The sequence below is a fragment of the Actinosynnema sp. NPDC023587 genome (genome assembly GCF_040640215.1).
Classification (GTDB): domain Bacteria; phylum Actinomycetota; class Actinomycetes; order Mycobacteriales; family Pseudonocardiaceae; genus Actinosynnema.
Genome location: NZ_JBFABG010000005.1, coordinates 227,316 through 447,880 on the forward strand (window position 1 = coordinate 227,316; position 220,565 = coordinate 447,880).

At 73.4% G+C, this 220,565-nt stretch carries 191 protein-coding genes and 2 pseudogenes (1 of these 193 only partly in view); 95 read left to right on the top strand and 98 right to left on the bottom strand.

The annotated features are described in order from the left end of the window. Window positions 1-420, top strand: the 3' portion of a protein-coding gene (locus AB0G01_RS16705; protein WP_360945933.1) for a cytochrome P450. It extends 708 nt beyond the left edge of the window; the window shows 420 of its 1,128 coding nt (coding positions 709-1,128); its start codon lies beyond the left edge, outside the window; its stop codon occupies window positions 418-420. Window position 421: 1 nt separating this feature from the next. Here AB0G01_RS16705 and AB0G01_RS16710 read toward each other — a convergent pair whose 3' ends face one another. Continuing rightward, a complete protein-coding gene (locus AB0G01_RS16710; RefSeq protein ID WP_360945936.1) occupies window positions 422-1,567 on the bottom strand; it encodes an ROK family transcriptional regulator in 1,146 nt (381 codons plus the stop codon). A gap of 304 nt (window positions 1,568-1,871) precedes the next feature. Between AB0G01_RS16710 and AB0G01_RS16715 the strand changes: the two genes are divergently transcribed. Beyond that, on the top strand, window positions 1,872-3,044 hold the full coding sequence (locus AB0G01_RS16715) for an MFS transporter (protein ID WP_360945939.1): 1,173 nt from the start codon (window positions 1,872-1,874) through the stop codon (window positions 3,042-3,044). 189 nt (window positions 3,045-3,233) lie between these two features. Here the strand turns inward: AB0G01_RS16715 and AB0G01_RS16720 are convergent, their stop codons facing one another. The 12 genes from AB0G01_RS16720 to AB0G01_RS16775 all read right to left on the bottom strand — a co-directional run bounded on the left by AB0G01_RS16720 (window position 3,234) and on the right by AB0G01_RS16775 (window position 16,747). Further along, window positions 3,234-3,461 carry a hypothetical protein gene (locus tag AB0G01_RS16720; RefSeq protein ID WP_360945942.1) on the bottom strand — a complete coding sequence of 76 codons (228 nt, stop codon included), beginning with the start codon at window positions 3,459-3,461 and terminating at the stop codon, window positions 3,234-3,236. Window positions 3,462-3,470: 9 nt separating this feature from the next. Next, window positions 3,471-4,697 carry an amidohydrolase gene (locus AB0G01_RS16725; RefSeq protein ID WP_360945948.1) on the bottom strand — a complete coding sequence of 409 codons (1,227 nt, stop codon included), beginning with the start codon at window positions 4,695-4,697 and terminating at the stop codon, window positions 3,471-3,473. Between the two features lie 93 nt (window positions 4,698-4,790). Then, on the bottom strand, window positions 4,791-6,059 hold the full coding sequence (locus AB0G01_RS16730) for an MFS transporter (protein WP_360945951.1): 1,269 nt from the start codon (window positions 6,057-6,059) through the stop codon (window positions 4,791-4,793). A gap of 31 nt (window positions 6,060-6,090) precedes the next feature. Beyond that, window positions 6,091-7,338, bottom strand: coding sequence for an ATP-grasp domain-containing protein (locus AB0G01_RS16735; RefSeq protein ID WP_360945954.1), 1,248 nt, complete (start codon window positions 7,336-7,338; stop codon window positions 6,091-6,093). Between the two features lie 229 nt (window positions 7,339-7,567). Continuing rightward, on the bottom strand, window positions 7,568-9,385 hold the full coding sequence (locus tag AB0G01_RS16740; protein ID WP_360945957.1) for an ABC transporter substrate-binding protein: 1,818 nt from the start codon (window positions 9,383-9,385) through the stop codon (window positions 7,568-7,570). A 16-nt stretch (window positions 9,386-9,401) separates the two neighbouring features. Beyond that, the gene (locus AB0G01_RS16745; RefSeq protein WP_360945960.1) at window positions 9,402-9,743 is read right to left on the bottom strand and encodes a hypothetical protein; all 342 of its coding nucleotides are present in this window, start codon (window positions 9,741-9,743) and stop codon (window positions 9,402-9,404) included. 103 nt (window positions 9,744-9,846) lie between these two features. Beyond that, window positions 9,847-11,088, bottom strand: coding sequence for an ATP-grasp domain-containing protein (locus AB0G01_RS16750; protein WP_360945963.1), 1,242 nt, complete (start codon window positions 11,086-11,088; stop codon window positions 9,847-9,849). 10 nt (window positions 11,089-11,098) lie between these two features. After that, window positions 11,099-12,724: a class I tRNA ligase family protein gene (locus AB0G01_RS16755; RefSeq protein WP_360945966.1), complete on the bottom strand. Its 1,626-nt coding sequence runs from the start codon at window positions 12,722-12,724 to the stop codon at window positions 11,099-11,101. Next, window positions 12,721-13,089: a cupin domain-containing protein gene (locus AB0G01_RS16760; RefSeq protein WP_360945969.1), complete on the bottom strand. Its 369-nt coding sequence runs from the start codon at window positions 13,087-13,089 to the stop codon at window positions 12,721-12,723. Before AB0G01_RS16760 ends, AB0G01_RS16755 begins: the two co-directional genes overlap by 4 nt. Window positions 13,090-13,116: 27 nt before the next feature. Further along, entirely contained in the window at window positions 13,117-14,442 is a 1,326-nt protein-coding gene (locus AB0G01_RS16765; protein WP_360945972.1) for a SidA/IucD/PvdA family monooxygenase, read from the bottom strand. 328 nt (window positions 14,443-14,770) lie between these two features. Further along, window positions 14,771-15,796, bottom strand: coding sequence for an FAD-dependent oxidoreductase (locus AB0G01_RS16770; protein WP_360945975.1), 1,026 nt, complete (start codon window positions 15,794-15,796; stop codon window positions 14,771-14,773). Window positions 15,797-16,102: 306 nt separating this feature from the next. After that, entirely contained in the window at window positions 16,103-16,747 is a 645-nt protein-coding gene (locus tag AB0G01_RS16775; RefSeq protein WP_360945978.1) for a hypothetical protein, read from the bottom strand. Window positions 16,748-16,792: 45 nt separating this feature from the next. Between AB0G01_RS16775 and AB0G01_RS16780 the strand changes: the two genes are divergently transcribed. Next, window positions 16,793-17,311 carry a hypothetical protein gene (locus tag AB0G01_RS16780; protein ID WP_360945981.1) on the top strand — a complete coding sequence of 173 codons (519 nt, stop codon included), beginning with the start codon at window positions 16,793-16,795 and terminating at the stop codon, window positions 17,309-17,311. A 134-nt stretch (window positions 17,312-17,445) separates the two neighbouring features. Here the strand turns inward: AB0G01_RS16780 and AB0G01_RS16785 are convergent, their stop codons facing one another. Genes AB0G01_RS16785 through AB0G01_RS16795 form a run of 3 tightly spaced genes read right to left on the bottom strand, consistent with a single transcriptional unit; the run spans window position 17,446 to window position 21,240 of the window. Beyond that, window positions 17,446-18,465: a carbon-nitrogen hydrolase family protein gene (locus tag AB0G01_RS16785; RefSeq protein WP_360945984.1), complete on the bottom strand. Its 1,020-nt coding sequence runs from the start codon at window positions 18,463-18,465 to the stop codon at window positions 17,446-17,448. 25 nt (window positions 18,466-18,490) lie between these two features. Then, window positions 18,491-20,824, bottom strand: a complete 2,334-nt coding sequence (locus AB0G01_RS16790; protein ID WP_360945987.1) for an FAD-dependent monooxygenase — start codon at window positions 20,822-20,824, stop codon at window positions 18,491-18,493. After that, window positions 20,821-21,240 (bottom strand): thioesterase family protein, encoded by a 420-nt coding sequence (locus AB0G01_RS16795; protein WP_360945990.1) that lies wholly within the window; start codon window positions 21,238-21,240, stop codon window positions 20,821-20,823. The genes AB0G01_RS16790 and AB0G01_RS16795 overlap by 4 nt, the downstream gene beginning before the upstream one ends. A 98-nt stretch (window positions 21,241-21,338) precedes the next feature. On the opposite strand from AB0G01_RS16795, the gene AB0G01_RS16800 reads away from it, so the two are divergent. The 6 genes from AB0G01_RS16800 to AB0G01_RS16825 all read left to right on the top strand — a co-directional run bounded on the left by AB0G01_RS16800 (window position 21,339) and on the right by AB0G01_RS16825 (window position 27,242). Further along, window positions 21,339-22,448, top strand: a complete 1,110-nt coding sequence (locus AB0G01_RS16800) for a cupin domain-containing protein (RefSeq protein ID WP_360945993.1) — start codon at window positions 21,339-21,341, stop codon at window positions 22,446-22,448. A gap of 20 nt (window positions 22,449-22,468) precedes the next feature. Continuing rightward, window positions 22,469-23,359, top strand: a complete 891-nt coding sequence (locus tag AB0G01_RS16805; RefSeq protein WP_360945996.1) for a fumarylacetoacetate hydrolase family protein — start codon at window positions 22,469-22,471, stop codon at window positions 23,357-23,359. Continuing rightward, window positions 23,356-24,126 carry an Asp/Glu racemase gene (locus tag AB0G01_RS16810; protein ID WP_360945999.1) on the top strand — a complete coding sequence of 257 codons (771 nt, stop codon included), beginning with the start codon at window positions 23,356-23,358 and terminating at the stop codon, window positions 24,124-24,126. The genes AB0G01_RS16805 and AB0G01_RS16810 overlap by 4 nt, the downstream gene beginning before the upstream one ends. Before the next feature lie 50 nt (window positions 24,127-24,176). Then, entirely contained in the window at window positions 24,177-25,817 is a 1,641-nt protein-coding gene (locus AB0G01_RS16815; protein WP_360946002.1) for an AMP-binding protein, read from the top strand. A gap of 4 nt (window positions 25,818-25,821) precedes the next feature. Continuing rightward, window positions 25,822-26,682 carry a PaaX family transcriptional regulator C-terminal domain-containing protein gene (locus tag AB0G01_RS16820; protein ID WP_360946005.1) on the top strand — a complete coding sequence of 287 codons (861 nt, stop codon included), beginning with the start codon at window positions 25,822-25,824 and terminating at the stop codon, window positions 26,680-26,682. 290 nt (window positions 26,683-26,972) lie between these two features. Next, on the top strand, window positions 26,973-27,242 hold the full coding sequence (locus AB0G01_RS16825) for a hypothetical protein (protein ID WP_360946008.1): 270 nt from the start codon (window positions 26,973-26,975) through the stop codon (window positions 27,240-27,242). A 3-nt stretch (window positions 27,243-27,245) separates the two neighbouring features. Here the strand turns inward: AB0G01_RS16825 and AB0G01_RS16830 are convergent, their stop codons facing one another. Beyond that, window positions 27,246-27,635 carry a hypothetical protein gene (locus AB0G01_RS16830; protein ID WP_360946011.1) on the bottom strand — a complete coding sequence of 130 codons (390 nt, stop codon included), beginning with the start codon at window positions 27,633-27,635 and terminating at the stop codon, window positions 27,246-27,248. A 35-nt stretch (window positions 27,636-27,670) separates the two neighbouring features. After that, the gene (locus AB0G01_RS16835; RefSeq protein WP_360946014.1) at window positions 27,671-28,417 is read right to left on the bottom strand and encodes a polysaccharide deacetylase family protein; all 747 of its coding nucleotides are present in this window, start codon (window positions 28,415-28,417) and stop codon (window positions 27,671-27,673) included. Window positions 28,418-28,526: 109 nt separating this feature from the next. Between AB0G01_RS16835 and AB0G01_RS16840 the strand changes: the two genes are divergently transcribed. After that, window positions 28,527-29,396 (top strand): NAD(P)-dependent oxidoreductase, encoded by an 870-nt coding sequence (locus AB0G01_RS16840; protein ID WP_360946017.1) that lies wholly within the window; start codon window positions 28,527-28,529, stop codon window positions 29,394-29,396. On the opposite strand, the gene AB0G01_RS16845 is transcribed toward AB0G01_RS16840, so the two are convergent. Continuing rightward, window positions 29,289-30,257 carry an AraC family transcriptional regulator gene (locus AB0G01_RS16845; RefSeq protein WP_360946020.1) on the bottom strand — a complete coding sequence of 323 codons (969 nt, stop codon included), beginning with the start codon at window positions 30,255-30,257 and terminating at the stop codon, window positions 29,289-29,291. The genes AB0G01_RS16840 and AB0G01_RS16845 overlap by 108 nt on opposite strands. 157 nt (window positions 30,258-30,414) lie before the next feature. Here AB0G01_RS16845 and AB0G01_RS16850 point away from each other — a divergent pair, with 157 nt between their 5' ends. Beyond that, window positions 30,415-30,633: a hypothetical protein gene (locus tag AB0G01_RS16850; RefSeq protein WP_360946023.1), complete on the top strand. Its 219-nt coding sequence runs from the start codon at window positions 30,415-30,417 to the stop codon at window positions 30,631-30,633. Between the two features lie 23 nt (window positions 30,634-30,656). On the opposite strand, the gene AB0G01_RS16855 is transcribed toward AB0G01_RS16850, so the two are convergent. After that, window positions 30,657-31,211: a sugar O-acetyltransferase gene (locus tag AB0G01_RS16855; protein ID WP_360946026.1), complete on the bottom strand. Its 555-nt coding sequence runs from the start codon at window positions 31,209-31,211 to the stop codon at window positions 30,657-30,659. Between the two features lie 129 nt (window positions 31,212-31,340). Between AB0G01_RS16855 and AB0G01_RS16860 the strand changes: the two genes are divergently transcribed. After that, on the top strand, window positions 31,341-32,534 hold the full coding sequence (locus tag AB0G01_RS16860) for an erythromycin esterase family protein (protein ID WP_360946029.1): 1,194 nt from the start codon (window positions 31,341-31,343) through the stop codon (window positions 32,532-32,534). Between the two features lie 28 nt (window positions 32,535-32,562). Here AB0G01_RS16860 and AB0G01_RS16865 read toward each other — a convergent pair whose 3' ends face one another. From AB0G01_RS16865 to AB0G01_RS16880, 4 genes are all read right to left on the bottom strand, one after another. Next, a complete protein-coding gene (locus AB0G01_RS16865; RefSeq protein WP_360946032.1) occupies window positions 32,563-34,353 on the bottom strand; it encodes an ABC transporter ATP-binding protein in 1,791 nt (596 codons plus the stop codon). 121 nt (window positions 34,354-34,474) lie between these two features. Further along, the gene (locus AB0G01_RS16870) at window positions 34,475-36,328 is read right to left on the bottom strand and encodes an asparagine synthase-related protein (protein ID WP_360946035.1); all 1,854 of its coding nucleotides are present in this window, start codon (window positions 36,326-36,328) and stop codon (window positions 34,475-34,477) included. 464 nt (window positions 36,329-36,792) lie between these two features. Beyond that, window positions 36,793-37,242 (bottom strand): protein-tyrosine phosphatase family protein, encoded by a 450-nt coding sequence (locus tag AB0G01_RS16875; protein WP_360946038.1) that lies wholly within the window; start codon window positions 37,240-37,242, stop codon window positions 36,793-36,795. Further along, window positions 37,239-37,796 (bottom strand): CGNR zinc finger domain-containing protein, encoded by a 558-nt coding sequence (locus tag AB0G01_RS16880; RefSeq protein WP_360946041.1) that lies wholly within the window; start codon window positions 37,794-37,796, stop codon window positions 37,239-37,241. Before AB0G01_RS16880 ends, AB0G01_RS16875 begins: the two co-directional genes overlap by 4 nt. Before the next feature lie 347 nt (window positions 37,797-38,143). On the opposite strand from AB0G01_RS16880, the gene AB0G01_RS16885 reads away from it, so the two are divergent. The 4 genes from AB0G01_RS16885 to AB0G01_RS16900 are packed head-to-tail and all read left to right on the top strand — an operon-like array spanning window position 38,144 to window position 43,293. After that, window positions 38,144-39,721, top strand: coding sequence for a S8 family serine peptidase (locus tag AB0G01_RS16885; protein WP_360946044.1), 1,578 nt, complete (start codon window positions 38,144-38,146; stop codon window positions 39,719-39,721). Next, entirely contained in the window at window positions 39,702-40,313 is a 612-nt protein-coding gene (locus AB0G01_RS16890) for a sigma-70 family RNA polymerase sigma factor (protein WP_360946047.1), read from the top strand. Before AB0G01_RS16885 ends, AB0G01_RS16890 begins: the two co-directional genes overlap by 20 nt. After that, a complete protein-coding gene (locus AB0G01_RS16895) occupies window positions 40,310-40,792 on the top strand; it encodes a hypothetical protein (RefSeq protein WP_360946050.1) in 483 nt (160 codons plus the stop codon). The genes AB0G01_RS16890 and AB0G01_RS16895 overlap by 4 nt, the downstream gene beginning before the upstream one ends. A 5-nt stretch (window positions 40,793-40,797) precedes the next feature. After that, a complete protein-coding gene (locus tag AB0G01_RS16900) occupies window positions 40,798-43,293 on the top strand; it encodes a CHAT domain-containing tetratricopeptide repeat protein (protein WP_360946053.1) in 2,496 nt (831 codons plus the stop codon). A gap of 29 nt (window positions 43,294-43,322) precedes the next feature. On the opposite strand, the gene AB0G01_RS16905 is transcribed toward AB0G01_RS16900, so the two are convergent. Next, window positions 43,323-43,871, bottom strand: a complete 549-nt coding sequence (locus AB0G01_RS16905; protein WP_360946056.1) for a GrpB family protein — start codon at window positions 43,869-43,871, stop codon at window positions 43,323-43,325. A 194-nt stretch (window positions 43,872-44,065) separates the two neighbouring features. Beyond that, on the bottom strand, window positions 44,066-46,513 hold the full coding sequence (locus AB0G01_RS16910; RefSeq protein WP_360946059.1) for a hypothetical protein: 2,448 nt from the start codon (window positions 46,511-46,513) through the stop codon (window positions 44,066-44,068). Between the two features lie 277 nt (window positions 46,514-46,790). On the opposite strand from AB0G01_RS16910, the gene AB0G01_RS16915 reads away from it, so the two are divergent. Beyond that, window positions 46,791-47,387, top strand: a complete 597-nt coding sequence (locus AB0G01_RS16915; RefSeq protein ID WP_360946062.1) for a phosphoribosylanthranilate isomerase — start codon at window positions 46,791-46,793, stop codon at window positions 47,385-47,387. Between the two features lie 120 nt (window positions 47,388-47,507). Here the strand turns inward: AB0G01_RS16915 and AB0G01_RS16920 are convergent, their stop codons facing one another. The 6 genes from AB0G01_RS16920 to AB0G01_RS16945 all read right to left on the bottom strand — a co-directional run bounded on the left by AB0G01_RS16920 (window position 47,508) and on the right by AB0G01_RS16945 (window position 52,761). Then, window positions 47,508-48,140 (bottom strand): hypothetical protein, encoded by a 633-nt coding sequence (locus AB0G01_RS16920; protein WP_360946065.1) that lies wholly within the window; start codon window positions 48,138-48,140, stop codon window positions 47,508-47,510. Window positions 48,141-48,227: 87 nt separating this feature from the next. Then, window positions 48,228-48,878 (bottom strand): response regulator transcription factor, encoded by a 651-nt coding sequence (locus tag AB0G01_RS16925; protein WP_360946068.1) that lies wholly within the window; start codon window positions 48,876-48,878, stop codon window positions 48,228-48,230. Beyond that, window positions 48,863-49,942, bottom strand: coding sequence for a hypothetical protein (locus AB0G01_RS16930; protein ID WP_360946071.1), 1,080 nt, complete (start codon window positions 49,940-49,942; stop codon window positions 48,863-48,865). The genes AB0G01_RS16925 and AB0G01_RS16930 overlap by 16 nt, the downstream gene beginning before the upstream one ends. After that, entirely contained in the window at window positions 49,930-50,988 is a 1,059-nt protein-coding gene (locus AB0G01_RS16935) for an ATP-binding protein (protein WP_360946074.1), read from the bottom strand. Before AB0G01_RS16935 ends, AB0G01_RS16930 begins: the two co-directional genes overlap by 13 nt. A 762-nt stretch (window positions 50,989-51,750) precedes the next feature. Beyond that, the gene (locus tag AB0G01_RS16940; RefSeq protein ID WP_360946077.1) at window positions 51,751-52,083 is read right to left on the bottom strand and encodes a DUF296 domain-containing protein; all 333 of its coding nucleotides are present in this window, start codon (window positions 52,081-52,083) and stop codon (window positions 51,751-51,753) included. 3 nt (window positions 52,084-52,086) lie between these two features. Next, window positions 52,087-52,761 carry a hypothetical protein gene (locus AB0G01_RS16945; RefSeq protein WP_360946080.1) on the bottom strand — a complete coding sequence of 225 codons (675 nt, stop codon included), beginning with the start codon at window positions 52,759-52,761 and terminating at the stop codon, window positions 52,087-52,089. A 727-nt stretch (window positions 52,762-53,488) separates the two neighbouring features. On the opposite strand from AB0G01_RS16945, the gene AB0G01_RS16950 reads away from it, so the two are divergent. The 3 genes from AB0G01_RS16950 (at window position 53,489) to AB0G01_RS16960 (ending at window position 55,887) form a co-directional block, all read left to right on the top strand. Next, window positions 53,489-54,490, top strand: coding sequence for a hypothetical protein (locus tag AB0G01_RS16950; RefSeq protein ID WP_360946083.1), 1,002 nt, complete (start codon window positions 53,489-53,491; stop codon window positions 54,488-54,490). Between the two features lie 168 nt (window positions 54,491-54,658). Next, the gene (locus AB0G01_RS16955) at window positions 54,659-55,195 is read left to right on the top strand and encodes a GNAT family N-acetyltransferase (protein ID WP_360946085.1); all 537 of its coding nucleotides are present in this window, start codon (window positions 54,659-54,661) and stop codon (window positions 55,193-55,195) included. Between the two features lie 98 nt (window positions 55,196-55,293). Beyond that, window positions 55,294-55,887 (top strand): TetR/AcrR family transcriptional regulator, encoded by a 594-nt coding sequence (locus AB0G01_RS16960; RefSeq protein ID WP_360946088.1) that lies wholly within the window; start codon window positions 55,294-55,296, stop codon window positions 55,885-55,887. Between the two features lie 171 nt (window positions 55,888-56,058). On the opposite strand, the gene AB0G01_RS16965 is transcribed toward AB0G01_RS16960, so the two are convergent. Together AB0G01_RS16965 and AB0G01_RS16970 are read right to left on the bottom strand one after the other, a co-directional pair. Then, window positions 56,059-57,021: an alpha/beta hydrolase gene (locus tag AB0G01_RS16965; RefSeq protein WP_360946091.1), complete on the bottom strand. Its 963-nt coding sequence runs from the start codon at window positions 57,019-57,021 to the stop codon at window positions 56,059-56,061. Continuing rightward, window positions 57,018-57,983: an aldo/keto reductase gene (locus AB0G01_RS16970; protein WP_360946094.1), complete on the bottom strand. Its 966-nt coding sequence runs from the start codon at window positions 57,981-57,983 to the stop codon at window positions 57,018-57,020. The genes AB0G01_RS16965 and AB0G01_RS16970 overlap by 4 nt, the downstream gene beginning before the upstream one ends. A 236-nt stretch (window positions 57,984-58,219) precedes the next feature. Here AB0G01_RS16970 and AB0G01_RS16975 point away from each other — a divergent pair, with 236 nt between their 5' ends. The 9 genes from AB0G01_RS16975 to AB0G01_RS17015 all read left to right on the top strand — a co-directional run bounded on the left by AB0G01_RS16975 (window position 58,220) and on the right by AB0G01_RS17015 (window position 69,142). Next, window positions 58,220-59,839 (top strand): sigma-70 family RNA polymerase sigma factor, encoded by a 1,620-nt coding sequence (locus AB0G01_RS16975; protein WP_360946097.1) that lies wholly within the window; start codon window positions 58,220-58,222, stop codon window positions 59,837-59,839. Between the two features lie 438 nt (window positions 59,840-60,277). Continuing rightward, window positions 60,278-60,571, top strand: coding sequence for a hypothetical protein (locus AB0G01_RS16980; protein WP_360946100.1), 294 nt, complete (start codon window positions 60,278-60,280; stop codon window positions 60,569-60,571). 71 nt (window positions 60,572-60,642) lie between these two features. Continuing rightward, entirely contained in the window at window positions 60,643-62,265 is a 1,623-nt protein-coding gene (locus AB0G01_RS16985) for a SulP family inorganic anion transporter (RefSeq protein WP_360946103.1), read from the top strand. Next, window positions 62,262-64,958, top strand: coding sequence for a DUF2309 domain-containing protein (locus AB0G01_RS16990; RefSeq protein ID WP_360946106.1), 2,697 nt, complete (start codon window positions 62,262-62,264; stop codon window positions 64,956-64,958). The genes AB0G01_RS16985 and AB0G01_RS16990 overlap by 4 nt, the downstream gene beginning before the upstream one ends. Continuing rightward, the gene (locus AB0G01_RS16995) at window positions 64,955-66,166 is read left to right on the top strand and encodes a proton-conducting transporter membrane subunit (RefSeq protein ID WP_360946109.1); all 1,212 of its coding nucleotides are present in this window, start codon (window positions 64,955-64,957) and stop codon (window positions 66,164-66,166) included. Before AB0G01_RS16990 ends, AB0G01_RS16995 begins: the two co-directional genes overlap by 4 nt. Further along, complete coding sequence (locus tag AB0G01_RS17000; protein WP_360946112.1) at window positions 66,163-67,263, top strand: hypothetical protein; 1,101 nt, start codon at window positions 66,163-66,165, stop codon at window positions 67,261-67,263. The genes AB0G01_RS16995 and AB0G01_RS17000 overlap by 4 nt, the downstream gene beginning before the upstream one ends. A gap of 54 nt (window positions 67,264-67,317) precedes the next feature. Next, entirely contained in the window at window positions 67,318-68,139 is an 822-nt protein-coding gene (locus AB0G01_RS17005) for an alpha/beta hydrolase (RefSeq protein ID WP_360946499.1), read from the top strand. Window positions 68,140-68,282: 143 nt separating this feature from the next. Continuing rightward, complete coding sequence (locus AB0G01_RS17010) at window positions 68,283-68,621, top strand: DUF6204 family protein (protein ID WP_360946115.1); 339 nt, start codon at window positions 68,283-68,285, stop codon at window positions 68,619-68,621. Continuing rightward, window positions 68,618-69,142 (top strand): GNAT family N-acetyltransferase, encoded by a 525-nt coding sequence (locus tag AB0G01_RS17015; RefSeq protein WP_360946118.1) that lies wholly within the window; start codon window positions 68,618-68,620, stop codon window positions 69,140-69,142. The genes AB0G01_RS17010 and AB0G01_RS17015 overlap by 4 nt, the downstream gene beginning before the upstream one ends. A 239-nt stretch (window positions 69,143-69,381) precedes the next feature. On the opposite strand, the gene AB0G01_RS17020 is transcribed toward AB0G01_RS17015, so the two are convergent. Further along, a complete protein-coding gene (locus AB0G01_RS17020) occupies window positions 69,382-69,900 on the bottom strand; it encodes an EF-hand domain-containing protein (protein ID WP_360946121.1) in 519 nt (172 codons plus the stop codon). A gap of 147 nt (window positions 69,901-70,047) precedes the next feature. Further along, window positions 70,048-71,679 (bottom strand): cation:proton antiporter, encoded by a 1,632-nt coding sequence (locus AB0G01_RS17025; protein ID WP_360946124.1) that lies wholly within the window; start codon window positions 71,677-71,679, stop codon window positions 70,048-70,050. A gap of 345 nt (window positions 71,680-72,024) precedes the next feature. On the opposite strand from AB0G01_RS17025, the gene AB0G01_RS17030 reads away from it, so the two are divergent. Continuing rightward, on the top strand, window positions 72,025-72,492 hold the full coding sequence (locus AB0G01_RS17030) for a hypothetical protein (protein WP_360946127.1): 468 nt from the start codon (window positions 72,025-72,027) through the stop codon (window positions 72,490-72,492). A gap of 8 nt (window positions 72,493-72,500) precedes the next feature. On the opposite strand, the gene AB0G01_RS17035 is transcribed toward AB0G01_RS17030, so the two are convergent. After that, window positions 72,501-73,709 (bottom strand): cytochrome P450, encoded by a 1,209-nt coding sequence (locus tag AB0G01_RS17035; RefSeq protein ID WP_360946130.1) that lies wholly within the window; start codon window positions 73,707-73,709, stop codon window positions 72,501-72,503. A 52-nt stretch (window positions 73,710-73,761) separates the two neighbouring features. Further along, the gene (locus tag AB0G01_RS17040; protein WP_360946133.1) at window positions 73,762-74,709 is read right to left on the bottom strand and encodes a winged helix-turn-helix domain-containing protein; all 948 of its coding nucleotides are present in this window, start codon (window positions 74,707-74,709) and stop codon (window positions 73,762-73,764) included. A 134-nt stretch (window positions 74,710-74,843) separates the two neighbouring features. Here AB0G01_RS17040 and AB0G01_RS17045 point away from each other — a divergent pair, with 134 nt between their 5' ends. The 3 genes from AB0G01_RS17045 to AB0G01_RS17055 all read left to right on the top strand — a co-directional run bounded on the left by AB0G01_RS17045 (window position 74,844) and on the right by AB0G01_RS17055 (window position 78,779). After that, a complete protein-coding gene (locus AB0G01_RS17045) occupies window positions 74,844-75,224 on the top strand; it encodes an SH3 domain-containing protein (RefSeq protein ID WP_360946136.1) in 381 nt (126 codons plus the stop codon). A gap of 374 nt (window positions 75,225-75,598) precedes the next feature. Then, window positions 75,599-77,326, top strand: a complete 1,728-nt coding sequence (locus AB0G01_RS17050) for a carbohydrate binding domain-containing protein (protein WP_360946139.1) — start codon at window positions 75,599-75,601, stop codon at window positions 77,324-77,326. A 364-nt stretch (window positions 77,327-77,690) separates the two neighbouring features. Beyond that, window positions 77,691-78,779 (top strand): trypsin-like serine protease, encoded by a 1,089-nt coding sequence (locus AB0G01_RS17055; RefSeq protein WP_360946142.1) that lies wholly within the window; start codon window positions 77,691-77,693, stop codon window positions 78,777-78,779. A 67-nt stretch (window positions 78,780-78,846) separates the two neighbouring features. Here the strand turns inward: AB0G01_RS17055 and AB0G01_RS17060 are convergent, their stop codons facing one another. After that, window positions 78,847-79,197: a helix-turn-helix domain-containing protein gene (locus AB0G01_RS17060; RefSeq protein ID WP_360946144.1), complete on the bottom strand. Its 351-nt coding sequence runs from the start codon at window positions 79,195-79,197 to the stop codon at window positions 78,847-78,849. 102 nt (window positions 79,198-79,299) lie between these two features. Between AB0G01_RS17060 and AB0G01_RS17065 the strand changes: the two genes are divergently transcribed. Then, window positions 79,300-79,950, top strand: a complete 651-nt coding sequence (locus AB0G01_RS17065) for a DsbA family oxidoreductase (protein ID WP_360946147.1) — start codon at window positions 79,300-79,302, stop codon at window positions 79,948-79,950. On the opposite strand, the gene AB0G01_RS17070 is transcribed toward AB0G01_RS17065, so the two are convergent. Then, window positions 79,929-80,654 carry a hypothetical protein gene (locus tag AB0G01_RS17070; protein WP_360946150.1) on the bottom strand — a complete coding sequence of 242 codons (726 nt, stop codon included), beginning with the start codon at window positions 80,652-80,654 and terminating at the stop codon, window positions 79,929-79,931. The two genes, AB0G01_RS17065 and AB0G01_RS17070, sit on opposite strands and share 22 nt — an antisense overlap. Between AB0G01_RS17070 and argS the strand changes: the two are divergent. Continuing rightward, window positions 80,653-82,449, top strand: a pseudogene (gene argS, locus AB0G01_RS17075) (arginine--tRNA ligase). The gene AB0G01_RS17070 and the pseudogene argS sit on opposite strands and share 2 nt — an antisense overlap. 43 nt (window positions 82,450-82,492) lie before the next feature. On the opposite strand, the gene htpG reads toward argS, so the two are convergent. After that, the gene (htpG, locus tag AB0G01_RS17080) at window positions 82,493-84,364 is read right to left on the bottom strand and encodes a molecular chaperone HtpG (protein WP_360946153.1); all 1,872 of its coding nucleotides are present in this window, start codon (window positions 84,362-84,364) and stop codon (window positions 82,493-82,495) included. A 155-nt stretch (window positions 84,365-84,519) separates the two neighbouring features. After that, window positions 84,520-84,945, bottom strand: coding sequence for an Rrf2 family transcriptional regulator (locus tag AB0G01_RS17085; RefSeq protein WP_360946156.1), 426 nt, complete (start codon window positions 84,943-84,945; stop codon window positions 84,520-84,522). A 145-nt stretch (window positions 84,946-85,090) separates the two neighbouring features. Between AB0G01_RS17085 and AB0G01_RS17090 the strand changes: the two genes are divergently transcribed. After that, window positions 85,091-86,314, top strand: a complete 1,224-nt coding sequence (locus tag AB0G01_RS17090) for a globin domain-containing protein (protein WP_360946159.1) — start codon at window positions 85,091-85,093, stop codon at window positions 86,312-86,314. A 40-nt stretch (window positions 86,315-86,354) separates the two neighbouring features. On the opposite strand, the gene AB0G01_RS17095 is transcribed toward AB0G01_RS17090, so the two are convergent. Together AB0G01_RS17095 and AB0G01_RS17100 are read right to left on the bottom strand one after the other, a co-directional pair. Further along, window positions 86,355-86,684 carry an FCD domain-containing protein gene (locus tag AB0G01_RS17095; RefSeq protein WP_360946502.1) on the bottom strand — a complete coding sequence of 110 codons (330 nt, stop codon included), beginning with the start codon at window positions 86,682-86,684 and terminating at the stop codon, window positions 86,355-86,357. Then, window positions 86,570-87,037, bottom strand: coding sequence for a GntR family transcriptional regulator (locus AB0G01_RS17100; RefSeq protein WP_360946505.1), 468 nt, complete (start codon window positions 87,035-87,037; stop codon window positions 86,570-86,572). Before AB0G01_RS17100 ends, AB0G01_RS17095 begins: the two co-directional genes overlap by 115 nt. On the opposite strand from AB0G01_RS17100, the gene AB0G01_RS17105 reads away from it, so the two are divergent. The 3 genes from AB0G01_RS17105 to AB0G01_RS17115 are packed head-to-tail and all read left to right on the top strand — an operon-like array spanning window position 87,015 to window position 89,807. Then, entirely contained in the window at window positions 87,015-87,767 is a 753-nt protein-coding gene (locus tag AB0G01_RS17105; protein ID WP_360946162.1) for a (Fe-S)-binding protein, read from the top strand. The two genes, AB0G01_RS17100 and AB0G01_RS17105, sit on opposite strands and share 23 nt — an antisense overlap. Further along, window positions 87,764-89,170, top strand: a complete 1,407-nt coding sequence (locus AB0G01_RS17110; RefSeq protein WP_360946165.1) for a lactate utilization protein B — start codon at window positions 87,764-87,766, stop codon at window positions 89,168-89,170. Before AB0G01_RS17105 ends, AB0G01_RS17110 begins: the two co-directional genes overlap by 4 nt. A gap of 49 nt (window positions 89,171-89,219) precedes the next feature. Beyond that, entirely contained in the window at window positions 89,220-89,807 is a 588-nt protein-coding gene (locus AB0G01_RS17115; RefSeq protein WP_360946168.1) for an LUD domain-containing protein, read from the top strand. Between the two features lie 97 nt (window positions 89,808-89,904). On the opposite strand, the gene AB0G01_RS17120 is transcribed toward AB0G01_RS17115, so the two are convergent. Beyond that, complete coding sequence (locus AB0G01_RS17120) at window positions 89,905-90,444, bottom strand: hypothetical protein (protein ID WP_360946171.1); 540 nt, start codon at window positions 90,442-90,444, stop codon at window positions 89,905-89,907. A gap of 597 nt (window positions 90,445-91,041) precedes the next feature. Here AB0G01_RS17120 and AB0G01_RS17125 point away from each other — a divergent pair. The 3 genes from AB0G01_RS17125 (at window position 91,042) to AB0G01_RS17135 (ending at window position 93,739) form a co-directional block, all read left to right on the top strand. Next, the gene (locus AB0G01_RS17125) at window positions 91,042-91,662 is read left to right on the top strand and encodes a helix-turn-helix transcriptional regulator (protein WP_360946174.1); all 621 of its coding nucleotides are present in this window, start codon (window positions 91,042-91,044) and stop codon (window positions 91,660-91,662) included. Beyond that, window positions 91,643-93,238: a DHA2 family efflux MFS transporter permease subunit gene (locus AB0G01_RS17130; protein WP_360946177.1), complete on the top strand. Its 1,596-nt coding sequence runs from the start codon at window positions 91,643-91,645 to the stop codon at window positions 93,236-93,238. Before AB0G01_RS17125 ends, AB0G01_RS17130 begins: the two co-directional genes overlap by 20 nt. 72 nt (window positions 93,239-93,310) lie before the next feature. Next, on the top strand, window positions 93,311-93,739 hold the full coding sequence (locus AB0G01_RS17135) for a PPOX class F420-dependent oxidoreductase (protein ID WP_360946179.1): 429 nt from the start codon (window positions 93,311-93,313) through the stop codon (window positions 93,737-93,739). 48 nt (window positions 93,740-93,787) lie between these two features. Here AB0G01_RS17135 and AB0G01_RS17140 read toward each other — a convergent pair whose 3' ends face one another. From AB0G01_RS17140 to AB0G01_RS17190, 11 genes are all read right to left on the bottom strand, one after another. Further along, on the bottom strand, window positions 93,788-94,471 hold the full coding sequence (locus tag AB0G01_RS17140) for an MOSC N-terminal beta barrel domain-containing protein (RefSeq protein WP_360946182.1): 684 nt from the start codon (window positions 94,469-94,471) through the stop codon (window positions 93,788-93,790). A 397-nt stretch (window positions 94,472-94,868) separates the two neighbouring features. Continuing rightward, window positions 94,869-95,240, bottom strand: a complete 372-nt coding sequence (locus tag AB0G01_RS17145) for a MerR family transcriptional regulator (protein WP_360946185.1) — start codon at window positions 95,238-95,240, stop codon at window positions 94,869-94,871. Between the two features lie 761 nt (window positions 95,241-96,001). Further along, on the bottom strand, window positions 96,002-97,030 hold the full coding sequence (locus AB0G01_RS17150; protein WP_360946188.1) for a 2-dehydropantoate 2-reductase: 1,029 nt from the start codon (window positions 97,028-97,030) through the stop codon (window positions 96,002-96,004). Beyond that, window positions 97,027-97,764 carry an SDR family oxidoreductase gene (locus AB0G01_RS17155; protein WP_360946191.1) on the bottom strand — a complete coding sequence of 246 codons (738 nt, stop codon included), beginning with the start codon at window positions 97,762-97,764 and terminating at the stop codon, window positions 97,027-97,029. The genes AB0G01_RS17150 and AB0G01_RS17155 overlap by 4 nt, the downstream gene beginning before the upstream one ends. Next, the gene (locus AB0G01_RS17160) at window positions 97,761-99,536 is read right to left on the bottom strand and encodes a M28 family peptidase (protein WP_360946194.1); all 1,776 of its coding nucleotides are present in this window, start codon (window positions 99,534-99,536) and stop codon (window positions 97,761-97,763) included. Before AB0G01_RS17160 ends, AB0G01_RS17155 begins: the two co-directional genes overlap by 4 nt. Window positions 99,537-99,556: 20 nt before the next feature. Next, a complete protein-coding gene (locus AB0G01_RS17165) occupies window positions 99,557-101,215 on the bottom strand; it encodes a gamma-glutamyltransferase (RefSeq protein ID WP_360946197.1) in 1,659 nt (552 codons plus the stop codon). Further along, the gene (locus AB0G01_RS17170; RefSeq protein ID WP_360946200.1) at window positions 101,212-103,020 is read right to left on the bottom strand and encodes an ABC transporter ATP-binding protein; all 1,809 of its coding nucleotides are present in this window, start codon (window positions 103,018-103,020) and stop codon (window positions 101,212-101,214) included. The genes AB0G01_RS17165 and AB0G01_RS17170 overlap by 4 nt, the downstream gene beginning before the upstream one ends. Continuing rightward, a complete protein-coding gene (locus AB0G01_RS17175; RefSeq protein ID WP_360946203.1) occupies window positions 103,017-103,832 on the bottom strand; it encodes an ABC transporter permease in 816 nt (271 codons plus the stop codon). Before AB0G01_RS17175 ends, AB0G01_RS17170 begins: the two co-directional genes overlap by 4 nt. Then, window positions 103,829-104,779 carry an ABC transporter permease gene (locus AB0G01_RS17180; RefSeq protein WP_360946206.1) on the bottom strand — a complete coding sequence of 317 codons (951 nt, stop codon included), beginning with the start codon at window positions 104,777-104,779 and terminating at the stop codon, window positions 103,829-103,831. Before AB0G01_RS17180 ends, AB0G01_RS17175 begins: the two co-directional genes overlap by 4 nt. A gap of 4 nt (window positions 104,780-104,783) precedes the next feature. Next, entirely contained in the window at window positions 104,784-106,409 is a 1,626-nt protein-coding gene (locus AB0G01_RS17185; RefSeq protein WP_360946209.1) for an ABC transporter substrate-binding protein, read from the bottom strand. Window positions 106,410-106,419: 10 nt separating this feature from the next. After that, window positions 106,420-107,439 carry an Lrp/AsnC family transcriptional regulator gene (locus tag AB0G01_RS17190; RefSeq protein WP_360946212.1) on the bottom strand — a complete coding sequence of 340 codons (1,020 nt, stop codon included), beginning with the start codon at window positions 107,437-107,439 and terminating at the stop codon, window positions 106,420-106,422. Window positions 107,440-107,706: 267 nt separating this feature from the next. On the opposite strand from AB0G01_RS17190, the pseudogene AB0G01_RS17195 reads away from it, so the two are divergent. From AB0G01_RS17195 to AB0G01_RS17205, 3 genes and pseudogenes are all read left to right on the top strand, one after another. After that, window positions 107,707-107,984: pseudogene (locus AB0G01_RS17195) on the top strand (ATP-dependent DNA ligase); the annotation flags it as partial. Window positions 107,985-108,320: 336 nt separating this feature from the next. Next, window positions 108,321-108,614: a hypothetical protein gene (locus tag AB0G01_RS17200; protein WP_360946520.1), complete on the top strand. Its 294-nt coding sequence runs from the start codon at window positions 108,321-108,323 to the stop codon at window positions 108,612-108,614. A 16-nt stretch (window positions 108,615-108,630) separates the two neighbouring features. After that, complete coding sequence (locus AB0G01_RS17205) at window positions 108,631-109,335, top strand: creatininase family protein (protein WP_360946215.1); 705 nt, start codon at window positions 108,631-108,633, stop codon at window positions 109,333-109,335. An 838-nt stretch (window positions 109,336-110,173) separates the two neighbouring features. Here AB0G01_RS17205 and ppk2 read toward each other — a convergent pair. Continuing rightward, the gene (gene ppk2 / locus AB0G01_RS17210; protein WP_360946218.1) at window positions 110,174-110,995 is read right to left on the bottom strand and encodes a polyphosphate kinase 2; all 822 of its coding nucleotides are present in this window, start codon (window positions 110,993-110,995) and stop codon (window positions 110,174-110,176) included. 196 nt (window positions 110,996-111,191) lie between these two features. On the opposite strand from ppk2, the gene AB0G01_RS17215 reads away from it, so the two are divergent. Both AB0G01_RS17215 and AB0G01_RS17220 read left to right on the top strand, forming a co-directional pair. After that, entirely contained in the window at window positions 111,192-112,409 is a 1,218-nt protein-coding gene (locus AB0G01_RS17215) for a cytochrome P450 (protein ID WP_360946221.1), read from the top strand. Between the two features lie 214 nt (window positions 112,410-112,623). Further along, window positions 112,624-113,424, top strand: coding sequence for an ion transporter (locus tag AB0G01_RS17220; RefSeq protein WP_360946224.1), 801 nt, complete (start codon window positions 112,624-112,626; stop codon window positions 113,422-113,424). Here AB0G01_RS17220 and AB0G01_RS17225 read toward each other — a convergent pair. Next, window positions 113,398-114,279: an AraC family transcriptional regulator gene (locus AB0G01_RS17225; RefSeq protein WP_360946227.1), complete on the bottom strand. Its 882-nt coding sequence runs from the start codon at window positions 114,277-114,279 to the stop codon at window positions 113,398-113,400. The two genes, AB0G01_RS17220 and AB0G01_RS17225, sit on opposite strands and share 27 nt — an antisense overlap. A gap of 81 nt (window positions 114,280-114,360) precedes the next feature. Here AB0G01_RS17225 and AB0G01_RS17230 point away from each other — a divergent pair, with 81 nt between their 5' ends. Both AB0G01_RS17230 and AB0G01_RS17235 read left to right on the top strand, forming a co-directional pair. Continuing rightward, complete coding sequence (locus AB0G01_RS17230) at window positions 114,361-115,185, top strand: NmrA family NAD(P)-binding protein (protein ID WP_360946230.1); 825 nt, start codon at window positions 114,361-114,363, stop codon at window positions 115,183-115,185. Window positions 115,186-115,392: 207 nt separating this feature from the next. Continuing rightward, on the top strand, window positions 115,393-115,968 hold the full coding sequence (locus AB0G01_RS17235; RefSeq protein WP_360946233.1) for an XRE family transcriptional regulator: 576 nt from the start codon (window positions 115,393-115,395) through the stop codon (window positions 115,966-115,968). Here the strand turns inward: AB0G01_RS17235 and AB0G01_RS17240 are convergent, their stop codons facing one another. The 3 genes from AB0G01_RS17240 to AB0G01_RS17250 all read right to left on the bottom strand — a co-directional run bounded on the left by AB0G01_RS17240 (window position 115,969) and on the right by AB0G01_RS17250 (window position 118,212). Beyond that, window positions 115,969-116,592: a class I SAM-dependent methyltransferase gene (locus AB0G01_RS17240; protein WP_360946236.1), complete on the bottom strand. Its 624-nt coding sequence runs from the start codon at window positions 116,590-116,592 to the stop codon at window positions 115,969-115,971. Between the two features lie 123 nt (window positions 116,593-116,715). Further along, window positions 116,716-117,240, bottom strand: a complete 525-nt coding sequence (locus AB0G01_RS17245; RefSeq protein WP_360946239.1) for a hypothetical protein — start codon at window positions 117,238-117,240, stop codon at window positions 116,716-116,718. Window positions 117,241-117,276: 36 nt separating this feature from the next. After that, on the bottom strand, window positions 117,277-118,212 hold the full coding sequence (locus AB0G01_RS17250) for an FAD-dependent oxidoreductase (RefSeq protein WP_360946242.1): 936 nt from the start codon (window positions 118,210-118,212) through the stop codon (window positions 117,277-117,279). A 309-nt stretch (window positions 118,213-118,521) separates the two neighbouring features. Between AB0G01_RS17250 and AB0G01_RS17255 the strand changes: the two genes are divergently transcribed. The 4 genes from AB0G01_RS17255 to AB0G01_RS17270 all read left to right on the top strand — a co-directional run bounded on the left by AB0G01_RS17255 (window position 118,522) and on the right by AB0G01_RS17270 (window position 121,047). After that, window positions 118,522-119,580, top strand: a complete 1,059-nt coding sequence (locus AB0G01_RS17255; RefSeq protein WP_360946245.1) for a chitinase — start codon at window positions 118,522-118,524, stop codon at window positions 119,578-119,580. Window positions 119,581-119,710: 130 nt separating this feature from the next. After that, complete coding sequence (locus tag AB0G01_RS17260; protein ID WP_360946248.1) at window positions 119,711-120,379, top strand: HNH endonuclease family protein; 669 nt, start codon at window positions 119,711-119,713, stop codon at window positions 120,377-120,379. A gap of 28 nt (window positions 120,380-120,407) precedes the next feature. Then, entirely contained in the window at window positions 120,408-120,536 is a 129-nt protein-coding gene (locus AB0G01_RS17265) for a hypothetical protein (protein WP_360946251.1), read from the top strand. 91 nt (window positions 120,537-120,627) lie between these two features. Beyond that, the gene (locus AB0G01_RS17270; protein ID WP_360946508.1) at window positions 120,628-121,047 is read left to right on the top strand and encodes a phosphotransferase; all 420 of its coding nucleotides are present in this window, start codon (window positions 120,628-120,630) and stop codon (window positions 121,045-121,047) included. A gap of 43 nt (window positions 121,048-121,090) precedes the next feature. On the opposite strand, the gene AB0G01_RS17275 is transcribed toward AB0G01_RS17270, so the two are convergent. The 4 genes from AB0G01_RS17275 to AB0G01_RS17290 form a co-directional block, all read right to left on the bottom strand. Then, the gene (locus tag AB0G01_RS17275) at window positions 121,091-122,725 is read right to left on the bottom strand and encodes an amidohydrolase (RefSeq protein ID WP_360946254.1); all 1,635 of its coding nucleotides are present in this window, start codon (window positions 122,723-122,725) and stop codon (window positions 121,091-121,093) included. Window positions 122,726-123,037: 312 nt separating this feature from the next. Beyond that, on the bottom strand, window positions 123,038-124,327 hold the full coding sequence (locus AB0G01_RS17280) for an aminotransferase class III-fold pyridoxal phosphate-dependent enzyme (protein ID WP_360946257.1): 1,290 nt from the start codon (window positions 124,325-124,327) through the stop codon (window positions 123,038-123,040). Then, entirely contained in the window at window positions 124,324-125,610 is a 1,287-nt protein-coding gene (locus tag AB0G01_RS17285; protein WP_360946260.1) for an aminotransferase class III-fold pyridoxal phosphate-dependent enzyme, read from the bottom strand. Before AB0G01_RS17285 ends, AB0G01_RS17280 begins: the two co-directional genes overlap by 4 nt. Further along, a complete protein-coding gene (locus AB0G01_RS17290) occupies window positions 125,607-127,175 on the bottom strand; it encodes an aldehyde dehydrogenase family protein (RefSeq protein WP_360946263.1) in 1,569 nt (522 codons plus the stop codon). Before AB0G01_RS17290 ends, AB0G01_RS17285 begins: the two co-directional genes overlap by 4 nt. A gap of 423 nt (window positions 127,176-127,598) precedes the next feature. Here AB0G01_RS17290 and AB0G01_RS17295 point away from each other — a divergent pair, with 423 nt between their 5' ends. The 12 genes from AB0G01_RS17295 to AB0G01_RS17350 all read left to right on the top strand — a co-directional run bounded on the left by AB0G01_RS17295 (window position 127,599) and on the right by AB0G01_RS17350 (window position 139,084). Further along, a complete protein-coding gene (locus AB0G01_RS17295) occupies window positions 127,599-128,126 on the top strand; it encodes a hypothetical protein (protein ID WP_360946266.1) in 528 nt (175 codons plus the stop codon). 229 nt (window positions 128,127-128,355) lie between these two features. Beyond that, window positions 128,356-128,433: a putative leader peptide gene (locus tag AB0G01_RS17300; protein ID WP_360946510.1), complete on the top strand. Its 78-nt coding sequence runs from the start codon at window positions 128,356-128,358 to the stop codon at window positions 128,431-128,433. Between the two features lie 122 nt (window positions 128,434-128,555). Then, a complete protein-coding gene (locus AB0G01_RS17305) occupies window positions 128,556-129,572 on the top strand; it encodes an NrtA/SsuA/CpmA family ABC transporter substrate-binding protein (RefSeq protein ID WP_360946269.1) in 1,017 nt (338 codons plus the stop codon). Further along, the gene (locus tag AB0G01_RS17310; protein ID WP_360946272.1) at window positions 129,569-130,414 is read left to right on the top strand and encodes an ABC transporter permease subunit; all 846 of its coding nucleotides are present in this window, start codon (window positions 129,569-129,571) and stop codon (window positions 130,412-130,414) included. The genes AB0G01_RS17305 and AB0G01_RS17310 overlap by 4 nt, the downstream gene beginning before the upstream one ends. Further along, window positions 130,411-131,148, top strand: coding sequence for an ABC transporter ATP-binding protein (locus AB0G01_RS17315; protein WP_360946275.1), 738 nt, complete (start codon window positions 130,411-130,413; stop codon window positions 131,146-131,148). Before AB0G01_RS17310 ends, AB0G01_RS17315 begins: the two co-directional genes overlap by 4 nt. Next, a complete protein-coding gene (locus tag AB0G01_RS17320) occupies window positions 131,129-132,151 on the top strand; it encodes an ABC transporter substrate-binding protein (RefSeq protein ID WP_360946278.1) in 1,023 nt (340 codons plus the stop codon). The genes AB0G01_RS17315 and AB0G01_RS17320 overlap by 20 nt, the downstream gene beginning before the upstream one ends. Continuing rightward, window positions 132,148-133,062: an LLM class flavin-dependent oxidoreductase gene (locus AB0G01_RS17325; RefSeq protein ID WP_360946281.1), complete on the top strand. Its 915-nt coding sequence runs from the start codon at window positions 132,148-132,150 to the stop codon at window positions 133,060-133,062. Before AB0G01_RS17320 ends, AB0G01_RS17325 begins: the two co-directional genes overlap by 4 nt. A gap of 1 nt (window position 133,063) precedes the next feature. Continuing rightward, window positions 133,064-134,218, top strand: coding sequence for an LLM class flavin-dependent oxidoreductase (locus AB0G01_RS17330; protein WP_360946284.1), 1,155 nt, complete (start codon window positions 133,064-133,066; stop codon window positions 134,216-134,218). Between the two features lie 33 nt (window positions 134,219-134,251). Continuing rightward, entirely contained in the window at window positions 134,252-135,010 is a 759-nt protein-coding gene (locus tag AB0G01_RS17335; protein ID WP_360946287.1) for an IclR family transcriptional regulator, read from the top strand. A gap of 64 nt (window positions 135,011-135,074) precedes the next feature. Then, window positions 135,075-136,016 (top strand): ABC transporter substrate-binding protein, encoded by a 942-nt coding sequence (locus AB0G01_RS17340; RefSeq protein ID WP_360946290.1) that lies wholly within the window; start codon window positions 135,075-135,077, stop codon window positions 136,014-136,016. A gap of 346 nt (window positions 136,017-136,362) precedes the next feature. Next, on the top strand, window positions 136,363-137,358 hold the full coding sequence (locus AB0G01_RS17345; RefSeq protein ID WP_360946293.1) for a hypothetical protein: 996 nt from the start codon (window positions 136,363-136,365) through the stop codon (window positions 137,356-137,358). A gap of 265 nt (window positions 137,359-137,623) precedes the next feature. Then, the gene (locus AB0G01_RS17350; protein ID WP_360946296.1) at window positions 137,624-139,084 is read left to right on the top strand and encodes an aldehyde dehydrogenase family protein; all 1,461 of its coding nucleotides are present in this window, start codon (window positions 137,624-137,626) and stop codon (window positions 139,082-139,084) included. Window positions 139,085-139,175: 91 nt separating this feature from the next. Here AB0G01_RS17350 and AB0G01_RS17355 read toward each other — a convergent pair whose 3' ends face one another. Beyond that, complete coding sequence (locus AB0G01_RS17355) at window positions 139,176-141,212, bottom strand: acyltransferase family protein (protein WP_360946299.1); 2,037 nt, start codon at window positions 141,210-141,212, stop codon at window positions 139,176-139,178. A 356-nt stretch (window positions 141,213-141,568) separates the two neighbouring features. Between AB0G01_RS17355 and AB0G01_RS17360 the strand changes: the two genes are divergently transcribed. From AB0G01_RS17360 to AB0G01_RS17370, 3 genes are read left to right on the top strand one after another with little or no spacing between them, the layout of a single operon-like run. Beyond that, complete coding sequence (locus tag AB0G01_RS17360) at window positions 141,569-141,907, top strand: winged helix-turn-helix domain-containing protein (protein WP_360946302.1); 339 nt, start codon at window positions 141,569-141,571, stop codon at window positions 141,905-141,907. Beyond that, window positions 141,907-142,191 (top strand): hypothetical protein, encoded by a 285-nt coding sequence (locus AB0G01_RS17365; RefSeq protein ID WP_360946305.1) that lies wholly within the window; start codon window positions 141,907-141,909, stop codon window positions 142,189-142,191. The genes AB0G01_RS17360 and AB0G01_RS17365 overlap by 1 nt, the downstream gene beginning before the upstream one ends. Beyond that, entirely contained in the window at window positions 142,188-143,147 is a 960-nt protein-coding gene (locus AB0G01_RS17370) for an NAD(P)-dependent alcohol dehydrogenase (RefSeq protein ID WP_360946308.1), read from the top strand. The genes AB0G01_RS17365 and AB0G01_RS17370 overlap by 4 nt, the downstream gene beginning before the upstream one ends. Window positions 143,148-143,230: 83 nt before the next feature. Here the strand turns inward: AB0G01_RS17370 and AB0G01_RS17375 are convergent, their stop codons facing one another. Together AB0G01_RS17375 and AB0G01_RS17380 are read right to left on the bottom strand one after the other, a co-directional pair. Continuing rightward, window positions 143,231-144,457: a DUF6596 domain-containing protein gene (locus AB0G01_RS17375; protein ID WP_360946311.1), complete on the bottom strand. Its 1,227-nt coding sequence runs from the start codon at window positions 144,455-144,457 to the stop codon at window positions 143,231-143,233. A gap of 39 nt (window positions 144,458-144,496) precedes the next feature. Next, window positions 144,497-144,856: a YciI family protein gene (locus tag AB0G01_RS17380; protein ID WP_360946314.1), complete on the bottom strand. Its 360-nt coding sequence runs from the start codon at window positions 144,854-144,856 to the stop codon at window positions 144,497-144,499. Window positions 144,857-145,068: 212 nt separating this feature from the next. Between AB0G01_RS17380 and AB0G01_RS17385 the strand changes: the two genes are divergently transcribed. From AB0G01_RS17385 to AB0G01_RS17400, 4 genes are read left to right on the top strand one after another with little or no spacing between them, the layout of a single operon-like run. After that, window positions 145,069-146,067, top strand: a complete 999-nt coding sequence (locus tag AB0G01_RS17385; protein ID WP_360946317.1) for an adenylate cyclase — start codon at window positions 145,069-145,071, stop codon at window positions 146,065-146,067. A gap of 1 nt (window position 146,068) precedes the next feature. Next, a complete protein-coding gene (locus AB0G01_RS17390; protein ID WP_360946320.1) occupies window positions 146,069-147,049 on the top strand; it encodes a hypothetical protein in 981 nt (326 codons plus the stop codon). Beyond that, window positions 147,046-148,308, top strand: a complete 1,263-nt coding sequence (locus tag AB0G01_RS17395; protein ID WP_360946323.1) for an adenylosuccinate synthetase — start codon at window positions 147,046-147,048, stop codon at window positions 148,306-148,308. Before AB0G01_RS17390 ends, AB0G01_RS17395 begins: the two co-directional genes overlap by 4 nt. Before the next feature lie 20 nt (window positions 148,309-148,328). Then, window positions 148,329-148,994 carry an NUDIX hydrolase gene (locus AB0G01_RS17400; RefSeq protein ID WP_360946326.1) on the top strand — a complete coding sequence of 222 codons (666 nt, stop codon included), beginning with the start codon at window positions 148,329-148,331 and terminating at the stop codon, window positions 148,992-148,994. Between the two features lie 131 nt (window positions 148,995-149,125). Here the strand turns inward: AB0G01_RS17400 and AB0G01_RS17405 are convergent, their stop codons facing one another. Then, a complete protein-coding gene (locus AB0G01_RS17405; protein ID WP_360946329.1) occupies window positions 149,126-150,616 on the bottom strand; it encodes an amidase in 1,491 nt (496 codons plus the stop codon). Window positions 150,617-150,989: 373 nt separating this feature from the next. Here AB0G01_RS17405 and AB0G01_RS17410 point away from each other — a divergent pair, with 373 nt between their 5' ends. The 3 genes from AB0G01_RS17410 (at window position 150,990) to AB0G01_RS17420 (ending at window position 157,138) form a co-directional block, all read left to right on the top strand. Beyond that, entirely contained in the window at window positions 150,990-151,763 is a 774-nt protein-coding gene (locus tag AB0G01_RS17410) for a hypothetical protein (RefSeq protein WP_360946332.1), read from the top strand. Window positions 151,764-152,352: 589 nt separating this feature from the next. Beyond that, window positions 152,353-154,734, top strand: coding sequence for an HAD-IC family P-type ATPase (locus tag AB0G01_RS17415; protein WP_360946335.1), 2,382 nt, complete (start codon window positions 152,353-152,355; stop codon window positions 154,732-154,734). A gap of 334 nt (window positions 154,735-155,068) precedes the next feature. After that, window positions 155,069-157,138, top strand: a complete 2,070-nt coding sequence (locus AB0G01_RS17420) for a diguanylate cyclase (RefSeq protein ID WP_360946338.1) — start codon at window positions 155,069-155,071, stop codon at window positions 157,136-157,138. Window positions 157,139-157,345: 207 nt separating this feature from the next. Here the strand turns inward: AB0G01_RS17420 and AB0G01_RS17425 are convergent, their stop codons facing one another. Continuing rightward, window positions 157,346-158,008, bottom strand: a complete 663-nt coding sequence (locus AB0G01_RS17425) for a transcriptional regulator (RefSeq protein ID WP_360946341.1) — start codon at window positions 158,006-158,008, stop codon at window positions 157,346-157,348. 178 nt (window positions 158,009-158,186) lie between these two features. Then, on the bottom strand, window positions 158,187-158,783 hold the full coding sequence (locus AB0G01_RS17430; protein ID WP_360946344.1) for a TetR/AcrR family transcriptional regulator: 597 nt from the start codon (window positions 158,781-158,783) through the stop codon (window positions 158,187-158,189). Between the two features lie 85 nt (window positions 158,784-158,868). Here AB0G01_RS17430 and AB0G01_RS17435 point away from each other — a divergent pair, with 85 nt between their 5' ends. The 3 genes from AB0G01_RS17435 to AB0G01_RS17445 all read left to right on the top strand — a co-directional run bounded on the left by AB0G01_RS17435 (window position 158,869) and on the right by AB0G01_RS17445 (window position 163,162). Continuing rightward, on the top strand, window positions 158,869-160,599 hold the full coding sequence (locus AB0G01_RS17435) for an ABC transporter ATP-binding protein (protein ID WP_360946347.1): 1,731 nt from the start codon (window positions 158,869-158,871) through the stop codon (window positions 160,597-160,599). Beyond that, window positions 160,596-162,446, top strand: coding sequence for an ABC transporter ATP-binding protein (locus tag AB0G01_RS17440; protein ID WP_360946350.1), 1,851 nt, complete (start codon window positions 160,596-160,598; stop codon window positions 162,444-162,446). The genes AB0G01_RS17435 and AB0G01_RS17440 overlap by 4 nt, the downstream gene beginning before the upstream one ends. A 224-nt stretch (window positions 162,447-162,670) precedes the next feature. Further along, window positions 162,671-163,162, top strand: a complete 492-nt coding sequence (locus AB0G01_RS17445) for a Gmad2 immunoglobulin-like domain-containing protein (protein ID WP_360946353.1) — start codon at window positions 162,671-162,673, stop codon at window positions 163,160-163,162. A gap of 34 nt (window positions 163,163-163,196) precedes the next feature. On the opposite strand, the gene AB0G01_RS17450 is transcribed toward AB0G01_RS17445, so the two are convergent. Next, window positions 163,197-164,099, bottom strand: coding sequence for a DMT family transporter (locus AB0G01_RS17450; RefSeq protein ID WP_360946356.1), 903 nt, complete (start codon window positions 164,097-164,099; stop codon window positions 163,197-163,199). Window positions 164,100-164,172: 73 nt separating this feature from the next. Between AB0G01_RS17450 and AB0G01_RS17455 the strand changes: the two genes are divergently transcribed. After that, window positions 164,173-165,084, top strand: a complete 912-nt coding sequence (locus AB0G01_RS17455) for a LysR substrate-binding domain-containing protein (RefSeq protein ID WP_360946359.1) — start codon at window positions 164,173-164,175, stop codon at window positions 165,082-165,084. 101 nt (window positions 165,085-165,185) lie between these two features. Here AB0G01_RS17455 and AB0G01_RS17460 read toward each other — a convergent pair whose 3' ends face one another. Beyond that, complete coding sequence (locus tag AB0G01_RS17460) at window positions 165,186-166,160, bottom strand: alkene reductase (protein ID WP_360946362.1); 975 nt, start codon at window positions 166,158-166,160, stop codon at window positions 165,186-165,188. Between the two features lie 77 nt (window positions 166,161-166,237). Between AB0G01_RS17460 and AB0G01_RS17465 the strand changes: the two genes are divergently transcribed. The 3 genes from AB0G01_RS17465 to AB0G01_RS17475 all read left to right on the top strand — a co-directional run bounded on the left by AB0G01_RS17465 (window position 166,238) and on the right by AB0G01_RS17475 (window position 169,799). Beyond that, the gene (locus AB0G01_RS17465; RefSeq protein WP_360946365.1) at window positions 166,238-167,095 is read left to right on the top strand and encodes a sigma-70 family RNA polymerase sigma factor; all 858 of its coding nucleotides are present in this window, start codon (window positions 166,238-166,240) and stop codon (window positions 167,093-167,095) included. Window positions 167,096-167,289: 194 nt separating this feature from the next. Then, the gene (locus tag AB0G01_RS17470; protein WP_360946368.1) at window positions 167,290-167,934 is read left to right on the top strand and encodes a hypothetical protein; all 645 of its coding nucleotides are present in this window, start codon (window positions 167,290-167,292) and stop codon (window positions 167,932-167,934) included. After that, on the top strand, window positions 167,934-169,799 hold the full coding sequence (locus tag AB0G01_RS17475; protein ID WP_360946371.1) for a trypsin-like peptidase domain-containing protein: 1,866 nt from the start codon (window positions 167,934-167,936) through the stop codon (window positions 169,797-169,799). The genes AB0G01_RS17470 and AB0G01_RS17475 overlap by 1 nt, the downstream gene beginning before the upstream one ends. Before the next feature lie 260 nt (window positions 169,800-170,059). Here the strand turns inward: AB0G01_RS17475 and AB0G01_RS17480 are convergent, their stop codons facing one another. After that, window positions 170,060-170,890: a hypothetical protein gene (locus AB0G01_RS17480; RefSeq protein ID WP_360946374.1), complete on the bottom strand. Its 831-nt coding sequence runs from the start codon at window positions 170,888-170,890 to the stop codon at window positions 170,060-170,062. Window positions 170,891-170,901: 11 nt separating this feature from the next. Then, window positions 170,902-175,356 carry a protein kinase gene (locus AB0G01_RS17485; RefSeq protein WP_360946377.1) on the bottom strand — a complete coding sequence of 1,485 codons (4,455 nt, stop codon included), beginning with the start codon at window positions 175,354-175,356 and terminating at the stop codon, window positions 170,902-170,904. 182 nt (window positions 175,357-175,538) lie between these two features. Between AB0G01_RS17485 and AB0G01_RS17490 the strand changes: the two genes are divergently transcribed. The 3 genes from AB0G01_RS17490 to AB0G01_RS17500 all read left to right on the top strand — a co-directional run bounded on the left by AB0G01_RS17490 (window position 175,539) and on the right by AB0G01_RS17500 (window position 178,294). Continuing rightward, the gene (locus AB0G01_RS17490; protein WP_360946380.1) at window positions 175,539-175,742 is read left to right on the top strand and encodes a hypothetical protein; all 204 of its coding nucleotides are present in this window, start codon (window positions 175,539-175,541) and stop codon (window positions 175,740-175,742) included. A 142-nt stretch (window positions 175,743-175,884) separates the two neighbouring features. Continuing rightward, the gene (locus tag AB0G01_RS17495) at window positions 175,885-177,540 is read left to right on the top strand and encodes a cellulose binding domain-containing protein (RefSeq protein WP_360946383.1); all 1,656 of its coding nucleotides are present in this window, start codon (window positions 175,885-175,887) and stop codon (window positions 177,538-177,540) included. A 187-nt stretch (window positions 177,541-177,727) separates the two neighbouring features. After that, window positions 177,728-178,294, top strand: a complete 567-nt coding sequence (locus AB0G01_RS17500) for a carboxymuconolactone decarboxylase family protein (RefSeq protein ID WP_360946386.1) — start codon at window positions 177,728-177,730, stop codon at window positions 178,292-178,294. Window positions 178,295-178,373: 79 nt separating this feature from the next. On the opposite strand, the gene AB0G01_RS17505 is transcribed toward AB0G01_RS17500, so the two are convergent. The 3 genes from AB0G01_RS17505 to AB0G01_RS17515 all read right to left on the bottom strand — a co-directional run bounded on the left by AB0G01_RS17505 (window position 178,374) and on the right by AB0G01_RS17515 (window position 182,713). Then, complete coding sequence (locus AB0G01_RS17505; RefSeq protein ID WP_360946512.1) at window positions 178,374-179,432, bottom strand: acetate/propionate family kinase; 1,059 nt, start codon at window positions 179,430-179,432, stop codon at window positions 178,374-178,376. After that, complete coding sequence (locus tag AB0G01_RS17510) at window positions 179,432-181,759, bottom strand: phosphoketolase family protein (RefSeq protein WP_360946389.1); 2,328 nt, start codon at window positions 181,757-181,759, stop codon at window positions 179,432-179,434. The genes AB0G01_RS17505 and AB0G01_RS17510 overlap by 1 nt, the downstream gene beginning before the upstream one ends. Window positions 181,760-181,840: 81 nt before the next feature. After that, a complete protein-coding gene (locus tag AB0G01_RS17515) occupies window positions 181,841-182,713 on the bottom strand; it encodes a universal stress protein (protein ID WP_360946392.1) in 873 nt (290 codons plus the stop codon). Between the two features lie 336 nt (window positions 182,714-183,049). Between AB0G01_RS17515 and AB0G01_RS17520 the strand changes: the two genes are divergently transcribed. Further along, window positions 183,050-183,718: a response regulator transcription factor gene (locus tag AB0G01_RS17520; protein ID WP_360946395.1), complete on the top strand. Its 669-nt coding sequence runs from the start codon at window positions 183,050-183,052 to the stop codon at window positions 183,716-183,718. Window positions 183,719-183,731: 13 nt separating this feature from the next. Here AB0G01_RS17520 and AB0G01_RS17525 read toward each other — a convergent pair whose 3' ends face one another. Genes AB0G01_RS17525 through AB0G01_RS17550 form a run of 6 tightly spaced genes read right to left on the bottom strand, consistent with a single transcriptional unit; the run spans window position 183,732 to window position 188,765 of the window. Beyond that, window positions 183,732-184,931: a thiolase family protein gene (locus tag AB0G01_RS17525; protein WP_360946398.1), complete on the bottom strand. Its 1,200-nt coding sequence runs from the start codon at window positions 184,929-184,931 to the stop codon at window positions 183,732-183,734. Beyond that, window positions 184,897-186,399: an AMP-binding protein gene (locus AB0G01_RS17530; RefSeq protein WP_360946401.1), complete on the bottom strand. Its 1,503-nt coding sequence runs from the start codon at window positions 186,397-186,399 to the stop codon at window positions 184,897-184,899. Before AB0G01_RS17530 ends, AB0G01_RS17525 begins: the two co-directional genes overlap by 35 nt. Then, complete coding sequence (locus AB0G01_RS17535) at window positions 186,399-186,980, bottom strand: biotin transporter BioY (RefSeq protein ID WP_360946404.1); 582 nt, start codon at window positions 186,978-186,980, stop codon at window positions 186,399-186,401. Before AB0G01_RS17535 ends, AB0G01_RS17530 begins: the two co-directional genes overlap by 1 nt. Continuing rightward, window positions 186,980-187,609, bottom strand: coding sequence for an energy-coupling factor transporter transmembrane protein EcfT (locus tag AB0G01_RS17540; RefSeq protein WP_360946406.1), 630 nt, complete (start codon window positions 187,607-187,609; stop codon window positions 186,980-186,982). The genes AB0G01_RS17535 and AB0G01_RS17540 overlap by 1 nt, the downstream gene beginning before the upstream one ends. After that, a complete protein-coding gene (locus AB0G01_RS17545) occupies window positions 187,606-188,328 on the bottom strand; it encodes an ABC transporter ATP-binding protein (RefSeq protein WP_360946409.1) in 723 nt (240 codons plus the stop codon). Before AB0G01_RS17545 ends, AB0G01_RS17540 begins: the two co-directional genes overlap by 4 nt. Further along, complete coding sequence (locus AB0G01_RS17550; protein WP_360946412.1) at window positions 188,325-188,765, bottom strand: thioesterase family protein; 441 nt, start codon at window positions 188,763-188,765, stop codon at window positions 188,325-188,327. The genes AB0G01_RS17545 and AB0G01_RS17550 overlap by 4 nt, the downstream gene beginning before the upstream one ends. A 136-nt stretch (window positions 188,766-188,901) precedes the next feature. Here AB0G01_RS17550 and AB0G01_RS17555 point away from each other — a divergent pair, with 136 nt between their 5' ends. Next, window positions 188,902-189,873, top strand: coding sequence for a zinc-dependent alcohol dehydrogenase family protein (locus AB0G01_RS17555; protein ID WP_360946415.1), 972 nt, complete (start codon window positions 188,902-188,904; stop codon window positions 189,871-189,873). Window positions 189,874-189,915: 42 nt separating this feature from the next. Here AB0G01_RS17555 and AB0G01_RS17560 read toward each other — a convergent pair whose 3' ends face one another. Further along, a complete protein-coding gene (locus tag AB0G01_RS17560; protein WP_360946418.1) occupies window positions 189,916-191,595 on the bottom strand; it encodes a GAF domain-containing protein in 1,680 nt (559 codons plus the stop codon). 139 nt (window positions 191,596-191,734) lie between these two features. Between AB0G01_RS17560 and AB0G01_RS17565 the strand changes: the two genes are divergently transcribed. From AB0G01_RS17565 to AB0G01_RS17575, 3 genes are read left to right on the top strand one after another with little or no spacing between them, the layout of a single operon-like run. Continuing rightward, window positions 191,735-192,709: a nitroreductase gene (locus AB0G01_RS17565; protein WP_360946421.1), complete on the top strand. Its 975-nt coding sequence runs from the start codon at window positions 191,735-191,737 to the stop codon at window positions 192,707-192,709. A 47-nt stretch (window positions 192,710-192,756) separates the two neighbouring features. Continuing rightward, window positions 192,757-193,728, top strand: coding sequence for a magnesium transporter CorA family protein (locus tag AB0G01_RS17570; protein ID WP_360946424.1), 972 nt, complete (start codon window positions 192,757-192,759; stop codon window positions 193,726-193,728). Between the two features lie 4 nt (window positions 193,729-193,732). Next, window positions 193,733-194,686: a phosphotransferase gene (locus AB0G01_RS17575; protein WP_360946427.1), complete on the top strand. Its 954-nt coding sequence runs from the start codon at window positions 193,733-193,735 to the stop codon at window positions 194,684-194,686. A gap of 25 nt (window positions 194,687-194,711) precedes the next feature. Here the strand turns inward: AB0G01_RS17575 and AB0G01_RS17580 are convergent, their stop codons facing one another. From AB0G01_RS17580 to AB0G01_RS17590, 3 genes are all read right to left on the bottom strand, one after another. Continuing rightward, window positions 194,712-195,329 (bottom strand): LLM class flavin-dependent oxidoreductase, encoded by a 618-nt coding sequence (locus AB0G01_RS17580; RefSeq protein ID WP_360946430.1) that lies wholly within the window; start codon window positions 195,327-195,329, stop codon window positions 194,712-194,714. Between the two features lie 324 nt (window positions 195,330-195,653). Next, window positions 195,654-196,940, bottom strand: coding sequence for a bifunctional o-acetylhomoserine/o-acetylserine sulfhydrylase (locus AB0G01_RS17585; protein ID WP_360946433.1), 1,287 nt, complete (start codon window positions 196,938-196,940; stop codon window positions 195,654-195,656). Continuing rightward, window positions 196,937-198,010, bottom strand: coding sequence for a 2-oxoglutarate and iron-dependent oxygenase domain-containing protein (locus AB0G01_RS17590; protein ID WP_360946514.1), 1,074 nt, complete (start codon window positions 198,008-198,010; stop codon window positions 196,937-196,939). The genes AB0G01_RS17585 and AB0G01_RS17590 overlap by 4 nt, the downstream gene beginning before the upstream one ends. 425 nt (window positions 198,011-198,435) lie before the next feature. Between AB0G01_RS17590 and AB0G01_RS17595 the strand changes: the two genes are divergently transcribed. Then, entirely contained in the window at window positions 198,436-198,717 is a 282-nt protein-coding gene (locus tag AB0G01_RS17595) for a hypothetical protein (protein ID WP_360946436.1), read from the top strand. Between the two features lie 15 nt (window positions 198,718-198,732). Here the strand turns inward: AB0G01_RS17595 and AB0G01_RS17600 are convergent, their stop codons facing one another. The 6 genes from AB0G01_RS17600 to AB0G01_RS17625 form a co-directional block, all read right to left on the bottom strand. Next, window positions 198,733-200,292 (bottom strand): PQQ-binding-like beta-propeller repeat protein, encoded by a 1,560-nt coding sequence (locus AB0G01_RS17600; protein ID WP_360946439.1) that lies wholly within the window; start codon window positions 200,290-200,292, stop codon window positions 198,733-198,735. Window positions 200,293-200,357: 65 nt separating this feature from the next. Beyond that, window positions 200,358-201,374, bottom strand: a complete 1,017-nt coding sequence (locus AB0G01_RS17605) for an alpha/beta fold hydrolase (RefSeq protein WP_360946442.1) — start codon at window positions 201,372-201,374, stop codon at window positions 200,358-200,360. A gap of 278 nt (window positions 201,375-201,652) precedes the next feature. Beyond that, window positions 201,653-203,143: a class I adenylate-forming enzyme family protein gene (locus tag AB0G01_RS17610; protein WP_360946445.1), complete on the bottom strand. Its 1,491-nt coding sequence runs from the start codon at window positions 203,141-203,143 to the stop codon at window positions 201,653-201,655. Then, a complete protein-coding gene (locus AB0G01_RS17615; RefSeq protein WP_360946448.1) occupies window positions 203,140-204,525 on the bottom strand; it encodes a CoA transferase in 1,386 nt (461 codons plus the stop codon). The genes AB0G01_RS17610 and AB0G01_RS17615 overlap by 4 nt, the downstream gene beginning before the upstream one ends. Continuing rightward, on the bottom strand, window positions 204,522-205,373 hold the full coding sequence (locus AB0G01_RS17620) for a class I SAM-dependent methyltransferase (protein WP_360946451.1): 852 nt from the start codon (window positions 205,371-205,373) through the stop codon (window positions 204,522-204,524). Before AB0G01_RS17620 ends, AB0G01_RS17615 begins: the two co-directional genes overlap by 4 nt. A gap of 118 nt (window positions 205,374-205,491) precedes the next feature. After that, window positions 205,492-206,313: a 1,4-dihydroxy-2-naphthoate prenyltransferase gene (locus AB0G01_RS17625; RefSeq protein WP_360946454.1), complete on the bottom strand. Its 822-nt coding sequence runs from the start codon at window positions 206,311-206,313 to the stop codon at window positions 205,492-205,494. Between the two features lie 620 nt (window positions 206,314-206,933). Here AB0G01_RS17625 and AB0G01_RS17630 point away from each other — a divergent pair. Further along, complete coding sequence (locus AB0G01_RS17630; protein WP_360946457.1) at window positions 206,934-207,947, top strand: Gfo/Idh/MocA family oxidoreductase; 1,014 nt, start codon at window positions 206,934-206,936, stop codon at window positions 207,945-207,947. Then, entirely contained in the window at window positions 207,937-208,776 is an 840-nt protein-coding gene (locus AB0G01_RS17635) for a sugar phosphate isomerase/epimerase family protein (RefSeq protein ID WP_360946460.1), read from the top strand. The genes AB0G01_RS17630 and AB0G01_RS17635 overlap by 11 nt, the downstream gene beginning before the upstream one ends. Before the next feature lie 171 nt (window positions 208,777-208,947). On the opposite strand, the gene AB0G01_RS17640 is transcribed toward AB0G01_RS17635, so the two are convergent. From AB0G01_RS17640 to AB0G01_RS17650, 3 genes are all read right to left on the bottom strand, one after another. After that, window positions 208,948-210,195 carry a nucleotide sugar dehydrogenase gene (locus AB0G01_RS17640; RefSeq protein WP_360946463.1) on the bottom strand — a complete coding sequence of 416 codons (1,248 nt, stop codon included), beginning with the start codon at window positions 210,193-210,195 and terminating at the stop codon, window positions 208,948-208,950. A gap of 1,408 nt (window positions 210,196-211,603) precedes the next feature. Continuing rightward, window positions 211,604-212,146 (bottom strand): hypothetical protein, encoded by a 543-nt coding sequence (locus AB0G01_RS17645; RefSeq protein ID WP_360946466.1) that lies wholly within the window; start codon window positions 212,144-212,146, stop codon window positions 211,604-211,606. Window positions 212,147-213,261: 1,115 nt separating this feature from the next. Further along, window positions 213,262-214,137: an LLM class flavin-dependent oxidoreductase gene (locus AB0G01_RS17650; protein WP_360946517.1), complete on the bottom strand. Its 876-nt coding sequence runs from the start codon at window positions 214,135-214,137 to the stop codon at window positions 213,262-213,264. A gap of 258 nt (window positions 214,138-214,395) precedes the next feature. Between AB0G01_RS17650 and AB0G01_RS17655 the strand changes: the two genes are divergently transcribed. Beyond that, complete coding sequence (locus AB0G01_RS17655) at window positions 214,396-218,193, top strand: Pls/PosA family non-ribosomal peptide synthetase (protein WP_360946469.1); 3,798 nt, start codon at window positions 214,396-214,398, stop codon at window positions 218,191-218,193. After that, the gene (locus AB0G01_RS17660; protein ID WP_360946472.1) at window positions 218,160-219,437 is read left to right on the top strand and encodes a M1 family metallopeptidase; all 1,278 of its coding nucleotides are present in this window, start codon (window positions 218,160-218,162) and stop codon (window positions 219,435-219,437) included. The genes AB0G01_RS17655 and AB0G01_RS17660 overlap by 34 nt, the downstream gene beginning before the upstream one ends. A gap of 42 nt (window positions 219,438-219,479) precedes the next feature. On the opposite strand, the gene AB0G01_RS17665 is transcribed toward AB0G01_RS17660, so the two are convergent. Next, window positions 219,480-220,364, bottom strand: coding sequence for a M28 family peptidase (locus tag AB0G01_RS17665; protein ID WP_360946475.1), 885 nt, complete (start codon window positions 220,362-220,364; stop codon window positions 219,480-219,482). Window positions 220,365-220,565: the final 201 nt, after the last annotated feature.

Consider the following 220,565-nt stretch of genomic DNA (forward strand, 5'->3'; position numbering starts at 1 on the left):
GCCGCGCTGGGCCGCACCGTCGCCCACGCGCTCACCGACCGGCCGAGCGCCTCGGCGGAAGCCGACTTCGTCCGGGACACCCTCCGCCGGCACCCACCCGCCCCGTACTCGCTGTGGCGGTTCACCGCCACCGCGATCGAGCTGGCCGGCGAGCACCTGCCCGCGCACTCCCCCGTGCTGGTCGACATCGCGGCCGTCAACGCCGACCCGACCCGGGACGACGACCTGACCTTCGGCGCGGGCCCCCACTTCTGCATCGGGGCGCAGCTCGCCCTGCTGGAGTTGCGCGCGGTCGTGGCCGTGCTGCGCGACGACTACCCGGACGCCCGCCTGGCCGTGCCGCTCGCCGACCTGCGCCACACCGGGCCCGGCGGGATCATGGGCAGCCGGCTGACCGCGCTCCCGGTGATCCTGGAGTAGGTCAGACCGCCGCGAAAACGTCGTCCTGCGCCGACTCGCACGCCGTCAGCAGCGCGCCCCGGAGCACCGCCCCGCCACCCAGCGCGCTCGGCCGCACCACGGTCGCGATGGGCGACGCGGCGGTCAACCGGTCGGCGACGCGGGAGGCCAGCTCCTCGCCGCCCGCGCGGCCGATCTCACCGCCCAGCACCACGCACCCCGGGTCGAGCACGGCCGCGATCGAGGCCGCGCCCACGGCGACCCGATCGGCCAGGACGTCGAGGAACCCGTCCGCGCCGGTCGCCACGGCGTCCCGGACCACGGCCGCGCCCGCCAGGTCCGACGACGACGGGACCAGCCCGTGCCCGGCTGCCAGCTCCGCGATCGCCGCCGACGACGCCAGGCCGTGGAAGCCGCCGCCCGCCGGCCAGTCCTGGCCGGGCACCGGCAGGAAACCGAGCTCGCCCGCGCCGCCGGACGCGCCCCGGTGCAGGCCGCCGTTCACCACGAGCGCCGCGCCCGTGCCGTGGCCGAGCCAGAGCAGGGCGAACGTGTCGAGGTCGCGGGCGGTGCCCAGGCGGTGCTCGGCGACGGCGGCCACGCTGGTCTCGTTCTCCACCAGCAGCCGGCCGTCCAGCCGGGAGCGCAGTTCGGCCACCACCTCGCCGTGCCAGCGGGGCAGACCGGCGATGCCGCGCAGGTCGCCGCTGCGCGGGTCGACCAGACCGGGCACGCCCATGCCCACCGAGTGCAGCGTGGGCGCGCCCGCCTGGAACGCGGTGTCGGTGAGCAGGGTGAGCGTCCGGGCGACGGCGTGCTCGGTGGTGGTGGTCGGGCCGATCGGCGTGGACGCCTCGGCCAGCACCTCGCCGAGCAGGTCGGCCACCACCACGGACACGCCGTGCGTGCGGACGTCGAGCGCGGCGACGTGGGCGCGGGTCCGGACGATGCCGTAGAGCTGGGCGTTCGGGCCGCGCCGGCGGATGTCGACCTCGCCGACCACGGTGACCAGACCGGCGTCACCGAGGCGGCGGACCAGGTCGGCGATGGTCGGGCGGGACAGGCCGGTGAGCCGGGTGAGGTCGCCGGCCGTCAACGGGCCGGACCGCAGGAGGCGCAGCGCCTCCCGGTCGTTGATCGCACGAGCGGCGCTCGGTGATGCGGGCATTCCGGAATCCTCGCAGACCTGGGGCTGGTGGCCTTTCTTTCAGGAAACCTTCCTGATAATTTCGGCAACCGTCACTCGTTCGGGCAGTAGGCGGACGGCGGCCGGCGGTTGGCGGCTGGTGGTTCATGGCCGAGCGTGGCGGGTAGTGGCCGAGCGTGGCGGGGTCCGCGATCTGCGACGAACCGCGTCCGTCCGCGCGCTGCGAGCGACGACAAGCGACCGTGGACAACAGTTGTGGACAGCAGCCGTGCACGGTGGCCGGCGGCCGGTAGTGGGACGACAGCACTCGGGGAGGGGCGGGGACGTGGGCGAGGCAGAGGTGGTGGGCGGCGCGCAGGCGGTGCGGCGGGCCCGGATCGCGGTCGGGGCGGTGTTCTGCGTGCACGGCGCGGTGCTGGGGTCGTTCGCCACGCGGGTGCCGTGGATTCAGGAGCACGCCTCGCTCGGCGCGGGCCGGCTCGGGCTCGCGCTGGCGTTCCCGGCGATCGGTTCGGCGCTGGCCATGCCGTTCGCGGCGCGCCTGGGCCACCGCTTCGGCAGCAAGGCGACGCTGCGCGGCCTGCTCGCCCTGTGGACCCTGTCGCTGGTCCTGCCCTCGCTCGCCCCGAACCTGCTCACGCTGTGCGCGGCGCTGTTCGTGTTCGGCGCGTGCTCGGGCACCGCCGACGTCGTGATGAACGCCATCGGCGTGGAGGTCGAGCAGCGGCTCGGCCGCTCGATCATGTCCGGCCTGCACGGCATGTGGAGCGTGGGCGCGCTGCTCGGCTCGGCCGCCGGCACCGCCGCCGCCCACTTCGAGGTCGCCGCACCGCTGCACCACCTGGTCGCCGCCGCGGTGCTCACCGTCGCGGGGCTTCTCGCCGTCCAGCGGGTGCTGGACGTGCGCCCCGAGCAGGACGAGGAGCCGCCGCCGAGGTTCACGCTGCCGCCGAAGTCCGCGCTGCTGATCGGCGCGGTCGGGTTCTGCGCGGTGTTCGCCGAGGGCGCGAGCCTGGACTGGTCGGCCGTCTACCTGCGGGAGGTGCTGGGCACGTCGGCGGGGGTGGCCGCCGCGTCCACGACCGGGTTCGCGCTGACCATGGCGGTGGCCCGGATGGCGGGCGACGCCGTCGTCGACCGGATCGGCGCGGTGCGCGCGGTCCGCGCCGGCGGGCTGGTCGCCGCCGCCGGCGGCCTGCTGGTCGTGCTCGCGCCGAACCCGCCGGCGGCGATCGGCGGTTTCGGCCTGCTGGGCCTGGGCATCGCGGTCGTGGTGCCGCTGGCGTTCGCGGCGGCCGGTCGCAGCGGGACCAACCCGAGCCGGGCCATCGCGGGCGTCGCGACGGTCACCTACACGTCCAGCCTGATCGCCCCGTCGCTGATCGGCGGCATCGCGCAGGCCACCTCGTTGACCGTGTCGTTCATCGTGGTCACCGTGCTGGCGTGCGGCCTGATCGCGTTCGCCGGGGTGCTGCGCACCGACGACCGGGGCGAGTGACAGGCCGGCCACCTCGCCGAAGCGCTGGGCGGCGGCCGGAGGTGTCGCCGCCGAATTCCCGGGGCGCACCCTGCCGGACCCGTCGGCGGCGTTCACCGGCGAGGAGCACGCGGCGGCCTGGTGGATGCGGCGGTCGTGACCACGCGCACCCACCTGGTCCAAACCGTCCGGCTTCCCCCGGGGTGGAGGTCAGCCCGAGCCGTTCTCGACCCGGAACTGCTCCACCAGCTCCGGGTAGTGGTCGTCGGTCAACGCCTCCCCCGGCACCAGCCCGACGCTCCACGGCACCGCGCACGGCCCGGCGTGCTCCGGTTCCGGGCACAGCACCAGCTTGATCCGTTCGACCAGGTCACGGGCCTGCTCCTCGGTGGCGTAGACACCGATCCGGATCTCTTTGACCTCGCGTTCCCCCGCCATGCCACTACCTTAGCCGGCGGTCACCGGCAGCCACGTGCGCGCGGCCGACACCAGGGCGGCCACGCCGATCTCCAGGGTCGGGCTGATCACCGGGGCGTAATGCGGCGAGTGGTTGGCGGGCAGGCCGGTGGCCATCTCGCGGAGCGTGCCCAGCGACGTCGCGCCCGCGAACGCGGCCGGGTCCGCGCCGCCCAGCAGCCAGTACACCAGCGGCACGCCCGCCGCCGTGGCGAAGACGCCCACGTCCTCGCTGCCGGTCACCGGGCCGGGGTCGACCACGCGCGCGTCGGTCACCACCCGGGCCAGCGCGACGCGGGTGCGCGCCACCGCGTCCGGGTCGTTGACCACGGCCGGGTGGCCCGACACGAAGGTGATCTCCGGGTCGCGGGTCGCGCCGGACGCCACCGCCTCGGCCCGCACGATCCGCTCGATCGCGCCGAGCACCCGGTCCCGGACGGCGGGGGTGTAGCTGCGCACGCTCAGCAGCAGCTCGGCCGAGTCCGGGATGGTGTTGGCGACCGTGCCGGCGTTGATCGCGCCGACCGTCACCACGGCCGTGTCCAGACCGGACACCTCGCGCGACACCACCGCCTGCAACCGCAGCACGGTGGCGGCGGCCATCACCACCGGGTCCACCGCCGCCTCCGGCCGCGACCCGTGGCCGCCCTCGCCGTGGAGGGTGACCTTCAGGGTGTCCGCCGCGGCGAACGCCGGTCCGGGCCGCAGGCCGATCACGCCCGCCGGGATGGGGGTGACGTGCTGGCCCAGCACCACGTCCGGCCTGCCGACCCGGTCGAACAGGCCGTCGTCCACCATGCCCTGCGCGCCGCCGCCGAGCTCCTCGGCGGGCTGGAACACCGCGAGCACGGTGCCCCGCCACGTGTCGCGCGTCGCCGCGAGCTCCCGGGCGGCTCCGACCAGGCAGGTCACGTGCACGTCGTGCCCGCAGGCGTGCATGACCGGGACCGGGTGGCCGTCCCGGTCGACGACGACCGTGCTGGCGTACGGGAGCCCGGTGCGCTCGGCGACGGGCAGGGCGTCCATGTCGGCGCGCAGCAGGGCGGTGGGCCCGTCGCCGTTGCGCAGCACCCCCGCCACGCCGGTGCCACCGATCCCCTCGGTGGTGTCGAACCCGGCGGCGCGGAGCTCCCGCGCGGCGATGGCCGCCGTGCGGGTCTCCGCGAAACCGAGTTCCGGGTGCCGGTGCAGGTCGCGGTAGAGGTCGTCGAGGTCCACGCCGACCACTATCGGCGCGGCGCGCCCACCGGGCAACACGTCGGGCCGGCACCGCGACGGGTGCCGGCCCGGTGGACCGCGCGTGCGGGCCGGTCAGCTCTGGGGCACCGGCTCCTCGGCGGGCACCTCGGCGGGCTCGTCCTTCTTGCGGGTGTCCTTGGTGGCCACGTACCCGATCACCGCGCCGACGAACGCCAGCGCGCCGAGCACCGGCCACACCGAGTGGCCCAGTTGCAGGAACAGGAAGCCGCCGATGATCGGGCCGGCCGCCGAGCCCAGGCCGAAGACGAACTGGAAGCTGCCGATGTAGCGGCCCTTGAGGTGCGGGGGCGCGATCAGGCCGGGGTAGGAGAACACCACCGGGCCGCCGATGATCTCGGCCAGCGTCCACAGCAGGGTGCCGATGATGATCACGGTCGGGCCCAGCGGCAGGCCGTACGCGGCGACACCGAGGCCCAGCAGCACGAAGGTCGTCGCCACGACCATCTTCGCGGGCAGGTTCTGCGTGGTCTTGGTGACCACGAGCTCGAACAGGATCACCACCGCGCCGTTGAGGGCGACGGCGAAGGTGTACCAGAAGATCGGCACGCCGGACTGCGCGACGTCCAGCGGCAGCGTCACCATGTACTGCACGTAGACCAGGCCGTTGATGAACACCACGAACAGGAACGCCAGGTAGCGCCGGTCCTTGAACACGTCGGCGTAGCTGCCCGTCGCCGCCGGCGCGCCGTCGGCCGCGGCGTCGCTCCGCAGGCCCTTCTCCTCCGCCTTGGACGGCAGCGCGAAGTGCGCGAGCACCGCGTACGCGCCCGCCACCACGGCTTCGCCCCAGAACAGCAGGTGGTAGCTGTCGCCGCCGAACTGGTAGAGGCCGAAGCCGATCAGCGGCGCGGCCGTGGTGCCCAGGTTCAGGCCGAACCGGTACATCGCGAAGATCATGACCTGGCGGTCGTCGTCGGTCAGCTCGGACAGCAGCGTCGCGGACGCCGGCCGGTAGACCTGCCCGACCGCGCCGACCAGGGCGATCGCCACGATCAGCAGCGCGTAGTTCGGCAGGTAGAGCAGGGCCGCGATCAGCGCCGCCGACCCCGCCATGCTGAGCACGGTCGAGTTGCGCGCGCCCAGCCGGTCGGCCAGCGCGCCGCCGATCAGCACGCCGATCACGCTGCCCACGCCGTACACGCCGAGCGCGGTGGCCGCCTGGCCCGCGGAGTAACCCTGGGCCGTCAGGTACAGCACCAGGAAGATGTTGAGGAAGCCGCCGACCTTGTTGACGAAGACGCCGCCCAGGACCGCCTTCACCGCCATCGGCGACTCGGCGAACGTGGTCCAGATGCCTGCTGACTTGTTCTGCGTTGCCATCACTTCACGTCTCTCGGGGGTTGCGGGGGGTTCAGGCGGGTGTGACGTCGAACGCGGCCTCGGCCGCGTTCAACCGGTAGGCGACCTGCTCGCGGGTCTCGCCGGTGGCGACGGCGAACGCGATGCGGCCCCAGACCGTGCCCTTGGGCGGCGGCGAGACGACGGTGCCGGGTTTGGCGACCACCACGACTCGTTCGATCCCCTCGGGCAAGGCATTCTCCGCGAAACCGAGCGATCCGATGGTCGTGTCGTCCTCGGACACATAGAAGAACCGAATGCCGGCGACGCGACCTCGGGTGGGCGTCAGGTCCACCGGCCGCCCGGTGACGGCGGCGGCGGCCACCAGGCCGGGGTCGATGCCGGTGGCCAGCGAGCCCAGGAACGGGATCATGTCGCCGCCGAGGCGGCCGTTGACCTCGATGACCTTCGGGCCGTCGGCGGTGAGCATGAACTCGGAGTGGGTGGTGCCGTCGGTGAAGCCGAGCGCCTCGTGCGTGCGCTGCAACGCCTTGAGCAGGACGGGGTCCGTCAGCAGCGGGTCGGCCGCGTCGACGAAGTGGCCGACCTCCTCGGCGTACGGCGGGTAGCCGACGACCTTGCGGCCGATGAACAGCGGGGTCACCTCGCCGGCGCGCACCACCGAGTCGACGCTGATCTCCTCGCCGGACACGAACTCCTCGACCAGGACCGGCTGGTCGGTGTCGAACACCACCGGCTCCGGCCCCTCGGCGGCGACGGTGAACGCGAAGTGGGCGCGCAGCCCGGCCTCGTCCTCGACCTTGATCACGCCGAGGCTCGCGCCCAGGCCGCGCGGCTTGAGGATGGCCGGGTAGCCGACCACCTCCGCCGCCGCCGCGGCGTCGTCCACGGTCTTGACCGGGATGGAACGGGGCTGCGGGACGCCCGCGACGTCGAGCGCCGCGCGGGTCTGCCCCTTGTCCCGCAGCCGCCACACGACCTCCGGGTCGCCGTTGCGGACGCCGAGCTCCCGCGCGACGAACGACGCGGCGTGGATGCGCGCCTCGTCCCAGCACAGGACGCCGGCGACGGTCTCCCGCGCGGCGATCTCGCGCGCGGCCTCGGCCATCGCCGGACCGTCCATGGTGTTGGGCAGCACGGTCCAGCCGGCCGCGTACTCCTTCTCCCACTCGGGTTGCGCGGTGAGGAACAGGTGGACGCGGTATTCGGCGCTGATCGAGCGCAGCAGGTATTCGCGGTAGGTCCGCATACCGGTGGCGACCACCAGCAGCAGCGGGCGGGTGTCCTCGGTGCCGGTCATGACGCGGTGCCTCATCTCTCGTTGCGACGTACGGTTGCCCGGTGGTGGACCAGCCCCTGGACGCCTTCGGCCGCGCTGGTCCCGGGGGCCTGTCCCCGGGTGGTGGCGGTGTGCGCCGCCGGAGCGACACTCCACTTCGGACGTGACAGGGGTCCGAAGTGGACCGCAGAGCCGGAGGAGGGCGCGGACACCGGTCGGTCCGCGCCGCCCCCACCGGCCGCGAGGACCGTCAGCCCTCGTCTTCCAGGTAGTACCAGTTCTCCGGGTTGATCATCCCGTACGGGTTGACCGGCCCGAAGCCGTGCAGCGAGTTCGCCACCTCGAACAGCCGGATCGGGAAGTTCGGGGTGAAGATCACCGGGACCTGCTCGGCGATGTAGTCCTGGTACTCGTAGAGCACGTCCAGGTCGTCCGTGGTGACCGTGCGCTCGATCAGCTCGTCGGCCCTCGGGTCGGAGTAGAACCCGAAGTTGCCGCCCGCGCCGGTGGAGAACAGGATCTCACCGGTCGGGTGGTGGTAGGCCCAGCCGCCGTTCCAGCAGCACATCTCCCACAGGCACGGGGTTTCCTCGGTCGCCTTGCAGGGCGCGTCCTCGGCCACCAGGACCGAGCCGTACACCTCCTGGAGCACCAGCTCGACGCCCGCCTCGGCGGCGGCGGCGCGGAAGCCCTCCATCACGCGGGTCAGGGCGGGCCGGCCCTCGACGTAGCGCATCAGGATCTTCAGCTCGGTGCCGGCCGGGATGCCCTCCCCCGCCTCGCCGGGCCCGGTGCCGGGCCGCACGCACACGGCGGGCGTCCGGGTGGTGTCCCACCCGTTGGCCTCCAGCAGCTCCTTGGCGTGCCCCGGGTCGAACGGCAGCGGCCACGCGCCCTCGCGCTGGCGCGGCGAGACGTAGTCGGTCTTCGGGTACATCGGGACCGGGCCGTTCTGCCGGTAGGCGTAGCCCTGGTAGATGTCCCGGACCGCGGTGTCCTGGTCCAGCACGCTCTGCAACGCCTGCCGCAGGTAGGTCTGCGCGAACATCTTGCCGACCACGGTGGGGTTGTTGTAGTTCAGCGAGATGTACCGGATGCAGAACGCGGTCTGCGGGTGCATGGTGTAGGTGTCGGCCAGCGGGTTCGGCCCGCCGACCACCGGGTCGACGGCGGGTTCGGTGGCGAAGCTCAGCGGCAGGTACCCGACCTGGATGCCGTGCTCGGCGTCCGGCCCGGCCTGGAGCATCTTGTACTGCTCCTCGTCGGAGAACGTCGGCACCTGGCGGAACTCGTCCAGGTAGGGCTTGTTCGGCCCCGAGTAGTGCTCGTTGGGCACGAACGTGACGATGCCTTCGAGCGTGTAGCTCTTGAGCCGCCACGGCCCGCTGACGACGCTCCAGATGGGGCTGTCGGCCCACCTGGTGCGGTGCGCGTTGCCCTCGTCGACGATGTTGCCCTGCTGCTCCATCAGGTACTCGTAGACGGCGGCCACGTCCGCGAGGTCGCCGGAGGCGTTGGCCGGGCCGGCCTCGGTGCGGTCCCACGACCTGGGCAGCGGGGTGATGGTGCTGAGCTGGTTGTGCAGCACCCAGTGCTTCGAGTAGACCTTGTCGAAGGTGAAGTACACCTTGTCCTCGGCCAGCTTGCCGTAGGAGGTGAGGTTGTCCGGGAAGTAGCCCGGCACGTACTCGCCGTACCGCGCGCCCTTGACCTTCATCAGGTTGACCCAGAACAGCACGTTGTCCGCGGAGATCGTCTCGCCGCTGGACCACTTCCACGGCTTGATCGTGACGGTGACGGTGAGCCCGTCCTCGCTCCACTCCGGCGGTTCGCCGATGCTCTGGGTGTAGTCCACGTTCGGCGTGCCGTCGCTGCCGAAGTAGTACAGCGTGCGGTACATCAGCGCCTGGAACTCCAGGATGTTGCGGGTGCCCATGCGCTCGGCCGGGGTGAACGGGAAGATCACCGCGGGCGGGAAGCCGGGCGCGCACGCCCAGGTCACGACGCCGCCCCTGCGGGGTGCGCCCCCGGCGGCGGTCGGCGCGGGAATGGTGCTGGCGGAAGTCATCGGTGTCCTCGTCGTCTCAGCTTGCCTGCGGGATTTCCTCGATCACGGACACACCGCTGGAGGCGTGCGCGCCGAAGCGCTCCCACACCTCGTCCAGCCGGATGCGGCCGTCGGACAGCACGTTGGGCGTGCTCCGGCAGTGCCCGGAGACCACGTCGCCGTCGTCGAGCACCATGCAGTAGGCGAAGTCCAGCGAACCGTCCGCGCCGGCGGTCCCGGTAAGCGCGCCCCGGCGGGCCTTGCCGCCCAGGAACTCGCCCCACAGCAGGTCGCCGTCCTGGTGGTAGACCGCGACCCGGCTCTCCTCGGGCGCGCCGTCCGCGACCGGCCGGAACCTCTTGCCGTTGTAGTTGATCACTTTCCGTGCTCTCCCAGCGTGTCGAGCGGGCAGCGCCGTGCGCCGCCGCCGAGGTCGGTGGTGCGGGCCCGGCGTCGCGATCGGTGCGACGCCGGGCGCGGGTCTAGCGGAACTCGACCCGGATCTTCGACGCGAAGTCGGTCATCAGGGCCAGGGCGTCCTGCTCGGAGGTGCCCGTGGTGCCGAGGAAGCCGAGGATGGTGTTGCCGTCCGGCGGGCGCTTGATCTCGTCGCCGGGGCTCGCGGTGATCTTGAGCAGGAAGACCCGGTCGGACCCGCTCACCTCCTCGGGCACGACCACGCGGTCCACCACGCCGGCCTCGGAGATCAGGCACATGGCGGTGATGTGCGTGCCCGTCGGCCGGAAGTGCCGCACGTCCGGCCGCCGGTCCGCGCCGATCGCGACCACGGCCGCGATCGGGTCGTGCTCGGCGGTGATCCGGGCGATCATGTCCAGCCCGCCGCCGCCGACCCGCGCGGCGATCTCCAGCAGGTGGGGCCTGCCGTCGTGGAACCGGACCTCGGCGTGCATCACGCTGCGCCGCAACCCCTGCGCGAGCGCACCGGCCTTGACCACCTCGTGCACGGCGACCAGGTCCTCGGCGCTCATCGAGGTGGGCGCGTGGTGCACGTCGTCGTCGAACGTGCCGCCCTCGGCGGTGATCCGGTCCACCACCGAGCCCAGGTACAGCTCGCCGTCCCAGGAGACGGCCTCCATCAGGTATTCCTTGCCGTCCAGGAAGGACTCGACCAGCAGCCCGTTCGGCCCGAGGTCGATGCCGTCGGCCTCGGAGTTGGCCCAGAACATCTCCCGGATGCCGGCGGCGGCCTGCTCGTAGTGCTCGACCAGCTCGGCGTCGTCGTCGCACTTGAACACGAAGTGGCTGCCCGCGCCGAGGGTGGGCTTGATGATCACCGGGTAGCCGAACTCGCGGGCCGCGTCCCGCGCCTGGGCCAGTTCGGTGACGTACCGGAAGCCCGGGATCGGCGCGCCCGCCCTCTCGTGGGCCTGGCGCATCAGCAGCTTGTTGCGGCTGTTGAGCGCGGCCTCCACGCCGATGCCCGGCAGGCCGAGCGCCTCGGCGATCGCGGCGACGGCGACCACGGCCGCCTCCGAGAAGGTGATGACGCCGGCGAAGTCCTCCACCGCGTGCCACTGCTTCGCGGTGGCGATCATGTCCTCGATGTTCTTCGTGCCCACCAGCCGGTAGCGGTCGGCGGGCCAGAAGTCCTCGGTGCCCTCGCCGTTGAGGACGTACAGCTCCGCGCCCAGCGCCTCCACCTGCTGGTAGCGCGAGTGGTAGTACTGGAGGTACTGGCGGGTTTCCACGGTCAGCAGCTTCACGGCCGTCCTCCTATCGAGCGCCGTCGAGCGCCGGTGCGAAACCGGTCGGCGCGGTGGTGGCGGGCAGGCGGGGGAACCGGAACAGCGGCACGGTCTCGGCGCTCGCCGAGGCCAGCGCCAGGTCCACGCCCTCGGCCGACAGCGCGTCCGCGACGTCGACCAGGATCGGCGCGGCGCACGCGAGCAGGGTGCGGGCTTCGAGCAGCAGGTCGCCGGGCGCGACGGGCGAGTGCCCGTTGCGCTTGCCGTCCACCGACTCGGCCAGCGCGCGCAGCCGCCCGAGCTGGGTGATGACGGTCTCCGCGGCGCGGCCCAGGCTGAAGTTGGGCAGCTCGTAGCACAGCCGGAACCGGTCGAGCATGTTCGCCGAGCGCCGCCGGCCGTCCTCGGTGGTCCTCGGGACGCCGGACACGCCGACCACCGCCAGCGCCACGGCGTCCGCCAACGCGTTCCACGGCTCGATCAGCCGCCGGGTGGTGACCGCGTGCAGCGCGTCCCGGCTGAAGTTGGTGCGCTGGTACTCCGGCGCGGTCAGCGCCAGGAAGAACCGGACCAGGTCGCGCGGCACCTCGGCGAGCAGGTCCGCGCTCCAGATCAGGTGGTTGCGGCTGGTGGAGAACTTCTCGCCGTCCAGGTCGTAGAACTCGTTGCAGACGTTGGACTCCGGCGTGGCGTACCGGTTGCCGTGCGCCAGCAGCATGACCAGGTCCACCAGGCCCCAGTGGTACACGTTGTCGAAGCCGTGGAAGTACACCAGTTCCGCGTCGGACTCGGCCCGCCACAGGTGGTCGGTGTCGCCGGTCGGCACGCCGAGCTTCCCGGCCGCCCACCACGTGCTGTAGATCGACGCGGGCATCGCCTCGATCCACGGGTACAGGACCTGGTCGGGCGTCTCGGGGAACGGGGCCGCGATGCCCCACGTGCCGGGGAAGGTGACCGGCACGTCCGGCAGCGGGCGGGCGAGCAGCTCGCCGATCAACTGCTTGGCGTGCGGTCGCCAGCGCGGCGTGCGCGCGGCGTAGTAGCTGGTGAGCCGTTCCCGGTACTCCTCCATGGGCAGCACCAGGATGGTCTGCTCGCGGTAGACCACCGGGTCGGCGGGGTCGATGGTGTACTTCGGGTCGACCAGCTCGTCGAAGTTGTTGGGGTGCCCGCAGTTCTCGCACGCGCCGCCGCAACTGCCCGCCATGCACACCGGGCAGGTGCCCGACACCAGGCCGTCGTAGAGGAACCGGCCCGCGTTCTTGGCGTAGGGCAGGCGGACCGTGCGCAGCCGGAACCGGCCGGCGGCGTGCAGGTCGGCCACGTAGTCCAGCACCGTGCGCCGGTACCGGTCGTCGATCGGCGGCAGGCCGGGCATCAGCGTGCCCATGGCGGTCAGCGAGCGCTGGATCTTCGCGGTCGAGGTCTCCACCAGGTCCTCGGGCGTGGTGCCCCGGCGGTGCGCGGTGGACAGCACGTAGCTCTGGCTGTCGTCGGTGCAGGTCGTGTAGATGACCTGGCGGCCGTTGGCGCGCAGGTAGCGGGCGTAGACGTCGCCGGCCAGGTACGGGCCCGCCATGTGGCCGACGTGCAGGTCCCCGTTGGGGGTGGGGGTCGCGGCGACGACGATCGCCGGACGGGGTCGGCCGGTCACGCGGACTCCTCGTGGCGGGCGGCGAACTTCTCGGTCATCTCGGCGTCCCACCAGATCGCGTAGAACTCGAAGTCGGCGTCGCCGCGGTTGACGACCTGGTGCCGCTCGTTCGGCGTGAAGTGCACGACGTCGCCCGCGACGAACGGCGTCTCGCCGGCCTCGGTGAGGATGTGCGACTCGCCGGCCATGGCCACCCAGATCTCGTACTCGTGGTGGCCGTGCGCACCGGACTCCGCGCCCGGCCGCACCACGCACCAGGAGCCCTCGAACGGCGCGTTGACCAGCGACCACGGCATCAGCCGCTGGGCGACGAGGCCGTTGTCCCGCTTCAGGTTGTCCCGGTCGAGCTTGCGGATCTCCATCATGATCGCGATTCCTCCGTGGTGGGTGGCTCAGGCGGGGTGGGGCACGGTCGCCAGCAGTTCGGCGGCCGACCGGGGGCGGGTGTCCGGTGCGGACGTCGCGCGACCGTCGAGCAGGTCGCCGACGATCTCGCCGGCGCGGATCGCGAGCACGCTGATCAGCGAGTCGGCGATGCCGTGGGTGGACTCGTTCACGCCCTGGAGGTAGACCCGGGCCTCCACCGACGCGGGCAGCGTCATCCGGTACTTGCGGGTGACGGTGAAGTTGTCGTCGACGCCGACCGCCGCCGCCAGCGCGCGGGTCATCGCGGGCATCCGCTTCGCGAAGCCGGTGCCGAGCATGACCACGTCGCAGCGCAGCTCGTCGGTCTCGCCGGTCTTGCGGTCCAGCAGGGTCAGCACGACCTCGTCGCCGTCCGACTGGGCGTTGGCGATCTCGGTCATCGGGATCATCCGCAGCCGCTCCGCGCCGGTCAGCTTCTCCAGGTAGATCGTGCGGTAGAGGTTCTCCAGCATCGCCGGGGCGAGGCCCGCGTAGTTCGTGCGGTGCATCTCCTGGAGGAGCTGCTCGCGGGCGGCGGGCTGGGCCGCGTTGAAGGTGTCCACGAAGGACGGGTAGAACAGCTCGTTGGTGAACTTGCTGCTCTCGTAGCCGTTCAGGCCGATCGAGCGCATCACCATGGTGACCTGGGCGTTGGGGAACGCCTGGTGCGTGGACCAGACCATCTCGGCCGCGCTCTGCGCGCCGCCCACCACGACCACGCGGTGCGGCGCGGCGGGGTCGAGCTTGCCGACCCGGTCGAGGAACTCGGTGCTGTGGATGACCCGCTCGCGGGGCAGCGTGGCGAACTGGGCGGGCACGTGGGCGTCGCGGCCCGCGCCGACGACCAGGTCGCGGCAGCGCACCGTGCTGCCGTCGGCGAAGCGCACCAGCCAGCCGGTGACCTGGCCCGCGACCACGTCACCGGGCTCCACGCCGACGACGCGGCGGCCGTGCTCGACCCGCACCGCGGTCAGCGAGCGCGCCACCCACGACAGGTAGTCGGAGATCTCCAACCGGTAGGGCGTGAAGGAGCCCAGGTTGATGAACTCGTCCAGCCTGCCGATCGAGTGCAGGTAGTTGACGAACGAGAACTCGCTGCGCGGGTTGCGCAGGGTCACGAGGTCCTTGAGGAAGGAGACCTGGCTCTGCGACCAGGGCAGCAGCATCCCGCGCTGCCAGGCGACGTCCTCGTGCTGTTCGACGATGAGGGTGCGGGCGGCGAGGTCGGGCGCGAGTTCTTCCAACGCCACGCCCAGCGCCAGGTTCGCCGGCCCCGCGCCGATCGCCAGCAGCTCTACATCCCGGTGGTCCAACGCATTCTCCCAAACCTTGAAGTGGGTGGCACCGCGACGGCGGGGCCACGCGAGACGGACCGGGTTGTGCCCCGGTAGGGAGGGAATTCGGTCCGTCGGCACCGGAAAGAATTCCGGGCCAGGCAGTCTGATTGAGCCCGAGCCGGCTCGACGGACGAAACCGTAGGTGACCGGGCAGCAACCGACAAGGCTTTCCGGGACCCCCCGAATCGCTCCGATACGGGAACCCTATCGACTGCGGGAAGTCCGTTCTCCGGGCAGCCGGAAACCCGACCGAGAGCATTTCCGCCCTCGTCCGGGAATGCCCGGCACATCGGTCAGGAGTCGTTCACGAACTGTTCAGCACCCCGCCCGCCGCGATCCGGCTCGCGGCCACGGCGGTCTTCGCCGCGCCACCGCTCCCGCCGGTGAAGGTGAACAGGCCGGGGCCGGCCGGGCGCAGCCGCAGACCGGCGGACGCGTGGTAGCAGTCCGACGAGGCCACGACGAGTTCCGGCGGCGAGACCTCCACCGGCACGCCGAACCTGCGCCGCGCCTCGGCCGCCACCCGGTCGGCCAGTCCGGGATCGGGCCGCACGTCCCCGGGGGCCAGGTCCCAGCGGTCGCAGCCGAGGCCGAGCAGGAACGTCCCGTCGCCCCGAGGTCTGCCGTACAGGCCGGTGTCCTCGTCGACGAACGCGCCCAGGCCGGGCAGGTCGACCCGGTGGACGCCGTACTGGATCTGCTTGGTGCGCAGCGTTCCGCCGTGCTCGACCAGGCCGGGCGACCACGCGCCGGCCGCCACGACCACCGCGTCGTACTCCCGCACGGACCCGTCCGACGTGCGCAGGGTGGGCCCGGTCACCACTCCGGTGACGGCCGTGCGCACGACGTGCACCCCGTGCTCCACCGCCCACGCCAACGCGCTGTCGCGCAGCCGGGCGGGCGAGAGGTAGCCGGCGTGCCGCTCGACCACGGCGACCGCGTCGTCCCGCAGGTCCCGGTAGCCGAAGCGCCGGCGCAGCTCCGCCGCGTCCACGACCTCGGCCGAGCCGGGCAGCCGCTCGTCCACGACCCGCACCGACCCGGTGGGGTCGACCCCGCGCGGCAGCAGGTAGGAGGAACCGATCTCGCGGTACCCGCTCCACTCGCGCAGCCGGGCGTCCGACCGCACCTCGGCGAGGCTGTCCGCCGCGTCCCGCCCGGCGTCCGGGTCGACCTCGAAACCACGCACCAGCCCGCCGGACACCGCCGAGGCGTCCACCACCGACCGGCCCAGGGCGACGACCTCGACCCGCACGCGGTCGGAGGCTTCGCGCAGCCGCCACGCCAGCAGCGCGCCCGCGAGACCCCCGCCGACCACCCCGACCCTCATGCCCGACGGCCCACCGGGTTCGACCCGAAAAGACCGGAAGTGCCACGTGAAATTTGCCCGATGCGCCTCGCGGGCAAATCAGACAATGTATGGCGGACTGTTTCGCCGCCCAACGGACCGCACACCCCGGACTCCCCTCCGACTGGGTAACCAGATAGTAGGCACGGTCCGGGCCATGTCAAAGAAACATTCGACCGATCCCGGCCGGCTCATAGCCAACCCTTATGAGGGAGGGTCCGGGCAGGTTTTCCGGCCATCGGACACCGCCGATCGGCCGCTCGCCCAGGGTGACCGGTCAATTACCCGCTAGCCCACCGTGACCGACCAATTACGGGTGTGCACCAGATAGCAGAACTCGTCGAGGAGCTTCGCCAGCGAGCGGCCCGGCCGGCCGAGCCGCTCGACCAGCTCGGGTTCGTCCGCGCCGGACTCGGCGAGCAGGTCGAGCGCCCACCCCCGGCCCAGCGCCAGGTGGGCGGCGTAGGCGGTCCGGTCGCGCGCGCCGTGCAGCTTCTGCGCGATCAGGTCGTCCCACGGCATCAGGCTGTTGGGGCGCAGGGCGAACAGCAGCTTCGACGCGGCGGTCGGGCCGAGCGAGCGGGTGGTGGCGGCCGGTGTCGCGACCAGCGCGGCGAAGCACTCGCCGAGCTCCGCGATCCGCTCGTCGGTCAGCTCGCCGATCCGGGTCCGCGCGGCGGGCAGCGCGCCGCGCCACCGGTCCCACCACGCGGCCAGGCCCTCGTCGAACACCTGCGGCTCGCCGGCCTTCGGGTAGCGGATGCGGCAGCCCCACGCGTTGAGCCAGCGGTGCGCGGCCTCGCGGTGCGCGGGCAGCGCCAGGTCGACGGCCGGGGCGGTGGCGGCGAGCAGCGCCGCCCACGACCTGTCCGGCTGGGAGTAACCGCCGAATTCGGCGACGGCGGCGCGCAACGTGCTGAGGTCCGGTTTCACAACGGGGCAGACTAGCCCGGCCCGCCGGGCTTACGATCCCGTGCCGTGACCACGAATCTCCCCCACCTCGCCGAGCTCACCAGCGTCGAAGACGGCTACCGCCACTACCCCAAGGAGGTCGTCGCGCTGCCCGAGCACGACGTCGTCCTGTCGGACTCCCACCTCAAGTGGTACGAGGTCCGCAAGGCCGACGCGGTGGTCGACCCCGACGTGCGGGCGCAGGGCCACCGGTTCCTGCGGGACGAGGTCGCGGCGGGTCGTCTCGCCGTCTCCGGCGACCTGGGGTTCGTGGTGCACCACCTGTGCGGCGGGACGTTCCACTTCGTCATCGTCTGCACCTGGCGCAACAACAACGAGATGTGGCTCAGCGTCTACTACCGCGAGGTCACCCAGCACGAGGGGTTCCAGAAGTTGGAGCAGGGACCGCACCTCCAGGTGGTGTGCGTCTGGGAGCTCGGCGCGGTGCTGCACGAGCGCGCGGCGTGGTCGCGCTTCCTGTACTCCGAGCGCGACGACGCGGCCAAGGCCGCCTACCTCGCCGACCGGTTCACCGGGACCGTCTGACAAGTCCCCCGTCCGCCCCGCGACCCGCGCTTCCTCGCCGGTCGCGGGGCGGACCTGCCCGCGCGCCCCGCGCCGCCGTCGCACTTCGGCAACCCGCAGTTCCTCCCGGTCCCGCCCCCGTCGTGCCCGGGGCGTCAGCCGGTCGGCTCCGACTCGTCCGGCGTCCACGGCCCTTGCAGCGGGCCCGGCGCGACCGGCTCGTGGACCAGGGGCGCGGTCGGGGTCGTGTTGTGGTGCAGGCGGAACACGTCGAAGCGGTTGTAGTGGCCGATGATGTCGTGCATCTGCTTGGGCTGGATGCAGCGCGCCAGGTCGATCTCGGCGTAGACGATGCCCTCGTCGTCGACCAGCGGTTCGGTGACCGGGTTGCCGTCCGGGCCGAAGATCCCGGACAGGGCGCTGTTCGGGCGGCGCATCCGGCGCGCGGTCGCCACGTCGTCGCCGGCCGCGACCTCGATCATCTCGTCGGTGATGGTGGAGCAGGCCACGATCGAGAACAGCTTGCCCTCGAACGCGTGCGCGGCGGTGCGGATCGCGATCGCCTGGGCCATGTCGTAGTCGGCGGGCGCGACCGGCAGGGCGATGTAGGTGGCGGCGTGCACGAGTTCGCCTTGCGCCAGCAGGGAGAACCGGGCCAGCGTGTTGGTGTTCTCGCCGCACGCGAGGACGCCGAGCGGGCCGATGGGCGTCCGGTGCACGACCACCGTGCTGCCGTCACCGGGCGTCCAGGTGAGCTTCTCCGCCCACGTGGGCACGAGCTTGCGGTGCCGGCCGATCAGCGAGCCGTCCGGGCCGATGGTGAGCACGGTGTTGTAGAGCACGCCCAGGCTGTGCCGGCCGCGTTCGTTGACCCCGATCACGACCGTGGTGCCGGTGGCCGCCGCCGCCGCGCGCAGCACGTCGACGTGCGGTCCGGGCACGTCGACCGAAGCGCGGTACAGCCGTTCGTAGAGCGGGGACCCGGCGACCGGGTTCATCGTCCAGTTCCAGTACGGGTAGCCGGCGACGAACACCTCCGGGAACACCACGAGCTCGGCACCCCGGCCGGCGGCCTCGTGGATGATCGCCGCGGCCTTCGCCACGGTGGCGGCCGGGTCCAGGTACACCGGGGCGGCCTGCACGGCGGCGGCGGTGAAGCACGGGAAGTCGTCCATGGGTTCTCCTGACTGGGGGTGTTCCCTACCGGCCGGGCCGCCAGCGCTGGTGCACGGGTTCGGGTTCGGCGGGGTGCAGCGCGAGCGCCGGTCGGGCCCGGCCCGCCGAGGGCGGTTTCGCGCGGCCGGCGGCGTGGATCGGCGGCCAGTGCGCGCCGGGGCCCCGATAGCCGAGGTCGGCGGCGGCGTGCAGGGTCCACGCCGGGTCGTGCAGGTGGGCGCGGCCGACGCCGATCAGGTCCGCCCGGCCGGCGAGCAGGACGGAGTTGGCGTCGTCGTAGCCCGAGATGCCGCCGACGGCGATGGTCGGGATGCCGGCAGCGGACCGGATGCGCGCGGCGAACGGGGTCTGGTAGCCGCGCCCGTACGCCGGTCGCTCGTGCGGCACGACCTCGCCGCTGGACACGTCGATCGCGTCCACGCCGTGCGCGGCGAAGGCGGCGGCGATGCGGACGGCGTCCTCGACGGTCGTGCCGCCGGGTGCCCAGTCGACGGCGGAGATCCTGGCCAGCAGGGGTTTGCGCCAGACCGCGCGGACGGCGTCCACGACGGCGAGCGGGAACGCGAGCCGCCCGTCGAGCCCGCCGCCGTAGCGGTCGGTGCGCTGGTTGGTCAGCGGCGACAGGAACGTCGAGAGCAGGAACCCGTGCCCCGCCTGGAGCTCCAGCACGTCGAACCCGGCCGCGTCGGCGCGCGCGGCGGCCTCGGCGAACTCGCCGACCAGCACGTCCAGCTCGCCCCCGGTCAGCTCGCGCGGTGCGGGCAGGCCCCGGTACGCGAGCGGCGACGGCGCGACGGTCTCCCACCCCCGGTCCAGCGGCACGCCCGACGAGCCCGCGACGGGCACGTCGGTCGAGCCCTTGCGGCCGGAGTGGCTGAGCTGCACGCCGAGCAGGGACCCGCTGTGCTCGTGCACGGCGTCGGTGATCCGCCGCCACGCGGCGACCTGGCCGTCGTCGTAGAGCCCGGCGCAGGCCGGTGTCACCCGGCCCTCGGCGCTGACCGCCGTCATGCCGGCCAGCACGAGTCCGCTGCCGCCCAACGCCTTCCCGGCCAGGTGCAGCAGCTCGGCGTCGCCCGGCACGCCGGCCGAGGCCCGGTAGAGCGCGACCGGCGCGGACACCACCCGGTTGCGCAGGGTCGTGCCGCCCAGCGGGAACGGCTGGAACAGCGGCGGGGTCGGCACGTCCTGCCCGGTGTCGAACCAGCGGTCGAGGGCGGCGACGTACCCGGGATCGCGCAGCCGGAGGTTGTCGTAGGTGACCCGGCGGCTGCGGGTCAGCAGGTTGAACGCGAACTGGTCGGGCTCCTGGCCGACGGCGTGGTCGATCGTCTCGAACCACTCCAGGCTCGCCTGCGCGGCCCGCTGGGTGGACTCCACGACCGGGCGGCGCTCGGTCTCGTAGCGCTCCAGCGCGGGACCGATCCCCCCGCCGTCGCGGGACGCGGTGCCCAGGGCGGCGGCCAGCGCCAGCGCGTCCTCCATCGCCAGCTTGGTGCCGGAGCCGATGGAGAAGTGGGCGGTGTGCGCGGCGTCGCCGAGCAGCACCAGGTTCTCGTGCCGCCACGTCGCGTTGCGCACGGTGGTGAACCGGACCCACTTGGAGTTGTTGGTCAGCAACGAGTACCCGTCGAGGAAGTCGCCGAGCAGCGCGGCGCACCGGGCCACGCTCTCCTCGTCGCTGCGCCCCGGCGGCAGGTCCCGGCCCAGCCCGGCGAATCCGGCGGCGCGCCAGGTGTTCTCGGTGAGCTCGACGATGAACGTGCTGCGGTCGGCGCTGAACGGGTAGGCGTGCACCTGGACCGGGCCGTACCGGGTCTCGCGCACCAGGAAGGTGAACGCCTCCAGCACCCGGTCGGTGGCCAGCCACATGTACCGGCAGTGGCGCTCGTCCAGCGAGGGCCGGAACACGTCGGCGTACTTCGCGCGGGTCGCCGAGTTGACCCCGTCCGCCGCCACGACCAGGTCGTGGTCGCGGCGCAGCTCGTCGGCGTCCGGGGCGGGCGTGGAGAAGCGCACGTCCACGCCGAGGTCGGCGCAGCGCCGGCGGAGGAGCTGGAGCAGCCGCTTGCGCTCGATCGCGGCGAACCCGTGACCACCGGAGGTCCGCACGGTGTCGCGGTAGTGGATGTCGATGTCGCTCCAGCGCGCGAATTCGGCCTCCACCGCCTCGGCGATGACGGGGTCCGCGCCCGCGATGCCGTCCAGCGTCTCGTCGGAGAACACCACGCCGAAGCCGAACGTGTCGTCGGCCGCGTTGCGCTCCCACACGGTGATCTCCCGGGCGGGGTCGAGGCGCTTGGCCAGGGCCGCGAAGTACAGCCCGCCGGGGCCGCCGCCGATGACCGCGATCCTCATCGGCCGCCCCCCGCCACCGCGCCGGCCAGGGCCGACCGCACGTCGTCCGGCCACGGCGTCGCGCCGGGCGCGTCGGGCTCGACGTGCGCGATCACCAGCGTGCCGTCCGCCGCCACGCCCGCTTCGCCGTGCACGGTGAACTCGTAGTGCAGCGAGGTCCGGCCGACCCGGACCACCCTGAGCCGGGCGTGCACCGTCTCGCCGAACCACAGCCGCGACCGGTAGTTGACCTCGTGCCGCACCCTGGGCGCGCGCCCGAACAGGCGGGCCAGCCCCAGCCCGCGCAGCAGTTCCGCCTCGGCGTGCTCCACCCAGCGCAGGATCGCGGAGTGGTGCTGGTGCCCGGCGGCGTCGGTGTCGTGCCACTCCACGCGGCGCTCGATCGTCACCTCGGGCCGGGAATCCGGTGTCGCCATAGCTGCCCCTCCAGGACTCTTGACACCGCGAACCGTATTGCGGAATGTTGACGTCCGTCAAGACAACGAGATATCGCGCCGAGTGGCGAGGAGCTGCCGTGACGACCTACAGCGATGACGTGCTTGGCCGCGCCCGCGTGACCGACAACGCCGACCTGCACGCGTACTACGAGAAGCTGGAGCGCCTCGACGCCGGCGCGCTGTGGACCATCGCGAACAAGATCGAACCCTGGTACCCGCAGCCGCAGTCCGTGCCGGTGAAGTGGAGCTACCAGGAGCTGCGCCCGCTGGTGATGGAGGCGCTGCGGCTGGTCAGCGGCGATGACGCCGGCCGCCGGGTGGTCGCGCTGTACAACCCGCTGCGCCGGGACATCGCGGCCACCGTCGGCCTGCTCTACAGCGGCCTCCAGATCATGGGTCCCGGCGAGTCGATGACCGCCCACCGGCACCAGGCCGCCGCGCTCCGGTTCGTGATCGAGGGCACCGGCGCGTGGACGATCGTGGACGGCCAGAAGCTCAAGGTGGGTCCCCGCGACTTCGCCATCACGCCCAACTGGACGTGGCACGAGCACGGCAACGAGGGCGAGGACGGGCCGGTCATCTGGCAGGACGGCCTGGACATCCCGCTGGTCAACGCCATGGACGCCGGGTTCTACGAGGTGCACCCGGACGTCTTCCAGAAGCAGGAGGGGATCACCAACTCCTCGCTGCACGTCTACGGCGCGGGTCAGTTGCGGCCGTTCGGCGACACGTGGCACAAGAACCACTCGCCACTGCTCGCCTACCCGTGGGAGACCACCTACGAGGCGCTGCTCAACGCCGCCGAGGCGACCGACGGCTCCCCGTACGACGGCATCATCATGGAGTACAGCAACCCGCTGACGGGCGGTTCGGTCATGCCGACCATGAGCGCCCACATGCAGTTGCTGCGGGCGGGCGAGTCGACGCTGGCGCACCGCCAGGTCGGCTCCAAGATCTACACCGCCGCCAAGGGCAGCGGCACGTCGGTCGTGGCGGGGCAGCGCATCGACTGGAGCGAGGGCGACATCTTCTGCGTCCCCTCCTGGGCCTGGCACGAGCACGCCAACGCCAGCCGGTCCGACGACGCCTGCCTGTTCTCGTTCAACGACTTCCCGGTCATGCGGGCCCTCGGGTTCTTCCGCGAAGAGGCCTACCCGGACAACGACGGCCACCAGCCGGTCGCCTGACACCCGAGAACGGACACCCCATGCTGCTGGTCACCTTCTCCACCCACGACGGCACCCACCGCCTCGGCGTGCAACGGGAGTCCGACGTCGTCGACGTCGGCGCGCTGGCCGCCGCGCGGTCCGCCCCGGCTCCCGCCACGCTGCTGGAGGCCGTCCGCCAGGACGCGGCGGACGCCGTCGCGGCCCTGCTCGACGGTCCGCTCCCGGACGGCGTCACGCACCCGCTGGACACCGTGGCGCTGCACGCCCCGCTGCGGCCCGGGAAGATCATCGCGGTCGGCCTCAACTACACCGAGCACGTCGCCGAGTCCGCCCGCGCCCTGGACACCGCGCAGGAGCTGCCGCAGCGGCCGGTGCTGTTCGCCAAGCCCGCCACGGCCGTCATCGGCCCGGAGGAGGCGATCGAGCACAACGGTCACCTCACCCAGCAGCTCGACTGGGAGTGCGAACTCGCCGTGGTGATCGGCAGGACCGCCAAGCGGGTCCCGGCCGAGCGGGCGCTGGAGCACGTCTTCGGCTACAGCGTGCTCAACGACATCAGCGCGCGCGACCAGCGCCGGGGCGGGCTGTGGTTCTACTCCAAGGGCCAGGACACCTACGCGCCGTTCGGCCCGGCCGTGCGCACCGCCGACGAGATCCCCGACCCGCACGCGCTGGAGCTGTCGCTGAAGGTCAACGGCGAGGTGCGGCAGAAGTCCAGCACCCGGTACATGCTGTTCCGCATCCCCGAGCTGATCGCCGACATCAGCGCCGGCATCACCCTGGAGCCGGGCGACGTGATCGCCACCGGCACGCCCGCCGGGGTGGGCGCGGGGCGCACGCCCCAGGTGTGGCTGTGGCCCGGCGACGTGGTGGAGGCGACCGTGGAGCGCATCGGCACGCTGCGCAACCCGGTGGTGGACGTCCGATGAGGACCTTCCGGATCGGCCAGATCGTGCCGAGCTCCAACGTGACCATGGAAACCGAGATCCCGGCCATCTTCCGGGCGCGCGAGGCGGTCGCGCCCGAGCGGTTCACGTTCCACTCCAGCAGGATGCGCATGAAGCACGTGCGCAAGGAGGAACTCGCCGCCATGGACGCCGACTCGGGCCGCTGCGCCGCCGAACTGTCCGACGCCCGGGTGGACGTCCTCGGGTACGCCTGCCTGGTCGCGATCATGAGCCTCGGGCGGGGCTACCACCGCACCTCCGAGCGCAACCTGGCCGCGATCACCGCCGAGAACGGCGCACCCGCACCCGTCGTGACCAGCGCCGGAGCCCTGGTGAACGCGCTGCACCTGATCGGCGCGCGGTCCATCACGGTGGTCTGCCCGTACCTCAAGCCGCTCACCGAGACCGTGGTGGACTACATCCGGGACGAGGGCGTGGAGGTCGCCGACTACACCGCCCTGGAGATCCCCGACAACCTCGACGTGGCCGCGCACGACCCGAAGAACCTGGTTCCCATCGCCGCCGCGCTCGACTACCGGGACGCGGACGCGATCGTGCTGTCCGCGTGCGTGCAGATGCCGTCCCTGGAGACCGTCGAGATCGTCGAGCGGGAACTGGGCAAGCCGGTGCTCTCCGCGTCGATCGCCACCGCGCACCAGCTCATGCGCGCGCTCGACCTGCCCGCCCACGCGCCCGGCGCGGGCACCCTGCTGGCCGGCGGCTACGCCGACGCGCCACCGCGCACCTGACCCCTCCCCCGTCGCCCAGCGTCCCGACACTCCGGGAAGGAGTGCTGCCGATGCACAGATCCGCCCACGTCGACACGTTCTGCCGGGATCACCTCCCGCCGCCGGAGCAGCAGCCCGAATTCGTGTTCGACCTCCCCGAACTGCACTACCCGGACCGGCTCAACTGCGCGGAGGTGCTGCTGGACGGCGCGATCCGCCGGTTCGGCGCGGACCGGCCGTGCCTGCGCACGGCCGAGGAGACCTGGACCTACGGCGAACTCGCCGCGCGCAGCAACCGGATCGCCCACGTGCTCGTCGACGACCTCGGCCTGCGGCCGGGCAACCGGGTGATGCTGCGCGGCCCCAACAACCCGTGGACCGTCGCCGCGTGGCTGGCCGTGGTGAAGGCGGGCGGGGTCGCGGTCACCGTGATGCCGCTGCTGCGCGCCAAGGAGATCGCCGAACTGGTCGCGCTCACCGCGACCGGCCTGGTGCTCACCGACCACCGGTTCGCCGGCGACCTGCCCGAGGGCGTGCCGAGCGTGCGCTACGGCGGGTCCGGGGTGGACGACCTGGTCGCGCGCTGCGCCGCCAAACCGGACACCTTCGCGAGCGTGGACACCGCGTCCGACGACGTGGTGCTGCTCGCGCCCACGTCCGGCACGACCGGCCGGCCCAAGGCCACCATGCACTACCACCGCGACGTGCTGGCGTGCGCCGACACGTTCGCCCGGCACGTCCTCCGGCCCGAGCCCGACGACGTGTTCACCGGCACGCCGCCGATCGGCTTCACGTTCGGGCTGGGCGGGCTGGTGGTGTTCCCGATGCGGTTCGGCGCGTCGACGTTCCTGGTGGAGCGGGCCACGCCCGAGGAGCTCGCGGACGTCGTCGCGCGGCACGGCGTGACCGTGCTGTTCACCGCGCCGACGGCGTACAAGGCCATGCTGGCGGCGGGGAGAGCCGCCGACCTGGCCGGGCTGCGGCGGTGCGTGTCGGCCGGCGAGCACCTGCCACCGTCCACCTGGGAGCACTTCCACCGGGAGACCGGGGTGCGGATCATCAACGGCATCGGCGGCACGGAACTGCTGCACATCTTCATCTCCGCCGCCGACGACGAGATCCGGCCGGGCGCGACGGGCAAGGCGGTGCCCGGGTTCCGGGCGGCCGTGCTGGACGCCGACGGGAACCCCGCGCCGGACGGCGTGCCCGGCCGGCTGGCGGTGAAGGGGCCCACCGGATGCCGGTACCTCGCCGACGCGCGCCAGCTCGACTACGTGCACGACGGTTGGAACCTCACCGGCGACACCTACGTGCGCGACGCCGACGGCTACTTCTGGTTCCAGGCCCGCGACGACGACATGATCATCTCCTCCGGCTACAACATCGCCGGACCGGAGGTGGAGGCGGCGTTGCTGGACCACCCGGACGTCGCCGAGACCGCCGTGGTCGGCGCGCCCGACCCGGATCGCGGGGCGATCGCGCACGCGTTCGTGGTGCTGCGGTCGGGTGCGTCGGCCGACCCGGCGAAGGCCGCCGAGCTCCAGGCGTTCGTGAAGTCGGTGATCGCGCCGTACAAGTACCCCCGGCGGATCGAGTTCGTCGCCGAGCTGCCCCGGACGCCGAGCGGGAAGGTGCAGCGGTTCAAGCTCCGCGCGGAGGTGCGGGAGCGGGCGCAGCACGAGGTCACACCCGGTGACGCACTGATACCGTGACGCGGTGACGACGGGATCGGGCGAGGTCGGGTTCGCCGACGTGGACAGCTACGCGAAGGCGGCCCAGCCCCGGCAGTTCATCGTGACGCTCTACGGCCTGTTCTCCCGCGACCACGCGGGATGGCTGTCCGTCGCCTCCGTGGTGGGCCTGCTCGGCGAGCTCGACATCGACGAGGCCGCCGTCCGGTCGTCCATCTCCCGGCTCAAGCGGCGCGACGTGCTCCAGGCGGAACGGCGCGGCGGGGCGGCGGGGTACGCCCTGTCGCCCGCCGGACTGGCCATCCTGGACGAAGGCGACCACCGCATCTTCCGGCGCAAGCGGGCGACCCTCGCCGACGGCTGGCTGCTCGCGGTGTTCTCGGTGCCCGAGTCCGAGCGCAACAAGCGGCACCTGCTGCGGTCCCAGTTGAGCAGGCTGGGCTTCGGCACCACCGCGCCGGGCGTGTGGATCGCGCCCGCGCACCTGCACGAGCCGACCGCCGACATCCTGCGCAGCCAGGACCTGCACGGCTACGCCGACCTGTTCCGGGCCGACCACCTGGCGTTCGGCGACCTGGCCGGCAAGGTCCGCCGGTGGTGGGACCTGGACCAGTTGGAAGCGCTGTACTCGGCGTTCCTGACCGAGCACGGCCCGTCGCTGGAGCGGTGGCGGGGCCGGCGGACGGTGGACGAGCGGGCGGCGTTCGCCGACTACGTCCGGCTGCTCACCGACTGGCGACGACTGCCCTACCTGGACCCCGGTCTGCCCGAAGAGCTGCTGCCGCCGGAGTGGATCGGCATCCGGGCCGCGGACCTGTTCTTCAGCCTTCAGGACCGGCTGGAGGGCCCGGCCCGCGCGCACGGCGTGCGGACGGTCTCCGGCTGAGCCTCACCCGGCCGGGGCGGACCGGGCGCGCAGTGCCAGGTAGGAGGTCCGGACCAGGTCGACCGGTCCTGCGGGGACGGGGACGGGGGCGGGAACTTGGGGACGCCCAGGCGGCGCACGGCGCGGGGCACGACGACCGCGCCCACCAGGATCATCCCGCCCGTCCGACCCCTCGGCGATCACGTACGGGCTCGGGGCCCACGCCAGGCTCACCGCGAACGCGCGACTGCCCAGCGGCGCGGCCACCAGCACCCCGGACCGCCCGGGTCGCCTTCCGGGCCCGCCCGTGGGTGCTGCACCTGGTGGTCACCGCGCCCTCGCCGGGCCCGAACATGCTGCGGTGGCTGGACTCCGCGCTGACCGGCAGGCCGGGTCCCCACGCCGGAGGACACTGCCGAACGCGACCGGCGGCTGGGCGAGCTGGTCGACTTCACCCGTACCCGAGCCTGCTCAAGGTCCCCCGGGCGGGCGGGGCACCGTGGTCGGGCGACCGGTTCGAATTCGGCTCGCGACGCCTGCTGGACGGCATCGAGGCGCTGGTCGCGTCCCGGCGGGACTGACCGTCAGCGGCCGAGCGCCGCGCGGACCCGGCCCACCACCGCGCTCTCGTCCCGGCCGACCCGGCCGTCCGCCGACGCGACCTGCTCGCACATCCGGACGACGGCGAGCGCGAACGCCTCGGCCTCGTCCGGCGACCGCGCGGCCAGGAACGCCATCGACCCGCGCAACGCCTCCAGCACGCCGTGCTCCACGTCGTCGACCGAGCCACCGGGCAGTTCCGGCGTGCCCGAGTCGACGGCCTCGCGCACCCGTGGCGGCAGGGCGGCCATGGCCCTGATGCCGGCGTGGCTCTCCTGGTCCAGCGCGCCCTCCTCGGCCACCGACACCAGCACCATCGCGCCGTAGACGGCCGTGCGCAGAGTACGGCTCTCCTCGTCCGGGTATCCGCTCATGGGACAACCCTATCGGCCCGGATGATCACCGCCCGTCACGCGGGCGGGGACGCGAGCAGCTCCGACACGGTGCGGAACCGGTAGCCCCGCTCGTGGAGGCGGTCGATGATCGGGCCCACCGACTCGCGCGTCACGGTGCGACCGGCGTACATGCCGTGCAGCAGCACGATCGAGCCCGGCCGCACCTGCTCGACGGTCCGGCGCACCAGCTCCTCGGCGGTGACCACCTCGTCGGACCGGGAATCGGTCTCCACGTCCCAGGTGATCGTCTTGCGGCCGTGCTCTGCCAGGTAGTGCGGGAGGGCCACCAGCTTCTTGCCGTGGGGCGGGCGGAAGGTGATCGCACCGGAGTACCCGGTCGCGCGAATCCGCTCGTCGGTCCTCTCGATCTCCTCGGCCACCCGGGACGGCGTCACGAACACCATCCGCTCGTGCGAGTACGAGTGGTTGCCGAGTTCGTGACCCGCGTCGGCGATCGCCTCGCCGAGCTCCGGGTGCGCGGCGAGCTCCTGGCCGGTCAGGTAGAACGTGCCGCGCACCCCCTTGGCCGCCAGCGCCTCCAGCAGCGGCCGGGTGCCCGCCGGGTCGGGTCCGTCGTCGAAGGTCAGCGCGAGGACCTTCTCGTCGGTCTCCACCCGGTGCACGATCTCGCCGAACACCTGGAACGTCCGCGCGTTGACCAGCGCCACCAGCCCGACCGCGCCGAGCGGCACCAGCACGACCACGGCCACCAGGACCGGCACCCACCGACGGGCCCGCGGGGCGCGGGGTGGCAGTCGCATCGAGCCATCCTGGCGGATCACGATCCGTGACCCCCGGCGGCACCTCCCGGCCGGACACCGCGCACAAACGTTCAAGACGGGCCGTGCCGGCGGCGGCTAGAACTCCCCCGTGGTCGAACTCGGATTCATCGGACTCGGCGTCATGGGACAGCCCATGGCGCTCAACCTCGCCCGCGCGGGCGTCCCGCTCACCGTCTGGAACCGGACGGCCGACCGTTGCGCTCCCCTCGCCGACGCGGGCGCGCACGTCGCCCCCGAACCGGGCGGGGTGTTCGCGCGGGCCGACGTCGTGGTGCTCATGCTCGCCGACGAGGCGGCGGTGGACGCGGTGCTGGATCGCGGCGGCGCGGGGTTCGCCGCGCGGTGTCGCGGGCGGACGGTCGTGCAGATGGGCACGATGGCCGCCGACTACTCGCGCGCCCTCGCCGTCGACGTGGCCGCCGCCGGCGGGGCGTACGTCGAGGCCCCGGTGTCCGGTTCGCGCGGACCGGCCGAGCAGGGCGCGCTGGTGGCGATGCTGTCCGGCGCGGACGCCGACGTGGCCCGGGTCCGGCCGCTGCTCGCGCCGATGTGCGCGCGGGTGGTGGACTGCGGACCGGTGCCGGGCGCGCTGCTGATGAAGTTCGCGGTCAACCTCTTCCTGATCACCACGGTCACCGGGCTGGCCGAGGCCTACGGGTTCGCCGAGGCGCACCGGCTGGACCCGGCGCTGCTCACCCGCGTCCTCGACGCCGGGCCGATGGCGTCGGCGGTGTCGCGGGCCAAGGCGGCGAAGCTGCTGGCGGGCGACTTCACCGTGCAGGCGTCGATCACCGACGTGCTGAAGAACAACCGGCTGATCGCCGAGGCCGCCCGCGCGGCCGGCGTCGTGTCACCGCTGCTGGACGTCTGCCACGCGCTGTTCGGCGAGACCCAGGCGCTCGGCCACGGGGGCGCGGACATGGCCGCCGTGGTGCACGCCATCCGGGCCCGCGCCTGACCCGCGACCCGAGCCACCGCGCACCGCCGCCGTCCACACCGCCGGCGTCACCCCGTAGGCGCGCTTGAACATCCGGGTGAGGTGGCTCTGGTCGGCGAACCCCACGGCCACCGCCACCTCCGCCGTCGGCACGCCCGCGCTCATCAGCCGGCGCGCCGCGTCGAGCTGGCGCAGGGTGCGGAACCGGGTCGGGCTGGTGCCGAACGCGGCGCGGAACTGCCGGGCGACGGACCACCGGTCCAGCCCGGACACCCGCTCGAAGTCGGCCGCCCGGTGCCGGTGCGCGAAGTCGTCGGCCAGCAGCGTCCGCACCCGGCGCACGGCGGCCAGGTCCAGCGTCGCCCGGCCCCGCGCCGGGTCGGTGGAGTGCGCGCGCAGCAGGTCCGCGACCGACGCGGTGATCTCGGCGGCCTCCACGTCGTCGAGCGGGTCGTCGATGTGCCGCAGCCAGTGCGCGACGGCCGGGCCGACCCGCGACGGCCGGATCACCGGATCGGGCACGAACGGCAGCGGCCGGCCGCCCAGCGCGTCCTGCACCAGCGCCGGGTCCAGGTAGAGAATCCGGTAGCCGAACCCGAGCTCGGTGCCCGCCGCCCCGTCGTGCAGCTCGTCGGGGTGCAGCACGTGCCACTCGCCCGGCAGGCAGTGCCGCCGCTCGCCCCGGTAGCCGAAGGTCTGCACCCCGGCCAACGTCACCCCGATCGCGTAGGTGTCGTGCCGGTGCGGTGCGAACGCGGTGCCGACCAGCGCGGCCTCCATCCGCTCGATACCCGCCGCGCCGCCCCCGAAGCGCAACCGCGCGGCATGTCCGATACCCGACAGCAGGGGGGTCTTTCGACCCGACACCGCGAAATTACGCATAACCGCCTCCCGACGCGGGTCAGACTAGGCGAGGTGTCGACCACCGCGTCGACCCCCGACCGACGGTGTTCCCGGCTGTGCCCGAGCGGTCGTCACGCGGTCACGCGGTCGTCCTCCGCGCGGCGCGGTCCAGCCGATCGTCATCCGGAGGTTGATCGTGTCCACTTTCGTCGTGCTGCTCGTCCTCGGGGCGGGTCTGTTCGTCGGCATGCGCCTCAACAGCGCGAGCGAGGCCCACGCGTACTTCTCCCACTCCCGCAGCCGCCTCGGGAGGGTCTTCGGCGACTGGATGCGGCAGCTCGTCCGCGCGATCGTGGGGGTGATCGGCCTGCTGGTGCTCCTCTACCTGGTGTTCTTCCAGTTACCGCTGACCTGATCCGGTCCCGGCGGGCGGCGGTGTCAGAGCGCGCGGACGACCCGGGCCGGGTTGCCCGCGGCGAACACCCGGCCGGGCAGGTCCCGGACGACGACGCTGCCCGCGCCGACCACGGTGTCGTCGCCGATGGACACGGCCGGGCAGACGACGACACCGCCGCCGAGCCACGCGTTGTCGCCGATCGTGATCGGGGCGGCTCGTTCCCAGCCGGCGCGGCGGCGTTCGTGGTCCTCCACGGGGTGCAGCGCGGTGAGCAGTTGCGCCCGGGGGCCGATCCGGACGTCGTCGCCGATCGTGATCGGGGCGTCGTCCAGGAACACCGCGTCGAGGTTGACGAAGCTGTTCGCGCCGATCCTGATCAGCGATCCGTAGCTGCACCGGAACGGGGGCAGGACGGCGGAACCCGGGCCGAACCCGGCGAGCAGCCCGCCCAGGATCAGGCGGCGTTCCTCGTCGTCGTCCGCGCCGGTGGCGTTGAACCGGTCGAGCGCCCGCGCGCAGCGCCGCCGGTCCTCGACCAGATCGGGTTCGTCGAGGTACCACTCGCCGCGCAGCATGCGGTCTCGTTGTTCGCCCACGAGTCCCTCCGGGTTGCCGGGATCACGTCGTGCCGGGTCCGGGCCGCCACCACCGCGCCCCGCGTCCCGGTCCCCCCGGGTCCTTCGACGCTACGGTGGCACCATCCCCTCTCGGACGGAGACCCACCCATGATCCACCCCGTCGGTGCCCGGGTCGACGGCGCGGACGAGTTCGGGCCGGCCGTCGAACGGGTCCTGCCGCGACTCCCCCGCCTGCTGGCCTTCGGCGAGCCGATGCACGGCGAGGACGAGTTCCTCCGCTACCGCAACGCCCTGATCGCCCACCTCGTCACCCACGCCGGGTTCCGCGCCGTCGCCATCGAGAGCAGTTGCCTGCACGCCGCCCTCGTCGACGATTACGTCCGGCACGGCCGGGGCGACCTCGACCACGTCATGGAGCACGGCTTCACCCACACCTCCGGCACCTCGCCGGCCAACCGCGACCTGGTCCGCCTGCTCGCGGCGCACAACCGCACCGCCGACGAGCCGGTCCGGTTCTTCGGGTTCGACGCGCCGGTCGAGATGATGGGCGCGGACAGCCCCCGCGCCGCCCTGTCCGCCCTGCACGGGTTCCTGGACGCGCGGCTGGACCACCTGCCCGCCACCTGGGACCGGATCGACGGCCTGCTGGGCGACGACGAGCGCTGGAGCGACCCCGCCGCCGCGATGGACCCGTCGCGGTCGGTCGGCGGGTCCGCCGGTGCCCGCGAGCTGCGGCTGATCACCGACGACCTGCGCTGGGTGCTGGCCGGCGACGTCCCGGCGCTGGCCGCCGACCCCGACGAGCTGTGGGACGCGGAACTCGCCGCCCGCACGGCCGCCGGGCTGCTCGCCTACCACGCGGGCATGGCGGGCGACTCGCCGGCGCGCGTGGCCCGCCTGCTCTCGATCCGGGACACGATGATGGCGGACAACCTGCTGGCCCTGGCCGCGCGGGGCACGCCGACGCTGGTGTTCGCGCAGAACCAGCACCTGCACCGGGGCGTCACCCGCTGGCGGCTCGGCGAACTGGACCTGCGCTGGCACAGCGCGGGCGCACTCGTCGCGCACCGGCTCGGCGAGGACTACGCCGTCATCGGCTCGGCCCTGGGCACGGCGGCGCACCACGGCATCCCGGAGCCGGACCCGGACACGATCGAGGGCGTGCTGGCCGCGCTGCCGGGCCGGGCACGGCTGGTGCCCGCCGCACAGCTCCCCCGCGACGCCAAGCCCCGGACCACCACCCACCACTCGTACTTCCCGCTCGACCCGACGCGGCGGGACGACTACGACGCCGTCCTCCTGCTCGGGACGATCGACGCCACCGGGCCCGGCTCCGAGTAGGTCGCGGCGGAGGTCCCGGCTCGGCCGGCTAGGACCCGCTGCGGGCGGACGGGTCGCGGACGGCGGCGACCCGGTGCGCCACCTCCTCGAACGGCCCGGTCGCGACGATCTCGCCGGCGTCCAGGACGACGACGGTGTCGGCGAGCCGCACGGTCGTGTCGCGGTGGGCGATCACCAGCAACGCGCACTCGGTGGCGATCTCCCGGACGGTGCGGGCGAACGCGGCCTCGTTGGCCGCGTCGAGGTGGGCGGTCGGCTCGTCGAGCAGGAGCAGGTGGGGTCGCGGGAGCAGGGCGCGCGCGATGGCCAGGCGCTGGCGCTCGCCACCGGAGACCATGCCGCCGTGCTCGCCGACCTGGGTGTCCAGGCCGTCGGGCAGCCGCTCGACCATCCCGGTGAGGTTGGTCAGGGCCAGCACGCGGCGGATCTCCTCGTCGGGCGCGTCGGGCGCGGCGTAGGCGACGTTCTCGCGCAGGGTGCCGTGCAGGACGGGTGAGCTCTGCTCGACCAGCCCGATGCGCGCCCTGGCCCGCGCGGTGGTCAGGTCGGCGTGCAGGTCCTGCCCGTCCAGGAGGACGGTGCCCCGGTCGGGGTCGTAGAACCGCTCCACCAGCGCGAAGATCGTGGACTTCCCGGCACCCGACCCGCCGACCAGGGCGACGTGGCCCCGGTGCGGGACGGAGAACGTGACGCCGCGCAGCACCGGCCGGTCGGGCCGGTAGCCGAACCAGACGTCGCGCAGCTCCAGCGCGGGCCGGTCCGGGTCGGCCGGACGCCGGTCCGCCGGCGCGTCCCGGACGCCGGGCCGGTCGGTCTCCACCGGCAGGTCGGTCAGGTCGTGCACCCGCTGGAGCGCGGCCAGTCCCCGCTGGATGGTGGCGGCGACCTCGAAGAGACCGGCGGCGGGCAGCGCGATGTAGCTGACGTAGAGCAGGAACGCCACCAGCTCGGCCAGGGTGAGGTGGCCGTGGGCGACGCGCGTGCCGCCGACGACCAGCACCACGATCAGCGACCCGTGCGCGGACAGCGTGACCGCCGGGCCGGACACCGAGTCCAGCCGGGCGGCCCGCAGGTTCTGCCGGTAGCTGCGGCGGGCGCACTCGGCGATGCGCTCCTTCTCGCGGTCCTCGGCCCGCATCGCCCGGACCGTCCGGATCGCGGTCAGCGCGCGCTCCAGCTCGGCCGACATCCGCCCCAGGTCGTCCTGCGCGTGCTCGGTGGCGTCGCGGATGCCGCCGAGCACGACCAGCGTCACCCCCCCGATGCCGCCGACGACGACGGCGACGATCAGGAACAGCAGCGGGTCCAGCCACAGCATCGCCGCCAGCCCGCCGACCACGACGAACACCCCGGACACCAGGTCGACGAGGTCGTAGGCGATCGCGTCGCGCAGCAGCGTGGTGTCGGTGGTGGTGCGGGAGAGCAGGTCGCCGACGCGGTGCCGGTCATAGACGCGCATCGGCAGCCGCAGCAGGCGGTCCACGAGGCGGACCCGCAGGTCGAGCACGATGCCCTCGCCGGTGCGCTCCAGCCAGTACCGCCCGAGCGTGTCGATCACCGCGGCGGCCACGAACACCACCGCGAGCAGCGCGAGCAGCCACCCGACCGCGCCGCTGTCGCCGACCGAGTCGACGGTCCGCATGGCCACCAGCGGTTGGATCAAGCCCAGGCCGGCACCCAGGAGGGTCAGTGCGAGGGCGACGAGGATGCTCCGGCGGTGGCCGCGCGTGGCGGCGACCAGGTGCCGCACCCCCACGCGGGTGCGCGCGGGCTCCTCCACTGCCACGGGCACCTGCGCGGGCGGCGCGACGACCGTCATCCGGTGTGGTCCTGTTCATCGAGTGGTGCCGGGTGGGCGGTCCGGTGGTCCGGCGGCCCGGCACCGGTTCGCGGGGCGTCTTCGGTCCTGGTCGGTGTCGCGGGGTCCGCGAGCCGGGGGGTCATCCGGGCGCTCCCGTCATCTCGGTGGCGTGACCGGCGGGCTCCAGGTCGCGCAACCAGCGCTCGCAGCCGATGGTCCGCTCGACCGTGATCGGGGCCGTGCCGGCGGGCCGGGCCCCGGTCAGCTCCGACCGCAGCCGGTCGACGTCAACCAGGCCCAGGGCGGCGAGCCGGGAGCCCTCGCACAGGGCGAGCAGGTCCGCGCGGTACCGCCGCAGGGCGACGTGCCCGGGGGCCGTGCCGCCCCGGGCGGTGCGCGACGGTGACCGTTCCGCGACGAGGCCGTGCATGGCCTCGGCCAGCAACGGCTTGTACCGCCAGGGGGTGGTGCGCTCGTGCGGGCGCACGGCCAGGCACGCCTCCACCACGCGGTCGTCCAGGAAGGGCGCGGCCACCGGCAGCCCGTCCGCCGTCGCGGCCAGGACGGTGCAGCGCATCGACCGGCCGCTCGCGCGCACCACCCGCACGTTGTCCTCCAGCGCCCCCGCCCGCACGCCCGGGTCCACCTCGTCGGCGGCGCGGAGCAGCAGCTCGCGCACGGCGTCCACCGCGTCCGGTGTCACCCACGCGGGCAGCCGCAGGACGTCCCGCCGGCTGTCGCCCGCGCCGGTGAGGGCGCGCGCCAGGGCCGGCAGCACGCGCCGCTCGTCACGCGCTGCGGTGAGCAGGCGGCGCACGCGCGACCACGACCAGCCGTGCGCCGCCTGGTGCCCGCGCACGTGCGCGTACGCCGCTCTCGGGTCGCGGCGCAGCAGCTCCGGCAGGTAGCTCCACGGCGCGTGCAGCACCTCGCTGCCGCCGTGGCCGGTGAGGTGCAGGCGGGAGCCGTGCGCGGTCAATAGCTGGGCCCGCGCGACGGCGTCGGCCCGCAGGCGGACGTGCGGGTGCGGCTCGTCCCGGGCGAGCCCGGGGCGCAGGATGCCGGTGTAGGGGCCGGGGAGGTCCTCCTCGGTCACGACCACGCGCCGCACCGCGGGCAGCCCGGCGGCGGCGACCGCCGCCCAGTGGGCGTCCTCGTCGGCCGGGTCCGCCCCGACGAGGCTGTAGGCGGGCAGCCGGTCGACCTGGCCGGCGGCCAGCGAGCACACGGCGGTCGAGTCGACGCCGCCGGACAGGTCGGCGCTGACCGCGCGCCTGGCCACCACCCGGGCGGCCACCGCCTCGGCCAGCGCCTCGTGCAGGGCGGGTGCTCCCGCGCGCAGCGACGAGACCGGCTGCGGCGGACGCCACCAGCGCACGGTCCGGGCCCGCCCGCGCGGCGACAGGACCAGGCAGTGGTCCTCGGCGACGGCCGTCACCCCGTGCCACAGCGGGCGTCCCGCCAGGGCCGGCGGCGGCTCCGGGAACAGCAGGCGGGACACCAGCAGCCGTTCGTCGACACCGGTCCCGAGCAGCCGGGCGAGCACGTCGGCGCGGTCGGCGGCCACGTCGACGTCGCCGTGGCGGGCGTGGAACACCCTGCGCACGCCGAAGGCGCTGCCCTGCACGCGGACCGCGCCGTCGACGCTCGCGATCAGGTGGGAGCTGCCGGTCAGGGAGCGCGCCGCCCGGTCCAGGTCGAGGAGGTGGGTGGTGCGCCGCGCGATGCCCGCGATCTCGGCGGGGGACGCCGGGCAGCACCCCAGCACGGCCACCCGGGTCCGCCCGGCGGTGCCGATCAGCAGGTCGCGCGGGTTCCAGCTACCGAGCAGCCACGGTCTGCGGGAGGGGTGGTCGACCCGCCGCACGGGGGTGAACGGCCCCGGACCCGCGCGCAGCGCCGCGACCGCGACGGCGGCGCTGTCGTCGTCCGGGAGGACCACGAACCACTCCTCGTCGCGGCCGGTGGCGGTGCCGGGAAAACCCGTGCTCACGACCGATCCCCTCAGCCGCCCGCCCCTCCTGCGCTCCGCCGCCGGGTCCGGGCGCGGCGGAAGTCCCGGCGGCGGAAGTCCCGGCGGCAGGAGTCCCCACGGCAGGAGTCCCCACAGCGGGCGTCCCCACAGCGGGCGTCCCCACAGCGGGCGTCCCCACAGCGGCCTGCGCGGTTCCCGGCGGTCGGTCCGGCGAACGTGCCGACCCGCACCGGCGGGGCGCAGGCGGATGGCTCGGCCCGCATGGGCGTGGTCCTTTCGCCGGTGGGAGTTCCGGGATTCCCACCGTGGCACACCGGGCAGCGCGGCGAGAACCACCTGCCGGGCCCGCCACACCTTCGGGCGCGGTGTTCACCGGGAGGTGCCCGCCCCTCCCCCTTCCATGACCGAGCGCGAGGAGCCCGGCAGCCGTACGGGGTAGCCGCGCACGGCCGTGGTGGGCGGCGAGGAGGGCCGGACCCGGCTCAGGCGTCCTGGCCGGGGAACTGCCCCACCCACCGCCGCTGCCACGGGGTTTCGACCGCGCTGCGGTGGTGGTGCCGCCGGGCCCACGCGACCGCCTCGGCCGGGTCGACGCCGGACAGGATCGCCAGGCACGCGACGACCGTGCCGGTGCGCCCCACGCCGCCGTTGCACGCGACCTCGACCACCTCGCCGGAGCGGGCGCGGTCGTGCAGGGCGCGAATCCGGCGGACGGCCCGCGCGCGGTCGCGCGGGAGCCGGAAGTCCGGCCAGTCCAGCCACTCGTGCGGCCAGGTCAGGCCGTCGTCGTGCCGGGCCCGGAGCCGGTCCGAGCCCAGGTACAGGCCGTAGCCGGGGACCGGGCCGGCCGGACGCGGGTGGCGCAGGCCCCGGGCCCGGACCCAGGAGCCGTCGGGGAGCCGGATCGACCCGGTCAGCGGCGGCGCGGTCATCGGGTCACCTCCTGGCGGCGGCGGTGGTTGGCCACGTTGACGCGGTTGCCGCACAGCTCCGGCGTGCAGTACCGGCGGCGGCCGGCGCGGCTGGCGTCCACGAACACGCCCCGGCAGCCCGGCGCGGCGCACGCGCGGAAGCGGTCGTGGCCAAGCGACCGGACCACGCCGAGCAGCGCGACGCCGATCACCGCCGCCAGCCGGTCGGCCAGCGGTGCGCCCGGTGCCGTCGGCACGTACCACTGCCAGTTCCGGTCATCGTCCCGGCGCAGCACGGGCCCGAGCGCGGCGCGCCCGATCAGCACGCCCGCGCCCGCGACGGCCTGCTCCGCGGTCTCGGTCTCGATGGTGCCGCGCACGTCGAAGCGCAGCAGCCGCACCGCGAAGACGTCGTCGGCGGTCGGCACCTCCCCGCGAATCCCGTGCCGGGACAGCAGGTCGGCCAGCGCGTCCGGTTCCGCGAGCGCGTCGACGCCCCGGACCGCGGGCGACGTGGTGACCAGGTCGGTCGCCAGCGCCGCCCCCGCCGGGTAGTCGGTGATGGACACCTCCACAGAACCCTCCTGTAATTGGTCTGGGAGGACTATAACCCTTACCGGACGATCTTTGCGACGCTCGGCACACAGTGGGGAACCGGTCCACCGGAAGCGCGGCGTCCAGCGGCTCGGCGTCGCCGCGATCCCGGTCGTCGCGACCGTCGTGCTCGCGGCGGCGACCCCGGCAACCAGCGGGAACAGGCGGCGAACCGGACGTGAACCTTCCTCGTTCAGCCTGGAAAGGACGCTCGACGCGATCGCCCGTTACCGTTTCGTTACCGTCCTGGAGTATTCGAAAGGCCCGAACGGCACACGTGTCTTGTGGGAGCGGGGGAAGGTGTCAACCGCGAGACAGGAGGGATTTGGTGGCGATCCAGTTCATTCGAAGGCGGCTGGGCGCGCAACAGGCGGGGGGATCCGACTACGAGCCGGCGGTGAAGCTGCGGGTGCCGGCGGAGCTGCTGGACCGGCACGACGGCCGCGTGCTCGACCCGAACCGGGCCGACGCGTCGGGCGGGAGCCGGCCGCTGTCCACCGCGTACCGGCCACGGGTGCTGCTCGTGCCCGACGACGTGCTGTGCGACGGGACCGCCCTCGGCGCGCTGCGCGCGGTGCTCAACGACGCCGGGTACGACCTGGAGGTCCCCGAGACCAGGGGCGGCACGAGTGCCCGGCCCGTGGTGTTGCGCGCCCTGTCGGGCCGCGACGAGGACGTCGACTCGTGGACCGCGCTGCAACGGCTGCGGGCCGCCGCCGACGACGCGCTCGAACGGGACCTGGTGCGGCGCATCTCGTTGGAACACCTGGTGTTCAGCGCCGTCACGATCACCGGCACGCCCTGGGACACCAACAGCGACCAGGTGGACGGCTCCTACCGCCGCTCACCGGCCGGCTCGTCCCGCGTGCCGGTCGCGATGGCGGCCGAGCCGCCGCGCCGGGGCGACCTCGGCGACGGGCTCACCCGCCGGCCCGTGGTGGCCCTGCTGGACTCCGGCATCGGGCCGCACCCGTGGTTCGGCATCGAGGACCGCTCCGCGCCGCCGCCGTCGGACGGGTTCATCTCCGTGCTCGACGAGGCCCAGCGGACGATCCGGGACAACGCCGCCGCGACCGCCGCGCCGTGCCTGCTGGACTACTGGGACAGCCCGGTCCTCTCCGACCGCCTGATCCGCGACGTCGACAGCAACACCGGGCACGGCACGTTCATCGCCGGGATCATCCGGCAGGCCGCGCCCAGCGCCGACGTGCTGGCCATCCGGGTCATGCACAGCGACGGCGTCGCCTACGGGTCGGACGTGATCGCCGCGCTGGAGGAGATCTCCCGGCGGGTCGACCGCGCGCGGCGCGAGGACCGGCCGGGTGACATGGTCGACGTGGTGTCGCTGTCGCTGGGCTACCTCGACGAGTCGCCCGCCGACGACGTCTACACCACGCACCTGGCCGACGTCGTGCGCCGGCTCACCGGGCAGGGCGTGCTGGTGCTGGCCGCGTCCGGCAACAACTCCACCAGCAGGCGGTTCTACCCGGCGGCGTTCGCGGACCTGCCGGACCTGCCCGGCGCGGGCCCCGGCGTGATCAGCGTGGGCGCGCTGAACCCCAACGCCACCAAGGCGGGGTTCTCCAACGACGGCGCGTGGGTCACCTGCTGGGCCACCGGCGCGGGCGTGGTCAGCACGTTCCCCACCGACGTGAGCGGGCCGCGCCAGCCGGAACTGGCCGACGCGGAGCGCAGCGGGCTGGACCCGGACGACTTCCGCGGCGGGTTCGCGGTGTGGGACGGCACGTCGTTCGCGACCCCGCTGGCGGCGGCGGCGGTGGCGAACGCCCTGATCGACGTGGCGGCGGCGGACACCGGGCTGAGCCTGGCCGCCGTCGACCAGGAGACGGTGGTCAAACGGGCGTGGGCGGCACTGGAGCGCTGCTATGAGCAGTACGAGGTCTGACCGCCACCCGGCGGGTGGCAAGCCCTTCGACGACTACGAGGGGCTCGCCGAGCTGTTCGTGTCCGCCCGGGACGGCGACCGGGAGGCGCTGGGCCGGATCGTCGAGGTGCTGACGCCGGTGCTCTGGCAGGTCGCGCGGGCGCAGGGCCTGGACCGCGAACGCGCCGCCGACGCCGTGCAGACCACGTGGCTGCGGCTGCTCGGCGCGATGGCCGGCATCCACTCGCCGCGCGCGCTGACCTCGTGGCTGGTGACCGTGACCAAGCGGGAGTCCTGGACCCTGCGCGACGAGCAGCGCGGCCGTGAGCTCCTCGGCGTCGCGCCCGACGAGCAGCTACCCGACCCCGGGCCGCGACCCGACGAGCAGGCGGTGTTCACCGACCGCCGGGCCCGGCTGTGGGAGGCGGTGGGCCGGTTGTCGCACCGCTGTCGCGAGCTGCTGCGGATCGTGGCGTTCGTCCGCCGGGCGGAGTACGCGGAGATCAGCGCCGCGCTCGGGATGCCGCGCGGCAGCATCGGCCCCACCCGGGGCCGCTGCCTGGCCCAGCTCCGCAAGCAGCTCCTCGCCGACCAAGAGGGGAGCTGGCGGTGATCCCGACCGACCCCGACAGCCCGCGCGGGCAGCTCGACGACCTCGACGCCGTCATCCTGCGCGAGGTCCGGTGGATGTACGAGTCGCTCGACCCGGTGCCCGCCGACCTGGTGGACCGGGCGCGGTTCGCCGTCCAGTTGGCGGACGTCGAGCTGGAGGTGGCGCGGATCGCGGAGCACCACGAGGTCGCGGGCGTGCGCGGTGACGTGCGGTCCCGGCTGATCACCTTCACCGGCGAGACGCTGGACTTCCTGGTGAACGTGCAGGCCAGGGGGGACGGCACGGTGCGCATCGACGGCTGGATCTCGCCGCCGGCCGCGCACCCGGTGGAGGTGCGCACCGCCGACGGCCCCCTGCGGACGCGGGCCGACGCGGAAGGGCGCTTCTCGCTCGACCGCGTGCGTTCGGGTCTGCTTCAGTTCGTCATCCGACCGGACGGGCGGGCCGCTGCCGTGAGCACACCGACAATGACACTATAGGCCCGGTGAGCGACCGTGTGCGGACCCTGCATGAGCGCGCGATCGAGGAGATCAACAGCGGTCGGCCGGCGGTCGGGGCACGCCGGCTCCGGGACGCGCTCCGGCTGGGCGAGGCGACCCCGTCGCAGACCGCGCGCATGCTGGGCACGCTCGCGGCGGCCGAGGTGGCGCAGGGCAGCACCGCCCGCGCGCTGGAGCTGCTGGACGAGGCCGACCGGGTGGTGTCGGCCGACGACCGCCACCTGCTGCTGTCGCAGCGGGCGCTGGTGCTGCTGATGTCCGGCCGCCTGGACGACGCGCTGGCGCTGTTCGACGACACGATCCAGGGGTTGCGGCGCACCGACAAGCGGGCGGCGCTGGCCCGCGTGCTGCTCAACCGGGGGATGCTGCACCAGATCGCGGGCCGGGTGCGGTTGGCGCTGGCCGACCTCGACCAGTGCGCGCAGATCGGCGGATCGCTGGGCCCCGACGACGGGATGCCCCGCACGGTCGCCAAGGCCGTGCACGGTCGTGGCCAGTGCCGGGTGCTGACCGGTGACATCCCCGGCGCGCTACGGGACTTCGACATCGCGGCCGGGGTGTACGCGGCGCAGGGCCAGGGGATGCTCGCGGTGCTGGCGGGCGACCGGGCGCGCGCCCTGCTGGCGGCGGGGCTGCCCAGCGAGGCGGCGACCGAGCTGGACACGTTCCTGCGGCAGGTCCCCGAGCTGCGGATGGGCCACGAGCACGCCGAGGCCGAGCTGACCATGGCGCGGGCGCGCCTGGCCGCCGGGGACCCGGCCGAGGCCCGCCGGTGGGCGGCCCGTGCCCGGCTGCACTTCCGGCGGCGGCACAACGACACGTGGGCCGGTGTCGCCGAGCTGGCCGTGCTGCGCGCGGACTTCGCCTCCGGCGGCGGGACGGCCCGGGTGGCGCGCGCGGCGTCCCGGTTGGCCGGGCGGCTGCGGTCGCTCGGGTTGCGCAACGACGCCGACGAGGCCGCGTTGCTGGCGGCCCGCGCGTACCTCGCGTGCGGCCGGGTGCCCCGGGCGCGGGCCGAGCTCACCGGGCAGGACCGGCCGGGTGCGCCGCTGGCCAACCGGCTGCTGCGCCGCCTCGCGCTGGCCGAGCTCGGCTCCGCCGAGGGCGACCGGCGGCGCACGTTCACCGAGGCCCGCACCGGGCTGGCGCTGCTGCGCGAGCACCGGGCGCGGTTCGGCAGCCTGGACCTCCAGACCGGCACCACGTCGCTGGGCGGCGAGCTGGCCCGGGTCGGCCTGGCGGCGGCGCTGGCGGACGGCCGGCCCGAGGTCGTCTACCGGTGGCTGGAGCGCTCCCGCGCGCAGGCGTTCCGGTTCCCGCCGGTCCGCACGCCCGCCGACGAGCGGACCGTGGACGCCGTCGCCGAGCTGCGCCAGGCCGCCATCGAGGCGCGCACCGCCGAGCTGCACGGCAACCACGACCCGGACGCGCTGCGCCGGGCCCGGCACATCGAGCGCGAGATCCGGGCCAAGGGCTGGCGCACCGACGGGTCCGGCGAGCGCCACGCCGAGGTCGGGTTCGCCGAGGTCAAGGAGGAGCTGGCGGACGCCGGCAGCGCCATGGTGATCTTCCTGACCCACGGCGACCGGCTGCTGGCGCAGGTGATCGGCGACCGGCGGGCCGACCTGCTCGGGCTGGGCGACCCGGCGACGGTGTTCGAGGCGATCGCCCGGCTGCGCAGCGACCTGGACGCCGCGTGCGGTCGCAGCCTGCCCGCCACCATCGAGCGGGTGATCCACACCTCGATCCGGCGGCAGCTCGCGGTCGTCGCCGACCACGTGCTGACCCCGCTGCTCGACGTCGTCGGCGACCGCGACCTGGTGCTGGTGCCCACCGGGGCGTTGTCGGCGATGCCGTGGAGCCTGCTCGACGCGCTGCGCGGACGCCCGGTCACCGTCACCCCCTCCCCCTCGGCGTGGGTGGCCGCCAAGCGCGTCGTGCGCCCGCCCGGCCCGGTGCTGCTGGTCAGCGGCCCCGACCTGGCGCACTCGGCGGACGAGGTCGACCGGCTGGCGCGGATCTACCCGCGGAGCACGGTGCTGGACGGACCGGACGCGACCGTCGCCAACACCCTGCACGCGGTCAACCGCAGCGGCCTGGCGCACATCGCCTCGCACGGGCACCACGAGCACGAGAACGTGCTGTTCTCCCGGCTGGACCTGGTGGACGGGCCGTTGATGGCCCACGACGTGCACCAGCTCGCGACGGTGCCCGACCACGTCGTGCTCTCCTCGTGCGACGTCGGCCAGGCGGTCGTGCGCACCGGTGACGAGATCCTCGGGTTCACCGCCGCCCTGCTCTACAGCGGCAGCCGGACCGTCGTCTCCAGCGTCGCCCGGGTCGACGACCGCGCGGCGGTCGACGTCATGACCGCCTACCACCGGGCCCTGACCCGGGGCGTGCCGCCGGGCAGGGCGCTGGCCGACGCCACCGAGGACGAGTGGCTGATGCCCTTCGTCTGCCACGGCTGGGGCGGCTGACCGCTCGCCGGCCGCCCGCCGCCGAGCGGTCAGGCGCGACCGACGGACCCGCCGTGGTCCACGGTCGTCGCCAGCCACTCGATGAACCGCCCCTTCACCGCGCCGTAGCGCTGCGGGTCACCGCCGCTGAGCTCCAGCGCGAGGTCCTTGACCGCCGAGTACGCCGCCGCGACGGCGGGCCGTTCACGCAGCAGCCGGTAGAACGCGCGTTCGGGGCTGACCGCCCACACCTCCGGCCCGACCAGGTGGACGTGCAGGTCCGGTTCGCCGGTGTCGGGCCGGTACCGGCGCAGCATGGTGCGGGACAGCTCGGCCAGCGGGATCTGGTGGAACCCCCGGCGCACCAGGCGGGACGCCGCCCGGGGCGCGTCGCGCCCGCCGACCAGCACCATCAGGTCCATGATCGGCTTGGACCGGATGCCCGGCACGAGCCTGCTGCCGATCGGCTCCACCTCGCGCACCAGCGGGCCGAGCGCCCCGACCACCGCCGCCCGGTCCTGTTCGTACCGCGCGACGACCCCGTCGTCGTACGCCACGAGTTCGACCTGGTAGTCGTATCGGCCGCGCACGGGGATCATCCGACCGATGGTAGGCACCCCGCCCGGACCCGCACCCCGCAATTTCGCGGGTCCGGCCACTGTGGTCGGTCAGCGGTACCCGGTGGGCAGACGCGCCAACGGTTCCCGCACGCGGGTGGCACCGCCCCCGACGCCGAGGCCGGTCCGCGGTGCAGGGCCGCGGACCGGCCGTCAGGCGGCGGATCGGGGACGGGTCACAGGTTGCAGAGCAGGGCGCACGCCTTCGCCGACGAGTACGGCGAGTAGGACGGTTGCGTGCCCGGCGGCGAGTTGCGCGGTGTGTACTGGGCCTTGGCGTAGTTGGTGATCGGGAACAGGGTCAGCACCGCGTACGTCGAGCAGTACACCTGCTTGGACTGGCCGGGGGCCAGGCTGAACGTGCCGCCCGCCGTCTCGCAGGACGGCTCCTGGAGGTCGTACACGGTGGCGTTGTCGATCGGCACCGGGCCGTCGTTGGTGATCGTGATGCGCCACCGGGCCGTGCCGAACAACGCCCCGAGCAGGCCCACGGGTGTCTGCTTCACCCACGGTCCGGCTCCCCCGGGCCCGCAGTGCGACGGGGTGTGCGACGCGCAGATCTCCTTGTCCACCCGCACCACCGGCTGGCAGGCCGGTCCCGGCGCGATCGGCACCGACGCGGTGTTCGAGGTGAACGCCCCCGACCCGTCCACTCCGGTGGCCGTGTTCGCCACGTCGGTCACCGTGCAGGTCGTGGCCAGGGTGGTGGTGAAGCACACCTGCGGCGGGTCGCCCGCGAAGTCCACGACGAGGTTCGGCTTGGCCCCGCCGAAGTCCGCGCCGCTGGTGAGGACCAGCCGCGTGGTCACGGTCAGGGACGTGTGGGTGGCCGCCGGGACACCGGTCAGGTCGACCGAGCCGTCGGGCGCGAACCCGGGCGTGGGCACGGTCGTGCCGTTCTGGTCCACGACGGACACGCTGGACGCGGCGAAGTCGACGTTCGCCGGGGTGATGCCCTCCAGCTTCGCCGACAGGTAGCCGGTGACGTGGCCCGTGCCGCCGTCGCAGTAGAACGACGAGGGCGTCAGGGTGACCGCCGCGCCGCTGCGCACGCACGGCGACGCGCCCGTGGTCGGGTCCAGCGAGAACAGCACGCCCGCGTCACCCAGGCCGATCAGGCACTGGGTGGTCGAGTCGAAGGCGTAGCCGTAGTCGCGGGTCGCACCGCCGTTCGCGGTCGGGTGCGGAGCCGGGTTCGGGAAGCCCGCGCAGCCCGCGCCGGTCGTCCAGTCGTGGCAGATCGTCGCGCCGGCGTACGGGCCGCCCCAGATGCCGGTGTAGCCACGGGTGTGGCCGTCGAGCCCGACGACGACCTCGGGGTTGAACACCAGCACGCCGCCGGGCAGTCCGGTGATCGACGACGGGGACGCCAGCGGGCCGCCCGCCGTGGTGAAGCAGGTGGTCACGTTCGTGCCGCCGGTCGAGCTGACGCACGCGCCGACCGGTGCGCCGGACGTGTCGTAGGCGGTGTAGGCGTTGTAGGCGTAGTTGTCCGCCGGGCCGACCGGGCGCGACGACGACCACCCGGCGCACGCCGAAGCGGTGGCCGGGTCGAAGCAGCCGAGTTCCGGGGCCAGTCCCGCCTGCGGCGACGAGGAGGCGAACACCTTGCCGGACACCACGGTCGTCGCACCGAGGTAGAGCGAGGCGGGCAGACCGGGGTTCGAGCCGTTGGGCGGCACGATCGGCGCGTAGGGCTGGGCGGGGCACGCGGTCTTGGACGACATCGTCCAGCACGTCACCGCGCCGGAGGTGGCCACGCCGTAGAGGTTGCCGCCGACGTCGACCAGACCGGCCAGGTTGTTCACCGCCACCGGCGAGCCGCCGGTGGCCAGCAGCGGCCAGTAGCCGCAGTTCGCCGCGTTCTCCAGGTCGAGGCAGCCGACGCCGACCGAGGTCTCGGTGACCGCCGCGTAGTAGACCAGCGCGGCGTTGCCGGGGTCCCGCACGTACTGCGGTTCCAGCGGGCTGGCGATGTCACCGCTGGTCGCGCCCTGCAACGGGCCGACCGCGGTGTTGAGCGTCCGGGGCCACGGGCCGCCGGCGCACAGCGCGCCGGTGGACAGGTCGCTGCACACGACCTTGCCCTGGGTGGTCGCCGCGTGGTGGAAGATGTTCCACGCCTGCAACGATCCCGTCGGCGTGCGGTGCAGCAGCGGGGTGAACCCGTCGCCGCCGGTCGCCGTGGCGGCGGCCTGGACGGGCGGGGTGAGCTCGCTGGCGAGCGAGGTGCCGTCCGGCCGGGCGACGGGGTTGGTCGCGCGCACGGCGACGGTGCCGGCACCGGGCTCGGTGTCCTGGAACGCGGTCCCGTTCGTGGACCACTGCGGGGTCCAGCCCTGCGGGGCCGTCAGCGAGCCCGGGACGTAGGTGTGCCCGGCCGTGATCGGGTCGGTGATCGTCGTCGCGCCGACGGCCGGCGACTTGTTGTCGTAGGAGAGCGTCCAGGACGCCGTCGCGCCGTGGGCGGCCGGGGTGGACGCGGTCGCCGCGGATTTCGTCACGGTCGACGCGGCGAGCGGGTCGGTGCTCGCGGGGGTGGCGACCGGCACCGTCACACCGGCGGCCAACAGGGGCACCAGGACTATCCGGAACTTTCTCGACCTGCCTCTTCGCATGGTCATGCCTCGTTTCCTCACCGAACCGGGCGGAACCCCGCACTCCCCAGTGGAAACGTAGGAACCGGGTGGCCGGCAGGACAACGGCACTCACCCCGGTGCCGAGGGGCGGTGCCCCATCGGCCCAACCGGAGACCCGAAATCGCGGGGCGGCGGGGGGCGTTGTCCACGGTGAGGAGAACCCCGGCGCGAGAAGTGCGGAGAACGCCGGCGGGCCGGACGCCTGCGGTGACCCGGACCGCGCGGCGGGGGGCGCGGCGGGCGCGGCGATAGGGTCGGCGGCATGTACGTGAAGCTGTGCGGGCTGCGCACCACCGCCGATGTCGAGGTCGCCGTCGAGGTCGGCGCGGACGCGGTCGGGTTCGTGTTCAGCGCGAGCCCCCGGGAGGTCGACCTGGACACCGGTCGGCGGCTGGTGCGCGAGGTGCCGGAGGGCGTGCTGACCGTGGGCGTGTTCCGCGGGGTGCCGGCGGCGCAGGCGCGCCGGGTGGCCGTCGAGACCGGGGTGGGCGCGGTGCAACTGCACGGCGACTACCCGCGCGAGGCGTTCGAGGAGGTCGCGGCGGCGGGGACGCGGCTGGTCCGGGCGGTGGCGCTGACAGCCGGCACGGACGTGCGGGTCGGCGCGTTCGGCGAGGACCTGCTCCTGCTGGACTCGCCCGTCGCGGGGTCCGGGCACCGGTGGGACCTGGCCGCACTGGAGGGTGCCCGGCCGGACGGGCACTGGCTGCTGGCGGGCGGGCTCGACGTGCACAACGTGGTCGAGGCGGTCGGCCGGGCCCGGCCGTGGGGCGTGGACGTGTCCAGCGGCATCGAGTCGAGCCGGGGTGTGAAGGACCACGGCCTGATGCGGGAGTTCGTCGCCGCCGCGCGGGGCTGAGCCCGCCGGGCACGCGGCACACCGCCGACCGGGCGACGCCCCGCTTCCGCGCGCGAACGCGGCCGAGGGGCCCGGACCGCGTTCGGTCCGGGCCCCTCGGCCGGGTGGATCAGGGGTGGGTCAGCTCTGCCAGACGAGCGGGGACTTGTCGTAGCCGTCGCCCTTGTCGTAGCTCGCCGACGGGGCCTTCGTGCCCTCGCGGGTCCCCTGCAACACGCACGTCTCGTACTTCGCGCCGGCCGTGGTGAAGTCCTTGCCGGCGGACTCCGACTCGCACTGGGCGGTGTCGCCGCTGATGATGACGCCGGTGCCCTTGCCGTCCGCACCCAGCGCGCGCAGGCTCAGCGAGCTGTAGGCGAGGTCCGTGCCGCCGACGTTCTCCACCGTCACCCGGATGTAGACCGGCGTGATGCCCTTGGCCTTGTCGCCGAACTTCGCCAGGTCAGCGTTCGACCCCTCCTCGATCGCGGTGACCGTGATCGCGATGGTGCCGGTCTTGTCGGTGCCGTACTTGTACGGCACGACGGCGCGGTCGCCCACCTTGAGCTTGGTGCCGGGCTCGGTCACATCGCCGGCCGGCTGCGCGGTCGGGGTGGCGGCGCTGCTCTTGGTGGTGGTCTCGGCCTCGGCCGAGGTGGTCGCGGCGGACGTGGTGGTGCCGGGCATGGCGACTCCGTCCGTCGAACTCCCGCAGGCGGACAGCAGCAGGGCTGCCGCACCGGCGATGAACAAAGCGCCACGGGCGTGCCTCAAGGAGGGCTCCTCATCGTTCGGGGGGTGTGCTCGCACACTAGCCCGGATGCCGAAGCCGCGCTATCGGTCGTTCACACCACACGCAGGTCACAGGTCGTCCACGCCGATCAACCCGTCCTGGATCGCGCGGGCCACCAGGGCCGCCTTGGTCGGCGCTTCCCGACCGATGAGCGCGTACTTGATCCGAATCCGCTCCAGGTGGGAGTTGACCGTGCTGACCGAGATCCCGAGCCGCCGCGCGACGAAGTCCTTGGACTCCGACTGGAACCACTCCACCAGCACCTCGGCCTCCCGCGCGGACAGCGCGGGCCGGGTCTCCGAGGGGTCGCCGGCCAGCGCGCCGGCCAGCGACGGCGGCGTGTACGGGCGTCCCGCCGCCGCCGCGCGGGTGGCGGGCACCAGGTGTTCCGCGCCCTCGGCCTTGGTCAGGTAGCACAGCGCGCCCAGCTCCAGGCACTGCAACGCGATCTCGTCGTCGGCGCGCATCGAGTACACGACGACCCGCCGGCCGGCCTCGACCAGCCGCCGCAGGTCCCCGAGCACGGGCGTCGGGCCGGCCAGGTGCAGGTCGAGGATCACCACGTCGGCGTCCGCGCCCTCGTCCAGCCACGCCACCCGCACGTCCTCGCCCTCGGCGACGACCCGGACCGGCGGCACCCCGGACGACAGCCAGTACGCGACCCCGGCGCGCACGGCCGGGTGGTCGTCCACCACCACCGCGGTCAACTCGTCCGCCATCGGGCCTCCGTCCGGGTCTGCCCACCGTAGGCCTCGCACCGCACGTCGACCCGGCCCGACACGGCGTCGACCACCGGTCCCGCGTCGGCGATCACGGCCAGCCGCACCTCGCCGTCGGCGCGCAGCAGGCTCACCCGGGCACGTCCCCGGGCCGCCGACAGCGCCGCCGCGACCGGCCCGGTCAGCTCGCGCCGCACGTCCGTCGGCACCGGGACGACCGCGCCGCTGACCGCCAGCGACACCGCCAGGCCACGCCGTTCCGCCACGTCCACGCAGGCCGCGACCTCGTGCACCAGCGGATCGGGCACCTCGTCGTGCTCGGCGAACAGCCGCCGCAACTGGGTGGCCGCGAACGCGCACCGCCGCCGGGTGTCCTCGGCGCGCGGGTCCAGCACGCCGTCCGCCAGGTCGGCGAGCAGCGGCAACGTCGTGCCCAGCCCGCCCGCGAACCCGGCCCGCAGGTCCCGCGCCCACTGCTCGGCGAGCGCGGCCCGGGTGGCGGCCCGCTCCTCCTGCACGGCCACCTCGGCGGCCTGGCGCGCGTTGCGCAGCAGCACCCGGGCCAGCAGCAGGACGCCCAACTGGAAGCTGGTCACGCCGAGCACGACCACGCCCGCCGCGCCGACCTCGGTCCGGTCCGGCGAACCGGCCAGCACGAACTGGGTGATCTCCGCGACCAGGTGCGCGCCGAACGCGGCGAGCAGGGCGGGCACCCGGTCCGCGAGCAGCACCAGCAGGTGCCACCCGACCAGGCCGAACGACCAGTGCGCGGCCCCGAAGTGGGCGTCCGCCGGCAGCGCGGCCGTCGCCACCACCGACGCGCCGAGCACCACCGCCGCACCGCCCGCGACCACCGCCGTCGGCAGCGGTCGCCGCCGCGCGATCCACCCCGCACTGACCAGCGTCACCAGCGCCAGCAGCCCGAACGCGACCCACGCGCCCGGCCCGTGGTCGTGCGCCAGCAGCGGCGGGAGGGACAACCCGAGCTGGAGCACGGCGACGACGCCGAGCAGCGCCAGCCGGATGCTCGCGAACACCTGCTCGCCCGCCGTCACGCCGGCCACGCCAACCGCACGGTGGTGCCGCCCGCCGCCGACGTGACCGCCGCGACCCCGCCCACCCCGGCCATCCGCGCCACGATCGACCCGCTGATCCCCCGCCGGTGCCCGGACACCCGGTCGGGGTCGAAGCCCGGCCCCCGGTCCGCGACGGTGACCACGACCCGGTCGGCGGCGGTGACGACGTCCAGTTCGGCGCGCCCGGTGCCGGCGTGCCGCTCGACGTTGACCAACGCCTCCCGCACCGCTCTGACCAGCGCCAACGCCACGGACGTCGGCACCGACGCGGGGTCGGCCCGGGTCTCGACGCGCAGCGGGGACCGGTCGGCGACCGCGCGCAGCGAGATGCCGACGTCCACCAGGCTGTCCCGCACCTCGGCGGTGCCGGTCAGCACCGCGAGGTCCCGGCGCGCGTAGTCGGCGACCGCACCGGGGTCGGTGCCCTCGGTCGCGACCACCAGGAACGTGGCGGACGCGGTGTCGTGCAGCAGGGCCAGGTACTCGCGTTCGCGTTCCCGGCGTTCGGCGGCCAGCGCCTCGGCGCGCTCGGACTCGGCCCGGCGAACCCGCGACTCGTCGACCCGCCGGGTCGAGCGCCGGACCACCAGGACCGCCACCCTGGCCAACGAGCACTCCAGCACCACCCGCAACACCACCGCGCCGTCGAACCCGGCCGTCCACAGCCGCACACCCAGCAGCGCACCGGTGACCGGCACGGCGACCCGGGGGTTCCACTCCCACTGGAGGGTGATGGCGGTGGTGGTCAGCACGTTCAGCGCCCACAGACCGGCCTGTCCGCCGAGTTCGCCCTGCGCGGCGCACACCGCGACCACCCGCACCACGGCGAACGCCAGCGCGACCAGCCGCCCACCGACGAAGTCCGCGACCGCGCCCACGACCATCAACCCGAACAACGCGAACGCGAGCGGCAGTCCGTCGTCGGAGGAGGAGCACACGCCGAAAGCGCTCAACAGCACCACGCCGACACCGCGAACCGGTCCGGCGAACCGCGCGATGGCCGCCAGGAATTCGGCCTCGACCTGCCCCGCCACCGTCCGACCCTAGCGCAGGGGCCGAGCGGTTCTCGAACCCGCGCCCGAGGGCCGGCGCGCCCGGATCTTCCCGCCGCCGCGCCCACCCTCGCGGTCGGTCGGCACGGTGCACCCGTTACCTCTCAGTAGCTCCTGATCAAGGAGTCGTGGTCGCCCGGTAGGTGTCGTCGTACCATGGCTGCCGGTCTGCGATGCCCGACCCGCGACCACACCGCACAAGTCGAAAAAATCCTGCACGACCAGCGGTTACCAGGTGTTCCTCGGCCTGGACGCCACCGGGAGACGACTGCACGACGCCCCGCTACCCAACAGCGGGTCCAGACGCCACTCCCCCTGCGGCCTGAGCGTCCTGTCGTCCGACGCATCGACAATGGGACCCCCAGTACGGGTGCGGAGTCATGCAGTGCTGTCCCGATCCGGACGAGCTGCGCCATCTCCTGCATCTCGTCGCCCATGCCCTGCCGCCCAAGGATGCGCGAGTCTTCCGCAAACACCTCGCAACCCTCGACGACCTGTGGTGATCAGGCCGTCAGGGACGGCGGGAGCGGTCTCGGCGGCGGTGTCGAGCGCGGCGACGGCGGGCAAGGCGGCGAGGCGTGCGGCCTCAAGATCGTCGCGCGCTTACACCTCTCGATCGTCCACAGTGGATAGACTGATGGCGTCTTCGTGGACGGAGATCGCTTTCGCGGTGTCGGGCCCTGGTATTCGGGATCAGCGGCTCATGTGCGGGTTCGTTCAACCACACCCACAGTGCCTTCACGATCAATCCACCGTGATCACGTACGCACGGGCGAACCAGGTACCGACCTGGGCGCGGTGGAGGTGCCCCGCCACAGCGCGGTCACCCTGCACAGCCATCGTGGCGTGAACGTGCACCACGCCGTCCTTGATCTCACCGGAGCCGTGCATCTCGGCGGGCAGCGAGTACGTGGAAACGAGATCCTTGCCCGCATCGTCGGCAGGCATGGTCGAAACCGTGAACGAGTCCACGCCGCCGATGAGGCTGACAATCGCGGCATTCATGATGCCGCGCTCTTTCGACTGCCTCGTGAGCGATTCCATCAGTTCATCATTCGTGACTTCGAGGACGAACACCTGCTACCTTCCGACGACCGGACTCAACTCTTGCAACATCTTCGCGGAACACCACCGCGCACCGACGTCCGCCGGATTCACGACCTCGCGCGCGAACCGCTCGACCGCGATCGAGGCGAACGGAAAGTCGGTGGGATTTTCGACGAACTTCGCAGCGTGTTCCCACTTGATGGCACACACCCGCGTGGCCACTGCGGTCAAGTAAAGCCGTTGCACCTCGTCGTCGTTCCGCAGGATCGAGACGACACGACGTGATTCACCCTGATCAGGCATCTTTGCAAGAATTCCCGTGGCGTTGACCCGCGCCACAGGATTGCCCAGGTCTTCGGTCCACCGCAGCAGTGTGCTCCTGGTGGCACGGTCAAGCATTGATGCGATGGTCTTGTCCACACCGTACGTCGTCTGCACTGCGGTAAGCGGTCCCGCGTCACCACCCGCGATACTCGCCGCAAGGTCTTGAGCAACGCCCACATCCACTGCCGCTACCGCCGCGATAGAAAGGAACGAACGCCGATTGACCGGCATGTCGGAACCACCCCCAGGCGTCGACGACCCACTATCGGCGAAACTGACATCAGACCAGTAGACCGGAATTCCGATGCCACCAATGCCACCAACAGCAGGAGCACCCGAAGGTTCGACGAGTTCCGCCACTTCCTCACCGGCGATCTTCAGCACCTTCGCGATCTTGGAGCACATCCACGGGCCAGAGCACTTGAGGACCGCACTTCGCACGGCCGCTCGCCGACCGTGTCTACTTCGACGGGCAAACTTTGCGCGGACTTGTCGGCCGGAGAAAGGAGTTCCTCGACAGAACAGCCGAGAAAACCTTCCAGCAGGCGAACAGTCGCAGGACGCAGTTGTTGCGGTGCCAACTGTCCGGCCACGAGCCGGTGCACGTGCCGAAGACTCAGCGTGCCGACCTCCTTATTCCTCCGAGCGAACTCTTCAAGGCGCTGCGCAAATTCTTCGACACTGAGCCGACCAGCCCTGATGCGCAACCCGAGGACTGTCCGCACCTCACCCTTCCTCGGCATCCAATGCCCTCCCGCCTGCCACACCGGTACGCCTGATCGCCCAGTGTAGCGCCTCCGTTACCGCATTACCTTTAATCACATGGACTCTCACCCGCCATTGAAATACAAGGGCGAATGCCTGACTTGTGCATGACCTGGACCGGCACCCGCCGTCGCCTCGATGCTCATCCCGTATCCGACGACCTACACGTCCCCCGGGTCGTCAGGGCCGCAGCGCCACCGGGCGGTTGCGTGCCGCGAACCGTGTCGGTTGCCGTGCGCACCTGTCCGGTCACAGACGGATTCGTCAGTGCGACAGGAGATCATCTCCCTGTAGCGTCACCCCTCCGTCCACAACGGACGTGTCTTCTCCTGGGGGTACCACCGGAATGTCCGCGCGCACGAGACTGCCCGCCGTCCTGCTCGCCGCGTTGCTGACGGGCGCGTGCGGCACCGCCATCACGCCCACCGCCACGCCCGCCACCACCAGCACGCCGACGACGACCACGAGCACTACGACCGAGTCCGCTCCGGCGACGGCGCGGCAGGTCGACGACGACGGCTTCGCGGCGATCCGGGGCACCAGCGTGGCCCTGCGCGCGCCCGAGGGCATGGAGGTCGACGACGACCTGCCCGGCCTGCGCCGGCCGGACAACCGGACCACGATCGTCGTCACCACCACGTTCCTGCCGGAGGGCAAGTCCGCCGCCGTGGCGCTGGACGAGGCCGCAGCGGAGTACGCCGCAGCCGGTGGCACCGATCGCGGGACGGTGTACGAGCCTCCGCGTCGCACGACCGCTGCCGGCCACCCGGCGGTCGCCGCCATCGGCCGGCAGGGGACGGACGCCGACGCCTTCACCGAAGTCTCCGTCCAGTTCGTCGCCGACGGGTACCTGGTGCGGCTGACGGCCGCCGCCGAACCGTCCGACCCGCTGTCCGCCGACGACCTGCTGGCCGCGTTGTCCGGGGCCCGGTGGACCACCCCGCCCGGCCCGGGGGTCGAGGTCACCGCGGCACCGGGATACCAGCGGGTGTGGCGGCCCCAGGAGGTCTGGCTCAGCACCGACGGCACGGACGTCATGGGCGTGCCGAAGCTGGTCGCCTCGCGAGCCACCGGCCTGCTCACGGTCCCGGTCGAGGAGCGCAGGGCGTACGCCGAGGACTGGTTCGCCAACCTCCCGACGAAATCCCGCGCCGACTCGGTCACCGAGGTCTCGATCGGCGGGCACAACGGGTACGAGATGATCGGGTACGGCCCGTACACCACGTTCTTCACCATGTTGTTCACCTACGACGGGTGCATCCTGGTGGTCGGCGACTTCGATGCCGCCGAGCACCCGGACCAGGTGCCCGTGCTGCGGACCATGACCCGGTCGGTCGTCCCGGTGTAGGTCCCTCCACAGTGGACCGGGTCCGGACGGCGTCGGGCGGGCCACGACCCGGGGCCCGGCCCGCCGCGACCACTCCTCGGGACGACCCGAAGCCGGTTGTGAGGATCGGACGGTTTTCGGCGGGACGCGACCTAGGATGACCGCCTGGAGTCTTTCCGGGGAGGGAACGTGTCGCCAGTCCTGCGTGCGGCCGTGCCCGGCGACGTGCCGCGGATCGCCGCGCTGATGCGCCGGTCGGTCGAGGAGTTGTTCCCGCACTTCCACGACCGGCGCGAGACCGACTCGGCGGCGCGGTACCTGACGGTGCCCGACACCGTGCTGATCGAGGACCGCACCTACTTCGTGCACGACGTGGCCGGCGAGGTCGTCGCGTGCGGCGGGTGGAGCACGCGGGACAAGCTGTACACCGGGTCCGGGGCGGCACCGGGGGACGACCGCCTGCTGGACCCCGCGACGGAGCCCGCGCGGGTGCGGGCGATGTTCGTGCGCGGCGACTGGGCCCGGCGCGGGCTGGGGCGGGCGATCCTCACCCGGTGCGCGGAAGCCGCCCGTGCGCGCGGGTTCCGGTCGCTGGTGCTGATGGCGACGCTGCCCGGCGTGCCGCTGTACCGGTCGTTCGGGTTCCGGGAGGTGGGCCGCGCCGCATTGCCGTTGCCCGACGGGGTCGTCCTGGACGGTGTGGAGATGGACTACCCGCTCACCTGACCGTACCGGTGCCCGGCGGGTGTTTCACCCACCGGGAGGCCGACCCCAGCCGGATACACTACGCCCGTAGACGAACCCGTCGCACTCGGAGGAGCAGGATGCCCAAGGTCATCGACCACGACGAACGTCGCGAGCACATCGTGGACGTGACCTGGGGCCTCATCGTCCGCGGTGGTCTGGAAGCCGCCACGATGCGGGAGATCGCCACCGCCGCCGGGTTCGCCAACGGCGCGCTGAAGCGGTACTTCCCCACCAAGGACGACTTGGTGGAGGCCACCTTCGACCGCGCGCTGTCGATGATGAACAAGCACATCTCCGGCTCGCTCACCGACAGCTCGGGCGTGGAGGCGCTGCGCGCCATGTGCTACGGCTCGATGCCGCTGGACGCCAAGCGCGTGACGGCGGGCCGGGTGCTGATGGCGTTCTGGGAGATGTCGTTGTCCAACAAGCACCTGCACGCCCGCTACCAGGAACACCTCAAGACGTGGCGCGGTTTCCTGCACGAGCACATCCGGCGCGGCCGGCAGGACGGGGACATCCTCACCTCGACGCCGGACGACCAGTTGGTCGACGAGATCGTGCTGATGACCGCCGGGGCGAACGTGATGAGCCTGGTGGGCCCGCGCTTCTCGACCCGCAAGCTCCTGCGCCTGCACCTGGACACGTTCTTCGCCCGTCTCGCCGAAGCCTGACGGGCACACCTGTCGGCACGCGTGTCGGTGCACGTGTCGGCGCTACGCCCGCAGGCGAACCCCCCGGGGGCAACATCCGGGGCGACACCCGGTGGGGCAACACCGGCCGGGAGCGCGGAGTGGTGGAACGACGAGGGCGGACCGGGTCGGGGCCGGACCGCCCTCGTCGGCTCAGAACACGCCGGTCAGGAACTCGACCACGGCGGCGTGTGAAACCGGGGAGATCGGCAGATCGGTGTACAGGCCGTAGAAGCCGTGGATCTGGCCGTCGTACTGCTTGTACTCGGTCGGCACGCCCGCGCGCGCCAGCCGGTCCGCGTACTGCTCGCCCTCCGACCGCAGCACGTCGTACTCGGCGGTCAGCACCAGCGCGGGCGGCAGGCCCGTGAGGTCCTTGGACCGCGACGGCAGGAGGTACGGGTCGTCCAGGTCGCGCGGCGAGGACGGGTACTGCCCGAAGAAGAACCGCATCGAGTCGGCCGTCATGCCGTAGCCCTGGGCGCACTCCGCGTAGGAGGTCAGGCCGTCGTCGGCGGGGTGCGCGGTCACCGGGCAGACCAGCACCTGCGCGGCGATCCGGGGCCCGCCCCGGTCCCGGCTGAGCATGGCCACGACGGTCGCCAGGTTGCCGCCCGCGCTCTCGCCGCCCACCGCGATCCGGGAGGCGTCGACGCCGTGGCGGTGACCGTTGCGCGCCAACCACGTCAGCACCGCGTAGCAGTCCTCCGGCGCGGCCGGGAACGGGTTCTCGGGTGCCAGCCGGTACTCGACCGACGCCACCGCGACACCCGCGTCCCGGCACACCCGGCGGTTGGGCAGCTCGTTCTCCTCGACGCCGCCCAGCGTCCAGCCGCCGCCGTGCATCCACACGAACAGCGGCACCGGCCCCTCGACCTCGGGCAGGTACAGCCGCACCCGCAGCTCGCCCGCCGGGCCGGGCACGGCCAGGTCGGTGACCGACCGCACCTCCGGCAGGTCGGCGGGCGGTACGAGCACCGCGGCGAACGCGGCGCGGATCTCGGCCGGGGTCCGGGCGGTCGCGCCCGCCGGCGGTGCGGGAGTCGCCGCGAGCAGCTCGGCGACGGCGGGGTCGAGGGGCGTGGGACCGGTGCTCCTCGTCCGGTGGGTGGTCACCAGGTCCCGTCGGCGTTGACCGCGCGGTCGGTCCACAGCGGGTCGAGCTCCGCGCGGAGTTCCGCGCCGTGGTCGGCGACCAGGCGCAGCGCGCCGAGGTTGTCCTCGAACTGGGCGAGCCTGCTCACGCCGAACAGCACGTTGGCCACGGCCGGGTTGGTCAGGCAGAAGGCGATGGCGACCTGGGCGGCGGTCGCGTCGTAGCGCGCCGCCACCTCGGCGACCCGGTCGGCCGCCTCGCGGATCGCGTCGCGGATTCCACCGGGGTCCGCGCCGATCTTGCGCTCGGGGAACTTGCGGCCGGCGAGGATGCCGCCCTCGAACACGTCGGAGGCCTGGAGCACCAGCCGACCGGAGGTGAAGTGCTCGGCGTAGTACGGGCCCTCGGCCATCGAGCGCCGGGCGATGCTGTACTTGAGCTGCGCGAAGGACGGCGGCGTGAGACCTTCCTTGTCGGCAAAGGCCAGCGCGGTCTCCAGGTCCGAGGCGACCCAGTTGTTCACGCCCCAGGTGTCGAACTTGCCGGCGCGGATCTGCTCCTCGACGTCGGTGACGATCGACGGGATGTCCGGCGGGGACATGTAGTCGCCGACCACGACGCTGTCGGCCTTGTCCACGCCGATGCGCTCCAGCGAGGTCGTCATCTGCTGCGTGAAGCTCGTGGTGGGGTATTCCCACAGCCACAGCTTGCCGCACAGGTGGTAGTCCTCGCGGGCGATGCCGGCCGCGCGCACCGCCTCGCCGAAGATGATGTCGGTGCGGGCCTGCTCGGCGTGCGGGCCCATGTTGTAGTGCGCGACGTCGAACAGGGTCGCGCCGGCGGCCACCGCGTGCCGCAGGAGCGCCACGGCGTCCTCGAACTCCATCCGGTCCCAGGTGTTCCACGAGCCCAGGCCGAACAGCGGCACCTGCGGGCCGCCGGGACCCAACTGCCGGACCGGAACGCGGGGCGCGTCACCCATGAACACTCCTCAGTAGCGGCCGAAAATTTCGTTTAGTCTACACCCATAGACGAAAAAGGGGCAGGGTGCGGCCGGGCTCCGGGACACCGCGTCGAGCGTCCTCGACGGACCCCCGGGACCGCCGCCCGGCCCCCGCCCCGCACCGCTTTCCCCCAGTACCGCGCACCCGCGACGGCCGGGGTCGATATCGTCCCGGACGACACTCCCCACCCCCCGTACCGAGAGGGAGACGCCCGGTGACCGGCCAGCACGACGAGCAGGACCCGGACCGGTCGCCGACCGCCGACCCCGGCGCACCGCGCGACGAACCCGACCGGGTCGTCCACCCCGACGCGGAGGACGCCTCGCCGGACCGGCCGCCCTCGGACGCCGAGCTGATCGCGTCGGTGCGCACCGGCGCGATCCAGGACTACGGGCAGCTCTTCGAGCGGCACGTGACCGCCGCCCGCGGTCTGGCCCGCGCGCTGTCCCGGTCCGCCACCGAGGCCGACGACCTGGTCTCCGAGGCGTTCGCGAAGGTGCTCGACGTGCTGCGCGCCGGCGGCGGCCCCGACGCGGCGTTCCGCCCCTACCTGCTCACCGCGCTGCGGCACACCGCCTACGACAAGACCCGCCGGGACAAGCCGCTGCGGCTGGCCGACGACGTCGCGGCGGTGTCCGGCGTCGAGCAGGCGACCTCGGTGCCGTTCCACGACCCGGCGGTCGCGACGCTGGAGCGGTTCCTGGTGGCCAAGGCGTTCGCCGGCCTGCCGGAGCGGTGGCGGGCCGTGCTGTGGCAGACCGAGATCGAGGGCCAGTCCCCCGCCGAGGTCGCGCCGCTGCTCGGGATGACCGGAAACGGCGTCTCGGCGCTCGCGCACCGGGCCCGGGAGGGGCTCAAGAAGGCCTACTTACAAGCGCACCTGGAGCACCACCCGCCCGGCCGCTGCCGGGCGATCGCGACCAGGCTGGGCGCGTGGACCCGGCACGGCCTCAACCGCCGGGAGAGCGCCCAGGTGGAGGCGCACCTCGACGGGTGCCCGGAGTGCCGGTCGCTGGCCGCCGAGCTCGCCGACGTCAACGGCGCGCTGCGCGCGGTGGTCGCGCCGCTGGTGCTGGGCGCGGGGGTGGGCGGCTACCTGGCCGGCACCGCCGGGACCACCCAGGCGGGGCCGGCGACCGCCTCGACGGCGCACTGGGTGGTCGCCGGCGCGGCCACGGCGGCGGTGGTGACGGCGCTGGTGTGGGGCCTGGGCGCGGGACCGGGACCGGTCACGCCGACCCGGCCCGCCTCGGCTGCGGAGCCCACGACGACCGCGTCGACCGCGATCCCCTCCCCCACCGCCGAATCGGCCGGCGTGACCATCACCGGGACGACCCCCGCAACGACCACCGCGCCGACCACCGGGGCGGAGCCCGCCCCGGTGTCCACCGGGACGACCGCCACCACGACCGGCGCGCCGACCGCGTCGGAGCTGCTGGCCACCGCACCCGCCGGTGTCGCGCTGAGCACCGGCGGCCCGCCGACCGACCTGCCGATCACCGTCCGCAACACCGGTGCGACGCCCGTGCCGGCACCCGCGCTGACCCTCGGCCTGCCGGAGGGCGTCCAGGTGGTCGGGCCGGGTGGCAACCTGCGCCACGGGCCGGTGGTCGGTCTCGACGGCGCGCGGGCGGGGCGGGTGGGCTGCCCGGCGGGCCGGGGCGCGGTGACCTGCGCGGCCGACCGCGAGCTGGCCGGCGGCGAATCGGTGGTGTTCGTGTTCCGCCTGTTGGCCGGACCGAAATCGGCCAGTGGGTCGATCACCGGGACGGCCGACGCGGGCCGGGCCTCGACTCCGATCGTGATCCCGGTCGAGATCCGCCCGGGGAAGTAGCACCGCACCGGCCGGTGCCGGCCGCCGGTCGACTGCCCCGTGTGGGTGCCGACCGTCTCGACAGGCGGCACGCGGAAGGCGTCGGCCGCTGCCCGGCCGGCGTCCGGGAATACCTTTTCCGACCACGGAAAACTCCCGCACCGCTGTTCCGGACGCATTGCCCGGCCGCCGAACGGCCTGCGCCGAGCGGGTGATCCCGAACACCCGAAAACGAAACAGGTCACCGGAACCGACCGCGCCACCCTATGTCGTAACAATGACCGCGCCTTCGGACTACGCCTCTCGCAGTAGTGCGGACCGCCCACTGTCAATTGACGACTTCAGGCCCTTGACGGTTGTTCCGCGCGTCCCCGATGATCGAACGGCTCGCCCGGATTGCGGTCCGCGATTCCGCGCGACCGCTCCGCGAAATCACCGACTTCTCCAGAGGGGGTTTTCGTGCGCGCTCTCGCCCTGTTCGTCGCGGTGCTCCTCGGGGCCTTCCTGGTGGCGGGCGTCGAGGCGGACGCCGACGCCGATCGGTGCGAGACCAGCGGGCAGCACCTCTCCGTCGGAGTGCTGTCGCTCCCGCACACCCACCCCGACCTGGGCTTCGCGGACGAGGCGACACCCGGCGCACCCGCCGTCGCGCTCCGGCGCGACCACGTCCGCTCGGCCGTCGCCGTCCCCGTGACGCCGGCCGCCGGCCGCGTCGACACCCGGGCGGCCCGCGGGCCGCCGGCCGGGCGCTGAATCCCTCGGTAGCACCGCTGTCCACCTGGTGACCGCGGTGTCCCTGTCGCGCCCAAAAAAGGACAAATCCGATGCCCGGCCATTCCCGCGGAATCAGGCAAACCGGTCGACCGCCCGCCCCGGCGACTCGGCGACGACCACCGAAATCCGACCTGAAGTCCGGTTTCCTGGTCGCCCTCATCGCACTCCCGCTGTGCCTGGGCATCGCGGTGGCCAGTGGGTTCCCGCCGATCGCGGGCGTGCTCACGGCCATCATCGGCGGCATCCTGGGCGGGCTCCTCGGCGGCGCGCCGCTGACCGTCAAGGGCCCCGCCGCCGGCCTGATCGTGATCGCCGTCGGCAGCGTGCACGACCTGGGCCAGGGCGACCTGGTGGCGGGCTACCGGCGGGCGCTGGCGGTCGGCGTCGTCGCCGCGCTGGTGCAGATCGCGTTCGGGCTGGTGCGCGCCGCGGGCGTCGGCATCGCCATGTCGCCGTCGGTGGTGCACGGCATGCTCGCCGCGATCGGCGTGATCATCATCGCCAAGCAGGCGCACGTGGCGCTGGGGGTGAAGCCGACCGCCGAGTCACCGTTCGGGCTGCTCGCCGAGATCCCGCACAGCCTGGTGCACGCCAACCCGTTCATCCTGCTGGTCGGCGCGCTGTCGCTGCTCCTGCTGTTCGGGCTGCCCCTGGTGCGCGCCCGGTGGACCGCGCTCGTGCCCGCCCCGCTGGTCGTGCTGGTCGTGGCGATCCCGCTCGGCCTGTGGCTGCACCTGGACCGGCCGCACGACTACACGTTCCTGGGCGCGGACCACCACCTCGGGCCGGAGCACCTGGTGCGGCTGCCCGGCTCGCTGCTCGACGCGATCACCTTCCCGGACTTCTCCCAGGTGTTCAGCGGCACGTCGATCCAGTACATCGTGATGTTCTCGCTGATCGGCACCATCGAGTCGACGCTGACCGTGCTCGCGGTCGACGCGCTGGACCCGGCCAGGCGCACCTCCGACGTCAACCGCGACCTGCTCGCGGTCGGCACCGGCAACCTCGCCTCGGCGCTGATCGGCGGCCTGCCGATGATCTCCGAGATCGTGCGCAGCAAGGCCAACCTGGACGCGGGCGCGCGCAGCCGCTGGTCCAACGTCTGCCACGGCGCGATCCTGCTGCTGTTCGTGGCGCTGGTACCCGGTGTGGTGCAGACGATCCCGCTCGCCGCGCTGGCCGCGATGCTGGTCTACACGGGATTCCGGCTGGCCTCGCCGAAGGAGTTCCGGCACGTGGCCCGGATCGGCTGGGACCAGCTCGCGCTGTTCCTCACCACCCTGGTCGTCACGCTGGCCACCGACCTGCTGGTCGGGGTGGCGTCGGGGCTGGCGCTCAAGCTGGTGCTGCACCTGGCGCGCGGCGTGCGGCTACCCGCGTTCGCGCCCCGGCCGCAGGCGACCACCGTCGGGTCGGTGCTGCGGATCAGGGTGCGCGGCGCGGCGATCTTCCCCGCGCTGCTGCCGGTGCGCAAGCTGATCAGCCGGGCCGGGCCGGAGATCTCCGCGGTCGTCGTGGACGTGCGGGACGTGACGCTGGTCGACCACACGTTCCTGGCCAGGCTGGACGAGCTGGCCCGGGAACTGCCCACCGCCACGCTCACCGTGGAGGGCCTGGACGACCTCACCGCCGCCTCGGACGACCCCCACGCGACCCGCCGGCGGACCCGATGAGCATCGCCGACCTGGTGGCGCGCGCCGCCGAGCTGCTGCCCGAACAGGGCCCGCTCCAGGCGTTCGTGCACCACAACACGCTGCACGCGTTCGAGCACCTGCCGTTCACCGACGCGGTGACCCGCGCGGCCGACGTGTTCGGCACCGAGCCGTACTTGGGCGAGGCCGCGTTCCACCGCTTCCTGGCGTCCGGCCGGATCACCCCCGAGGACCTGGACGCCGTGGTCGCGGCCGAGGTCGTGGACGACGGGGTGCCGGTGGTGCCCGGCGGGCCGACCCTGCGGCGGTTCCACGAAATCCGCCTGCGCCACCACATCGAGGTGCCCCGGGGCCCCGCGCTGCACTGGCTGCTCGCCGAGACCGACGCGGTGGACACCGCCGACCCGAGGTGGGACCTGCTGCGCGGGGCCGCGCCGGTGACCGCCGCGCCGGCGGACCCACCGCGCCCGCGCGACCGGGTGACCGCCGCGACCGGCGTCGACCCGGACCTCCTGGCGCACCCGCTGCTGATCCGGTTCACCGCCGCGTTCCTCGACCAGGGTGTCGCACCCTGGTCGATGCCGGAGCGCGACCACGGGCTGCTGGCCGCGTTCCGGGCGCTCTACGGCCGCGCGGGCGGCCCGCCGGACCCGTTCCTGCGCGGCCTGGCCGCGTGCCTGCGGGACCAGGCCGGCTGGTCGGCCGAGCGCACGATCGCCTGGGCGCTGGACGAGCTCGGGGTGTCCGTAGTGGACCGGGGCGCGGTGATCACCGCGACCCTGCTGTCGTTGCGGGGCTGGGCGGGCATGGTGCGGCAGTTCGAGCTCAGACCCGACCGCGCACCGGTCGCGGCCCGGCCCGCGCGCCTGGTCGACTACCTGGCCGTGCACCTCACCGTCGACCTGTTCGCCACCCGGCACGTGCTCGCCACCGCCCGTCCCCCGGACGTCGCCGCGCCGCGCCCGGAGCTGGAACCGGTCTACGAGGCGTTCGCCCTGGCCCGGCTGATGGACGTGCCGCTGGCCGACCACGACCGGGCCGCGACGTGGCTCGGCGTGGTGGACGGCTGCGACGAGGTGGAGCGCCGCCGGCTGCTGCACCTCGCCTACGAGCGGCGGCACCGCAACGGCGTGCTGGACGGGCTGACCGCCCACCAGCGGCTGGCGGTGCCCGCCGGGACGCCGGCGTTCCAGGCGGTGTTCTGCCTGGACGAGCGCGAGGAGTCGGTGCGCCGGCACCTGGAGGAGTGCTGCCCCTCGGTGGAGACGTTCGGGTACGCCGGGTTCTTCGGCGTGGCCATGGACTACCGGGGCGTGGCCGACGTCCGGTCGCGCCCGCTGTGCCCGGTGGTGGTCACGCCCCGGCACGCCGTGGTGGAGCAGCCGCTCGACCCCGGCCGCGAGCCCCGCCGGTTCCGGGCCCGGTGGACCCGGTCGGTGTCGGCCGGCAGCCGGACCCTGGCCCGGGGCGGGCTGGCCAGCGTGGCGCTGGGCCTGGTGGGACTCGCGTCGCTGGTCGGGCGCTGCCTGTTCCCGCGCGCCGCGCACCGCTGGTCGCACCGGCACGCCCCGGCCGCGCCCACCCGCCTGGTGCTGGGGTTCCCGCCCGCCGAGAGGGCCGACATCGTGTCGGCCGTGCTGCGCACCACCGGGTTGAGCCGCGGGCTCGCGCCGGTCGTGCTGGTCGTCGGGCACGGGTCGTCCAGCCTGAACAACCCGCACGAGTCCGCGCACGACTGCGGTGCGACCGGCGGCGGCCGGGGCGGGCCGAACGCGCGCGCGTTCGCCGCGATGGCCAACGACCCGGCCGTACGCGGTGACCTGGCCGAGCGCGGGATCGTGATCCCCGAGGGGACCTGGTTCGTCGGCGGCTACCACAACACGTGCGACGACACGATGACCTACTACGACGAGGACCTGGTGCCCGCCGGGCACCGGGAACCGTTGCGGGCGGCCGAGAACGCGCTCGCCGAGGCGTGCGCGCTGGCCGCGCACGAGCGGTGCCGGCGGTTCGGGTCCGCGCCGCCGGACCTGGCGGTCGCCGACGCCCTGGCGCACGCCGAGACCCACGCGGTCGACCTCGGCCAGCCCCGCCCGGAGTACGGGCACGCCACCAACGCGGTGTGCGTGGTCGGCCGGCGCGCGCTCACCCGTGGCCTGTTCCTGGACCGGCGGGCGTTCCTGGCCTCCTACGAGCCCGCCGCCGACGCCGACGGCGCGTTGCTGGCCTCGCTGCTCGCGGCGGTCGGCCCGGTGTGCGCGGGCATCAACCTGGAGTACTACTTCAGCTTCGTGGACCCGGCGGGCTACGGCTGCGGGACCAAGCTGCCGCACAACATCACCGGTCTGATCGGGGTGATGGACGGGCACGCGTCCGACCTGCGCACGGGCCTGCCGTGGCAGATGGTGGAGATCCACGAGCCGGTGCGGCTGCTGCTGGTCGTGGAGGCGGCCCCGGAGCGGCTGTCCGCGATCGTGGCGGCGAACCCCGCGCTGGAGCGGCTGGTGTCCGGCGGCTGGATCCAGTTCGCCGCGTGGGTGCCGGAGGAGGGCGCGGTGTTCGTGTTCCAGGACGGGGCTTTCCAGCCGCACGTCCGGGAGCGCACCGCGTTCCCGGTGGTGGCGCGGTCGGTCGAGGTGTACGCGGGCTCCCGCGACCACCTCGGGTGCGCGCACGTGCTGGCCGGTGCCGACGTGCCGGTGCCGGTCCCGTGACCGGCGTCCTGATCGGAGCGGTCGCGGTGCCGTTCGGCGCGTTCCTGCTGCTGGGCCTGGTGTCCTGGGCGGATCTGCCGCTGGGCGAGCGGACCGTGTCGGCGGTGACCGTGCTGTCGGCGGCGACGTCCGCCGGGCTGCTCGGCGTGGTGGCGACGGCGGGACCGGTCGAGGTGCCGCTGGGCACGTGGTTCGAGGGGTTCCCGCTGGTGCTCGTGGCCGACGGGCTGTCGCTGCCGGTGGGCGTGCTGTCCGGGCTGCTGGGCGCGCTGATCGGCGCGTTCTCCCGGCGGTACCTGCACCGCGACCCCGGTTACCGGCGGTTCCACCTGCTGCTGGCGCTGTTCGTGGCGGGCGTGCAACTGGTGGTGCTGGCGGGCACGCTCGACCTGCTGGTCGTCGGCTGGGAGCTGACCGGGCTGGCGTCCGCGCTGCTCATCGCGTTCTTCCACCAGCGGCGCGGACCGGTCGCGCACGGTCTGCGGGCGTTCGTCACCTACCGGCTGTGCGACGTGGGGCTGGTCGGCGCGGCGGTGGTCGTGCACCACGGCGGTCCGCCGCTCGCGGTGGGGTTGCTGCTGCTGTGGGGGGCGATGGGCAAGGCGGCCCAGTTCCCGCTCGGCGGGTGGCTGCCGCGCGCGATGGAGGGACCGACGCCGTCCAGCGCGATCTGCTACGGCGCGATCTCGGTCAGCCTCGGGCCGTACCTGCTGCTGCGCACCGCACCCGAGTGGTCGGCGGCCCCGGCGGTGCCGGTGCTGGTCGCGGTCGTCGGCGGGCTCACCGCGCTGCACGCCACGCTCGTCGGCCGCGCGCAGACCGACATCAAGACGGCGCTGGCGTTCGCGTCCACCACCCAGGTCGGGCTGGTGCTCGTGGAGATCGGCCTGGGCTGGGAGCTGCTCGCGCTGGTCCACCTGCTGGGGCACGCGGCGCTGCGCAGCGCGCAGGTCCTGCGCTCCCCCAGCCTGCTGCACGACCACCACCACCTGGAACAGGCGCTGGGCGAACCGGTCGGCGGCGGTGCCGGGCGCTGGGAACGGTTCACCCCCCGGCCCGCGCGGCTGTGGCTGTACCGCTTCGCGCTGGAGCGCGGGTACCTGGACGCGGTCGTGGTCGACCGGGTGACGGGCGGCCTGGTGCGGCTGGTGCGGCGGTGCGCCGAGGCCGACGAACCCCTCGTGCGGCGGCTGGCGGTGACCCGGTGATCACGGCGGCGGTCGTCGTGGGGTGGCTCGTCACGGCCGTGCTGGTCGGGCGGGAAGCAGATCCTCGTACCGCCCGGCGCAAGGCGGTTTTCGGGGCCACGGCGGTGTTCCTGCTGTCGTCGGCGGCGTTGCCGGGTGGCCTGGTGTGCACCGCGTTCAGCTTGGCCGGGGTGGTGGTGGCGGCGTTGAGCCCGGTCGCCACGCACCCGCCCCGGGTGCTGGCGCGCGCCCTGGTGCTCGTCGGTCTGGCGTGCGCGTTCACCGTCGTGGACGCGCCGGTGGTGCACGCGGTGCTGTGGGCCGCGACCGCCGCCGTGGCGTGGTCGACGGTCCGGGGCCGGTTGTTCGCGGTGTACCACGTGCCCAGCGTGCTGCTGGTGGCCGCCGGTCTGCTGGTCCCGTCGCCGGTCGGCGAGGTGCTGGTGCTGGTCGGGGTCGCGATCCGGGCGGCGGCGGTGCCGGCTCATAGCTGGTTCCCGTGGTTCGTGGCCCGCGCGCCGATGGGTGTGGTGGCGGCGTTCCTGCTGCCGCTCGGGCTGGTCGTGCCGGAGCTGCCGGCCGCCGCCGTGGTGGGCGGGGTCGCGGCCCTGCTCGGCGCGGTGTTCGCGGTGGTGCAGGCGGACGCGTCGCGCGCGTTGGCGTTCCTGCTGGTCAGCGTGAACGGCGTGGTGCTGGTCGACGGGGCGCGGCCGGCCGCCGTGGTGGCGTCGACCGGGCTGGCGATGACCGTCGCGGCGCTGACCGCCCGCCGGGGCGCGCTGTCGTGGGGCACGCCGGCGGGCGATCTGGCCCGGACGCCCCGGCTCGCCGTGGCGTACCTGGGTTTCGGGCTCGTGCTGGCCGGGTTCCCGCTGCTGCCGGGTTTCGCGCACGTCCACAGGCTGCTGGACCACCCCGCGCCGTTCGTCGTGGCGGCGCTCGTGGTGGCGGTCGCGGTCAACGGCATCACCGTGCTGCGCGGGTACTTCGGCCTGTTCGCGGGTCCCGGCGGGAACACCGGCGAACGCGACCTGACGTCGCTGGAGCACTACGCGGTGGCGATCACGTTGTCGCTGCTCGTCCTGGGGGGTCTGGCTCCCGGCTTGACCGGGTGGTGACGGGTGGGCCCGCCGCCCGACCACGGCGGGCCTACCCTGGGGCCGGTGGGGGTCATGTTCACGCGCGCGGACCGGCTCGCGTTGGCGTACACCGATTTCGGCGGCACGGGGACGTTCGTGCTCGCCCTGCACGGGACGTTCGGTCGCGGTGCGGTGTTCGCCCGGCTCGCCGCCGACCTGGCGGGCCGGGCCCGCGTCGTCGCACCCGACCAGCGGGGGCACGGGTCCAGCGGGCGGGCCGCCGACTACGCGCGCGACGCGTTCGTCGAGGACGCGGCCGACCTGCTCGACCACCTCGCGCTCGGCCCCGCCGTGGTGCTGGGGCACTCCTCGGGCGGCATCACCGCGTACCAGCTCGCGGCGCGCCGGCCGGACCTGGTCTCGGCGCTGGTCGTGGAGGACGTCGGCCCGCTGATGCGGCCCCCGGAGATCCCGCACCCGGTGCTGGACGTGCGGGGCTGGCCGGCGTCCGCACCGACCCACGACGACCTGGCCCGCGCGATCGAGGCGCACGTGCCGGACAGCGCGTACTTCATGGCGAGCGCGGTCGCGGACGGCACGGGCCGGCGGCTGCTGTTCGACTGGGACGACATGATGGCCGTCCAGGAGGGCTGCGTCGGCGACTGGTGGCCGGACTGGCTCGGGTCGACGTGCCCGGCGCTGGTGCTGCACGGCGGCCGGAGCCCGTTGCTGCCGGGGTGGCTCGCCCGGGACATGGTCGACCGCCGGCCGGGCACCCGGCTGGTCGAGTTCCCGGGTGCGGGTCACTGGATCCACGACGACGACCCGGCCGGCGTCGCCCGCGCGGTGGGCGATTTCCTCGCCGATCCGACCGTCCCGGGATCGCCGCGCGACCTTCGGGGCGAGCGGCGCTGATGCGCCATGCCGGCGGCGGCCCGGTCCGGCAGCGGCGCGCGGTGCGGCCACCGGACGGTGATCCGGCGGCATAACCGATTGCGGCGCGCGCCCGCTTGATCGAGCATGGGGCACCGGAGCACGTCGGCGACAGTGGAGAGCAGATGGCGGAGCACACCTACCGGGTCATGGTGCGTGGCCGGTTCACCGACCTCGACGAGGGCGGGCGGGCCCGGCTGCTGGCCGCCGTCGACCGGCACGGCGTGCTCACCAACGGGTTCTCCGAGCAGGGCGCGCTGTCCTACGACCGCGCACTGGACTTCTTCAGCTACCGCGTCCAGTTCCGCGCCGAGGTGGGCGACGACGACCGCGCGGTGCGCGATCGCGGCCTCGGGCTCGCCGCGCGGGCGGTCGAGGAGTTCGGCGTGGACTTCCGCGACCTGCGCGCGTCGGCGACGGACGTCGACCTGATGAAGGTCAACCGCCCCAAGCGGCGCGGGTGAGCGGCCCCGACGTACCCGACGTCCGCGTCGTGCACCTGACCGGCGCGGTGTTCCGGGCGCTCGCGGACGGCGACGCGGCCACCGCGAGCGCGGCCTCCCCCGTGCCGCTGCCCGACTACTTCGCGGGCCCGGAGTGGCGCGGGGTGTGGCGGATGCGGCACCGGCAGGCCGAGGAGGACCCGGCGAGCGCGGCGTGGGTGACCGGCGTCATCTGGGACGAGCGGCGGAACCTGGCCGTGGGCCGGGCGGGTTACCACGGCCCGCCCGACGTCGACGGCGTGGTCGAGATCGGCTACGCGGTGCAGCCGGAGCACCGCCGGCGCGGCTACGCCCGTGCCGCCCTGGAAGCCCTGCTGCGCCGTGCCGCCGAGGAGCCCGGCGTGCGCACGGTCCGGGTCACCATCAGCCCCGACAACGTCGCCTCCTACCGGCTCGTGACCCAGTACGGGTTCGTGGAGAACGGCGAGCAGTGGGACGAGGAAGACGGCTTGGAGATCATCTACGAACGCCCGGCCCGCTAGGGGGTGTCCTGTTCGTCCGCCGCCCCGATCCAGGCAGGCGGTCATGCCGCGTGGAGGACGAAGAACTAGAGAGCTCGCGGGTCTCCAGCGGTAAGAAGTCGTCGGGGAACAGCTCTCGCGCGGCCGGCACGGGTCGGGGTTCAGGTGCCCGGTCCTCAGGTCCGCATCGGCACCGAGCCGCCGCCGGGCCTCGTCGAGCATCCCGGCGCGAACTCCCAGGGCGAACTCCCAGGGCGAGGTCAGCCCACCACCACGTTGCCGGGCGTGTTCTCCCGGGCACCGGTGTAGTAGTCCCGGATGCACTCGTACCAGACTTCCCTCGGCACCCGGTCGGACGACGCGCTCAGCACGTCGAACAGCTCGCCGGACTTCCCCCGGTCGAACCCCGCCGCCGCCGTCATCGCGACGAAGTCGACCCGCGTCACGAGCCCGTCCCCGTCCGGGTCCCCGTACCCGGCGACCGCGTCCGCGTACTCCTCGACGACCTCGGCGAACCGGCCCGGCGACGACACCGACGCCCGGAACTCGTCCACGGTCACGGTGGCGTCGCCGTCGGCGTCCGACTCGGCGGCCAGGGCCGTCCAGAACGAACGGCACGCCGCGACGAGCGCCTCCCGCGCCTCCGGGCGGCCGTCGGGCACCGACTTGACGAGCCGCTCGGCCAGCAGCGCGAAGTCGTTCACGTCGATCCGGCCGTTGCGGTCCACGTCCAGGAGTTCGAAGAACAACCCGATGCGCCGGTCGGCTTGCGCAGACATACCCCGCACGTCCTTCCACAGTGGACCGGCACCCGTCGCGGCCTGGCCGACCACGCGGTGCCGAGAACGGTCCCATGGTCCACCGCACCCCGCCCCCGCACGGCCCGACTCGCGGCCTCCCCACCGGACGAGTGAACCCCGCTGCGGTCATCCGGTCGGGGTGCCGCGCATTTCCAGGGTGATCTGCGTGGCGTCGATGTTGCGCAGTGCGGTGGACAGCGCGTCGGCGTCGAACGTGCCGTCGTCACGGGCGTCGAGGAGTGCTTCCCGTTGCGCGGCGAGCACGGCGAGGCGGTGTTGTGCGTCCGACGTGCCTTCCCGTCGCGGGGTGTCGCGGGCGGCGTCGCGCAGCAGCGACAGGATCTCCTGCCGTTCGGTGTTCTGCTCGCGCGCATCCGCCGGACCGGTTTGAGCGGGGAACAGCCGGGTGACCAGGAGGCCGACCGTTCCGCCCTGCACCAGCAGCGACAGGGTCGCCACGGTGAAGGCGACGAACACGAGCAGCGGCCGGTGCGGGGTGTCCGGCGGGAGGGTCTGGGCGGCGGCGACGGTGATCGCGCCGCGCATCCCCGCCCACACCACGACCACGCCCTCCCGGACGCCCAGTGGCTGGCTGAGCAGGTAGTCGATGTCGGCGAGCGAGCGGCGGATCCGCGTGGCGACGCGCTCCAGGTCGCGTTCGGTGGGCCGACGGCGGGCGAGGTGCCGGTGGGGCGGGACGAGTTCGCCCGCTTCCAGGCGTTCGCCGACCGCCGCGATGCGGGGCTGGAGCGCCTGCCCGTGCGACGCGCGCCGTCCCAGCGCCCACAGCAGCGGTGCGACGTAGGCGGCGCGGACGAGCAGGGTCACGGCCAGCGCGCAGGCCGCGATCCCGACGGCGGTGCCGATGCCGGTGTGCTCGCGCTGCACCTCGCCCAGGACGGTGGAGAGCTGGAGCCCCATCCCGAGGAAGACCACCCCTTCGAGGACGAGTTCGACCGTCGCCCAGTTCTGCGCGTCCGACACCCGGTGCTGGGGCGGCAGGACGCGCGGTGCCCGGGAGCCGGTGATCAGGCCCGCCACCACGGCGGCGACGAGGCCGGAGCTGCCGAGCAGCTCGGCCGGCACGGCTGCCGCGAACGGGACGGTGAACGACAGGATCGTGTTCACCGTCGCGTCGCGCACGCGCCGGCGCACCGCGAGGTTCCCTCGCCCGACCACGGCTCCGATCGCGACCGCGACCGCGATGGCGTACGCGAAGGTGCCCACCGCGTCCCAGAAGGAGAACGCCGCCGCGGTGGCCACGACGGCGGTGCGCAGCAGCACCAGCGCGGTGGCGTCGTTGAGCAGGCTCTCGCCGTCGAGGATCACCAGGGCGCGGCGGGGCAGGCCGGTGCCCTTGATGATCGAGGTCGCGACGGCGTCGGTGGGGCTGATGATCGCCCCGAGCGCGACGCCCCACACGAACCCGAGGTCGGGGACGAGCCAGGTGAACAACGCGCCGAGCACCAGCGCGCTCGCGACGACCAGCAGCACCGACAGGCCGCTGATGGCCCGGAACTCGCGGCGGAAGTTCATGGCGGGCATGGACACCGCGGACGAGTAGAGCAGCGGCGGCAGCAACCCCTGGAGGATCCACTCCGGGTCGATCTCCACGCCTTCGAGCACCGGGGCCACGGCCACGGCGATGCCCACCAGCACCAGCACCAGCGGAGCCGCGACGCCCAGCCGGGGAGCGAGCACCGCCGCAGCGGCGATGACGACGAGTGCCAGGACCCCGACGGCGACGACCTCCAGCACGCACCCTCCTCCGCGGTAGTGCCCCCATGCTGGAGCACGCACCCGCATCGCGCCCTGCGGCCGATGGCAGCGGGAGGGGGCGGCGGGGGTCTTCATGACCACGTCGGCAAGCTCGGCGAGCCCCGGCCCCGGTCCCGGTCCCGACGACATCGCGGAGGTGGTCGTACCCCTCGCGTCCGACCGAGACGCGCTGACTGCGGGTGACGACCCCCATCGGCCGAACAGAGGGACAGGTACACCCGAAAGGGGGTGTCGACACGGCAGCCCTCTCCGCACTTTTGCGGAACCGCGACGTACAGTCTGTCGTCACCCCCGAGCACCGCGAGGCAGGAGCACCACCCGACCATGGCCAAGACCGTCGACCCCGCCCGCGTCGAGCAGGACGCCCGCGCCCGCTACGCCGAACTCCGCGCCACCCCCGCCGCACCCGCCGGCGAGGTCGACGAGCACACCGCCCGCTACACCGACGTCCTGCGCCGCGCCCGCCTCATCGCGGCCAGCGACGGCCTCGCCGACGCCGTCACCGCCCACCTCGCCGGCAAGGGCATCCGGACCCGCACCGACCAGGTCCGCGTCGATCCCGCCGAGGACGGCCACCAGGTCATCGCCCTGGCCTGCGCCCTCGGGGACACCCCGGCCCTGCTCCCCCTGCACCCCGGCGGCACCGCGCTGCGCCTCTACCCCGCCGGCACCGACCTCCGGCTCACCGGACCGCCCCTGGTCACCGTCGACCTCCCCGACACCGCCCGCGCGGCGGACCACTGGGTCAGCGCCGCCACCATCGCCGACGCCCTCGAACAGCACTTGCGCTGACTCCGGGATCAGCGCCGCAGGCGCACCGGCAGGCTGTCGTGGCCGTTGGAGATGAACGACCGCACCGGGCGCAGCTCCCCCGGCGGCACGGACAGCGCGAGGTCCGGGAACCGCTCGAACAGGGCGGGCAGGGCGATCCCCGCCTCCAGGTGCGCCAGCGACACGCCCAGGCAGTAGTGCGCGCCGTACCCGAAGGACAGGTGCGCCTTGTCGGCACGCGCGATGTCGAAGTCGTCGGCGGTGGGCCCGTGCAGGCCCGGGTCGCGGCTCGCCGCCGCGTAGGAGGCCAGGATCGCCTCGCCCCGGCGGATCGGCACGCCGGCCACCACCAAGTCCTCCACCGCGTAGCGCAGCGGCAGGTTCGCGACCGGTGCCTGCCAGCGCAGCGTCTCGTCGACCACGTCGCGCCAGCTCCGCTCGCCGGACCGGACCAGCGCGAGCTGCCCGGGGTGGGTCAGCAGCGCGGTGATCGCGTGGTCGAGCAGGTTGACGGTGGTCTCGTGACCGGCGGCGATGAACAGGATCAGGGTGTCCACCAGCTCCGTCTCGGTCAGCCGGCCGTCGCCCTCGTCGCGGACCGCGATCAGCTCGCTGGTCAGGTCGTCGCCCGGGTCCCGGCGGCGGGCGGCGACCAGCTCCTCCAGGATTCGGTGGACGTCGATCCGGTTGGCCGTGGCCGCCTCGGGGGTCGCGGTGGTGTCGAAGATGATGTCCACGGCCCGGCGCAGGCCGGGGCGGGCGTCGTCGGGCACGCCGATGAGCCGGCAGATCACCTCGATCGGCAGCGGGTTGGCGTACCCGGCGCGCAGGTCGGTCTCGACCGGGCCGGCCGCGAGGTCGGCCAGCAGCCCGGCGGCGATCGCCTCCACGGTGGTGCGCAACGCCTCGGCGCGGCGCGGCGTGAACGCCCGGGACACCAGGGACCGGAGCCTGCGGTGGTCGGTCCCGTAGGCGGTGAACATGTTCTCGACGGACACCCAGATGTGCAGCGGCCAGTCGTCCGGGACCTCCCGCTCCCGCAACGCGGACCAGTGCCGGCGCGCGTCCTTGGAGACGCGGGGATCGCCGAGGAGCTGCCTGAGCAGGTCGATCCGGTTGACCGACCAGGCGACCACGCCGCCGGGCAGCTCGACCCGGGTCACTGGTCCGCGTGCCCGCAGCCGGGCACCCTCGGCGTGGATGTCGCGGCCGGCGGGGTCCAACCGTAAGGGCTCCATGCACCAATCGTGACCGCCCCGGCACCGTGGGTAAATACCCCGAATGACGGGCCTACCCCGGGTGGCCGCCGAGCAGCGACTCCCCCAGCCCGGTGAGGGAGTGCACGGTCTGGGTGCCGTACCGGCTGGTCCGCAACAACCCGGCGGCCCGCAGCACGCCCGTGTGCCGGCTGACCGAGGCGGGCGACGTGCCGACGCGGCGGGCCAGTTCCGTCGTCCCCGCACCGGTCCGCGCGCACTCCAGCACCGCGCTGCGGGTCGGCCCGAGCAACGCGTCCAGGCTGCGCGCCGCCGCACCCCGCCACCGGTCGGTGTCCGCCAGCGGGTACACCAGCACGGGCGGTGCGGCGGGGTCTTCCAGCGTGCACGCCCGGAATCGCCCGAAATACGACGGAACCAGGCGCAGCCCCCTCCCCCGCAACGGGAGTTCGCGGTCCTCCGGGTGGTCGACCTCCAACACCGGTGACCGCCACCGGGCATACGGACCGAGCCCGGCGAGCAGGCCGTGCACGCCCCCGTCCACCAGGTCCCGGGCGCGCCGCGCGCGGTCCGCGTTCACGCTTTCCCGGATCACCTCCGAATACGGCGCGACGAGCCGGGAATGCAGATAGCGCATCATCTCGGCGAGCACCGCGACCGCCCGCCGGTCACCCGTCGCCAACGGCTTCGCCCACTCGGGCAACGGCCCGAAGCGGATCAGTTGCGAGCGGACCCGGCCCTCCGGTGTGGTGCGCAGCGCGGCCAGTCCCGGCTCCAGACCGGCGGCCGACTCGGGCGGTGTGAGCAGGTCCGGAGCGGGCGACAGCAGGTGCAGCACGCGCACCGCCGGACTGCGGGAATCGAGTTTTTTTCGCACTTCCAGTGCCCACTCGTGAAACGTGGGCGGGTGATCCCGGTCCCGCAGTCGAGAACCACCCAGCACCACCTCCCACAACGGGTCGGCGGTCGGTGCCACGGTTGTGCGCACCAGGTCGTCAGTGGTGAAGATGAGGCGCAGCACGGATCCCCCCGTGGGTGAGCTTCCCCTGCCCCCATTGTTCTCCCGAACTTTCGTCGTAGTGCAACATCCTGGTCAGGTTCACCCACAGGGAGGAAGGTCGGTTGCGCTCCAACCGTTCCATTCAGGGGGATTACATGAACAGGATCACCAAAATCACACTCGGTGCGGCCACGCTCGCCATGCCCGCGTTGCTGCTCGCCGCACCGGCCGACGCCGCGCCCAAGGACGACGGGGCGGCACCGCGGCACGCGGCGTGCGGCAGCCCCGCGCCGCAGAACCGCGACCCGATCTCCGCCATCACCGGCGGGACGGCCGGAGCGCGCATCCGCTCGGGCTCCGCCGTCGGCTGCACGGCGCGCGGGTCCATCCAACCGAGCCACCGCCTGGACTACTACTGCTACACCACCGGCAACGACAACTACACCTGGACCTACCTGCGCGACGTCGACACGCGGGTGCAGGGCTGGGTCCGGGACGACCTCCTGCCGAACAACGGCAGCAACTACCTCTGCTGATCCCGCGCGGTCGCCGGCCCGGCGCGGACGAGCGCCGAGCCGGACGACCACCGCTTTCCGAAATCCGGTTCCGCGCCAGGCCGGTCCACGTGGACCGGCCTGGCGCGTCCGCGCCCTGGAGTCCCGCGCCACTGCCGCCCGGTACCCCGGCGCGCATCGACGTGCCCCGGTCCGAACGACCCTGCGACTCGGGGAAAACGACTGTCCACTCTGGACAGAACAGTGGACTTACCGCACGACAGCGGACAATTCACGACGTAAGCCGCATACCACGGGATGCCTTGACAAGCCTCGTGGTCTAGTCCAATTCTGATGGCCGGCCGCCACCGCCGGACCCCACCCGGGTCCGCGTCCCTCCCCCTGCTGGAGCGCACATGCGTCCGACCAGAGTCCTGGTACTCCTGGTGGCCCTGCTCACCTCCCTGACCTTCGTGCCGACGGTCGCCACCGCGGCGGCCACGCCGCTGCCCGCCCGGGTCTTCGCGCCCTACTTCGAGGCGTGGACCGGCGAGAACCCGGCCACCCTCGCCCAGCAGTCCGGTGCCAAGTACCTCACCTTCGCCTTCCTCCAGACCGCCGCCAAGGGGTCGTGCACGCCGCTGTGGAACGGCGACGCCGGGATGCCGGTGTCGTCGAGCGTGTTCGGCAGCGAGATCAACGCCCTGCGCGCCAACGGCGGCGACGCCATCCCGTCGTTCGGCGGGTACACCGCCGACCACACCGGCACCGAGATCGCCGATAGCTGCACCGACGTGGCCAAGATCGCCGCCGCGTTCCAGAGCGTCATCACCACCTACGACGTGAGCCGGCTCGACCTGGACATCGAGGTCGAGGCGCTGGACAACGCCGCCGGCATCGACCGCCGCAACAAGGCGATCAAGATGACCCAGGACTGGGCCGCCGCCAACGGCCGCACCATCCAGTTCTCCTACACGCTGCCGACCACGCCGACCGGTCTCGCGCCCAGCGGCCTCGCGGTGCTGCGCAACGCGGTCACCAACAACGCCCGCATCGACGTCGTGAACCTGATGACGTTCGACTACTACGACGGCCGCCAGCACCAGATGGCCGAGGACACCAAGACCGCCGCGCAGGGCCTGGTCGACCAACTCGCCACGCTGTGGCCGGGCAAGACCGAAGCCCAGCGGTGGGCGATGGTCGGCGTCACCGAGATGATCGGCGTGGACGACTACGGCCCCTCCGAGACCTTCCACGTCGCCGACGCCCGCACCGTGTACGACTGGGCGATCGCGAAGGGCATCAACACCCTGTCGTTCTGGGCGCTCCAGCGCGACAACGGCGGCTGCCCCGGCGGCGCGGCGGCGGACCACTGCTCCGGCATCCCGCAGAGCACGTGGGAGTTCACCCGCATCTTCGCGCCGTTCAGCGGTGGCGGGACCCCGAACCCGGTCAACGACTTCACGCTCGCCGTCTCCCCGTCGTCGGCGGCCGTCGACCCCGGCGGCTCGGCCACCGCGACGGTGCGCACGGCGGTCGCCTCCGGCACCGCCGAGACGGTGACCCTGACCGCGGGTCCGGCGCGCACCGGCCTCACCGCCACCCTGTCGGCGGGCAGCGTCACCGCAGGGGGCTCGGCGACGGTGACCGTGGCGGCGGCGGCCACGGCGGTGCCCGGCGACTACGCGTTCACCGTCACCGGCACCAGCCCGTCGGCCACGCACTCGGCCTCGTTCTCGGTGCGGGTCAAGGGCACCGCGCCCGGCGGCGCGGTGGTCAACGGCGGCTTCGAGGACGGCGGGCTGACCCCGTGGACGGCCCCGGGCGGCGCGATCGTCGGCACCCCCGCGCACTCCGGCACGCACGCGCTCCAGGTCACGCCCAGCGGTTCGGGCAACGGGCAGGCGTCGCAGGCGGTCACCCTCACGCCGGGCAAGGCGTACACGCTCAAGGCGTGGGTGCGCGGCGACTACGCGTTCGTCGGGGTGAGCGGCGGGGCGACCGCCAGCGCCTGGACGTCGGCGAGCGACTGGACGCAGTTGTCCATCCCGTTCACCACCGGGTCCTCGGGCACGGTCACGGTGTACGTGCACGGCTGGTACGGCCAACCGCCGATCTTCGCGGACGACTTCACGATCTCCTAGTGCCGGCGGAAAACGGCGGTGGTGTCCCGATCAGGGGCGCTCCCGCCGTTTTCCGGTTATGTCCCTTTCCGCCGTGAATTCCCTTTCACCACTTCACAGTTCGTTTCGCCCCTTGGGACACCCGGTTGTCGCGACAACTTTCCCCTATCAACGTCACCGCTGGTCAGACAGCGTTTCGACACCGCGTCGACCACGCTGTGCGACCGCCCATAAACGCGCTGGATGCCCAGCCTGAATGACCTTTCCCCGGCCCTGGCGCGCAATGGTGCAGAGGCGACCGGGTACGCGCCCCCGGATCGCCCGCCCGGACCCGCCCTTCCCGGTGTCCGCACGGTTCCCTGTCGCGCGATCGAGAGGCAGACCCATGAGAACCGCTCGCCTGTTGAGCCGCGCCGCCTTCATCGGCCTGGCCCTGGCGCTGGTGTCCGGTGCGGGGCACGACGCCGTCGCCGCACCCGACGACCCGCCGGTGGAGGTCCAGATCATCGGCGGCCACAACGCCACCGAGGTCTACCCGTTCCACGCCCAGATGAGCAACGGTTGCGGTGGCAGCCTGGTCGCACCGCAGTGGATCGTCACCGCCACGCACTGCGGGAGCGCCACCTCGGCCCGGCTCGGCTCGAACAGCCGCAGCTCCGGCGGCGAGGTCCGCCAGGTCGACCGCCGGGTGAACCGCGCGGGCACCGACCTGACGCTGATGCACCTGTCCCAGGCGTCCACCCGGACCCCGGTCCCGATGGCCTCGGCCAACCCCGCCCCGGGCAGCCCGGTGCGGCTGATCGGCTACGGCTGCACGAGCTGGCCGTCGTGCTCGAACCCGTCCACGCTCCAGGAGATCGACCTGACGGTCCTGGCGTCCAGCCGGTGCGCGGCGGGCGGCGGCGCGTCCACCGACGTCTGCGTGTCCGGCGACCGCACGCACTCCGCGTGCCACGGCGACTCCGGCGGCCCGGCCCTGGTCGGCACCCGGGGCAACTGGACCCTGGTCGGCGAGACGCACGGTCCCGGCGACAACAACGGCGAGTGCGCCACGACGACCCTGTACACGGGCATCGCCGCGAACGTCGCGTGGATCAACCAGCAGACCGGCGGCGGCACCACACCGCCCGGCGGGAAGTTCGAGAACACCGACAACCTCGACATCCCGGACAACGGCGGTGCCGTGACCAGCCAGGTCACCGTCTCCGGCCAGGCGGGCAACGCCCCGGCCGCGCTCCAGGTGGCCGTGGACGTCAAGCACCCGTACCGCGGCGACGTGGTCTTGGACCTGGTGGCCCCGGACGGCTCCACCTACCGGTTGAAGAGCTCGTCCGCCGACTCGGCGGACAACATCCTCACCACCTACCCGGTCAACGCCTCGTCCGAGGTGGCCGACGGCGTCTGGAAGCTGAAGCTCCAGGACGTCGGCCCGCAGGACGTCGGTTACCTGGACGCGTGGAGCGTCCAGTTCTGACAGTCGCGTGGAGTGTCCGGTTCTGACGCTACGAGCCCGGCCCGCCGTTCGCGGTGGGCCGGGGCCGTCAGCCCGGGTGGTTCGCGCGGGCGTCGAGCACGGCGGGCATGTGCGCCTCCACGTGCCCGATGAACGCGAGCAGGTGATCCGCCGTCGACTCGCCGAGGTCGGTCAGCGAGTAGTTCACGCATGGCGGCATGGCGGCGAGCACCTCGCGCCGCACGAAGCCGTCGCGTTCGAGGGCCTGGAGGGTCTGGGCGAGCATCTTCTCGCTGACGCCGTCCACGCGGCGGCGCAGGGCGTTGAAGCGGGCCGGGCCCCGGCGCAGGCCGGCCAGGGTCAGCACGCCCCACCTCCCGGTCAAGTGGTCCAATACCCCACGCGACGGGCAGTCCTTGGCGAAGACGTCGAACTTCACCCTGGGAGCTTACCCCTGGTAAGCGCTGCGTAAAAGTTAGTGCTGTGGAAACCACAGTGTAAGCTGGGTGTCGCCCAGCCCCATGCTGTGAGGATCAGTCACATGCGCGTTGAAATCTGGAGCGACCTCGTCTGCCCGTGGTGCTACATCGGCATCACCCGCTTCGAGCGGGCGCTCGCCGACTTCGAGCACGCCGCCGACGTCGAGGTCGTGCACCGCTCGTTCGAGCTGGACCCGTCCCGCGCGGCGGGCGCGACCGAACGGGTCACCGACATGCTCACCGCCAAGTACGGCCCGCGCGGCGCGACCATGGACGGCGAGGTCGCGGAGCTGGCTCGCGGCGAAGGTCTCGGCTACCGCACCGACCGCGAGGTCGGCAGCACCCTCGACGCCCACCGGCTGCTGCACTTCGCCCGGGAGCACGGCGTCCAGCACCACCTGGCCAAGCGGCTGTTCACCGCGCACTTCGCCGAGGGCGCGTCGCTGTTCACCACGGAGGCGCTGGTCACGCTCGCCAAGGAGGCCGGCCTGGACCCGGTCGAGGCGCGCGGCGTGCTGGAGGACCCGCAGGCTTACCTGGACGCGGTGCGGGCCGACCAGGGCGAAGCCTCCCGGCTCGGCGCGACCGGCGTGCCGTTCTTCGTGATCGAGCGCAAGTACGGCGTGTCCGGTGCCCAGCCCGTGGAGACCTTCCGCGAGGCGCTCGCCACCGCGTGGACCGACTCGCGCGCTCAGGACCGCCAGAGCCGGTAAGCCAGGACCACCTCACCCCCGGCGGTCACCGAGTCGACGCGCACGGCGGCGACGTTGTCCTTGTCGGTCACCACGCACAGCTCGACGCCCGCGCGCAGGTCCGGCAGGCGGATCGTGCCGACGCCCTCGCGCTTGGCGCGGCACACCGCGTAGGAAGCCGGCTCGCCCTGCGCCAGCAGGGTGAGCCGGGGCGCGTTGTCGGGCGCGTGCAGGCCGTGGGTCTCGGCGATCAGGTCGGCCAGTTCACCGCACCGCTTGGGTCCCACCTTGGCCTTCGTCGAGCCCCACCCGGGGCACGCGGTGTCGAGGTCGACCTTGTCGCCGTTGTTGGTCAACGGGTTCCACGACGGCGTCAGCCGGTACCCGGTCTTGACCAGGACCGGCTCGGGGTCGGCCGGCACCGCCGCCGGCCACAGGACGTTCGCCGACGCGAGCGCGCCCACGCACAGCACGGCCACCGCGCCGGCGACGTACGTGGCCCACCCGCGCCGGAGCTTCTCCCTCCACAGCACCGACCCGGCCACCAGCAGCACGAAACCGGCGGCGACGCGGACGACCGGCGGCCCGCCGGCGGCGAGCCAGCCCTCGACCTGGGCGAGGTCCGCGACCACGCCGACGACCGTGACCAGGCCGAGCGCGCAGGCCGTCGTGACCACCGCCCAGCCCCTGGTGAACCGGCCGGGTAATCGTTCCTGGTCGCTCATGTTCTCCCTGGGACGACACGGGTTCCACGACGGCACCAGGGTAGCGGCCCGCCGCACCCGCCCCGGCCCCCGCGCGGACCGCCCGCTCCACCAGGTCGCCGGTTCGGTGGCCGGGGCGATCGGCCGGGTTCGCCCGGAACTGGCCGGGGCGAATCCCGTGGTGCGACGATCCGACCGCGCGGACTTCCAGTCGAACGCGGCGCTCTCGCTGGCGAAGCGGGTCGGCGTCCGGCCCGGTGCACTCGCGGCCGAGCTCGTCGACGCGCTGGGCGGTGCGCCGGGCTCGTGGGTGTCCGGACCCGGGTTCGTCAACGTCGTTCTACCCGGTCGGGTGATCTGGGAGCAGGTGGCGGCGCGGTTGGCCGACCCGCGCTCCGGCCTCCCGCGCCCCGAGCGCGGGCGGCGGACGGTGATCGACTACTCCGCGCCGAACATCGCCAAGGAGATGCACGTCGGCCACCTGCGCACGACGGTCATCGGCGACAGCCTGGCCCGCGTGCTGGGCTTCCTCGGCGCGGACGTGGTGCGGCAGAACCACCTGGGCGACTGGGGCACGCAGTTCGGCATGCTGATCCAGTACCTGCGCGAACACCCCGGGGCCGCGTGGCACCACGACGGCGACACCTCCGCGGTGTCCGCGCTGGACGGGCTGTACCGGGCGGCGCGCGCCGAGTTCGACGCCGACCCCGCGTTCGCCGACCGGGCCCGCTCGCGGGTGGTGCAGCTCCAGGCCGGGGACCCGGAGACGGTCGCCGCGTGGCGGGAGGTCGTCGCGGAGTCCGAGAAGGCGTTCCGGGAGCTCTACCGGAAGCTCGGCGTGCTGCTCACGCCGGCGGACTCGGTCGGCGAGTCGTTCTACAACCCGCTGCTGGCGGGCACCGTGGACGACCTGCTCACCGCCGGGGTCGCGGTGCACAGCGACGGCGCGGTGGTGGTCTTCTCCGAGGAGGTGACCGGGCCCGAGGGCACCCCGGTACCGCTGGTGGTGCGCAAGAGCGACGGCGGCTACGGCTACGACACCACCGACCTGGCCACGCTCCGGTACCGCGTGCGCGACCTCGGGGCCCACCGCCTGGTCTACGTCACGGACTCCCGTCAAGCGCTGCACTTCCGCCTGGTGTTCGAGGCAGCCCGCCGCGCGGGCTGACTGACCGGCGACGTCGCCGCCGAGCACGCCGCGTACGGCATGGTCCTCGGTCCGGACGGCCGCCCGTTCAAGACCCGCGCGGGCGGCGCGGTCCGGCTGTCGGACCTGCTGGACGCGGCCGTGCGGCGGGCGCGGGCCGTGGTGGCGGCGAAGAACCCGGACCTCGCGCCGGCCGACCTCGACCGGATCGCCGAGCAGGTGGGCATCGGCGCGGTCAAGTACGCCGACCTGGCCACGTCGCGGGTGCGGGACTACACCTTCGACGTGGACCGGGTGGTGTCGTTCACCGGCGACACCGGGGTCTACCTCCAGTACGCGCACGCCCGGATCAGCTCGATCCTGCGCCGGGCCGGGGAGTCGGCGGTCGACGCCTCGGTGCCGCCGGAGCCGGCCGAACGCGCCCTCGCGCTGGAGCTCGACGGGTACGGCGCGGTCCTGACCGAGGTCGCCGACCACCTCGAACCGCACCGGCTCTGCGGCTACCTCCACGACCTGGCGCGGGCGTTCACCGCGTTCTACGAGGCGTGCCCGGTGCTCAGGACCGACGAGCCGGTGCGCGGCAACCGGGTGGCGCTGTGCCGGCTGACCGCCCGCACGCTCGGCCACGGCCTGGGGCTGCTCGGCATCACCGCGCCCGAACGGCTGTAGCCGGACGCCGTCGCCCCGGTCGGACCGGGGCGACGGCGGCGGGTCACAGCGAGCGCTGGAGGTGATCGGCCAGCAGCTTGGCGAAGCGGGCCGGGTCGGGCAGGTCGCCGCCCTCGGCCAGCACGGCGGTGCCGAACAGCAGTTCGGCGGTGCCGACCAGCGCGGAGTGGTCCTCCGACCCGTCGAACGCCGCCCGCAGGCCGGTCACCAGCGGGTGGTTCGGGTTGAGCTCCAGGATGCGCTTGACGTGCGGCACCTCCTGCCCCATCGCCCGGTACATCTTCTCCAGGGTCGGGGTCAGGTCGTAGGTGTCGCCCACCACGCACGCGGGCGAGGTGGTCAGCCGCGACGACAGGCGCACCTGCTTGACCTGCTCGTCCAGCGTGGTCGTCAGCCACTCCAGCAGCGCGGCGAAGTCCTTCTCCCGCTGCTCGGCCTCGGCCTTCTCCTCGTCGGTCTCCAGGTCGACCTGGCCCTTGGCGATCGACTGGAACTCCCGGCCGTCGAAGCCCGGCACCGACCCGACCCACATCTCGTCGATCGGGTCGGTCAGGATCAGCACCTCGAAGCCCTTGGCGCGCAACGCCTCCAGGTGCGGCGACTGCTCGATCGCGGTCCGCGAGTCGCCGGTCATGTAGTAGATGTGCCGCTGGTCGTCCTTCATCCGCTCGACGTAGGCCGCGAGCGTGGTCGGCTCCTCGTCGTGGTGGGTGGAGGCGAACGACGAGACCGCCAGGATCGAGTCGCGGTTCTCGGTGTCGGCGATCAGCCCTTCCTTCACCACCGCGCCGAACTCCCGCCAGAACGTCCGGTAGGCGTCGGGCTTGTCCGCCATCATCGTCTTGACCGTGCCCAGCACCTTCTTCACCAGCCGGCGGCGCATGAGCTGGATCTGCCGGTCCTGCTGGAGGATCTCCCGCGAGACGTTGAGCGACAGGTCCTGGGCGTCCACCACGCCCTTGACGAACCGCAGGTACTCCGGCATCAGCTCTTCGCAGTCCTCCATGATGAAGACGCGCTTGACGTAGAGCTGGACCCCGCGCTTGCGCTCGCGCATGAACAGGTCGAGCGGGGCCTGGGCGGGCAGGAACAGCAGCGCCTGGTACTCGAAGGTGCCCTCGGCCCGCATCCGGATGGTCTCCAGCGGCGCGTTCCAGTCGTGGCTGACGTGCCGGTAGAACTCGGCGTACTCCTCCTCGGTGACCTCGGAGGCCGGCCGCGCCCACAGCGCCTTGCGCGAGTTGACGGTGGTGGGCTCGCCGCCCTCCTCCTCCGGCGCGAGGCGGATCGGCCAGGTGATGAAGTCCGCGTACCGCTTGACGATCTCGGTGATCTTCGCGGTGGAGGTGTAGTCGGCGAGCTGGTCCTCGTCGTCGGCGGGCTTGAGGTGCAGGGTCACCGCCGTGCCCTGCGGCGCGTCCGCGACGTCCTCGATCGTGTAGGTGCCCTCGCCGGTGGACTCCCAGCGCACGCCCTCGGCCGAGCGCGGGTGCCTGGTCACCAGGGTCACCCTGTCGGCCACCATGAACGTCGAGTAGAACCCGATGCCGAACTGGCCGATCAGGTCCTGCGAGGCGGCGGCGTCCTTGGCCTCCTTCAGCTTGTCCAGGAACTCGGCCGTGCCGGACTTCGCGATCGTGCCGATCAGGCCCACGACGTCCTCGCGGGTCATGCCGATCCCGTTGTCGCGCACGGTGAGCGTGCGCTCCTCGCGATCGACCTCGATCGCCACGTGGAGGTCCGAGGTGTCCGCGACCAGGTCCTTGTCCCGGAACGTCTCCAACCTGAGCTTGTCCAACGCGTCCGAGGCGTTCGACACCAACTCGCGCAGGAACGTGTCCTTGTTCGAGTAGATCGAGTGGATCATCAGCCGCAATAGCTGACGCGCCTCTGACTGGAACTCCAGGGTTTCCACGTTCTTCCTTTCCGTCCGACCACCGTCAACCCGCGATGGTAACGACCACCGGCCGCGCGGTGTCGCGGGAATCGGGTCGATCGACCGTGTCGCACGTCTCCGAGGCGCGCCCGGCGGTCCACCGGGCCGGTTTTCCGAGGTCGGGCGGGGTCCGCTCAGACGAGCGGCAGGCGGTGCAGCAGGTCGGCGGTCGGCGGTCCGACCAGGCTGTGCAGCGGGACGGCGTCGAGCTCGGCCAGGAACGCGTCGTGCGCCCGGCGCAGCGCGCTGCGCAGCCGGCACGCCCCCCGCAGCGGGCACGGCGGGTGGTCACAGGCCACCACCTCGCCGTCGCCCTCGAAATCGCGGACGACCTGGCCCACCGACCAGGTGAGCGCCTCGGGCGCGATCCGCAGCCCGCCGGACCGCCCGCGCACGGTCACCAGCAGGCCGAGCCGGGCCAGCCGCTGCACGACCTTGGCCAGGTGGTTGCGGGGCACCGCCAGCACCTCCGCCAGACCGTCCACAGTGGACAGACCGCTCCGGGTGGCGGTGAGCATCAGCACCCGGAGCGCGATGTCGGTCCCCCTGGTCAGCCGCATACCCGAGGCTACCAAGCGGACTAGCCAGTACCGGTTCAGCCACGTCCAAAGGTCCCTACTTCCAGGTGTTCATGACCACCGGGACTTTAAACAGGTATTGCTGATACCTTTTTTATGTCGAGATCGACAAGACCCGGAGGGCCACATGCTCGCCCCAGACTCGGTGCGGATCATCCGCGCCACCGCCGACACCGTCGTCCGGCACGGCGCGGAGATCACCGGCCGGTTCTACGAACGCCTGCTCACCGCGCACCCGGAGCTGCTCGACCTGTTCAACCGGGGCAACCAGGCCACCGGCGCGCAACGCGAGGCGCTGGCCGCCTCGGTCGCCGCCGTGGCCGGGCACTTCGCGGGCCTCCAGCCCGTGCCGCTGACCGCGGTGATCGGCCGGATCGCGCACAAGCACGCCTCCCTGGGCATCGCGCCCGCCCAGTACCTGGTGGTCGGCCGCCACCTCATGGCCGCCATCGGCGAGGTGCTCGGCGACGCCGCCACGCCCGAGGTCGTCGCCGCCTGGGACGAGGTCTACTGGCTGTTCGCGTGCCTGCTGGTCGCCGAGGAGGCCCGCCTCTACCAGGGCGCGGGCAGCGACTTCGGGCACCCGTTCCGCGCCCACGCGGTGACCGGCGTCCACCGCGAGACCGAGGACGTGCTGAGCCTGCGGCTGCGCCCGGTCGACGGCGCGGTCCCCGATCACCGGCCGGGGCAGTACGTCAGCGTCGCGGTCGACCTGCCCGGCGGGGGCAGGCAGACCCGCCAGTACACGATCAGCAGCGCGCCGGGCGAGGACGACCTCCGCATCACCGTGAAACGGCACCGCGCCGGGTACGGCCGACCCGCCGGCGAGGTCTCCACCCTTGTGCACCAGATCACGCCCGGTGCGCGGCTCGACGTCAGCCCGCCGTTCGGCGACGCGGTGCTCCCCGACGGCGACCGCCCGCTGCTGCTGGCCGGCGCGGGCGTCGGCACCACGCCGGTCGTCGCCGCGGTGCGCGACCTGGCCCGGCGGCGGGACGACCGCCCGGTGACCGTCGTCCACGCCGACCGCACCCCGGCCGCCCACGCGCTGCGCGCGGACCTGTTCGCCGCCGTCGAAGCGCTGCCCGCCGCGTCGCTGCTGCTCTGGTACGAGAACGGCCGGCTCGCGGATCTCCCGGCGCGCACCTCGGTCGCGGCCGGGCTGGTCGACCCGGAGCTGCTCACCGTCGAACCCGGCACCCAGGCCCTGCTGTGCGGCCCGCTGCCGTTCATGCGGACGGTCCGGCAGGCCCTGCTGGGACGCGGCGTGCCGGCGGCCGACATCCGCTACGAGGTGTTCGGCCCGGACGCCTGGCTGGGCCGCGCGACCCCCGTGGCCGGCAACGCCTGAAGCGCTGTCGCGCGCGGGAACGCCACCCGGTCCCCCTCGGTCAGCCGGCCGGGTCCGCGTGCCGCGTCCACTCGCGGTGGAAGCCTTCGACGTGCCGGGTGACCCGCTTGGCCGCCGTGTCCCCGTCCCCGGCCCGGATGGCGCGCAGCACGCCCCGGTGTTCACGGCGCAGCCGCACGGCGGTGCGGTCCCAGTCCGGCAGCGCGGCGACGGCATCGAGCACGGTGGTGTGGAGGGCGTCGCGCAGGGCGGTCATCACCGCCGTGTTGACCGCGTTGCCCGCCGCCGCGGTGAGCGCCACGTAGAAGTCCGCGTCGAGCTGGTGGAACGCGGCGGCGTCCAGACCGGGGTCGTCCATCCGGTCCAGCAGCGCGGCGGCGCGGTCCAGCGCGGCCGAGCCCGGGACGCGGGCCGCCGCGCGGGCCGAGTGGCCGCGTCCGGACCCGAGCCGACCCCGCTGCGCACCACGCCCGGGGCCTGGAGCACGCGAATCCCCTCGCGCACGGTGGGTTGGCTGATACCGAGCTCGCCGGCGAGCCGCCGCTCGGCCGGGAGCTGCCCGCCCACGGCCGGCCGTCCCGACACCAACTCGTCCTCGACGTGCCGCAGCACGGTCGCGTAGCCGTCCACCCGACGCCTCCTCGCCGTGGTCGGACCACAGCGCTGGTGTGGTCCGACCACGGAACCTAGGGTGGACGCGGTGAGAGTCGCGCTCTTCGTCACCTGCCTCGTGGACGGGCTCTACCCCGACGTCGGCAAGGCCACCGTCGCGCTGCTGGAGCGCCTGGGCCACGAGGTCGTCGTCCCGCGCGGGCAGACGTGCTGCGGGCAGATGCACGTCAACACCGGCTACGCCGGGCAGGCCGTGCCGATCGTGCGCAACCACGTCGAGGCGTTCGCGGACGCGGAGGTCGTGGTCACCCCCTCCGGCTCGTGCGCGGGGTCCGTCCGCCACCAGCACGCCGACGTCGCCCGCGCGCACGGCGACGCGGCACTCGGCGACCGGGCCGACCGGGTCGCGAGGCGGACCTACGAGCTGTCCGAGTTCCTCGTCGACGTGCTGGGCGTGACCGACGTCGGCGCGTACTTCCCGCACCGCGTCACCTACCACCCCACCTGCCACTCGCTGCGCGTCCTCGACGTCGGCGACCGGCCGCTGCGGCTGCTGCGCGCGGTGCGCGGCATCGACCTGGTCGAGCTGCCGGCCGCCGAGACGTGTTGCGGGTTCGGCGGCACGTTCGCGCTCAAGAACGCCGACACCTCCACCGCGATGCTCGCGGACAAGATGCGCGCCGTGCTCGACACCGGGGCCCGGGTGCTGACGGCGGGCGACTCCTCGTGCCTGATGCACATCGGCGGCGGGCTGAGCCGGCTGCGCGCCGGGGTCCGGCCGCTGCACCTGGCCCAGGTGCTGGCGAGCACCGCCGACCGGCCCGTCGAGGTGGCGCGATGACGTTCCTGGGCATGCCCGCGCTCAGCGGCGCGCCGTTCCCCGTCGCCGCGCGCGCGGGCCTCCACAACGCGCAGATGCGGCGCAACCTGACCAAGGCCACCGGCACGATCCGCGCCAAGCGCGCGTCCGCGGTCGCGGAGCTGCCCGACTGGGCCGAGCTGCGCGCCGCCGGGGCGGCGATCAAGGACGCCGTGCTGGCCGACCTCGGCACGCACCTGCTCCGGCTGGAGGCCGCCCTCGTCGAGCGCGGCACGACCGTGCACTGGGCGCGGGACGCCGCCGAGGCGAGCCGGGTCGTCACCGACCTGGTCCGGGCGACCGGCAGCACCGAGGTGATCAAGGTCAAGTCCATGGCCACGGCGGAGATCGGGCTCAACGAGACCCTCGCCGAATCCGGCATCCGGGCCGTCGAGACCGACCTGGCCGAGCTGATCGTGCAGTTGGGCCACGACCGGCCCAGCCACATCCTCGTGCCGGCGATCCACAAGGGCCGCGCGGAGATCCGCGACCTGTTCCGGCGCGAGATGCCGGGCGTGGACCCGGACCTGACCGACGACCCGCGCGCGCTGGCCGAGGCCGCGCGGAAGTACCTGCGGCACAAGTTCACCACCGTGGACGTGGCGGTGTCCGGCGCGAACTTCGCGGTGGCCGACACCGGCGCGCTGGTCGTGGTCGAGTCCGAGGGCAACGGCCGGATGTGCCTGACCCTGCCGCGCACCCTGATCAGCGTGGTCGGGATCGAGAAGCTGGTGCCCACCTGGCGCGACCTGGAGGTGTTCCTCCAGCTCCTCCCCCGGTCGTCGACGGGCGAGCGGATGAACCCGTACACGTCGGTGTGGACCGGGCCGACCGAGGGGCAGGCGAGCCACGTCGTGCTGGTGGACAACGGGCGCGCGGCCACCCTGTCCGACCCGGGCGGACGTGCCGCCCTGCGGTGCATCCGGTGCTCGGCGTGCCTCAACTCGTGCCCGGTCTACGAGCGGACGGGCGGCCACGCGTACGGGTCGGTCTACCCCGGCCCGATCGGCGCGGTGCTGTCGCCCCAGTTGACCGGTGTGGAGCACAACCGGACGCTGCCGTTCGCGTCGACGCTGTGCGGTGTCTGCTACGACGTGTGCCCGGTCGCGATCGACATCCCGTCGATGCTGGTGCACCTGAGGGAGAAGGTCACCGAGTCGCGGGGCGTGACCGCCGAGTCGGCCGCGATGCGGGCCGTGGCGTGGGCGATGTCGGACGCCCGGCGGTGGCGGCGGGTGCTGCGCGCGGGCCGGCTCGGCCGCGCCCTGGGCCGCCGCCGCGACCGGATCGGCCACCTCCCGCCGCCCCTCGCGGCGTGGACGGACGCGCGCGACCTGCCCCGGCCGCCGCAGCAGACCTTCGGCGACTGGTGGGAATCCCGATGAGCGACGCTCCCGACCCGCGCCGCATCTCCGACGACCGGCGGGCACTCCGATGAGCGACGCCCGCGCCGAGGTCCTGGCCCGCGTCTCGCGGGCGCTCGCGGACCGGCCGGTCGTGCCCGTCGTGCCGCGCGACTACCGGCAGGCCCGGGGGCCGGGCGACGTGGACCTGTTCGCCGAACGGGTGCGCGACTACCGCGCCGAGGTCCGCGCGGTGCCGGCCGCCGAGGTCGCGGCGACCGTGGCCGACGCCCTGCGCACGCGCGGGGCCTCCGCCGTGGTGACCCCGCCGGGGGTGCCGGACGGGTGGGTGCCGGCGGGTCTCCGGACGTCCGCGCCGGGGTCGGCGGACGCCGTGGTCACCGGCTGCCACGTCGCGGTGGCCGCCACGGGCACGATCGTGCTCGACCACGACGCACCCGACCAGGGCGCTCGCGCGCTCACCCTGCTGCCCGACTACCACCTGGTGGTCGTGCCCCGGGACCGCGTCGTGGCCGACGTGCCGGACGCCGTCGCCGCGCTGGCCGGTGTGCGCACCCAGACGTGGATCAGCGGGCCGTCTGCCACCAGCGACATCGAACTGGAACGGGTCGAGGGCGTGCACGGCCCGCGCACGCTCGTCGTGGTCGTCGCGCTCTGACCCGCCGCCGCACCCGCCCTGTCCGACTGGATCCCATCGGACAGGGCGGGTGCCCACGACTTGCCTGGTGGACTTCACCCGGCATTCGGCACGGATATCAGGGTGCGACCCGGTCGAAGCGCAACGAGGTGTACCCGGAACTGTCGGAGTAGATCTGCGCGATGCTCGCCGATCCCACCGCGTCGACCCGCCGGGCTTGCAGCCTGATGGTGGTCGGCCCGTTCACCGCGACCACTTCGCTGATCGGCGCGGTCTGGTTGCCGCCGGCCCCGGCATTGCCCACGTTGTGGTCGATGACCTGGTTGACCAGCCGTTCGCTCTCCGGCACGGCCGTGTTGGTGGTGGCGTTCCACAGCCGGGCGGTGATGTAGGAGTTCACGGCGGGGGTGCCGCTGAGCCGGCCGCGCACGTCCGCGTCGAGCTCGTAGGTGCCGGAGAACGGGAGGTCGACGGTCAGCGGGGTGTCCGTCCAGACCCCGGGCGGCAGGTCGACCTGCGAGTGGAGGTGGGACACCGCCTGGTCGGCCAGGGCGGCGGGCTGGGCCGTGCTGACGCCGCCCTGGGTGACCACCACGGCGGCGGCGAGGGCCGCGACCGCGGTGCCGAGGACGGCGAAGGACGTGCGGAATCGTTTCATCGTGTTCATTCCTCTGGGAGTCGCGCCGGGAAAAAGGGGTGGGTCGGACGCCCGGGAAAGGCGAATTCCCCCGGACGACCACTCTGCTTTCCCGCGAGACGGTGCCGTGTGCCGAACCGGAATGAGCGGAACACTCGGGCGGTTACCCGTCGACACCATCCGCCGGATGAATCCCACGGTAGGACCGAATGGTCGTGGCGGCGATAGGCCAAGAGGATGAAGATGGCGAAGCGCAGGTTTGCGGGCCGAACCGCGCATAGTGCGGTTTTCATTCGGTGCGGTCCGCCCACCGCAATTCACGTAGTGCACGACGAGCTGGAATCACCGCTTTCCCGACCCCTGGGCCGACCGGTGTGGTCGCCCGGGGTCGGGGTGGGCCCGGGAGTCTGGGTGGGTCAGGGGGTCTGGGTGGGTCTGGGGGTCTGGGTGGGTCAGGGGCGGGCGGCTACCACGTCCACCCGACACCCCCGCCCGTCGTGCGGAGCCGCGCGAAGCGGGTCACCGTAGGACTGTGCCCCTGGCCACCGTCGCTCGCACCCGTTTAGCCCACGTCTTATAGTCCACGCGGATTATTCGAAGTGGGTGAAAGGCAGGCGGATGTCGACGGCCAAGTTGACGCCACTGGGGATCGCGGTGCTGGAGCTGCTGCACGAGCGGCCGATGCACCCGTACGAGATGGCGCAGCTCATGCGCGAGCGGTTCGTCGACGTCCGGGTCAAGGTCCGGGCCGGGTCGCTCTACCACACCGTCGAACGGCTCCAGCGCGACGGCCACATCGAGGTGGTCGACACCCGGCGGGACGGCCGGCGGCCGGAGCGCACGGTGTACGGGATGACCCCCGCCGGGCGGGACGCGTTCGAGCAGCGCGGCCGGGAGCTGCTCGGCGACGTCGTGCCCGAGTACCCGGCCTACCTCAGCGGGCTGGCCGTCGTGGACGAGCTCGGCCGGGACATCGCGCTGCTCGAACTGGAGCACCGGGTGCTGAAGCTGCGCGCGGCGACCGCCGCCGACCAGACCGTCCTGTCCGGACTCCGGCAGGACGGCACGCCCGAGGTGTACTGGCTGGACTGGCGCTACGCCACCGCGCGGCGCGCGTTCGAACTCGCGTGGACCGAGCGGCTGATCGACGACCTGCGCACCGGCCGCGTCCCGTTCCAGGAGCACCAGCCCACGCTCAGCCTCGTCGTCAAGGAAAACCATGAACGCAAGACAAACTGACCCGTGGGCCTCGCTCGGAGCGCTCTGCCTGGGTTTCTTCATGATCCTGCTGGACACCACGATCGTGACCATCGCGATCCCCGACATGCTGCGGGAGCTGGACGCCGGGCTGAACTCGGTGGTGTGGGTGATCAGCGTCTACCTGCTGACCTACGCCGTGCCGATGCTGTTCACCAGCCGGCTGGGTGACCGGTTCGGCCCCAAACGGGTGTACCTGGCCGGCCTGGTCGTGTTCACCGCGTCCTCGCTGTGGTGCGGCCTGTCCGGCGACGTCGAAATGCTCATCGCCGCCCGCGCCGTGCAGGGCCTCGGCGCGGCCCTGATGACGCCGCAGACGCTGGCGTTCATCACCCACCTGTTCCCGCCCGCCAGGCGCGGCACGGCGATGGGCATGTGGGGCGGCGTCGCGGGGCTGGCCACGATCACCGGCCCGCTGCTCGGCGGCGTGCTGGTGGACCACCTGGGCTGGGAGTGGATCTTCTTCGTCAACGTGCCGATCGGCGTGCTGGCGATCGTGCTGACCGCGTTGCTGGTGCCCGACTGGCAGCCGCGCAACTCGCACGCGTTCGACGTGCCCGGCATCCTGCTGTCGGCGGCGGGCCTGTTCTGCGTGGTGTTCGGCGTGCAGAACGGGGAGCACTACGACTGGGGCGCGGTCGCCGGCGGCATCACCGTCTTCGAGATCATCGGCGCGGGCGTGGTGCTGCTGGTCGCCTTCGTGCTGTGGCAGCGCTTCAACCGGCGCGAACCGCTCATGCCGCTGGCGGTGTTCGGCAACCGGAACTTCTCCGCGGGCACGCTCACCGCCGCCACCGTCGGCTTCACGATGACCGGCATGTTCCTGCCGCTGATCATCTACATCCAGACCGTGCTGGGGCTCAGCCCCACCATGGCGGGCCTGCTGACCGCGCCGATGTCGCTGCTGTCCGGCGTAATCGCGCCGTTCGTCGGGCGCGCGTCGGACCGGGTCAACGGCCGGTACCTGGTGATGGGCGGCCTGGCGATGCTCGCGGTGGGCATGGGGATCATCGCGTTGCAGGCCCGCCCGGACAGCAACCCGTGGACGTTCATCCCGGCGCTGCTGGTGTGCGGTCTCGGGATCGGCTGCATCTTCTCGCCGATGAGCAACCTGACGATGAACGGCGTGCAGCCGAAGCTCGCGGGCACCGCGTCCGGCATCTTCAACACCTCCCGCCAGGTCGGCGGCGTGCTGGGCAGCGCGGCGATCGGCGTGCTGCTCCAGGCCCGGATCAGCACGTCGGTCACCGAGGAGGCGACCGCGGCGGCGGCGCAGCTTCCCGAGCAGTACCGGGTCCCGTTCGTCGAGGGCATCGCCCGGGGCGCGGCGGGCGCGGGCGAGTTCGGCTCCGGCGGCGGACCGGTCGCGATCCCCGGTCTCCCGCCGGACCTGGCGGCGCAGGCCGGGCGGCTCGCGTCGGGTGCCGTGCAGGCGGGGCTGACCGACGCGGCGCGCGTCACGCTGGTCCTGCCGATCGTGGTGCTGCTGCTGGGCATCCTGTCGGCGGCGATGCTGCGCCGGGTGACGCCCCGACCGGAGCCCGCCGACCGGACGTGAGGTGCGGGGTCCCGCCGGTGCGGCGGGACCCCGACTTGCCGGCACCCCGGTCCGGGGGTCGATCATGGGGGCATGACCCCCTCGTTCGACCCCCGCGCCCTGCTCACCGAGAGCCGCCTGGGCGTGCTGGCCACGATCAAGTCCGACGGCCGTCCGCAGCTCTCCCCCGTGACGCCGTTCTACGACCGGGCGGCGGAGGTCGTCCTCGTGTCGACCCGCGAGGGCCTGGCCAAGACGGCGAACCTGCGCCGCGACCCGCGCACCGCGCTGGAGGTCACCGGCGCGAACGGCCGGGCGTGGGCCACCGCCGAGGGCACGGCCACCCTCACCGGCCCCGGCACCGACCCCCACGGCCCCGAGGTCGAAGCCCTGGTCGACTACTACCGGGCCGCCGCCGGCGAGCACCCGGACTGGGACGAGTACCGGTCGGTGATGGTGGCCGACCGCCGGGTGCTGATCACGATCGCGGTCGAGCACGTGTACGGCGCGAAGCTCGACTGACCCGGCACCCGCGCCGAGGAGCCCGACCGGCCCCGGACCTGGCCCGGTTCAGGCGAACGCGCGTGTCCGGTCGGGGGCCAGGACCACCGGGTCCCCGACCGCGATCCGGCCCGGCACCACCACGGAGCCGTACACGCCGAGCGTCATCCCGTGCTGCTCCGCGATGGTCCGCAGGACGGTGGGGTCGCGCCGACCGGTGTCCGGGTCGACCGACACCACGCCGCACCGCCGGTCCTCGCGGTCCACGCGGAGCACCGCCTCGCCGATCGACAGCGACCCGCCGACCCACGCGTCCTCGGGGAACTCGCCCTCGGCGTCGACCAGCACGTTGGGCCGGAACCGCCGCTCGTCGGCCGCACCGACCGCCGCGACGCTCTGCGCGGTGAGCACCGACACGGGCGCGGAGTCGAACGCGCCCCCGTCCAGTTTCAGCGGCCAACCGCCGAGTTCCGCCGCCAACGCGGGGTCCGCGACGTCGTAGTCGACCCCGGACGGCGTGCGCACCACCACCGACCGGTCGGTCAGGCGCGGTCGGTAGCGCACGAGTTCCGGGCGCTGCCGCAGGGTCAGCCACGGGAATCCGCTGCCCGCCCGGCCTTCCCGCAGGAATCCCCAGCGCCGGTCCTCCGCGAGCCCGTGCCACGCCACCTCGGCGCGGTCCAGCGGCTCGCCCGCCATCGACTTGACCGGGTACCGGTGCAGAGCGGCGACCCTGCCGACCACAGTGGACACACGCGCCTCCTGACGAACGGGAGGCGCCCTTCGTGCCGGAACCGGGGGTCGAGCGTGGCGGACCTCGTCCGTCGCAGCGCCTCTCGTCCCCTCACCGGATGCTGGCACAGGCCGCCGAGGCCGGTCAACCGGTCACCCCCGCCCGGCGTGCCCGGCCGGCTCCGGGGCGGGCGCGGTGGTGCCGGAGCCCGACACTCCACTGTGGAGCATCTTCCCCGTCCACCGGCTCACCCCGTCCACCGGCTCACCGGGTCACCGGCACCCTCAAGTGGCGCGGTGCTCGTCGCCGGCCGGTCGGCGGGAGCCCGCGGGGCCGGCCTCGCGTCGGAGGCCCGGCGGGGTTTCGTCGCGGGTCGAAGGTCGGCCGGTCCGGCCGACCTCCCGGTGCACCGCTGGTTCACACACCGCGCAGCGGCGGGTAGGGCTCGCCCGGCGGGTGCTGCGGGCGGTTGGCGTCCCTGGCTTCCTGGAGCTGGTCCTCCAGGGTGACGATGCGGCAGGCCGCGTCCAGTCCGGTGCCCTGGTCCACCAGTTCCCGGACCCGGGCGGCCAGGCGCAACTGGGCCCGGGAGTAGCGGCGGTGCCCGCCGGCCGAGCGCTGCGGCTCGATCAGGTTGGCCTCGTCCAGGCTCCGCAGGAAGCCGGGCGACGTGCCGAGCATCTCCGCGGCCCGCCCCATGGTGTAGGCGGGGTAGTCGTCGTCGTCGAACCTCTCGGCCGTGGTCTGCGCCTCGGGGGCCAGGGGGCCGGGTGTCTCGTCTGGGTTCATCGCACCTCCGCATCACGAGGGGCCCCGGCGCAGATGCGCCGGGGCCCCGGGGTGTTGGATTCCACTTCCACCTAGCCGACCGTGAGACCGGCTTCCTCTGTCCGCGCAACCCGTACTAGCAGCGGGTGTTGCGGGGATCGCGTGTGCGTAACCGAAGACCACCTTCCAATCAGATGGAACCGCGGTACCCGTCCGGCCGAGTTCAGCCGAAGGCGGGCGATCCGATGGTGTGCAACCCTTCCCTTCTCCTCTGATCACTGACTCTTCTTGCCACCTCACGTGACGGTCGGCACCGGTCCTGATGCACATGCCGGAATCACCTCACCGACCATCCTTGGCCACGTCCCTGGAGCCCCGTCCACTGATCGGCTCCGGCACACCTGGCCGTACTGCACATCCTGTTGCGTACTTCAACTGCATTTCCACCAGCACTTCACCTGATCGTCGGCACCGGGATGCTTCCTCCGGTCCAATCCGCCGAACAACCCCTGGTCCACTGCCGAGGAGCCCCTTGCAACCAACCTGGCCCCAGCACGTCCGACCGTCTTGCGACAACCTCACGGGCAGTTCGTCATCTCCCGTGTTACTGACTTTCTCGCTTCCAACAAGGAGAACTCTACACACACCCACCGCTGAATGTCTACTCCCGCCGGCACAGATTTACTCGACCGGGTGACAGAGGAGAGCTGACCTGCGGTGATGAGGTCAAATTCCGCCGAGGCGGGACGGTCACCGCCCACCCGGCCGGCGCGGCGTACCGCTCACCGCCGGTCCGCACCAGCGCCTTCGCCGGCCAGCGCGGTCAGCACGGCGGTGCCCATCGTTCCCGGGTCCCGTTCCGCCCGGTGCACGGCGTCGACCACCGCGCGCACGTGCGGGACGGCTACGCCGTGCCGGGTGGCGAGCTCCAGCACCGGGCCGAGGATGTGGTCCACCTCGGTCGGCCGGTGGTGGATCGCCAGGTCCCGCCACACGCCGGTGCGGGTCTGCCGGTGGGCGACCCAGTAGGTGATCTGCGCCTGCCAGGCCGCTTCGACGGCGTCCCGGTCCGGCCGGGCATGCGCGGCGAACAGGGTGGGGTCGAAGCCGTCCACGGTCTCGCAGCGCACGCCCGCCGCCCCGGCCACCTCCACGACCTCGCCGACCAGCCGGCCGAACAGGGGGCGGTGCTCGGGACGGGCCAGCAGGACCGGCACGTCCTCGTCGGCCACCGCCGTGGCGAAGTACACCGCCGCGATCGCCGTCTTCGACCACAGGTAGCCGAAGATGTTGTCGGTGACCTCGGTGGGGTGGAACCCGCCGAGCAGCCGGGCCAGGTCGCGCACCCGGTCGCCGGCGGTGCCGTCGACCTCCCCGATGCGGAACGTGCCGGACCCGCCGTAGGTGATGCGGCCCGGTCCCTCGTAGAAGCCGCCGAACGTGACCAGGGCCCCGATCGTCCGGCGCGGCCCGACGACGTCCGCGATCGGGTACTCCTCCAACCCGTTCTGGAGCGACACCACGTACCCGTCGTCCGCCAGCAGCGGTGCCACCACCCGCAGCGCGTCCCGCGTGTGCCGGGACTTCACGCCCAGCAGCACGGTCCGCAGCGGCTCGGCCAGGTGCTCCGGCAGCACCGCGCGGGGCCGCACGGCGAAGTCCGCCTCACCGGAGATCCGCAGGCCGTCGGCGTTGATCGCGGCGACGTGCTCGGCGTTGGCGTCGACCAGGACCACGTCGTGCCCGGCCCGGTGCAGGTGGGCACCGATCAGGCCGCCGATGGCACCCGCGCCCACGATGTGGATGGTCATGTCAGGTCCCTCGTCAGCGGTAGGTGCGGGCGGCCGGTGTGCGAGCCGCCGCTGACGTCGACGACCGCCCCGGTGGTCCACGACGAGCGGTCGGACAGCAGGAACTCGCACGCCTCGGCGATGTCGGCCGGGTCGCCGGTGCGGCGCAGCGGGGTGGCCGCGAGGGTCTGCGCGAAGTAGTCCGGCACGTCCGGGGTGTCCGGCCGGATCACCTCGTCGAGCACCAGCCCCGGTGCGACGGCGTTGACCCGGATGCCGTGCGGGCCGCCTTCGATCGCGCTGACCTGGGTGAACATCTCGACCGCGGCCTTGGAAGAGCAGTAGTGGCCGCCGCCGGCGCGCGCGGACCTGGCCGCGCCCGAGGAGATGACGACGATCGCGCCCGGCGTGCCGCGCGCCACCCACCGCGTGAAGAGCTCGCGGGTGATCAGCATGACCGCGCGGACGTTCACCGCGAAGACCCGGTCCCACTCCGCGACCGTCATCTCGGCGACCGGCAGGTTCGGGTAGGTGCCGTGCGCGAGCACGACCCCGTCCAGCGGGCCCGCCGCCTCGGCCTGGGCCACGACGGCGGACAGGTCGGTGCCGGCGAGGTCGGCCAGGACGTCCACGTCGCCGGCCTGGTCCTGGGTGACCACCGAGGCACCCCGCGCGGCGAGGAGGTGCGCCGCGGCCCGCCCGATCCGGCCGGCGGCACCGGTGACCAGGTAGCGCCGCCCGCTCGGCCCGGTCATCCGAGGACACCTTCCAGGTAGGTCACGACGTCCCGCAGGCCCACCGCGACGCGGTTGCGCTCGCGCAGCAACCGGGAGTGCAGGAAGCGGAACTCCGCGCCGGCGGGGTCCAGCCCGGCGAGGCGGGGCGCGTCGGCCAGGCCGGGCAGGCCGCCGACGAACAGCGCCGGGTCGTGCCGGAACCGGTCGCCGCGGGTGTAGTCGAGCGGCACCAGCAGCCGGGACAGCCGCTGCGAGGTCGAGTTGAACCAGTCCGGGTCCGCCGAGTCCCGCGCGGTCCACAGGGCGTGCGCCAGGTCCCGCGCGCGCACCCCGCGCTCGACGGCCGACGACAGGTCGAGCCGGCCGGCGGAGGCCGTCTGGAGCTCGCGCAGCCGCGCGACGAGCGCGTCGCAGGCCGGGGTGAAGTCGAGCGGCAGCGCGGGATCGGTCAGCAGCCGCCACACCGCGTGCAGGTAGATCCGGGTGTCGCGGGCCAGCAGCTCGGGGTCGATCTTGTCGAGGGTGTCCTCGGGGGTGTGCCACCACCAGCCGGTGCCGTTGCCCTTGCGCGGCCCGCCGCCGAACACCGCCGCCTGGGCGTTGAGCAGCGCCGGGTCGATCGGCTGCTCGCTGAGGTTCGCGAAGATGGCGGGCACCCCGATGCCCCAGAACGACTGGTCGCCCGCGCGGTGCATCCGGCGGCCCGCCCAGTCCTGGCCGGCCTGCGCGCTCAGCGCCTCCTGCGCCAGCTCGCCGAGCTCGGCGGCCGAGGTCGCGTCGGCGACCACGGTGTTGCCGTTCCCGCCGGTCGAGTCGATGTTGACGTGCACGACCGCCCGCGCCTCCAGCTCCTCCCAGTGGTGGTCGGCGTACCAGGCCGACCCGGAGTAGCGGCCCTGGGAGTGCCCGGACCAGAACGCCAGGCGCAGCCCGCGCCGCCACCGGTCGCGGTGCGCGACGGCGATCCGGGCCACCTCGACCATGGTGGCGTTGGCGGTCCCGTTGTCCATCAGGCCGTAGTGCCACGTGTCGTGGTGGCCGGTGAAGAACACGAACGGCTCGGCGTCCCCGCCCCGGGGGCCGGCCAGGTCGGCGACCAGGATCGGGGTGGGCCGCCAGCCGGTGTCGATCTCGGTGTGCACGGTGACCTCACCGCCCCTCGCGGCCACCTCGCGCAGGCGCACGCCGTCGGTCGCGCCGACCGAGCACACCGCGGTGGCGGGCAACTGGTCGACGGTGTCGTCGCCGGGGCTGCCCCAGACCGGGGACACGCACATCTCGTGCAGCTTGTCGTGCGGGCTGACGTGCACCTGGGCGATCGCGCCCCGGCTGCCGGCCGCGATGGTCTGGTCGGGGCCGGGCACGCCGTCGACCAGCACCACGCAGCCGGTGACGTCCAGGCCGCGGTAGTCCTCGGCCGCGCCCCGGCCCACGGCCACCAGCCGCCCGGTCACCCCGGCCGCCGGGGTGGAGCGGGAGAACGACACGGCGAGCGCGGTCAGGGTGTCGCCGGCGACGTCCACCCGGGCCGACACCGGGAGGCTGATGTAGGCGTCGTGGCTGATCAACCGCGTGGTGCAGCCCAGGTCGTCGAGCAGGCCCCGCAGGTGGGCCAGGCCGTGCAGCTCCCCCGCCGTGCCCGCGTGCTTGGTCCAGCGCGCCAACGGCGTCAGCACGTCCATCAGGCGTTCGGCGGAGACCTCGTCGGTCACCCGGAGCACGTCGTCGGGCGCGGTGGCCCGGCCGTCCCCGGCGGGGGGCGCGCTGCCCGCTGTCTCGGTGTTGTTCACTGTGGACGGTCCTCTCGGGTTCACAGGGCGGCGGCGCTGCCCGCGCGGCGCGGTCCGGCGCAGCCGGACAGCCGGCCGTCGTCGCCGCGCCAGCTCATCTGGAAGGAGCCCAGGTGCCAGTCGTAGGCGGGCAGCGGCGACATCAGCAGGCCGCGCGCCATCACCCCCCGGGCCACCTGGTCGGGCACCCGGCTCTCCATGGAGAACTGGTAGTCGTCGCGCAGCGGGTAGAGCCGGGGTGCGTCCTCGGCGGCGTAGGGGTCCATCCCGTAGTCCAGGATGTTGGACAGGACCTGCGGCACGGTGCAGTAGACGCTGCCCGGCGAGCCCAGGCCCAGCACGGGGCGGCCGTCCTTGAGCACCAGGGTGTTGCCGATCGCGCACCGCATCCGGCCGCCGCCGGTGAACCAGCCGCCCAGCCACATGTCCATGCTGTTGACGCCGTTGCTGCCGATCATCGGCACACCGCCGATCACCTCGCCCGGGATTCCCGAGCCCTGCAAGGTGTTCATCGACTGCACCCAGTTGCCGTACTGGTCCACGATGGACAGCTCGCAACTGCCGGCGGACTGCGCCGGTGTGGTCGGGGGCAGGTGCCCGATCGCGGCCAGCCGGGCCGCGCCGCCGGTCACCTCGACGTGCTTGGTGAGGTCGATCTTGGGCTTGCCGCGGCGGATCAGGTCGGCCACCATCGCGTGGAACTCCCGCGACATCAGCACCTCGGCCGGGTCCTCGAAGATGCGCGGGTCGTTGACGAGGTTGGCCTCCTTGTCCGCGCGCCGCAGCGCGTGCGCCAGGTAGTACAGCGCCTCGGCCGACTCGGTGTAGTGGCCGACGGAGGTGATGTCGAGCTCGTCCAGGATGCCCAGCACCATCGAGCAGAACACGGCCTGCCGCTCCGGCGGCGAGAGCTGCACGATCTCGTGGCCCCGGTGCTCGTAGCGCAGCCCGCTGCCCCACTCCGGCCGGGAGACCGCCATGTGCTCCTCGGTGATGGGCCAGCCCAGTTCGTTGGCGCGGCGCAGGAAGTCCTGGGCCCAGCCGCCGGTGATGAAGTAGTCCGGGCCCTCCTCGGCCAGCCGCCGCATGGTGCGGTGCAGTTCCGGTTTGGGCCACCGGTCGCCGACCTGCGGCAGGTGCCCGCCGGGGGCGAAGTGGGCCCGGCCGGAGGGGGTGTAGAGGAAGAAGTCGTAGGACTGGGCCATCACCATGTGCTCGAACGAGTCCACGACGTGGCCGACCTCGGCCCAGTGCACGGCGGGCGCGCACAGCTCCGCCCACGGGCGGGTGGCGAAGCGCTCGTAGAGGGCCTTCATGCCGGGCATGAACCCCGGGATCACCGCGTAGGGCCCGGCACCGGTCGCCGAGTACTGGCTGCGCGGCGGCGGCACCCGGTGGAAGGGCGGCAGGTCCGGCGCGATCATGCCATGGCTGTTGAGCTCGTGCACCGTCCCGGTCTCGGCTTCCCAGAACAGCATGGTGAACATGCCGGCGTGGTTGGTCAGGTCCTGCTGCACGACGGCCTGCACCAGCGATCCGGCGATCAGGGCGTCCACCGCCGTGCCCCCGCCGGCCAGCACGTCGCGCATCGTGTCCGTGACGATCGGGTGCTGGCTGGAGCACACCGCCCGTCCGCCGGACACCGGGCTCTTGGGTCCGACCCGGCCCTCGTTGGTCATCGGACCACTCCTTCCTGATCGAGTCTGAGCACCGAGCCCACGAGTCGGGCGGTGTAGGGGTGCCCGGGGTTGTCGAGGACATCGGCCGTGCGGCCCTGTTCGACGATCTCGCCCTGGTGGAGCACCAGGACGCGCTCGGTCATCTGCCGGACGACGGACAGTTCGTGGGTGATGAAGAGCATGCTCATCCGGTACCGCTGCCGCAGTTCCCGCAGCAGCGACAGGACTTCCGCGCGGACCGACACGTCCAGCGCGGCCACCGGCTCGTCGCAGATCAGCAGGCGGGGCCGCAGCGCGACGGCCCGCGCGATCGCGATCCGCTGCCGCTCACCTCCGGAGAGCTGCGCCGGACGCCGCCGCGCGTGCTGCTCGGTGAGCCCGACCTGGGTGAGCAGCTCGGCGGTCTCGGCCCGGTGGTCGGCGGCCCGGTCGCGGGTGAGGATCGCCTCCCGCAGGGTGGTGCCGATGGTGCGGGCGGGGTTGAGCGAGGAGTACGGGTCCTGGAAGACCACCTGCACCAGGTGGGCGACGCCGCGCGCCTGGGCCCGGCTGAGCCGCTGGTAGTCGCCCAGGTCGAGCCCGCCCAGGTCGATGCTGCCGGAGTCCGGGTGGACCAGCCCGAGCAGCGCGCGGGCGATGGTGGTCTTGCCCGAGCCGGACTCGCCGACCAAACCGACCGACTCGTGCGCGCCGACGTCGAAGGAGACGCCCTTCACCGCCGTCGAGCGCCGCTTGGCACCGGCCAGGTCCCGGTAGGTCTTGCGCAGGTCGCGCACGGTGAGCAGGACACCGGGGTCGGCGACGGTGACGTCCCCGGTGTCCCGCTCCTCCTCCTCGGCGGTGCCGAGGAGTTCCGGGGCGATCTCGTCGACCCGGCGGCACGCCGTGGTGCGACCGGGCCCGGTGGACCGCAGGGCCGGCCGCTCGGCCACGCAGGCGTCCTCGGCCCAGGCGCAGCGGGACGCGAACCCGCACCGGTCGCCGACCGAGTCCGCCGGCGGCACCCGGCCGGGGATGGACCGCAGCCGCTCGACCCGGCGGTCGACCGGCAGGTGCGAGCGCAGCAGCCCGGACGTGTACGGGTGTCGCGGGGCGCGCCGCAGCTCGGCGGCGGGTGCCTGCTCGACCAGGCTCCCGGCGTACATGACCATGATCCGGTCGCACACCGAGAACGCCACGCCGAGGTCGTGGGTGACCAGCACCAGCGCCATCCCGCGCCGACGCCGCAACCGGTCGAGCATGTCGAGGATCTGCGCCTGCGTGGTGGCGTCCAGCGCGGTGGTGGGCTCGTCCGCGATGAGCAGCTCCGGGTCGCCGGCCAGCGCGGCGGCCAGCGCGACCCGCTGCCGCATCCCGCCGGAGAGCTGGAACGGGTAGCGGTGCGCCGTCTGCGCCGGGTCTAGGCCGACCTCCTCCAGCCGCCCGAAGACCTCCGCGCGCACCTCGGCGCGGTTGCGCCGGAGCTGGGCCGGCAGCCCTTCCGCCACGTGCGCGAACGCCGTCTGCACGGGGTTGAGCATCGAGAACGGGTCCTGCATCAGCAGGCTGATCCGACCGCCGCGCACGGCCCGCAGGTCGCGCTCGGCCAGGCCGAGCAGCTCCCACCCGTCGAAGGTCACCGAACCGGTCGCGCTCACCCCCCGGGGCAGCAGGCCGACCAGGGAGCGGACCGTGAGCGACTTGCCGCTGCCGGACTCGCCGACGATCCCGACCGAGGTCCCCGCCTCGACCGCGAAGCCCACGTCCCGCACCAGCTTGCGATCCTGGTGGCTGATGTCCACGCCGTCCACCGTGAGCAGACTCATCGTGCCTCCCGCCGTGCCGTGAGCCGGTCGTAGACGCTGTCGCCGAGCACGGTCGCGCAGGTCGCGGTGAGCATGATCATCACGGCCGGGGCGAGGGAGAGCCACGGCTCGAACAGGATCTGCTCGCGCCCGTCGGCGATCATGACCCCCCACTCCGCGCTGCCCGGCTGCCCGCCGATGCCCAGGAACGCCAACGCGGAGAACGCGATCAGGGCGACCACGAAGTCCAGCAGGAAGGTGGCCACCACCGTGGGCACGATGTTGGGCAGGATGTGCCGGAACATCACCGTGCGGGCGGGCAGCCGCAGGCTCTGCGCCGCCTCCACGTACGGGAGTCCGCTCTGGACGCTCGCGGCACTGCGGACCATGCGGATCGCGGTCGGCACCGACAGCAGCGCCAGCACCAGCACGGTCACCGCGTAGCCGCCCGAGGAGATGCCCACCACGACGATCGCGACCAGCAGCGCGGGCAGCGCGTACATCACGTCCACCAGCCGGCTGATCACCGCGTCCACGCGGCCCCGGTAGTACGCCGCGGCCAGGCCGAGGCAGACGCCGACCGCCACCGCGACCAGCGCCACCAGCAGCGGGCCGACCACCGCGACCCGGGCACCGGAGATCACCCGGGACAGCACGTCGCGGCCCAGCTCGTCGGTGCCCAGCCAGTGCCGCGCGCTCGGCCCGCTCGAACTGAGCATCAGGTCCTGCGCGTTCGGCGGGTACGGGGTGAGCGCGTCGCCGGTGACGACGCAGACCAGGATCACCGCGAGCGGCACGGCCGCGACGATCGCGGGTCCGCCCAGCCGCCTCACGACGCCACCTGCCGGGCCCGGATGCGCGGGTCGAGCAGGCCGGTGAGCACGTCGACCGCGAGGTTGACCAGGATGACGAACGCCGCGGCGACCATCGCGATCCCCTGCACCACCGGGATGTCCTTCGAGTTGACCGAGACCACCAGCAGCGACCCGACGCCGGGCAGCGAGAACACCGTCTCGACGAGCACGGCACCGGACAGCGCGGCGATCAGCACCACGCCCGAGGACGTCACGATCGGCACCGCCGCGTTGCGCAGCGCGTACTTGACCAGCACCCGCCCCGACGACACGCCGCGCGCACGGGCGAAGGTGATGTAGTCCTGGTCCATCACGTCCAACATCGCCGCCCTCGTCTGCCGCAGCACGATCGCCATCAACGCGGTGGCCAGGGACACCGCGGGGAGGGTGAGGTGCCGGACACCGTCGGCGAAGCCCTCCCCCGCCCCGAACACCGGGAACCAGTCGAGCAGCACGCCGAACACGTAGACCAGCAGCAGCCCGACCGCGAACGGCGGCGCGCTCATCCCGAACGCGGCCACCGTGGACACCACGCGGTCCGTGCCGGCACCCCGGCGCAGCCCGGCGGCGGCACCCAGCGGGATGCCGAGCAGCACCACCAGCAGCAGCGCGAACAACGCCAACTGGAACGACATCGGCAGGGTCTGGCCCAGCGCGTCGAGCACGTCCTCGCCGGAGCGGACCGACGTGCCGAAGTCGAACCGGACCGCCGAGGCCAGCCACCGGCCGTACTGCACGAAGAACGGGTCGTCGAGGTGGTACTTCCGCGTCGTCGCCTCGATCAGCTCCGGCGTGGTCGGCGCGGTGCCCATGAGCGTCGCCAGGAGCGATCCCGGTGCCAGCGCCAGCAGGCTGAACACCAGGAACGACACCAGCACCAGCATCGCGACCATCGCGGCGAGCCGCCTGGCCAGGAACCTGATCATGCTGTCACGCCGTCGCCCGGACCCGGAGGATCCAGGTGCCGTCCAGGACGTCGGACTGGTTGACCGGTTCGGAGAAGGTGAACCCCTTGCCGAGCGCGACCACGAAGTTCGGCGCGTAGAGCGGGAGGTAGGGGAGCTGGTCGGAAACCTGCTGCAACACCGACTTCGTCGCCGCCCAGCGGGCCTCGCGCTCCACCGAACCGGTCAGCGCCTTGACGTCCTCCTCGATCTTCGGCGTGGTCCAGTTGGCCAGGTTCAGGCCCGGCGCGGCGATGCCCGCCTGCCCCACGACCCTCGGCAGCACCGCGTTCGGGTCGGGGATGGTGGCGATGAGCTGCATCGACTGGATGCCCGGCGTCTCGTGCGCGAAGATCCGCTTCGCCCACACCTCGGGCGATTCCGGCTTCGGCGTGATCGTGACGCCCAGTTCCTTCATGTTCTCCTGGAGGTTGAGGATCGTCGGCTCCGCCCACGGCGAGCTGGTGGTGTACGGGATGGTGACCTCGAACCCGCCCGGCGTCTTGGACTGGGCCAGTTCGGCCTTCGCCTTGTCCTTGTCCAGGTCGTACTGCGGCAGGCCGTCGAGGAAGCCCTTGGCCTCCTCCGCCGACCCGGCCACGCCCTCCAGCAGGGTCTGCGGCACCAGGCCCCGCAGCACCACGCCGTTCGCGCCGTAGACCGCACGGGACACGCCCTGCCGGTCGATCGAGTAGGCCACCGCGCGCCGCGCGTGGATGTCGTCGAACGGCGGCTGCGAGGTGTCCAGGGTCAGGTAGCTGGTGACGTTCGCGGGCAGTTGGACGGTCTGCGCGCCCGAGATCCCGTTCCACTGCCCGATCTGCTTGACGTTGGTCACCTGCGCGCCGTTGATCGAGTTCGAGCGCATCGCCAGTTGACCGGTGTTGTCGTCCTTGATCGGGACGAAGGAGACGGCCTTGGCCTTGGGCTTGTCGGCGGTGTACTTGGCGTTGCGCTCCAACAGGATCTTGTCCGGACCGCTGGACTTGATCACGTACGGCCCGGTGCCCACCGGGAGCCCGGACGGCGTGCCCAGCGCGGAACCGGCCGCCTCGGCGACCTTCTTCGACTGCACGTAGGAGATCACCGCGAGGTTGTCGCGCGCCGTCGGGTCGGGGAACTTCAGCTTCACGGTGACCGTGGTCGGCCCGTTCGCGGTGATGCTCTCGATGCTCTTGACCCGCCCGGCGGTCTGCGCGCCCGCCTTGGCGTCGGTGACGTGCTGGAGGCTCCACACGGCGTCCTCGGACGTCATCGGCGTGCCGTCGGAGAACTGCGCGCCGGGCGGGAGCTCGTAGACGATCGACGTCGGGTCGGGCTGCGTGACGGCCACCGCCAGCGCGGGGCGGAAGGTGCCGTCGGTGGACACCCGCTCCAGCGGTTCGGTCACCAGGCTGATGACCTGCTGGGTGTTGACCGTCGCGTCCTTCGCCAGGTCCAGCGACACCGGGAGCTGTTGCAGCGCCCAGACGAAGCTGTCGAAATCGGTCTCCACGCCGGCGGCCGGCGTGGTGCCGGGGCCGTTGTCGGCACCGCCGCAGGCGGTCACCAGCAGTCCCGCGACCGCGACCGCAGCGGCGGTCCGCAGTCTGCGGCTGTCGAGAATCGTCATCGTTGCTCCTTCAGCATGGCTCGCCGTCCGGGCCGGGCGCTCCGACAGGGAGGAAGGCCCGTTTGAGGGTCCGGAGGTTGATCGACACCCGCGTGCCGCGCACGCCGGGCAAGTTGCCGAGCACCTCTGTCCGGAACCGGAACAGGTCGGCCTGGGTGGGCATGATCAGCTCCACCAGCAGGTCGCTGTCCCCAGCGGTCGCCGCCACGTACCGCACTTCCTGGCGCGCGGCCAGCGTCCGCACCGCGTCCGCCAGCGCGGACGGGGCGAGGTCGACCCAGGCGAACGCCTGGATGTGGAACCCGAGCAGCCGGGCGTCCACCAGGGTCATCGGGTGCACCCGCCCGGCCGCGATGAGCGCGTCGGTGCGGCGGCGGGCCGCCGATTCGCTCAGGCCGGTCGCCTGGGCCAGGTCGGCGAAGCTCATCCGACCGTCGACCCGCAGCAGTTCCGCGATGGACTCCTCCACCGGGTCCAGCGCCAGCGGCTCGTCGTCCGGCACCAGGTCCAGCAGGGGCAGCCGCACGTCGGGGATGTCGGCCACCAGCGAGCAGCTCCAGTCCACCGTGGACTTGAACTCCCGCAGGACCGGTTCCGACATCGACTCGAAGGTGGCGTCCACCCCGGACAACGTGTCCAGCAGGATCGTCGCCAGGTCCTGGGTGGACGGGGTGATGAACTCCGCGAGCAACCCGTAGCGACCGGTGAGCACCGCGACCATGCGCACGTCCGGCCGCGCGACCAGGTGGTCGGCCACGGTCCGCAGCGATTTGTTGGTGACCGCGAAGTACACGGTCACCGGGAACCCGCGACCGGTGCGGATCGAGTCCACCACGACGGTGGTGCGCAGCGCGCCGGACGTGGTCAGCGCCCGGACCCGCCGGGCGACCGTGGACTCGGAGCTGCCCACCGCCTTGGCCAGGTCCCGCCAGCTCACCCGGGGGTTGGCCTGTAAGGCCGCCGCCAAGCGGGCATCCAGCGATGCCCGCTCCCACCACCCGCCGGGCGTCGGCTCCTCTGGTGAACTCATGCGGGCACCGTACGTCTCGTGACGGTATCCGTCCATAGTCAAGCAGGACTTGATGAGATCCGCGCGAACTTCGTGTTCGAGTGGTGACACCGGGACCGTGTGGGCGGTGCGGCCGAACACGGGGCTCGCCGACGGGTGCCCGGTCACGGGCGGTGGTGCCGGGTACGGCGCGGGTCCGGGGCCGCCCGAACCGGGTACCGGCCGGTTCAGGGACCGGATCGGTTCGGAGGCGCGCTGATCGGCCCGTTCCGGGTCGGGTTTCCGGGCATGGGCCAGTCGTCTGCGGTGGAGTGGGAGGGCGGGGACCGCACCATGCGGATCTCCAACCCCGATCGCGCCTACTCCCCGGCGCGCGGCGAGACGAAGCCCGACCTCGCCCGGTACTACCTGCCGGTCGGCGACGGCATCGTCCGCGCGCTGCGCGACCGGTCGTGCGTACCGCACACTTCCCGTCCGGGGTGACTGGCGAGAAGGTGCACCAGAAGCGGCTGCCGCGCGGCGCGCCGCTATGGGTGCGGACCGTGCGGGTGCACTTCCCCCGCTACCAGACTCCCGACCAGCCCAAACCTGTGCGGATCAAGCCTGGTCAAGTGGTCCGCGCGGTGACGAGGAAGCCACGTCGAGCCATGTCCAGCGGCTGGGTCAGCCGACGCAGCGAAGCACCGTGGAACTGTGCGGGCGCGCCCTGTCGGGACACGCCCACATGGCCTAACCTGTCACAGGGTCTTGCGCACCACTTCGAACAACTCATCGAACCCCATCGGCTTCAGCGCCACCAGCGCGCCACCGATGAACGCCGGTCCAGGACTCAACTCACCATTGAGCACGCGTCCTACGGTCGACCGCTCAACCTCCATGGCGTGTGCCAATGCGTAGGCGGAGTGAAGTTCCGCACGACGTGCAGCCCGTTTGAAGGCGTTCACCCGCAGGCAACCGATTTATCGCGTGATCTTGGCCTGGCCCTGGCACGACTCGCCGTAGCCTACGCCAAAAACGAACAGCCAGATCATGCCCTGGACGTGGCACGTCATGCTTTCCAAATTTTTTCCGAAACGCAATCGGCACGGACGCGGGCCGAACTGAAAGAATTGTCTGATATCATTGCGGTCGGTGAGGGGCGCGAAGATGTTCAGGCGCTGCTTCGTACCTACGGCTTGCTCGCCTGGCCGACTTGAACAGGAGTATTGCTCGATGGTTCTTCCGGTCAGCACATCGGCTGACGTAGCAGGATCGCACGCAACTGTCGCAGTTTTGCCGGTAGGCAGCTTCGAGCAACACGGTGATCATCTGCCATTGGCGACCGACACCATCATCGCTTCGCTGATCGCAGATGTGGTGACGGAAACTTATGGACTTCTGCGGCTTCCGCCGATCACTATTTCATGCTCTCATGAACACGCCGCCTATGCGGGGACCATAAGCATTTCAGCGTCAACCCTCATTCACATCGTCAAGGAAGTGCAGGTCTCCCTGGAACGTCAAGCCATCGACCACCTGGTGATCGTAAGCGGTCATGGTGGAAACTACGTGCTTTCGAATATCGTGCAGGAAGCCAACACGGTTTCGCGCAGGATGGCCCTTTTTCCAGGCAACGGAGTTGTGGAAGCGGCGCGTGCAGATGCCGCAATGGAGTCGTCTCTCCACGAGGACATGCACGGGGGCGAGTGGGAGACCTCCATAATGTTGCACTACTTCCCGAAACTAGTCGGATCGCAATATCGAGATCGTGACTGGCCTGCACCCGATCGCCGTCACTTGCTCACGGTGGGCATGGACGGCTATACCGAAACCGGGATCATCGGGTTTCCTTCCCTGGCTACACCGGCCAAGGGTGCTGCGGCCATAGCCAGTCTCAGGGAGTCGTTCGCCGACGTGCTAAAAGTGTTGCGGGTGTAAATAAGTAAGGTTTTCGCCCGCGCCACGCATGGGGTCTATGCGTGGCGCTTCTGCTTTTCCGGTGTTCCTACACCTTGGCGGAAGAGTTGCCATGGGCGGCCGTCCGTGCCGTTGGCTGGTGGATCTACTGGCGGATTGCACGCGAGTAGACGGCGGTTGCGTTCCTCGCACTGGATTATGCAGCGGCACCTGTGTCGGTTCTTCTTTGGTCGGACGTGGTGGCCGGCCACTATCGTAGAGGTGGTCGGTGATGGCGTGGCAGGACGCGTCACCGGCCCTGCCGGTCGCGGGGGTCACGGCCTTGTTTTCGATCAGCCAACGGCACATGTCGGAGAGATTAATGTCCGCGCATGCCTTCTCGGCAACTGGTGCAGGATCTTGAACGCATACTGATCGATACCGAGAATCCACCCCTTGACGATTCCACGGGCATCATCCCTTACCGGCGACCTTCCCCGCTCCATCGGCCGGCTTCGTTCAGCCTGGCCTTGCGGAGCGGAAGGGCTCGCGCATCCGCTCCGCAAAGCAGTGCGTCCACCACGCTCCGGACCTCTCAGTCCAATTGGGACACAACGAGGTACTTTTTAGCTGACCGACTTGGTGCAACACCGAGCACCCGACGAGTGGCGCATCGACCTCGGCCCGATGCCAGAGAGCCCGCTCTCTCGGGTGCAGCGGGCGACGTCGGCGTTCGCGCGGGAGGTCGAGCGGCGCGCGCCCGACGGCGCGGTGGCGGCGCGACTGTGCGACGTGGTGTTCTCGCTGGAACCGTTGGTGGTGTGGGCGGACCGGGACGGCGGCGACCCCCGGACGACGAGAGCACCGCCGACGATCGTCCCTAGTCTGCGTTCCGCAGGATTTCCGCCGCGTGGTCCGGGGCTTCGCGCTCGATCTCGCGCGGCGGGCGCACGTAGCCGCCACGGCTCTCCGGGCGTTCGGGCAGCACCAGTTCCGGCCGCTCCACCGGCTCCCACGGCAGGGTGTCCAGCAGGTGCGCGATCATGTTCAGCCGTGCCTTGCGCTTGTCTTCCGCCTCCACGACGGTCCACGGCGCGACCTCGGTGTCGGTGTGCGCCAGCATCTCGTCCTTGGCCCGCGAGTAGTCCTCCCAGCGGGTGATCGACTCCAGGTCCATCGGCGACAGCTTCCACTGCTTGAGCGGATTCTGTCGACGTTCCCGGAATCGCCTCTCCTGCTCGGCGTCGCTGACCGAGAACCAGTACTTGCGCAGCAGGATTCCGTCCTCCACCAGCAGTTCCTCGAAGACCGGGCACTGCCGGAGGAAGCGCTCGTGCTCCTCGGGCGTGCAGAAGCCCATCACCCGCTCGACACCAGCGCGGTTGTACCAGCTCCGGTCCAGCAACACGATCTCGCCGGCCGCCGGCAGGTGGTCGACGTAACGCTGGAAGTACCACTGGGTGCGTTCGCGCCCGGTCGGCGCGGGCAGCGCCACGGTGCGGCAGACGCGCGGGTTGAGGTGCTCCGAAACGCGCTTGATCGCCCCGCCCTTGCCCGCCGCGTCCCGGCCCTCGAAGATCACCACGACCCGCGCGCCGGACGCCTTCACCCACTCCTGCACCCGCACCAGTTCGCCCTGGAGGCGCAACAGCTCGTTCTCGTACAGCTCCCTGGGGTACCGCTTGGTGGTCTTCTTCGCCATGTCGGACAGGGTCGCAAACCGATCCGGCCTCGGCCGGACGGGGGCTCGCCGCACCAGCGGGCGTACCGACCGGGTGCGCCGAAGCGCGCCATCGCCGTCGGGGTGGGCAATTCGGGTGTGCCGGTTGGTCCGGATGCGCCCGGATTCCCTCGTCTGGCCCGCAGAAAGACGAGGGTCGTTCGGCGAGACTGCGATCATGAGCGATTCAGTGACGGCGGTGCCGTCCTACGACCTGTTCGCGCCGGACGTGGCCGCCGACCCGCACCCGTTGCTGCACCGCATCCGCGCCGAGAGCCCGCTGACCTGGGTGCCGGAGCTCGACGGCCACCTGCTGACCCGGCACTCGGACATAGTCGCGGCCCTCAAGGACCGGCGGTTGGCGACCGCCAACCTCGGCCAGGGACTGGACCGGCTCAGCCAGGCCGAGCGCGACGAGCTCAAGCCCGTGCTCCGGTCGATCTCGCTGTGGATGGGCCATACCAACGATGACGACCACGTCCGGTTCCAGCAGCTCCTCAAGCGCTACTTCACGCCCGCCACGGTGAACGGCCTGCGGCCCAGGGTGCGCCGACTGACCGAGGAACTCCTCGACGCGGTGGCCGGTGCCGGGCGCATGGACGTCGTCGCCGACCTGGCCTACCCGTTGCCCGCCAACGTGATCGCCGAGATGCTGGGGATGCCGACGACCGAGCGCGAGCGGTTGCAGGCGTGGTCGCGGGACATCCTGGCGATTTTCACCCGGTCGGATTTCGAGCAGCTCAAGCAGTGCCAGCGCAGCGTCCTGGAGATGCAGGACTACTTGCGCGGCCTGGTGGAGCAGCGGCGGGCCGAGCCGCGCGAGGACCTGCTGAGCATGTTCGTGGCCGCCGAGCGCGAGGGCGTGGTGACCGAGGACGAGATCGTCGCGAACTGCGTGCTGCTGCTGTTCGCGGGCCACGAGACGACCGCCAACCTGATCGCCAACGGGTTGGTGCTGCTGTTCGACAACCCCGACCAGTTCGCGCTGCTGAAGCAACGCCGCGAGCTCATGCCGTCGGCGGTCGAGGAGATGCTGAGGTGCGGCGGACCGGCGTCGACCGTCGTGCGGGTGACCACCGAGCCGGTCGAGGTCGCGGGCCACGAGCTGCCGGCCGGTCGGCTGGTGTACCTGGCGATGCTCGCCGGCAACCGCGACCCCGAGGTGTTCGAGGACCCGGACAAGTTCGACATCACCCGGAAGCCCAACCGGCACACGGCGTTCGGGCTCGGTGCGTTCTACTGCCTGGGCGCGGCGCTGGCCCGCATGGAGACCGACGTGTGCTTCAGCACGCTGCTCGACCGGGTTCCCGACCTCCGCCCGGCCTACGAGACGCCGGACCTCATCGTCAACCCCCCGTTGGGAAGCCGACTGGCCACTGTGGACGTGACTTTCTGACCACCCGCGCAACGGCCCGTGCCGGCACCGGCACGGGCCGCTCGTGATCGGCGACCGGCCTCGCGCACCGGCAGTTGATCACTCGTCCGGGTGAAGTCGCTCAAGCCGCCGGACCCCCGCGCCGATATCGGTCGGTGTCCACGGGGGGCGGACGCGGTTCGACCAGGTTCGCCTGCCCCGACGTGTTGCAGGCCGGCGAGGAGTACTGAGACCGATGGGGTTGCGCGACCGGGTCGCCGAGATCGTGGACGGCAAGCGGTTCCAGCAGGTGATCATCGCGGTGATCGTGGTCAACGCGGTCGCGCTGGGGTGCGAGACCTCGCCCGCGGTGGTGGCCACCTACGGCGAGCTGCTGTCCGCCGTGGACCGGGTGGCGCTGACCGTGTTCGTCCTGGAGCTGGCCGCCCGCCTCTACGCCCACCGGCTGGCGTTCTTCCGCGACCCGTGGAACTGCTTCGACTTCGTCGTGATCGGCCTCTCGCTGATCCCCGCCGCCGGTCCGCTGGCCGTGGTGCGGTCGCTGCGCATCCTGCGCGCGCTGCGGCTGGTGGCGATGGTGCCCAGCATGCGCCGCGTGGTGAGCGCCCTGGTCAAGTCGATCCCCGGCCTGCTGTCGCTGACCGGGTTGCTCCTGCTGCTGCTCTACGTGGGCGGCGTGGTGGCGATCAACCTGTTCCGGCGCAGCGGGGACGTCCGCTTCGAAGACCTCGGCTCGACCGTCCTCACCCTGTTCCAGATCACCACCGGCGACGGCTGGTCGGACGTGATGCGCGACCTGATGCGGGAGCAGCCGCTGGCCTGGATCTTCTTCGTCTGCTACCTGCTGGTGGGCACGTTCACCATGCTCAACCTGTTCATCGCCGTGGTGTGCAGCGCGATGGAGTCCGACCCGCCGCCCACGCCGCCGGCGGGAGCGGACCACCTGGTGCTCGCCGAGCTCCGGGCCCTGCGCGAGGAGGTGCGGGCGTTGCGCCTCGAACCCGTGGGGTCAGGGGATCGCGGCGGACCGAACTGACTCCCGGTGCCCGCTGGGCGACCGGCCGCGCAGCCGCTTGAACGCCACGCTGAGCGCGAACGTCGTGCCGTAGCCGACCCGCCGGGCGATGGCGGCCACCGTCAGGTCCGTGGTCACCAGCAGGTCGGCGGCCAGGGAGACGCGCCAGTCCGCCAGGTAGGCCATCGGCGGCGCACCGGTGCGCGCGGTGAACCGGCGCGCCAGGCCGGCGCGGGACACCGCGCAGCGGGCCGCCAGGCCGGCCACCGTCCACGGGTGCGCGGGGTCGTCGTGCAGGAGGGCCAGCGCCCGGTCGACCAGCGGGTCGCCGGTCGACCGGTACCACGGGGGCGCGGGCCGGTCGCCGTCGAACCACGCGCGCAGCGCCGACACCAGCACCAGATCCAGCAGCCGGTCCAGGACGACCTGCCGGCCGGCGCGGGCGGCGGTGATCTCGGCGGCCACGGCGGCCACCAGCGGCGTCGGGCAGTCGGCGTCCGACACCACCAGCACCTCCGGCAGCGCGCCCAGCAGCCGGTCCGGGAGCGGGCCCGGGAACGCGCCGCTGACCAGCACCGCCGGGCCGTCACCGGGGTCCCAGGCGCAGTACCGGTCCTCGGCCACCACCTCGGCGGGCGGTGTCGTCGGGTCGTCGGCGACGACGAACGGCCTGCCGCCGCGCACGACCGCGATGTCGCCGGCGGCCACCCGGTGCGGCTGGTCGCGGACGATCCACGCCTCCCCGGCCAGCACCACGCCGACGGTCAGTTCGGCGCGCGCGGCGAACTCCAGGGACCACGGCGGTGTCAGCGCCGAACGGCTGAACACCGCACCGCGCGCCCGGACACCGTCGAGCAGGTCGGCGAGCACATCCACGCCCCCAGCGTAGACGCACGGACATCGAACCGATCTTCTGAGCCATCGCCCGTCTCACGCCCGCCCGCTTGACTGGGCACCGTGAACGACCACCCGATCCTCGTCCTCGGCGGCACCGGCAAAGCCGGCCGCCGCGTCGCGGCCCGCCTGCACGGCCTCGGCCTCCCCGTCCGCGTGCCCACCCGGTCCGGCGCGCTCCCGTTCGACTGGACCGACGAGAGCACCTGGCCCGCCGTGCTCGCCCGGACGCGGGCGGTGTTCGTGGTGCCGTTCGACGGCCTGCCGCTGACCCGGGCGTTCGTGGCGCGCGCGGTCGAGGCGGGCGTCGAGCGGGTCGTGCTGCTGTCCGGGCGGGGCGTCGACGTGCCCGGGTACCCGCAGATCAGCGCCGGGCAGACGCACGTCGACGGTGAGGCGGCGGTGCGGGCGCTGGACGTGGCGTGGACCGTGGTGCGGCCGACGTGGTTCGCGCAGAACTTCACCGAGGGCTTCTTCCGGGACGCCGTCGCGGCGGGCGACCTGCGCCTCCCGGCGGGCGACGGGGCGGTGAGCTTCGTCGACGCCGACGACATCGCCGACGTCGTGGTCGCCGCCCTGGTCGAACCGGGGCACGCGGGCCGCACCTACGAGCTGTCCGGGCCGCGCGCGCTGACCCTGGCCGAGGTCGCCGCCGAGATCTCCGCCGCGTCGGGCCGGCACGTCCGCTACACGCCGCTGTCCGTCGAGGACTACACCGCCGAACTGGTCGCGACCGGGTGGCCGGAAGCCGACGCGCGGGAGCTCGCCGTCGTCGTCACCGCCGCGCGCGACGGCCTGGACGCCTACCTCTCCGACGGTGTCCAGCAGGCGTTGGGCCGCCCGGCCCGGGACTTCGGCGAGTTCGCCGCCGCCGCGACGTGGCCGTGACAACCGGTCGGCACGGCGGCGTGGCTCCTTCCGCGCCGTTGGCGAATCCGGCCGATGAACCGACCCCGATCGTGCGAACCGAGCCGGTCACCGCTCCCCTGCCGCACGTGCGCCACCAGCGCGAACACCTCGGCTGAGGGGTCTTCGCCCGCAAACACCGGAGCTGAGCGGTTGCAAGCGGGTTTGCCGGTTCGGCAAGCTGGGGGCATGGACGACTTGGACGACGTGCTCAAGGCGGTGGGCCCGCGACTGCGGGCCATCCGCCGACAGCGCGGGGCGACCCTCGCGGACCTGGCCGCGTCGACCGGCATTTCGGAGAGCACCCTGTCCCGGCTGGAGAGCGGGCAGCGGCGGGCCAACCTGGAACTGCTGCTGCCCCTCGCCAGGGCGCACGGCGTGGCGCTCGACGAGCTGGTCGGCGCACCCACCACCGGCGACCCCCGGGTGCACCTGCGGCCGTTGCGGCACGGGGACCGCACGATCATCCCGCTCACCCGCCGCGCCGGCGGGGTGCAGGCCTACAAGATGATCATCCCGGGGGTCCGGGGGCAGGTCGAACCGGAACCGCGCGTGCACGAGGGCTACGAGTGGCTCTACGTGCTCGACGGCACGCTCCGGTTGCTGCTCGGCGACCAGGACCTGGTGCTCAAACCGGGTGAGGCCGCCGAGTTCGACACGCACGTGCCGCACTGGTTCGACGCGGCGGACGCCCGGCCCGTCGAGCTGCTGACCCTGTTCGGGCAGCAGGGCGAACGGGCCCACGTCCGCGCGCGTGCCCGGTAGCTACTCCCGGCGGATGCGCAGCACGTTGTCGTCGCGGTGGCCCGGTCGTCCGTCGGGGGCGGCCACCTCGCGGCGGACCACCGCGTCGGTCTCGACCCGCCACCCGTCGCCGAGGTCCAGCGACCGCAGCACGTCGGCGGTCGTCGGGAGCACGATGTCGCGGTGCGGGTGGTCGGTCGCCCAGGACGGCCAGCCAGCGTGACCGCCGATCACCAGCACCCCGCCGGGCGCGACGGCGTCGGCCGCGCGCCGCAGGATGCCGTCCCGCTCGCCGTCCTGCTCCACGGGGGAGTGCAGGAACTGCGCGGACACCAGGTCGAACCGGCCGCGCGGGAAGGTCTGGAAGAGGTCGTGCCGCTCGAAGGTGATCAGGTCCGCGACACCGACCTCGGCGGCGCGGGCGGCGGCCCGGCCGAGCGCGGTCGTGGACACGTCCACGCCGAGCACCCGCCAGCCGCGCCGGGCGAGCCAGATCGCGTCGCCGCCCTCCGCGCACCCCAGGTCCAGCGCCGTGCCGGGGGTGAGCGCGGAGACCTCGCGCACCAGCAACGGATTCGGGTCGCCGCTCCACACCTGGTCCCGGTCCAGGTAGAAGCCCTCCCAGTACTGCTCCGCGGTCGTCATGGCGGCACTGTGCACCGGGCTCGCGCGGCCGTGCCACTCCTCTTGCCGGTCCGGCAAGATCATCCCACTTTCGCGTGACGGATCGGCGGCGCACCGCAGTCGAGCGCCGCTGTGAAACCGGCTTCAGGGGCGCGGGGTGAGCACGGCCACTTCGGTGACCTTCTCCAGGAACTCCGGCGTCGCCGCGCCCTTGACGTTCTCGGCTTCGGCCACCACGACCGTCGTGTCGAGCATCGTCGAGTCGTAGTGGTGGGCGGTGAAGGTGATGTCGCTCATCAGCAGGAGCCGCGCGGACAGCGGCGTGATGTCACCGGTCCCGTGGATGTCCTCGACCCGCTTGAACTCGGTGGCCACGTCCCGCTGCTCGAACTCCACCCACGCCACCGACACCGCGACCAGCGACCCCTTGTCGTCGGCCAGGGTGAACAGCATCCGGCTCAGCGACCGGCACGGCGCGGCGGCCAGCAGGTCGCGCACCTGCCCGAAGGAGTTGGCCACGCAGTCGCGGTCGTCGCGGGTCGTCCGGTCGACGACCGCCAGGCCCAGGCCGCGCCACGCCTCGTCGTCGGGTTGACCGCCGACGGTGCCGGCACCCACCGCGACCGCGCCCGCCAGCGCCGCCGCCGCGACCACACCCCCGACGCCCACGAGCGTCTCCTTCCCGCCACCACCACATTTCCCGCGTCACGGCCCGCTCAAACCGACCACGTCGGCCGCGCAGCCCCACGACAGTGTCACACCCGCGCCGCCGTGCCCGTAGCAACTGATCACAGCCCTGCCGGAGTGCCGGACCCGGTCGAGCCGCACGGCCGGCCGGGAGGGGCGCAGCCCGACCGCCCGCGACACGACCGGCGCGTCCCGCAGCTCCGGCACCAGCGCCACCGCGCGGTCCAGCACGGCCCGCTCCACCTCGACGTCGAGGCCGGTGGCGGTCGCGCCCCGGTCGGCGGTGCCGCCGCACACCACGTCGTGGCCGCGCGGGATCACGTAGGTCATGCCCGCCGGGTTGTCGTCGTCCACCACCCACCGGGTGAGGCCGGGGTTGGCCAGCCGCACCACCTGGCCGCGCACCGGCTCCAGCGTCGGGTCGCCCAGCAGCGCACCGGAGCGCAGCCCGGCCGCGACGACGACCACCGGCTGCGGCAGGTCGCCCAGCCGGGTCACGTGCGCCCGCCGGACCGCCACCCCGGCCGCCGCGCAGCTCTCGGCGAGCCACGCCAGGTAGGCCGCCGTGTCGACCACGGGCAGCGTGCAGACCACCCCTGACGTGACGCCCGGTGGCAGCTCCCCGGCCGTCGCGGGGCGGCAGTCGGGCACGACGGCCGTCCACGACAGGTCGGGGTCGGCGTGCCGGTGCAGGACGACCCCCTCCCGCCGCCACACACCGGTCCCCGGCAGCGCCGCGAGCTCGGCGAACCGCGCCAGCGAGACCCGGGCCCACCGCAGCACGGCGTCGGCCGGCGCGGCCAGGTACGGGAACCACAGGCCGCCCGCCACCGCCGACACCGTGTCGCCCGGAGCCAGGTCGGCCACCACCTCCACCCGGTGCCCCGCCTCGGCCAACCGCAGCGCGCAGGTCAACCCGATCACCCCGCCGCCGACCACCGCGATGTCGCCCATGTGACCGTCGTACCAGCCTCCCCCGCCACCCAGGTTCCGCCGAACGCCGGGTTGTGACCCACCCCGCCGGGCTGCTTCCATGAAGTTTCCGATAGATCACTTCTGGCGGCGCAAACCAGCGGACCCCGCTGGGGGCCAGTGAGCGAGAACCCCGGAGGTTCGAGCGCTGCCCAGGAGAACCCCTCTCCGGCACCACGGCACCGCCCGTCGCGGCCCTGACACCGCCACGGGTGGTCGGACCTCGCCGAGAACACGACCACTGGCGGTCTCCGTCCCTGCGGAAACGGGCCGCCGAGAAGGAGTCGGGACATGATTCGTCGGCTTGCACGACTGCTGGCCGCCGGCGCGGCGGTGCTGCTCACCGCGTCGCTCACCACCGGAGCGGGCGCGGCGGCACCCGCCGCCGAGGAGACCTGCCCGGTGAAGTCCAAGCCCGCCGGCAAGGTGCTGCACGGGTACTGGGAGAACTGGGACGGCGCGAAGAACGGCGTGCACCCGCCGCTGGGCTGGATCCCCATCACCGACCAGCGCATCCGGGACAACGGGTACAACGTCATCAACGCCGCGTTCCCGGTGATCCGCTCGGACGGCACGGTGCTGTGGGAAGACGGCATGGACGCCACGGTCAAGGTCGCCACGCCGGCCGAGATGTGCGCGGCCAAGGCCGCGGGTCTGACCATCCTGATGTCGATCGGCGGCGCGACCGCCGGCATCGACCTCAACTCCAGGGCGGTGGCGGACAAGTTCGTCGACACCGTGGTGCCGATCCTCCAGAAGTACAACTTCGACGGCATCGACATCGACGTCGAGACCGGTCTGGTGGGCGGCGGCAACATCAACACCCTGTCCGCCTCGCAGGCCAACCTGATCCGGATCATCGACGGCGTGCTGGCGCGGATGCCGGCCAACTTCGGTCTGACCATGGCCCCGGAGACGGCGTACGTGACCGGTGGCAGCGTGGTCTACGGCTCCATCTGGGGCGCGTACCTGCCGATCATCAAGAAGTACGCGGACAACGGTCGGCTGTGGTGGCTGAACATGCAGTACTACAACGGCAGCATGTACGGCTGCAACGGCGACTCGTACCAGGCGGGCACCGTCCAGGGCTTCACCGCGCAGACCAACTGCCTGAACAAGGGGCTGGTCATCCAGGGCACCACGATCAAGGTGCCGTTCGACAAGCAGGTGCCGGGTCTGCCCGCCCAGCCGGGCGCGGGCGGCGGGTACATGTCCACCGGGCTGGTCTCCCAGGCGTGGAACGGCTACAACGGCCAGTTGAAGGGCCTGATGACCTGGTCGATCAACTGGGACGGCTCGCGCGGCTGGACGTTCGGCCGGAACGTGAAGTCGTTGCAGGGCCGCCGCTGACCCCGGCCAGACCTGGCGCGTCGCCGGAGATTCGTCGTTACGGCGCAACGTGATCGGCCGTTCGGCGGCGTTCGGGCACCGGCTCCTCCGGGAACCCCGTGGGTGAGAACCCACCCCCTCGGAGGAGCCGATGTCCCGGCGCGCGCTCGCCGTGCTGATCGCCGTTCTGCTGACCGGCTGCGGCACGTTCCCGGCGGCCACCGGGGGCTCCGGCGCGGAGAAGGTCCCCGCCGGCACCCCCGACGCCGCGACCGCCCGCCTCCGGCTCGGCGAGCTCCCGGTGGCCGACCCCGGCCGCATGGACGGCTACGTCCGGGACTGCGACCGGGGGGCGGCGTGCGTGTTCGGGCAGCCCTGGTTCGACGTGGACGGTGACGGCTGCGACCAGCGCAGCCAGGTGCTGGCGCGCGACCTGGTGGACGCCAAGCGCAAGGACGGGCGCTGCGCGGTCACCTCCGGCACCCTCTACGACCCCTACACCGGCGAGACGGTGACCAGCGTCTCCAAGATCCAGATCGATCACGTCGTGCCGCTGGCCGAGATGTGGCGCAGCGGCGCGGCCGGCTGGACGGTCGACCGCCGCACGGCCGCCGCGAACGACCTGCGCAACCTCATCGCCGTGCAGGGCAAGGCGAACCAGTCCAAAGGGGACAAGACGCCGGACGAGTGGATGCCGCCGAGCGCGGGTTACTCCTGCGCGTACGCCCGGATCTACGTCGGCGTCAAGGCCGAACTCGGGCTGACCGTCAGCCCACCGGAGCGCACCGCGCTGGAGCGGACCCTGGCACCCTGTCCGTGAGCCGCCGCACCGGTGGCGAGGGGTGGACGTGCCGGGGGTCCGCGCGGTCCAGGAGGCGTTGCGCGAGGCGGGAACGCTGTCCCCGCAGGGCCGGGTGACCCGGGTCGAGGACGTCGGGCAGGTGGGCCCCGGTCTGGCCGCCGACGTGCGACGATGAGCGTGTCCACCCCTGCCGCGTAGTACTGCGGCGACGCCGGATTGTTGCTGGAAGACTTGGGCGACAACGGTTTCGTCCGGCAGCTCGACGGCTGCACCGCCGAGGAGGTCGAACTCGTCGTGCGCGAGGTGGCGACGCCGCACGCCGAGAGCCGCGCGGGTGGCTGCGCCGTCCTGCCGAGTCGGCGCTGGGCGAGGTCCCTGGAGTGGTCGCGGCCCGGTTCGACCGGATCGCCGACGCGCTCGACACCGCCGACGCCACCGCTGTGCACGGCGACTTCCACAGCCAGAACGTCCACCCGGGACCGACCCGCCCCGCGCTGCTCGACTTCCAGTTCGCCCAGCGCGCGTCGGGGACGCTCGACCTGGCCAGTTGGAACTTCGGTATCCCGCCGGCGACGCACCTGCGGGCGATGAAGGCCCAGGGCCGGGACCGGCCGACCGGCCTGCCGATCCTGGCGCGGTGCCTGGCGGCGGTCGAGGACCGGGACGCGCTCGCCCTGGTCCGGTGAGACCGGGCCGGGCCGGTCGTGGGAGCCGGCCCGGCCACGGCGCTCAGGAGCGCCGGTACACCTGACGCCCGGCGAACCAGGTCTCGGTCACCGCCGTGGTGTACAGCTCCTCGACGGGCGTCCGGAAGGGGTCGCGGTCCAGCACCACGAAGTCGGCGGACTTGCCCGGGGTCAGCGACCCGGTGACGTCGTCCACCCCCATGGCGCGCGCACCGGACAGCGTGAACGCCTCGACGGCCTCGGCGAGCGTGATGGCCTGCTCCGGCCACAGCGCGCCGGGGTGCGCACCCGCCGGGTCCCGGCGGGTGACCAGGCCCTGGATGCCCTCCCAGGCGTTGGGCGACTCGCTGACCGGCCAGTCCGACCCGCCCGCGACCAGCGCGCCGCTGTCGAGCAGCGCGCGGTTGGGCTGCATCCGGGACGCGCGCTCGGCGGGCAGCACGTTCGCGATCGCCGACGGGATCACGCCCGGCACCCACAGGAACGGCGAGATGTCGGCGGCCACGCCCAGCGCGCCGAACCGCGCCAGGTCGTCGGGGTGCACGAACTGCCCGTGCGCCACCTGGAACCGCGTGCCGGTGTGGCCCTCGCCGCGCAGCTTCTCCACCGCGTCCAGCGTCGCGCGCACCGCCGCGTCACCGGTGCAGTGGACCTTGGCCGACAGCCCGGCGTCCGCCGCCGCGCGCAACCACCCCTCCAGCTCGGCGGGCGGCATGGTCGGCGCGCCGTGGAAGCACGCGCCGTGCACCTCGTCGGGGAGGTAGGGCTCCAGGAACGCGGCCGTGCGGGTGGGCGGGACGCCGTCGAGGAAGATCTTCACGAAGTCCGGGCGGTGGTGCTCGCCCCGGTAGCGCTCCCCCACCTCCAGCAGGGCCGACCCGATCGGGTCGAAACCGAAGATCGGGTCGTTGATCAGCAGCGACGAGACGACCCAGGCCCCCAGTTCGCCCGCGTCGTCCAGGGACTTGAGGGCGTTGAGGATGTCGACCGAGACCCCGGCGTCCTGGAACGCGGTGATGCCGTAGGAGTGCAGGACGCCGATCGCGTGCCGGGAAGCACTCGCGTGCTGCTCCTCGGTCAGCGTGCTGGTCTCCCGCACCGCCCGCTCGACCTGCACGCCCGCCGCTTCCAGCAGCACGCCGGTGGGCGCTCCGCCGGCCGGGTCGCGGACGATCACGCCGCCGGCCGGGTCCGGGGTCGAGGCGGTCACCCCGGCCAGTTCCAGCGCCCGGCTGCTGACCCACCGGTTGTGCCTGCTGTCGTCGGTGAGCATGACCGGCCGGCCGCCCGCCGCCTCGTCCAGCGCGTGCCGGGCGGATTCCCGCGACAGCGCGTCGACCAGGGTCGACGCCCACGCGCCGCCCACCACCCACTCGTCCGGACCGAGGTCGCGCGACCAGGCCCGGACGGCGTCCAGGATCGCCTCGACACCGTGGTCGCCGCCGAAGGTGAGCTCGAACAGCGCGGCGCGGCCGGCCAGCGCGTGGTGGTTGTGCACGTCCACCAGGCCGGGCATGACGAACGCGCCGCCCAGGTCGCGGACCTCGGTGTCCGGGCCGGGCTCGACCTCGTCGAGCGCGACCACCCGGCCGCCCTCGACGGCCAACGCCGTCGCACGGGGGCGCGCGTGGTCGACCGTGTGGACCGTCGCGTTGGTGAGGATCAGATCGGCTGCCAAGGTACGGGCACTCCCGGTCGGGTCGTGGCGGTGCCGTGTGCGGCGGCACCGGGCAGCCGTCCACGCCCGCCTGGGGGCGGAAAGGCGGGGCTCGGACCCGGGACGCGGCTCCTCACCCTGACCCCGGCAGTCTTGGCCCGCCGGGGTCCCGGCGGAACGGCCCCACCGGGGACCGTGCGGCACCGGACAAGAAGGATGCACTGACGACCAACCGGGCGCTACCGGAACCCGCACCTCCCGCAATGCGCCCGCGCGGCGGCCTCCGCTGTCGATCGGTCGGTGGACCCGTCGCGGACGGACCCCTCCGCCGGGTCAGCCCAGCACGCGGTGGAGGGCGGTGGCGCAGCGGGCGGCCAGCTCGTCGAGCTGACCGGCGTCGATCACCAGGGGCGGCCCGAACAGCAGCAGGTCCCCGTCCCGGCCGTCCGCGCAGCCCGTGGAGTGGTAGAGCAGCAGGCCGTCGTCCTTCGCCGCCGCCACCACGCGCTCGGCGACGCGGTCCGCGCGGTCGAAGGGCCGCCGGGTCTCGCGGTCCGCGACCAGCTCCACCGCCCGCAGCAGGCCGAGCCCCCGGACGTCCCCCACCGCCGGGTGGTCGCCCAGGTGGTGGCGCAGCGCGGCGTCGAGCTCGGCACCGCCCTCGGCCGCGCGCGCGACGAGGTTCCGCTCGGTCAGCACCTTCAGCACCGCCGACCCGGCCGCCGCGCCCACGGGGTGGTGGGAGTACGTGAAACCGTGGGTGAAGCCGGCGAGGGTGTCGTGCACCGCGCCGGAGCACACGGCCAGCCCCAGCGGCCAGTAGCCGGCCGCCGCGCCCTTCGCCGCGACGAGCAGGTCCGGTCGCAGGTCCCAGTGCTCCGAGGCGAACCACGCGCCGGTGCGGCCGAAGCCGGTCATCACCTCGTCCGCGATCAGCAGCACGCCCCGGCGGCGGCACACCTCGGCGACGGCGGGCCAGTACCCGTCGTCGGGCACGCACGCGCCGAGCGCCGCGCCGGCGACGGGTTCGGCGATGAACGCCGCCACGTCGTCGTCGATCAGCCGGTTCAACTGCGCGGCGTGCCACCGGCCGCAGCCGTGCGGGTGGGTCGGCGCGGGGCACCGGTACTCGTAGGGGGCGGTGGTGCGCCGCGCCGACCCGAGCCACGGCAGGTACGGCGCGCGCAACCCGGCGCGGCCCGACACGTCGAGCGCGCCCCTGCTGTTGCCGTGGTAGGCCCCGTCCCGGCCGATCACGACGTGCCGGTCCTCGCCCCGCGCCAGGTGGTAGGCGCGGGCCATCTTCAGCGCGGTCTCCACGGCCTCGCTGCCGCCGGAGACCGGGTAGATCCGGGGGTCGTCGACCGGCAGCAGCGGGGCGAGCTCGTCGGCGTAGGCGTCGAGCGCTTCGCTGCGGAACGCGGTCGCGTGCACGTAGGCGACCGCTTCCGCCTGACGCGCGATCGCGGCCACCACCTCGGTCACGCCGTGGCCCAGGGAGGTGACCACCGCGCCGCCGGACCCGTCGAGGTAGCGGCGGCCCTCGGTGTCGAAGACCACCGCCCCCTCGCCGCGCGCGACCACCGGCAGGTCCCGCCCGCGCGCGAAGACGTGGTCGCTCACCCGGCGTCCGCGACTTCGCCCACGGCCTCGGCGAACAGCCGCAGCGCGGTGTCCGCCTCCTGCTCGGCCACCACCAGCGGCGGCGACATCCGGATGCTGCTCTCGCCGCACTCCAGCACCAGCAGACCTCGTTCGAACGCCTTGCGCTGCACGGCTTCCGCGTGCTCGGCGGTGTCGAACTCGATGCCGATCATGAGCCCGACGCCGCGCACGTCGGTGACCAGACCGGGATGCCGCGCGCGGAGCGTCCCGAGTCCGGCCAGGAGGTGGTCGCCGATCCTGGTCGCGTTGGCGAGCAGGCCCTCTTCGCGGATGGTCTCCAGCGTGGCCAGGCCCGCCGCGCACGGCACCGGGCTGCCGCCGTAGGTCGAGCCGTGCGCGCCCGCGCCCCACCGCTCCATCAGCTCGGCACGCGCCATGAACGCGCCCAGCGGCAGGCCCGAGGCCAGTCCCTTCGCGCTGATCAGCACGTCCGGCCGCACGCCGGTGTGCTCGACCGCCCACATCCTGCCGGTGCGCCCCGCGCCGGACTGCACCTCGTCGGCCACCAGCAGGATGCCGTGCCGGTCGCACAGCTCCCGCAGCCGGGCCAGCCAGCCGGGCGGCGGCACGACGTACCCGCCCTCGCCCTGCACCGGCTCCACGAACACCGCCGCCACCTCGTCGGCCGGCACCTGGTAGCGGAACAGCACGTTCTCGATGTGCTCGAACGTCTCGTCGGTGCCGTACGGCGCGTGCAGCACGCCGGGCAGCAGCGGACCGAACCCCTTGTGGTACTTGGCCTTCGACGCGGTGAGCGTGACCGCGCCGTAGCTGCGGCCGTGGAACGCGCCGAAGAAGCTGATCACGTACGGCCGGCCGGTGGCGTAGCGGGCGAGCTTGAGCGCGCCCTCCACCGCCTCCGCGCCGGAGTTGGTCAGGAACACCCGCACCGGGCCGTCGATCGGCGCGGTCTCCGCGAGCGCCTCGCACATCCGCGAGTAGATCGGCAGGTAGAAGTCGCTCGCCGAGTAGTGCAGCAGCTCGGCGCTCTGCCGCTGCACGGCCTCGACCACGCGCGGGTGGGCGTGACCGGTGGAGTTGACCGCGATGCCCGCGTTGAAGTCCAGGAACAGGTTGCCGTCGACGTCCTCGATCACGCAGCCCCGGCCCCGCTGCGGCACCAGCGGGTACGCCCGGGGCAGGGACCGGCTGGTCACCGCCAGGTCGCGCGCCAGGACCTCGCGGGCCAACGGGCCGGGGAGCTCGGTGCGCAGGTGCGGCACGGGGCGCGCGGCGGTCATCGGGCCACCACCGTGCGGGACTGCTCGCGCAGGAACTGCTGCACGTAGTGGACCCCGCCGCCGGCCTTGCCGGAGCTGCCCGAGCCCTTCCAGCCGCCGAAGGGCTGCACGCCCGGCCACGCGCCGGTCGTCGCGCCCGCCGCGCGGTTCACGTACACCACGCCCGCCTCGATCTCGGCCAGGAACCGGTCGACCTCGGTGTCGTCCCCGGAGAAGAACCCGGCGGTGAGACCGAAATCGGTGTCGTTGGCCAGCTCCAGCGCCTCGTCCAGCGAGTCGACCGGCGCGACGGCGACCAGCGGCACGAACAGCTCATCGCGGAACAACCGGTCGTCCGGTGGCAGTCCGGTGACGACGGTCGGTGTGACGAAGTGGCCGTGTGCCCCGCCTGGACCGGGGGCCGGCACCTCCCCGCCGGCGACCACCCGGCCGTGGGCGCGGGCGTGGTCCACGGCGTCGCGGAACCGGGCCACCGCGGCGGCGTCGACGACCGGGCCGACGAACACCGCGCGGTCCGTCGGGTCGCCCACCACGAGTTCGGCCGCGCGGGCGGCGAGCTCGGCCAGCAGCGGCTCGTACACGGCCCGGTCGACGTAGACCCGGGAGCAGGCCGAGCACTTCTGCCCGGAGAACCCGAACGCGGACCGCGTGATGCCGGCGGCGGCCACGGCCAGGTCGGCGCTGCGGGTGACGATCGCCGGGTTCTTGCCGCCCATCTCGCAGATCACCGGTTTCGGGTACCGGGTGGCGAACGTGCGGTGGACCTCCATGCCGACCTGGTAGGACCCGGTGAACGTCAGCCCGTCCACGCCGGGGTGCGCCACCAGCGCGCGGCCGGTCGCGTCGCCGCCGGGCAGCAGGTGCAGCGCGTCGGCGGGGACACCGGCCTCGCGCAGGCACCCGACCAGCTTCGCGGCGGTGAACGTGCCCTGGGGACTGGGCTTGAGCACGACGGTGTTGCCCGCGACCAGCGCGCCGCCGGCCGGACCGGCGGCCAGCGCCATCGGGAAGTTGAACGGGCTGATCACGCCCCACACGCCGTACGGGCGCAGGACGCTGCGGGTGTGCTCGCGCTCGGAGAGCCGCTCCATGTCGAGCTCGAACCCGTCGTGGTCGGCGAACTGGCGGCAGTAGTACCGGATCAGGTCGGCGGACTCCTCGACGTCGCCCAGCGCCTCCAACCGGTTCTTGCCCACCTCCACGCTCATCAGCGCGGCCAGCTCGTGGACCCGCCCGCTGATCAGGTCGGCGGCGGCGCGCAACACCGCCACCCGCTCCTGCCACGGCGTCGACGCCCACGGCTTGGCCGCGCGCCGGGCGGCGGTCACCGCGTCGTCCACATCGGACTCGTCGGCGGTGTGCGCGGAGCACAGCACGGTCGCGGTGTCACCCGGGCTGGTCACCGCGAACACCGGGCCGCTCGTGCGGGCGGTGCCGCCGACGTCCACCGGGATCGTGGTGCCGAGCCAGGTCTTGGCGACCCGCAGGCCCCGGTCGTACGCGGCGTGCAGGTCTTCGTTGTCGGCGGTCAGGGTCGCGTAGGTCACGCGGTCGGACGACGTCATCGCTGTTTCCCCTTCAGGGCAAGGTGAAGGACGCCCACCGGGCGGCGGGCGGAGAAACGGGGACATGACGTCAGAGGGAGGTCCAGCCGCCCAGCGCACGCGGCAGGAGCAGACGCCGTTCGCTGAAGGGCCCCATCGGTCGACTCCACGGTTGCGGACTGCGGTGCGGCGCACCTTCCGGCGTGCCGCTCTCTCGGTGTTTTGTCTACCCGACCCGATCGGCCGGGCGCAACCCTCCGCGCCGCCGGGTCGGACCGGCCCGGCGGCGCGGAGGCCGGGCGGATCACCCGCCCGAGTGACCGGCCACGCGCCGCAAGGCCACTCGGCCGGGTGACTCGGGCACTACCCCGGCCGGTGGTGGGAACTCTCGGCGGACAGCGGTCCACGCGATCCCGTGGCACCCGTCGATCCGAGGGGGTCCGAATGAACACCCGCGTCCTGGTCGCCGTGCTCGCCTGCGCGGCGGCCACCCAGATGTCGGTCGCGCAGATGCCGGTCGCGCACGCCGACGCGTCCGCCGTGTCGGCCGCGTGCGGCACGACCCCGGAGGACCGCGTGACCTCGCGCGGCGAAACCCAGGCGCGGTCGCAGTCCTGGCTGGACGAGCGGGTGCCGTACAGCCAGAGCGCCTGCCACCGCAACCAGTTCGGCGACTACCGGACCGACTGCTCCGGCTACGTCTCGATGGCGTGGGGCCTGAACCACTCCCGCACCACCACCACGCTGCGCGAGGTGGGCACCGAGGTGCCGCGCGCCGACCTGCGCGCCGGTGACGCCCTCGTGAACGACGGGCACGCGGCGTTGTTCATCCGCTGGGCGGACGACGCCAAGACGGAACCGGTCATGCGCGAGCAGACCGGGCCGGACGGCGAACTCCCCGTCGAGCGCAAGTGGACGGCGGGCCGCCTCGACACCTACACCCCGTTGCGCTACAACAAGATCGTCGAGTAAGGGGTGCCACGCGACTCGTGGAACGGCCGGCTGTGACGACGCGGTGGGGTAGGTGATCTCGCCGCCCCGCTCACCGGCCGCGCCACCCGCCTCATCCGCCGTTTTGCCACGATGTGGAAGAGCGGAGCGTAGACGAGGAAAATATCCCCTGGTCAGAGGCATTTCCATGATGCGGGAAGCATCGGGGCGCGGTTGACGGGGTCCCGTCGGCGTCCCTAGCGTTCCCGGCATGAGGCTGCCCCGGCTGACCACGCGTCAGCACGTCGACCTGCTCCGGGTCGCCAGCGCGCTGTGTCTGCCTCGCTGAGCGACACCCCCTTCCTGCTCCGGCCGACAGACCGCGCCCGACCTCGGGTCCGCGGCATCCCGGCAACCCCTTTCCCTTCCCCGCACCAGGTTCTCCCGTGACAAGGAGTGGCAGGCACACTCATGGGTTTTTTCGCGCACTCCCAAGCTTCCCGGGCCGCCGCGCTCGGTGTCACCGCCCTGCTCACGGCCGCGCTGGCGGCGTGCGGCGGCCAGGCGGACGCCGGTTCCGGGCAGATCGTGGTCAAGCTGGTCGACCCCGGCAACTACGGACCGCTCGCCTACGCCAAGAAGAACAACAGCTTCGACGGCCCGCTGGCCGAGCTGAACGCCAGGGTCGAGTGGGGCGGCACGTACGCGTCGTTCACCGCGACCACCGACGCGATCCACTCCGGCGCGGTCAACTTCGCCGAGGGTGCCTTCTCCCCCGCCCTCGGCTACCTCGCCACGTCCGACGACATCAAGGTCGTCGCGGTGAAGGACGTGGTGACCGACCCGCGCGCCGGTGCGGGCGACGGGCTGATCGTGCCGCCGGACAGCCCGATCAAGTCCGTCCAGGACCTGCGCGGCAAGCGGGTCGCGGTGAACAAGGCGGGGCGCGGCGAGTACCTGCTCCTGCTCGCGCTGAAGGAGGCGGGCATCCCCGCCGACCAGGTGCAGCGCGTCTACCTGCAACAGGACCAGGCAGCGTCGGCGTTCACCAGCGGCCAGGTCGACGCGTGGGTGGCGATCGTGCGGGCGTTCCCGCAGGCGGTGGCCAAGGGCGCGCGGGTGGTGTTCCGCGGGCGGGACCTCCCCTCGGACGACCTGAACATGTTCGTCGCCCGCACCGACCTGCTCGCCCGGAACCCCGAGGTGGTCCGCACCCTCGTCCGGGTCCTGTCCGGACTGGACGAGAAGGAGAAGGCGGAACCGGAGGCGTTCCAGAACGTCTTCACCGACCAGGGACCGGCGGCGGCGACCGGGCTGCAACTGGAGAACAACATCGCCATCGGCCGCTACGACAACGTGCTGCGGCTGCCGCAGCCCGCCGACGAGGCCCGGTTGACCGGCGTGTCCACGGTCTTCACCGAGAACAAGGTGCTGCCGGAGAACCCCGACCCGAAAACGGTCTTCCACGACTGGGGCGGGGCGAAGTGACCGTCACGGTGGACCGCGCCGCCCCGGCGGTGCCCGGGTTGGAGGTGCCCCAGTTCCTCGGGACCAAGACCCGCAACCGGTGGTCGTCGCTCGCGCTGCGGGTCAGCGTGCCGGCGCTGATCCTGGTGGCGTGGTGGTACACGACCACGCACGGCCTGGTGTCGACCGAGGTCCTGGCCTCTCCCGGGCAGGTGGTGCGGGCGTTCTGGGAACTGGTGGAGACCGGCCAGCTCTGGGAGTACGGGCTCGCGTCGTTCCGGCGCGCCGGGCTCGGCGTCGGCATCGGGGTGGGCATCGCGCTGGTGCTCGGCCTGGTCAGCGGGTTGACCAGGCTCGGTGAAGAGCTGGTCGACGCGACCGTGCAGATCGTGCGCGTGGTGCCGTTCCTGGCCCTGGTGCCGCTGTTCATCTCGTGGTTCGGCGTCGACGAGGCGTTCAAGGTGGCCCTGATCGCGGTGTCCTCCGCCTCGCCGATGTACGCCTACACCTACCTGGGCGTGCGGTCGGTGGACCGCAAGGTGGTCGAGGCGGTGCGCGGGTTCGGGTTGACCGGCTTCCGGCTGGCCGTCGGCGTGATCGTGCCGAGCGCGCTGCCGAACATCCTGATGGCGCTGCGGATCTGCCTGGGCATCAGCCTGGTCGGGTTGATCGCGGCCGAGCAGGTCGGGGCCACCGAGGGCATCGGCTACCTGGTCACCCTCGCGCAGCAGTACTACCGCAACGACTACATGGTGCTGTGCATCGTGATCTACGCGCTGATCGGGATCGGGGTGGACCTGGTGATCAGGTTGGTGGAGCGGACCACCATGCCGTGGCTGCGGCACGGGACGGCGGGCGCATGAGCGACGCCGTGGTGCGGTTGCGCGGCATCCGCAAGAGCTTCGGTGCCACCCGGGTCCTGGACGGGATCGACCTGGACATCGCGCCGGGCGAGTTCGTCGCGCTGCTCGGGCCGAGCGGCACCGGCAAGACCACCCTGCTGCGGCTGCTGTCCGGGTTGCAGCGCGCCGACGCCGGCACCGTGCTGGTGCCGCGCGTGCGGACGGTGGTGTACCAGGAGCCGCGCCTGGTGCAGGCCCGCCGGGTGCTCGCGAACGTGACGATCGGGCAGCGCGGCAAGGCCGCTCGCGGTCCCGGGCTCGCGGCGCTGGCCGAGGTCGGGCTCGCGGACAAGGCGCGGAGCTGGCCCGCCACGCTGTCCGGCGGCGAGGCGCAGCGGGTCGCGCTGGCCCGCGCCCTGGTCCGGCAGCCGGAACTGCTGCTGCTCGACGAGCCGTTCGCCGCGCTGGACGCGCTGACCCGCTTGCAGATGCAGGAACTCGTCGCCGAGCTGTGCGCCCGGCACCGCCCGGCGGTGCTGCTGGTGACCCACGACGTCGACGAGGCGCTGTTGTTGGCCGACCGCGCGATCGTGCTGCGGGACGGCGGTTTCGCCCTCGACCGCCGGATCGACGTCGACCGGCCGCGCGACCGCGACGACCGCGCCGTGATCGCGCACCGCAAGGACTACCTCGCCGCGCTCGGGGTCTCCCCCGACCGCTCTCCCAGGAGCACTCATGAGCACACCGACGCTTGAGAACCGGATCTGGTACACCCGCTGCCCGGTGCCCACCGCGAGCGGCCTGGCCCACCACCTGGGCTGGCTGGCCGAGGAGTTCGCGGCCGACGGCCTGGACGTGGGCGTGTTGCAGGACGCGCCGCCGGACATCGCCGCCCGGCACTTCGACCACCGGCTGGTCGGCCTGTTCCGCGAGGGCGGCAACGTCCCGGCGCTGGTCGCGAAGTCCGAAGGCGCGCCGACCCGGCTGATCGGGCTGACCTGGATCGACGAGTCGCAGGCGATCGTGGTCCGGCCGGACTCCGGCATCACCGCGCCCGGACACCTGGCGGGCCGGCGGGTCGCGCTGCCCGCGTTCGCCGCCGACCGGGCCCGCAGCTTCCCCCGGGCGATGGCGCTGCACGGGTTCGCCGGCGCGCTGGGCACCGCCGGGCTGACCACCGCGGACGTCACCTTCGTCGAGGTGGCGACCGGGCAGGGCGACGTGGGTCGCGGTGCCCCGGGCGGCGGCTCGCTGTTCGGCATCGAGGCGCTGGCCGCCGGCGACGTCGACGCCGTCTACGTCAAGGGTGCCCAGGCCGCCGAGCAGGCCGCGGCGCACGGGCTGGTGGTCGGGGTCGACCTGGACTCGTTCGCCGACCGGCGGCACCGGGTGAACAACGGCACGCCGCGACCGATCACCGTGCACGAGCAGATCCTGGCCGAGCGGCCGGACCTGGTGGTCCGCTTCCTGGTCCGGACGCTGCGCGCGGCGGACTGGGCGGCGGACAACCTGGACCGGGTGCGCGAGATCCTGGCCCGGGAGACCCGGTCCGGCCCGGCCGGCGTCGCCGCCGCCTACCGGGACGGGTTCCACCGGGCGCTGCACCCCGACCTGTCCGAGGAGCGGCTGGACCTGCTCGCCCACCAGAAGGACTTCCTGCTGTCGCAAGGGTTCCTCGCCCGCGACGTGGACGTCCGGGCGTGGGCCGCACCCGAGCCGCTGGCCGAGGCCCGCGCGCTGGTGGCGGGTGCGCGATGACCGCACCCCGGATCATCTGGACCGTCCCCACCCGGGGCGACGGTCGCGGGAACCGCTCGCGCGGCTGGGGTTCCGCGCCGCCGCTGCCACCGTCCATCCGGGACGGTCGGGCCGGCGGACCGGCGTTCACCCCGTTCGACTACCTGCACCAGGTCTCCCGGGCCGCCGAACTGGGCGGGCTCGGCGGCGTGTACGTGCCCTACGACCCGCTCGGCGAGGAGTCGCTGGTGGTGTCCGGCTCGCTCGGCCGCGACAGCAGGTTCCTGGAGGTGGTGGCCGGGTTCCCGGCGGGGATCGCCACCCCGGTCTACGCGGCGAAGCTGTCCGCGACGCTGCAACGGGCGTTCGGCGGGCGGCTGGCCTGGCGGCTGGAGGTCGACCTGGACGAGGGCGTCCAGCGCACCCAGGGCGACTTCGTCACCGGCACCGACCGGTACGCGCGGGCCGCGGAGTTCCTGACCGTCGCGAAAGCGGTGTGGCACGGGCGGGACGTGGACTTCACCGGCCGGTTCTACGAGGTCGTCAAGGGCGGTTTCACCGGGCCGCTGGCCGGTCTGCCGTTCCCGGCGGTCTACCTGTCCGGCACGTCGGACGAGGCGCTGGCCCTGTCCGCCGAGCACGCCGACGTGCACGTCTTCGACCTCGCCCCGGACGACGAGCTGGACCGGGACCTCGCCCGGCTCGACGGGCGGGTCCGGCGGGCGTTGCAGGCCACCGTGCACACCCGCGAGGAGGAGTCGGAGCTGACCGGCGCACCGGGTCTGCGCGGCACGTACGCACAGGTGGCAGATCAGATTTCGGCGTACGCCGAGCGGGGGTTCGACACCTTCTTCCTGGCCGCCGAACCCCGGCTGGAAGAAGCGCTGCGGATCGCGCAGCACGTGCGTCCGCTGCTCGCGGGAAGGGCATGACATGGCGATCGACATCTGGTGGCGGATCGGGATGGCGGGCGACCCGAGTTCGCTGCGCACCGCGCACCGCCAGTCCCGCGGCGACTGGGCCCCACCGGGGCCGGACAGCATCACGCCGGGGCTGCGCGCGGGCGAGCCGGACGGCTACGGCCTGCTCGACTACCTGGCCGAGACCGCGCGCGCGGCCGAGGGACTGGGGTTCCACGGCGGGCTGCTGCCCTCGTTCCCCGGCACCGACGACCCGTGGGCGGTGGCGTCCGCGCTGGCCCGGGAGACCAAGACCTACCGGTTCATGGTCGCGTTCCAGCCGGGCTTCCTCAACCCGGTGCAGGCCGCGCGGATGACCGCGAGCCTGCACCGCGCCACGGCGGGGCGGGTCACCTACAACATCATCACCGGCGGTGGCGGCCCGCCGCAGTTGTGGTGGGGCGACAAGGTCGCGCACGACGACCGGTACGCCCGCACCTCGGAGTTCCTGGACGTGCTGCGCGGGGTGTGGGACGGCGGGCCGTTCGACTTCGACGGCCGGTTCTACCGGGTGGAGGGCGGCGGGCTGCCCGGTCCGCTCGCCGGGCTGCCGTTCCCCGAGGTGTACTTCTCCGGCTCGTCGCCGGCGGCGATCGAGGCGGCCGGGCGGCACGCCGACTACTACCTGTCGTGGCTGGAGCCGGTGGAGGCGCTGCGCGCCAAGTTCGACGCGGTCCGCGCGCGCAGCGCGGCACCGAAGTTCGCGGTCCGGGTGGACGTGCTGGCCCGGGAGACCGCCGAGGAGGCGTGGGCCGACATCGAGCGCGGGTGGCGGCACGTGCGGCCGGAAGCCGTGCGGGCGCAGCTCTCCCGGGACGGCGGCGACTCGTTCGGCGTGCGCCGGGCCGTCTCCTTCCAGCCCGGGTCGTTCACCGGGTTCCGCGATTTCGAGGTGCGGCCCAACGTGTTCGCCGGGCTCGCGCTGATGCGGCCCGGTCCGGCGTTCGGCCTGGTCGGCAGCTACGAACAGGTCGCCGAGCGGCTCGACGAGCTGCTCGACCTCGGTGTCGACTCGTTGATCCTGGCCGGCGGCCCGCACCTGGAGGAGGCGTACCGGGTGGCCGAAGGCGTCCTGCCGCTGCTGAGGGGCAGGCTCGGGCAGCGCGGGCCGGTGACGGTCGGTGCGTAGGACCGCCGGCGGCCGAGGACCGGGAGGCCGGTGATGGCGACGAGCGCCGCCCCGCCGGGTGCGCAAGCCGTGCGGCGCGCGCTCGGCGTGCTCCAGTGCTTCCGCCACCACGGACCGGAGCTGGGCGTCACCGACATCGCCAAGGCCATGACCCTGCCGATCAGCACCGCGCACCGGCTGGTGCTCGCGCTGGTGGCGGCCGGGTTCCTGCAACGCGACCCGGACACCGCGCGGTACCGGCTCGGCACGACCGTCGCCGAGCTGGGCCAGTTGCACTACTTCCAGCACGGTCTGCACCGGCTGGAGCCGGTGCTCGACCGGCTCGCCCGCGCCACCAGGGCATCCGCCAGCGTCTCCGTGCGCAGCGGGCACGACGCGCTCGTGCTGATCGGCGGCATGGTCGGCGCGGAATCCTCCGACGGCGTCCGCGCGCCGCTGCACACCACCGCCATGGGCAAGGTGCTGCTGGCGTGGGCCCCGCCGGGCGAGGACGACCTGGCCGCGCTGCCCGACCTGGTCCGGCCGACCGCCCGGACCATCGGCGACCGCGACGACCTGCGCGCGGAGCTGGTCCGGGTGCGGGCGGCGGGTTACGCCGTGAACAACGGGGAGAGCGAGGTCGGCGTCCGGTCGGTCTCGGTGCCGGTGCTCGACGCCGACGGCTTCTCCTACGCGGCGCTGACCCTGCGGGCCACCCCCGAACTGATCACCGACGACCGCGTCCGCTGGTTCGTCGACCAGGCGCTGGCCCGGGTGGACCGGGTCGCCGCGCTGCTGCTCCCCCCGCTCTGAACCCCGGTCCGGTCGCCCGGCGCGCGTGCGCCGGGCGACCACCGCACTCGCCTGGAGGCCCGTGATGACCGTTCGCGTGGGATTCTTCCCGCACAACAACTCGCTGTTCGTGCTGCGGCACAACGGCATCCTGGAACGCAGGCTGCCCGACGTGACGTGGGTCGACCTGCGCTCGCTCCCGCAGGGCGAGCGGCCCGACCCGCGATCGGGGCTGCCGACCGTGCACAGCGACCAGCTCTTCGCCGCCGGCGGCTACGACGTGATCGGCACCGGCTTCACCCCGCCGATCACCGCGCTGGGCGCGGGCCACGACGTCGTGTACCTCGGCGTGTCCGGGCCGCGCACGGAGAACGGCCGGATCGTGGTGCGCGCCGACTCGCCGATCCGGGAGGTCGCCGACCTGCGCGGTCGCCGGGTCGGCATCGCGCACGGCTCCTGGCAGACCACGCTGCTGCTGTTCGCCCTCGACCAGGCCGGGCTGACCTGGGCGGACGTCGAACCGGTGAAAACCGGGGCGGACGCGGCCCAGCGGTTCCTCGACGGCGACATCGACGCGTGGACGGGCTCCTACCCGGACCTGGACCGGGTGGAGGCCGAGACCGGGGTGCGCACGCTCGTGGCGACCGAAGGGCTGTTCAGCCACCCGTCGCTGTGGTTCACCCGCCGGGACTTCGCCGAGGGCAACCGGGAGGAGCTGGCGGCGATCGTCGAGTCGTTGCAGGAGTCCGACCGGTGGATCACCGACAACCCGCGCGCCGCCGCGCGGTACTTCGTGGACGACGCGGCGTCCCGGGGCGTGGCCGCCGACCTCGACTCGTGGGAACGGGCGCTGCGCAACCGGCCGTTCGGGGTGCACCCGGTGGGCGAGGACTTCCTGGCCGAGCAGCAGCGGGCCTCCGACCTGCTCGCCGCCAACGGCCTGCTCCCCCGCCCGGTGGAGGTCCGGGACGCGGTCCTGCCGTGGGTGAATGACCTCGTCGCCGGCACGCTCGCGGCGCGCGCCTGACCACCGGGGTTCCCGGCGTCGGCGGCCCGCCGACGCCGGGAACCCCGGTGTCGCCCGCACCCGTCCGGCGCTGACCCGGTCGCGGGCGGTCGTGGCGGGAGGGATTCTCGCGAGGACAGGCGTTCCTCGTGCCGCGCGCGGGCGCGGTGGTGTTCCGGGCGGTGCCCGGTCGGTGTGACCGGGCACCGCCGGGTGCGCTAAAGTCGGTTCGCGGCAAGGAGTTCGGGATCGGACCTGGACCACCGCCGGCACTCCGCGGAGCGCGGGACCGACACCGCGTCCGCCCACCCGCCGCCCGATCCCGCCGAGGCGTCCCGTCGTGGGCCCGTCGGCCGAAGGAATCGTCGTGACCGTTTACTCCCAGCACCCCAGTCGCGGGAAGATGCAGGTCCTCGCCACCTACCGGGGCCCGGCCGGCGTGGTGTCCTCGACCGTCACCAGCCTCGACGACACCACCCTCGTGGCACCGATCGTCGACGCGCTCAACCGGATCTCCGCGTGCGCCACGGTCCCCGTCAGCGTGCACGACGCCCGTGACGGCCGGGCCGCCTACTACCCGGCCGACCACCTCGCCGCGCTCACCGACCCGAGCGTCCGCCGGGACCTGCTCACCGGTGCCCACAGCCTGTGGTACGAGTACGTCAAGGCGCTCCTGCACGACTCCCTCCTCTACCTCGACGAGTCCGTCGAACAGGTCCCCGAACCGGTCCGGCTGGCGATCAGCGCCGAGCTGGACGCGGAGGCGCGCGGGCTGCGCGAGGCGCTGGCCGGGTTCTCCGACGGCATCGACCCGCCCGCCGCACCGAACCAGCGGGTCTGGGACTTCACCGCGCCGTTCGTGTCGTTCGGGGACGTCGACGGCCTCAGCGGCGAGACCCGCCGCCGGCTGGACCGCGCGGAGCAGGGCGTCGGCGCGGAGCGGGTCCGCACCGGGGCCGCCGACCTGCGGCTGCTCCTCGACGCCTACACCCGGTCCACCAACGACGGCGTCCGGCTGCTCGTCGAGGACTTCACGATCACGGACGACCCCTTCGACGAGGCCCGGGAGAGCCTCTTCCTCAGCGTGGACGCCCCGCTGCCCGACGGCGCGCACGACCGGACCGACTGGCAGGTCGTGATCTGCCGGTGGGTCGCGGACGACCCGGAGGACGAGGACAGCGGTGCCACCGGCGAACCGGTGCTGGTGTGCCGCCGCCCGGCGCACCCCTCGGCCGCCGAGCTCGCCGAGCTGCTGAACCTCAGCGGCGGGAGCGCGGAGCGGCTGGCCGGCTGGGCGGCCACCCCCGTCGGCGAACCGCTCGCCGGCACCTCCTTCGTCGTGACGGAACGACCCGACCAGTGACCGACCGCGTCGGCCGGCGGCCCGGCACCCGACCCGTGCGCGGAACGGAGCGGTGCCCGTCCGCAGGGTGGTGAGTGCGGTCCCGCAGGGCGTGTGACCTGCCCGAACAGGGTGTTCGCACCGATCGTGACACGTGGCCCGTCGCGCGCCCGGCCGCGACCGCGTGCGCGCAGGGCCAACTGGCGGACGCGTTGGCACAAATAGGCCACTTCGGTGGTCCGTATGCTGGAGTCCACCCCCTGCTGTGGTCCGGAGGCGCTGAACCATGACCATCCACCGTGACCTGCTGATCGCCGGCTCCGACGTGCCCGCGACCTCAGGACGCACCGTCGACGACGTGAACCCCCACACCGGCGAGGTCTACGCGACCGTCGCCGCCGCCGGTCCCGAGGACGTGGCGAAGGCGGTGGCCGCCGCCGACGCCGCGTTCGCCGACTGGGCGGCGGTCCGCCCGTTCGCCCGGCGCAAGATCCTGCTCGACGCCGCCGACCTGCTCGACTCCCGCGCCGAGCAGGCCGTGCGGCTGATGGCGGGCGAGGCGGGCGGCACCAAGCGGTGGGCGATGTTCAACGTCTTCCTCGCCGCCAACATCCTGCGGGAGGCCGCCGCCGCGGTGACCGCGCCGCTGGGCGAGGTGCTGTCGGCGCAGGAGCCCGGTGCGCTCGGCCTGGCCGTGCGGGAGCCGGTCGGCGTCGTGGCGGCGTTCGCGCCGTGGAACGCGCCGCTGATCCTGGGCACCCGGGCGTTCGCCGCGCCGATCGCGGCCGGCAACACCGTCGTGCTCAAGCCCAGCGAGGACGCTCCGCTGGCGTCGGGGCTGTTCCTGGCCGACGTGCTGCGCGACGCCGGGCTGCCCGACGGGGTGCTGAACGTGGTCACCAACGACCCGGCGGACGCCGCCGAGGTCGCCGAGGCGCTGATCGCCGACCCGAGGGTGCGGGTGGTCAACTTCACCGGCTCGACCGGCGTCGGCCGGATCATCGGCACGCACGCCGCCCGCCACCTCAAGCCGGCCGTGCTGGAGCTGGGCGGCAAGAACGCGATCATCGTGCTGGACGACGCCGACCTGGGCCACGCGGTGGACGCGGCGGTGTTCGGGGTGTTCATGAACTCCGGCCAGATCTGCATGTCCGGCGACCGGGTGCTGGTGCACGAGCGGATCGCGGACGAGTTCACCGAGCGGTTCGTGGCCAAGATCGCCGCACTGCCCCACGGCGACCCGACCGACCCGGCGACGGTGATCGGCCCGCTGGTCAACACCGGGTCGGCGGTGCGGGTCGCGGCGCTGGTGCGCGACGCGCGCGACAAGGGCGCGACCGTGCTCACCGGTGGCGAGGAGCCGACCGGCGCGCTGCACCGGGCGACCGTGCTGACCGGCGTCACGCCGGACATGGAGCTGCACTACGGCGAGGCGTTCGGGCCGGTCTGCGTGCTGGAGACCTTCGCGTCCGACGACGAGGCCGTGGCCCGCGCCAACGACACGGAGCACGGTCTCACCTGCGGCATCCTCACCGAGAACGGCACCAGGGGGTTGTCCCTGGCGCGCCGGGTGAAGACCGGGATCGTGCACGTCAACGACCAGTCGGTGGGCGACGAGCCGCAGGCCCCGTTCGGCGGCGTCGGTGCCAGCGGCTACGGGCGGTTCGGCGGCCGGTGGGGCGTCGAGGCGTTCACCACGACCCGCTGGATCACCTTGGCCACCGAGCACGCGCACTACCCGTTCTGATCGGGACGGCGCGACGCGTGCGGCGGTCGGTGGCCGTCGACCGCGATGCGCGTCCTGGTGCCCGGTCCGGGTGACGGGCCGGCCGTGGTGGCTACCCGGCGAGCCGGGTGGCCACCGCGTCCTCCACGACGGGGGTCAGGGTGATCACGTAGCTGCGCCCGAGGTGGTTGTGGTCGCCGTAGATGTAGACGTTGCCCACGGCCGGCCCGCACCGGCTCGCGTCGCAGAAGTAGTCGCCGAAGTCGGCGAACCGGATGCCGGCGGGCAGGTCCGCGATCCGCTCGTAGGGCGGCGGCCCGTACACCTCGGCGCGCGGCACGTCGCACTCGTCGGAGCCCAGGCCGTTGATCGCCAGGCACTCGGCGGGCGAGACGTCGAACCGGGGGTTGTCGCGGAAGGCGAGCAGCGGGATGCCCGCCGCGTCGAGCCTGCGCCACTGCGCGACGAACCCGTCCGGGGTCTCCTCGGTGAGACCCCGGCGGACGTTGCGGCTGCCGTTGAGGATCACCAGGTCCGGCTTGAGGTCGATGATCCTGCCCACCACCGCGTCGGACCACCCCGGGCAGTACAGCGGCTCGTCGGACTCGACGTAGGAGTCGGTGGACAGCGGGCACCCGCCCTTGAAGAACGTGGTGAACTCCCAGTCGCGCCGCTCGGCGATGATCTCGAACGCCGGCAGGTACGAGTGCATGTGCGAGTCGCCGACCACGACGATGCGCTTGACCGGCTCGCCGTCGCCCCGGTACGCGCAGGTGGAGACGTCCTCGTTGGTGCCCCGGTTCAGGCACTCGGGGCCGACCGCCGCGACGTCGTCGCGCAGGGCCTCCAGCGGGGGCACGACCTCCGCGTCGGGCGAGCCCTCGTACTCGAAGCCGGGCCGGTGCGCGAGCGCGCCGGGGTGGTCGGGGTCGGGCGCGAACGAGTAGGAGTCGACCCGGTGCTGCGTGACGACCTGCCACGTCCCGGCGACCACCAGCACCGGGACCATCAGCAGCAGGCCGAACCGGTAGGCACCCCACGGCTTGGCCACGCCGACGGCCGACCGGCGCACGGGCTGCTCCACGAGGTGGTGGGTCGCCACGGCCAGCGCGACGGACACCCCGATCACCAGCGCGCCGTCCGCGAAGTCCACGGCCTCCTGGCGGGTGGTCACCAGGAACAGCACCAGCACCGGCCAGTGCCACAGGTACAGCGAGTAGCTCACGTCGCCCAGGTACTTCAGCGCGGGCGTGCCCAGCACCCGGTCGACGCCGATCCCGCTGCCGCTGGTGCCCGCCACGACGACCGCCGCGCCGCACAGCGTGGGCCACAGCGCGAGGTAGCCGGGGAACACGGTGCCCACCTGGAGCACCAGGCCGCAGGCGACCAGCCCGACCAGGCCGACCCAGCCGAGCACCACCCGTGACGCGCGGGTCAGCACGATCCGGTCGGCGACGAACGCCAGCAGGCCGCCCAGCGCGAACTCCCAGGCGCGGGTCAGCGAGTGGAAGTACGCCAGGGGCTGGTCGACCATCGTCAGCGCGACCGAGAACACCAGCGACTCGACCAGCACGGCGATCAGCGCCCAGCGGAGCACCTGTCGCGCGCCCCGGCCGGTGAGCCGGCCGAGCACCAGGGCGGCGGCGGCCAGCAGCGGCCACACCACGAAGAACTGGCCCTGGATGGACAGCGACCAGAAGTGCTGGACCACGCTGGCCGAGTTGTGCTGCGCGAAGTAGTCCGCGGAGTCCGCCGCGAGTTGCCAGTTCTCCAGGTAGAGGGCCGCCGCGACGACCTCGCGGATGGTCTGGAACCAGCGGTTGCCGGGCAGCAGGAGGTAGCTCGCGACCAGCACCGCCAGCAGCACGGTGAGCGCGGCCGGGAACAGCCGCTTGATCATCCGCCCCCACAGGGGCACGAACGCGATCCGCCCCTTGTCGGTGGCGCGCAGCAGTTGGCCGGTGACCAGGAACCCGGAGATGACGAAGAAGACGTCCACGCCGCCGGACACCCGGCCCAGCCACACGTGGTAGACCACGACGAGGGCGACCGCCACCGCGCGCAGGCCCTGGATCTCCGGGCGGAACCGCGCGACGGGCAGCCGCACGGTGGGCGTCGCGTCCGCGCGCGCGGACTGGGCAACGGTCAAGATCGGCTCCGGATCGCAATCAGCACGCGTCGCCGATCCCGTGTTTCGGGACGCCCCCCCAATGCCACTCGGACGAGTGACGTCCGGACGACCTTACCCGAGACCCGACTGGGGGATCTGCCGAATGTCCCACCTGTGGTAATGACCATCACCCAGGGTCACCCCCAGGGCTCCTGACCGACGCTTCGCGCTCCACCGCGTCACCCTCCGTCGCACATCGGTTCGATCCGATGGTAAGTCGGTCGACGCCGTCGCGACGGGTGGAGACGCGATCGGCGGTCTTCCCGGAGCCCGCTGGTGTCGTGCTACGGTTTCACGTGTAAGAACTTCCTTACACGTGAAGGGACAACCTGACCATGACGCGGCCGACCGGTGACGACCTGGTCGAGGTCCTGGCCGCCCTCGCCAACCCGCTGCGGCTGCGGATCGTCGCGACGCTCGCGGGCGGCCGGGACTACGTCAGCAACCTGGCCCGCGAGATCGGCATCAGCCGCCCCCTGCTGCACATGCACCTGCGGCGGCTGGAGGCGGCCGGCCTGGTGGTGGGCACGCTCGAACTGTCCGCCGACGGCAAGGCCATGAAGTACTACGAGGTCGCCGAGTTCGACGTGCGCCTCACCGCCGCCACGCTCGCCGAGGCGGCCCTCACCCTCACCGACCCCGACCGGGGTCCCGGACGCAAGGAGCGTTCCTGATGCACCTCAGCGCGGAGGGGACCACCACGTGGCCCGACGCGGTCCTCACCATCGGCCTGCTGTTCCTGGCCGTGGTCACCGCCCTGTTCCTGTTCCAGGGCTTCCTGGACATCCGCAAGGCCAAGATCAACGCCGGCCAGGAGGAGCACCTGCGCCAACTCGTCGGCCGCTACGAGCAGCTCGCCGAGAAGACCCTCGACGCCCAGCAGCGCACCGCCGCCGACGTCGCCGAGCTGCGCACCAGGACGGCGTCGATCGAGCAGATCCTCCGGACCGTCGAGTGAGAGCCGTGGTGCAGGACCGGTACGGCACGCCGGACGTGCTGGCACCGGCCGACCTGGGCACGCCGGCCCCCGGTGCCGGCCAGGTGCTGGTGCGGGTGCGGGCGGCGTCGGTCAACTACGCCGACTGGCTCTTCCTCACCGGCACGCCGTACCTGCTGCGGCTCGCGGCGGGCCCGCGCCGGCCGAAGAACCCCGTGCGGGGCACCGACCTGGCGGGCGTGGTCGAGGCGGTGGGTCCGGGCGTGACCGGCGTGCGGGCCGGTGACGAGGTGCTCGGCCAGGGCGAGGGCACGTTCGCCGAGTACGCACTGGCGCGGGCCGACCACCTGGTCGCCAAACCGGCGAACCTCACGTTCGAGCAGGCCGCCGCGCTGCCGATGGCCGGGCTCACCGCGCTGCACGGGCTGCGCGCGGCGAAGGCGGCGGCCGGGGACCGGGTGCTGGTCAACGGCGCGGCGGGCGGCGTCGGGTCGTTCGCCGTCCAGCTCGCCCGGCACCGGGGCTGCGTGGTGACGGCGGTGTGCGGCGGGTCCGACGAGCTGCTGCGCTCGGTCGGCGTGGACGACGTGATCGACTACCGGACCCGCGACTTCACCCGGGAGGACGCCCGCTACGACGTCATCCTGGACAACGTCGGCAACCACTCGCCCACCGCCCTGTGCCGGGTGCTGACCAGGCGCGGCACGCTGCTGCCCAACAGCGGGCGCGGCGGGCGGTGGCTGGGCAGCCTGCCCCGGATCGTGCGCGGGGCGGTCACCTCGCCGCTGGTCGGCCGGCGGATCAAGGTGTACGTCTCGACCCCGAACCCGGCCGACCTCGCCGAGCTCGTCGCGCTCGCCGAGGCCGGCGCGGTCGTGCCGCTGGTGGGCCGCACCTACCCCCTGGAGCGGGTCGCGGACGCGCTCGCGCACGTCGGTGCGGGCCACGCCAGGGGCAAGGTCGTCGTCACCACGTGAGCGGGGTGCCCTGGTCGTTCCAGCCGTGCCGGAGGACCGGCTCGCCACCGGCGCGGTGGAACGGACGGGCCGCGCCGGGCGGACTACGGCGGACCGGTGGTGCCGAGCCGGTTGGCCCGGTCGGTGAGGTACCGGCGTTCCGGCGCGCTCGTCGCGCGGCGGGCGGCGTCGCGGTAGGCCGCGCTCGCCGCCGCGTGGTCCCCGGCCTGGTCGAGCAGGTGCGCGCGGACGGCGTGCAGCCGGTGGTGGTCGGCGAGGCGCTTGTCCCGCCCGATCTCGGCGAGCAGCTCCAAGGCCGCTCCCGGCCCGTGCACGACGCCGACCGCGACCACCCGGTTGAGGGCGGTCATCGGGTTCGGCGCGACCAGTTCCAGCAGGTCGTACAGCGCCAGCACCTGCGGCCAGTCGGTCTCCTGCGCGCTCGGTGCCTCGGTGTGCACGGCGGCGATCGCGGCCTGGAGCTGGTACGGGCCGACCCGGCCGCGCGGCAGGGTCCGGCTGATCAGCGCCACACCCTCGGCGACCAGGTCCCGGTCCCACCGGGTGCGGTCCTGCTCGGCCAGCGGCACCACACCGCCGTCCGGCGCGGTGCGGGCCGGGCGGCGGGCGTCGGTGAGCAGCATGAGCGCCAGCAGGCCCGCGACCTCCGGGTCGTCGGGCAGCAGGTCCGCCAGCCACCGGGTCAGCCGGATCGCCTCGTCCGACAGCGCCGGCGTGGTCAGGTCCGCGCCGCCGGTGGTGGTGTGGCCTTCGCTGAACACCAGGTAGAGCACGTGCAGCACGGCCCGCAACCGGTCGGCGCGGTCCGCCGGCGACAGCGCGCCGAAGCCCGTGCCCCTGATCGTCTGCTTGGCGCGGCTGATCCGCTGCGCCATGGTGCTCTCCGGCACCAGGAACGCGGCGGCGATCTGCGCGGTCGTCAGGCCGCCCACCGCGCGCAGGGTCAGCGCGACCCGGCTGGGGTCCGACAGCGCCGGGTGGCAGCACAGGAACACCAGCGCCAGCGAGTCGTCCCGGTCGTGGTCGGCGTCGGCGGGCCGGGCGAGCAGGAGCGCCTGCGGGGTCCCGGCCGACTCCCGCCGCCGGCGCGCCCGCTCGGTGCGGACGTGGTCGACCAGCCGCCGCGCGGCGACGGTGATCAGCCAGCCGCGCGGGTTGTCGGGCAGCCCGGACGGCCACTGGCCGGCGGCGTCGAGCAACGCCTCCTGCACGGCGTCCTCGCAGGCGTCGAACCGGCCGTACCGGCGCACGAGCGCGCCGAGGACCTCCGGCGCGAGGTCGCGCAACAGGTCCTCGACCCGGGGTGTCATCACGGCACCGCCATCAGACGCAGCGTCCCCTGGGCACCGTCACGGCTGGGGTGCCTCGTGCAGGATCGGCCACAGCTCCACCGGGTCGGCGTCGGCGAACGGGATGTCGGCGGCGATCTCGTAGGCGCGTTCCTCGCTCGCCACGTCCAGCAGGTAGAAGCTGGCCAGGTACTCCTTGGTCTCGATGTAGGGCCCGTCGGTCACGGCGGCCACGCCGTTCTCCCGGCGGACCAGCTTCGCGGTGACCACGTCGCCCAGGCCGTACGCGCCGAGCAGTTCGCCGCTCTCCCGGTACCGGGTGTTGAACGCGTCCTGCTTCGCGACCGCCTCCGGCCACTCCTCGGCCGGGAACGCGTCCCACTTCTCCTGGTTGCCGTAGATCATCAGCAGGTACTTCACGACGGGCCGTCCTCTCGTTCCGCACACCCCGTGGCGTGCTGTCGACCCCCAGTCGGAGCACGGTGCGCCGTTCTCGACATCTTCGCCGAAAAAACTTTTGCCGGGGTTGCCGGGCTCCTCCCGCCGTTCGGGCTACCCATACTCCCCCGTTGGTGAGCGCTCCCGGTCACACCGGGTTGCCAAGCCTGGTTTGAGTTAGTTAGACTCAAACCATGTTCACGAGGGAAGAGGCACTCGGCCTGGTCGACGGGGCGACGCCGGTCGGGCTGTTCGGACCGGCCGTCCCGGCTCGGGGGAAGGAGGCCCGGCGGCGGTACTGGGGGTTGGCCGCCGCCCTCCACCCCGACCGGGTGGCACCCGACGACGTCCGCGCGCACGCCGCGTCGGCCGAGCTCACCCGCCTCTACCACGAGTGGCAGCACACCCGGCCGGTCGTCCTGCGCACCGCGCACGGCGACTACCGGGTGGGCGAGCGGCACGCCGTGGGCAGCGTCGCGAACGTCTACCGCACCGCCGGCCGACCGGTGGTCAAGATCGTGCGCAACCCGGCGTTGAACCCGTTGCTGCGCGCCGAGTGGCACGCGCTGCGGACCCTCGCGCGGTTCACCGACGAGCACGAGTGGCTGCGCCCCTACTACCCCCGGTTGCTCGACGTCGGGGACGTGGGCCGGGGCGAGCGGGCGTTCAGCGTGCTCGCGCCGCTCGTGGACGGGTTCGTGACGCTCGCGGACGTGCGGCGGGCCTTTCCCGGCGGGCTGGACGGGCGCGACTACGCGTGGATGCACCGCAGGCTGCTGCGGGCCGTCGCGGGCGCGCACCGGGCCGGGCTGGTGCACGGCGCGATCGTCGCCGACAACGTGCTGGTGCACCCCGAGCAGCACGGGATCGTGCTGGCCGGGTGGACGTTCGCGGTGCCGGCCGGACAACCCCCGCTCGCCACCGCGAAGACGATCGACTACCCGCCGGAGGTCACGGCGAACCGACCGGTCACCACCGCCACCGACGTCCACATGGCACACGTGCTGATGCTGGACGTGCTGGGGCACGACGAGATCCGGCAACGCCGGTTCGCCGGCCTGTGCACGCAGGACGACCCGGACCGCCGACCCGACGCGGTCGGTCTGCTCGACGAGTACGACGAACTGCTCGACGAACTCTACGGCGCACGGGCCTTCCGCCCGTTCGCGCTGCCCGACCGGACAGGAGCCTGACATGGGACACGGCAGGTGGGACGACAACGCCTACGCGGCGGCCAAGACCTTCCGCGCGGCCCGGGGGATCGACGACTTCGGCTACACCGCGAAGCTGCGCGCGACGCCGCGCGGCCAGTGGAAGGCCGACCCGTCGATGGACCCGCTCGACGTCGCCGCGCGGGAGTGCCGCGACTCGCCGGACCACGAGGACTCGACGCCGATCGCGGTGCTGTTCGACGTGACCGGCTCGATGGGCCAGGTGCCCAAGATCATGCAGCGCAAGCTGGGCAAGCTGCACGGCCTGTTGCAGCGCAAGGGGTACCTCGCCGACCCGCAACTGATGTTCGGCGGGATCGGTGACGCCGACAGCGACCGGGTGCCGTTGCAGGTGGGGCAGTTCGAGTCGGACAACCGGATGGACGAGCAACTGCGCACCATCTTCCTGGAGGGCAACGGCGGCGGGCAGAAGAGCGAGTCCTACGAGCTGGCCGCGTACTTCGTGGCCCGGCACGTGGTGACCGACGCGTGGCAGAAGCGGGGCCGCAAGGGCTACCTGTTCCTGATCGGCGACGAGCTCAACAAGCCCCGGCTGGAGGCCAGGCACATCCGCCGGGTCATCGGCGACGACGTGCACCAGGACATCGACCCGGCGTCGGTGTACCGGGAGCTCAGCCGCAAGTGGCACGTGTACTTCGTGCTGCCGCACCAGTCGTCGTACTACAACGACCCGGACATCGCCGAGCACTGGCGCGAGCTGCTGGGCCAGAACTTCCTCAAGCTCGACGACCCGGGCGCGGTGTGCGAGCTGATCGCCGCCACCATCGGGATGGAGGAACGGGTGGTGGACCTCGACCAGGCGCTGGTCGACCTGGCCGAGGTGGGCTCGACCGCCGAACGCGACGCGGTGGGCAAGGCGCTGGTCCGGGTCGGGTCGAAGGCGGTGGCCACCTCGGCCGTGCCGCCGGGGCTCGACGGGCCGGACGACGTCACGCTGTCGTGACCCGGCTGGAGGTGGACACCGTGGCGGAGGGGCACGTCGTCGTCGTCGGGCTGGGGTTCGGCGACGAGGGCAAGGGCGCGGTCGTGGACGCGCTGTGCCGGGACGGGTCGGTGTCGGCGGTCGTGCGGTTCAACGGCGGCGCGCAGGCCGCGCACAACGTCGTCGCGGACGGCCGGCACCACACGTTCAGCCAGTTCGGGTCGGGCACGCTCGCGGGTGTGCCCACCCTGCTGTCCCGGCACGTGCTGGTCGAACCGATCGCGCTGGCGACCGAATCGCGGGAACTGGCGGCGCTGGGCGTGGCCGACCCGCTGGGGCTGCTGTCGGTCGACGCCCGCGCGCTGCTCACCACGCCGTGGCACGTGGCGGCGAACCGGGCGCGGGAGGACGCGCGGGGCCGGGACCGGCACGGGTCCTGCGGCAAGGGCATCGGCGAGACGGTCTGGTACTCGCTGCTCGCCGACGCCCGGCCCGGTGACGTGGTGGAGCACCAGGAAGTCCTCGGCGCGGCCGGTGCCGCGCCGAGGGTGGGCGACTGCGCGTCGCCGATGGCGTTGCGGCGCGAGCTCGACGCGCTGGCCCGGTTCTACGAGCCGCTGGTCGGCGACAGGTTCCGGGTCGACGACGTGGTGGACCTGTACCGGTCGTTCGCGGAGGCGGTGCGCGTGGTCGACGGCGACGAGGTGGGGCGGCTGGCCGATCGCGGGCGGGTGGTGTTCGAAGGGGCGCAAGGGGTTCTCCTGGACGAGAACCACGGGTTCCACCCGCACACCACGTGGTCCACGGTGACGCCGCGCAACGCGCGTGAACTGCTGGGCGGGCGGGAGGCGCGGGTGCTGGGGGTGACCCGCACCTACCAGACGCGGCACGGCGCGGGCCCGCTGCCGACCGAGGACGCGGCGGTCGCGGAGCGGTTCCCGGAGCGGCACAACGGGACCGGCGAGTACCAGGGGGCGTGGCGGGCCGGGCACCTCGACGCGGTGCTGCTGCGCTACGCGATCGGGCTGTGCGGGGTGGACGCGCTGGCCGTCACGCACCTGGACGCGCGGGACCTGTCGGTGGCGTCGACCTACCGCGTCGGCCGCCGGCTCGTGCCCCGGCTGACCACGGGCGCGGTGCCGGCGGGAGCGGTGCCGGTGCTGGAGCCGCTGGGTGACCCGGTGACGTGGCTGCACCGCGCGACCGGGCTGCCGGTGGCGGTCGAGGGGCACGGGCCGGACCGCGCGGACTACCGCGTGCGCGTACCGGTCGCGGGCTGAGGTGCGGGAGAATTTCGCGCATGGCGAGGATCGAGTCGACGTTGGTGTCGGTGGACGTGCTCACGCTGCGGTTCGACGCGCGCGCGCGGACCGTGCTGCTGGCCGTCGCGCCGCGCGCGGCCGACCCGTTCGCCGGGACGTCGGCCCTGCCGGGTGTGCTGCTGGGGCGCGGCGAGCGGCTGCGGGACGCGGCGCTGCGGGCGGTGACCGGCAAACTGGGGGTGGACGGTTCGGCGGTGGCCGCGACCGGCCAGTTGGCGACGTTCGACGAGCCCTCGCGCGATCCCCGGGGACCGACGCTGTCGATCGCGCTGTGGGCCGCGATCGACCCGGCGGTGCCGGCGGTCGACCCGGCGGTGCCGGCGGCCGGTCCGACGTGGACGCGGCTGGACGCGGTGCCGGCGCTGGCGTTCGACCACGACCGGATCGTCGCGGACTGCCGGCCGATGCTGGCCGACCGGCTGTGGCGCGACATTCCGTTCACGGCCGGCCTGCTCGGTCGCGAGTTCACCACGGCGCAGGCGCTGGACGTCACCGAGTCTCTCACCGGGGACCGGCCCTACCCGGCCAACCTGGGCCGCACGATGGACCGCGTGCCCGGTCTGGAGCGCACCGAGCAGCACGCGGCGGCCCTGCCCAAGGGCGGCCGGCCGCCGCTGGTGTGGCGCTGGACGTCGACGGGCTGACCACCGGCGCTCGCCGACGTCCGGACCGCACCGGCACCTCGCCGACACCGGTGCGGTCGTCGGGTCGGGGCAGGGTGGTCAGGGCAGCGCGGTCAGGTAGCGCGGTCAGGTAGCGCGGTCAGGTAGCGCGATCAGGGCAGGGTGGTCAGGTAGCGCGGTGCCCGGCGGGCGTGGGTGAGCTGTTCGAACGCCGCCGCGAAGCGCAGCACCTTCGCGTCGGCGCGGTGGCCCGCCATGAAGGACATCCCGATCGGCAGCGGCCCGGCGAAGCCCGCCGGCACCGACACGTTGGGGTAGCCAGCGGCGGCGGCCGGGGTGGAGGTGCCCAGCACGTAGGCGTCGCCGGCGGCGTAGTCGGTCTGCCACGCCGGCGAGTTGGTCGGGGCCATGATCACGTCCAGGCGCTGCGCGGCCAGCACCTCGTCGATCGACCGCCGGGCCAGGGTGGTCGCCGTGCGGCGCTGCTCCCGGTACTCCGGGTCCGACGTCGGCGGCGCGTCGCGGGCCGCGAGGAACAGCTCCTGGCCGAAGCGGCTGAGCTCGACCGGGTCCCGCTCGTTGAACGCGATCAGGTCGTCGATCGTCCGGAACCGACCGGGCCGGGTCGCCAGGTAGCGCTCCAGGTCGTGTTTGAACTCCACGGTCAGCGCGGGGAACTCGACCGCGTCGATCCGGTCCTGGTAGGGCAGTTCGACGTCCACCACCGTCGCGCCGGCCCCGCGCAGCGCGTCTACCGACCGCTGCACGACGCGGTCCGCCTCGGGACTCGCCCCGGCCTTGCGCCACACCCCGATCCGCGCGCCGCGCACCGCGTTCCCGGTCGCCGAGCCGGCTGCCGCGTAGTCGCCGCCGCCGAGCGCGGACATCAGGATCGCGGCGTCCACGACGTGCCGCGCCATCGGCCCCGCCGTGTCCTGCCGGGTCGACAGCGGCACCACTCCCCTGCCGCTGACCAGGCCCAGCGTGGGCTTGAGGCCCACCACGCCGTTCTGCCCGGCCGGGCACACGATGCTCCCGTCGGTCTCCGTGCCCACCGCGACCTGGGCCAGCGACGCCGCGACCGCCGCGCCGGAACCCGACGACGAACCGCACGGGTTGCGGTCCAGGACGTGCGGGTTGTTCGTCTGGCCGCCCACGGCCGACCAACCGGACGTGGAGCGCGTCGACCGGAAGTTCGCCCACTCCGACAGGTTCGCCTTGCCCAGGATCACCGCACCGGCGTCGCGCAACCGGGTGACCAGCGCCGCGTCCTCGCGGGGCGGCACGTGCAAGGCGCGGGAACCGGCGGTGCTCGCCAGCCCCCTGGTGTCGATGTTGTCCTTGAGCAGGACCGGGATGCCGTCCAGCGGGCCGCGCGCGTGCCCCTTCGCCCGCCGCCGGTCGCTGGCGGCGGCCTGGTCCAGCGCGGTGGGGTCGAGGGCGAGCACGGACCGGACCCGGCCGTCCACGTCGTCGATGCGCCGGAGGTAGGCCCTGGTCAGGTCGACGGCGGTCAGGGTGCCCGCGTCCATCCGGCGGGCCAGGTGCGGGATGGTGGCCCGGTCCAGGTCCAGCACGGGCGCGGCCTGGGCGGGCGGCGCGACGAGGAGCACGGCGACGGCCGCCGCGAGCAGTGATCGCATGGGCACCAGTCCATCCCGGTCGCCGGCGGTGGTAAACCCGCCGTTGGTCGGTGCGTTGGGTGCCGCTCCCGTCGACGCGGCCCGTCACTCCCCGTCAGGCCTGGCCTGGCCTGGCCCGGTCCGGTCCGGCAGTGGAGCGAACACCGATCGCCAGTCGTCCGGCATCACGCCGGGTACGCCGGGTACGCCGGGCAGCGGCCGAGGATCGGCTCCACGGCCGGTCCCGGCAGCTCAGCGTGACGGGACGCGGCCGGCCCACCCGCGCACGGTCGCGGGAACCCACGGGCGACTAACAGGGAACTCACAGGCCGGCCTCAGCATCCGGACGGACCATTGGTGGCAGAGCACCGTCTCCGCGCATCGGAGGGCCATCATGACCGCTCTCAGTCACACGGTCCGCCCGGACGTCCCGACCACCGGCTGGGCCACCGCCCAGGGCACGCGGCGCGTGTCGGCGGACGCCGCCGCCGCCCGCACCGCCGAGGGCCGCTTCGCGATCGTGGTCGCGGACGGCATCGGCGACACGCCCCGGGCCGCGCAAGCCGCCCGGCACGCCGTCGAGGTGGCCGTGGACGAGGCGTGGGGTGCGGACGTGGCAGGAGTGCCGCCGGCCGTGCGCCACGCGCTGGACCCGACCCCGCCCACCGTGCCCATCAGCAGGCTCCCCCACCAGGCGACGACCGCGATCCCGACCTCGGACACGCACGAGGGCGACACGACCTACGCCGTCGCGGCGGGCGACCTCGGGCACGGCTGGACCGTGGCGTGGGTCGGCGACTGCCGCGCGTACTTCGTGCCCCTGGTGCCGGACACGCCCGCAGGGCACGGAGCGGCGCTGCTGCTGACCGCCGATCACACGCTCGGGCAGTACATGAGGGAGAGGGGCGTGCAGACGCACCCGAGCCTGGACCGCGTGGTGACGACGAGCGCGCGCAAGGGCGTGCCCGGCTATGCCACCGGGCCGCCGGGGGCGGGCAGGTTGGTGCTGCTCACCAACGGAGTCCACCACCAACTCGACGCGAACGCCATCGCCCGAGTGGCCGGCGCGGTGGGAGACCCGTCCGAGGCCGCACGCCTGCTGGTAGCCGCCGCGCTGGAAGCGGGAGGCAAGGACAACGCCGCCGCAGCGGTCGCCGACCTGCGCTGATACCTGAACGGGTGAAGAGTCGGGAAAACGTACGGTAACAGTGTTCCAGATACTCGGTTAGAACATTCGGTCGCCTCGAACCACCCCGGTAGACCCTCACCAGCTCCACCCGCCCACCCACGACGAAGTAGACCCCTCAGCCCAACCCACCAATCCCACTCGCCAATCCCGCCCGATTACTCCCGCCCGCCCGCTCGAACGCCCGCCCGTGCCCGCCCGATCACTCCCACCCGATCACGTCCGCCCGTGCCCGCCCGCCTGCCCCACAGCCGCCAGGCCGCGCCGATGCGCTGCCGGGCAACCCAGCCAGCCGCCTCCGGGCCAGTCCCTCCGCCTGCCCGCCGGCCCGTATCCGCCCGCCCGCCTGCCTGCCCGCGCCCGCTTGCCTGTGCCCGCCAGCCCGTGCCCGCCAGCCCGCCCGCCGCCCGTGCTCGCGCCCGTGCTCATCGCAAGCGCGGGCGCGGGGCGTACCTCGGCGTGATGCGCGTCCGACCTCATCGCGAGCGCGGGTCGGGGCTTCGGCCCGACCGGGCGCGATCATCGCTCCGAGGGGAGGATGGCCCGCAGACAGGTCGCGGTGGAGGTGGGGATGTCCGATAGCTCCGTGCTGGTCACGTCAGGCTCCTCCGAAGGGGGTCTGACCAGCGCCGAGGTCGCCGACCGGGTGGCCGACGGCCGTACCAACGCGGTCGGCGCGCGGACCAGCCGCAGCACGGCCCAGATCATCCGGGCCAACGTCGTGACGCCTTTCAACGGCCTGCTGCTCACCCTGTTCGTCGTCATCCTCACCACCGGGCGGTGGCAGAACGGGCTGTTCGGCCTCGTGATCATCGCCAACACCGCCATCGGCGTCTTCCAGGAACTGCGCGCCAAGCGCACGCTCGACCGCCTCGCCGTGCTCAACGCGCCGCACGCCCGCGTCGTCCGCGACGGGTCCACCTCCGAGGTCGAGGTGGCCGAGGTGGTCGCCGACGACCTCATCGAGCTCCGCACCGGGGACCAGGTCGTCGCCGACGGCGCGGTGACCGCCTCGACCGGCCTGGAGATCGACGAATCGCTGCTCACCGGCGAGTCCGACCCCATCCACAAGGCGGTCGGCGACGAAGTCCGCTCCGGTTCGATCGTGGTCGCCGGCAGCGCCCGGTTCCGGGCCACGCACGTCGGCGCGGACGCCTACGCCACCCGGCTCACCGCCGAGGCCCGCCAGTTCACCGTGGTGCGCTCCGAACTGGTCGCCGGCACGAACAAGCTGCTGCGCTGGATCTCGCTGATGATGCTGGTGATCGCGCCCCTGCTGCTGTGGAGCCAGTTCCGCGTCCCGGACACCGACGGCTGGCAGGACGCCGTGACCGGCGCGGTCGCCGCGCTCGTCGGCATGGTCCCCGAAGGACTCGTGCTGCTGACCAGCCTGGCCTTCATGATCGCCGCGATGTCCCTGGCCCGCAAGCAGACCCTCGTCCAGGAGTTGCCCGCGGTCGAGGTGCTCGCCCGCGTCGACACCGTCTGCCTGGACAAGACCGGCACGCTCACGCACGGCGACATCGTCTTCGACCGGCTGGTCACCGCCCGGGACGACGACCCCGACGTCCGCGAAGCGCTCGCCCTGTGCGCTGCCGCACCCGACGCCAACGCCACCTCCGCCGCGCTCGCCGCCGAGTTCACCGACCCGGCCTGGACCAACGCCGGCGGCATCCCGTTCTCCTCGGCCCGCAAGTGGTCCGCCGTCGTCGCCGAGGACCACGGCACGTGGGTGCTCGGCGCGCCCGAGATGGTCTTCCCCGACCCCGGTGGCACGCCGCTGCTGGCCGACGCCTCCGACATCGCGGGCGAAGGCCGGCGGGTGCTCGTCCTCGCCCACACCGCGTCCCCGGTCAGCGGCTCCGACCTGCCCGCCGACCTCACCGCCCGCGCGCTCGTCGTGCTCGCCGAGCACGTCCGCGACGACGCCGCCGAGACCTTGCGCTACTTCACCGACCAGGGCGTCGCGCTCAAGGTCGTCTCCGGCGACAACCCGCGCACCGTCGGCGCGGTCGCCGTCCAGGTCGGACTGCCCGGCATCGGCCACGCCACCGAAGCCGTCGACGCCCGCACGCTGCCCGAGGACCCCGCCGAGCTCGCCGACGTCCTGGAGCGCAACGCCGTCTTCGGCCGCGTCACTCCCCAGCAGAAGCGCGCCATCGTCGGCGCGCTGCAAAGCCGGGGCCACGTCGTCGCGATGACCGGCGACGGCGTGAACGACGCCATGGCGCTCAAGGACGCCGACATCGGTGTCGCCATGGGCAACGGCGCGGCGGCCACCCGCGCGGTCGCCCAGCTCGTCCTGCTCGACAGCCGGTTCGCGCACCTGCCCGACGTCGTGGCCGAGGGCCGCCGGGTCATCGCCAACATCGAGCGGGCCGCGAACCTGTTCCTGGTCAAGAACGTCTACTCGCTCGTCCTCGCCCTGGTCGTGATCGCGACCTCGCTGGCCTACCCGCTGGCACCGATCCAGCTCACCCTGATCTCCGCGACCACCATCGGCATCCCCGCGTTCATCCTCGCCCTCGCGCCCAACCGCCGCCGCTACGTCCCCGGCTTCCGGGGGCGCGTGCTGCGGCTGGCGGTGCCGACCGGCACGGTCATCGGCCTGGCCGCGTTCGCCGGGTTCCTCACCATCCGGGGGCTCGAACCCGGCGCGGGCCACCCGGCCGCGCAGACCGTCGCGACCATCGTGGTCGCGATCGCCTCGCTCTGGACGCTGTCGCTGCTCGCCCGCCCGTTCACCGCCTGGAAGATCGCCCTCATCGCCGTGCTCGCGGGCGCGTTCGCCCTCATCCTCGCCGTCCCCGCCCTCGGCCGGGGCGTCTTCCTGCTCGACGTGACGCCCCAGCGCCTGCTGGTCGGCGCGGTGATCGGCGCGGTCGCGGCGGTCCTGGTGGAGATCCTCGGGCGGGCCATCCTGCGCCCCGTCCACGACGCCGCGAGCGAATAGAACAGCGCGCCGGAGCGTCCGCACCACAACGTCAATTCAGTTGACACTGAAGCTATAGAGTGAAATATTCCATCGAAAGATCAGACATTTTCCCGCCTGCCCGGGATTCTTGGCACAACATGAGCAAAAGTCGGAAAATTACCGCGAGCGGCCCGTCGACCAGGGCAAATACCCGCACCCGGCGCAATCGGAGTGCGCCTGGTTAACACGAATGGACCAGCCGACCTCGCTTTCCCCACATCCGGCGGGTACGGCATGATCCAACGATGGTGGGTGCCACCGCTGCCGGGCCAGGCTGACCACCACCACCCAGGCGACACCGCGGAGTTCATCGATGAGTGCGAACGGGCCACGCCCGACCTCGGGCAGGGCCTGGCTCGGCTACCTCACCGCCGGACTGGTGGCCATCGCCTGCTACTACGCGATTCCCCGCGAGGGCCTCGGGATCGCCGCCCGGGTGGTCATGTACTGCCTCACCAGCACGTCCGCGGCCGTCGTCGTGCTGTGGACCGCGCTCCGGCTGCGCACCGACGCCCGGCTGCCGTGGCTGCTGATCGGGTCGGGCCAGGTCGTCTACTCGATCGCCGACTGCACGTTCTACATCAACCACTACCTGCTCGGCCAGACCGGCTACCCGTCACCGGCCGACGCCTTCTACCTGGGCCACTACCCGCTGACCGTGGCCGCCCTGCTGCTGCTGATCGGACGTCGCACGCCCGGCCGCGACGTGCAGAGCGCGCTGGACGCCTCGGTGCTGGCGGTCGTCGCCGCGATGCTGTCCTGGCTGTACCTGATCGGCCCGCGCGCCCGCCTCGACCAGCCCGTGCTGGTCACCGCGGCCTCGGTCGCCTACCCGGTGATGGACCTGGCGATGCTCGCCGTGGCGATCCGGCTGCTGCTGGGCACCGGCAAGCGCTCCGGTTCGTTCGGGCTGCTCGCGGTGAACCTGCTGGCCATCCTCACCGCCGACACCCTCTACGTGGTGCAGCAGCTCAACGGGACCTACCAGGCCGGCAACTTCCTGGACGCGATCTGGCTGGGCGGCAACCTGGCGCTGGGCGCGGCGGCGCTGCACCCCACCCGGTCCGCGGTGGCCGAGCCGACCGCGGTGCGCGAGGACGTGCTGGGGCCCGGCCGGATCGCCGCGCTGTGCGTCGCCGCACTCACCGCGCCCGCCGTGCTCGTCGTGCGGCACGCCACCGGGGACTTCCACGACATCCCGGTGGTCGCCGCCGCGTGCGCGATGCTGTTCGTGCTGGTGATCGCCCGGCTGGCGGTGCTGGTCGCGGACCAGCGGCGGCTGGCCATCACCGACGCGCTGACCGGCCTGCACACCCGGCGGTTCTTCGTCGCCCAACTGCCGCTGGAGGTCGAGCGGGCGCGCCGGGCCGGCGGTTCGGTGGCGGTGTTCATCGCCGACGTGGACCGGTTCAAGTCCATCAACGACGGTCACGGCCACCCGGCGGGCGACCAGGTGCTGGTGGAGATCGCGGACCGGCTGCGCCGCGCGGCGCGGGGCGGCGACGTGGTGGCGCGCTACGGCGGCGAGGAGTTCGCGCTCCTGGTGCCCGGGGCCGGGCCGACCGAGCTGGCGGCCATCGCGCAGCGGTTGCGCGACAGCGTGGCGGGCAGCCCGATCGAGGTGACCGGCTCGGTGTGGCTCGCGGCGACGGTGTCCATCGGCGCGGCCTGCTACCCCGAGCACGCCGGGGACCCCGCCGAGGTGATCGCCTCCGCCGACCGCTCGCTGTACGCGGCCAAGGTCTCGGGCCGGGACCGCGCGGTGGTGGGCGCGGTCCGCCCGGACGGCGATTCCGCGATGCTCGACCACCTGTGCCGGGTCGCCGACCAGGTGGACCTCAAGCTGTCCGCGCCGCACAACAGCCGCGCGGTGGGCCGGTGGGCCCGCCTGCTGGCGGCCGAGCTCGGCCACGACGAGCACGCGGTGAAGGTCGCCGGCCTGGCGGGCCGGCTGCACGACATCGGCAAGATCGTCGTCCCGGAGGCGGTGCTGACCAAGCCGTCGGCGCTCGACCGGGAGGAGTGGGAGCTGATGCGCGCGCACGCCGACCACGGGTTCCGGCTGGCCGACACCGTGCCCGGGTTCTTCCGGGTGGCGCAGGCGATCCGGCAGCACCACGAGCGCTACGACGGCAGCGGCTACCCGCAGGGCCTGGCGGGCGACGCGATCCGCTGGGAGGCCCGGCTGGTCGCGGTGTGCGATGTGTGGGCGGCGATGCTGACCGACCGCCCGCACCGCCGCGCGCTGACCGCCGACGCGGCCCGCGACGAACTGCGCACCGGTCGCGGCTCGCGCTACGACCCGGACGTGGTGGACGCGTTCCTGGGCCTGCACGCGGCGGGCCGGATCGACTCGCCGACCACGGGCCGCGTGGCCGGCTAGCACCCCGCCGGACCCGCGCCGGTGTCCGTCCGGGCCGAGGGAGGCACGGTCAGGCTCGCGCGCACGCGGGCGGCCGGAGTCCGCGCGGCAGGTTCTCGCGGACCGCGAGGGTGATCCACGCGGTTCTCGACGTGTCCGGGGCGTTCACGGTCTCCAGGATGCCGGGCGGTCGGCCGTGTGTCGCCACCTTTTCGCCCAGCGCCGGTCTCAGCCCTCGCCGAGGTCCGCCAACGTGTTCCAGAACATCAGCTCGTAGCCCTGGAGCAGCCGCACGAGTTCCACCGCGCCGCCGAAGGACACCCCGGCGTCGATCCCGGCCTGCACCGCCGCCAGACCTTGCTGCTCCAGCTCCGGCGCGGGCGTGCCGAAGAAGGCGAAGAACGCGCGGGCGTCGTCGTCGAAGCCGTAGTGGTCGCGCAGCGCGGTCGCGATCGTCGCGCAGTACTCGCCGAACGCCGCGAAGTTCGTCAGCATCGCCACCGCCGCGACCGCCGGGTCGGCGTTGAGCGCCAGCCACGCCACGTAGGCCGCGTACGCCTGGCAACCCGGCAGGGGTCGGTAGGCGCGCACGGCGGCCTCGTCGAACCCGGCCGCCGCCGCGAGCGGTGCCAGCAGCGGCAGGGCCAGGCCCTCCCCCTGCGACAGGCTGGTGAAGAACCCGCGCACGGCGGGTTCGTCCGCCCGGGACGCGAGGGTGAGGAAGCTCCGCCAGTCCGCCGGCACGATCCGGCTCTCCTCGGCGGCGAGCGCGCCGATCACCGGGACCGGCACCGCCCCCTCGGCGATCAGCGGGACGAACCGGTTCACCCCGTGGTCGTCCGCGACCGCCGCCCGGATCCGGTCGAGCAGTTCCCGCGCCGAGTGGGCCATCGCTCGTTCTCCCCTGCACACCGTGGAATCAGTCGGTGCCAGCGTAGGTGAAGATCGTTCTCCCGGGGCCGCACGACCCGCAGGGCCGAACCCTGCCGTCCGACGCGCTCGACCGCACCCGGCGGGAATTCCGGCCCGGACACCGGAGGCACGGACACCGGAGGCACGGGCGCGCCGGTCACTCGGCGCGCAGCCCCCGCAGCAGCGGGAGGTACACCTCGTCCACGAGTTCGGCGAGCGTCGTCTCGTCGAGGGTCTGCCCGCAGGTGATGTACTCGTTGCGCACCAGATCCAGCGGCGTGCGCAACGCCCGGTGGGACAGCGTGACCGGCGGCAGCTCGCCGCGCGCCACGGCCCGTTCGACGATCGTCCGCACGGTCTCGGTCAGCGGCGACGGCTGGGTCAGCCGGGCGCGCAGCAGGTCGGCCACCTCGGGGTGGCGGAACGCCTCGGCCATCACGCCGGCGATCATCTCGGTCATCATGTTGCCGGTCCGCCGCGCGATCCGGGTGAACAGGGCTAACATGTCGGTGCGCAACGACCCGGTGTCGGGAATGCCCCTGGTCACCGGCACCCGCTGGTTCCACGCGGCCAGCGCGAGTTCGGCGCGGTTCTTCCACCGGCGGTAGAGGACGGGTTTGCTGGTGCCGGCACGGGTCGCGACGCCTTCGACGGTGAACCGGGCGTAGCCGTGCTCGCTCAACTCGGCCCAGGCCGCGTCCAGGATGGCCCGCTCCAGTTCCGCCCCCCGGCGGCGCGACTTCGACTCCGGCACCCTGCTCCTAAGATACGTTGCGTTTCTTAAATATCCGGTCTACGGTACCCACCGTAAGACACTGACCGTTTCTTGGGGGGAAACGTTGTTAAATCGCCTACTCCGGACATATCTCCGTCCGTACCGGCGTGAGCTGATCATCGTGCTGGTGCTCCAGCTCATCGGCACCGTGGCCTCGCTCTACCTGCCCAGCCTCAACGCCGACATCATCGACTTCGGCATCGCCCGCGGGGACACCGACTACATCCTGACCACCGGCTGGTGGATGCTCGGCGTCACCTTCGTGCAGATCCTCTGCTCGGGCGGCGCGGTCTACTACAGCGCCCGCACGGCCATGGCCTTCGGCCGGGACGTGCGCTCGGCGGTGTTCCGCCGGGTGGGCGAGTTCTCGGCCCGCGAGGTGGCCGCGTTCGGGCCGTCCTCGCTGATCACCCGCACCACCAACGACGTGCAGCAGGTGCAGTTGCTCGTGGTGATGGTGTGCACGATCCTGGTCACCGCGCCGATCATGTGCGCGGCCGGCATCGTCATGGCGCTGCGCGAGGACGTCGGGCTGTCCTGGCTGCTCGCGGTCTGCGTGCCGGGCATGATCATCGGGATCGGCCTGGTCGTGATCCGCATGGTCCCGCAGTTCCGGCTGATGCAGGAGCGCATCGACGCGGTCAACCGGGTGCTGCGCGAGCAGCTCTCCGGGATTCGCGTCATCCGGGCGTTCGTCCGGGAACCCGCCGAGACCGCGCGGTTCGCCGACGCCAACGCCGCGCTGACCGACACCGCCCTGAAGGTCGGCCGCCTCCAGGCGTTGATCTTCCCGGTCGTCATGCTGATGTTCAACGGGTCCAGCGTCGCCGTCATGTGGTTCGGGGCGGCCCGGCTGGAGACCGGGGAGATGCAGATCGGGGCGCTGACCGCGTTCCTCAGCTACCTGATCCAGATCCTGATGGCGGTCATGATGGCCACCTTCATCTCCATGATGGTCCCGCGCGCCGCGGTCTGCGCGGAGCGGATCAACGAGGTGCTGGACACCGACTCGTCGGTGACGCCGCCCGCCACCCCGCTGCGGGAGCTGCCCGGCGGGGCCGCCGTGGAGTTCCGGCACGCCGAGTTCCGCTACCCGGGCGCGGTCGACCCGGTGCTGCGGGACGTGTCCTTCCGCGCCGAGGCCGGCCGCACCACCGCGATCATCGGCAGCACGGGCGCGGGCAAGACCACGCTGCTGTCGCTGATCCCCCGGCTGATCGACGTCACCGACGGGGGTGTCCTGGTCAACGGCGCGGACGTGCGCGAGCTCGACGCGGACGCCCTGTGCGACCGGCTCGGCCTGGTGCCGCAGCGGCCGTACCTGTTCACCGGCACGGTCGCGACCAACCTGCGGTACGGCAGACCGGACGCGACCGACGAGGAGCTGTGGGAGGCGCTGGAGATCGCCCAGGCGCGCGACTTCGTCCGGGAGATGGGCGGGCTGGAGTCGGAGATCGCCCAGGGCGGCACGAACGTCTCCGGCGGCCAGCGGCAGCGGTTGTCCATCGCGCGGGCCCTGGTCCGCCGGCCCGACGTCTACCTGTTCGACGACGCGTTCTCCGCGCTCGACCTCACCACCGACGCCCGGCTGCGCGCCGCGCTGCGACCGCACACCGCGGACTCCGTGGTGATCGTCGTCGCGCAGCGCGTGTCCACCATCATCGACGCCGAGCGGATCGTGGTGCTGGACAACGGGTCCGTCGTCGGCGTCGGCAACCACCGGGAACTGCTGGACACCTGTCCCACGTACGTGGAGATCGTCCAGTCGCAGCTTACTTCGGAGCAGGCCGCATGAGCGCACCCACCGCGAAACGCACCACGCCCGCCCGGATGGGCGGCGGCTTCCCCGGCGGGGGAATCCCGATGGGCAAGGCGGAGAACTTCGGACCCTCGGCGAAGCGCCTGGTCCGCCGGATGGGCGGGGAGCGCGCCGCGCTGTCCGCCGTGCTCGCCCTCGGCGTCGTCAGCGTCGCCCTCGCCGTGGCGGGCCCGAAGATCCTCGGGCACGCGACCGACATCCTCTTCGAGGGCGTGCTCCGGCGGGTCCGGGGGGAAGCCGGCGGCATCGACTTCGCCGCGCTGGGCGAGGTGCTGGCCTGGGTGTCGGGCCTGTACCTGGCCTCGTCGGCGTTCGCCTGGGTGCAGGGCCGAATCCTCAACAACGTGGTGCAGCGGTTCGTCTACCGGCTGCGCGCGGACGTCGAGGACAAGCTCCACCGGCTGCCCCTGCGCTACTTCGACGGCCAGCCGCGCGGCGAGCTGCTCTCCCGGGTGACCAACGACATCGACAACGTGGCGACTACCCTCCAGCAGACGTTGAGCCAGTTGTTGACCTCGCTGCTCACGGTGATCGGCGTGCTGGTGATGATGGTGACCATCTCGCCGCTGCTGGCGCTGATCGCGCTGGCCCTGATCCCGCTGACGGTGGTGGCCACCAGCGGGATCAGGAAGCGGTCGCAGAAGCTGTTCGTCGCGCAGTGGAAGCACACCGGGCAGCTCAACGCGCACATCGAGGAGTCGTTCACCGGTCACCAGCTCGTGAAGGTGTTCGGCCGGCAGCGCGAGTCCGAGGAGGAGTTCCGCCGCCGCAACGACGAGCTGGTGGCCTCGGCGCTGGGCGCGCAGTTCATCTCCGGCCTGATCATGCCGGTGATGATGTTCCTGTCCAACATCGGTTACGTGGCGGTGGCCGTGGTCGGCGGGCTGCGCATCACCTCCGGCGCGATGACGCTCGGCGAGGTGCAGGCGTTCATCCAGTACTCGCGCCAGTTCTCGCAGCCGCTGACCCAGGTGGCGTCGATGGCGAACCTGATGCAGTCCGGGGTGGCGTCCGCCGAGCGGGTGTTCGAGCTGCTCGACGCCGCCGAGGAGGAGCCGGACCCGGCCGAGGCCGCGGTGCCCGCGCAGCGGCGGGGCCGGGTGGAGTTCCACGACGTGGCCTTCTCCTACAAGCCGGAGCAACCGCTGATCCGGGACCTGTCGCTGGTCGCCGAGCCGGGCCACACGATCGCGATCGTCGGCCCGACCGGTGCGGGCAAGACCACGCTGGTCAACCTGATCATGCGGTTCTACGAGCTGGACTCGGGCCGGATCACGCTGGACGGGGTGGACATCACCGCGCTGCGCCGGCAGGACCTGCGGGCGCAGACCGGCATGGTGCTCCAGGACACCTGGCTGTTCGGCGGCACGATCCGGGACAACATCGCCTACGGCGACCCGACCGCCTCCGAGGAGCAGATCCTGGCCGCCGCCCGCGCGACCTACGTGGACCGGTTCGTCCGGACCCTGCCCGACGGCTACGACACGGTGATCGACGAGGAGGGCTCGAACGTCAGCGCGGGCGAGAAGCAGTTGATCACCATCGCCCGCGCGTTCCTGGCCGACCCGTCGCTGCTGATCCTGGACGAGGCGACCAGTTCGGTGGACACCCGGACCGAGTCGCTGGTGCAGCACGCGATGGCCGCGCTGCGCTCGTCGCGCACCAGCTTCGTCATCGCGCACCGGCTGTCCACGATCCGCGACGCCGACCTCATCCTGGTGATGGAGTCGGGCCGGATCGTCGAGCAGGGCACGCACGACGAGCTGGTGGCCCGGGACGGGGCCTACCGGCGGCTGTACTCGGCGCAGTTCGCCGCGGTGTGAGCCACGGCGGGACGTCCTCCGGCGGGTGCCGGGGGACGTCCCGCCGGAGGTTCCGGGTGTCCGACCACGGGGCCGCACCCTCCACTGTGGACTGACGTGCTCGCCGGGCGGGGTTGCGGAGCCGGAACCCCTTCTACCAAAAGGGTGAATCACCTCGACCGGGCTCCCCGCCGCCGGACGATGGGATAGCCTCGCGAGCCTGAACGACACGGGAGGCGCGAGCCATGTCCATCGACGTCCAGCAGCCCCGTCCCCACGACCTCGTCGGCAACTCGATCCGGATCGCCGGTGTCGCCGGCGGCGCGTTCGAGGCGAACTTCAACTACCGCGTGCACGAGGGTCACGACGAGGTCGTCGGAGCCTTCCTGGCCGGTGACGGCATCGGCGGCCACGGGCAGTTCCAGGTGTCCGTGGACGTGTCCGGCGCGGCGTTCACCGCCACCCGGCTGTTCGTGGAGGTCTACCACGTCTCGCCGAAGGACGGCGAGGAGCGCGACAAGGTGGTCGTGCCGGTCCTGTGGGGGCCCCGGATCGTGCCCGGCTACCAGGTGTACCAGGAGCACACCGTGCAGGCGGGCGAAACCCTGTGGGGCCTCGCCACGCACTACTACGGCAACGGCGACCTCTACCACCGGTTGGTGGCCGCGAACCCGCAGACCATCACCGACCCGAACACCATCCGGCCCGGCGACCTCGTCCGGGTGCCCCGGACCTGACCCGCCCGGCGGGCCCGCCGCTGTCGGCCGTGCCCTACCGGCGGGACGACGTGCTCACGAAGCCCACCGCCGCGAGCACCACGAGGCACCCGACGAGTTGCGGCCCGCTCGGCCGTTCGCCCAGCAGGACGACGCCGAGCAGGATCGCCGCGACGGGCTGGAGCAGCATGAGCGTCGCGCCGGTCGAACTGGGCATCCGGGGCAGCGCCGAGGAGATCAGCAGCCAGCCCACGATCTGGCCGATCAGCGCCAGGGCGAGCAGCCAGCCCAGGGCGGGCCACCCCGGCGTGAGGTCGAGCTTGCCGGTCGGCACGCCGAACGCGACCGCGACCACCCCGGCCGACACGGTCGCCAGGAACAGGGTGTGCTCCCTGCTGCCGGGCCCCGAGGAGTGCCGGATCAGCACCAGGTAGGCGGCGAACCCGACCCCCGCGCCGATCGCGAGCACCGCGCCCAGCACCGGGTCCGAGCCGGAGGCGGGGGTGCCCGCCAGCCCGCCCGCGAGCACGATTCCGCCCAGCAGCACCGGGACCGCGAGCACGAACCGGGTCGACGGGCGTTCCCGGAACACCAGGTAGGCCACCACCGGCACGATCACCACCTGGACCGACAGCAGCACGGTCGCGACACCCGCGCCGACCAACGAGATGGCGTCGCCCCACAGCACGAAGTCCACGCCCAGCCCGACGCCCGCGAGCAGCGGCAGCAGGATTCCGCGCGCCGCCGTGCCGCGCCGCCGCTCCCACACCACCAGCACCGCGAGGATCGGCAGGGAGCACAGGCAGCGCCAGAACGCGCTGGTCGCGCCCGTGGTGCCGGAGACCTTGATGAACACCGACGACAGCGCGACGCAGAAGCTGCCCGCCAGCGCTAGCAACACCGGGTTCACCCGTGGCCGGGCGGGTGCGGCGGCGGGACGGGCTCCGATCGTGGTCACCGGTCCAGCCTGGGCGCGCCGACCATCAAGCACAAGCGAATGTCCGTCAGCGGATTCCGGTAGCTTCACTACCGTGTTCGGTCTGGAGAGGATGCGTGCCCTGCACGCCGTCGCGACCCACGGGACGGTCGCCGCGGCGGCCTCCGCGCTGCACGTCACCCCGTCCGGGGTGTCCCAGCAACTGGCGAAGCTGGAACGCGAGGCCGGCCAACGCCTGCTGGAGCCGCACGGCCGCACCATCCGCCTGACCACCGCCGGGCACGTGCTGGCCGGGCACGCGGCGGGCATCCTGGCCCAGGTCGAGAAGGCCCGCGCCGACCTCGAACTGCTCCGCGACGACATCACCGGCCCGCTGCGCGTCGGCGCGATCCCGACCAGCGTGCACGCGTTGCTGCCGCCCGTGCTGGCGGTCCTGCGCGCCCAGCACCCCGGTCTGGAGGTGACCCTGCACGAGGGCGAGGCCGAGGAGACCATGCCGCGCGTGGTGGACGGCCGGCTGGACGTGGCGGTGGTGGAGAGCTGGGAGCACCGGCCGGTGGTCGTGCCGCCCACGGTGTCGAGGACGATCCTGCTGCACGACGTCGCCGACCTCGTCCTGCCCGCGAGCCACCGCCTGGCGCACCGCAAGGCGGTGGACCTGGCCGAGGTGGACGACATCCCGTGGATCGGGTGGAGCGCGGGATCGGGGTGCCACGACTGGCTGGTGCTCGTGCTGCGGCAGCACGGCAACCACGGCCGGATCAGTTGCACGGTCGGCAGCTACCCGACCCAGCTCGCCCTCGTGGCGGCCAACGTGGGCGCGGCCGTCGTGCCCCGCCTGGGCCGCGACTCCGTGCCGGACGGCGTCCGGGTCGTCACCACCCGCCCCGCGCTGAACCGGACGATCTACGCGATCAACCGCGCCGAGGACGACGACCGCGGCGCGATCCGCGCGTGCGTGGACGCCCTGGCCGCCGCCTCGGCCCGCTTCGAGAACCCCGCGTAGCCGGGGAGAGGGGAGCTTCCGCGCCACGGCGGGGCGGTCCGGTGCCGCAGCAGCGCGTCACCTCCCGGGTCGTGCCGGCCCCCGGCGCGCGGGCGCGGCGTTCAGCGGCTCTCCGGGTAGTCCACGTACCCTTCCGCGCCGCCCTGGTAGTAGGTGTCGGGATCGCCCGCCGCCACCGCGCGGCCCCACGCGAACCGGGCCACCAGGTCGGGGTTCGCGATGTAGTGCTTGGCGTAGGAGACCGCGTCCACGACCCCGGCCGCCACGATCGCGTTCCCCGACTCCCGGTCGAACCCCAGGTTCCCGATCACCGGCCCGTCGAAGACCTCGCGGTACCGCGCGAAATCCGCGAAGTCCGGTGTGCCGCCGGCCGATTCCCGGCCGCGCAGGTGCAGGTACGCCAACGGGCGCTCCCCCAGCATCCGCACGTGGTCCTCGTACGCGGCCACGGTGGCCTCGTCCGCGACGAACCCCTCCGTGTCCCAGTACGGCGACAGCCGCACCCCGACCCGGCCGTCGCCCCACACCGCGCCCACCGCGTCGACCACCTCCGCCAGCAGCCGCCCGCCCCGGTAGCCGTCCACCCGCGAGTTCGTCCGCGCGGTCAGGAAGCGCGGGAGCAGGAACGCACCCACCGCGTGCACCTCGGCACCGTCGAACCCGGCGTGCCGCGCCCGCACCGCCGCCGTCGCGAAATCGGCCACCACCTCCCGGATGTCCGCGCTCGACAGGTCCGCCGGGGCCGCCGGGCCGGCGTGCCACAACTGCACGACGATCCGCCCGCCCAGGGCGTGCACCACGTCGGTCACCCGCCGCCACGCGGCCACCTGCTCGTCGGAGTACACCCCGGGCACGTTCGGGAACCCCACCGCCCGCTCGCCGACCCACGTCCCCTCGGTGACGATCAGGCCGGCGGTCGCCCGCTGCCCGTAGTACACCGCGTGCAGCCCGGTCGGCACGAGCCCGTCGCCCGCCCGCGCCCGCGTCACGGGGGCCATCACCACCCGGTTGGGAAGGCGCAGCTCACCCAGTTCGACTGGCGTCAACAGCGGTTGGGCGGTTGTGATGTCGGTCATCGGCACGCGTCTCCTGTCACTTCGCCCGGGTTCGGGCCGTCAACCGGGTGACGCGGCACGACGGGGAAAGGTGACCCATGGACGAGTTGGCGGCGCTCTTCGAGACCCACCGGGGCCGGTTGCGCGCGGTCGCCTACCGGATGCTCGGGTCCTCGGGCGAGGCCGAGGACGCGGTGCAGGAGGCGTGGGTGCGGCTGAGCCGGATCGACGCGGGCGAGCTGGACGACCTGGCCGCGTGGCTGCGGACGGTCGTGTCGCGGGTGTGCCTGGACGTGCTGCGCGCCCGCCGCGCCCGACCGGAGGAACCGGTCGGGCGGGTGCCGGACCGTCCGTCCGCCGACGACCCGGAGCAGGAGTTGCTGCTGGCCGAGTCGGTGGGGCGGGCGCTGCTGGTCGTGCTGGACGCGCTCGCGCCGGCCGAGCGGGTGGCGTTCGTGCTGCACGACTCGTTCGCGGTGCCGTTCGACGAGATCGCACCGATCGTCGGCCGCACCGCCGCGACCACCAAGAAGCTCGCCAGCCGCGCCCGGCAGCGGATCAAGGGCGCGCCGCGCCTGCCCGACGCCGAAGTCGCGGCGCACCGGCACGTCGTGGAGGCGTTCCTGGCCGCCGCGCGCACCGGCGACCTCGACGCGCTGCTCGCCGTGCTCGCGCCGGACGTGGTGCGGGTCGCCGACCCGGCCACCGTCCCGCCCGGCACCCCCGCCGTCGTGCGCGGCGCGCACGCCGTCGCCGAGGAAGCCGTCCTGCTGTCCGCCAAGTCCCGCTACGCCGAGCCCGCACTGGTCGACGGGGCGGTGGGCGCGGTCGTCGCACCGCTCGGCCGGCTCCGGCTGGCGCTGGCCGTCGAGGTGTCGGGCGGTCGGGTCACGCGGTACGAGGTGGTCGCCGACCCGCACCGGCTCACCCGGCTCGTGATCGCGATCCCCGCCTGACCCAAGCAACCCGGGCAACCCGAGTGATCCGCACATCCCGCGCGCTCCGGCGGCCGGCTGTCGAAGTCCGTTGCGCCGGACGAACCACCGGACCGGCGTCGAACGCGGTGGGACCGCACCGGCGCGGGCAACAGGTCGGAAACTTCCGCACCGTTCCGCGCCGGCGCGGCGGACCCGGTCAATACCATGGGACCGTGAGTGATTCGTCCCGTCCGCCGGCGAAATCCGTCGTCGTGAGCCTGTTCGCGGTCGCCGCGACCGCTGTCGTGGCGGCGTCGGTGCTGACCGTCGTCGCCGTGGCCAACGCCGGCCCGAGTCGCGGCAGCGCCGCCGAGTCGGGCGACCGGCCCTCCCCCACCCCGCGCGAGTCCGACCGGCCGCGCGCCGAGGGGCTGCCCCTGTGCCTGGTCGGCTCCTGGGTCACGGTCGAGGAGCGGTCCATGGTCAAGTTCTACAACGACGCCGACCCGATCCTGTTCACCAGCAGCGGCCGGCGCTACGAGTTCCGCCCCGACGGAACCGGTACCGAACGGCAGGACAACGTGACGCTCATCGGCAACCACCAGGGCACCGAGCTGCGCATCGTGGCCAACGGGACCAACGAGTTCACCTGGCGGGCGACGGCCAAGCAGATCACCTACGCGGCACGCACGTCCACGACGATCACCTACTCCTTCTACGACCAGCGGGGCCTGATCGCCACCCAGCCGCAGGAGGCCAAGCAGGACCTCAACGAGGTGGACGACTACGCGTGCGAGGGCACCCAGGCCGCCGAGACGAACCCGGCCGGCTACCAGTCGCTCTGGGCGCGCACCGAGGCGAGCGGGGTGTACGGCTGATGGCGCGGGTGCAGGCACTGCTCGGCGTGGTCGCGCTGCTGGCGTTGACGCCGCTGCCCGCCGCCGCGCAACCGTCCAGCCCGGAGGAGCGCGCCGCCGCGGTGGCGCGGCCGGGCGTCGTGTACATCTCGGTCACCTGGCACGGCTGGGTGCGCGACAAGCGGTCCGGCGAGGTGTTCGGCGGCACCGCCGGGTACGAGGTGAAGACCTCGTGCAGCGGCGCGGTCATCAGCCCCGACGGGTACGTCGCCACGGCCAGCCACTGCGTCCACACCGGACCGCTGGGCGGCGGCGGCGCGCTGTTCGACGCGGCCATCGCCGACCTGGCCAAGGCCGGCCGGGTGCGCGACTCCACCAAGGCGCGGCAGCAGTTCGCGGAGCACGGCCAAGCCGAGGGCTTCACCCCGGACAGCCCGGTGGACCGGCTGATCCAGGTCGAGCGCATGGAGAAGCGCGATTCCGGGCAGGAGCGCGACATCGCACCGGCGACGGTGGTCGACCTGGTCGCGCCCGGCGACGGCGACGTGGCGGTGCTGAAGATCCCGCGCGAGAACCTGCCGTCGATCGAGGTCCGCCGGGACCAGCCGCCGGTCGGCGCGCCGATCCTGGCCATCGGCTACCCCGGCTCGACGGACAAGACCGTCGACCCGAGCCTGGAGCCGAGCAACAAGAACGGCCAGATCTCCGCGCGGCGCACCCAGGGCGGGCGGCCGTTCTACGAGTTCAGCGCCGCCGCCACGCACGGCATGAGCGGCGGGCCGGTGGTCGACATGCAGGGCGGCATCGTCGGCCTGATCAGCCAGGGGTCGCCGGGCGAGACCCAGTCGTTCAACTTCGCCGCCTCGTCCCAGACCCTCTCCGAGGTGCTGGAGCGCAAGGAGGTCCAGACCGGGATCGGGCAGCACGACGAGGACTACCGGACCGGGCTGGACCGCTTCTTCGAGGGCGACTACGACGGCGCGGCCACCTACTTCGACGCCGCGCTGGCCGGGTCGCCGGGCAACCAGCAGGCCGCCGACTACCTCAAGCAGGCCACCGACAAGGGCGGTGTGCCGGGCAGCTCCCCCGCCACGCTGCTGATGATCTTCGCGATCATCTGCGGCGGCGTGGCGGTGGCCACCGCCACGGCCGGGACCGCGATCGTCGTCTCCCGCCGCAAGCGCGCCGCCGCGAACGCCGCGCCCCGGGTCGGCGCACCGGCGACGCCGGCCGGCGGATACGTGCCCGCGACGCCGGCCGGCGGGTACGTGCCCGCGACGCCACCCGGCGGGTACGCGCCGGTCACCCCGGCGGGCGGATACCCCGCGACCCCGGGTGGCGGGTACCCGCAGGTGTCGCCGTGGGCCAACACCGCCGCGCCCCAGCCGGCGGCCCCGCAGCAGGCGGCCCCGCAGCAGGCGGCCCCGCAGCAGGCAGTTCCGCAGCAGGCAGTTCCGCCGGCGGCCCGGCCCAAGCCGACCGCCGTGATGCCCCAGCCCTTCCCCACGACCCCCGCCCCGGTGCCGCCCCTGCCCGGCCCCGCGCAACCCGGTGCGGGGCAACCCGGTGCCGCGACGCCGGACGGGCACCCGACCGTCACCCGACAGGTCAAGGTGCCCATCGCGGAGGACGCACCCACGGTGTCCACCTCCGCCCCGGACCTCTCGGCGCTACCAGTTGTTCTCGGCGTTGATCCACAGACCGATCGCCAGCGCGATGCCGACCAGGCTGACGGGGGTGAAGGTCGAGGTCACCAGGCTGATGACCAGACCCAGCCCCGCCGTCGCGACGTAGACGCGGGGACCCCACCTGCGGGTCATCCACGCGCCGACCAGGCCGACCACGGCGATCAGGCTCACGGCGGTGACGAGGGCCGCCAGGCGTAACTCCTCGTCCTCCCAGTCACGACCGTGGTCGATCTCGTCCACCATGGCGACCACCCCGATCAGCAGGGTGAAGAGGTTGGCCAGGGACATCAGGACGAGGACGACGATGATGCCCGCGCTCTTCTTGGGGCGCGGGCCGACCGCCGGCAGATCGGGGTGGGACTGGGACCGGGGCATGACGAAGTCCTCTCACGACAGGGGAAATCGTTGCCCGGAAAGGATTTCCGGGCACCGCGAGGATGTCCTCGTTGTCGGAGAGGCTAGTGACCCGCGGGTGGTTCCGGCGAGCCCGGCGGGGGTGGAAAGTTCCGATTGCGGGCGATGCGCTCGACATCGGCCAGGTCCGCCGACGTGACCAGCCGGACCTCCGCCGCGCGGCGGGCCACCGAGAACCGGATGTTCTGCAACCGCCCCACGTGCGGGATCGTGAACGGGTCGTCGGACACGCCGAACGCGATCGCCGAGATGGCCCGGATGGCGTCGTCGACCCGTTGCGGGCGCTGGAGGTTCCAGGTGTAGCCGTGCCACTGCCGCACCCGTTCGTAGATCTCCCGGTTGGACGGCGGGCGCGGGTAGTCGTCGTTGCCCGCGAGCCACGGCTCGCACAGCGCGAGCGCCACGAACCAGTCGCGCCCGCCGCGCACCAGACCCGGGCCCTTCTCGGTGTCCAACCCCTCGGGCAGGGCGGGGGGCACCTCCGGGTCGGTCTCCACGTCGATGTTCACCACCAGGTCGGCGAACCCGTGCCCGCCCTGCCTGCCGAGCAGCAGCACGAGCTGGTTCTCGCCCCGGTCCAGCAGCGCCGACATCGCGCGCGCCAGGATCACCCGGCGCGCGCCGCCCGGCGCGTCGAACAGGCTCGAAAGCTGGGCCTCACCCGCGCCGAGCCAGTGCAGCATCACGGTGTTCTCGCCCACCACGAGCTCGCCGACCAGCCGGGACACGTGCGCCGCGCAGTCCGGCAGGGTCAGCGCGACCCGTCCCGGTCCCGGTGTCGCGGCGGCGTGCGGGGCCCGACCGAACAGCAGGGACTCGCCGGGTCGCAACACGACCGACGCCATCCCGGAACCCCGCACCACCACGCGCTGCATCGCACCTCTCCTCAGTTGGGGCAGGACGGCGGCGAGCCGCGGTCCGAGCCCAACGCGTTCCACTCGTCGGCCAGCGTGTCGCGGTTCAGCGAGCCGCACAGCACCTCGACACCGCTGCCCGGGTCGAGGTCCCACAGCCTGGTCACGCCGTCCGCACCGCCGCTGGCCAGCCGCCTGCCCGACGAGTCGAACGCCACGTCGTTGAGCTGGTCCTCGTGCCGGTCCATCCGGGCCAGCGGCCGGTGGTCCGCCGCGTCCCACACCCGGACGACGGTGTCCTGGCTGGCCGTGGCGATCATCTTGCCGTCCGGACTGTAGGTGACGCGACGCACGGTCGAGTCACTGCCGGTGAGCGTGCCGACCTGGGTGCCGTCGCGCACCCGCCACAACCGCACCAGGCGGTCCGACCCGGCCGTGGCCAGGGTGCCGCCGTCGGGGCTGAACTCGGCGTCGATCGCGATCCCGTCGTGGCCGGGCAGGATGGTCATCTCCGCGCCGGTGTCCACCAGGTTCCACAGGCCGACCTTGCCGGCGGACAGCGTGACGGCCAGCGTCCGGCCGTCCGGGCTGAACGCGATCCCGTTGGGGTAGTTGGACTTCATCTCGTCGGCCTGGTTGTTGCGCGGGTTGTCGCGGGTCGGTCGCCGCTGCGGCGACTCGGCGAGGTCGGACGCGTCGAGCAGCAGCAGCTCGTCCCGGTCCTCCTCGGAGGTCGCGGGGGCGCGCCCGCCGACCGCGATCCGCTCGCCGTCCGGGCTGAACCGCACGGCGGTGAACACCGTGCCCGGCCGGCTGAAGCGGCGCAGCTCGACGCCCTCGGTGTTCCACAGCACCACCGCGCCGTCCTCGCCGGCCGTGACCAGCTCGGTCCCCTCCGGGTTGAACGCCACGTCGTACGCCGCGCCCTTGTGCGCCTGCGCCCGCTTCACCAGGTCGCCCGCGGCGCTGTCCCACAGGTGCAGCACGCCGGCCCCGTCCACGGACGCGAGCAGGTCGCCGTTCGGCTGGAACCTGGTGCCGATGACGGCGGCCGACCGGTCGCCCAGCGTGGTCCGCAGCAGCGACCACACGGTGATCTCGCCCGAGGAGTCCGCGCCGACCAGGGTGTGCCCGTCGGAGGACACCGCGACCCCGTACATGGTCACCGAGCGGGTGGCCAGGCGGGCGACGAGCGCGCCGTTGGTCGGGTCCCAGGTGTAGACGCTGGTGCCGACGCCGCTGGCGACCACGGTGGACCCGCCGGGGCTCCACGTGACGGCGCTCAGCCCGCCCTCGAACGTGGTCAGGGTGAGCCGGGTGGCCCAGGACGTGGTGTCCCACAGCCGCAGCGCGCCGTCCATGGCGGCGGTGGCCAGCGTCTTGCCGTCCGGGCTGAACGCCAGGGCCGAGACCATGATGGTGTGCCCGGTGAGGGTCGCGACCAGCGCGCCGTCCGCGACCCGGTGGACCTCGACCTGCTCCTTGTTGGTGGTGGCGACCAGGGTGCTGTCCGCGCTGTAGGCCAGGAAGATCGACGGTGAGGCCTGGAACGAGGTGATCTCGGTCCAGGTGCTCGTGTCCCAGATGACGACGCCCTTGTCCATCAGGGTGGCCACGGTCTTGCCGTCCTGGGCCATGGCGACGTCGATGCCCTCACCGGGCAGCCGCTTGAGCACCTTGCGCTCCTCGACGTCCCAGATGGTCACCGCCTTCTGCGTCGGGTTGGCCGCCGCGACCACCTTGCCGTCCCCGGACATCGACACCGTCCGGTACCAGCCGCCGGACTCGTCCAGCGCGGCGATCTCCCGGCGGCCGGGGACGTCCCACATCCGCAGCGTGCCGTCCCGCCCGCCGGTGACCGCGACCGTGCCCTCGCCGTTCATCGCGATCGACGAGATGATGCCCTCGTGGCTGGTGCTGATCCGGCCCCGGTAGCTGTCGGACTGCGCGGACAGCAGCGCGCTGCGGCTCTCCACGGTCTGCCCCGCCTGCCACGAGCCGAGCGCGAACAGCGCACCGCGCCGAGGGTCCACCCCCCGGGTCTGGGCGGCTTCGGCGGCGAGCTGGCGGGACAGGTTGAGCTGGCGCGCGCTGTTCGCCTGGTCGCGCTGGTCGTTCGCGTTCTGCTGGAGCTTGATCGCGACGACCACCATGCCGGACGCGACGAGCAGCAGGACGCTCAGCGACGCCACCAGCACCCGCAGCCGCCGGGTGCGCTGCCGGGCGGCGACCTGGCCCGCGTGCTCGGCGGCGTTGGAGCGGAGGAGGAACTCCCGCTCGACGGGCTGGAGCCGGACCCGGTCGCGGGCGGTGTCCAGCCACGAGGTGAGCGACGCCAGCCGGATGCCCCGGTACAGGTCGTCGGCGAGCCGGCCGGACTCGGCCCACACCCGCACCGCGTCGGCGAACCGGCGGTGCTGGATCAGGCCGGCGCGGTCCTCGTCGATCCAGCCGCGCAGCCGGGGCCACGCGGTGAGCAGCGCCTCGTGGCTCAGCCGCGCGCCGGAGCCGTCCACGGTGACCAGGCGGGCGGTGATCAGGTGGTCCACGATCGCCGGCGCGGGCAGTTCGCGCGGGTCGACCCGGCGGCGCACCGCCGTGCCGTCGTCGAACACGGTCACCATGCGCAGCATCGTGTCGCGCAGGTACTGCCGGCCCAGCGGGTCCAGTCGGTCGTGGATCTCCTCCGCGGTGCGCGACACCGCGCCGTCGATCCCGCCGACCCGCCGGTACGCGGCGAGGGTGAGCACGGTGCCCTCGCGGTGGTTCCAGGTCTCGCGCAGGGCGTGCGCGAGCCGGGGCAGCGCGCCGGGGTCGTAGCCGATCTCGCCGCGCACGCCGAGGTCGGCGATGAGCCGCTCGGGCAGGCCGGGTTCGATCTCCAGGCCCGCGTCCCGGGCGGGCGTGACGATCGCCTGGCGCAGCTCGGTGGCGTCCATCGGGCCGAGCAGCACGGGCGCGGTCAGCGCCGGCCGCAGGGCGGCCAGCTCGATGCACCGGTCCACCAGGTCGGCGCGCACCGCCAGCACCACGATCGCCGGGCTCGCCGAGGTGAGCGCGGTGGCGTAGGCGAGCCGGTCGGACTCGGGGGTGCCGTAGGTGAACAGCTCCTCGAACTGGTCGACCAGGATCACCGGGCGGGAGGTGGTCGCGCCGACCGACCGGGCGCACAGCGCGCCGAACTGGTCGGGCGTCTCGCGGATCACCCGCGCCCACTCCTCCGGGCCGACCTGGGACCGGGCGGCCATCGCCAGGGCGAGGCCGCGCACCGGGTCCGGGCCGGGGGTGAGCACGATCTGGGGCCACTCCGCGTCGGACGCCTCGCCGGCCAGCACGGGCAGCAGGCCGGCGCGCAGCACGGACGACTTGCCCGAGCCGGACGCGCCGACCACCACGACCGGCTCGCCGCCGTCGACCTGCTCGGCCAACCGCACCAGCAGGTCGGAGACCACGTGGTCGCGGCCGTGGAAGACGTCCGCGTCGGTCCGCTCGAACCCGCTCAGACCGGGGTACGGGCACACCGGCTCCTGCCCGAGCCGCCGCGTCGCGGGGCGGCGCGCGCGGGAGGCCCGCACGATCGCCTTGACGATCCGGGCCTGGTCGCGCTCCTTGGACGGGCCGAGCAGGGTCGGCTTGGCCGACCGGGCGGTGTCGCCGGAGTAGGCGGCCTCCTCGGCCGCGGTGAGCATCGCGGTCACCGTCGCGAACCGGCGGGCGGGTTCCTTGGCCAGGCCGCGCAGCACCACGGCGTCCAGCGCGGGCGTGATCGTCGGCACGAACACCGACGGCGCGGGCGCTGGTTGCAGCAGGTGCGCGGCGACCTTCGCGGCCATGTCGTCCAGCGGGTACGGCAGCCGGCCGGTCAGGCACTCGAACAGCACGCAGGCCAGCGAGTACTGGTCGGCGCGGCCGTCCACGAGCCCGCGCGAGAGCCGTTCGGGGGCCATGTAGTCCCACGACCCGATCAGGTCGCCGGACTGGGTGAGCACGGTGGCGTCGGACGAGGTCTCGCGGGCGATGCCGAAGTCGGTCAGGTACGCCTTGCCCGCGCCGTCGACCATGATGTTGGACGGCTTCACGTCCCGGTGCACCAGGCCGCCCTCGTGCGCGGCGTCCAGCGCCCGCGCCACCTGGCGCAGGACGGCCAGCGCGCGGTCCTGGTCGACCGAGCCCTGCCCGAGCATCCGGCGCAGGTCCGCACCGTCGATCAGCGCCATGTCGAGGTAGAGCTGGCCGTCGATCTCGCCGAAGTCGTTGACCGGGACGATGTTCGGGTGGCTCAGCGCCGCCGCCAGCCGCGATTCCCGCTGGAAGCGGGCCCGGAACTCCGGGTCGGAGGCCGAGGGCGGCAGCTTCTTCAGCGCCACGATCCGGTCGTTGACCGTGTCGTAGGCCCGGTGCACCACGCCCATGCCGCCCTGGCCCAGCATCCCGAGGATGCGGTACGGCCCGAAGTCCGGTAATTCGGCCCGGTGATCCGCTGCCATCAACGCCCCCTGTCTCGCGGTCGCACCACCCTACTGAGACAGTTCGAACGGGGTGCGGGTTCCCCGCCGCAACGCCGCGCTCGGACGAGCGCGCCGGCCACCGCCAAAACGCGGTGCGACGCCGACCGGGCAGCAGCGCCTTCGGCCGACAGGGGGCCGGTGCGGTCGCGCCGATCGCCCAGGTGGGTGATCGGACCGCCGGTCGCGCGGTCGGCCGCCGCCGGGCCGACCCGGGGAAGATCACCCGGTCGGTCCAGCCCGGACCGGCGGCCGGCCAGGTCGTGGGCGGCGTCCCGCCGTGCTCCGGCCAGGTCGTGGGCAGGTGGCGCGCGCCGGCCGGGTCGGCGGCGCAGCGCCCCGGCGCGCGGTGCCGGCACCGGTGGTGACCGTGGTGTGCCGGGTGCGCCCGGCGCGCGCCTGACGATCCGGACCGATTCGTTGACTCCGCCGGTAGCCGTGCCTATAAAGGTCCAGACCACGGGTGTAGGCCGCGACACCCGACCGCCCTGCCCGGAAGGTGACTTCGGCATGAGGAAACGTCTGTCAGCGGTGGGTGTCGCGCTCGTCCTCGCCGCCGCCGTCACCGCGCCGGCCCAGGCCGCGACGGCCACCGTGACCGCCGCGTTCACCCAGGACTCGGTGTGGAGCACCGGGTACGGCGGCAGGATCGCGCTGACCAACACCGGCGACGCGGACAGCACGGGCTGGGTGGTGGAGTTCGACCTCCCGCCGGGTTCGGCGATCACCAACTCGTGGAACTCGGTGCTCACCCGGACCGGTCAGCACTTCCGGTTCGCCAACGCCGCGTTCAACGCGAAGATCCGCCCCGGCGGCACCGCCGGGTTCGGGTTCACCGTCAGCGGGAACGGCCTGCCCACCGGGTGCGCGGTCGACGGCGCGCCCTGCGCGGGCGGCGGCCCGGCCCCCGACACCACCGCGCCGACCGCCCCCGGCGCGCCGCTCGCGACCGGTGCCACGCCGAGCTCGATCTCGTTGCTGTGGAAGGACGCCGCGGACGACGTCGGCGTCGCGGAGTACCAGGTGCTGGCCGGGTCGACGGTGGTCGCCACCTCCACCACGACCTCCGCGACGGTCGGCGCGCTCATCCCCGACACGACCTACGCGTTCACCGTCCGCGCCCGCGACGCGGCGGGCAACACGTCCGCGCCGAGCGCCCAGGTCGTCGCCCGGACCGCCGCGACCGGCGGCGGGTCCGCTGTGGACGTCACGACCGCCGCGCAGCTCCGGGCCGCGCTCGCGGACGCCGTGCCGGGTCGGACGATCCGGCTCGCGGCGGGCGTGTACCGGGGGTCGTTCGTGGTCACCCGGCCCGGTACGGCCACCGCGCCCATCACGCTCACCGGTCCGGCGGACGCCGTGCTGGTCAACGACGGGCCGTCCGGCGACGCGCCGAGCTGCCCGACCCCCACCGCCGGGTGGGACCCGGGGTACGGCCTCTGGCTGCACGACGCGCCGCACTGGAACCTGACCGGGTTCACCGTGCGGGAGTCCAAGAAGGGCATCGTCGTCGACAACTCCCCCCGCACGGTGATCTCGCGGGTGTCGGTGCACCACGTGGACGAGGAGGGCGTGCACTTCCGGCGCTCGTCGGCGGACAGCGTGCTGAGCGACTCGACGATCACCGACACCGGGCTGGTGCAGCCCGGCTACGGCGAGGGCGTCTACCTCGGGTCGGCGAACTCGAACTGGGGCTGCCACGGCAACTCCGGCGGCGTCGACCGCAGCGACCGGGTGCGGGTGCTGGGCAACCGGATCGGGCCGAACGTCACCGCCGAGCCCGTCGACGTCAAGGAGGGCACCGCCCACGGCGTCATCCGCGGCAACACCTTCGACGGCAGGGGGATCTCCGGCCAGAACTCCGCCGACTCCTGGATCGACGTCAAGGGCGTGGGCTACACGATCGAGGACAACACCGGCACGTTCGCCTCCCCCGGCACGTTCGCCAACGGCTACGAGACGCACAACCCGGTCACCACCCCGTCGTTCCTCAACGGGTGCGGGAACGTGTGGCGCGGCAACCGCTCCGACCTCGGTGGCGTCGGCCGGTACGCGATCAAGATCACGTCGACGTCGAAGTGCCCCGGGCTGCCCAACGTGGTGCACGCGTCGAACACGGTGACCCGTGCGGTCGGCGGGCTGACCAACGTCCCCGTCACGCCGTGACGGCGCGGGCGGAGGCGGTCGGCCCTCGTCCTCCAGGATCGCCAGGTGACCGGCGGTCACCGACCCGGCAGTTGTGGGATGTTCGACCCGGAACGGCCGGCGGGACGCCGAAGAGTCCCTGGTGGACGGCTGCGGTTGGGCCGTTTCGGGGCACGCGGAGCGCGGCGCGGGCACTAGCTTGGAGGTCATGGCGCATATCGACCTCGGCGTGGACGAGTCCCTGTTCCCCGGCATCTCCGGCCCGATGCGGTTCCGACCGGAGACCGCCGAGCCGCTCAACCGGCTGGCCGAGACGTTGTTGCGCGCGCCGCACTCCCTCCCGCAGGGCGACCGCGAGCTGATCGCCGCGTACGTGTCCGGGCTCAACGAGTGCACGTTCTGCTGCGAATCGCACTCGGCGATCGCCGCCGCCCAGCTCGACGACGGGATGGCGCTGGTCAAGGAGGTCCGCGAGGACCCCTACAGCGCGCCGATCACGGACAAGCTCCGGGCGCTGCTGAAGATCGCCGCCGCCGTGCAGGAGTCCGGCCGCAAGGTCACCACCCTCCTCGTGGACGAGGCCCGCGCCGAGGGCGCGACCGACGTGGAGATCCACGACACGGTGCTGATCGCGGCGGCGTTCGCGATGTACAACCGGTACGTCGACGGCCTGGGCACGCTCGCGCCGGCGGACCCGGCGGTCTACAAGGAGTCGGCGCGGCGGATCGTCGACCACGGGTACACCGCCGCGCTCGCCGACGCGCCCGCCCCGTGACGATCCCACGGTGACGACCCGGCGGTGAGCACCCGCCGGTGGGCACCCGCCGGTGAGCACCCGCCGGTGGGCGCGGGGTTCAGCCCAGCACCCGGCGCACGCCCGCCGCGATCTCCAGGTCCTCCCGCGCCCGCACCACCACGACCGCCACCGCCGACCCGTCGGCGCTGACGACCTCGTCACCCGTCCGCCCCGCGTTGCGCTCCGGGTCCAGCGCCACGCCCAGGAAGCCCAACCCGTCCACGGTCCGCCGGCGCACCAGGGCGTCGTGCTCCCCCACTCCCCCGGTGAACACCACCGCGTCCACCCCGCCCAGCGACGCCACCATCGCCGCGATCCCCTGGCGCAGCCGGTGCACGAACACCTCGACCGCCAGTTCCGCCTCGGGCGTCCCGGCGCGGTGCACGTCCCGGAGGTCCGCGCTCCCGGACAGCCCGAGCAGCCCCGACCGGTGCTCCAGCTCGTCCTCCAGCTCCGCCGCCGAGAGCTTCCCCTTGCGCAGCAACCACACCAGCAACCCCGGGTCGACGTCACCGCTGCGCGTCGCCATCACCAGGCCCGCCAACGGCGTGAAGCCCATCGTCGTGTCCACCGACCGCCCGTCCCGCACGGCCGCCAGCGAACACCCCGCGCCCAGGTGGCAGGTCACCACGCGGGACCCGCCGGCCAGTTCCGCGGCACGGCGTGACGCGTAGGCGTGGGACAGCCCGTGGAAGCCGTAGCGGCGCACGCCCCACTCGTCCCGCCACCGCGACGGCACCGCGTAGGTGGCCGCGAACCCGGGCATGGTGTGGTGGAACGCCGTGTCGAAGCACGCCACCTGCGGCACGTCCGGCAGCAGCGACGTGACGGCGTCGATCCCGGCCAGCGCGCGCGGCTGGTGCAGCGGGGCCAGGTCGGTGAGGCGCTCGATCGACGCCCGGCTCCCGGCGTCGAGCACCACGGGACCGGCGAAGTCCGGACCGCCGTGGACCACCCGGTGGCCCACGGCCGCCACCTCCGGGGCGTCGGCCAGGAACTCCTCCACCCCGCCGGTGCCGTCCCAGCGCTCCAGCGTGCGCTCGGCCACCACGTCGTCCCCGTCGAGCACGGACAGCTTGAGGCTCGACGAGCCCGCGTTCACCACGAGCACGCCCATCAGTACGGCCACACCCAGTCGCGGACCTCGGGCAGGTCCTCGCCGTGCTCCCGGATGTAGGAGTGGTGCCGGGTCCGCTGGTCCTGCATCCGCTGGCGCAGGCCCACCGCGCGCGGCCCCAGGCCGGGCACGCGGTCGATCACGTCGATCACCAGCCGGTAGCGGTCCATGTCGTTGAGCACCAGCATGTCGAACGGCGTGGTCGTGGTGCCCTCCTCCTTGTAGCCGCGCACGTGCAGGTTCGCGTGGTTGGTGCGCCGGTAGGTCAGGCGGTGGATGAGCCACGGGTACCCGTGGTAGGCGAAGATCACCGGCCGGTCGGGGGTGAACAGGGCGTCGAATTCGCGGTCCGGCATCCCGTGCGGGTGCTCGGTCTCCGGCTGGAGCCGCATCAGGTCGACCACGTTGACCACCCGCACCCGCAGTTCGGGCAGGTGTTCGCGGAGCAGCGCGGCGGCGGCCATGACCTCCAGCGTGGGCGCGTCGCCCGCGCACGCCAGCACCACGTCCGGTTCGCCCTCGGCGGTGCCGGCCCAGTCCCAGGTGCCCGCGCCGCGCGCGCAGTGCAACGCCGCCTCCTGCGGGCCCAGCCAGTCCGGGGTGAGGTTCTTGCCCGACACGATCACGTTGACGTAGTCGCGGCTGCGCAGGCAGTGGTCGGCGGTCGAGAGCAGCGTGTTGGTGTCCGGCGGCAGGTAGACCCGGACCACCTCGGCCTTCTTGTTCATCACGTGGTCGATGAAACCGGGGTCCTGGTGGGAGAACCCGTTGTGGTCCTGCCGCCACACGTGCGAGGACAGCAGGTAGTTCAACGACGCCACCGACCGCCGCCACGGCAGCTTCCGGCTCGTGCCCAGCCACTTGGCGTGCTGGTTGAACATCGAGTCGACGATGTGGATGAACGCCTCGTAGCAGTTGAACAGCCCGTGCCGCCCGGTGAGCAGATAGCCTTCCAGGAACCCCTGGCACAGGTGCTCGGAGAGCACCTCCACCACCCGGCCGTGGTGCGCCAGGTGCTCATCGGTCGGCAGCACCTCGGCCTGCCACTGCTTCGCGGTGACGTCGTACACCGCGTCCAGCCGGTTGGAGGCCGTCTCGTCCGGCCCGAACAGCCGGAAGTTCTCCCGGTCCGCGTTGAGCTCCAGCACGTCGCGCAGCATCCGGCCGAGCACCCGCGTGGGCTCCGAGGTCGTGGTGCCGTGCTGGGTCACCTCGACGCCGTGCGCGGCGAGCTCGGGCAGCCGCAGTTCGCGCAGCAGCAGGCCGCCGTTGGCGTGCGGGGTCGACCCCATCCGGCGCGGACCGGCCGGGGCGAGCGCGAGCAGTTCGGGTTTCGGCCGGCCGTCCTCGTCGAACAGCTCCTGCGGCCGGTAGGAGCGCAACCAGCTCTCCAACTGCCGCAGGTGTTGCGGGTTCTCCCGCACGCCCGGGAGCGGCACCTGGTGCGCCCGCCACGTGCCCTCGACCGGAACGCCGTCCACTTCGGACGGACCGGTCCACCCCTTCGGGCTGCGCAGCACGATCATCGGCCAGCGCGGGCGGTCCCGGCCGCCGGCGGACTTGATGCGCCGGATCTCCTCCACCGCGCCGTCGAGCACCTCGGCCATCCGCGCGTGCATCTCGGCCGGGTCGTCACCCTCCACGTAGGACGGGGCGTAGCCGTAGCCGCGCAGCAACGCGTCGAGCTCGTCGTGCGGGATGCGCGCCAGCACGGCCGGGTTGGCGATCTTGTAGCCGTTGAGGTGCAGGATCGGCAGCACCGCGCCGTCGCGCCGGGGGTCCAGGAACTTGTTGCCGTGCCAACTGGCCGCGAGCGGGCCGGTCTCCGCCTCGCCGTCGCCGATAACGCACGCCACCAGCAGGTCCGGGTTGTCGAACGCCGCGCCGAACGCGTGCGCCAGCGAGTACCCGAGTTCCCCGCCCTCGTGGATCGAGCCCGGCACCTCCGGCGCGACGTGGCTGGGCACCCCGCCGGGGAAGGAGAACTGCCGGAACAGCCGGCGCATCCCGTGCCCGTCGCGCGGCACGTCCGGGTAGTTCTCGCTGTAGGAGCCCTCCAGCCAGGTGTTGGCCAGCAGCGCCGGGCCGCCGTGACCGGGCCCGGTCACGAACAGCACGTCGAGCTCCCGTTCCAGGATCACCCGGTTCAGGTGGGCGTAGAGGAAGTTCAGGCCCGGCGTGGTGCCCCAGTGGCCCAGCAGGCGGGGCTTGATGTGCTCCGGCGTCAGCGGTTCGGCCAGCAGCGGGTTGTCGAGCAGGTAGATCTGACCCGCCGACAGGTAGTTGGCCGCGCGCCAGTAGGCATCGACCAGTGACAGGTCCGTCATCCGTGCCCTCTCCCCTGTGTCCGGTTGTCTCGCGTGCGCCCTTCGGAGCGGGTTACCCGCAACCCGACCGGTCAAGCCCGGTCAGTCCGCCGCCGGCGGTCGGACCACGGCCAGCGGGCACGGCGCGTGGTAGACGAGGGTCTGGCTGGTCGAGCCGAGCAACATGCCCTTGAACCCGCCGCGCCCCCGGCTGCCGACCACGAGGAGCTGCGCGCGGTCGGCGAACTTCAGCAGCGCGCGCACCGGCCGGTCCCGCACCACCACCCGTTCGACCTCGACGTCCGGGTACCGCTCCTGCCACCCGGCCAGCCGCTCGGCGAGCACCACGCGCTCGTCCTCCTCGATCCGGTCCCAGTCCACCGCGAGCGGGCTCCCGAAGGCGCTGTCCACCGCGACGTCGTTGCCGGCGATCACCGCGACCAGCGGCGCGTCGCGCATCGACGCCGCCTCGAAGGCGAACTCCACGGCTCGTTCACTGGCGGGCGACCCGTCCACGCCGACCACGACGGGCCCGGTCTCGGGCAGCGCGTCGCGCACCACGACCACCGGGCACTCGCCGTGCGCCGAGACGGCCACCGCGACCGACCCGATCAGCACGCCGCTGAACCCGCCCAGCCCACGGGACCCGAGCACGACGGTCCGGGCGCGCTTGGACTCCCACACCATCGCCCCGGCCGCGCCCGAGTGCTCCAGCGCGACCGACACCTCGACCTCCGGCGCGACGTCCCGCACGACGGCCTCGGCCTCGGCCAGCCACTGCCGGCCCTGCTCCTCCAGCGCGCGACGCACCTCGTGCCCGGTCAGGACGATCTCCGGGTAGCCGCGTCCGGGCACCAGGTAGGCGTGCACCAGCTTGAGCGGCACGCGGTGGCGGGCCGCCTCCTGCGCGGCCCACTTCACCGCCGCCTGAGCCGATGTCGAACCGTCCACTCCGACCACGATCGGAACACTCATGAACCCAATCCTTTCCGAAGACGGTGGAACGCGCGCGTCGACAACCCCGACGCTAGGCACCGGGCGCGGCGGCGGCAGCGGTCCGAGGTCCCGGTCGACCGGGGACCAACGACCGCGTTGCCGAGCGACCCCGGATGATCTGATCGAGGGCGGGAGGAGCGGGGGCGAACCGGTAGCACCGATCCGGGTGGTGAGTGGTGGCACGTGCCGTCGCGGGGCTGTTCGCGCTCACCTCGGCCACCGCGCTCGCGGTGGTGGCGCTGCGCCGACCCCGGTCCGACCGGGCGTCACGCGCGCTGGTGACAGCGCCTACCCTACCCTGGTCGTGGAGGAATGATGGCTGAGCCAGGCGCGAAGGTGTTCCTCGTGGACGACCACGAGGTGGTGCGGGTCGGCGTGCGGGAGCTGCTGACCAGCGCGGCGGACCTGACCGTGGTCGGCGAGGCCGGCTCGGTGGCCGAGGCGCTGGCGCGGGTCCCGCCCAGCGGCGCGGACGTGGCGGTGCTCGACGTGCGCCTGCCCGACGGCAACGGCATCGAGCTGTGCCGCGAGCTGCGGTCGCTGCTGCCCGACCTCCGGTGCCTGATGCTGACCTCGTTCACCGACGACGAGGCCCTGTTCGACGCGATCATGGCCGGCGCGTCCGGGTTCGTGCTCAAGCGCATCCTGGGCACCGACCTGGTCTCCGCCGTGCGCACGGTCGCGGCCGGCGAATCCCTCCTGGACGCCCGCTCGACCTCCGCGCTGCTCAACCGCATCCGCCGCGAACGCGAGCAGGGCGACCCGGTGCGGGTGCTCACCGAGCAGGAGCGCGTCGTGCTCGACCACATCGGGCGCGGCCTGACCAACCGGCAGATCGCCGAGGAGATGTTCCTCGCCGAGAAGACGATCAAGAACTACGTCTCGCACCTGCTCGCCAAGCTCGGCCTGGAACGCCGCACCCAGGCGGCCGTGCTCGCCACCCGCCTGCGCCGGCCCGACCCGTCGAGCCGCGAACCGGGCTGACCGGCCCGGCCGGTCACCCGATCCGCTCGAACAGCGCGGTCAGGCCCAGGCCGCCGGCGATGCCGAGCATCGCCAGGCCCCGGGCACCGGACGGGTGGTCCTCGCGGACCAGTCGGGTGAACAGGCGGGTCACCAGGATCGCGCCGGAGGCCCCGAAGGGGTGACCGAGCGCGATCGCGCCGCCGTCCCGGTTCACCCGTTCCTCCTCGATCGCCAACTGGTCGAGGGAGGCGAGCACCTGGGCGGCGAACGCCTCGTTGAACTCGATCGCCGCCACCGTCGCGAGGTCCAGCTCCGGGCGGCGGGCGAGCAGCCGGCCGGTCGACGCCACCGGGCCGATGCCGAGCAGGTTGGGGTCCACGCCGGCCGAGGTGCCGTCCACGAAACCCAGCACCGCGCCCGGACCCAGCCGCCGCGCGGTCGCCAGGCTGGTGACCAGCATCGCGCTCGCGCCGTCGTTGAGCGGGCACGAGTTGCCCGCCGTCACGGTCCCGCCGTCGGCGAAGGCCGGGCGCAGCGCGGCCAGCGCCCGCGCCGTCGTGTCGGCGCGCGGGCACTCGTCGACCTCCACCAGGCCGCCCCGCGTCGGCACCGCGACCGTCTCGGCGGCGAACCGGCCCGCCGCGATCGCCGCCGTCGCCCGCCGGTGGCTGCGCAGCGCGAACGCGTCCTGGCGCTCGCGGCCGATGCCGAACTCGCGCGCCACGTTCTCGGCCGCCTCGCCCATCTCCGGGTCGCCGATCGACTCCGGGGAGAAGCGGGCGCGGCCGTAGAAGCGCGGGACGCCGGTCGGCCGGGACGGGCGCTCCGCACGCCAGGGCGCGGTGCTCACGCTCTCCACCCCGCCGGCGAGGTAGCAGTCCCCGGCACCGGCCGCGACCAGGCGCGCGGCCTGCACCACCGCCTCCAGCCCGGACCCGCACTGCCGGTCGACGGTGACCCCGGGAACGTGCACCGGCAGGCCGGCCGTCAACGCCGCGAGCCGCGCGACGTTGCCGCCGCCGCCCGCCGCGTTGCCGATGACGACGTCGTCGACGTCGGCCGGGTCGACCCCGGAGTCCGCCAGCACCGCGCGCAGCACCGGTGCCAGCAGGTCTTCGGCGCGCACCCCGGCCAGCGCGCCGCCCGCGCGGCCCACGGGCGTGCGCCGGGCGGCGACGACGACCGGCCGGCGGTCGTCAGGCGGGCAGCTCGGTGAGCCGGCTGTCACCATCGTCGATCCACTCCTCAAGTCGGGCACGGACGATCTTCCCGCTGCGGGTGAGCGGCCAGTCCCGGACGGCGTAGACCCGGCGCGGGACCTCGTGGCGCGGGAGGTGCGCGGCGCAGCGGCGCAGCACCGCCGACCGGGTGAGCCCGGCCGCGCCCGGCCCGGACACCACCGCGACGAGCACGCTGCCCAGGTAGTCGTCGGGCCGGCCGAGCACCACCGCCTCGTCCACCCCGGCCAGCCGGCGCAGCGCCGATTCGACCTCGCTCGGGTGGACGTTGTGGCCGCCGGTGATCACCATCGCGCCCGCCCGGCCGACCAGGTGCAGCTCGCCGGCCTCGTCCAGCCACCCGTGGTCGCCCACGGTGGACCACTCGCCGTCGGTGCGGAAGGCGGTGCCGTCGTCGCCCCAGACGTACCCGGAGCTCACCAGGGGGCCGCGCACGTGGATCGCACCGGGTGTCCCGGCCGGCAGCCGGTCGCCGGCCGGGCCCCGCACCTCGACGTCGACGCCCGGGAAGGGCGTGCCCACCGAGTCGGGGTCGCCGTCCGGCTCCGCGCCCGCCGGGGTGCGCCGGACGCTGACGAAGCTGAGCTCGGACGCGCCGTAGTACTCGTGGACGTCCGCGCGGGGGAAGGAGGCGCGGGTCCGCTCCAGGGTGGCCGGGTCGAGCTTGGCCCCGCTGCTGACGATGGCGGTCAGCCCGGGGTGGCGTCCGGGGTGCGCGGCCAGTTCGGCGTTCAGGCCGCGCAGCATGGTCGGGACGACGACCAGGCGCGTCACCCCGCCGAGCGCGGCCCGCACGCCGCCGGCGTCGAACTTCGGCGACGTCGTGAAGGTCGCCCCCTCGTGCAGCGCCTCCACCAGCGCGTACAGGCCCAGGCCGTGGGAGAGCGGTCCGGGTGCCAGGGTGTGGTCGGCGGGCCCGACGCCGAAGACCCCGGGCCCGTGGGCGAGGCTCGCGCGCCAGGACCCGCGCGAGCGCGAGAACGCCTTGGGCAGCCCGGAGGTGCCCGAGGTGAAGCCGATCAGGAACGTGCTGGCGGCGGCACCGGGCGCGAGCTCGCGGCCGGGGTCGGCGTCCCGGTGCGCGGCGAGCCAGTCGGCGTACTCCGGCCCGCCGGCGACGAGCACGGGCGCGTCGGCCTCGATCGGCCGCGTGGTGACCACCAGGTCCGGCCGCAGCCGGCGCAGGACCTCGCGCGCCTGCCCGACCGGCCAGGCCGGGTCGAGCACCGCGCAGACCCCGTCGCCCGCCGTCGCGCCGGCGAACAGCTCCGCGAACGCCGGGGAGTTGCCCACGTCGAGCGCGAGCAGCGGCCGGTCGCCCCCGATCGCCCGCAGTCCCGCCGCGACGGCGGCGGCGCGCTCGGCGAGTTCGCCGTAGCCGAGCCGGAACTCCCCCACCCGGAATGCGTCGACGTCCGCGCGCCGACGCCACCACGTGAGCAGCCGCTCGCCCAGCGGCATCACTTCACCGGCACGGGGTAGGCACGCCGCACGCCGTACGCGACCAGGCCCGCGAGGACGGCCTTGACCAGGTCGCCGGGGACGAACACGAGCCCGCCCACCAGGGCCTCGCCCAGGGCCAGGCCGCTGGAGACCGACAGCCACGGGACGCCGAACAGGTAGACGACGACGATCCCGCCCGCCACGCACGCGGCGGTGTAGCCCGCCGTCTGCGCCCACCGGCCGCGCAGGCGCAGCACCCAGAACTTGACCAGCAGGCCGACCACCAGCGCGCCGGGTATCCAGCCGACCAGGTAGCCGCCGGTCGGACCGAGGAACACCCCGATGCCGCCCCGGCCGCCCGCCAGCACGGGCAGCCCGACGGCGGTCAGCAGCGCGACCAGCGCGCAGGCCAGCGCGCCGCGCACCGGGCCGAGGACCGCGCCGGCGAGCATCACGCCGAGCGTCTGGAGCGTGATGGGGACCGGGACGACCCCGAGGGTGACCGGCGGGACCAGCCCGAGCGTGACGATGATCGCGGCGAACAGCGCGATCATCACCACGTCCCTGGTGCCGATTCCGGTTCCGCTGCGCGTGGACATCACGTGTTCTCCCGATCGGGGTGCCGAGGTGGTGGGTAGCAGCGAGCGTCGATCGCGTCGGCGATGTCGTCGGCGGACTTCAGCGTCCGCACGACCAGCGGCACGACCAGGGCCACGGGGTTGGCCCGCAGCCCCCGGGCGGCCTGCGCCTCCCGGATCTCCCGGTAGCGGCGCTGCACCTCGGGGACGAACCGCAGCACCAGGGACACGCCCAGGCTGATCCGCGCCGGGTTCGCCAGGCCGAGCCGCGCCAGGGGTGCCATCAGCCGTTCGAAGAACTCCAGCAGGTCGGCGGCCCGGGTGCTCAGGGTCACCGACAGCGCGAGCAGGAGCAGCGCCAGCAGCCGGAACAGCGTCACGAGAGCGGTGTGGAGGTCCTGGAACACCGTCGCGGCGACGAAGATCACCACGAGCATGACCAGCAGTCCGGTCGACTGGCGGCGCAGCGCGGCCGGCGGCGGGCGCACCGACACCAGCAGCCCGGCCGCGACGGCGGCGGCGACGCCCAGCACGGCCACGTCGTCGGTGAGGAAGAGCGCGATGCCCGCCGCGAACAGCACGCCGAACTTCACCGCCGGCGGCAGCCGGTGCAGCGGCGTGCGCCCGCGCACGTACAGGGACAGGCTCACGAGCAGTTCTCCCGGTACCAGGACACGGCGGTGGCGGGGTCGGCGTCGCACGCGATGCGCCCCTGGTGGATCACCAGCACCCGGTCGAAACCGCCGAGCAGCTCCAAGTCGTGGGTGACGACCACGGCGGACGGGTCCATGTCCGCGATCGCGGCGCGGATCACGTTGCGGTTCTTCAGGTCCAGCAGCGTGGTCGGCTCGTCGAACACGACCGCGCCGGGGCGCATCACCATCACCGCGGCGAGCGCGACCAACTGCTTCTCGCCCCCGCTGAGCAGGTGGCTCTGCCGCTCGGCGAGGTGCGCGATGCCGAAACCGGCCAGGGCGGCGGCCACCCGGCCCGGGACCTCGCCCTTGGGCAGGCCGATGTTCTTCAGGCCGAACGCCAGGTCTTCGGCGACGATCGGGAACACGATCTGGTTGTCCGGGTTCTGGAACACGAACCCGACCCGGGACCGCACCGCCCGCACGTCGTCGGCGGTGTCCAGGCCGTCGACCCGGACGGTGCCCGCGTCCGGCAGGACCAGGCCGTTCAGCAGGCGGGCGAACGTGCTCTTGCCCGAGCCGTTCTCCCCGATCACGCCGATCCGCCGCTCGGCCAGCCGGACGGTCACGCCGTCGAGCACGGTGCGGCCGTCGTAGGCCACGCGCACGCCGTCGAGGTCGAACACCGGTCCGGTCGTCGGGGTGGGCAGCGGGGCGTCGGAGGTGCGGGTCATGCGGCCGGGCCACCGGACGTGGCGGCCGGAGTCGCGGCGGGGTCGGTGGTCGCGGTCAGCGCGTCCCGGACGTGGTCGGGCACCGGCACGGCGCTGCGGGTGGCGGGGTCGACGCACACCCACACCACCGACGCCCGGACGGCGGGCCCGTCGCCGTCCAGCGGACGGACCTCCGCCTCGAAGGTCAGGCTGGTGCGGCCGACCCGGGCCACCCGCGCGGTGACGTCGACCACCTCGTCGAACCCGACCGGGCGCTGGTAGACGACCTCCACCTTCTTGACGTGGTAGGCGAGTTCGGACGAGCGCGGGTCGAACCGGTCGGACAGGCCGCTCTCCCGCAGGAACTCGTTGACGGCGTCCTCGGCGTACGCGACGTAGCGGCCGTTGTGCACGTTGCCGTGCATGTCGACGTCGGAGAACGGGATTCTGGTCCGCACGTGCGTGGGCCTTTCCTCTGGTCGATCCGGGGCACGCCGGAGCGGGGTCGCGGTCGGGGCGGCGAGCCGATCCATGGTCGTCGGTCCCTTCGACCCTTGTCCATATGATGTGCCCAGGTCACACCGGAGGTGAGGGTTGTTCAGGACGATCGTGCGGTCCTTCGGTCCCGCTGCCGACGTGGTGCGGGTCGAGCGCTACGCACCGCCGCCGCCCGGTGCCGGCGAGGTGCTGGTGCGCGTGGTCGCGGCCACGGTCAACCCGTCCGACCTGGTCACGATCTCGGGGGCGTACCGGTCGCGGACCGCGCTGCCCCTGGTGCCGGGCTTCGAGGGCACCGGCGTGGTCGAGCGGCTGGGCCCCGGCGTGACCGGCCTGGCGGTGGGTGACCGGGTGCTGCCGATCGGCACGCCCGGCGCGTGGCAGCAGGTCAAGCTGACCGAGGCCCGCTGGTGCTTCGCGGTGCGCCCGGAGCTGACCGACGACCAGGCCGCGACCTGCTACATCAACCCGCTGACCGCGAAGCGGATGATCGACGAGCACGTCGTGCCCCGGGGCCTGCCCCGGGTGGTGGTCAACGCCGCCGGCTCCGCGATCGGCCTGATGCTGGCCCGGATGCTCGACCGCCTGGGCGTCCGAGCGGTCGGCCTGGTGCGCGGCGACCCGGACCGGCCGGAACTGGCGGGAGCCCCGTGGTCGGCCGTGCTGAGCACCCGGCACACCGACTGGCCCGCCGAACTGCTGCGCCTCACCGGCGGGCCGGAGGTCGTCTTCGACGCCGTCGGCGGCCCGGAGGGCGAACGCCTGGCCCTGACCACCCGCACCGGGGGCTGCGTGGTGCACTACGGCCTGCTGTCCGGCCGGCCGCTGCCGGCCGACCTCCCCGCCCGCAGGCCCGACCTGGCGATCCGGCTGTTCCGGCTGCGCGACTGGGTGCACACCGGCGGGCGCGCCGAGATCCAGCGCGCGTTGGACGAGGTCGGCGAACTCGTGCTGACCGGCGAGGCGGCGTCGCGGATCCAGCACAGGTTCCCGCTGGCCGGCATCGCCGACGCGATCCGCCGCAGCGTCGACCACGCCCGGGACGGAAAGGTCATCGTCGTCCCGTGACCCCGTGACCCCGTGCGGCCGGTGTCCGCCACGACCTGGCGCTCAGGTCAGCGGGACCTGCCAGGACAGGCGGGTGCCGCCGGCGTCGGCACCGACGGTCAGGGTGCCGCCCAGCAGCGCGGCGCGCCGCGCCAGGTTGTGCAGGCCGCTGCGCGCCACCTGCTCGGGCATGCCCACGCCGTTGTCGACCACCGTCACGGTCAACCGGTCCCCCGCCTCCACCGTCACCGTCAGCTCGGACGCCCGCGCGTGCCGGACCACGTTGCTCACCGCCTCCCGCACCACCGCCTCCGCGTGCTCGGCGATGTCGTCGGGCACCGAGTTGTCCACCGTCCCGGTCATCCGCACGGTCGGCGTCACCGCCGCGTCCGAGGTCACCTCCGACACCAGGTCCAGCAACCGCCGGCGCAGCCCCGGCACGTCGTCGGACGCCTGGAGGTCGAAGATCGTCGTCCGGATCTCCAGCACCGTCTCGTCCAACTGGCCCACGGCCCGCTCGACCCGCTCCCGCACGCGCGGCTGCCGGATCGACGACAACGCGCCCTGGAGGCTCATCCCGGTGGCGAACAACCGCTGGATCACGTGGTCGTGCAGGTCGCGGGCGATCCGGTCGCGGTCCTCCAGCACGTCCACCAGCCGGCGCGCCCGCTGGTTCTCCGCGAACTCCAGCGCCACCGCCGCCTGGTCGGCGAACGAGGCCAGCAGCGGCACCTGGTCCGCGCCGAACTGGGCGCTGCCCTTCTCCCGCGCCGCGAGCAGCACGCCGTGCACGGTGGACCCGGTGCGCAGCGGCACGACCACCCCCGGCCCGACGGCGATCGACGTCTGCCCGAGGCGTCCGCCGAGGTCGTCGGCCAGCATCGGGGTGCCGGAGTCGAGGACCTCGCCCGCGACCGTGCCGTCACCGGCGAGCACCTCGCCCACCAGCGCTTCCACGTGCGCGCCCGCGCCCGACGCGATGCGCAGCCGCCCGCCGTCCTCCACCAGCACGATCAACGACATCGCCGCCGAGGACAGCTCCCGGGTGCGCTGCGTGATCAGGTGCAGCGCGTCCTCGGCCGACGCGCCGCCCAGCAGCACCGAGTTGATCTCGGCGGCGGCCTCCAGCCACCGTTCCCGCATCCGCGACCGCTCGAACAGCCGGGCGTTCTCGATCGCCACGCCGGCCGCCGCCGCCAACGCCGCGAGCACCACCTCGTCGTCGGGCGTGAAGTCCGCGCCGTCGGTCTTCTCGGTCATGTAGAGGTTGCCGAACACCTCGTCGCGCACCCGCACCGGCACGCCGAGGAAGCTGTGCATCGGCGGGTGTTCGGGAGGGAAGCCCACCGACAGCTCGTGCTCGGTCAGGTCGTGCAGCCGGATCACCCGGGGGTCCTTGATCAGCAGCCCGAGCAGGCCCTTGCCCTCGGGCAGGTGCCCCATCCGCTCCCGGGTCGACGCGTCGATGCCGACGTGGACGAACTCCGACAGGTCGTCACGGGTGCCCAGCACGCCCAACGCGCCGTAGCGCGCGCCGACCAGCTCCACGGCGACCTGCACGATCCGCTGCAACGTCGAGTCCAGCTCCAGACCCGCCCCGACCGCGAGCACGGCGTCCAGCAGCCGCTGCATCTTGTCGCGCGTCGACCCGATCTCGGTGAGGCGCTCGCGCATCTCGTCCAGCAGCTCGTCCAGCCGCAGTCCGCTCAACAGGCGTTGGGGCACGTCCTCGGGTCCGACCACGGTCCGCAGCGTTCCACGGTCGCACCGCGCGGCCAAGTCCGCTCGTCCCGGCCGACCAGGGACCTTCGACCGTGGGAGCGGGCCGGGCCGGGCCCGACAGTGGAGGGGGCGGTTCGAGCACGGGAGTCGAGGTGTCGGGATGGGCGAGGTGACCGGTGTGCTCGGGTTGGACGCGGACGGGGTCGTCGAGGTGCTGACCACCGCCACCCGCGCCCCCTCGGTGCACAACACCCAGCCGTGGCGGTTCCGGCTGGGCCCGGACCGCATCGAGCTGCACCCCGACCCGACCCGCCGGCTGCCCGCGACCGACCCGGACGGGCGTGAGGTGCGGCTGGCGTGCGGCGCGGCGCTGTTCAACCTGCGCCTGGCCCTCCAGGCGCGCGGCATCCGGCCGTTGGTGTCGCTGCTGCCGGACTCGGCGGTGGCCGAGGTGCGCGTGGGCGGGCGGTACCCGGCGGACGAGGAGACCCGCGCACTGCTCGCGGCCGTGCCGCTGCGGCGCTCCAACCGCAAGCCGTTCCACGACGCGCCCGTGCCCGCCGCGCACCGGCTGGCGCTGGTCCGGGCGGCCGAGCGGGAGCGGTCCTGGCTGCACGTCATGACCGACCGCGAGCAGCGGTCCCGGCTGCGGCAGCTCGTGGCGCGGGCGCACCGGGCGCAGTCCGGCGACCCGGGCGTGCGGGCCGAGCTCGACGCGTGGACCGGCGGGCGGCCGGCCGACGGCGGGGTGCCGGTCGCGTCGGCCGGAATCCGCCCCGCGACGCGGGACGACTGGGCGCTGCGCGATTTCCGGGGCCGCGAGCGCGAGCCCGGCAAGGACCACGAGTCCGACCCGCTGGTGGTCGTGCTGTGCTCCTTCCACGACGGCCCGCTCGGCGGGGTGCAGGCCGGTCAGGCGTTGCAGGGGGTGCTGCTGACCGCGACCGCGTCCGGGTTGTCGGCGTCGTTCCTGTCGCAGCCGGTCGAGGTGCGGCCGGTCCGGGACGAGTTGCGCCGCGCGCTGGGCGGCGCGGTGGTGCCGCAGGCGGTGCTGCGGATCGGGTTCGGGTCGCCGGTACCGGCGACGCCCCGGCGCGCGGTCCCCGACCTGCTGATGGAACCCGCCGTGCGGTGAGCGCGGCACGCCGGTCGGTCCGCGCCGTGCTGATCTACTGTGGGCGGATGGCACGGACACGCCTGTACCGGCACGGGGTGCTGGAGGCCGAGGGGCTCCCGGTCCGCGAGGTGGCGCGGCACCGCCGGGACGAGGGCGTCATGATCTGGATCGACCTGTGCGGCCCGTCCCAGGAGGAGCTCACGGCGCTGGCCGACGACCTCGGCCTGCACGCACTGGCCGTCGAGGACGCGTTGCACGCCCACGAGCGCCCCAAGCTGCACCAGTACGACACGCACCTCTTCCTGTCCGCGTACGCGGTGCGGCTGGACGAGTCGAGCGGGCACCTGGCGCACGCCGAGCTGTCCGCGTTCGTCACCCGGCAGGCGCTGGTCACCGTCCGGCCCGACGACCGGTTCGACGTGGGCCTGCTGACCGCGCGGTGGGACGAATCCCCCGGGCTCGCCGCGAGCGGTGTCGGGTACCTGGCGCACGGGCTGCTGGACTGCGTGGTGGACAGCCACTTCGAGGCCGTCCAGTCGCTGGACGAGGACATCGAGCGGTTGGAGGACCTGGTCTTCGCCGACCGGCCGAACGACGTCGACATGCAGCGGCGGGCGTTGTCGCTGCGCAAGTCGCTGGTGACCCTGCGCCGGGTGGTGCTGCCGATGCGCGAGGTCGTCAACGGGCTGATGCGCCGGGACCACGAGCTGGTCGACAGCACGCTCATGCCGTACTTCCAGGACGTCTACGACCACGTGCTCCGGGCGAGCGAGTGGACCGAGTCCCTGCGCGAGCTGGTGGCGACGATCCGGGAGACGCAGCTCGACATCCAGGGCAACCGGCTCAACCTGATCATGAAGAAGGTCACCGGGTGGGCGGCGATCATCGCCGTGCCGACCGCCATCACCGGGTTCTACGGGCAGAACGTGCCCTACCCCGGTTCCGGCGAGCCGTGGGGGTTCTGGGTGTCGACGACGGCGATGCTGCTGCTGTCCGGCGGGCTGTACGCCACCTTCAAGCGCCGCGACTGGCTGTGACGGCGTGCGCGACCTCCCGCCGGGGTTGACCGGGGAGCAGGTCCGCGACGGGCTGGCGGCGTTCGGGATCCGGGCGCGGTCGGTGGCCCACGCGGCGGTCGGGTTCGGCGACCACCACTGGGTGGCGGACCGGCGGTGGTTCGCCACCGTCGCGGACCTGACCCGCAAGCCGCACTGCGGGACCGGGGCCGTCGCCGCGCTGGCGGGCCTGCGGGCGGCGATGGGCACGGCGGTCGCGCTCGGCGACGAGCTGGACTTCGTCGTGCCGCCCCGGCTGTCGCTCGACGGTGATCCGGTGGTGCCGCTGGACGAGCGGTACGCGTTGAGCGTGTTCCCGTTCACCGAGGGCGAGCCCGGCGAGTTCGGCCGGGTGCCGACCGCCGACGAGCGCGACCGGCTGCTGGACCTGCTGGCCCGGCTGCACGCGTCGGCGGTGCCCGCGCCGCCCGTCGAGGTGGCCGTGGACGGGCGGGCAGCGCTGGAGTCCGCGCTGACCCGCCTGGACCGGCCCTGGACGGGCGGCCCGCACGCGGAGGACGCCCGCCGGCTGCTGTCCGCGCGGGCCGGGGTCGTCCGGGACGGGCTCGCCGAGTTCGACCGGTTGGCCGGGCTGGTCCGGGGGCGGCCGGTGGTGGTCACGCACGGCGAGCCGCACCCCGGGAACCTGATCGCCACCGACTCCGGGTACCGGCTGGTCGACTGGGACACCGTGCGGGCGGCGGTGCCCGAGCGCGACCTGTCCGTGGTGGCCGCCGGTCCGGGTCCGGCCGGTGATCTCGGCCGGTACGCGGAGATCACCGGGCACGTGCCGGACGTGGCCGCGCTGTCGCTGTACCGGCTGCGGTGGAGCCTGGTGGACGTGGCGGAGTTCGCGTCCTGGTTCCACGGGCCGCACGAGGCCTCCGAGGACACCTCGGCGGCGTGGCGCGGCCTGGTCTCGACGCTCGACGACCTGTAGCCGGGCCCGGGTGCGGGTTCCCGGGTCACCGCCGCCACCCCAGGGCGGGCGCGACGACGGTCGCGACCCGGCTCAGCTCCTCGACCGCCACGTCGACGTCGACCAGGGTGATCTCGGGCAGGAACCAGCTGTCGGCGTTGAGCAGGTCGACCAGGCCGGGTTCGGGCACGGCGAACCGGGGGCGGCGGGCGGTGTCCGCGTAGGCCAGGGCGATCCGCCGCTCGGCGGTCAGCAGGCCGTCGCCGTCCCGGCCGACCCGGGCGGCGTCGCCGGTGTCCGCCGCCCGCCGCCAGATCCGGTCGGCCAGGGCCGGCACGGGCGGTCGCCGCACCTCGCCGCGCAGGGCGGCGCGCACCGCGTCGGGCTCGTCCACGCCGAGTTCCAGCAGGCCACCGCTGAACGCGTCGAGCACGGCCGCGTCCTCGGCCATCCGCAGCGGGTGCGCGAACGTCGCGGCGACCGCGCCCAGCCGCAGACCGGGTGCCCGGACCGCCGCCGCACCGAGGAACACCAGCGGTGACGACAGGTGCGCGCCGACCCAGCCGCCGTCGAAGCCGAGGCGGCTCGCGGCGGCGAAGACGTCCAGGAGCTTGCGCGGATCGCCGTCCCCCCGCAGGTGGAACCCCAGCTTGAAGGTGCTCACGCGATCTCCTCGGGAAGTTGCGGCACGGCGTCCGGCGGTGCCCGGTGCCGGGGTGGCACGGGTCGTCGCCGGTCACGCACTCTTCGACCACCCGCCCGTCCTCCGACACCGCCAAGCGGTCGCAAGGTGGTCGCACCACGCCGATCCGACGCCGCGCCACCGGCACGACATCACCGCCGGGCACCGACGCCGTCGAGCTCCCGCGCACCACGGCCGGCGACGACGCGGGGAGCGCCGGCGGCGAACCGCCCGGCCCGACCGCCGACGGCGTCCGGGCCGGGCACCGACCGTCCTGGGTGGACCTGTCCGGTGCGGCCGGCGCACTCACCCACCGGCCAGGCCCCGGGCCAGGTCCGCGAGGAGGTCCTCGACGCCCTCGACGCCCACGGACAGCCGGACCAGGCCGGGCGTGACGCCGGACGCGACCTGCTGGGCCGGGGTGAGCTGCGCGTGCGTCGTGGACGCCGGGTGGATCACCAGGCTGCGCACGTCGCCGATGTTGGCCAGGTGGCTGAACAGCTCCACCCGCTCCACGAACCGGCGGCCGGCCGCCAGACCGCCCGCCAGTTCGAACGACACGATCGCGCCGACGCCCAGCGGGTGGTAGCGCCGCGCCGCGTCGTGCCACGGGCTCCCGGGCAGTCCCGCGTAGTGCACCTCGGTCACCGACGGCTGCTCGACGAGCCAGTCGGCCACCGCGCGCGCGTTGGCCACGTGCCGGTCCATCCGCAGCGACAACGTCTCGATGCCTTGCAGCAGCAGGAAGCTGTTGAACGGCGACACCGCCGGCCCCAGGTCGCGCAGCAGCGTCGTGCGCAGCCGCAGGCCGTAGCCGACACCGCCGAACTCCTGTGCGAACACCAGCCCGTGGTAGCTCGGGTCCGGCGCGGTGAGCTGCGGCCAGCGCGCCGGGTCGGCGGTGAAGTCGAAGCGCCCGGCGTCGACCACCACCCCGCCGATGCCGGTGCCGTGCCCGGACAGGAACTTGGTGGTGGAGTGCACCACGACGTCCGCGCCGTGCTCGATCGGCCGGGACAGGTACGGCGTCGGCACGGTGTTGTCCACCACCAGCGGCACCCCGGCCCGGTGCGCCACGTCCGCGACCGCCGCCACGTCCAGCACGGTGCCGCGCGGGTTGCCGACGGTTTCCGCGTACAACGCCCTGGTGCCGGGCCTGATCGCGGCGCGCCACTCGGCCAGGTCGTCCGGGTCGCGCACGAAGTCGACCTCGATGCCCAGGTCGGCGAACGTGTGCGCGAGCAGGTTGTACGTGCCGCCGTACAGCGCGGCGGAGGACACGAGGTGGTCACCGGCGCGCGTGATGTTCAGCAACGCCAACGCGGTCGCGGCCTGGCCGCTGGCCACGGCGACCGCCGCCGCCCCGCCCTCCAGGTCGGCGATCCGCTCCTCCACGACCTGCGTGGTCGGGTTGGACAGGCGCGTGTAGGCGTGGCTCTCCAGGTCCCGCAACGCGAACACCTCGGCGGCGTGGTCCGCGTCCTGGAACGCGAACGACGTCGTCTGGTAGACGGGGGTGGCGCGCGCGCCCGTCGTCGGGTCGGGCCGCGCGCCCGCGTGGACCTGCCGCGTCTCGAACGACCAGCCGGTCATCCGCGTTCCGCCACGACGTCGGCCCACCAGCGCCGCGCGACCTCCGGGTGCGAGCGCAGCCAGCCGAGCACCGCGTTGTCGCCGAACGCCGCGTGCAGCGGGTTGTCGGCGTCCTGGCTCACGCCGCGCGCGCCGGCCGCCAGCTCGGCGGGCAGTTCCAGCGGCTCCACCACGGCGTCCAGTCGCGGCCCGAGGAAGAACGGCACCGAGTACCGCTCCACGCCCGCCGGCGGGCTGACCACCCGGTGCCGGGTCGCGGTCAGGTAGCCCCGCGTCGCGATCTCCAGCATCTCCCCGATGTTGACCACGAAGCTGCCGGGTACCGGGGTCGCGTCGATCCAGCCGCCGTCGGCCGCCCGCACCTGGAGCCCGCCGACGTCGTCCTGTTGCAGCAGCGCGAGGTAGCCGTAGTCCTTGTGCGCGCCCACGCCCTGGTCGGCGTCCGCCGCCGGCCGACCGGGGTAGCGGACGATCTTCACGTGGGTGGACGCCTCGTCGTCGAACCAGCGGTCGAAGTAGTCCTCGTCCTGCCCCAGCGCGGCGGCCAGCGCGCGCAGCACCTCGCGGCTGACCCGCAGCGCCTCGGCCTGCCACGCCAGCGTCGTCCCGCGCAGCGCGGGCAGGTCCGCCGGCCACTGGTTGGGCCCGATCAACCGCCGCCACAGCGGGTCCCCCGGGCCCACGTCGAGCGCCGCCCGCTCGGGGCCGATGTCGAGCTGCTCCCGCCAGTCCGGCGCGCCGCCGGTGTACTCGTGCCCGGTCCGGGTGTAGCCCCGGAACTGGGGCGAGTGGACGTTCTCCACCGCGAGCCGGTTCTCCAGCGGCAGCGCGAAGAACTCCTCGGCCACCGCGAAGATCCCCGACGTGAGCTCCTCCGGCACGCCGTGCCCGACGACGTAGAAGAACCCCACCTCGTGCGCCGCGCGGCGCAGCTCCGCGAGGAACGCGGCGCGATCGGCGGCGGGGTCGCGGAAGCGGGAGAGGTCGATCACCGGCAGCGCGGGGGCGGTCGAGGAACTCACGGTCGCGAGCGTAGGGCGCTCCGACCTGGCGGAACCGTGTTCCCACATCCCGGACACGCTTGCACGTTCGGGTGAACCGGAAGCACGGACCGTCGCCGTGGCCGGGCGTTCCGCGCGCCGGACCCCGGCACCGGCGGCGGGCGGCGCACCTCACCGCGTGCGACGCTTTTCCGCCGTTGTGCGGCTATATCCGGCACAGCGCCGGGGTCGCGCCCGGATTCGCGGATCGGAACGCCGGGGCGCGGCGGTCGGCCGCCCCGGGCGGGCCGCCATCGTCGGACCCGTTGCGCCACTTGGCCGACAGCCGGCGATCCCGGTGCCCGTCAGGGGGCCCGACCCGCGTGGCCGGGCCGTGCCGCCCGCCCGTCTTCCCTGATCTTTCGTCGGGGATTCGCGGGCTTTCCGCCGTTCTCGTCCGGTCGCGGGGACTGTGGTACCCGCCGGTGGCCGCCGCGACGTGTGAAGCTGCGGGGGTGGACGACAACCTCTACTCGCTCCGGCGCGCCATCGCGGAGCACGTCACCCCGCTCGCGTCCGAGTGGGCTCCGGTGCTGTGGTCGGCGACGCGGTCGTGCTGCTGCTCGGCGAAGCCCGCCGTCGTGGTGCTGGTGACGCTGCCCGACGACCCGGCCAGGCCGGTGGACCTGCTGCTGTGCCGGTACCACCACGAGCGTTCCCGGAAGGCGCTCGCCGGCTCGGTGGCCTACGACGCGGGCGACCCGGTCCACTGCCCGCCCCAGGTCGCGCACCGCTGAGCCGACCGGCGGGCCTCAGCCCCGCCCTCCCCCGACGAGTCCCACGACCGGCGACGGGGTGCCGCCGTAACCGCCCCGCGCGAGGACGACCGCACCCGGCGCGGCCACCAGGAACGACTCCGGGGACTCGCCCGAACCGTCCATGCGCACCGGCACGCTCGTCGCCGGCGAACCGTCCAGGTCCTGCACCACGACGGTCATCTCCCGCCCGTTGTCGGCGCACGTCCGGACGTAGGTGGTCGCCGTGGTGACGTCGGCCGAGCGGTCCCGGCACGCGCCGGCGTCGAGCGGTCGGGTCGTGCCGGTCGCCGGGTCGAGCACCTCGACCTCCTCGGCCACGGGCCCGTCCTGGACCTCCAGCAGCACGCGCGGGCCGAGGTCGGTGCGCACGGTCCGGCGCGGGTCGGGCCGGTGGAGCAGCGCGCCGGTCTCCGCGTCGAACAGGCCCCGGGTCACCGAGCCCGGCAGCGACCGGGTGGAGACCAGCCGCGCCCACACCGCCGCGCCGTCCGGGGTGCCGTCGAGGTGGACGTCCGACCCCTCCCCGTCGTCCGGGCCGAGGCCGACCCGGTGGTGCCACCGCTCGGCACCGGTCTCCTCGTCCAGCGCGAGCAACCGGAGGGCGTCCGGGCACTGGACGGCGGTGAACACGGTGGTCTTGCCGCGCACGGCCCGCGTGTAGGGCGCGGTGCACCCCTCCGGCGAGGCCCAGCGCCACTTCTCCTCGCCGGTGACCAGGTCGTAGCCGGTGATCAGGTCCCGATCGCGCAGCGCCAGCACGGCCGTGCCGGGGGTGATCGCCTCGACTTCCGCCACCACCGCCGGGATGACCTTCTCGAACCGCACGACGCCGGTGTCCGCGTCCAGCACCACCAGGAGTTGGCTCCGGGTGTCGAGCCGCGAGCGGAAGCCCACCACCACGGCCGCGCCGTCCTTGGACGCCGTCAGGGTGGCCACGTACGCGCCGCGCCGGGCGTAGCGCCACTGCTCGTCACCGGCCGCGCCGTCCAGCGCCACCACGATCCCGCCGTCGACGCCGACGACCACCCCGTGCCCGGCCGCGACGAGCGCGTCGACGTCCCCCGGCGGTTGCCACGACCACTGCCGACCGGTCAGCCGCTCCGCGACCGCCGGCGGCGCGAAGTCCCGCGCGTCCCGGGGTTCGGAGTCGACCACCACCGCCTCGGCCGCCACCGGCGCGAGCACGGCCGCGCCCAGCGCGACGACCGCCGCCACGACACCCGCCGGCCGGACCCGCCAACTGCCCGCCGCGCCGACACCGGTCGCGACCACCAGCGCGCCCACCGCCACCACCGGCAGGCGCGGACCGGTCAGGCCCGCGCCCAGATCGGGGACGAGCAGCCACAGCGACAGACCCAGCGCCACCACCGCGCCCAGCACGGCGGTGATCCGCGCGGCCCTCGACCGGGCGAAACCCAGCGCGGCCACCACGACGACGCCGACCGCCAACCCGATGACCGGCCCGTCCACCGCCTCCGATCGCCCGGCACCGCCGGACAGGAACGGCGCGGCGGCAGTGGTCGCCGCACCGACGATCGTCAGATAACGCAGCACGTGAGGAACCTCCGCCGATCAGACGGCGGACCGGCACCGCCCGTTCCCGGCCCGGGGCGCGCGTTTCAGCCGAAGTGCGCGGTCATCCAGTTCAGCACGGCGGTGCGGTAGTCCCCGGCGTTGGGCGCGTAACCGAGGGTGTGGCCGGCGTCCGGCAGGAGGAAGGCGTCCACCGGGGTGCGCGGCGCGAAGTACGGCTCCTCGGAGTCCAGGAACCGGGTGCGGTCCGCGCAGAACGCCCCGCAGAACAGGGCGTCGAGCTGACCGTTCACCAGCAGCACCGGGACGGAGATCCCCCGCGTCAACGGGCTCAGGATCGCCAGCGGCAGCAGGTCCGGCACGATCGTCGCGGGCACCTGGTCCTTGGTCGCCTCGTCCGCCGCGACCACCGCCGGGTCCGCCACCCCCGGGTCGTGGAACACCCGGCGCGCGTCCGGCGCGGTGGTGAGGTAGCCGGGGTCGCCGCCGCGCCTGGACAGCGCCGGGTCGAACAGCGCCGGCCGCAGGCCCTCGACGAAGAGCCCGACGGCCGCGGGGAGGTCCACCGAGTGGCTGAACCCGGTGAGCACCACGCCGGCCACGTCCCGGTTCCCGGCCGCCGCCACCGCGACCAGGGCCGACCCCATGGAGTGGCCGACCAGCACCACGCGGTCGAAGCGGTGGCCGAGCACCCGGCCAGACCGGAGCCCGCCGACCACCTGGCGCACCACGGACGCCTGGCCGACCCCGGTCACCAGCGCGCTGAGCGGCTGGGAGCTCCGGCCCGAGCCGACGCAGTCGATGGCGAACGTCGCCACGCCGCGCCGGGCCAGGTCCCGCTGGTAGGAGTACCGGCCGCCGTCGTGGGGCAGGTCCCAGTAGTGCCGGTTGTAGGTGGCCCCGTGGACGAGGAGCTGGACGGTGTCCGGGGTGGTCGCGCTCGGGCGGCAGAGCTGGCCGTGCACGGTCTGGGTGAACAGACCGAGCGACACCGGCAGGTCGGTTTCGGCGCACTCGACGGCGGAGGCTTCGGCGGACGGGGTGAGGAGCGTCGCGGAGAGCAGGAGCGACGCGGCCAGGGCGCGAAGTGGTCGCACGGCCATCCTCTCGGGGATTCGCGTGGGTGTCGGGGAGGGCGGCGAGCAGGCTACAACCGTGGCGGCGGCGGGTACTCCCGGGTAATCGCGATCACCCCGTCGAGTGGTGGATCTCCCCCGGAGGAAGGCCGCGGAATGCGGCTTGCCGACCCGTTTCCCACCCGCACGGCCCGGTGCCCGTCGGCCGCGCGCGACGACGCCGCGCCGTGGAGTTCCGACGCTCCCTCGTTTTTCGCCGTCGGCGCGCGGGACGGCGCAGCCCGGTCCGCCGGGCGGGACGACCGTCACCGGGCTCCTCCGTGCCGCTCGGCGGCGAGCCGGGTCAACGTGCGCAGGCAGACCTTCCCGGTGTGCGCCACCGGGAACTCGGCCAGCACCAGCAGGAACTCGGGCAGCTCGCGCCGGGTCACGCCCTGCCGGTCGGCCAGGAACGAGGTGAGCTGGCGCAGGTCCGGTGCGGGGTGCCCGGGTTTCGGGCTGACGCAGGCGCACAGCCGCTCGCCCAGTTCCCGGTCCGGCACCGGCACGCACGCCACCTCCGACACGCCGGGGTGCGCGCCGAGCGCCCGCTCCACCTCGGCGGGGCTGATCGGGTAGCCGTCCCGCACGACGACCCGGTCCAGCCGCCGCACCACGTGCAGCGCGCCGGTCTCGTCGAACCGCCCCCGGTCGCCGGTGCGCACCCAGCCGCCGGGCAGCCGGGGCGAGGGCGCGTCGACGTGGCACAGCGGTGTCACCGGGCCCAGGGCGCAGACCTCGCCGTCGACGACCCGGACGTCGGCGACGGCGGGATCGGGCCGGCCCACGCCGTGCTCCGGGGTCGTGGTGTGGCAGACGACGCCGTCGGACGAGCCGTAGACGTCGATCACGTCGACGCCGAAGACCTCCCGGCAGGCCCGCAGCACGGGCAGCGGCAGCACGCCACCGCCGGACACCACGGCCCGCAGCGACGAAGTGTCCACAGTGGACGCCGAAGCGGCCATCCGGAAGAGCATCGCGGGCACGCCGAACACGTGGGTCGGCCGCTGGGTGGCGATCACCCGCAGCGCGGCGGCGGCGTCGAACCGGCGCATCAGCAGCACCGTGCCGCCGAACCGGCACAGCGTCACCGCCGCGCCGAACGACCCGGACGCCGACGACAGCGGCACCAGCACCAGGTCCCGCCACACCTCCGTGTCCCCGTGCACCGCCCGCAGGTGGTTGCCCCGGCCGCCAGCGATCGCATTGTGCGTGTAGGCCACCAGGTCCGGCTCCGCGCCGGAAGACACCAGGATGCGCGCCGGGGCCTCCGGGTCGACCGGCGACGGCGTCCGGTCCGGGCCCCGGGCCGTCACCGGCAGCACGTCGCGCAGGTGCCGCAGACCACGCGGAGCGGGCGCGTCGGTGATCAGCGCGCTCGCCCGGGTCCTGCGCAGCACGCTCGCCGCGTCCGTCAGGCCGCCCCCGAACGGCAGCACCACCGCGCCGATCGCGGCCACCGCCAGCTCGGCGACCACCGCGTCCCGGCCGTTGGGCACCCGCACGCCGATGACGTCCCCGGGCCCGAACCCGTGCAGCGCACCGGCCAGCCCCCGCACCTCCGCGTCCAGCGACGCGTAGTCCAGCGCGCCGCGCTCGTCCACCACGGCGGTGCGCCGGGGGTGGCGGGCGACCCGGTCCAGGAACAGCGCGTACAGGTCGCGGTCCGGGCAGTGCCCGGCCGCCACCCAGGACCGCCGGGTTTCCGCCGGCACCAGGTCGCGCAGCTCGATCCCGTTGGTCGAGCACCAGGTCATCGCGGGAACTCCCAGGGTGAGGCGGGGAACGCGCAGCCCTCCCGGACGAGCGCGCGGGCGAACCGGGGGTCGCGGGCGAGCGCCGCCAGGTCCGTGCACACCGGCACGGTCAGCGGGGCCGCCGACCGCCCGCGCGACCGGGCGTTGAGCCGGGACGCGGCGGACAACAGCGACGTCTCGACCGACTGGCCGCGCCCGGTCCGCGCCCGGCGCAGCAGCCCGTCCACGACACCGCGTGCCGCGACCAGCCCGCCGAACACGTCCACGACGCCCACCAGCGTCGACGGCACCCCGGCGTGCGCCTGGACCAGGAAATCGGTGCCCGGCGGCGCTTGCGGGCCGAGTTCGTCGCCCCAGCCGGAGGTGTGGGCGTAGACGATCCCCGGCCGCACGCGCGCGAGGTCCGCCGGCCCCGACGCCCACGCGGCGGCCCGGCGCGGAGCCCAGTCGTGCAGGAACACGTCCGCCACCGACGCCAGCTCCAGCAGCGACCGCCGCCCGGAGCCGGTGCCCAGGTCCACCTCCACCACCTGCTTGCCCCGGTTCAGCGCCAGGAACCGGGCCGAGCAGCCGCCCACCATCGGCGGCACGCCGCGCAGCGGGTCACCGCCGGGCGGCTCGACCCGCACCACGGTCGCGCCCAGCAGGCCCAGCAGGTGACCGGCCATCGGCCCCCGCACCCGGTGGCACGACTCCAGCACCACCAGGCCGGACAGCGGCAGCGGCCCGCCCGGCGGCAGCGGCGGCGCGTCGCCCAGCGGCGTCATCAGGTACGCGGGCAGGTCGTCCACGGCCCGCGACGCCACCCGGACCAGCGTGGTCGCGGTCCGCCGGGCGACCTCCTCCAGCACGCCGATCGAGGTCCGCGCGGTCAGCTCGAAGAGGTCGGCGGGCAGCGGGCAGGTGGCCGTGGCGCACCGGTTCAGGAACGGCCGCCGGCCCAGCGCCGCGGTCCTCGGGTCCGCGCCCAGCATCGTCCAGAACCGCTGCCACACCTCGGTGTGCAGCGCCTCCAGCTCGAAGGCCACGCCCTCCACCGACCGGAACGGCGGCCCGCCCGGCTCGTGCGGTTCGGGCCACCCCTCGGCGGTGGCCGCCGCCAGGTACTGCGAGACGGTGAGCAGCGCGGCCTGGGCCACCGACGTGGTGGCCGGCCGCAGCGCGATCCCGCGCGCCCGCGCGAGTTCCACCGCCCGCGCGCCGATCCCGGCCAGTTCGGCCGCGCTGATCGACGCGTGGTCCAGGCCCAGCCGGGTGGGCCGGCCGAACCGGCGGCCGTGCAGGTGCATCAGCCCGCACGCCGCCTGCACGTCCAGCTCGCCCGCCAGCGGCAGGTCCACCGGCCCGGCCCAGGTCACGGCCTCCAGCGCGGCGGCGGTCACGGTCGCCTCCCGTGCACCGAGTAGAACACGCACGACGACGCCCGGAACGAGGGGTCGGCCAGCACCTCGCGCACCCGGTGCAGGTCCTGGTCGGTCATCCCGGCCGCCACCAGCTCGTCGCGCAGGTGGTGCGTGTGGTGCACGAGCAGCCGCACGGCGGGCGAGTCCGCGCGCCACGGCTGCGTCACCGGCACCGGGTCGACGTCCACCAGACCCGCGGCCACCATCGAGGCGGCGACCTCGCGGCCCCACTCGCCGGCCGACCCGGCCGCCGCGCGCACCCGCTCCTCCGCCGCGGTGAACTCCCGGTAGCACCGGGCGGCCTCGGCGTCGGGCGCGACCAGGACCGGCGCGTAGCTCTTGTCGAACTCGTCGACCTGCAACCAGCCGCCGGGTCTGAGCGACCGGACCAACTTGCGCAGCACCGCTTCCCGCTCGGGCAGGTGGGCCAGCACGAACCGGGCGTGGACGAGGTCGAACTCGCCTTCGCACAGCGGGTCCAGCACCACGTCGTGCCGCCGCACGACCAGTCCCGGCGCGGGCGGCACGTGCCGCGGGTCGAGGTCGGTCGCGAGCACGGACCCGGACCGGTGGGCGAGCCAGTGCGCCACGCTGCCGCCGCCCGCGCCGACCTCCAGGCAGTGCCAGCCCTTGCGCACGCCGGTCCGGGCCAGCCGGGCCAGCGTCACCGGGTCGTAGGCGGCGGCCAGGCACCGGAACCGCTCGGCGGCGTGCTGGCCGCGCTCGGCGAAGACGTACCCGGGCGCGGTCACGTCCACCGCCCCGGCCGGCGCGCCCCGACCGGCACCCGGTTCGCCGGTCGCCCGGCCGAGCCGGGCACCGCGCACTCCACCTCGGGCACTTTCTCCTCCACCACGACCTCGCTCTCCCGACAACTCGGCTTTAAAAGGAACCGGCACGCGCGCGGCGACGCCCGCCAAAGGGCCACGACGTCCGCCTCGGTGTTCACAGCAGGTTCACCACCACGAGCGCGGCCACCGTGGTCCGGTGGGTGAGGACGCCCAGCCCGCGAGCCCGCGCCAGGTCGCCCAGCCCGAACCCGACCCGCGACTGGTCGAGGCGCAGGAGCATCGTGGGCAGCATCGCCGGCGACAGCCACCACGGAGCGCCCGCGAACGGCGCGCTGAGGATCAGCGCGAACTCGACCGACGTGAGCGCCACCACGAACCGCCTGTCGCCGCCGACGTCACGGGTGTCGGCGTAGACGGCGGCCAGCAGCGGGCCCAGGCCGAAGATCAGCGCCTGCACGACGACACCGGCGTGCACCGCGCCCACCGCCAGGCCGTGGGGCACGAGCACCACCGCCGAGCCCACGGCGACCGGGAAGATCTCCGCGAAGCCGCGGTGGCTCGGCTTCCGGCCCCACGAGTACCGGAGGGCGAGGGCGAACGTCACCCCCATCAGCACGAGCGTCCACAGCGGAGCGTGCGGTGCGATGGCGGCGGCCGACAGCCACAGCGCACCGCCGGCCGTCCCGGCGACCCCGGCGAACGCGAGCGCCTGCCGCGCGGACGTGGTCCGGTCACCGCCGGCCCGGTCGCCGCCGGCGCGGAACCCGGCCACGTCGTCCAGCGCCACGACGGCGACGAACGTGCAGACCGCACCGAGCAGGACCAGCCCGGTGGTGGCGAGCACGCGGCCGTCGGCGCGGAGGTCCGGGGCCAGCAGCGCCCACGCCACCAGGACGCCCAGGTGGCGGTCGACGATGTCGGGCGTCGCCGGCCGGGCGAAAGCCCGCACCCGGCCCGGGGCGGCCGGGGCGGTCACGACAAGTCCTGCGACGTCATGGCGTCGGCGGGCCGCGCCCGTCGCGCACGCATCACGGTTTCCCACACCCCGGTCCGGGAATCGTCACGCGAATCCTCCCGACGTGGAATTCCTCGATTCCCCCGCACACCACGTCCACGTCGCCGCGACGTCGGGGAAATCGTCGGACCGGTGCCCCGGATCGGTGAACAACGGCCGGCGCGCAATGGCGTCGGGCAGTGGACCACCGGGCAGCGGACCGCCACCCGGCGCAGGCCGCTGACGTGCCCGCCGACCCCGATCACCTCGACGCCGAGCGGATACCCGCCCTCCCGGCGCACCCCGACAATGCACTGCCGCGTTATCGGCCCTCTTCGCGAGAATGTGGCGGATTGCGTGAAGAATGGGACGGGCAGTGCGCTCACCTCCGCTGACGAAGCACGGCTCGGAGCGTATTGCAGGCGTCCCGGAGGACCTTCGCACGCACGGGAATTCACTCTTCCTGGTCAACTAGGCCGGATCGCATTGACAGCACGGGCCCAGTCGTACAACGTCGTTATCGATCGAATTAGGTCGTTTAATTCGCATGCGTCGCGAACACACCGGACGGACACAGGGGCTCAATGGTGCGGACACTCGTCGTGGGACTCGGCCGAGCCGGAGCGGAGTTGCACCTCCCGGTGCTCGCCAAGGCGCGGGCCGGCACCCGCCGGCTGTTCGACGGGGAACCGGTGGTCGCCTGCGACCCGCGCCGGGTGCTGGGCGACCGGCCCGGCCTGGTGACGGTGACCAGCCTCGCCGAGGCGGCGGCGCTGGTCGACCCGGCGGACACCGTCGCGCACGTGTGCACACCGCCCACCGTGCGCACGGAGGTGATCGGCGAACTCGCCGAGCGCGGTTTCCGCCACCTGGTCGTGGAGAAGCCGCTGGCCGCCGACACCGACGACCTGGCCCGGATCATCCGGCTGCGCCGCAAGCACGGCCTGCGCGTCGCGGTGGTCGAGCCGTGGCTGACCAGCGCGCTGACCGTGCGGTTGACCGAGCTGGTGCGCGGCGGCGTGCTCGGCGAGCCGAAGTCGATCACGATCGTGCAGAACAAGCCGCGCTTCCGCCGGTCGCTGGCCCGGCCCAGCCACCCGACCGCGTTCGACGTGGAGCTGCCGCACGGCGTCGGCCTGGCGCTGCGCCTGGCCGGCAACGCCCGGGTCACCCACGCCGCCGGGTTCGACCTGGTGGTCGGCGACGTCGTGGTGCCCCGGATGGGCGGCGCGCGGGTCGGGTTGCGGCACAACAGCGGCGTGCGCACGGAGATCAGCTCCGACCTGACCTCGCCGGTGCGCGAGCGCCGCATCACGGTCAAGTTCGAGCGGGGCACCGCGGTCGGCCACTACGCGGTGAGCGCCGACGACGACCACTCGCAGCTCTCGGTCACGCTCAACGGCCACCGCGAGCGCGAGGTGCTGCACGACGATTCGCTGACCGAGTGGATGATCCGCGCCTACCAGCTCTTCCGGGGCGTCGGGGACCAGCACGCGCGGGGTTTCGCGTTCGCCACCGACGTGGTGCAACTGCTGTCGGTGGCCAAGAACATCTGCGCCGAGCCGGTCGTCCCGGCCACCCGCTCGGAATCCGCGGTGATCGCCCATGCCCGTTGAGCACCCGCCCGCCCGGCCCGGCGAGGTGCTGGCGGGGATCACCGACGAGGCGGCGCACGACCTGCCGGGCCAGCTCGCGGTGCTGGCCGAGCTCGGCTGGTCGGCGATCGAGCTGCGCACGGTCGACACCGTCCCGATCGCCGAGCTGGACGACCACCGGTTCACCGGCATCGCGAAGACCCTCGCCGACCACGGCGTGCACGTGGTCTGCCTGGCGTCCCGGATCGGCGGCTGGGGCCGGCCGGTGTCCACCCCGTTGGAGCACGACCTCGCCGAGCTCGACACGCTCGCCCGCCGGTGCGGCGAACTCGGCACCCGGTACATCCGGATCATGTCCTACCCCAACTGCGGCCTTCCCGAGGCGCGCTGGCGGGACCGGGTCGTCGCCCGGATCGCCGTGCTCGCCGAGGCCGCCGAGAATGCCGGGGTGGTGCTGCTGCACGAGAACTGCTCGGGGTGGGCGGGCACCGACGCCGGGCGCGCGCTGGAACTGCTCGACGAGGTCCGCAGCCCGGCGCTCAAGCTGCTCTTCGACACCGGCAACGGCGTGGCCCACGGCTACGACGGGTACGCGCTGCTGGAAAAGGTCTTGCCGCACGTGGTCCACGTGCACGTCAAGGACGCGGTCGGTGACCGCTTCGTAGCACCGGGGCAGGGTGCCGCGAGGGTCGCCGACTGCGTGAAACTCCTGCGGGACAACGGTTACCGGGGTGCGTGGTCGCTCGAACCGCACGTCGCCCTGGTCCCGCACCGGGCGGGGGTCCTGGCGGCGGACGCGGCCGGGGCGTTCGTCGCGGCGGGTCGGGCGATGGCCCACCTGCTGCGCTGATCGCGGCTGGTCGCCACCGGCCGCCGGGCTGTCGCGGCTGTCGCGCGCGGGCAGGCCGGGAGTGCTTCGCCGTGCTGTCGCGCCCGATCGGCGGCACGGCCGGCAGAAGCCCGCCTGAGGGGCCCCGAGCACCGCCCGGGGCCCTTCGCCGACCGCTCCCCCGGGCCCGGACTACAGGCGTTGGACTTCCCCTCCGGGCACGCGGCCCGTGACGTCGAGCAGGAGCCGCGCGCGCCTGGCCAGGTGGCCGAGGTCGTAATCGCGGTGCGGGACGAGCAGGACGGTGGCGTCCGACTCGCGCAGCGCCGCGTCCAGGTCCGGCACGGGCGGGCCGAGCTGCGGCACCTCGCCGGCCACCGGGTCGTGGTAGGCGATCCGCGCCCCGAGCGCGGCCAGCCCGGCGGCGACCCGGAGCGCGGCCGACTCCCGGGTGTCGGGCACGTCGGCCTTGTAGGTCACGCCCAGCAGCAGCACCCCGGCCCCGGCGACGGTCTTGCCGTCGCCGGCGAGCAGCCGCGCCACCCGGTCCACCAGGTAGCCGGGCATGGTCCGGTCGACCTCGCGGGCCGCTTCCACGACGGTCAGGCGCGCGCCCTCGCGGCGCGCCTTGTCCAGCAGGTAGCGGGGGTCGATCGGGATGCAGTGGCCGCCGACGCCCGCGCCCGGGGTGAACGGCGCGAACCCGAACGGTTTCGTCGCCGCGCAGTGCAGCACGTCCCACACGTCCAGGCCGAGCTGGTCGCAGAACACCGCCATCTCGTTGACCAGCGCGATGTTCACGTACCGGTAGGTGTTCTCCAGCAGCTTGGCCATCTCCGCCTCGCGGGTGCCCTTGGCCACCACGACGGTCTCCACGAAACGCCCGTAGAACGCCGCGCAGTGCTTGGCGCACAACGGGGTGTGCCCGCTGACGACCTTCGGGGTGTTGCGGATGCCGTGCCGCCGGTTGCCGGGGTCGATGCGCTCCGGCGAGTACGCGAGCGGGAAGTCCTCGCCCGCGACCAGGCCGTGCCGCTCCAGGATGGGCCGCACCACCTCGTCCGTGGTGCCCGGGAAGCTGGTGGACTCCAGCACCACCAGGGTGCCGGGGCGCAGGTGGTCCGACACCGTCGCCGCCGCCGCGCGCACGGCGGACAGGTCGGGCCGCCCGTCCGGCCCGAGCCCGGTGGGGACGCAGATCACGACGGTGTCGGCGGTGGTGATCACGGACGGGTCGGTGGTGGCCGTGAAGCCGGTGGCGAGCATTCCCCTCAACTGCGCCGGGGTGACGTCGGGAACGTGCGAGAAACCTGCGGCGAGCCGGTCGCGGACCGTCGGCGAGATGTCGTATCCGATGACCGACTGGCCCGCGGCACTCGCCGCGGCCGCCAGGGGAAGTCCAACGTAACCGACTCCCACGACGACGAGATCGACGGACACGTGCGCCCTTTCCACCGCATCGGATGTGGTGTGCCCCATGGTTCTCACCCGGTTGGTTCGCATCCGTCCGCTCACCCGCGAGACGGTGCGGCGGGCAGCGCTGTGGCAGAGCGTTTCATCCCAGAACCTCCACAAGGGACAGCGAGCCCGGAGGGGCCCTCGCTCTCCGCAAGCTAACAGTCACCCTGAGCTAGAAGCAGGGGCTGCTTCGAACACCACCCGCACAGGTTGTCGCCCACTCCAGAGTTTCATCCGGATGGCAGCGGTCGGCCGTCCGGCGGTGGTGATTCGTGGTTGCACGTGCACGAATTCACAAGGTCGAGGGATTCTCGCCCGCCGACTTCCGCGATCCTGCGGACACGCCGAACGCACGGCGTGACCACGTCGACACGGACCGCACATGTGCGGTCACCGTGCGCGACCCGCCCCCGCACCCACGAACCGCGTCCCCCATCGGACAGGTGGGTCTCGGCGATGGGCCAGGCCCGGCCCCTCCGGGGCGACCCGTCACGCGCCGGGCGCGCGATGCGGCTCGGCAGTCCCGGCCGACAGCTCGGCCGACCCGGACCACGCGGGCCTGTGCCGTCCATTGTGGACCACCCATTGGCCCGCGCTTCCGCTTACCCGATCGCAGCGCGGTCAAACCCTCCGATCGCACCATTCCCGGATCGGCAGACGGTCCAACGGCGGCACCCGGCGCGCCGAGCGGAGTCCGGTGGAGTACCCGGATGGATTCCGTGCGGGACAAGGCATTCCGGTGAACCGGTAGCGCGCTCGGGCAATCGCACCAAGGGGCTCTACGCCGACGGGCCGCACGCCGGTCGCGGCCCGGCGGGTGGCGCAGCCCGGCGGTGCTGATGGTCCGCCGGGTGCGCCGGGCGTAGCCTTCCAGGTCGCGCGGCCCATCGGCAGTGGCAACGGGCAGGTCGCCGGGCCGACTCGGTACGCCACCGGAACTCCTTGCGGGAACGCGGTGTTGTCCTGGCACAGTACGCCGCCGAGGTCCCGCGCGCCGGCCGCGAACAGCGCGCCGCCATTCGCGGCAAGGCTTCCCGGCATTCGCGGTAGAGCCCGCCCGGACTCCGGCACTCCGCGCCGTGCGCCTCGTGCGCCGGGGAGGTCGACAGACTTGGTACACAAGGGACACAGCCGGTCGTGCCCCTGGTGCCACCGCCGACCCCAGGGGATTCCGCCTGGTTCGGCCCGACGTCCACACCGGCTCGCCGACGAGCAGTTTCGGGGTGAACCGTTGTGCCACAAAGAGATCTCGCACCACCCGAGCGGGCGGTACGCCGAACGCCGCGACCCGGAGGGGTTCGGCATCCCGCACGCCCGTCGACATCGGTGATCCGCAGTGGACACTGTGCGGGGCAACGCGTGGGGGCGGGCCGCTCGGGCCCGCCCCGGATCAGCCGGCGGGCGTCTGGAAGACCACCATGGGCACCTGCGGGCGCGGCTTCGGCGATTCGGTCGCCTGCTCGGCCACGGTCACGCCGGAGTTCTGCGTCTCGGAGAACTGCGATCCGGAGGTCTGGGACCCCGACGCCTGGGTCCCGGACGCCTGGGTCCCCGGTGCGGGCACCTCGAACGAGGCGGCCCACGCCTTGGAGTCGTCCTCGCCCTCGGCCGGTGACCGGCGGCGGTCGGAGGTCTGCACGGCCGCGTCCCACGCCGCGTCGGACCGGGCGTCGGTCACGCCGGGCGCGTCCATCGCGGTCGCCCAGGCGCTGTCCGCCCGGTCGGAGACCACCTCGGCCGCCGTGGCGGCCACGGGCTCCGCGGTGAGCTGCTGTTGCACCCGGGTGATCCAGAGCAACCACATGGCCTCGTCGCGGTGCCCGCGGAACTCGGCCTTCAACCCCGACAACGCGCCCCGCACCCTGGCCCTGAGCACCTGGTCGTCACGCACCGCCGCCCACACGGCACGCGTGGTGCCGTCCGTGACGCGCACGTGCGCCCGCACCTGTTCGCCCAACTCGTCCGCTGAAAGCGCCGACCACGCTGTGACGATTCTCCGGCCACTGGTCATGCCGCACATCCTGTCCGATCGCCGCGCCGCATGCCGTGCCGACACGAAGTAACAAATATCTCGTGTCGGCGGGTATCCGGCGGTGCCCGAATGGACCGCGACCGTCAACGCCCGGTTCCCGCGGACGACGACAGTCCCAACTCCCCTTGCCCCTGTTTGAGCGTCGAGTGCGGATCGGCTCCTGTGCAGATCGCTTTCCCGACTGCCTCCATCATGCCATCCCGGATTCGCCGGCAGCCACACACCGGGAACGAAACTCGCGCCGTCGCCCCCCGACTCCGCTCTGATCAGCGGGTTTACCGCCGGCGAAGCCGATAAACCGGTCACCGCCGATCACCGGACCGGGCCCCGACGGCGGGCGACCGGCCGCACCGGGGCGGTGCCGAGGGCGTCCGCACTGGTCAGGAAGTCGGCGGAGGTCCACCACGCTCGACCACCGGTAAGTCCAGGACCACGCCGCGCCTCTTCGACGCGGGCGCACGCGCCGTAAAGCCGGGGCCTGGCAGACCACCGGCCCTGTTGAGCGCTCCGGCGGGAGTCGGTCGGGGGATAAGCCGAGAGGCGGGCGGACGAGGTAAGTCCGCCATCCCCGGCCGGCGCATCGTTCACACCCGTTCGTACGCAGGTGGTCACAGTTCGTGGGCGGTTCGTCGCAGTAGGTGCGATCCGGTGAAGTGCGTGACGGTTCGGACGCGCGGAGTACCGGACCTCGACGCCGTCCCGGTCGCGCTTCTCGGCGGTGCTCCCGCGGTTTCCGGGAATCGGACGCGGTGCCGGACGGGACGGAAATCCGAGTGCCCGAGCGCGCGGTGCGGGAATTCCACCGGGGCCCGCCGGCGTCCCGATCCCTTTCGCACCCCATCCGGCCGGACGGCGCACCGCGCCGGTCGGGGTGGACCGCCCGGCCGGGAGCCGACACTGTCTACAGTGGACCGCATGCGGTATCCAGCTTCGTCAAGCGCCGCAACAGGAAACGGGCCGACACGCCCGGCGGGACATGACCAGGCCGTGAAATTCGGGTGACCGGCGGGGAAATGTCAGGCCAACTCGGGAAGAACTTCGGCGGCGATGGTGTCGAGGAGACCCTCGTCGCCGGCGAACACCCCCGACTCCCTCGGCCATGGCGCGACCACGTCGGTGAAGCCCAGTTCCTCCGCGCGCCCCAGGAAGTCCCGGTAGCACTCGACGCTCGACAGCGAGAACACCGGCGCGGCGTCGGTCTGGAGGAACCGGCGCACCTCCGCCCCGTCCCGCCCGGACCTGATCAGCACGTCGTCCAGCCGGGTCGCCAACTCCCCCACCGAGGCCCACCACGGTTCCAGCGCGTCCTGGGAGGTGCCCGTGGTGATCCACCCCTGGCCGTAGCGGGCGACCAGCCCCAGCGCCTTGGGCCCGTTGGCCGCGACCACGAAGGGGATGCGCGGTCGCTGCACGCAACCGGGCAGGTTCCGCGCCCCGAGGGCCCGGTAGTAGTCACCCGTCCAGGTGACATTGTCCCGGGTCAGCAAGGCATCCAGCAGCTCCACGAACTCCGCGTACCGGCGGGCCGGACTGGCCGCGGCGTTCGTCCCGCCGAACACCTCCGTGTCGTAGCCGCGCATCCCGCCCGCGCCGACGCCCAGCGTGAACCGCCCGCCCGACACGTCGTCCAAGGCGATCAGCTCGCGCGCGAACGGCACCGGGTGGCGGAAGTTGGGCGAGGCCACCAGGACGCCCAGCTCGATCCGCGCCGTCGCCTCGGCGGCCAGCGCCAACGTGGGCACTGCGGAGAACCACGGGCCGTCCACGAGGGTGCGCCAGCCCAGGTGGTCGAACGTCCAGGCGTGGTGGAAACCGTAGCGCTCCACCGCCTGCCAGCGCGGTTTCGCCTCAGCCCAGCGATACTCGGGGAGGATGGTGATGCCGACCTTCATCCGCGCCACTCCAATCAGTCACCTTGTTCGATCGAACATAGCTGTTGTTCGAAAGTCAAGGCCGTTACCCCCTGTGAGGCCCCCCACTTCAGGTGTCGATCACCCGGACCGGCCCAGAACCCCAGGTAGAGTGGCAAATCGGCGATTCCGCGGCACGCGATCGCCGAGGCTGCCTGACCGGTCCCCACCGAGTGCGGCGCAGCTCCCCCATCTCGCGGAGGACGAAACAGTGCGTCTGCTTCCAGCCGGTGCCCGCCGGTGACCGTCGCCCCCGACCACCCCCTCGCTCCCGCGCTGTTCCGCGCCCGCCCCGCCGCGCCGGAACGCACCCTGCTCGACGTCCTGGCCGACACCGAGCGCCGGCACCCCGACGCGCCGGCGGTCGACGACGGCACGGTTTCGCTGACCTACCGCGAACTCCTCGACGCCGTCGACGGCACGCGGCGCGAACTCGCCGACCTCGGCGTCGGCGTCGGCGACCGGGTGGGCGTCCGCGTCCCGTCCGGCACCGTCGACCTCTACGTCTCGATCCTCGCGGTGCTCGCCGCCGGCGCGGCCTACGTGCCGGTCGACGCGGAAGACCCCGACGAGCGCGCCGAACTCGTGTTCGGCGAAGCCGACGTGTGCGCCGTGCTGACCGGGGGCCGCGCGATCGTCCCGCGCTCCACCCCGCTGGGGATGGTCGGCGCACCCGGCCCGGACGACGACGCCTGGATCATCTTCACCTCCGGGTCCACCGGCAAGCCCAAGGGCGTCGCGGTCTCGCACCGCTCGGCCGCCGCGTTCGTGGACGCCGAGGCCCGGCTGTTCCTCGCCGACGACCCGATCAGCCCGGACGACCGCGTCCTGGCGGGGCTGTCGGTCGCGTTCGACGCGTCCTGCGAGGAGATGTGGCTGGCGTGGCGCAACGGCGCGTGCCTGGTGCCCGCGCCGCGCTCGCTGGTGCGCACCGGCATGGACCTCGGGCCGTGGCTGGTGGAGCAGGAGATCACCGTCGTGTCCACGGTGCCGACGCTGGCCGCGCTGTGGCCGGTCGAGGCGCTCGACGACGTGCGGCTGCTCATCTTCGGCGGCGAGGCGTGCCCGCCGGAGCTGGCCGAGCGGCTCGCGGTCGAGGGCCGCGAGGTGTGGAACACCTACGGCCCCACCGAGGCCACGGTCGTCGCCTGCGGCGCGCCGCTGACCGGTGTCGGGCCGGTGCGCATCGGGCTCCCGCTGGACGGCTGGGAGCTGGCCGTGGTCGACGGCGAGGGCCGGGTGGTCCCGATGGGCGGCACCGGCGAGCTGGTGATCGGCGGCGTCGGCCTGGCCCGCTACCTGGACCCGGTCAAGGACGCCGAGAAGTTCGCGCCGCTGCCCGCGCTGGGCTGGTCCCGCGCCTACCGCAGCGGCGACCTGGTCAAGGCCGAGCCCGAGGGCCTGCTGTTCCTGGGGCGCGCCGACGAGCAGATCAAGCTGGGCGGCCGGCGCATCGAGCTCGGCGAGGTCGACGCGGCGCTCCAGGCCCTGCCGGGCGTGGCGGGCGCGGCGGCGGCCGTGCGGACCACCCGGGGCGGCAACCAGATCCTGGTCGGCTACCTGGTGGCCGGCGACGACTTCGACCGCCCGGACGCGGTGTCCCGGCTGCGGGCCGCGCTGCCCGCCGCGCTGGTGCCGCTGATCGCGGTGGTGGGCACGCTGCCCACCCGCACGTCCGGCAAGGTCGACCGCAACGCCCTGCCGTGGCCGCTGCCCGCGCTCGACACCGAGGCCGAGAGCCACCTCCAGGGCACCGAGGCGTGGCTGGCCGAGCAGTGGGCCGAGGTGCTCGGCTCGCGGGTCACCAGCTCCGACGCGGACTTCTTCGCCAGCGGTGGCGGCAGCCTGGCCGCCGCGCGGCTGATGTCGCTGGTGCGCACCCGGTTCGCCGAGGTGTCGGTCAGCGACGTCTACCAGCACCCGACGCTGCGCGCGTTCGCGACGCGGCTGGACGAACTGGCCGAGCACGACGCGCCGGTCCGGGAGGTCGTGCCCACGCCCCGCCGCGCGGCGCTGGTGCAGGCGCTGCTGACCGTGCCGCTGATGACCGTGGCCGGTCTGCGGTGGACGGTCGCGCTCGCCGCGATCGGCACCGTGCTCGGCCTGGTGGCGGTGCCGTGGTGGCTGATCGCGGTCGGGTGGCTGCTGTTCCTCAGCCCGCCCGGCAAGGTCGCGATCGCGGCGGGCGGCGCGCGCCTGCTGCTGCGCGGCGTCAAGCCGGGCACCTACCCGCGCGGCGGGAAGGTGCACCTGCGGCTGTGGACGGCCGAGAAGCTCGCCGAGCACAGCGGCGCGACGAACCTCGCCGGCTCGTGGATCACGCACTACGCCCGCGCGCTGGGCGCGAAGATCGGGCCGGACGTCGACCTGCACTCGATGCCGCCGGTCACCGGGCTGCTCAAGCTCGGCCGGGGCAGCGCCGTCGAACCCGAGGTCGACCTGTCCGGCACGTGGGTGGACGGCGACCGGGTGCGCATCGGGCGCATCCGGGTCGGCGCGGGTGCCACGGTCGGCGTGCGCAGCACGCTGTTCCCCGGCGCGCGGATCGGCAAGCGGGCCGAGGTCGCGCCCGGTTCCGGCGTGGTCGGCTCGGTGCCGACCGGCCAGCGGTGGGGGGGCGTGCCCGCGCAGCGCACCGGCAAGGCGTCCCGGCCGCGCGCGCGCCCGCCTCGGTCGCTGTGGTGGAAGAACGTGTACGGGGCCTCGACGTTCGCGCTGGGCCTGCTGCCCGCCGTGGCCGCGCTGCCCGCGCTGCTGCTGGTCGTGCACAGCCCGTTCACGCGGGGTCCGCTGACGTTGGGTTCCGCGCTGCTCGCGGTACCGGCGGCCACGGTGGCGTGGCTGGTCTCCTACGCGGTGCTGGTGCTGGTGTCGGTGCGCCTGCTCGGGATCGGGCTGCGGGCGGGGGTGTACCCGGTGCACAGCCGGGTCGCGTGGCAGGCGTGGACCACCGAGCGGTTGATGAACATGGCCCGGGTGGCGCTGTTCCCGTTGTACGCCAGCCTGTTCACCCCCGTGTGGCTGCGGATGCTCGGCATGCGGGTCGGCCGGGGCGTGGAGGCCTCGACCGTGCTGGCGCTGCCGAAGATGACCCGGATCGGCGACGGCGCGTTCCTCGCCGACGACACCATGGTCGCCTCCTACGAACTGGGCGGCGGCTGGCTGCGGATCGCCGCCGCGCGGGTCGGCAAGCGGGCGTTCCTGGGCAACTCCGGGATGACCGCGCCGGGCCGCGAGGTGCCGAACCGGGGGTTGGTGGGCGTGCTGTCGGCCGCGCCGAAGCGGGCCAAGGCGGGCAGCTCGTACCTGGGCATGCCGCCGATGAAGCTGCCGCGCGCGGTGGCGGACGGCGACCAGAGCCGCACGTTCGACCCGCCCCGGCGGCTGGTCGTGGCGCGGGCGCTGGTCGAGCTGTGCCGGGTCGTGCCGGTGATGTGCCACGTGGCGCTGGTCGTGCTGGTGCTGTTCGCGCTGCGCGGGCTGGGCGCGTTCGCGCCGCTGCTGGCCGGTGTGGTGCTGCTGGCGGCCGGCGTGGCGGCGTGCGCGGTGGCGCTGGTGGCCAAGTGGACGCTGATCGGGCGGTTCCGGCGGCGCGAGTACCCGCTGTGGAGCGCGTTCGTCTGGCGCAACGAGCTCGCGGACACGTTCGTCGAGGTCCTGGCGGTGCCGTGGCTGGTCGGCGCGGCGGGTGGATCGCCGCTGATGCCGGTCTGGCTGCGGGCGCTGGGCGCACGGATCGGGCGCGGCGCGTGGGTCGAGTCGTACTGGTTCCCGGAGGCCGACCTGGTCCGGTTGGGCGACGGCGCGACGGTGAACCGGGGGTGCGTGGTGCAGACCCACCTGTTCCATGATCGTATCCTGCGCATGGACCAGGTGACGTTGGCGGAGGGCTCGACGCTCGGACCGCACGGGATCGTGCTGCCCGGTGCGACGGTCGGCGCGCACACGACGGTGGGGCCCGCCTCGCTGGTGATGCGCGGCGAGGAGGTGCCGGCGGGCAGCCGGTGGCTGGGCAACCCGATCTCCGCGTGGCGATGACGGGCTACCTGGGGCAGCACGGGGACCCCGCGTGCCGGGTCGAGCACTACGACCTGGAACTGGACTACAAGCCGCTGACCGGCCGGCTGGCCGGGCGCGCCCGGCTGTGGGTGCGCACCGAGGGCCCGATCACGCTGGACTTCGGCCGGTTCGCCGTCGGCAAGGTCCTGGTCGACGGCAAGCCGGTGCGCTACACCCACGGCACCGGCAAGCTGCGCCTGCGGCACCGCGGTCGCGGGCGCGCCGTGGTCGAGGTGCGCTACTCGGGCGCGCCGCAGCCCATCCGCACGCGGCACTGGGGCGACCTGGGCTGGGAGCGGTTGGCGGACGGCGCGCTGGTGGCCGGTCAGCCGATCGGCGCACCGTCGTGGTTCCCGTGCAACGACCTGGTGCGGGACAAGGCGACCTACCGGATCTCGGTGACGACCGCCTCGCCGTACGCGGCGGTGGCCAACGGCGTGCTGGTCGACAAGCGGGTCGGCGGCAGCTCCACGACGTGGGTGTACGAGCAGGCCGAGCCGATGGCGGCGTACCTGGCGTCGGTGCAGATCGGCCAGTACGAGCGGCTGCCCCTGGCGTTGGGCCAGGAGGTGCTGGTGCCCGCGCGGTTGCGGCGGGCGGCGGCGCACGACTTCGCGCGCCAGCCGCGGATGGTGGCGCTGTTCGAGGAGCTGTTCGGGCCGTACCCGTTCCGCGAGTACCACGTGGTGGTGACCGACGACGAGCTGGAGGTGCCGGTCGAGGCGCAGGGCCTGTCGGTGTTCGGGGCGAACCACGTGGACGGCAGGCGCGGGTGCGAACGGCTCGTCGCGCACGAGTTGGCGCACCAGTGGTTCGGCAACAGCGTCGGGCTGGCGGACTGGCGGGACATCTGGCTGAACGAGGGGTTCGCCTGCTACGCCGAGTGGCTGTGGTCGGAGCACTCCGGCGGCCCGTCGGCGGCGGTGCAGGCGGTGCGGGCCCGCGCCCGGCTGGCGCGGCTCCCGCAAGACCTGCGGATCGGCGATCCGGGCGTGCCGAACCTGTTCGACGACCGGGTGTACCAGCGCGGGGCGCTCACGCTGCACGCGTTGCGGGAGAGGCTGGGCGACCAGGCGTTCTTCACCCTGCTGCGGGACTGGACGCGGGACTACCGGCACGCCACGGCGACGACGGCCGATTTCGTGGCACTGGCGCAGTGGCACAGCGTCGCACCGCTGGAGCCGTTCTTCGACGTGTGGCTGAACCAGCCGCGCCTGCCCTGAGCCCGGTGGCGGTCGGGGACCCTCGACCGCCACCGGCGCACGTCAGCGCGTGGCCCCGGCCAGGTTCCACGCGAGGTCCGCGGCGGCGGTGGCACCGGTCGCCACGACGGCCGCCGTCACGTTGGTGATGGTGTCGCACCGCGAGTGGTAGCACGGGTCGTTGCCGCTGGTGATGCCCGAGACGGGGACGCCGATCCGGGCGAACGACGCGTGGTCGCTGCGCCCGGCGATGTTCACCCCCCGGGTCGGGATGCCCCGGCCCTGGAAGTGCGCCTCGAACTGCCGGCGCAGCCCGGCGTTGTCGGTGTAGACGCCCCACGTGGTGGTGTTCTTCGCGCCCACCATGTCGAAGTTCAGGTAGGTCTTGATCCGGCCGCGCTCGGCGGCGGGCAGCCTGGAGGCGTAGTACTGCGAGCCGATGAGCCCGAGCTCCTCCGCGCCCCACCAGCCGAACCGCAGCCGCTTCTGCACGGCGGGCTTGGTGCGGGCCAGGGTGAGCGCGGTCTCCAGCACGGCGGCCGAGCCCGAGGCGTTGTCGTTGAGGCCCGGCCCGGCGGTCACCGAGTCGAGGTGCGCGCCGAGGAACACGACCTGGTTCGCATCGCCCTGCGGCCACTCGGCGATCACGTTCCAGCCGGTGGCCCCGCCGTGGGTGAACTGCTGGAGGGTGGTGGTGAACCCGGCCGCGTCCAGCCTGCCCTTCACGTAGTCCGCCGACGCCCGGTAGCCGGGCCGGCCGTGCGCCCGGTTGCCGCCGTTGGCGGTCGCGATGGACTGGAACTGCTGGAGGTGGACCTGGACGGCGTCGGCCGGGATCGGGGGTGGTGCGTCCGGGACCGCCGGCGCGGCCGAGGACGGTGCGGCGAGCCCCGCTCCGACCAGGGCCGCGATGGCGGCGGCCGAGCCGAGGATCTTCGCGATTCGCATGTGCGCTCCTAAACAGGGAGGAGTTCGCGCTCGGCGGCGGCGACTTCGCACGCTACCGGCTCCCCGGAGCGCCCGGCACGTGCTCGCGGCGCAACACGGGCAGCCGGACAGGCCCGTCCGATCGTCGGCCCGGCGCGCCCGGGGGAGGTCCCCCGGGCAGCGCCGGGCCGACCGACAGCGAGGCGTAGTGCGACGCCGCCG

Coding starts and splice junctions, on each gene's coding strand:
- AB0G01_RS16805 (WP_360945996.1), top strand. CDS start 22,469: ATGCTGCTGGTCACCTTCTCCACCCACGACGGCACCCACCGCCTCGGC.
- AB0G01_RS17125 (WP_360946174.1), top strand. CDS start 91,042: ATGTCGACGGCCAAGTTGACGCCACTGGGGATCGCGGTGCTGGAGCTG.
- AB0G01_RS17510 (WP_360946389.1), bottom strand. CDS start 181,759: ATGACGGACCTGTCACTGGTCGATGCCTACTGGCGCGCGGCCAACTAC.
- AB0G01_RS16910 (WP_360946059.1), bottom strand. CDS start 46,513: ATGACCATGCGAAGAGGCAGGTCGAGAAAGTTCCGGATAGTCCTGGTG.
- AB0G01_RS17500 (WP_360946386.1), top strand. CDS start 177,728: ATGGCGCATATCGACCTCGGCGTGGACGAGTCCCTGTTCCCCGGCATC.
- AB0G01_RS17545 (WP_360946409.1), bottom strand. CDS start 188,328: ATGACCCGCACCTCCGACGCCCCGCTGCCCACCCCGACGACCGGACCG.
- AB0G01_RS17035 (WP_360946130.1), bottom strand. CDS start 73,709: ATGGAGCCCTTACGGTTGGACCCCGCCGGCCGCGACATCCACGCCGAG.
- AB0G01_RS16845 (WP_360946020.1), bottom strand. CDS start 30,257: ATGCGTAATTTCGCGGTGTCGGGTCGAAAGACCCCCCTGCTGTCGGGT.
- AB0G01_RS17495 (WP_360946383.1), top strand. CDS start 175,885: ATGAGGAAACGTCTGTCAGCGGTGGGTGTCGCGCTCGTCCTCGCCGCC.
- AB0G01_RS17390 (WP_360946320.1), top strand. CDS start 146,069: ATGGGACACGGCAGGTGGGACGACAACGCCTACGCGGCGGCCAAGACC.
- AB0G01_RS17335 (WP_360946287.1), top strand. CDS start 134,252: ATGGCGACGAGCGCCGCCCCGCCGGGTGCGCAAGCCGTGCGGCGCGCG.
- AB0G01_RS17155 (WP_360946191.1), bottom strand. CDS start 97,764: ATGACCGGGCCGAGCGGGCGGCGCTACCTGGTCACCGGTGCCGCCGGC.
- AB0G01_RS16860 (WP_360946029.1), top strand. CDS start 31,341: ATGATCCACCCCGTCGGTGCCCGGGTCGACGGCGCGGACGAGTTCGGG.
- AB0G01_RS17205 (WP_360946215.1), top strand. CDS start 108,631: ATGGTTCTTCCGGTCAGCACATCGGCTGACGTAGCAGGATCGCACGCA.
- AB0G01_RS17045 (WP_360946136.1), top strand. CDS start 74,844: ATGAACAGGATCACCAAAATCACACTCGGTGCGGCCACGCTCGCCATG.
- AB0G01_RS17350 (WP_360946296.1), top strand. CDS start 137,624: ATGACCATCCACCGTGACCTGCTGATCGCCGGCTCCGACGTGCCCGCG.
- AB0G01_RS16925 (WP_360946068.1), bottom strand. CDS start 48,878: ATGGCGGACGAGTTGACCGCGGTGGTGGTGGACGACCACCCGGCCGTG.
- AB0G01_RS17170 (WP_360946200.1), bottom strand. CDS start 103,020: ATGAGTCTGCTCACGGTGGACGGCGTGGACATCAGCCACCAGGATCGC.
- AB0G01_RS17065 (WP_360946147.1), top strand. CDS start 79,300: ATGCGCGTTGAAATCTGGAGCGACCTCGTCTGCCCGTGGTGCTACATC.
- AB0G01_RS17325 (WP_360946281.1), top strand. CDS start 132,148: ATGACCGCACCCCGGATCATCTGGACCGTCCCCACCCGGGGCGACGGT.
- AB0G01_RS16890 (WP_360946047.1), top strand. CDS start 39,702: ATGAGCAGTACGAGGTCTGACCGCCACCCGGCGGGTGGCAAGCCCTTC.
- AB0G01_RS17440 (WP_360946350.1), top strand. CDS start 160,596: ATGAGCGCACCCACCGCGAAACGCACCACGCCCGCCCGGATGGGCGGC.
- AB0G01_RS16770 (WP_360945975.1), bottom strand. CDS start 15,796: ATGAGGGTCGGGGTGGTCGGCGGGGGTCTCGCGGGCGCGCTGCTGGCG.
- AB0G01_RS17005 (WP_360946499.1), top strand. CDS start 67,318: ATGTTCACGCGCGCGGACCGGCTCGCGTTGGCGTACACCGATTTCGGC.
- AB0G01_RS17410 (WP_360946332.1), top strand. CDS start 150,990: ATGACCGCTCTCAGTCACACGGTCCGCCCGGACGTCCCGACCACCGGC.
- AB0G01_RS16760 (WP_360945969.1), bottom strand. CDS start 13,089: ATGATGGAGATCCGCAAGCTCGACCGGGACAACCTGAAGCGGGACAAC.
- AB0G01_RS17145 (WP_360946185.1), bottom strand. CDS start 95,240: ATGAACCCAGACGAGACACCCGGCCCCCTGGCCCCCGAGGCGCAGACC.
- AB0G01_RS16960 (WP_360946088.1), top strand. CDS start 55,294: ATGCCCAAGGTCATCGACCACGACGAACGTCGCGAGCACATCGTGGAC.
- AB0G01_RS16915 (WP_360946062.1), top strand. CDS start 46,791: ATGTACGTGAAGCTGTGCGGGCTGCGCACCACCGCCGATGTCGAGGTC.
- AB0G01_RS17505 (WP_360946512.1), bottom strand. CDS start 179,432: ATGGGCGTGCTCGTGGTGAACGCGGGCTCGTCGAGCCTCAAGCTGTCC.
- AB0G01_RS17515 (WP_360946392.1), bottom strand. CDS start 182,713: ATGAGTGTTCCGATCGTGGTCGGAGTGGACGGTTCGACATCGGCTCAG.
- AB0G01_RS17665 (WP_360946475.1), bottom strand. CDS start 220,364: ATGCGAATCGCGAAGATCCTCGGCTCGGCCGCCGCCATCGCGGCCCTG.
- AB0G01_RS16720 (WP_360945942.1), bottom strand. CDS start 3,461: ATGGCGGGGGAACGCGAGGTCAAAGAGATCCGGATCGGTGTCTACGCC.
- AB0G01_RS17135 (WP_360946179.1), top strand. CDS start 93,311: ATGACCCCCTCGTTCGACCCCCGCGCCCTGCTCACCGAGAGCCGCCTG.
- ppk2 (WP_360946218.1), bottom strand. CDS start 110,995: ATGGCGAAGAAGACCACCAAGCGGTACCCCAGGGAGCTGTACGAGAAC.
- AB0G01_RS17320 (WP_360946278.1), top strand. CDS start 131,129: ATGAGCACACCGACGCTTGAGAACCGGATCTGGTACACCCGCTGCCCG.
- AB0G01_RS17520 (WP_360946395.1), top strand. CDS start 183,050: ATGGCTGAGCCAGGCGCGAAGGTGTTCCTCGTGGACGACCACGAGGTG.
- AB0G01_RS16710 (WP_360945936.1), bottom strand. CDS start 1,567: ATGCCCGCATCACCGAGCGCCGCTCGTGCGATCAACGACCGGGAGGCG.
- AB0G01_RS17340 (WP_360946290.1), top strand. CDS start 135,075: ATGACCGTTCGCGTGGGATTCTTCCCGCACAACAACTCGCTGTTCGTG.
- AB0G01_RS17300 (WP_360946510.1), top strand. CDS start 128,356: ATGAGGCTGCCCCGGCTGACCACGCGTCAGCACGTCGACCTGCTCCGG.
- AB0G01_RS17255 (WP_360946245.1), top strand. CDS start 118,522: ATGATTCGTCGGCTTGCACGACTGCTGGCCGCCGGCGCGGCGGTGCTG.
- AB0G01_RS17180 (WP_360946206.1), bottom strand. CDS start 104,779: ATGATCAGGTTCCTGGCCAGGCGGCTCGCCGCGATGGTCGCGATGCTG.
- AB0G01_RS16875 (WP_360946038.1), bottom strand. CDS start 37,242: ATGACCGCGCCGCCGCTGACCGGGTCGATCCGGCTCCCCGACGGCTCC.
- AB0G01_RS16810 (WP_360945999.1), top strand. CDS start 23,356: ATGAGGACCTTCCGGATCGGCCAGATCGTGCCGAGCTCCAACGTGACC.
- AB0G01_RS17290 (WP_360946263.1), bottom strand. CDS start 127,175: ATGACGTCGTCCGACCGCGTGACCTACGCGACCCTGACCGCCGACAAC.
- AB0G01_RS17010 (WP_360946115.1), top strand. CDS start 68,283: ATGGCGGAGCACACCTACCGGGTCATGGTGCGTGGCCGGTTCACCGAC.
- AB0G01_RS17360 (WP_360946302.1), top strand. CDS start 141,569: ATGACGCGGCCGACCGGTGACGACCTGGTCGAGGTCCTGGCCGCCCTC.
- AB0G01_RS17130 (WP_360946177.1), top strand. CDS start 91,643: ATGAACGCAAGACAAACTGACCCGTGGGCCTCGCTCGGAGCGCTCTGC.
- AB0G01_RS16970 (WP_360946094.1), bottom strand. CDS start 57,983: ATGGGTGACGCGCCCCGCGTTCCGGTCCGGCAGTTGGGTCCCGGCGGC.
- AB0G01_RS17220 (WP_360946224.1), top strand. CDS start 112,624: ATGGGGTTGCGCGACCGGGTCGCCGAGATCGTGGACGGCAAGCGGTTC.
- AB0G01_RS17260 (WP_360946248.1), top strand. CDS start 119,711: ATGTCCCGGCGCGCGCTCGCCGTGCTGATCGCCGTTCTGCTGACCGGC.
- AB0G01_RS17115 (WP_360946168.1), top strand. CDS start 89,220: ATGAGCGACGCCCGCGCCGAGGTCCTGGCCCGCGTCTCGCGGGCGCTC.
- AB0G01_RS17055 (WP_360946142.1), top strand. CDS start 77,691: ATGAGAACCGCTCGCCTGTTGAGCCGCGCCGCCTTCATCGGCCTGGCC.
- AB0G01_RS17215 (WP_360946221.1), top strand. CDS start 111,192: ATGAGCGATTCAGTGACGGCGGTGCCGTCCTACGACCTGTTCGCGCCG.
- AB0G01_RS16735 (WP_360945954.1), bottom strand. CDS start 7,338: ATGACCGGCACCGAGGACACCCGCCCGCTGCTGCTGGTGGTCGCCACC.
- AB0G01_RS17565 (WP_360946421.1), top strand. CDS start 191,735: ATGGGCGAGGTGACCGGTGTGCTCGGGTTGGACGCGGACGGGGTCGTC.
- AB0G01_RS17425 (WP_360946341.1), bottom strand. CDS start 158,008: ATGGCCCACTCGGCGCGGGAACTGCTCGACCGGATCCGGGCGGCGGTC.
- AB0G01_RS17480 (WP_360946374.1), bottom strand. CDS start 170,890: ATGCAGCGCGTGGTGGTGCGGGGTTCCGGGATGGCGTCGGTCGTGTTG.
- AB0G01_RS16795 (WP_360945990.1), bottom strand. CDS start 21,240: ATGGCGACACCGGATTCCCGGCCCGAGGTGACGATCGAGCGCCGCGTG.
- AB0G01_RS17385 (WP_360946317.1), top strand. CDS start 145,069: ATGTTCACGAGGGAAGAGGCACTCGGCCTGGTCGACGGGGCGACGCCG.
- AB0G01_RS17315 (WP_360946275.1), top strand. CDS start 130,411: ATGAGCGACGCCGTGGTGCGGTTGCGCGGCATCCGCAAGAGCTTCGGT.
- AB0G01_RS16790 (WP_360945987.1), bottom strand. CDS start 20,824: ATGAGGATCGCGGTCATCGGCGGCGGCCCCGGCGGGCTGTACTTCGCG.
- AB0G01_RS17535 (WP_360946404.1), bottom strand. CDS start 186,980: ATGTCCACGCGCAGCGGAACCGGAATCGGCACCAGGGACGTGGTGATG.
- AB0G01_RS16740 (WP_360945957.1), bottom strand. CDS start 9,385: ATGACTTCCGCCAGCACCATTCCCGCGCCGACCGCCGCCGGGGGCGCA.
- AB0G01_RS17590 (WP_360946514.1), bottom strand. CDS start 198,010: ATGTGGGAACACGGTTCCGCCAGGTCGGAGCGCCCTACGCTCGCGACC.
- AB0G01_RS17475 (WP_360946371.1), top strand. CDS start 167,934: ATGGCGCGGGTGCAGGCACTGCTCGGCGTGGTCGCGCTGCTGGCGTTG.
- AB0G01_RS16815 (WP_360946002.1), top strand. CDS start 24,177: ATGCACAGATCCGCCCACGTCGACACGTTCTGCCGGGATCACCTCCCG.
- AB0G01_RS17530 (WP_360946401.1), bottom strand. CDS start 186,399: ATGCCGCTGGGCGAGCGGCTGCTCACGTGGTGGCGTCGGCGCGCGGAC.
- AB0G01_RS17375 (WP_360946311.1), bottom strand. CDS start 144,457: ATGACACCCCGGGTCGAGGACCTGTTGCGCGACCTCGCGCCGGAGGTC.
- AB0G01_RS17110 (WP_360946165.1), top strand. CDS start 87,764: ATGACGTTCCTGGGCATGCCCGCGCTCAGCGGCGCGCCGTTCCCCGTC.
- AB0G01_RS17150 (WP_360946188.1), bottom strand. CDS start 97,030: ATGACCATCCACATCGTGGGCGCGGGTGCCATCGGCGGCCTGATCGGT.
- AB0G01_RS17445 (WP_360946353.1), top strand. CDS start 162,671: ATGTCCATCGACGTCCAGCAGCCCCGTCCCCACGACCTCGTCGGCAAC.
- AB0G01_RS17405 (WP_360946329.1), bottom strand. CDS start 150,616: ATGCGATCACTGCTCGCGGCGGCCGTCGCCGTGCTCCTCGTCGCGCCG.
- AB0G01_RS17570 (WP_360946424.1), top strand. CDS start 192,757: ATGGCACGGACACGCCTGTACCGGCACGGGGTGCTGGAGGCCGAGGGG.
- AB0G01_RS17285 (WP_360946260.1), bottom strand. CDS start 125,610: ATGACCGCCGCGCGCCCCGTGCCGCACCTGCGCACCGAGCTCCCCGGC.
- AB0G01_RS17030 (WP_360946127.1), top strand. CDS start 72,025: ATGGCCAAGACCGTCGACCCCGCCCGCGTCGAGCAGGACGCCCGCGCC.
- AB0G01_RS17460 (WP_360946362.1), bottom strand. CDS start 166,160: ATGACCGACATCACAACCGCCCAACCGCTGTTGACGCCAGTCGAACTG.
- AB0G01_RS17085 (WP_360946156.1), bottom strand. CDS start 84,945: ATGCGGCTGACCAGGGGGACCGACATCGCGCTCCGGGTGCTGATGCTC.
- AB0G01_RS17190 (WP_360946212.1), bottom strand. CDS start 107,439: ATGAGTTCACCAGAGGAGCCGACGCCCGGCGGGTGGTGGGAGCGGGCA.
- AB0G01_RS17465 (WP_360946365.1), top strand. CDS start 166,238: ATGGACGAGTTGGCGGCGCTCTTCGAGACCCACCGGGGCCGGTTGCGC.
- AB0G01_RS17605 (WP_360946442.1), bottom strand. CDS start 201,374: ATGGCCGTGCGACCACTTCGCGCCCTGGCCGCGTCGCTCCTGCTCTCC.
- AB0G01_RS17635 (WP_360946460.1), top strand. CDS start 207,937: ATGCCCGTTGAGCACCCGCCCGCCCGGCCCGGCGAGGTGCTGGCGGGG.
- AB0G01_RS17295 (WP_360946266.1), top strand. CDS start 127,599: ATGAACACCCGCGTCCTGGTCGCCGTGCTCGCCTGCGCGGCGGCCACC.
- AB0G01_RS16990 (WP_360946106.1), top strand. CDS start 62,262: ATGAGCATCGCCGACCTGGTGGCGCGCGCCGCCGAGCTGCTGCCCGAA.
- AB0G01_RS16905 (WP_360946056.1), bottom strand. CDS start 43,871: ATGATCCCCGTGCGCGGCCGATACGACTACCAGGTCGAACTCGTGGCG.
- AB0G01_RS17525 (WP_360946398.1), bottom strand. CDS start 184,931: ATGGTGACAGCCGGCTCACCGAGCTGCCCGCCTGACGACCGCCGGCCG.
- AB0G01_RS17050 (WP_360946139.1), top strand. CDS start 75,599: ATGCGTCCGACCAGAGTCCTGGTACTCCTGGTGGCCCTGCTCACCTCC.
- AB0G01_RS17120 (WP_360946171.1), bottom strand. CDS start 90,444: ATGAAACGATTCCGCACGTCCTTCGCCGTCCTCGGCACCGCGGTCGCG.
- AB0G01_RS17400 (WP_360946326.1), top strand. CDS start 148,329: ATGGCGAGGATCGAGTCGACGTTGGTGTCGGTGGACGTGCTCACGCTG.
- AB0G01_RS17420 (WP_360946338.1), top strand. CDS start 155,069: ATGAGTGCGAACGGGCCACGCCCGACCTCGGGCAGGGCCTGGCTCGGC.
- AB0G01_RS17020 (WP_360946121.1), bottom strand. CDS start 69,900: ATGTCTGCGCAAGCCGACCGGCGCATCGGGTTGTTCTTCGAACTCCTG.
- AB0G01_RS17650 (WP_360946517.1), bottom strand. CDS start 214,137: ATGAAGGTCGGCATCACCATCCTCCCCGAGTATCGCTGGGCTGAGGCG.
- AB0G01_RS17610 (WP_360946445.1), bottom strand. CDS start 203,143: ATGACCTGGTGCTCGACCAACGGGATCGAGCTGCGCGACCTGGTGCCG.
- AB0G01_RS16730 (WP_360945951.1), bottom strand. CDS start 6,059: ATGGCAACGCAGAACAAGTCAGCAGGCATCTGGACCACGTTCGCCGAG.
- AB0G01_RS16985 (WP_360946103.1), top strand. CDS start 60,643: ATGCCCGGCCATTCCCGCGGAATCAGGCAAACCGGTCGACCGCCCGCC.
- AB0G01_RS16835 (WP_360946014.1), bottom strand. CDS start 28,417: ATGCGACTGCCACCCCGCGCCCCGCGGGCCCGTCGGTGGGTGCCGGTC.
- AB0G01_RS17235 (WP_360946233.1), top strand. CDS start 115,393: ATGGACGACTTGGACGACGTGCTCAAGGCGGTGGGCCCGCGACTGCGG.
- AB0G01_RS17485 (WP_360946377.1), bottom strand. CDS start 175,356: ATGGCAGCGGATCACCGGGCCGAATTACCGGACTTCGGGCCGTACCGC.
- AB0G01_RS17090 (WP_360946159.1), top strand. CDS start 85,091: ATGCTCGCCCCAGACTCGGTGCGGATCATCCGCGCCACCGCCGACACC.
- AB0G01_RS17070 (WP_360946150.1), bottom strand. CDS start 80,654: ATGAGCGACCAGGAACGATTACCCGGCCGGTTCACCAGGGGCTGGGCG.
- AB0G01_RS17365 (WP_360946305.1), top strand. CDS start 141,907: ATGCACCTCAGCGCGGAGGGGACCACCACGTGGCCCGACGCGGTCCTC.
- AB0G01_RS16785 (WP_360945984.1), bottom strand. CDS start 18,465: ATGGACGACTTCCCGTGCTTCACCGCCGCCGCCGTGCAGGCCGCCCCG.
- AB0G01_RS16865 (WP_360946032.1), bottom strand. CDS start 34,353: ATGACGGTCGTCGCGCCGCCCGCGCAGGTGCCCGTGGCAGTGGAGGAG.
- AB0G01_RS16830 (WP_360946011.1), bottom strand. CDS start 27,635: ATGAGCGGATACCCGGACGAGGAGAGCCGTACTCTGCGCACGGCCGTC.
- AB0G01_RS17240 (WP_360946236.1), bottom strand. CDS start 116,592: ATGACGACCGCGGAGCAGTACTGGGAGGGCTTCTACCTGGACCGGGAC.
- AB0G01_RS17250 (WP_360946242.1), bottom strand. CDS start 118,212: ATGGGCGACATCGCGGTGGTCGGCGGCGGGGTGATCGGGTTGACCTGC.
- AB0G01_RS17415 (WP_360946335.1), top strand. CDS start 152,353: ATGTCCGATAGCTCCGTGCTGGTCACGTCAGGCTCCTCCGAAGGGGGT.
- AB0G01_RS17185 (WP_360946209.1), bottom strand. CDS start 106,409: ATGACGATTCTCGACAGCCGCAGACTGCGGACCGCCGCTGCGGTCGCG.
- AB0G01_RS17165 (WP_360946197.1), bottom strand. CDS start 101,215: ATGACCAACGAGGGCCGGGTCGGACCCAAGAGCCCGGTGTCCGGCGGA.
- AB0G01_RS17585 (WP_360946433.1), bottom strand. CDS start 196,940: ATGACCGGCTGGTCGTTCGAGACGCGGCAGGTCCACGCGGGCGCGCGG.
- AB0G01_RS16950 (WP_360946083.1), top strand. CDS start 53,489: ATGTCCGCGCGCACGAGACTGCCCGCCGTCCTGCTCGCCGCGTTGCTG.
- AB0G01_RS17330 (WP_360946284.1), top strand. CDS start 133,064: ATGGCGATCGACATCTGGTGGCGGATCGGGATGGCGGGCGACCCGAGT.
- AB0G01_RS17305 (WP_360946269.1), top strand. CDS start 128,556: ATGGGTTTTTTCGCGCACTCCCAAGCTTCCCGGGCCGCCGCGCTCGGT.